The following is a 228,858-nucleotide window of genomic DNA, read 5'->3' as shown; positions in this document are numbered from 1 at the left end:
ACCCGTGCTCCTCGAACAGCGACGCCTCCCACAACGCCGACTCCACCAACGCCTCCGGAGTCGCCTTCCCGTACTTCTTCAGCAACCGCGCATCCAGCGAACCCGCGTTCACACCGATCCGGATCGGCGTCCCCGCATCACTCGCCGCCCGCGCGATCTCCTTCACCTTGTCGTCGAACTGCTTGATGTTCCCCGGATTCACCCGCACCGCCGCACAGCCCGCATCGATCGCCGCGAACACATACTTCGGCTGGAAATGAATATCCGCGATCACCGGAATCTGCGACTTCCGCGCAATCGTCGCCAACGCATCCGCATCATCCTGCGTCGGACACGCCACCCGCACGATCTGACAGCCCGACGCCGTCAGCTCCGCAATCTGCTGCAACGTCGCACCGATGTCCGACGTCCGCGTCGTGGTCATCGACTGCACCGACACCGGTGCATCCCCACCGACCGCCACCGACCCGACCTGGATCTTGCGGCTGACCCTCCGGTCGGCGAGCTTGGTCGGAACGGACGGCATTCCGAGAGAAATCGCAGTCATGCGCTGAGCATCCCCAAGGTGTGGATCAAGGTCCCGAGATCGGCGGGCTCCGGACTTCGAGGTTACGGCACCGGTGGGATCACCGAGCACACCGCATCCCGAAGTCCGGACAACCGTGGCCGGCCGGACACCGGGTGGGTGCCCGGCCGCCACTCGTGGTGCATGCGATGCGGTCGCCGGGCCGGTCAGGTGATCTTGACCGGGTTGACGATGTCGGCCACCAGGACCAGCAGTGTGAAGCAGATGAAGACACCGGCGACCACGTAGGCGACCGGCATCAGCTTGGCCACGTCGAAGGGGCCGGGGTCGGGGCGCTTGAAGACCCGCGCCACATTGCGGCGCAGGGACTCCCAGAGCGCTCCGGCGATGTGCCCGCCGTCGAGCGGCAGCAGGGGCAGCATGTTGAAGAGGAACAGCGAGAGGTTGAAGCCCGCGAGCAGGAACAGCATCATCGCGATCTGGTTCGTCGCCGGGACGTCCAAGGTCATCACCTCGCCGCCGATCCTGGCGGCTCCGACCACGCCGACCGGGGAGTCCGCAGCACGCTCCCCGTCACCGAACGCCGCGTTCCACAGGTCGGGGATCTTGGACGGGAGAGCGACGATCGAGTCGACACCGTTCTCGATCATGTCGCCCATGCGGACGACCGAGTCGCCGAAGGAGAGCGGGACGATGTCCGTCTGCGCGGCGAAGCCGAGGTATCCGGCCGGGACGAACTTGCCCGGGACCACCTCGCCGTTGGAGTCCTTCTTCGCCACCGAGTTCTTCTGCAGCACGGCGTGGAGGGTCATCTCCTGGCCGTCGCGCTGAACGGTGAGCGTGGCGGGGCCGATGGTCTCGCGGATCCGGTCGGACAGGGTGGCCCAGTCGTCCACCTTCCGGCCGTCGAAGGCGACGATCTTGTCGCCCTCTTTCAGTCCGGCGGCCTGCGCGGGCGAGACCGGGTCGCTCGTCCTGCAGGTGTCGCGCTTCTCGCTCTGTGCGATCACACACTTCTGGACGCCCGCGACCTCGGTGGTCTGCGTCTGGAAGCCGAAGGTCATCGCGACCCCGAGGAAGATCGCGACGGCCAGGACCAGGTTCATGAACGGTCCGGCGAACATCACGATCACGCGCTTCCACGGTTTGCGCGTGTAGAAGAGACGCTTCTCGTCGCCCGGTTCGATCTCCTCGAAGGCGGCCTCTCTGGCGTCCTCGATCATGCCGCGCCACGGTGAGGTGGAGCGCGCCTCCAGCCGCCCGTCCGCACCGGGCGGGAACATGCCGATCATGCGGATGTAGCCACCGGCGGGGATCGCCTTGATCCCGTACTCGGTGTCGCCCTTCTTCCGCGACCAGATGGTCGGGCCGAAGCCGACCATGTACTGCGGGACGCGGATGCCGAAGAGCTTCGCGGTCGACAGGTGGCCCAGCTCGTGCCAGGCGATCGAGAACAGCAGGCCGATGGCGAAGACGACGATGCCCAGAATCGTCAACAGGACCGTCGTAATACTCATGCGCGCGCCTCCGCTGTCGCTTTCGCCGAGAGTTCCCGGGCCCGGGCCCGCGCCCAGGTCTCCGCTTCCAGGACGTCTGCGACCGTGAGCGAAGTTCCCGTGGGCGGGGTGCCGTGTTCGGCCACCACCGCCGTGACCGTATCCATGATTCCGTTGAACGGCAGCCGTCCTGCCAGGAAAGCGTCCACGCACTCCTCGTTCGCGGCGTTGAACACCGCCGGGGCGGTGCCGCCGAGCGTGCCCACGTGCCTGGCCAGTCCCACGGACGGGAAGGCGTCATTGTCGAGGGGGAAGAACTCCCAGGTGGACGCCTTCGACCAGTCGAACGCGGGGGCCGCGTCCGGCACGCGCTCCGGCCAGCCGAGGCCGATGGCGATCGGTCCCCGCATGTCCGGCGGGGTGGCCTGGGCGAGGGTCGAGCCGTCGGTGAACTCCACCATGGAGTGAACGTAGGACTGGGGGTGGACGACGACCTCGATCCGGTCGAACGGGATGTCGTAGAGGAGATGCGCCTCGATGACCTCCAGTCCCTTGTTCACCAGGGTGGCGGAGTTGATCGTGATGACCGGGCCCATGGCCCAGGTGGGGTGCGCGAGGGCCTGGTCGCGCGTGACGTGCGCCAGCTCGCTCTTCGTCCGTCCCCGGAACGGGCCGCCGGAGGCGGTGACGACGAGCTTCCGGACGTCGGCCCGGGTACCGGCGGCGAGCGCCTGGAAGAGCGCGGCGTGCTCGGAGTCGACCGGGATGATCTGGCCGGGCTTGGCCAGCGCCTTCACCAGGGGGCCGCCGACGATCAGCGACTCCTTGTTGGCGAGGGCGAGCGTGCGGCCCGCCTCCAGCGCGGCGAGCGTGGGGGCGAGGCCGATCGAGCCGGTGATCCCGTTGAGCACGGTGTGGCAGTCGCTCCCGGCGAGCTGCGTGGCGGCGTCGGGCCCCGCCAGGATCTCGGGCAGCGGCTCCCCGGCCCCGTACTGCTCAAGCAGCGCCTCGCGCAGGGCCGGCACCGCGGCCGGTGCGGCGACGGCAACGGTGCGTACCCTCAGCTGCCGGGCCTGCTCGGCGAGGAGGGCAACCCGGCCGCCCGCGGCGGAGAGCGCGGTGACGCGGAAACGGTCGGGGTTGCGCAGCACCAGGTCGATGGCCTGGGTGCCGATGGACCCGGTGGAGCCGAGGATGACGAGATCCCGGCGGCCTTCCGCTGCGTCGAAGACGAGGTGCGGGTCGGCGAGGGGGGCAGGGCTGTCGCTCATGCCCCCCATTGTTGCGGCACCGGCCGGGCAGGTGGACAGCGCGTCCCCGGAGAAGCCCGGAAGAGCAGGTCCGGCAGCGTTCCTGTGAGTCCCGGCAGCCGCCGGACCACGGCCCACGACGGGGCCCGGCGGCGCAGTGCGGGGCCGGTCGCGCGGGGGGTGCCGGAGCCGCGCGGCGCGGGCGGTGATCACACCGCGCGGAACGTGGTCCACTGCGCGGTCATGATGTCCTGCGGGATGCCCCCGATGTCCTTGGTTCCGGTGAGCTCGCCGCGGAAGGCGAGCGTGGTGGAACCCGAGCGGACGACGGTGAGGTACTCGTACAGCTTCAGCTTCCCCTTCACGTCGAGGAGGGTGAAGCGGAAGGCCTTGGCCTCGTCGGCCTCGGCCGCGAAGCCGGGAGCCTCGGCGGGCTCGACCTTCAGATACTTCGCGCTCGCCAGTGCCCGGTCCTCGGTGAAGCCTCCGGCGCATTCCCTGCCCGCCGTGTCGAGCGCCTTCATGACGTCGGCCGCCTCGCCGTCCGCATACGACCGAAGGGTGACGTCGACGGTGATGCCGAGCATCTCGTCGGGAACGTCGACCCTGCGCTGGATCTGGGCGGCGGGGTCGTGGTCGCTGACGTCGCCGGCCAGGCTGACCAGCGGCTGGCAGACGGCCGGGTCCGCTGTGTAGGCGTCACCGAGAGGGCCGTCGAGGGTGTATTCGGACGCCGTGTACCTGCCGACGCTCTGCCCGTCGGTGAAGGCGGCCGCCTTGAGCTGTGCCTCGGTGAGTGCCTTGGGGGCAGAGGCTGCCGCCGACGGCTTGTCGTCCTTCCCCGGTCCGCTCGGACCGCTCTTGTCACCGCTGCACGCGGTTGCGCCCAGAGCCGTCGCGACCGCCATCGTCACGGCCGCAGCCCGGCGCCACTGCCCGCGCTGGATCCCCACCCCGAACATCTCTGCCCCATCTCGCTGTTGGTGTGCGTCGTTCCCGGTCGACGCCCGATTGTGCGGCATGCCCGCGGCCGACGCGTCTACTTGGACATGGGGTGGGCGCACAAGGCCTTCTCCTCGGCGCTGTATTCCAGGTGCAGCAGCCAGTCCATGCCCCAGCACCTGTCCCCTTCCGAGATCCAGAACTCGGCCTCGGGCGAGCTGCAGCCGACCTCTTCCAGATCCTGGTCGGGCCATGTGGCGTTGTTGCGGACGCAGTCTCCGGCGGTGAACGTGGGCTGCGTGTCGGGGATCAGCCTCGGCACGGTGACGGTGGCGAGCGCCAGGACCAGGACGGCCATGACGACCAGCGCGGGCGGGCGGGCCAGTACGCGGCGGCCGGGCGAGAGCGGGGGGCGCGGATGCCCCACCGGGTGGGGCAGCGCGCGAATGCGGGAGCGGGCACCGATGTTCATCAGCATCGTGACCGGAGTGGCGAACACGGACAGCAGGCCCCACCAGCCCCGCCACAGCGTGTCGGAGGTCAGCTTGCGGTAGACGGCGGTTCCGCAGGTCCGGCAGAAGGCGCCTTCCTCGGTCAGGAAGCGGAGCGTGATGACAAGACCCCGGTGTCCGCGCACCACGACGTGGGCTGCGGGTGTCGCACCGCAGATGCGGCAGTACACGGCGGATCCGAACGGAACCGGAGGGTGGTGGGGCGGTGTGGACATGAGAACTCCCGGGAACGGCGTGCGCCCCGGAACCCTAATGGGGGATCGCGGATTCCGTGGCCGAATCCCACGAGCCGGCCGACCGTCGGCCACCCACGCAGCTCCGCAGGTCAGCTGTCCTCTCATGGGAGCCGCCGGATCCTCCCTCGTTCTCGTTTGTGCCGGCGGATCTCCGTCGCGGTGCGATCCGGGCGGGGCCGTGTCACATTCCGGGGGGCCGTGTCGTCGTAAGGCTGAGACGAACACACCGCCCCGCGAGCAGGAACCCCGTGGACGTCCGGCGATCGCGCCTTGCCGCCACCCGGACCACGCTCGGCGGGACCGGCCGCGCCACCGGCGTGGAGGCCTCCGTCCCCTGGCGGCCCGGTGTCGTTCGTGCACCGAGTCAGGGCATGAGGAGGAACCCGATGAGCGACTTTCAGACGATCGCGGATCGCGTCGAGATCGAGGCGCTGCGCGGTGAGTTCACCGATGCGGTGATGATGCGTGACTACGACCGTGTCGCCTCGCTGTTCACCCCGGACGGCGCGTGGCGGATGCCCGGCATCCCTGTTGAGCTCGAAGGCCGGGAGGCGATCCGCGTCTGGGGCAGGCGGGTGCCGGATGTTGTGGACTTCCTCGTGCAGAACACGCACCCAGGCGTGATCCGGCTCGACGGCGCCTCCGCGTCCGGCCGTGCGTACATGTCGGAGATCGGGCGTGGACGCGACGGCCGCGGAGGGCTGAACTACGCCATCTACCACGACCGTTACCAGCGCACCGACGGGGGCTGGAAGTTCGCCGAGCGCGTCTACGAGATCCGATACGAAGACACCTCGCCGCCGGCCGGCTCGCCGCCCCGCCCGGCCGAGGATGCGTAGCCGGCCCACCGCGAAGGCCGCTCGCCCGGCGGCGGCCGCCCCGAGGGTTCGGACAGCCCTTAGCGGTTCGTGAGTTCCGCGAAGTCGGCGAACGCCTGGTGGAATTGGGGGAACGTCTTGCGTACGCAGCCGGGATCGTCGTAGGTGATGCCGGGAACGCGCAGGCCGGCGACGGCGAACGACATGACGATGCGGTGGTCGCCGTGGGTGGCGATCTCGGTGGGACGCGGTGTGCCGGGGTGGATCTCGATCCAGTCGGGGCCGGTCCGCACGGTGATGCCCATCCGCCGGAGGTTCTCCGCGCAGGCCTCCAGACGGTCGCACTCCTTCACCCGGGTGTTGCCGACGTCCTCGATGCGTACCGGGCCGGAGGCGAAGGGCGCGAGCGCGGCCAGGGTCGGCATGGTGTCCGAGATGTCGCGCATATTGACCGTGAGGCCGCTGAGCGTGCCGCCGGACCGGACCGTGGTGGCCTCCTGGGTGCTGCGCACCTCGGCGCCCATGCGGCGCAGCACGTCGACGAACCGGAGGTCTCCCTGGAGCGCGTCCTTCCCGAGGCCGGGGACGGTCACCTCGTGGCCGGTGAGCGCTGCCGCGGCGAAGAAATAACTGGCCGTGGAGGCGTCGGGTTCGACGGCGTACGACGTGGCCCGGTAGCCGCCGGGCGGCACGGTGAAGACATTGCCGTCGCGGGTCACCTCGACGCCAAAGCTGCGCATCATCGCAAGGGTGATCTCGATGTACGGGGCGGAGACCAGGTCGGTGACGGTGATCCGGAGCCCTTCCGCCGTCAGCGGCCCGAGCATCAGCAGCGCGGTCAGGTACTGGGAGGACTCCCCCGCGTCCAGGGTGAGTTCGCCGCCCTTGATCCCGGACGCGGCGATCCGCAGCGGGTGGTGTCCCTGCGCCGCCTCATGGTGCAGCTCCACGCCGAGCGTGCGCAGGGCCTCGGTGAGCGGGGCAAGAGGCCGGCGGCGCATCTGCGCGGAGGCGTCGAAGCGGTATGTGCCGGAGGCGGCCGCCGCAACGAGCGTCGGCAGGAAGCGTGCCGTGGTGGCACCGTCGCGGCAGTAGACGTCGGCCTCGGTGGCGGCCGGTCCGGCCGGGCGGCCCTCGATGTGCCAGCGGTCCGCCTCCTTCGCCACGTCGTAGCCGAGACGGCCGAGGCCCTCGGCGAAGCCCTCGGTGTCGTCCGAGGTCAGGGGGCGTACGAGGGTGCTGATGCCGTCCGCGGCGGCGGCCAGGAACAGGGCGCGTGCGGTGACGGACTTGGAACCGGGGACATGGATGACGGTCACGTGTCCCCATCCTGCCGTGCGGCGCGCGGCCGGGCGGGGTGCGTCCAGCGAGTGGACGCGCCCCGCCCGGCCGGTCCGGTGGTGCGACGGTCGGTGACCCGGTGGGTCACCGGTCAGCGGATGGTTCGGTGAACGTTCCCCCTGGCGGCCGGACCGGGGCTGGCGTCGGCGATCCAGGGGCCCTCGCCGCTCGGGTCGACGACACCCTCCTCGAGCCAGGTGTACGAACCGGCCAGGACGGCGTCGACCACACGGCGGTCGAGGTCGTCCGTGTTGGACCAGAGCCGGGTGAAGAGTTCTTCGGTCCGGACCCGGGACTGATGGCAGAAGGCGTCGGCGAGCTGGTAGGCCTCCCGGCCGTGCTCACCGGTACTGCGCAGATGTTCCGCCCGGACGCAGGCGGCGCTCATCGCGAAGAGTTCCGCTCCGATGTCGACGATCCTGCCGAGGAAACCCTGCTTGGTCTCCATGCGGCCCTGCCAGCGCGACATCGCGTAGAACGTGGAGCGGGCCAGTTTGCGCGAGGAGCGTTCGACGAACCGCAGGTGGGCGGAGAGATCCGGATGACCGGACTGATGGAACTCACTGTAGGTTCGCGGGAGTTGACCTGGTCCGGTGACCAGTTGGGGCAGCCAGCGGGCGTAGAAGCCGGCCGCGTTCGCTCCCGCCTTCGCTTTGGCGGAGAGCGGCTTCTCGGGGTCGATCAGGTCGCCCGCGACCTTCAGATGGGCGTCGACGGCCTCGCGGGCGATCAGCAGATGCATGATCTCCGTCGAGCCCTCGAAGATGCGGTTGATCCGCAGGTCACGGAGGAGTTGCTCGGCGGGGACGGCCCGCTCGCCCCGGGCGGCCAGGGAGGCCGCGGTCTCGAAGCCGCGGCCGCCGCGGATCTGGACCAGTTCGTCGGCCATCAGACAGCCCATCTCGGAGCCGTACAGCTTGGCCAGCGCTGCTTCGATCCGGATGTCGTTGCGATCCTCGTCCGCCATCTGGGAGGCGAGATCGACCACGGCTTCCAGCGCGAAGGTGGTTGCGGCGATGAAGGAGATCTTCGAGCCGACGGCTTCGTGCCGGGCGACCGGCCTGCCCCACTGCTCGCGGACGGACGACCATTCGCGGGCGATCTTCAGGCACCACTTCCCGGCGCCGACACACATGGCGGGCAGGGACAGCCGTCCGGTGTTGAGCGTCGTGAGGGCGATCTTGAGGCCGGCGCCCTCGGGGCCGATGCGGTTCGCGGCCGGCACCCGGACCCGGTGGAAGCGGGTCACGCCGTTCTCGATCCCGCGCAGCCCCATGAAGGCGTTGCGGTTCTCCACGGTGATGCCCGGGGCGTCCGCCTCGACGACGAACGCGGTGATGCCGCCCTTGTGGCCGTCCGACTTCGGGACCCGGGCCATCACGACCAGTAGGTCGGCGACGACGCCATTGGTCGTCCACAGCTTCACACCGTCGAGGATGTAGTCGGAACCGTCCGGGACGGCGGAGGTGGCGAGCCGGGCCGGGTCGGAGCCGACATCCGGTTCGGTGAGAAGGAAGGCCGAGATGTCGGTACGGGCGAGCCGGGGCAGGAACGTGTCCTTCTGCTCCTGGCTGCCGAACAGCTTCAGCGGCTGGGGAACGCCGATGGACTGGTGCGCCGAGAGCAGCGCCCCGATCGCCGGGTTGGCGGAACCGACCAGGGAGAGAGCCCTGTTGTAATAGACCTGGGTCAGCCCCAGGCCGCCGTACTTCGGGTCGATCTTCATCCCGAGGGCGCCGAGTTCCTTGAGGCCGTTGATGACCTCGTCGGGGATCTGCGCCTCACGTTCGATCAGGGCGCCGTCGATCTTGGTCTCGCAGAAGTCGCGCAGCCGGGCGAGAAACGCCTCGCCGCGCCGGACGTCGTCCACGGCGGGCATCGGGTGCGGATGGATCAGATCCAGCCGGAAGCGGCCAAGGAACAGTTCCTTGGCGAAGCTGGGCTTGCGCCAGTCCTGCTCACGTGCGGCTTCGGCCACTTGACGCGCTTCGCGCTCGGTGACTTTGGGCGTGTTCTTGGGAGCGGATGGTGCGGACATGAGGAGCTCACCTCGCCGCGTTGTCGGGTGGTCGGACACGGCCGGTTCGCGCGGAGCGCGCCGCATGCGCGCCTGCCGAGCCATACCAACCGGTGCTACTCGTCCGTATGTACCCGATTCCTGCCGCCCTCACCAGCCCTCGGACGCCGATCGGGTCGTGCGCCACTCCAGCGGCACGTTCAGCTGGCGCATCGCGGCCGGGCCGGTTCGAGGCGAAGCGGGAACAGCCGAAGCGCCTGCCTGCAGGGCACGTTGCCCTTCGACGGACGGCCCGGCGGACCCGGCTTCCCCCGGCGGGCGGTTCCACCGGCCGGGCACAGCGAGGCCTCTTCGATCTGCTGCGCCCGGGCGGCGGGAGCCGAAGGCCGGCGGCGGCTACGCGGCCGGCGCCTGCGAGATCCGCACCATGTTGCCGGACGGGTCGCGGAACGCGCAGTCGCGCGGACCCCAGGGCTGGTCGATGGGCTCCTGCAGCACCTCTGCGCCGGCCGCCCGCACCTTCTCGAAGGCCGTATCGAGATCGTCGGTGCGGAAGACGATGTTCGGCAGGACGCCCTTGGTGAGCAGTTCCTGCAGCGCGTCGCCGTCGGCCTTGGACCGGCCGGCGTGAGGTTCCGAGAGCACGATCTCGAGGTCCGGCTGGGTCGGGCTGCCGAGGGTGACCCAGCGGAATCCGCCGGAAGCGACGTCGTTGCGTACCTCGAGGCCGAGCGCGTCGCGGTAGAAGGCGAGCGACTCGTCCGGATCGTTGACGGTGATGTGGCAGTACTGGAGTGCGATGGTCATGCGGACCACGCTAGGCGGCGGCCTTGCGGTCCGCTTCTTCGATCCTGCTCGGCATGTGTCTGGTCGGCCGGGTGTGCATCTTCGCCACACACGCGGGCATCGCCGCGACTGCGGTGTGCTCCCGCAGGCGGTAGGCGCTCGGCGTCTCCCCCAGGAGCTCGGTGAATCGGGAGCTGAACGACCCGAGCGACGTACAGCCGACCGCCATGCACGCGTCGGTCACGCTCATACCCGCGCGCAGCAGAGCCATCGCCCGCTCGATCCGACGGGTCATGAGATAGCTGTACGGTGTCTCGCCATAGGCCGCCCGGAACTGCCGCGAGAAGTGCGCCGGCGACATGAGGGCGTGGCGGGCGATCGTCGGCACGTCGAGCGGACGCGCGTACTCCCGGTCGATCAAATCCCGCGCCCGGCGCAGGTGCCCGAGGTTGGCGAGGTCTTGCGGGGTCATGGGACGAGGCTACCAGCGTTCCGTTCGGAAGCTCCTGACCTGCGACGATGCGACATGGTACGGATCCCCCGGCCCGGCACGGCTGCGAGCACCCGGACGCCGTCATCGCCGAATCCGGCGGCTGCCCGCGCAGGGCGCTCGGCCGGGAAACCCCGGCCGAGCGCCCGTTCGAGCCACCGGCACCTGCCGCATGGTCAGCCGTGTGGGCACGACCCGTTGAGATCGGCGATGAGAAACCTCGTCCCACGGTGTCCGCGAGGACCTCGGTCAGGTGCCGACATATGTCGCGAGGTGTTCACCGGTCAGGGTGGAGCGGGCGGCGACGAGGTCGGCCGGTGTGCCCTCGAAGACGATCCGGCCTCCGTCGTGGCCGGCGCCGGGGCCGAGGTCGATGATCCAGTCGGCGTGCGCCATGACCGCCTGGTGGTGCTCGACGACGATGACCGACTTGCCGGAGTCGACGAGCCGGTCGAGCAGGCCGAGCAGGTGCTCGACGTCGGCGAGATGCAGGCCGGCGGTCGGCTCGTCGAGGACGTAGACGCCGCCCTTCTCGGCCATGTGCGTGGCCAGCTTGAGCCGTTGCCGCTCGCCGCCGGACAACGTGGTGAGCGGCTGCCCGAGGCTGAGGTAGCCGAGCCCGACATCGGCGAGCCGCTGCAGGATCCGGTGGGCCGCCGGCGTGCGCGCCTCGCCGGCGCCGAAGAACTCCTCGGCCTCGGCCACCGGCATCGCGAGCACCTCGCTGATGTCGCGGCCGCCGAAGTGGTACTCGAGCACCGATGCGTCGAACCGCTTCCCCTCGCAGTCCTCGCAGGTGGTGGCGACACCGGCCATCATCGCCAGGTCGGTGTAGATGACTCCGGCGCCGTTGCAGGTGGGGCAGGCGCCCTCGGAGTTGGCGCTGAACAGCGCCGGCTTCACACCGTTGGCCTTGGCGAACGCCTTGCGGATCGGGTCGAGCAGCCCGGTGTACGTCGCCGGGTTGCTCCGCCTGGAGCCGCGGATCGCGCCCTGGTCGACCGACACCACTCCCTCGCCCGCGGGGATCGACCCGTGCACGAGCGAGCTCTTGCCGGAGCCGGCGACACCGGTGACGACGGCGAGCACCCCGAGCGGGATGTCGACGTCGACGCCCTGCAGGTTGTGTGCCGTCGCGCCGCGGATCTCCAGCGTGCCGGTGGGCGTGCGCACCTTCTCCTTGACGGCGGCCCGGTCGTCGAAGTGGCGTCCGGTGAGGGTGCCGCCGGCCCGCAGCCCCTCGACCGTGCCCTCGAAGCAGACCGTGCCGCCCGCCGTCCCGGCGCCGGGGCCGAGATCGACGATGTGGTCGGCGATCGCGATGACCTCCGGCTTGTGCTCCACGACGAGCACCGTGTTGCCCTTGTCCCGCAGCCGCAGCAGCAGGCCGTTCATCCTCTGGATGTCATGCGGGTGCAGGCCCGTGGTGGGCTCGTCGAAGACATAGGTGACGTCGGTGAGCGAGGAGCCGAGGTGGCGGATCATCTTGACGCGCTGCGCCTCGCCGCCGGACAGCGTGCCCGACGGCCTCTCGAGCGAGAGGTAGCCGAGGCCGATCTCCGCGAACGAGTCGAGGGTGTGCTGCAGCTTCCCGAGCAGTGGCGCCACCGACGGTTCGTCGAGGCCGCGGACCCATGCGGCCAGGTCGCTGATCTGCATCGCGCACGCGTCGGCGATGCTGACTCCCTCGATCTTCGACGACCGGGCCGCCTCGCTGAGCCGGGTGCCGTCGCAGTCGGGGCAGGTGGTGAACACCACCGCCCGCTCCACGAAGGCGCGGACGTGCGGCTGCAGCGCGTCGATGTCCTTGGACAGCATCGACTTCTGCATCTTCGGGATCAGACCCTCGTACGTCAGGTTGATGCCCTCGACCTTGATCTTGGTCGGCTCCTTGTGGAGCAGGTCGTGCAGTTCCTTCTTGGTGTACTTACGGATCGGCTTGTCCGGGTCGAAGAAGCCGCAGCCGCTGAAGATGCGGCCGTACCAGCCGTCCATGCTGTAGCCGGGGATCGTGAGCGCACCCTCGTTGAGCGACTTGCTGTCGTCGTACAGCTGGGACAGGTCGATGTCCGAGACTGTGCCCCGGCCCTCGCAGCGCGGGCACATGCCGCCGGTGCGGCTGAAGCTCGCCTTCACCGCCTTCCTGGCACCGCGCTCGACGGTGATCGCACCGCTCGCCCGGACCGAGGCGACGTTGAAGGCGAACGCGCTGGGCGGGCCGACGTGCGGCTGCCCGAGCCGGCTGAAGAGGATGCGCAGCATCGCGTTGGCGTCGGTGGCGGTGCCGACCGTGGAGCGGGCGTCGCCGCCCATCCGCTGCTGGTCGACGGTGATCACGGTCGTCAGCCCGTCGAGGACGTCGACCTCGGGACGCGCCAGCGTGGGCATGAAGCCCTGCACGAAGGCGCTGTAGGTCTCGTTGATCAGCCGCTGCGACTCCGCGGCGATCGTGTTGAACACCAGCGAGCTCTTGCCCGAGCCGGAGATTCCGGTGAACACCGTCAGCCGGCGCTTCGGGATCTCGATGCTGACGTCCTTGAGGTTGTTCTCGCGCGCGCCGTGCACGCGGATCAGATCGTGGCTGTCGGCAGCGTGCAGCGCGGGCGACTGCGTGTCCGTCCTCTTGGCCATGTTCGTGTCTCCATCTGTTGCGCGGGGCCGCGTCTGCGCGGCCTCCGTCGGCACCGCCTGGCTCGATCCAATCAGGTTCGCGCGGTCGGTCCGGCCCCCTGCCGAGACGTCGGACCGATCAGCGGTCGTCGTGCATCAGTTCGTCACCCCGGGCGAGGAGTATCCGTCCTCGGGGAACCGGCTGTCGTCCGTCACCCACACCCGCGGACGCACCACCGCCACCGCCCGGCGGGCCGGCCCGGTAGCGACTGTGTCCGGGTCGAGGACGTCGTGCCCATGAAGATGCGGCACCGGTCACCGACAACGGCGGGTGCCGGGGGCATCCCCCTGCACCCGCCGCGGCGGTCCGGTCGGCGCCTCCGCGGGAACCCGCGGAGGCGCTCGCTCACATGCCGAGCCGGTAGGCCCGCTCCACGGTCTGCCGGACCGTGTTGCCCGCCTTGTCGGAGGCCGTGACCCGCAGGGTCACGTACGCGCCCTGCCGCTGGTCGCCCGGCCGCTCGATGGTGGCGGCGAACCTGTTGTGGCCACGGTCCTTGACACCGACCCGGCCCGTCCAGGTCCTGCCGTCGTCGAAGGACGCCTCGACCTTGAGCTCGACCCCGGTGGGGGCGGCGAGCCCGTCCTGGTTCCTGACGGTCAGGGCGAGGTCGTGCCGCTTCCCGCCGTCGACCGTGTTCCCCAGGTCGGCCGCGACCCCGTAGTCGACCTGGAGGAGCGGCAGCAGGGTCTCCTTCGCCGCGGTGTCGGAGCGGAAGGTCCAGGACGTGGAGGTCCTCGTACCGGTCTGCCAGAACTCGGTCCGGCGCTCGGTGGTCAGGTCCAGTCGGTAGTCGGCCGATCCGGCGGGGACGGGGAAGTCCCCCCAGGCGCCCGCGGCCTCGCGCACCTTCTTGCCGTCGCGGTAGAGGACGGCCGTCACGGCGTCACCCTGGGGGTAGGACGGATCGTCCATCGTCCCGGGCGCTCCGACCCTCCCGATGCCTCCGCCGTTGGAGGGGTCCTGCTTGCGGGCCCAGTGGCCGGCCGCGTCGGTGTACTCCGGGATCGCCACGCTGAACAGGTCACCGGAGCGGACGGCCGGACGGCTCCAGCCGCGCGGGATCGACGGCCGCGCCACGGCCTTGTACCACTCCTCCGAGGCCTTCTCACCGGTCCTGAAGGTGCGGGGGGTGTCCCGCAGACCCGACTGCAGCGCACCGCTGTAGAACAGGTCGGGGCCGGCCATGAAGTCGACGTAGTGCATGAACTGCGTGTCCCCGGAGGTGACGTACTCCGTGCGGGTCTTGCCCGTCGGCGCCCAGCGCGAGGTCTCCCAGGCGACCTGCGCGTAGGGACGCCAGCTGAACCGCTGCTCGCTCGTCCAGTGCAGTGTGCCGTTGTCCGCGTAGGAGGCCTTCACCTGCGCGGTGTTGCGGTCCGTGACGGTGTACGTCACGTTCTGCGGGATCTGCTGCTGCCAGTTCGCCGCGATGTCGTACAGGTACGGGCTCTCGACCGTCCCGGAGACGTCGACGACGGCCTTGTGCTCCTTCATGTACTGCAGCAGCTTGGCGCCGTCGTCCCCGGTCATCCGGATGACGGGCACGGCGGAGCGCGTGTCCATCGGCTTCCAGCTGGTGTAGGCGAGGAATCCCTGGGGCAGGACGATCACGACGCCCTTCGCGCCCGCCTTCGCGGCCGTCTCCGCCAGGTCGTATCCGTCCATCGCGTAGTCGTCGCGGATCACCGCGAGCTTGCCCCGTACGGTGGCGGGCCGCAGGTCCGGCTTGTCCCTCGTCCCGGCGTCCACCGCGACGATCCGCTCACCGTCGGGGTCGAACGGCGTGGACTGCTTGGCGTAGAACGACTCGAGGCCGAGGTCCGCGCCGCGGACCTCGGTGATGAGGTCGGGAGCCGTCATCTCCCAGCGGGAGTTGAACTCGAACTCGCCCTCGGTGACCTTGGACGTGGGGTTCACCCACAGGTCGACGTCCCCGCCGCCGTCCTCGTAGTAGATGCCCATGGTCTGCTCGACGCCGTCGATCTTCCGGTACATCTGGTATGTCAGGTTGTTGCGGCGCTCGGCGGGCTTGGGCGTGCGCAGCTGCACCGGCTTGGCCTTGCGCGCGTCCAGGGTGACGGTGGTGTCCTTGGTGACCTTCACCTCGGGATTGATGACCTGGATCACCCGGACGCCGTCGCCGCCGTCCTCCACCAGCGTGCCGCCGATCAGGTAGGTGCCCTCCTCGACCGCGGCGACCCCGGAGTCGGTGAACTGGACCTCCGTGTCCCCTCCGAAGACGTCCAGCAGGGCCCACGCCGCGGGCTCCCCGTCGGGTCCGTGGGACTCGACGGTGAGCTTGTGCATCGGAGCGCGCACCCACAGGCTGAGCGTGGTGTGCACCGAGACGCCGCCGGTGGACGTGGCGGTGACGTAGCCGTAGTAGGAGCCGCGGCCCGCCTTCGCCGGGTCGACGCCGACCGGCACCTCGACGGTCGCTCCGGGGGCGATGCGGACGGTGTCCGAACCCAGCGTCAGCGCCTGCGCGGGGAGTTCCTTGCCGCCCTTGGCCGTCAGCGTCGCACTCAGGCTCAGCGAGACCTCGTCGCCGGAGTTGTTGGTGTAGCGGACCACCCCTGCCCGCTGCACGGGCGATGCGTCCCGGTCGAACGGGCCCAGGATGATCGTGCCGGTGGCGGTGACGGGGGAGGTGAAAGCCGCCTTGACGTCGACGCGGCCGCCGCCCTGCTCGGTCGGCACCTGGCCGGACACCGTGTGCGACGTGCTGATCAGCGCGTCCTTGAGCTGCTCACCCGTCCAGTCGGGGTGCTGCCCGGCGATCAGGGCCACCGCACCGGCCACGTGGGGCGTGGCCATGGAGGTACCGCTTGCCGCGATGTACTGGTCGTCGACCGGGACGCCCATGGTCGTACCCGCGGCGCGGGCGGCGACGATCCCGACACCCGGAGCGGTGATGTCCGGCTTGGCCGCCTTGTCGCCGAAGCGCGGGCCACGGCTGGAGAAGGAGGCCAGCGAGTCGTCGCGGTCGACGGCGCCGACGGTGAGGGCGGCGTCGGCCGCGCCGGGCGAGCCGACCGTCATCTCACCGAGCTCGCCGGTGTTGCCGGCGGCGACGACGAAGAGCGCGCCGCTGCTGCGGGAGATCTCGTTCACCGCCTGGCTCATGGGGTCGGTGCCGTCGGTCTGCATGTCCGCGCCGAGGCTCATGTTGACGACCCTGGCGCCCTGCGCCGCGGCCCACTCCATGCCCGCGATGACCTGGGACTCGCTGCCAGAGCCGTTGTCCCCGAGCACCTTGCCGATCAGCAGGTCGGCGCTGGGCGCGACGCCCTTGCGCAGGCCCGCGGAGGCGGCGCCGCTACCGGCGGCGGTGGCGGCGACATGCGTACCGTGGCCGAAGTGGTCCTGGGTCGAGCCGCTGTCGCTGAAGTCCTTCGCCTCGCTGACGCGGCCCGCGAGGTCCGGGTGCGTCTGGTCGGCGCCGGTGTCGAGGACCGCGACCTTGACGCCCTCGCCGTGGAGGCCTGCCTCCCATGCGGCGGGCGCGTTGATCTGCGCGGTGCTGCGGTCCAGCGTGGGACGCACCTTGTGGTCCAGCCAGATCTTCGGGGTCGCCGCGGCCATGCCTGCGACGGACGCGCCCGTCGCAGGCGCGAGCTGCTTCCAGAAGGCGGCCAGATCCTGGTCGGCCACGCGCAGCGCCTGAGCGTCGATGCTCGGCAGTCGCCGCGGCTCGGCGGAGCCGTCGTGGAAGTCGGCGAGCGTGTCCGCCCGCTCGACCGCCGCACGCGCCGAGCCCTTGGGTGCGGACACGATCAGGGGCAGGGCGTCGGCGTGCGCCTCGTCGTACCCCTGGGCGATGAGGCCCGCGGCGTCGAAGAGGCCCGCGTCCAACCGCCCTGTGCGGACCAGCGCCGCCGCGTCGGAGGGCAGGACCGTCAGGGCACCGTCCTTTTCGGTGATCTGGAAGAAGACCTTCTCGCGACCCGGTGCGCGCTGCACCGAAGCCGTCTTCTTACCGTTCGGCGCGTCGCTGACCGTGACCCGGTCACCGGTGATCAACCGCACGGTTCTCGTCCGGTCGTGCGGTGCCGGCGTGCGTGCCTCGGCCCCCTGCTGGGGCTGGGCGGTGACGGGCGTGATCGCACCGGTCGCCATCATCGCCGACATCGATATCACCGCCCAGAGGCGGATCCGTCTCATGGGTGAATACAGCCTTTCTGTCATTTCCCGGCTTCTGTATCTTTTGTGAGTGAGCGTCAGTCCGTCACGGAGCCGCCGCGTCCCACCTGGAACATGTGGGACGCGGCGACCGAGGCAGAGGACAAGCCGGAGCAGAGGATCGCTGCCGCGCTCGGCCTCGGATGACGGTGCCGCGGGTTCGCACCGAGATCGATCGGCATGGCAGACCTGTACGACCGAGCTTCGCCGATGTCTCCGGATCTCCCGGACTACGCGGAACGCGTGCCGATGACAGCCGTCCCCACCACGACCGGAACCGTTTCGGAAACTGACATCGATTCAGTTGATATCGACGCCACCAGGTCGTTGGCCGTCATGAGCAGAAACCCTCCGTACACCCGTGATTCGCAGCCTGCACGCGATCATCCGCTGCGCAATCCGGCATGTCACCGCCTGCGGGGTGACGCAAACGGGCCATGTCCAAACTGCGACACGCGCCGTGGACCTGCTGGGACTTGGGCATGGTGACGACGCAGGAGCGGCCCAGCGATCGATACGGGAGCGCAGCTCGTCCGCCGCCGTCGGGTCGAGACAGCCCATGCCCTTCACTCGGCCATGGGGCCGGTGCTGCCGACCCGGGGACCTCTGCCGGGTGGGAGGTGCCGGGGGACGGGAGGACCTGCTCGGCCCAGATGGTCTTCCCTCGGGCGGTGCAGTGGGTGCCCCAGCGGACGTCGAGACGCTCACCCGTCGGCCAGGCGAGCTGGAGCAGCAGACCTTCGACCTCCGCAGGGTGCAGACCGAGCGGGATGAGGACCTCGCAGCGGCGCGGTCCTCCAACCGCACGCTGATGGCCCGGGTCAGCCGCCGACCGCGACGCCCGGACCTCACCGACGACGTCTCAGGCGTACGTCTCGGGCGTCTCGGGCGTCTCAGGCGTCTCAGGCGTCTCGGGCGTCTCGGGCGTCTCAGGCGTCTCAGGCGGCGAAGTCGTCGACCGCCTTGGCGACATCGTCCCCGGTCAGGGGTTGCTGCATGTCGCTGAGCAGTCGCGCCAAGGCGGGCAGGGCGCTCTCCTGATTGGCGAGGGCCACGCTCACGTAGTCCCGGTCCGGGATGAGGACCAAGGCCGCCCGGTAGCCGGGCAGCCGTCCGTTGAGATACATCTGGCCCGACGGCCCCAGGGCCCATCCGAGCCCGTACGCCATGGGGTCGCCGGACCGGGTGCGCGGACGGCGGATCTCGTCCAGGAGGGCGCGGTCGGCGAGCAGGCCCTCGCATGCGGTCAGGAGATCCGACACCGACGACCACAGGCCCCCGCTGGGCCGGCGGGTGCGTGGGTAGGTGAGCGGCGGGAGTTCGGTCGTGGCGTTCCATCCGGTGACGGACGCCGCCGGGGTCTCGAAACCCGTCCGTGCGAGGCCCCAGGGGGCGAGGAGGTTTCCCTTCAACGCGCTCTCGTACGTCGTGCCGCTCAGGGCTGCAAGAACCGAGCCGGCCAGGAAGTAGTTGCCGTTGTAATAGGACCACTGCCGGCCGGGGTCCCGCTCGTTGCCGGCGCGGACCACGAGCCGGGCGGCTTCCAGGAGCCCGTCGTCCCCGTCGCCCAGAGCCGTCACCGTCGCCGCATCCACCGATTCGCGCAGACCGGACACCTGCCCAAGAATCTGCTCGACGGTGAGGCTCTCGTCGGCCCGCCAGTCCGGCGCAAGGCCGGGGAGCAGGTCGACGACAGGTGTGCCCAACGGGACGCCGTTGTCCCGCAGCGTGCGGACCAACGCCGCGGAGGTGAAGACCTTCGTCAGCGACGCGACACGGAAACACGATTCCGCCGTCACCGCGACCGGACCGTGGGTGGCCGTCGTACGTACACCCGCGGCCGACGAACCTGCCGCAACAGCCGGGACATCGCGAAGACTCGCCTGGTCTTCCATCAGCTCCTGAAGATTCACAGTCCGCATGCTATTGACGGCGTTCCGGACGGTCGAACTCGGTGGCACAGGCCAGACCTCCAGAGCGTTGCGGTCGATGAGTGTCTGCTGCGCCTCGATCCGTGATGCCGGTCCGGTTCGGTACGCGATCTCCGCCGTTCTCGGCTGCAACGAACTGGACCCACGCATGTACCACCACGTCGGCGACGCGCTCGGCCTCGCTCCCGAGCAGTGACAGCTGCGGCACCTCGCCGCGTTGCCGGAAGCCCCGAATACGCCCAGTAGGAGGACGCCCCTCCGCCTTGCGATGCACCACGTCTGAGGCCGCGCGCTGATCCACCGGGGATGACGGGAGAGCCCTTAGCCTGAGCTGGCCAGGAGCCCAGTCAAGGTCGGGAGCAACACGTGGCAAGGCTGGGAGTATGGAAGTGGGTGGGAAACCGGAGCCGTCTGCTGCCCGCCGTCCTGCTTCTCTTCGCCGTGTCGATGGACCTCGCCACACCGCGCACCGTCAGCGCTGCGGCCCTCTACGCGGCTGCGATCCTGGCGGCCGCCGCCCTGCTGTCCCTGCGCGGCACCATCATCACCGGCGTGAGTGCGTTCCTCCTCGACTGGGCCATGTTCCGGCATTTCGGCTATCGCCGGAATCCGGTCGAGTTCAGCGAGCTGGCCATGGTTGCGACAGTGACCGCGATCGCGGCCTTCCTCAATCGCCTCCTGTACCACCGAAAAATGCAGCTGCAGTCCGTACGCGATATCGCCGCCGCTGCTCAGCGTGCCGTTCTGCCGGACCCGCCGGAGAGCATCGGCCCGCTGCGCTTCGCCGCACACTACGAGGCTGCTCAGACGGATGCGCAGATCGGCGGGGACCTCTACGCGGTGGTCGACACTCCATTCGGTGTGCGCTGCGTGATCGGCGATGTGCGTGGCAAGGGGATGGGAGCAGTCAGGGCGGTCGCGGTCTGCGTCGGAACCTTTCGAGAGGCGGCCCTGCAGGAGCCCAGCCTGACCGGCCTGGTGGAACGGCTGGAGCGGGCCGTCACCCTCGATGCTCGGCAGGCAGGGAGCCTGTTCGAGATCGAAGGGTTCATCACAGGTGTGTTCGTGGAATTCCCGCAGCGAGGAAACGAATTCCGGTTGGTCAACCGCGGGCACCCGGCGCCTCTGTTGTTCCTGGGAGACACAGTGCAGTACGTCGAGCCCGGTCGGCCGGGTTTGCCTCTGGGCCTGGCTGCGCTCGGTGCCGGCCCCGAGTGCGTCGACACGGTGGCGTTCCCCGAAGGGGCCAGTCTGCTGCTCTACACCGATGGACTCACCGAAGCGCGGGACGACACGGGCACCTTCTACGACCCCGTCGGCAGGTTCACGGGACATCGCTGTCCCGGCCCGGACGCCCTTGTTGACGCCCTGCTTGCCGACGTGCACATGCATACCGGTGGCCGGAGAACCGACGACATGGCGCTGCTGGCCGTCACCCGTACACCCGACAACGCACGGCCGACGAGCGCCCGCTAGCGATGTGGATCGAGCGCGGGCCCGACGAACGGGCACCGGATGCCTGCGTGGAACTCGTGCGGGACCGTTGACCTCGCGATGGGGCCGGATATGCAACAGCCGCCACGTGAAACACGAGTAGCCGCCGTTGCACCGTGGTTCGGTGCAACGGCGGCCGCGTCGGCAGGGCTGTTACTACAGCTCCCGCTCGATCTGGCTCTCGCTGATCTTGTCTTCGCGCATGGTCGCCTCGTTCTGGACGGCGTAGCGAGCCTGCGCCCCGCTGCCTTCGGCACTGCGGATCTCACCGCGCTGAATCTCGTCCTGCTGGTCGCGGTACTCCACGTGCTGTCCCTTGCGGTAGGGCATGGAAATCTCCAAGTCTCGTGTGGGTCGGTGGGGGGCTGGTCCCGCCCGATCGGCGGGGCCCCTCCTGGCGCCGGCGACGATCGCCCTGCGCAGTGACAGCCCACCTCCAACTGCCCGCACCGGCAACTGCTACGGGGCCGAATGGAGGACGTCTCGCCCGCCCGGCCGACACGCCTTGACATTGATCCACGCACGGGCTGTCCGCTGCCCCAGGAGAAGCGGCCGCCCGGCATCGGCGTGCTGTCCCTGTCGGCATCCAGGACCCCGCGGCCATGACGGCTCCCGCCAAAGTTGCTCTACCGCGCACCGGGTTGAGTGCAGCGCCGCGGGCGAGAGCGCGGTGTCACCTTGCACATGGGTACCTTGTGCGCCGAGTCCTTTGCGCTGATGGAACACGTGATGGGCGGGGCTCGGGACGGACGCTGAGGGCGTACATCCCCGGGTGGTACGACGACGCTGACCGCTGTCCCGCGCCGTGAGTTCCGAGCGGGACTCGACCACCAGCTCGGCGCCCACCGTGTGTCGTGACACCGCGGACACGTTGTCCGCGGTGTCACGACGCACGCTCGCCCCGGCGAGATCCGAAAGGACGCGGCCTCATTGCGGCGTTGCAGCGGGACAGGCCTTGGCGACCGGGGCCCCCGATGGTCGTGCCGTGGCGAGTGAAGAGTCTGGGCGAGGACGACATGGCTGCGCCGAGCGGCCCTCGCCATCCCGGCCGACCGGGTCGGCAACCGGATCAAGCGCGGCTCACACGGCGGACGGCCACCGACGTTCGACAGGACCGGGCCTACCGCGAGCGGCACGCGGTCGAGTGCGGGTCCACCGCCTCAAGCGGCATCGGGCCGTCACTACCGGGCGTGACGGACTCGCCGTCCGCCACGAAGCGACCGTGCTGGTCGCAGCCATCAACGAATGGCAGTGATCAGCGCGTTCACAACCGCCGCTACCCGTCGTCGCGGCACAGGCAGAAGGGGTGACCAGCTGGATCGAAAAGCACGCGAACGTTCTCCTGCGGTTGAACCGGCGCCAGCGACGCTCCCATGCCGACGGCCTCGGCAGCCGCCTCGTCCAGGTCACCCACCTGGAAGTCGAAGTGCATCATCGTGCGCTGCTCACCGTCGGCCGGCGGCCACGTGGGCGGCCGATACCCGACGGCCTGCTGAAAGACGATATAGACAGATCCCTGCGGCGGAGCGACGACGGCCGTCCCCGGCTCCTCGTGCACGAGGGACCAGCCCACCAGCTTCGCGTAGAAGCGGGCCAGGGCCCCCGGGTCCGGCGCCTCGATCGCGGTTCCCCACCACATGCCACTGGTTCTCGATCGCATGCTTGACCCTAACCGGGGCCGCCGGCGCTGTAGTTGTGCTGATCGCAATCGTCCGACGATGACCGCAATCAGCACTTTCACAACAGGCCCGAATTTCGGCGCGGCCGGGACCAGACAGCGACGACACCGTGGCTGTCCGGCGAGTATTCGCACCAACTGCACGCCGCTTGGGGGATGTTCTCGATCCGAGGCCGAGAGATCGGTGTCTCCGCGGTTGGTCAGCGGCACAATGAGCACGTGCGCGAGCAGGGTGGCGCTGTGGTCGTACGTTCAAGTGAGATGCGAGCCTGTGCACGCGTCGCACGGCTTTCCTTCCGATGACCCTGTCGGCGCATCAGGCGGGCTGTCCTGCTGCCCGATCCGGCGGATCGCCTGCAGCGGGTAGGGGGTTGCCCGGCTCTCCTGCCGGAATCGGTGATAGAAGTCCCCCCATCACTGCGGCCACCGGCGCGTGACGGGCAAGGAGTGCCGCGATCGCCGCGGGAATGTCCGCCGGGGGCGCCCCCTGGGCGCAGGTGCGCACAAACTCCTTGCGCTCCTCCGGTTCGTACCCGTACAGAGCGGCGGCCAGCCAGTTCACCAGATGCGTGACGGTGTAGCACCGGTCGTAGGTTCGGTGCTCGTCGAGGAAGTCGGCCTCTTCCTGCGCGAGATCGAAGCGGGAGGAGATCGCGAGGCCGTAGTCGGCGAAGAAGAGCCGCCCGCCGTCGGTCAGGATGTTCTCGAAGTGGGCGTCGAAGTGCAGCAGCCCACGGGCGTTCATGAACGAGATGCCGGCCTTCAGCTCGTTGTCCACCATGGCGCAGGCCCGCTCGGCCACCTCGTCACCGGCCCCGATCTGGACGCCCAACCAGTCGTGCAGGTTCTGCGGGATGTACTCCAGGAACAGCATGAGGCTCGCCGAGGACTGCTGGAGAGCATCGATCCGGCGACGCACTCCCGATGCGCCTCCCCAGTAGGCGACAGTTCGTTCCACATCGGCCAGTTCCTCGGGAGTGGCTGGTCGGGGCCTGATAGCACCCGCCAGTGGTACATCAGGGGGAAACCCTCGTAGTCTCCCGCGATCACCCAGTTCGTGGTCATGGCGTGCACGGCCAGCTCCCGCCAGGCTCCGAACCCCGGGCTGCCGATACTGCCGATACCGTACTGACAGAAGACCGGCAGTCCGAACAAGTTCGCCGTGGAGTGAATGTTCTCCGGCCGTCGCTCCAGATCGGTCAGACGTATCTGTTTGACGAAGACCGAGGTTCCGTCGACCTCCAGCAGTACCGACTTCCCGCCGATGCCGGACCCGATCGGTGTGGCGGCGTCCACGAGCTCGCGCAGTCTGCGATCACTGGACAGCGACAGCGATGTGGAAACGGCACCGTGGACGGCCAGACGAGCACCGCGGGACATGTCAGGGCTCTTCACCTATGCCTCCGGCCGGACACCCGCCTCTGGTGCAACCACCTCGACGAACACCCGGGCAGGAGTTGCGGCCACCCTCTCACGTCGAGGGCGGCGATCCGATCCTGGGCCCTCACGGCTGGTGCTGGCGCCCCAGTGACATCAATTCACAAAATGGCGGGAGCGTACGGGCGTTCCGCCCTGAGCCGATGCGCCGACGCGGTTCATGGGGTGCTGATGTGACACATCGCGACGAACTTGAAAGCCGATATGGCAGCGATGTCACTGTGGAACCTGCTCACCAGCACTGACACCAACCAGTGGTGCGGTTGGAAGCAGCCGGAGTGCGAGGTGTGCGCGGGTGCCCTGAACCATGCCGACCTCGACGCCCTCAAGCAGCGGGTCTTCGAGGCGCCGTGGCGTGAGCCAGATCTGGTGCAACTCCTGGTGATGGATCAGGAGGATGGGTTCTTCCGCACGTGGATGATTCGCGGCAATGAACTGCGGCAGTTCGCGCCGCTGAAGCCAAACGAAGAGGACGAGCGATTCTACCTGGACTGGTGAGCTGGCCCAGTGGCAACAAAGGCGCCGACTCGCCGGACGTTTAGCCTGAGTTGAGCTGTGGTCATCGAGCTTCGAGCAGTCCGGTTTGCCACGGCGTGGAGGCCAAAGCTGCGAACGTGGCGCCGGGTTTTGCTATGCCTTGAGGGATTCTTGTGGCGATCAAGGTACGGAGTTTCCCGACCGGTGCAGCCGCGTTGGATACGGTGCGATCCGCCCCAGGCGCCTGGGGCCGCGCACAGCCGTCGCTGTGGCGGATGGGCGCCGTGTCAGGGGCTCAATCGTCTTTGATCCGCACGTCACGCATATCGTGACGTGCGTCATGAATGGGGTGGGAATGTCCAGCCATCGGCTGTCCAAGAAGGGCCGTTACATTGCCTGGGTCACGGCCGGCGCTGCCGTGGTCGCCGGTACCGGGATCGCGGCGCAGACCTCGATGGCCGCCACGGCGTGGCCCGCGCAGAAGACGTACACCGGCCGGGCCTTCGACACCTGCGCCGCGCCCTCTCTGTCCGCGATGAGGGCCTGGCACGGCGGGCTCTACGGCGCCGCCGCCGTCTACGTCGGCGGCAAGAACCGCGGCTGCAGCCAGCCCAACCTCACCGCGTCCTGGGTGAAGTCGGTCAGCACGGTCGGCTGGAGGCTCATTCCGCTGTACGTCGGCGCCCAGCCGCCGTGCCAGACGAGTTCCAACCCCGAGAAGCTCACCGCCCCCACAGCCGCCTCGCTCGGGGCCAGCGACGGCGCGGACGCGGTGGCCAAGGCGTCGGCCCTGGGGATGAAGGCCGGCAGCCCGATCTACCTCGACATGGAGTCGTACAACAGCACGAACACGGCGTGCAACGATGCCGTACTGACGTACGTTCGCGCCTTCGACAAGGCCCTGCACGCCAAGACGTACCGCACCGGCTTCTACGGTTTCACCAGCTCCAGCGCCAAGGCCATCGCCACCGCGGCCAACAAGACAGACCTGCCGGGCAACCTCTGGTACGCCCTGTGGGACAAGACGAACACCACGACCACGGACTGGCCGTGGGGGTCCACGCAGTACACCAGCCACAGCCGCGCCCACCAGTACATGGTCAACAGCAAGGAGACGCGGAACGGTTACACGATCACCGTGGACCGCGATGCGTGGGACGCGCCCGTCGCCATCACAGGTTGAACCGGCGGCTGTCCGAGTACCTATTGTTCGAGTACCGACTGTCCGAGTGAAGGAGCGGAATATGAGGGTCCGGGACATGAGGGTCGAAGGCGTGCCCATGCTTGGGCCCTCCGCCGTTCGCGTGGGGCTGGCGGCGCTTCCCGTCGTCAGCCTGGGACTGTTGTGTCCCGTGCCCTCTCTTTCGTGATCGCTCTGCGGTGCGGGGCGCCCACGTCAGGGGCACCGCTTGTGGCCAGCCCAGATGCTGACCTGTCGCGGTGGGTATGGGATTTGAACCCACGGTGACTAGCGCCACGACGGCTTTTCCCAGCCACCCGTTTGAACTAGCCAAGACCTAACGATACTTGCAGGTCAGGGTGCAGATACGCGAGAACGGCCGGAGCCCCCGCACAGTGGGCTCCGGCCGTTCGGCTGCCGCCTGTTGTCGTGCTGTCCAGGCGGATTACAGGCGGCTGAGGCGGATCGGTTCGATTCCGCGCTACAGGGCGAGGCCGGTGAGGACCAGCACGCGCTCGTAGGTGTAGTCGTCCATCGCGTAACGGACGCCCTCGCGGCCGACGCCGGACTGCTTGACTCCGCCGTACGGCATCTGGTCCGCGCGGTACGAGGGGACGTCACCGATGATCACACCGCCGACCTCGAGAGCGCGGTGGGCACGGAAGGCGCTCTGCAGGTCGTGGGTGAACACGCCTGCCTGCAGGCCGTACTTGGACGCGTTGACGGAGGCGAAGGCCTCGGCCTCGCCGGACACCTTCTGGACGGTCAGCACCGGTCCGAAGACCTCCTCGGCGGCGAGGGTGACGCCGTCCGGGAGCTCCGTGAGCACGGTCGGCGCGTAGGTCGCACCGTCCCGCTTTCCGCCGGCGAGCAGCTGGGCGCCGGCCTGCACCGCCTCGTCGACCCAGGACTCGACGCGCTTGGCGGCGTCCTCGTTGACCAGCGGGCCGACGTCCGTGGCGTCGTCGGACGGGTCGCCGGTGACCTGGGCCTCGACGGCCGCGACGATCTTCGGGACGAGCCGGTCGTAGACCGAGGCGTCCGCGATGACGCGCTGCACCGAGATGCAGGACTGGCCGCCCTGGTAGTTGGAGAAGGTCGCGATGCGGGTCGCGGCCCAGTCCAGGTCCTCGTCGGACGCGTAGTCGCCGAGGACGACCGCCGCGGCGTTGCCGCCGAGCTCAAGGGTGCAGTGCTTGCGCGGTACCGACTCCATGATCGAGTAACCGACCGGGGCGGACCCGGTGAAGGAGATCACGGGCAGGCGCTCGTCCTGTACGAGGGCGGGCATGCGGTCGTTGGACACCGTGAGCACGGACCACGAACCGGCCGGGAGGTCCGTCTCGGCCAGCAGCTCACCGAGGATCAGCGACGAGATCGGGGTGGCCGGGGCGGGCTTCAGGATGATCGGGGCGCCGACGGCGATGGCCGGGGCCACCTTGTGGGCGCTCAGGTTCAGCGGGAAGTTGAAGGGCGCGATGCCGAGGACCGTGCCGCGCGGGAAGCGCCGGGTCAGCCCGAGACGGCCGGTGCCACCGGCGTCGGTGTCGAGCCGCTGGGCGTCGCCGCTGTTGAAGCGTCGGGCCTCCTCGGAGGCGAACCGGAACACGGAGACGGCGCGGCCGACCTCGCCGCGGGCCCACTTGATGGGCTTGCCGTTCTCGGCGGAGATCAGCTGGGCGATCTCCTCGGTGCGCTCCACCAGGCGCCGCACGACGTGGTCGAGGGCGGCGGCGCGGACGTGGGCGGGGGTCGCGGCGAACTCCTCGCGCACGGCGTGCGCGGCGGCGACGGCCTCTTCGATCTGCGCGTCGGTCGGCACGCTGACGGTACCGACGAGACGACCGTCCCAGGGGTTGGTGACGTCGAAGCTGGCCTCGCCGGTGGCCTGGCGGCCGGCGAGCCAGAAGGCGTGGGTGGAAGTCATGGAGGTTCCGGCCCTTCGGAGTCGTGGGGTGTCCTGCCCCCCACCGTAGGGCCGTGCGGCAGGCCTGGCGTTTGTCCGGCGTGGAGCGGACGAGGGCGGGCATGCGCCGGTTTGTCTGATGACGACGCGGCCTGCGGGAAGGCCCACGACCGTCCAGCGGCGAAACGATCCCCCGGGCGGTACGGGCCTCGGTTCACGGCGTCGGCGGGGAGCCGGTGACCTTCAGCGCCAGCCACAGCTCCATCCGCACGTCCGGGTCGTCCAGGGACCGGCCGAGGATCTCCTCCACCCGTCGCATCCGGTACCTCAGGGTGTGCCGGTGCACGCCCAGGTCGGCCGCGGCCGCGTCCCACTGGCCGTGGTGGCTGAGCCAGGCGCGGAGCGAGGCGACCAGGTCGCCCCGTCCCTTGGCGTCGTGTTCGCGCAGGGCCCGGAGCATGCCGTCGGCGAAGGCCCGGACCGCGTCGTCCGCGAGCAGGGGCAGGACCGAGCCGGCCGCCAGTTCTTCGTGCTCGACCATGGCCCTGCCTCTGCGGCGGGCGACCGAGAGCGCCTGTTCGGCCTGTTTGTACGCGGCGGAGACAGCGATCGGGCCCGCCGGTGCGGACAGACCCACCACCACGCCCGCGTCCTCCGGCGCCGCCTCGTCCGGGGTCCGTTCGTCCTGGGCCTCCGCGTAGGCCGCGCCGGCTGCGACTGCCTCGCCGCCGTCCTTGGCGAGGACGACGAGCCGTTCCCCTTCGGGCACCGACAGCAGCGCTTCGCCTGACCGGGCGGCGGCCGCCTCCATCGCCTCGCCGAGCAGTGTCCGGGTCGCCGGATCGGGCGACTCCGCGATCAGCAGCCGGAACGGGGCGTCGAGCAGCCCGCCGTAAAGGTCCCCGGCAACGGCCCGGGCGTGGTCCGGCTGGCCGGCCAGGAGCATCCGAAGGACCGCCGCGCCGAGGCGCTGCTCGGCGCCCTGGAGGGCGCGGGAGCGGGCGGTGGTGAGCGTCAGCAGGGCGACGGCCGAGTGCACCGCGTACCGCTCGGCGGTGCCGAGTGCGGCCCCGGTGCCCACGGCCAGGGCGCCCCGGGCCCGGCGGCCGGTGCCCAGGGTCTGCAGCTCGACCCGGTCCTCGGTGTCGCCGACGACGACGCTCGCCGGGGCGGGGCGTTCCCGCAGACGCTCGACATCCGGGGTGAGCCGGGCGGCTCTGCGGGCGGCCCAGCCGGGGGCTGCGGCCACCACGGCGCCGGAGGCGTCGTACAGCGCGGCCCAGCCGTCGACCTGGGCGGCGAGCCGGGAGAGGAGCTCGCCGGGACCGTCCCCGGCGAGCGCGGCCCTGGTGAGATCGCGCTGGGCCTCGAAGCCCGCGGTCACCGCCCGGTACTGGTCGGCGGCGATCTCCGAGGAGACGGCCTTGGCGATGGCGAGGAAGGCGGTGCGGCGCGGCACTTCGAGGAGCGGCAGCCCCGCCTCCTGTGCGGCGTCGATCAGCGGCTGCGGTACGTCGTCGTAGTTGACGCCCACGGCGAAGCCGAGCCCGACGACTCCGGCGTCCGCCAGCCGGCGCACGTACCGGCGCATCGCTTCGGGGTTCTCGGCGTCGAGGTTGCTGGCGGTGACAAGGAGGAGCTCTCCGCCCTCCATGTACGGAACGGGGTCGGCCAGCTCGCTGACATGCGCCCAGCGCACGGGCGCGTCGAGCCGGTCCGCCCCCGCACGCACCGTGAGTTTGAGCGCCGAGTGCTGGACGAGCGAGGCGAGAGTGGGGGGCATGGGACCGCGGGACCTTCGGAATCGATTTCGCCGTCCCGTATGAACGGCTCCTCACGATTCTGCCAGGGCGGCAGGGTCCACCGTAACCACTCTCCGTGACCCGGCGCCGTCCCGGCCCGGCGGATCCGCCGCAGCATCCGCTGCGACGGCCCCGGCCCCGGTTCAGCCGTTCAGGTTCACCAGCAGGGGCGGCGCATGGTCCCCGCGTACGGTCGTCAGGGACAGCACCGCGTGTCCGGCCGGGACGCGATGGGCCAGCTCGGAGGCCGACCAGCGTTCGCGCTCGACCTGGCGGACGGTCACCGCGTCCGTGGTCACGGCCTTGCCGGTGACCAGCTTGCGGAAGGCGTGAACGGCTCGGGTCATCGGCTGGTCGGCGAAGACGGTCCGCTGGGTGACATCCCGGGTCTCGACCCATTCCGTCCCCCATGCCTCGGCGAACCGCTTGCCGTCCCAGGTGGTGATCCCGGAGAAGGCCATCCGGCAGCCGACCGCGCCCAGCAGCGCCGTCTGCAGGTTCTCCGGGACGTCGTCGAGGGTGCGCAGCGTGAGCACGGCCCCCGCATGGGCGGAGCGCAGCCGCTGGACGCCGCGGACGGTGTCGGGGGTCAGTGTGCGGGTCGCGTCGTCGAGCACCAGGCAGGCGAAGAGGGAGCGGTCGGCCCGGGCGGCGGCGCTCGCGGTGAACTGGGCGAGGACGAGGCGGGCCAGCATCCGCGAGGCCTCGGCGTGGCCGCGTTCGGGCAGATCGATACGGACCCGGAGCGGGTGTTCCAGGGCCCGCAGGGAGAACGGGCGGGCCTTTCCGGTGGTGTCGAAGAAATCGGCGAACGCCGGCCGGTCGAGCAGCGCGACCCGGTCGGCGAGCGCGGGTCCCGGGTCTCCGGGCGCGCCGGACTGGCGGGCGCGGGCGTCGAGCTCGCGGTGCATGCCGTGCCCGCCCCCGCCCTCCGCGTCGAGAGCCTCGCGCAGGTCCGCCAGCGCACCCGGGACGCCGTCCAGCAGCTCCCGCAGCTCGGGGACGGAGGGGAAGCGGCCGTGCGCGGCGCGGTAGGGGCCGAGCAGCTGTGCGAGGGCGGTGGCAGCGCGCCTGCTGTCCACCTCGGGCAGATCACCGACCAGCCCTTCGGCCAGGACGGCCGCGGCCTCGTCGGGGTCGGTGGTGCCCCCGTACAGGTCGAGATCATGGACGGAGGCCGGGTCGCCGAGCTTGATCACGACGTCGAACCCCTGGTCGGCACCGAGCTGGGTTCCGGTGGCGCATACCGCGACGACTGCGGCCCGCCCGGCGAGCGCCTGGAGGGCGAGGGATTCGACGACGGGCCGGATCACTGCGCGGCTCTTGCCCGCCCCTGGCGGTCCGACGGCCAGCAGGGACGTGCCGAGCAGGCCGGGGTCGAGGGCGATGCCAGTGCCGCGGCGCGCATAGGGGTTGCGCTCGTTGTCGTCGACCGTGCCGAGTCTGACCTGGTCGACCAGCAGATCGTGGCGGCCGGCGCGGACCGGGAGATCGCGGGCGCCGGAGGGGTGCGTGCAGGCGGCGGCGCCGTTGCGGAGCACGGTGTCGATGAAGGCGGGCAGCCGGGTGCCGTCGGCCCGTACGGAGGTCCAGGCCCGTCGGATACGGGCGTAGTCGACGTCGTTCATCCGGCCCGACCGGCCTTCCTGGGCGAGCTTGGCGGCGGCCTGCTCCTGTCCGGCGGCGCGCAGTTCGGGCCATTCGGCCGGATCGTCCGCGCCGCCCTCCCCCGGGGCCTGTGTGTCGCGGCCGGCTGCGGGCACGGCACCACGGTCCGCGGGACCGCGCGCGCCTTCGGGGGTGGCGGCGTTCCGGCGGCGCAGCCGCGTCCATCGACCCAGCCTCGCGAACGGCCATACGATCACCAGGGTGATCAGGGCGTACAGCCCGTACGTGACCGCGGTGGTCAGGGTGCGGTCGGTGCCCATCCACGGACCGGCCACGAAGCTGAAGGTGAGCTCCATGCCCGGCACGGTCCCCGTCCACACGAGGATCCAGACCAGCAGTGCGCCGGCCGCCGCACCACCCGCACGGGCGAGGGGCCCCCGGCGGGCGACACCGCGTTCGAAGGCGGCGGGCCAGTTACCCAACCGGCCGAACCCGTAGACGAGGGCTCCGATGATCAGCAGACGGTAGATGTCGAGCGCGCGCACGGCGCCATGGGTCAACGGCTGGTCGCCGAACGGTCCCCACCATGCGTGGGGGGTGAACAGCTTCAGCGGGACGCGCCAGTACGGGATGTATCCGTTGCGCCAGAGCGACCAGACGAGGATGCAGGCCAGCAGCGAGATCACCGCTCCGCTCAGCAGTGCGCGGTCGGGCGTGCGCTCCTCGGCCTCGGCGGGCCGGGCGGTGTGCCCGGACCGCCAGACGCCCGGTTCCGCCAGGGGCCTGGGGATGCGCAGCCAGTCCCCGAGGGAGGGGCCCGGGGCCGGTGCGTGTCCCGGCATGGGCGGCAGCGCGGGCGGTGGCGGGCCGGCCGGGCGCGGCACCGGAGCACCGGAACGGGTGCCGCGCGGGTCGTACGTGCCCTCGGTGTCCATGTGCTGTCCCTCGTCCCCTGACCAGCGCCGACCACTGACTCCGGGCGCAGGCGCCCCGGCCCCCTCAATCTAGTGCCCCGTGGCACCCCGTCAGACGCGGTCGCACGGGATGTCCCGCCCCCGGTCGCTATGTCCGTGACGGACAACCGCGTCGGGCCACTTCTCCCGATCGGAACATGCCGGACCCCCCTGCTCGCACCTAGCCTGCAGACAGAGAAGCGTCCGAAACACCCCCAGGAGCCCCTCATGACCGCAATTCCGCAGGAGCGCCGCGTCGTCACTGCCATTCCCGGCCCGAAGTCGGTGGAGCTGCAGGCCCGCCGTCTCGCGTCGGTCGCCGCAGGTGTGGGCTCCACCCTGCCGGTGTTCACCGCCCGCGCCGGTGGCGGAATCATCGAGGACGTGGACGGCAACCGTCTGATCGACTTCGGTTCCGGTATCGCCGTGACGACGGTCGGCGCCTCCGCCGAGGCCGTCGTACGCCGCGCGTCCGCGCAGCTCGCCGACTTCACCCACACCTGCTTCATGGTCACGCCGTACGAGGGGTACGTCGAGGTCTGTGAGCAGCTCGCCGAGCTGACGCCGGGCGACCACGCCAAGAAGTCCGCGCTGTTCAACTCGGGCGCCGAGGCCGTCGAGAACGCCGTGAAGATCGCCCGCGCCTACACGAAGCGCACCGCGGTCGTCGTCTTCGACCACGGTTACCACGGCCGGACGAACCTGACGATGGCGCTGACCGCCAAGAACATGCCGTACAAGCAGGGCTTCGGTCCGTTCGCGCCCGAGGTCTACCGCGTCCCGGTGGCGTACGGCTACCGCTGGCCGACCGGTGCGGAGAACGCCGGTGCCGAGGCGTCCGCCCAGGCCATCGACCAGATCACGAAGCAGATCGGCGCCGACAACGTCGCCGCGATCATCATCGAGCCGGTGCTCGGCGAGGGTGGCTTCATCGAGCCGGCGAAGGGCTTCCTCCCGGCGATCGCGCAGTTCGCCAAGGACAACGGCATCGTCTTCGTCGCGGACGAGATCCAGTCCGGCTTCTGCCGTACCGGCCAGTGGTTCGCCTGTGAGGACGAGGGCATCGTCCCCGACCTGATCACGACCGCCAAGGGCATCGCGGGCGGCCTGCCGCTCTCCGCCGTGACGGGCCGCGCCGAGATCATGGACGCCGCGCACGCGGGCGGCCTCGGCGGTACGTACGGCGGGAACCCGGTGGCCTGCGCGGGTGCGCTCGGCGCCATCGAGACCATGCGCGAGCTGGACCTGAACGGCAAGGCGAAGCGCATCGAGGAGGTCATGAAGGGCCGCCTCGCCGAGATGCAGGCGAAGCTGCCGAACGGCGATGTCATCGGTGACATCCGCGGCCGTGGCGCGATGATCGCGATCGAGCTGGTGAAGTCCGGCACGAAGGACCCCAACCCGGAGGCGGCCGCGCAGCTCGCGAAGGCCTGCCACGCGGAGGGCGTGCTGGTCCTCACCTGTGGCACGTACGGCAATGTGCTGCGCTTCCTGCCGCCGCTGGTGATCGGCGAGGACCTGCTGAACGAGGGTCTCGACGTCATCGAGCAGGCCTTCGCCCAGATCTGATCCCCGCCGGAAGGATCCGCTCCGGCCGGGCCAGCGTGAGGGCCTGTGAAGAAGGTGTGGGGGGCCGATGGCGGGATTCGTTTCCGACTGTCGGTCCCCCGTCGGCTGACGTACGGTTCCTGCAGATGAGAGAAACACCCCGCTCGCAGGGGACTGCGAGCGATACCGGGTCGGAGCTTCGCCGGCACCGTCCCGGTCGTGCCACCGCGCACACCACTGGAGCCTCCGGCTCCGGAACTCCTCACCGATCGGATGGCCGCTCGCCCCAAACCCCCCGGGGCGCGCGGCACACCGATCCGGACGGCCGCCCCGGAACCACCCCCCCTGTTCCGGGGCGGCCGGCTCCTCTCCTTCTCCTGGCGCCGTCGCTTCTCGCGGTCTTCGCGCTCCTCACCTGGCAGGTCGCCGCGGACGGGCCGCTGCGCAGGCTGGACGAGCGGATCGGCCGGGCGGTCGTGGGGCACGGCCCCGTCCGTCTCACGGAATGTCTCGCCGATCTCGGCAATATGCAGGTCGCTCTCCCCGTCCTGGGCTGCGCCCTCGTCTACGCGCTGGTGCGCGGCGCGCGCCGCATCCCGCTCCTCGCGGTGCTCGCCATGGCGGCGGTGCCCGCGCTGATCGTCCCCCTCAAGGCGTGGATCGCCCGTCCGGGACCGCTGACCGAGGCGGCCGGCTACTACCCGTCGGGCCATGCGGCGACGGCCGCGGTGGCGTACGGAGCGGCGGCGCTGGTGACCGCCCCATATGCGCAGCGGTCGATGCGGTCATGGATGATGCCCGTCGCCGCTGTCCTGCTGACGGCGGCGACGGGCATCGGTCTGGTGCTGCGCGGTTATCACTGGCCGCTGGATGTGCTCGCCGGCTGGTGCCTGAGCGGGCTGTTGCTGGTGGCGCTCAGCTGGTCGAGCGGTCGGTCACGGCGGCGTCAGCCGCCGAAGTAGGCGTCGAAGTTCTTCGAGAACTCACCGTTGTTGAAGCGGTCCCAGTTGATCGACCACGTCATCAGCCCGCGCAGCCCGGACCAGGTCCCGTGCGTCGCGTATGTCCCGCAGTCGGTCTTCTTCGTCAGGCAGTTCAGCGTCTTGGTGACCTCGGTGGGTGAGGTGTAGCCGTTGCCCGCCTGGGTGGAGGCCGGCAGTCCGATGGAGACCTGGTCGGGGCGGAGTCCCGGGAAGACCTTGGTGGTCTCGCCGGCCACCGGGAAGCCGGTGAGCAGCATGTCGGTCATGGCGATGTGGAAGTCGGCGCCGCCCATCGAGTGGTACTGGTTGTCCAGACCCATGATGGAACCCGAGTTGTAGTCCTGGACGTGCAGCAGGGTGAGGTCGTCACGCAGGGCGTGGATGACCGGCAGGTAGGCGCCGGCGCGCGGGTCCTGGCCGCCCCACGGGCCCGAGCCGTAGTACTGGTAGCCGAGCTGCACGAAGAAGGTCTCGGGGGCCATGGTCAGGACGAACCTGTCGCCGTACTTGGCCTTGAGGGTCTTCACCGCGGAGATCAGGTTGACGATGACCGGGGTGGTCGGGTTGCGGAAGTCGGTGTCACCGGTGTTCAGCGAGAGCGAGTGACCCTCGAAATCGATGTCCAGACCGTCCAGGCCGTACTCATCGATGATCTTGCTGACGGAGGAGACGAAGGTGTCGCGGGCGGCGGTGGTGGCGAGCTGCACCTGGCCGTTCTGGCCGCCGATGGAGATCAGCACCTTCTTGCCCGCGGCCTGCTTGGCCTTGATGGCCGCCTTGAACTCGGCCGCGGACTCGACGTTCGGGCACTCGGTGACCGGGCAGAGCGAGAACCGGATGTCGCCCGAGGTGACGGAGGTCGGCTCGCCGAAGGCCAGATCGATGACGTCCCAGGAGTCGGGGACGTCCGCCATCCGCGTATAGCCGGAGCCGTTGGCGAAGCTGGAGTGCAGATAGCCGACGAGTGCATGGGCCGGGAGGGCGCCGCCTCCGTCTCCGCCGCCCGCCGCGGTGGTGGCGGTGACGGCACCGGACCTGGCGGACTCACCCGCGGAGTTGGTGGCGCTGACCTGGAAGCTGTACGAGGTCGAGGCGGCCAGGCCCGTCACGGTGGCGGAGGTTCCGGTGACGGAGAGGACCTTCGTACCGCCCTGGTAGACGTTGTAGCCGGTGGCCCCCGTGGAACCGGTCCAGGAGAGGGCGACGGAGGAGGACGTGGTCGTGCCGGTGCGCAGTCCGGCGGGGGTGGCCGGGAGCTGGACCGGGTCGCCCCCGGGGCCGATGAGGGTGAGGTCGTCGGCGTAGTAGGCGGGGGTCCCGTACCACCCGTGGGTGTAGATCTTCACCGAGGTCGTCGTGGCGCCGGTCGTGAAGGTGGTGGTGAGCTTCGTCCAGCCGGTCGCGGACGGCGTCCAGGTCGACACGTCGGTGGTGCCGGTCCCGGATGCGCCGAGGTAGACGTAGCTGCCCTGCACCCAGGCGCTCAGCGTGTATGTGGAGCTCGGCTTGACCGTCACGGCCTGGGAGCACTCGGCGTTGTCACTGCCGGCCGGAGTCGCCTTCAGCGCCGAAGTCCCGCCGTGGGCGGGGCTGCTGACGACGGCTCCGCTGCCGCCCGTACAGCTCCAGCCGTCCAGGCCGGCCTCGAAGCCGCCGTTGCGCGCCAGATCGGTGTCGGCCGCGACGGCGGCCGGCGCCGAGACGGCGAGCCCGGCGGCGACCAGGAGGGCCGCCGAGAAGGCGGCCAGAAGTCCGGACATTCGGGCGGGGGGTCCCGTGCGTTCCACAACGGCCTCCGTGCAGGGGGGAATTGAGTGGGGCGCGCCACAACATGGTCCAGACCAATCAGGTTGTCAAGACCTCTGACAGCACCGCACTCCCCCCTCGCACCCCCGGCCCGCTCTCAGGCCTCTGTGCCGCCCCCGCCCCGGCCCCTGTCGCCACCCCGGCCCCGCCGGACCGCTGCCGCCGCGGCCTCGTGCATCGCCAGTTCCAGCAGCGCCGCGTCGGTGAGCGTTCCCGAGCCGTCGGGCGGGATCAGCCAGCGCACCCCGCCGGCGGCCCGCCCCGGGTACGGCACGACGATCCAGGTCCCGAGCCCCACCCCCCGTACCCCCGTTCCGATCCAGCGGGCTGCGGTACCCGGCTGCACGAAGAAGCCCATGCGTGCCTCGCCGAAGTCGGAAAGAACCGGCCCGGGCCGGTCGATGAGACGGGTGAGCACATCGAGCGTCGGATAGCCGAGCTCCCCCGGAAGAATCAGTACGTCCCAGCGCCTGCCTGCGGGAAGGAGCGCAACCCCCTGGGGATTGCGCTCCCATTCCCACCGGCAGGCAGCCGGATCCGGTGCCACCGACGCGAGCCACTCGACTGCTGCGCGTACCCCCGTGCCCACCATGAGCGGCCTCCCTCTTCCGTGTGCGCCGACAGCGCGTCCACACGGCGAGAGAGGGTCCGGCCCGGACCATTACGCGAGTCGGGGCCATCAATAAAAAGTGATACGGGTCACATCGCGATCGGTGCCGTGTCCGGACCGGGATCAGCTGTCGAAGCCGAGCCCCAGCCGGTCCATCGTCCGCAGCCACAGATTGCGGTGCCCGCCATGGCTGTCCGCCCGGGCCAGGGACCTCTTCGTGATCTCGACCCCGGCCCAGGCGAACGGTTCCGGCGGGAACGGCATCGGCTTGGTACGCACCATTTCCAGAGCGGTCCGCTCGGTCCGTTCACCGGTGAGCAGATCGAGCATCACATCGGCGCCGAACCGGGTGGCTCCGACGCCGAGACCCGTGAAACCGGCGGCGTAGGCGACCCGTCCCCGGTGGGCCGTACCGAAGAAGGCGGAGAAGCGGGAGCAGGTGTCGATCGCGCCGCCCCAGGCGTGGCTGAAGCGCACCCCCGCCAGTTGCGGAAAGCAGTCGAAGAACTGGCCTGCGAGCTTGAGGAACGTCTCCGGCCGCTGGTCGAGATCGGCGTTCAGCCGGCCGCCGTACGGATAGATCGCGTCGTAGCCGCCCCACAGGATCCGGTTGTCCTCGGACAGCCGGAAGTAGTGGAACTGGTTGGCGCTGTCGCCCAGGCCCTGGCGGTTCTTCCAGCCGATGGAGGCGAGCTGGCCGGCGGTGAGCGGCTCGGTCATCAGCGCGTAGTCGTAGACCGGGACGGTGTACGGGCGCACTCGCCTGACCAGCGACGGGAAGATGTTCGTGCCGAGTGCGACCCGGCGGGCGAGGACCCTGCCGTACGGCGTGCGGACCACCATCCCGGTGGCGGTCCTGGCCAGTTCGAGGCCACGGGTGTGCTCGTACACCCGCACCCCCAGACCGAGGCAGGCCTGCTTGAGGCCCCAGGCCAGCTTGGCCGGGTGCACCATGGCGACTCCGCGCCGGTCCCAGAGTCCGCCGAGGAAGGTCGGTGAGTCGACTTCCGCGCGCAGTGCGTCCCGGTCGAGGAATTCCACTCCGGTGAAACCGAGTCTCTCGGCTTCCCGGTGCCGTTCCCGCAGCTCTTCCAGCTGATGCGGTTCGGTGGCGACATCGATTTCGCCGGTGCGCTCGAATGCGCAGTCGATGGAGTAGCGGGCGACGGCCTCCTCGATGGCGTCGAGGTTCCGTTCGCCCAGCTCCTCCAGCTTCGCGATCTCGTCCGGCCAGCGCTCCAGGCCGTTGGGGAGGCCATGGGTGAGGGAGGCGGCGCAGAATCCGCCGTTGCGGCCCGAGGCGGCCCAGCCCACCTCGTGCCCCTCGATGAGGACGACGTCCCGTTCCGGATCGCGTTCCTTGGCGATCAGCGCGGTCCACAGTCCGCTGTATCCGCCGCCGACGACGAGCAGATCGCAGTGCTCGTCGCCGGTGAGCGCGGGAAGCGCGTCGGGCCTGCCGGGGTCGTCCAGCCAGAACGGGACCGGTCGTGCTTCGGAGAGTGATTGTGCAGCAGTACGCATGGCAGCTGGGGCCATGGTTTCCAACTCCTTCAGGACTCTCAGGCTCGTGCGCTGTTTTTTCGCCGGTTCGTGAGCAGCTGGCCGGCGACGACCACCAGTACGGCGATGACGAACATCGCGGTGCCGATGACGTTGATCTGCACGGGTGTGCCTCGCTGCGCCGAACCCCAGACGAACATGGGGAAGGTCACGGTCGAGCCCGCGTTGAAATTGGTGATGATGAAATCGTCGAAGGAGAGCGCGAAGGCGAGCAGCGCTCCCGCGGCGATTCCGGGGGCGGCGATCGGCAGGGTCACCCGGAGGAAGGTCTGCACGGGTCCCGCGTACAGATCGCGGGCCGCCTCCTCCAGCCGCGGGTCCATCGACATCACGCGCGCCTTGACGGCCGTCACGACGAAGCTCAGGCAGAACATGATGTGGGCGATGAGGATCGTCCAGAAGCCCAGTTGCGCGCCCATGTTGAGGAAGAGCGTGAGCAGCGAGGCGGCCATGACGACCTCGGGCATCGCCATCGGCAGGAAGATCAGCGAGTTGATCGCGCCGCGCGCCCGGAAGCGGTAGCGGACGAGTGCGAAGGCGATCATCGTGCCGAGCGCGGTCGCACCGATCGTCGCCCAGGCGGCGATCTGGAGGGAGAGCGAGAGCGAGCCGCACATGTCGGCGACACCGCACGGGTCCGTCCAGGCGTCCACGGAGAAGCGCTGCCAGGCGTAGTTGAAGCGCCCGTTCGGCTTGTTGAAGGAGAACACCATCACGACGATGTTCGGAAGGATCATGTACGCGAGGGTCAGCAGACCCGCGATGACGATCAGATGGCGGCGGAGCCAGCGCAGTACGGGCATCAGACCAGGTCCTCCGTCCCGGAGCGGCGGATGTAGACGGTCACCATCAGCAGGACGACCGCCATGAGGATGAAGGAGAGCGCGGCCGCCATCGGGTAGTCGAGGACGCGCAGGAACTGGGTCTGGATGACGCTGCCGACCATCTTGGTGTCGGTGGAGCCCAGCAGTTCCGCGTTGACGTAGTCACCGCTGGCCGGGATGAAGGTCAGCAGTGTCCCGGAGACGACGCCCGGCATGGAGAGCGGGAACGTCACCTTGCGGAAGGTGGTGGCGGGGGTGGCGTACAGATCGCCCGCCGCCTCGTGCAGCCTGCCGTCGATCCGCTCCAGCGAGGTGTAGAGCGGCAGGATCATGAACGGCAGGAAGTTGTACGTCAGACCGCAGACCACCGCCATCGGTGTGGCCAGCACCCGGTTGTTCTCGGTCCAGCCGAGCCAGCTGGTGACGTCCAGGACGTGCAGGGTGTTCAGTACGTCGACGACCGCGCCGCCGTCCGCGAGGATCGTCTTCCAGGCGAGCGTACGGATCAGGAAGCTGGTGAAGAACGGCGCGATGACCAGCACCAGCACCACGTTGCGCCAGCGGCCCGCCTTGAACGCGATGAAATACGCCAGCGGGTAGCCGAGCAGCAGACACAGGATCGTCGCGGTGCCCGCGTACAGCAGGGACCGGATGAACTGCGGGTAGTACTCGGACAGCGCGTCCCAGTACGTCTGGAAGTGCCAGGTGACCTCGAACCCCTTCTCCAGGGATCCGGTCTGCACGGAGGTCGAGGCCTGGTAGACCATCGGCAGCGCGAAGAAGACGACCAGCCAGAGGATGCCGGGGAGCAGCAGCCAGTACGGGACGAGCCGTTTGCGGGTGGAGGCCTTGCGCACGGGGAGTTCGGCGGGGTCCCTGGGCGGCGCGGGCGGCGCTTCGGTGACGGTCACGTCGCGTCCTCCACCGTCTCGACACCGGCGTCGATGTCCTGGGCCGCGTCGAGGCCGAAGGTGTGCTCCGGGTTCCAGTGCAGAACGACCTCGGTGCCGCGGGTGAGTCCCGCGCGGTGCCCGACGTTCTGCTCGTACACCTGGAGTGCCTTGCCGGCCGGGCTCTCCACCACGTACTGCGTCGAGACGCCGATGAAGCTGGAGTCGACGATCCGGCCGGTCACCCGGTTGCGTCCGGCGGCTATGGCGTCCGCCTCGTCGACAGTCGCGAGGGATATCTTCTCCGGGCGGACGCCGACCAGCAGCTTGCCGCCACGGGCGGCGGGGGCCGAACACCGGGCGGCGGGCAGCCGCAGCGTGCTGCCGCCCGCGGCCACCAGGACGTCCGCGCCCGACTCGGTGATCTCGCCCTCGATGAGGTTGGAGGTGCCGAGGAAGTTGGCGACGAAGGTGGTCTTCGGGTTCTCGTACAGATCGGCGGGGGCGCCGAGCTGCTCGACACGGCCCGCGTTCATCACCGCGACGGTGTCGGCCATGGTCATGGCCTCCTCCTGGTCGTGGGTGACATGGATGAACGTGATGCCGACCTCGGTCTGGATGCGCTTGAGCTCCAGCTGCATCTGCCGGCGCAGCTTGAGGTCGAGGGCGCCGAGCGGCTCGTCGAGCAGGAGCACCTGGGGGTGGTTGATCAGCGCGCGGGCGACGGCGACGCGCTGCTGCTGGCCGCCGGAGAGCTGATGCGGCTTGCGCTTGGCGAAGTCGCCGAGCTGGACGAGCTCCAGCATGTCGTCGACTTGTTTCTTCACCGACTTGATGCCACGCCGGCGCAGACCGAAGGCGACGTTCTCGGTGATGTCGAGGTGCGGGAAGAGCGCGTAACTCTGGAAGACGGTGTTGACGGGCCGCTTGTACGGGGGCAGGCCGGTGATGTCCCGGCCGCCGAGCGAGACGGTGCCGGTGGTGGCCTCCTCCAGCCCCGCGATCATCCGCAGGGTGGTCGTCTTGCCGCAGCCGGACGCTCCGAGCAGGGCGAAGAAGGAGCCCTGGGGGACGGTCAGGTCGAGCGGCTGAACGGCGGCGAAGGAACCGTACGTCTTGCTGATCCCGGCGAGGCGGACGTCGCCGCCTTCTGTCTGCTGCTGTGTCATGGGTCGCAGTCCCAGTGGTGTCAGGGGAAGATCGGGCGGGGGAAAGGCACGGCGGTCAGGCGCCGATGAGCTTGGCGAACTTCTCCTCGTACGCCGTCTCTTCCTTGGCGCTCAGCGAGCGGAAGGCGTGCGATCGGGACGCCATCTCCTTGTCCGGGAGGATCAGTGTGTTGGAGGCCATCGCCTTGTCGATCCTGGCGAGTTCGTCGCGGACACCGTCGACCGGGCAGACATAGTTGATGTACGCGGCAAGCTGGGCGGCGACCGGCGGCTCGTAGTAGTAGTCGATGAGCTTCTCGGCGTTGGTCTTGTGCCGGGCGTGGGCGGGGACCAGCATGTTGTCGCTGGACGTGATGTATCCGGCGGCCGGGATCGCGAACTTGATGTCCGGGTTACCCGACTGCAGCTGGATGATGTCGCCGGCCCATGCGATGCAGGCGGCGAGGTCGCCCTTGTCGAGGTCCGCGGTGTAGTCGTTGCCGGTGAAGCGGCGGATCTGCTTCTTGTCGACGCCCTTCTGGATCCGGCCGATCGCGGCGTCGAAGTCCGCGTCCGTGAACGAGCCGGGGTCCTTGCCCATGTCGAGCAGGGTCATGCCGACGGAGTCGCGCATCTCGGAGAGGAACCCGACCCTGCCCTTGAGGGAGGGGTCGTCGAGCAGCTGTGTGATGGAGTCGACCTTGCGCCCGCCGGTCGCCTTGGAGTTGTAGGCGATGACGGTCGGAATGCCCGTCCAGGGGTACGAGTGGGCGCGGCCCGGGTCCCAGTCGGGGGTGCGGAACTGGGCCGAGAGGTTGGCGAAGGCGTGCGGCAGGTTCGTCGGGTCGAGCTTCTGCGCCCAGCCGAGCCGGATGATGCGCGCGGCCAGCCAGTCGGTGACGATGACGAGGTCCCGGCCGGTGTCCTGACCCGCGGCGAGCTGCGGCTTTATCTTGCCGAAGAATTCGACGTTGTCGTTGATGTCCTCGGTGTACTTGATCTTGATCCCGGTGCGTTGGGTGAACGCCTCCAGGGTGGGCCGGTGCTTCTCGTCCTCGCTCACGTCCATGTATTCGGTCCAGTTGGAGAAGTTGATCTGCTTCTCCTTGGCCGAGTGGTCGTCGGAGGCCGCCGCGGCGTCCCCTTCCCGCTTGGCCGGCGGGATGCCGCAGGCACTCAGCGTCCCCAGTCCGCCGAGGGCGAGCGCGCCCATGCCGGAGGCGCGGATGAGTGAACGCCGGGTGAGGGCGCCCCTGCCGCTGGTCAGACTGCGCCGCATCGCGGCCAGTTGGGCCGCGGAGAGGTGCTCGGGCTCGTACTGCTCCATGCGCGTTGCCCTTTCGGGTGGGTGGGGCCGTGATCGGCCGGGCTATCGGTCCCCGAAGATCGTGCGGTGCCAGTCCTTGCGGGCTACCGCGGTGTTGTCGTACATCACATGCTTGACCTGTGTGTACTCCTCGAAGGAGTACGCCGACATGTCCTTGCCGAAGCCGCTGGCCTTGTACCCGCCGTGCGGCATCTCGCTGATGATCGGAATGTGGTCGTTGACCCAGACACAGCCCGCCTTGATCTCACGGGTGACGCGTCCGGCGCGGTAGAGGTCGCGGGTCCAGGCGGAGGCCGCGAGTCCGTACGGGGTGTCGTTGGCGAGCGCGATGCCCTCGTCGTCGGTGTCGAAGGGCAGCACCACCAGGACCGGGCCGAAGATCTCCGACTGGACGATCTCGCTGTCCTGGGCGGCGCCCGCGATCAGCGTCGGGCGGTAGTAGGCGCCGTCCGCGAGGTCGCCGCCGGGGGCTTCGCCGCCGGTGACGACCGTGGCGTACGCACGGGCGCGCTCGACGAATCCGGCGACCCTGTCCCGCTGGGCGTGGCTGATCAGCGGGCCGAGGTCGGTCGACGGGTCGAAGGGGTCGCCGAGCCGGACGGTCTCCATCAGCTCGGCGACACCGCGGACGAAGGCGTCATGGAGCGGGCGCTGGACGTAGGCGCGGGTGGCGGCGGTGCAGTCCTGACCGGTGTTGATGAGCGCTCCGGCGACCGCGCCGTTGACGGCGGCTTCGAGGTCGGCGTCGTCGAAGACCAGGAAGGGGGCCTTGCCGCCGAGTTCGAGGTGGAGCCGCTTGACGGTGGCGGTGGCGATCTCGGCGACCCGCTTGCCGACGGCGGTGGAGCCGGTGAAGGAGGTCATCACGACGTCCGGGTGGCCGACGAGGTGCTCGCCGGCGTCCTTGCCCGCGCCGGTGACGATGTTGATCACGCCGTCCGGGATGCCGGCCGCGGTGGCGGCCTGCGCGAACATCAGCGAGGTCAGCGGGGTGACCTCGGCGGGCTTCAGCACGATCGTGTTGCCTGCCGCGATCGCCGGGAGGATCTTCCAGGCGGCCATCTGGAGCGGGTAGTTCCAGGGGGCGATGGAGCCGACGACGCCGATCGCCTCGCGGCGTACGTACGAGGTGTGGTCGCCGTCGTACTCACCGGCGGACCTGCCCTCCAGGTGGCGGGCGGCGCCCGCGAAGAAGGAGGTGTTGTCGACGGTGCCCGGCACGTCGAACTCGGTGGAGAGCTTGACCGGCTTGCCGCACTGGAGCGACTCGGCGTACGCGAAGTCGTCGGCCTGTTCGGCGAGGACAGCGGCGAAGCGGTGCATCGCCTCGGACCGCTCTGCCGGCGTGGCGCCCGACCAGCCGGGGAAGGCCGCGCGGGCAGCGGCGACGGCCGCGTCGACATCGGCGGCGCCCGCCAGTTCGTACGTGTAGACGGTTTCGCCCGTCGCCGGGTTCACGACCGCGTGACTGCGTCCCGATGTGCCGGACCGCAGTTCTCCGTCGATGTACTGGGCGCCGTCCGCGAAGCGGTCCTGCACCTGGAAACCGTTGCCCATGACGCTCTCCTCCGCCGCTGTCCCCGTCAGCCGGAGCGGCGTAGCTTCTGCACGAATTGAGTGCCGATCCTGACAGAGGAGGGCCATCCCAACAAGTGATTCCGTTGTTGCCTTTTGGTTACGCAACGGAATCTGTCGACCATGTGTCGCGTCGCCCCGGAAATCCCCGGACGGAGTGTCAGTGGCGGATGCCACACTCGCATGCCATGGAACACATGAACGATCTCGTGGCGCGGACCCGCCGCGGCGAGCGGGTGAAGTACCTGCGGTTCTGGGGACATCGCCCGCTCCCGGACGGGCGGATCGGCGCGAGCTGTCTCAGCCAGTGGTGGCCGTCGCCGTTCGCCGTCGACGGCGTGACCTACGCGTCGGCCGAGCACTGGATGATGGCCGGCAAGGCGCGGCTCTTCGGCGACGAGGAGGCGGAGCGCCGCGCCGTGTCCGCGAGCAGCCCCGCGGCGGCGAAGAAGGAGGGCCGGCTGGTCCGCGCCTTCGACGGCGCGGTGTGGGAGCGGGAGCGGTTCGCCCTGGTGGTGGCGGGCAACATCCACAAATTCGGCCAGAACGCCGGGCTGCGGGAGTTCCTGGTGAACACCGGGGACCGGGTGCTCGTCGAGGCCAGCCCCGTGGACCGGATCTGGGGCATCGGGCTGGCCGCGGACGATCCGCGGGCGGAGGACCCGGCGAGCTGGCGGGGGCTGAACCTCCTGGGGTTCGCGCTGATGGAGGCCCGCGAAGAGCTGCGCACCACAGGAAACGGCCTGCGGGGCGATGGGGTCTGACCCACCGCCCCGCAGACCGCGAACGTCCTGGCCGCTATCGGGCGGCGACCGGGACCAGGGATGTCATCGCGCGTCCTCGACGACCAGGGACGTCCCGTAGGTGTCGTCGTAGGAGGAGTCGTCATTGAACTCGTCCATGTGCGTGGCGAACAGCCAGATGAGTCCTCCGATGATGAGGACACCGATGGCTATGCCGATGGACCCCAGGATGACCCCGGACAGCGCCTGGCCGGCGTTGTCCGCCTCGCCACGTCCGACCCGCTTGCGGCCGATGATGCCGAAGATCAGCGCGAGCGCGCCCAGGATGAGACTGGGGATGCCGTACACGCAGAACAGGCAGACGGCCAGGATCCCCAGCACCATCGCCGCCGTGCCCATGCCGTTCGAGGGCGCTGCGCCCCATGCGGGCTGACCGCCGTAGCCGGGGTAGCCCGGGTAGCCGCCGTACGGTGCCGACGGTGCGGCCGGGTAACCGTACTGCCCCGCCGGCGGCGGGCCTGCCTGGCCCGGGCCGTTCGGGGCGATCGGCGGCGGGGGCACGTCCCCGGGGGCCTGGCCCTCTCCGGTGCCCGGTGCGCTGCCGAACCCGGGCGTGGGGCCCGCCGCGGCGGGCATCGAGGTGACCGTCTGCTGGTCGTGCACAGCAGGCGGGCGAGGGTCACCGGCCGGCTTCTCCAGCGGAACTCCGCTGTCCGGCGGAGCCCACGGGTCGCGCGGCTCAGCCCCGCCCCCTGGCTGCTCTGTGTTGTCTGACATGGTCCTCCCCCATCGTGGTCCCGTCATGCTACGGCCCGCTCCCGCAGCCTCGGGACCGGCCTACGATGATCCCCGTCCCGCACCCGGCCGCGTTGCGCCCGGGCCGCTCGAACCGCACGTCCCGGAGGATCCGATGACCGATCTGCACCCCTTCATCGCGGGGCTGCCCAAGGCCGAACTGCATGTCCACCATGTCGGATCCGCCTCGCCCCGCATCGTCGCCGAACTGGCCGCCCACCACCCGGACTCCAAGGTCCCCACCGACCCCGAGGCGCTGGCCGACTACTTCACCTTCACCGACTTCGCCCACTTCATCGACGTGTATCTCTCCGTCGTGGACCTGATCCGTACCCCGGAGGACGTCCGGCTGCTGACCTTCGAGGTCGCCCGTGACATGGCCCGCCAGAACATCCGGTACGCGGAGCTGACCGTCACCCCGTTCAGCTCGACCCGGCGCGGCATCCCGGAGCAGGGCTTCATGGAGGCCATAGAGGACGCCCGCAAGGCCGCCGAGGCCGAGCTCGGGGTCGTACTGCGCTGGACGTTCGACATCCCCGGTGAGGCCGGACTGGAAGCCGCGGAGGAGACCACCCGGCTCGCGGTCGGCCTGCGGCCCGAGGGACTCGTCGCGTTCGGGCTCGGCGGCCCGGAGATCGGCGTGCCCCGCCCGCAGTTCAAGCCCTACTTCGACCGGGCCATCGCCGAGGGACTGCACTCCGTCCCGCACGCCGGGGAGACGACGGGCCCGCAGACCATCTGGGACGCCCTGAACGACCTGCGCGCCGAACGCATCGGCCACGGCACCAGCGCCACCCGGGACCAGCGGCTCCTCGACCACCTCGCCGAGCACCGGATTCCGCTGGAGGTCTGCCCGACCTCGAACATCGCGACCCGCGCCGTGACCGACCTCGACCTCCACCCGGTCAAGGAGATGGTGGACGCCGGCGTGCTGGTCACCATCAACAGCGACGACCCGCCGATGTTCGGTACCGACCTCAACAACGAGTACGGGGTGGCGGCCCGTCTTCTCGGTCTGGACGAGCGCGGGCTCGCCGCGCTCGCGAAGAACTCGGTGGAGGCGTCGTACCTCGACCCGGCCGGCAAGCGGGCGCTGGCCACCGAGATCGACACGTACACGACGAACTGGCTGGAGCGCACCGGCCGGTGACGAGGGCGGTGACAATGGCCCCATGGCCACCTCTGTCACCGCCGTGGCTCACCGCGGCGATCCGTACCGTGTCCGCGAGAACACCCTTCCGTCGATCCGCTCCGCCGTCGAACGCGGGGCGGACGCGGTCGAGGTGGACGTCCGCGTCACCCGCGACGGAGTGCCGGTCCTGCTGCACGACGCCACTCTGGAGCGGTTGTGGGGCGACGACCGCAGGCTGGACCGGCTCACGCACCAGGAGCTCGTCGAAGCGACCGCGGGCGGTGTGCCCACCCTGCGCGATGCGCTGCTCATCGCCGGAACGCACCGCCTGATGGTCGATCTGCCCGGCTCCACGGACGATTCGGTACGCAGGACGGTCGGCGTGGTCCGCGAGTGCGGGGCCGGGGAGCGTACGTACTACTGCGCGGGTCCCGAGGCCATGCTGCGGGTGCGCGCCGCGGATCCGTCCGCCGAGATCGCCCTGACCTGGACGACGCTCGCCCCGCCCCGTGCCGGACTGCTGGACGCGGTGAAGCCGCGCTGGCTGAACTACCGGTTCGGTCTGGTGAGCCGGGAGCTGACGGACCGGGTCCACCGGGACGGGCTGCTGGTCTCCGCCTGGACGGCCGACACCAAGCACACCATGCGCCGGCTGATCGCGCAGGGCGTCGACTCGATCACCACCAACCGCGTCGACGCCCTGCGCGTCCTGCTCGCGGCTTCTCCCGCCCGCCGCACTCCCTGATCGATCCGTCGGGTCAGCCGGCCGCGGCCGGCACCGGCTCCGTCGCCGGACCGGGTGTCTGCGACAGGGTCTCCAGCCGCTTGATCATCCGGCGGAGGACGAGCAGCGGGATCACTCCGATGACACCGAACGACATGTCGATGACCGTCCACCAGAAGGGGATGTCCCGGATCGGTCCGCAGATCAGCGCGAGCGGGATGATGCCCGCGCAGGCGATCATGCCGAACTCGACGACCCAGATGTTGCGGACCGGGTCGCGGTACGGGCCGTAGAAGGCGACCGCGATGACGAGATGCGCGAAGGCCAGCCAGTCGGTGCCGTACAGCACGAAGGGGTACGACGCGTCGGCCTCGTCGAGACCGGTCCGGACCCGGGTGATCCACTCCGTCAGGGCCGGGAAGTGCTCGGGCACGGGCGAGGCCGAGGACGTCAGCAGGTCCTCGGCCCAGTGGAGTTCATGGACGAGCGGGAAGGCGGTCAGCCCGCTCAGCACCAGACAGACGACAAAGACGGCCACCCACACGCGTATGCGCCTCAACAGGGCTCTTCGCTCGCTCATGTCGGCAGCGTACGCCGGTGTTTACGCGCTCTTTACTCCGCCCCTCCACGTGCCTCAGAGGCCGACCACGGCGTTCCATTTCTTCGCGAACTCGGTGCGCTCCTCGGACGTGATGTCGCGGGCGATCGCCAGCCGCCGGCGCATCGCGTCGTCGGGGAAGATCAGCGGATCCTCGGCGAGGGCGGCGGTCTCCTCGTCCTTGGCGGACGCCAGCACCTCACGCGCGGCCGGGACGGGGCAGACGTAGTTGACCCAGGCAGCGAGCTCCGCGGCGACCTCGGGCTCGTAGTAGTGGTCGATCAGTTTCTCGGCATTGCGCTTGTGGCGGGCGAGGTTGGGGATCATGAGCGATTCCGCCCAGAGCTCGGCCCCCTCCTCGGGCACCACGAACTCGATCTCCGGGTTGTCCGCCTGGAGCTGGATGACATCGCCCGAGTAGGCCTGACAGGCGAGAACATCGCCGGTCGACAGGTCCTTGATGTAGTCGTTGCCGGTGAAGCGGCGGATGTGCTTCTTCCGCACCAGCTTCTCGACCTGGTCGCACGTCGTGTGGAAGTCGTCCCGCGTCCAGCGGGTGATGTCGACGCCGTTGCCCTGCATGAGCAGGGCGAAGGCCTCGTCGAGCCCGGACAGCAGAGTCACCTTCCCGCGCAGGTCGGCCGCCCAGAGATCGCTCGTGTGCTTAATCTCGCGGCCGAGCTTCCTGCGGTTGTACGCGATGCCGGTGATCCCGGACTGCCAGGGGACGCTGTGTGTCCGGCCCTCGTCGAAGGCGGGCGAACGCAGCTGCGGGTCCAGGTATTTGGCGACGTTGGGCTGCGCAGCCCGGTCCATCTCCTGCACCCAGCCCAGCCGCACGAACCGGGCGGCCATCCAGTCGCTGATGACGATCAGGTCCCGGCCGGTCTGCTGATGGTTCATCAGCGCCGGGCTGATCTTCCCGAAGAACTCGTCGTTGTCGTTGATCTCCTCGGTGTACGTGACGGAGATCCCGGTGCGTTCGGTGAACGCGTCGAGGGTGGGCCGCCGTGACTCGTCCTCGTCATCGGTGTCGATGTACAGCGGCCAGTTGGCGAAGTGCAGCGGGTGGTCGGTGGCGGAGAAGTCGCGTCCGGCGCGGTCACCGGGCTGCACGTACGCAGCGGGCACTCCGCAGCCGGCCAGCGCGGCACCGGCCGTACCGGCACCGAAGGCGCGCAGCAGGGACCGGCGGGACATGGGGTTCCTCGGGATCGCTCGCACCTGCGCAGGATGCCGGTCGGCGGGTGCGGCGGACAATGGACCACTCGTCCAGCGGCGCGCACCGCGCCCGCACACCCTGTCGATACCGCGTCAGAAGCGGGCTACGGCACGGAAACGGCCCCGGGCCGGAGCCCGGGGCCGTCACCACACGCACGTCGGATCAGTCGTCGAGCGACGTCATGACGTGCTTGATGCGCGTGTAGTCCTCGAAGCCGTACGCGGAGAGGTCCTTGCCGTAGCCGGACTTCTTGAATCCGCCGTGCGGCATCTCGGCGACGAGCGGGATGTGCGTGTTGATCCACACGCAGCCGAAGTCCAGGCTCTTGGACATCCGCATCGCGCGGGCGTGGTCCTTCGTCCACACCGAGGAGGCGAGGGCGAACTCGACACCGTTGGCGTACGCGACGGCCTGTGCCTCGTCCGTGAAGGACTGGACGGTGATGACCGGGCCGAAGACCTCGTTCTGGATGATCTCGTCATCCTGGCTCAGGCCGGAGACGACGGTCGGGGCGTAGAAGTAGCCCTTGTCGCCGACGCGGTGGCCGCCCGCCTCGACCTTGGCGTGGGCGGGGAGCCGCTCGATGAAGCCGCTGACCTGCTTCAGCTGGTTGGCGTTGTTGAGCGGGCCGTACAGCACGTCCTCGTCGTCCGGCAGGCCGGTCTTCGTGTCGGCGGCGGCCTTGGCGAGCGCGGTGACGAACTCGTCGTGGATCGACTCGTGGACGAGCACGCGGGTCGCGGCCGTGCAGTCCTGTCCGGCGTTGAAGAAGCCCGCGACGGAGATGCCCTCGACGGCCTTGGCGATGTCACTGTCCTCGAAGACGACGACCGGGGCCTTCCCGCCGAGCTCCAGGTGGACGCGCTTGACGTCCTTGGAGGCGGACTCGGCGACCTGCATGCCGGCGCGTACCGAACCGGTGATGGAGGCCATCGCCGGGGTCGGGTGCTCGACCATCGCACGGCCGGTCTCGCGGTCGCCGCAGATGACGTTGAAGACGCCCTTGGGGAGGATCTCGCCGATGATCTCGGCGATCAGCACGGTCGACGCCGGGGTGGTGTCGGAGGGCTTGATGACGACGGTGTTGCCCGCGGCGAGCGCCGGGGCGAACTTCCAGACCGCCATCATCATCGGGTAGTTCCACGGCGCGACCTGTGCACAGACACCGACCGGCTCGCGGCGGATGATGGAGGTCATCCCCTCCATGTACTCACCGGCGGAGCGGCCTTCGAGCATCCGGGCCGCACCCGCGAAGAAGCGGATCTGGTCCACCATCGGCGGGATCTCTTCGGTGCGGGTGAGCTCCAGCGGCTTACCGGTGTTCTCGGACTCCGCGGCGATCAGGTCCTCCGCACGCGCCTCGAACGCATCCGCGATCTTCAGCAGGGCCTTCTGGCGCTCGGCCGGCGTGATGTCGCGCCAGGCGGGGAAAGCGGCGGCAGCGGCGGCCATGGCGGCATCGACATCGGCCTGCCCGGAGAGCGGCGAGGTCGCGTAGACCTCTTCCGTCACCGGGTTGACCACGTCGATGGTCCGCCCGTCCGCGGCGTCCCGGAACTCTCCGTTGATGTAGTTGCGCAGACGGCGCACCTCGGTGGTCACAACCACCCCTCCTGTCGACACATCCAATGGGTGAGATGTCCAGCCTAGTCGCAGGGGTAACGCTTTCGACATACCCAACCGCCGCGAACTTCGGATTCAGTGATATCCAGTCCCGGAAACAACGAATTTCATTGATTCAGGGTTGCCAGACAGACGACTCCCGGTGCAGAGTGGCTCCGTGGCCAGTCGCAGCGCAGACTCCAGGACCGGGAACGGATCACCAGCGGTCGATGCCGTCTCCCTCGCAATCATCGAGCAGCTCCAGGAGGACGGGCGTCGTCCGTACGCCGCGATCGGCAAGGCCGTCGGCCTCTCCGAAGCGGCCGTACGGCAGCGCGTTCAGAAGCTGCTCGACCAGGGCGTGATGCAGATCGTCGCCGTCACCGACCCGCTCACCGTGGGGTTCCGGCGCCAGGCGATGGTCGGCATCAATGTCGAAGGCGATCTCGATCCCGTCGCGGAGGCGCTGTCGGCCATGGCCGAGTGCGAGTACGTGGTGATGACCGCGGGCTCCTTCGACCTGATGGTGGAGATCGTCTGCGAGGACGACGACCACCTGCTGGAAACGATCAACAAACGCATCCGGGCCATCCCCGGGGTGCGCTCCACCGAGAGCTTCGTCTACCTGAAGCTCAAGAAGCAGACCTATATGTGGGGAACCCGATAGCCGTGAGCAAGGACCTCAGCCGAACCGCGTACGACCACCTGTGGATGCACTTCACCCGCATGTCGGACTACGAGAACGCGCCCGTTCCCACCATCGTGCGTGGCGAGGGCACCTACATCTACGACGACCAGGGCAAGCGCTACCTCGACGGCCTGTCCGGGCTGTTCGTGGTCAACGCCGGTCACGGCCGTCACGAGCTCGCCGAAGCGGCCTACAAGCAGGGTCAGGAGCTGGGCTTCTTCCCGGTCTGGTCCTACGCCCACCCGAAGGCCGTCGAGCTCGCCGAGCGCCTCGCCGACTACGCGCCGGGCGACCTCAACAAGGTCTTCTTCACCACCGGTGGCGGCGAAGCCGTCGAAACCGCCTGGAAGCTCGCCAAGCAGTACTTCAAGCTCAAGGGCAAGCCGACCAAGTACAAGGTCATCTCCCGCGCGGTCGCCTACCACGGCACCCCGCAGGGCGCCCTGTCGATCACCGGCCTGCCGGCCCTGAAGGCCCCGTTCGAGCCGCTGGTCCCCGGCGCGCACAAGGTCCCGAACACCAACATCTACCGCGCCCCGATCCACGGCGACGACCCGGAGGCCTTCGGTCGCTGGGCCGCCGACCAGATCGAGCAGGAGATCCTCTTCGAGGGACCGGACACGGTCGCCGCGGTCTTCCTCGAGCCGGTGCAGAACGCCGGCGGCTGCTTCCCGCCGCCGCCCGGGTACTTCCAGCGCGTGCGCGAGATCTGCGACAAGTACGACGTGCTGCTCGTCTCCGACGAGGTCATCTGCGCCTTCGGCCGCCTCGGCACGATGTTCGCCTGCGACAAGTTCGGCTACGTGCCGGACATGATCACCTGCGCCAAGGGCATGACCTCGGGCTACTCCCCGATCGGCGCCTGCATCGTCTCGGACCGCATCGCCGCGCCGTTCTACGAGGGCGGCAACACCTTCCTGCACGGCTACACCTTCGGCGGCCACCCGGTCTCCGCCGCGGTCGGCCTCGCCAACCTCGACATCTTCGAGCGCGAGGGCCTCAACCAGCACGTCCTGGACAACGAGAACGCGTTCTTCAGCACGCTGCAGAAGCTGCACGACCTGCCGATCGTCGGCGACGTCCGCGGCAACGGCTTCTTCTACGGCATCGAGCTGGTGAAGGACAAGGCCACCAAGGAGACCTTCACCGACGAGGAGACCGAGCGCGTCCTGTACGGCTTCCTCTCCAAGGCGCTGTACGAGAACGGTCTGTACTGCCGGGCCGACGACCGCGGTGACCCGGTCGTCCAGCTCGCGCCGCCGCTGATCTCCGACCAGTCGACGTTCGACGAGATCGAGTCCATCCTGCGGTCCGTGCTGACGGAGGCCTGGACGAAGCTCTGATCCGACCGTGATCCGGCCTGTGGGCCGATCGGCCGATCGGCCAGGGACCAACTGACCGATTGACCACGGCCGGATCACCGCCCGGACTGCTTCCGGCAGTCATTTCATACGGTCCACGCGGCCCGGATGCGCCCATTCGAGTGGGATGGAGCGCACCCGGGCCGCGTGCTGCCGTCCCACCGTGGTTCACATCCTTACGGTGCCGAGTGACCGATCGGCCCCCTCTTCGTTCCCCCGTACAGGGGACGGGAATTCTGATCTGAACCGAGGTGTACGCCATGGTGGCTCCGCCGGACAACGATGTGATCTGGGCGCGTTCCCTGCACCACGCCCACAGCGGCTCGCCCGCGCTCGGCGGCATCTCCCTGGAGGTCCGCGACGGCGAGATCCTCGCGGTGACCGGACCGCGGGCCAGTGGCAAGACGACTCTTCTGCACTGCCTCTCCGGTCAACTGGTGCCCCAGCAGGGCGAGGTCTGGTTCAACAGTGTCCCGGTCCACACCATGGGTCCCCGGCTGCGCGAGCGGCTGCGCCGGGACCGGTTCGGCTGGATCGCGTCGGAGCCCCAGCTCGTACCCGAGCTGAACACCTGGGAGAACACGGCACTGCCGCTGCTGCTCCGCGGTACCCCCCACCGGGTCGCGAGGAAGGCCGCCATGGAGTGGCTGGAGCGGCTCGACATCGGCATGTGCGCCAAGAAGCGGCCGCACACCCTGCTCCAGGGGCAGCGCCAGCGGGTCGCCGTGGCCCGTGCGCTGGCCGGATCACCCGCGGTGATCTTCGCAGACGAGCCGACCGCGACACTGCACCGCACCGACCGCACCCATGTGCTGCGGACCCTGACGAGCGCGGCCCGCTCGCACGGCATCACGATCGTGCTCGCCACCCATGACGCGGAGGTCGCCTCGCTCGCCGACCGTGCGGTCTCGCTGCTGGACGGCCGCCGCGTCACCACCGTCGCCCTGCCCTCCGTGTCCGATACGGAAGGCCGCGCGGCGTGCTCGCTCTCCGTCTGACCCGCGGTACCCACCCGCTGGTCCTGATGCGGCGGCTGCTGGTCGCGGCCGCCTCCGCCGGGGTCGGCTTCCTTCTGCTGTGCACCCTGATGTACGCGTCGACGCATCCCGCGTACTCGACGACCGCGGTGCTGCGGCTGCTGTGGTGCTTCGTACCGCTGGCCGCCACCGTGCAGTTCGCGGTCGCGGTGGCCCGTACGGATCCCGCCACGCGCCCGCGCTCGGCGCTGGCCGCCGTCGGTCTCGGCCCGGTCCGGCTCAGCATGCTGGCCGCCCTCTCCACCGCCGTGTCCTGCACCCTCGGGTCGATGGTGGCGCTGCTCGTCTTCCTGCATCTGCGCGGCGACCTGACCGGGTTGCCGTTCGACGGTGCGGCGACCCACCTGGTCGGCACCGGAGCGCCGTTGCCGGTGGCCGCCGCGCTCGTCCTGCTGGCGCTGGTGCCGATCACCGCGGCGACGGCGTGCGCGGTGGCGTTCCTTGCGCAGTCGGCGCGTCGCACCAAGGTGGCCACGGGCGCCGGACGGGCCGCCGTCACGGGCGAAGCCGCCTTCGCGGGCGAAGCCGCCGTCACGGGCGGAGCCACCGCCGGGAGCGAGGCCGAGGACACGGCGGAGGCCGATGTCACCGACAACGCCGGCAACCCCGACGCCGGTGACTGCGTCGAACCGGCGATTCCCGCTCCCGCCGCGCCCCCGACGGGGCTCCCCTGGGGCGTCGCGCTGACCGCAGTGGGTCTCGCGGTCGAGGCGTACACGAGCCGCACCACCCCGGGCAATCCGTTCCCGCTGCCCGGCAGATTCGACTCCACCCCGGCCGCCGTGCTGGCCGGCTGGACGCTGACGGCGATCGGCCTGGCCATGGCCGGCCCCGGCCTGACCCATCTGTGCGGGCGGGCGCTGCAGGCGGTGCGCCCCGGAGTCGTACGCCTGCTGGCCGGCAGGATGCTGATGACGGAGGCCAGCAGGATCGGCCGTCCGCTCGGCGTGGTCTGCGCGGTGCTCTCCGCGGTGATCGCCGCCTACGCGCTGTACGGGACGGGACCGCGCCCCTTCGGCCCGCTCACCGCTCTGGGCGCGGTGCTGGTCCTGGGCTGTACGGCGGCCACGCTGCTGGCCTCGGCGCTGGAGGCGAAGCAGGCCCGGGCGCAGACGGCGCAGGCGCTGCGGCGGCTCGGCGCACCGGCCACGGCACTGCGTGCGGCAACGGCGCTGCGCGCGGTGGCGCTGCTGGTCCTCTTCGCCCCGCTGACCTGGCTGATCGCGGAGCTGGCCGCGCTTCCGCTGACCGGCTGAGGGCGCTGACCGGCCGGCCCGCACGGACTTCACCGTGCGGGCCGGCCGGTACGTAGCATGACGGGATGGACAACCCGGACGACAGCATTCCCGCACCCGGCATCGAGATCGAGTCGCTCGCCGAATTCGACGCCGCGGTCGCCTCCGGGCCGCTCACCGGACATCGTGTCCAGTCCGTCGACCTGACGGACCGCAGCGCCGCACTGCTGGCCGCCGACACGTCCGGCGCCGTCTTCCTCGGCTGCCGGTTGACGCCCGACGCGGTGGCGAAGGTGCGGGCCGAGGGGGCGTTCGTCTTCCCGCCCGTGCCGGGGCTGCCCTTCGACCCGTACCGCGGGCTGCTCTACTCCCCCGATGCGCTCTACGAGGGGCTCGCGGACGGGGGCTACGAGGCGACGCCCGACGCCCGCGCCTACCACTGGTTCCAGCGGACCCGGGCGAACGGCGACACCTTCGCCTCGATGCTGCGGGCGCTCCATGACGACGCGGTCTCCGACGCGCTGGACGAACTTCTCACCGGGGCCCGGGTGGTCGGGGTGATGGGCGGTCACACGACGGCCCGGGGCAACCCCGCGTACGCGGCCGCGGCCCGGCTGGGCAGAACGCTGACGCGTAGGGGACTGACGGTGGCAACCGGTGGTGGCCCCGGCGCGATGGAGGCGGCGAACCTCGGCGCGTACGCGGCTCCGCATCCCGACGCGATGCTGGACAAGGCCTGCGAACTCCTGGCGGCCGTACCGTCCTTCACCCCGTCGGTCACCGACTGGGCGCGCGCCGCCTTCGCCGTGCGGGAGCGGTGGCCGGACGGCGGCGGGTCGGTCTCGATCCCCACCTGGTTCTACGGTCATGAACCGCCGAACCCCTTCGCGGACCACATCGCCAAGTACTTCACCAACGCGCTCCGCGAGGACGGGCTGCTCGCCCGGTCCGGGGCGGGCGTGATCTTCCTGCCGGGCGCCGCCGGAACCGTCCAGGAGATCTTCGACAACGCGACGCCGAACTACTACGGCTCACGCGGCGCACCGACGCCGATGGTGCTGGTCGGCATCGCCCACTGGACGGACGAGCTGCCCGCCTGGCCGCTGCTCAGGGCGCTCGCCGAGGGCTGGCCGATGGATTCCCGGATCGCACTCGTCGACACGGTGGACGAAGCCCCCGAGGCACTCGCCCGGCTGTCCGCCCCGTAGGGACCGCTTCCGGATCACGCCGACGGCGTCAGACCGCCGCGAGCCGGTTCTCCAGCGCGTCGAAGAAGGCCTCCCAGCCGTCCTCCGCCGCCGCATACTGCTCGGCCGTGAGGTGGCCGCCGCGCTGCTGGAAGACCATCTCGGTGGCCTTGCGGCCGTGGTCGGCAAAGGTGACGGTGACGATCTCGCCCTCGATGTCGGCGGGCGCGCCGGCGTCCTTCAGCGTGAAGACCAGCCGTTCCGGCGCGACCACCTCGCGGTAGACCCCGTGGAACGGCATCTCGGTGCCCGGCACCACGATGACCAGGCTCCACTCACCGCCGGGCCGGACGTCCATCGCCAGCCGGTCGAGCGGTACCTCGGCGTCGCCGCCGTACCAGGCGGCGAAGTCCTCGGGGGTCGTCCAGGCCTCGAAGACGCGCGCCCGCGGGGCATCGAGGACGCGGGTGATGTCGATGCCCTCGCGTGCCGTTCCAGTCATGGTCGCTGTCCTTTGCGGAGTCGGTACGGATCTTCCGAATGAGATGTTCCCCAAAACAGACAAAACAGCTCACACCGGGACCGATACCGGTGGTCCGGACGCTCCGTGGCGTCGCCCGCGGCGCCGGGCGACCGCGCGTGATCAGCCGGCGGCGGGCAGGACCACCGTCTCCGACGCATCGAACGTCACGCCCACCGCCGCGCCCTGCTGAGGCGTGTCCCGCAGCGGGCACTCCGCCTCCAGGACCGGGCCCGCCGCGGGGTGCAGGGTCACGGCGACATGGCTGCCCCGGAAGGTGCGGGCACCGACCGTGCAGCGCAGGCCGTCCGCCGGGGCGCCGATCCGTACGCCCGCCGGACGCACCAGCAGAGCGCACGGGCCCTGCGGCGACCCGCCCGGCACCGGGACCCTGCCCCACGCCGTGGCCGCGGCAGCGCCCGTGACCGTCGCGTCCACCACGTTGTCGAAACCGAGGAACCGCGCGACGAACGCGGAGGCGGGGCGCTGCCAGACCTCCAGCGGGGTGCCCACCTGGGCGATGCGCCCGTCACGCATCACGACGACCCGGTCGGCGAGGGCGAACGCCTCGCCCTGGTCGTGGGTGACGGCGAGCACCGTCGTACCCAACCGGGCGAACAGCGTGCGCAGTTCGACCACCAGACGTTCGCGCAGACTGCGGTCGAGCTGGCCGAGCGGTTCGTCGAGCATCAGCAGCTTCGGCCGCGGGGCGAGCGCCCGCGCGAGGGCGACGCGCTGCTGCTCGCCGCCGGACAGCGCGGCGACCGCCCGCCGTTCGGCGCCCGGCAGGCCCACCAGGTCGAGGAGTTCGGCGACCCTGCCGTCCTGGTCGCCGCGGCGCACGCCGTGCATGCGCAGCCCGAAGGCGACGTTGGCGCCGACGTCCCGGTGCGGGAACAGCTGATGGTCCTGGAACATCAGCCCCAGGCCGCGCCGGTGCACGGGGACCCCGGACTGGTCGACGCCGTCGAGCAGCACCCGGCCGCCGTCCGGCGGGTGCAGCCCGGCGACCACCCGCAGCAGCGTCGACTTGCCGCTGCCGCTCGGCCCCAGCACACAGACGATCTCGTGGTCGGCCACCTGCAGATCCACCGCGTCGAGCGCCGCCCGCTCGCCGAAGAGGACCGTGGCGGCTTCAAGTGTCAGCATGTCCAGAACACCCCGGGCATCGTCAGAACTCCCCGGACCGGTCCGGGCGGATACGTTCGAGCAGCAGCAGCGACGCCGCGCAGACCAGCATCAGAATCGTGCTGAGGGCCATCGCCTGGCCGTAGTTGAGCTCCCCGGACCGCCCCAGCAGCCGGGCCACGGCGACCGGCAGCGTCGGGTTGTCGGGCCGTGCGATGAACACCGTCGCCCCGAACTCGCCGAGCGACACAGCGAACGCGAAGCCCGCGGCGACCAGCAGCGCCCGCCGCACCAACGGCAGATCGACCTCGCGCCAGGCCCGCAGGGGTGACGCCCCGAGCACCGCCGCCGCCTCGCGCAGCCGGCCGTCCACCGCCCGCAGCACCGGCAGCATCGTGCGTACGACGAACGGCACACCGACCAGCGCCTGGGCCAGCGGCACCAGGATCCACGAGGTCCGCAGATCCAGCGGCGGCCTGTCCAGCGTGATCAGGAAGCCGAAGCCGACGGTGACCGCGGACACCCCGAGCGGCAGCATCAGCAGCGCGTCGAAGCCCCGCACGAGCCGCCCGGCCCGCCTGGTCAGCGCCGCCGCCGCGAGCCCTCCCACGACCAGCGCGATCACGGTCGCGACCAGGGCGTACTGCAGCGAGTTCCCGATCGCTTCGAGCGGCGCCACCAGGAAGGTGCCGCCGCTCGCGTCCACGGACTGCAGGGCCTGGTAGTAGGCGAACCCGTGGCCGCCGGGTGCGTCCAGGGAACGCTCCACCAGCACACCGAGCGGCAGCAGGATCAGCACCAGCACGGTGAGCAGAACCCCGCCGAGCAGCGCCCACTGCCCGGCGCCGCGCGGCCTGCGGGCGGTCTGCGCGGGGTCGACCAGTCTCAGCGCCGTCTCCCTGCGCCGCACCGTCCATGCGTGTACGGCCAGGATCGCGCCGACCGCGGCGAACTGCACCAGCGTCAGCACGGCGGCCGTCGGGAGGTCGAGCAACTGGGCCGTCTGCCGGTAGATCTCCACCTCCAGCGTGGAGTACGCCGGACCGCCGAGGATCTGCACGACCCCGAAGGAGGTGAACGTGAAGAGGAAGACCATCAGCGCTGCGGCGGCCACGGCGGGCGCGAGGGCCGGCAGCGTCACCCGCCGCCACGCCGCGAACCGGCCGGCGCCCAGCACCCGCGCGGCCTCCTCCTGCCGTGGGTCGAGCTGCGACCACAACCCGCCGACGGTCCGTACGACCACCGCGTAGTTGAAGAAGACATGCGCGAGCAGAATCGCCCACACGGTGGTGTCGAGCCGTACGCCCGCGAGTTCGTCGAGGAAGCCGCCACGGCCCAGCAGTGCCAGGAACGCGGTACCCACGACGACGGTCGGCAGGACGAAGGGCACGGTGACGACCGCCCGCAGCAGCTGTTTGCCGGGGAAGTCGAAACGGGCGAACACATAGGCGCCGGGCAGCGCGATCAGCAGGGTCAGCGCGGTCGAGGCGAGCGCCTGCCAGCTGGTGAACCAGAGAACGTCGAGGATGTCCGGCCGGGTCAGCACCTGGCCGATCCGGCCGAACTGCCAGACACCGTCGTTCTTCAGCCCGCGGCCGACGATCGCGACGACGGGGTAGGCGAAGAACAGCGCGAAGAACGCGACGGGCACGGCCATCAGACCGAGCCGCACCGCGCTCCCACGCCGCGCCTCGGCGCGCGCGGCACCCGCGCCGCTCCGGGGACGCGCGCCCTTACCGCGCGCGCCCGGAGCGGGTACCGGCGCCGTCGCGGGCACCGGCGTCTTCGTTACTTCACTACGAGCGAGGACCACGACTGAACCCACTGCTCACGGTTCTTGGCGATGGTGTCGGGGGCCACGGTCGTCGGCGCGTCGACCGTCGCGCCGAACTTCGTGAAGACCTCCGGCAGCTTCGCGTCCTCGGTGACCGGGTTCACGAACATGTTGAGCGGCATGTCCTCCTGGAACTTCTTGCTGATCAGGAAGTCCAGCAGGGCCTTGCCGCCCGCCTCGTTCTTCGCGCCGTTCAGCAGCCCCGCGAACTCGATCTGCCGGAAGCAGGTCCCGGTCGCGACCGCGGTCGGAGCCTCGGACGGCTGCGGCTCCGCGTACAGGACCTCGGCCGGCGGGCTGGAGGCGTACGACACGACGAGCGGCCGGTCGGCCTTGGCCTTCCTGCCGCCCGCGGAACCGGAGAACTCCTCGTTGTACGCCTGCTCCCAGCCGTCGACGACCTTGACGCCGTTGTTCTTCAGCTTCTTCCAGTAGTCCTGGTAGCCGTTCTCGCCATAGGTGGCGACGGTGCCGAGGAGGAATCCGAGTCCGGGCGACGAGGTCGCGGCGTTCTCGGTGACGAGGAGGTTCTTGTACGCGGGCTTCGCCAGGTCGTCGAAGGACTGCGGCGGCGCAAGCTTCTTGTCGGCGAAGTACGCCTTGTCGTAGTTGATGCAGATGTCGCCGGTGTCGATCGGCGTCACCCGGTGCTTGGCGGCGTCCAGCTGGGTGCCGGCCGTGACCCGGTCACTGCCCTTCGCCTCGTACGGAGTGAACAGGCCGTTGTCGAGGGCGCGGGAGAGCAGCGTGTTGTCGACGCCGAAGAACACATCGCCGCGCGGGGAACCCTTGGTCAGGATCTCCTGGTTGAGGGCGGCTCCGGCGTCCCCGCTCTTGAGGACCTTGACGGTGTAGCCGGTCTCCTCGGTGAACGCCTTCAGTACGTCCTTGGAGGCGCTGAAGGAGTCATGGCTGACCAGGGTCACGGTCTTGGATCCGGAGCCCTTCGTACCGCCGGACCCGGAGGCCGAGCCGTCGGAACCGCCGCAGCCGGCGAGTGCGGTGACGCCGAGCGCGGCGGCGACAGCGGTCGCCGCGAGCTGCTTGGTCGTGGGCCTGGTGCGATTGGTGCTCATCGTGTATTCCTCCTGGGTTTGACCAGGAAGAGACGCGGCCCTGCCCGCCGGAAGGCGGGCAGGGCGCAACAGCATGAGTTGATGTCCGAACTTCCTACCCGGAATGACCCGGGCGAGGTTCAGAGGGTCTGCGGCCGGCCTGTCGGTGCCGCACTCTCAGCGCTGTGGCGCTCCCCTGTCGGAATATGAAATTGATATCGGCCCAGATTACACGGGCCGACCCGGCCTCAGCGCTCGGATGCCGCCAGCTGCCCGCAGGCCCCGTCGATCTCCTGGCCGCGGGTGTCCCGCACGGTCACGGGCACCCCGTGGGAGGCGATCGCCTCGACGAACGCCTTCTCGTCCTCGGGCCGCGAGGCGGTCCACTTCGAGCCGGGCGTCGGGTTCAGCGGGATCAGATTGACATGCACGCGCCTGTTCTTGAGGAGCCTGCCGAGCAGGTCACCCCGCCAGGCCTGGTCGTTGATGTCGCGGATCAGCGCGTACTCGATGGAGATCCGGCGGCCGGACTTCTCCGCGTACTCCCACGCCGCGTCCAGGACCTCGCGCACCTTCCAGCGTGTGTTCACCGGCACGAGCGTGTCGCGGAGCTCGTCGTCCGGCGCGTGCAGGGAGACCGCGAGACGGCACTTGAAGCCCTCGTCGGCGAAGCGCAGCATGGCCGGCACCAGGCCGACGGTGGAGACGGTGATCCCGCGCTGCGAGAGACCCAGGCCATCCGGCTCGGGGTCGGTCAGCCGACGGATCGCGCCGACCACCCGCTTGTAGTTGGCGAGGGGCTCGCCCATGCCCATGAAGACGATGTTGGAGAGCCGCGCGGGCCCGCCCGGCACCTCGCCGTCACGCAGCGCCCGCATGCCGTCCACGATCTGGTGGACGATCTCGGCGGTGGACAGATTGCGGTCCAGACCGGCCTGCCCCGTCGCGCAGAACGGACAGTTCATCCCGCATCCCGCCTGCGACGAGATGCACATGGTCACCCGCTCCGGGTAGCGCATGAGGACGGACTCGACCAGCGTCCCGTCATGCAGCTTCCACAGCGTCTTACGGGTGGTGTCGTCGTCGCAGCTGATGTGCCGGACCACGGACATCAGGTCGGGGAACATCGCCTCGGCGAGCTTGTCCCGCGACCCGGCCGGGATGTTGGTCCACTCGGCCGGGTCGTGCGCGTACCGCGCGAAGTAGTGCTGCGACAGCTGCTGTGCGCGGAACGGCTTCTCGCCGATCGCGGCGACGGCTTCCTTGCGCTCGGCGGGCGTGAGGTCGGCGAGGTGCCGCGGCGGCTTCTTGGCTCCGCGGGGCGCGACGAAAGTGAGTTCTCCGGGCTTAGGCATGGTTCGTCCAGTGTTACAGACACGCCAAGGTCGTAGAGACCTTTGCCGGCTCAGGACGGGTGAGGGGCGCATGGGCTCGGTTGTCGTTGGTTGTCATTAGTCGACGTCGGCGTACCTGTGACGGCCCACAGACGGCCCAGAGACGGCCCAGCGATCCCGAGGGACAGTGACTGATTGCACGACATGGAGCACGTACGCACGGCGTCCCCCCGAGACCTAGAATCGAATACGCGTCCGAAAACCTCTCTCGTCTGGATCGCCTGCGCATCGTGCGCGGGTGGCAGGCGTACCAGCTCGGCCGAACCGATCGGACCATCGCCGAGCTGGAAGAACGCGAGGCCGCAGCCGCCCGGGCAGCACGCACCCTGCCGCCACCGGCACCCGACTGGAAACTCTCCCTGCAGCGCGCGGGGGGCACGTCCCATGCCGACGCCGTCCACACGGGCGACTGCGGCATGGGCGGCAAGAGAACGAAACCGATGACCCGGGAGCAGGCCCTGCGTGCGCTCACGGAAGACGGCATCACGGCCTGCCCGTACTGCCGGCCGGACAGAGAGCTGGGAGTGCTGTGAAGAGACCGTCAGAACCTGAGGACATGAGCGAAGCACCCATTGTCATTCACCGCCCAGCCGGAACGGGTGGCCGTCGGGTGACGATCCGCGCCCAGGTCGCGGGCCTCGCCCGCAGCGACGACGACGTGATCGAGTTCCTGCGCCGCGCGGGCCTCCCCGACGCCGGGGACGTACTCGACGACCCACGATGGGTGCAATGGCAGGGCGGCCGCCCGCACGAGTACGGCGCATCCAAATAAGGCAGCGTTCCACTGTCCTTGCCGTGGCGCGGCCACGCACGCCGATGTCATCCGGCAGCCGGGTGTCAGGAAGTTCGGCCGGCTGCCTGTCGGCGCAGGTCACCGGGCAGCTCTGGAGTGCCGGATCAGGCAGGGCTTCCCGCGGCGTCCGTGCCGATGCGATCCGCCACCGCCTGTTGGAAATGGGCGCACTGGGAGAAGTCGTCGTGTTCGCAGCCGAGGGCGCACTCGATGACTGTGAGGGATGCCTGCGCGGCCGCGATGCGGCAGCGGAGCGCCTCGGCTTCCTCGCTCAGGATGTCCCTGCGCTTGGCGGGGTCCCCGGTGGCGACCAGGGAGCGGATGGTTTCGAGGGAGAGCCCTGCCTCCTTGGCGCGCAGGATCACGGCGACGCGTGTGAGGTCGGCGGCCCGGTAGTGGCGGCGGCCGGCTGCGTCGCGGGCGGGCGTGAGCAGTCCCATCGCCTCCCAGTGGCGCAGGACGTGCGTGGCCAGACCGAAGCGCTCGGCGAGAGCTCCGATGCTCATCGTCTGGCGCTCGCCGTCAGCCGGCGCCTTGTGCTTGCTTGACTTCATGCCGACATTAAGTCGGAGCCTGGCGCTCATGACCAACGAAACGACGCGTCAATTGACGGACGACCTCATCGCGCTGCTCGACACCGCCGACCGGCTGCCAGGAGCCGGCGAACTTCGGGCCCGGTCCCACGGCTTGCTCAGCGCCGGGCCCGGAATGGCGGCGGTGGACGTGGGCTGCGGCGCCGGACGGGCCGTGGCGGAGCTGGCCGAGCGGGGTGTAAAGGCCGTCGGCGTGGACCGGAGCGAGCAGGTGATCGCCGTCGCCCGCAGCCGGTGGCCCGAGGCGGACTTCCGGGTTGCGGGGGCATACGAGCTGCCGCTGGCGGACTGCGCGGTGGACGCCTACCGCGCCGACAAGCTGTTCCACGAACTGGCCGAGCCGGAGCGGGCGCTGGCGGAGGCCCGAAGGGTTCTCACGCCCGGAGGGCGGATCGCACTGATCGGCCAGGACTGGGACACCCTCGTCGTCGACTCCGACGAGCCGGCCCTCACCCGCACCCTCGTGCACGCCCGCGCCGACCTGACCGCAGGCCCGCGCGCCGCCCGCCGGTACCGCAACCTGCTCCTCGAGGCCGGCTTCGTCGACGTGACGGTCGAGGTGCACACCGGGGTGTTCACCGGAGCGGCGATGTTGCCCTTGCTCACCGGACTGGCAGAGGGAGCCCGCTCCACCGGCGCCATCACGCACGAGCAGACGGAGCGCTGGGTCGCAGATCAGCAGGCGCGGGCCGAGGCCGACCGGCTCTTCCTGGCGTTGCCGATGTTCCTGGCCGCGGCGACCACACCACGGTGAGACGACGGCTGTGCCGCCCAGGCGCGTGCCGCCGGCCGTACGGGGTCCTGGGACCGTTCGCGGCCGGCGGCACGTCGGTCAGCCGACGTTCAGGGTCAGGGCGGCGGTGTGGAGGCTGCCGCCGGTCTGGAACTGCAGGAACAGCCGCCAGTTGCCGGGCTTGGCCAGCATGGCCTGGAAGTCCAGGTCCGGCCCGCCGTCGGCCCCGGTGACCTTCGTTTCCGGGTGCAGGTGCGCGAACGCCTCGTCGCCCTCGTGGAAGGCGGTCAGGTGGGCGTAGGTGTCCAGGTAGGGCTGCAGGTCGGTGACCGGGGTGCCGTCCTTGCTGATGCTGACGGTCAGGGGGTGGGCCATGCCGGACATGGGCTGGCCCTTGACGTTGACGGTGTAGCCGTCGGTCTCGGTGGTGGCGGCGGCCGCGGGCAGCGGGGTGTCCTTGGCGGTGCCGGGGACGGTGACGGTGCGGCTGAGGACGAAGCCTGTGCCCTTGCCGCTGCCGGTCTCCGGGGTGAAGGAGGCGTACGCCCGCCAGGTCCCCGGCGTCAGGGCGGTCAGGTCGGCGGTCCAGGTGCCGTCGGCGGTCATGGTGGGGTGCACATGCTGGAAGCCGGTCAGGTCGGAGCGGATGGCGTAGAAGTGCATGCGCTTGGTCTGGTCGACGGCGAAGGAGGTGACCGGCTTGCCGTCCGGGCCGGTGATCCTGAACGTGTAGGCGGGGTCCTTGCCGGCCCGCAGCTCGGCGGCGGTGGAGGTCAGCGTGTAGCCGTCCTTGGTGTCGGTCAGGCCGTCGCCCATGCCGGCGTGGTCCATGCCAGGCATCGAGTGGTGGTCCGTGCCGGGCACGCTGCCAGTCGAGGAAGCGGTGGAGGGGTGGGTGCCGTGGTCCATGCCGGGCATGGAGGAGTCGCTGGAGCCGCAGGCGGCCAGGGCCGCCGCGAGGACGGCGGCGGTGCCGGCCGCGACGAGGGACCGGCGCAGGGCGGAAGGTGCGAAAGCGGACATGAGGCGGGGTTCTTTCCGTGCGGCGCACCACGACCGGTGGCGCGCGAAAGGTGACAGGTCGCGTCGACCCGGAGACCTCGGTGAAGGACCGGGGTTCGGGTCAGGGACCTGTCACGTCCGCGCAATGCACACGTTCAGCAGGAGTGGCCGCCCGCCCGGGGGGCCACGGCGCCCGGTCCGGCCCAGGGTCCACCCCGCGTGGAGCGACCCTGCCGCGAGGAGGGTGATGGCGATGGCCAGGACGAGGGCTCCCGCGGGCAGCGGGATCTGAACGCGCGGGGCGGTCGACACGCAGGAGGTGCCGTGGACCCCTGCTGCGGAGTCGGCCACGGCCGGCTCCTTGGGTGCGGCCGCCTCGAAGTGATGCACAACGGCGGTGTCGGCGGCCGCCGCGGCCGATCCGGAACCGGTGTGTGCGGCGTGCTCAGCAGATGGTGCAGCCGCTGCCGTCATGCCCTCGTGGCAGCCCCCGGCGGCTGAGGCCGGAGCGCCGTGCATCAGGAACAGTCCGAGCAGGGCCACGCAGACCGCGATGAGCCGGGCCGTGCCCGCTCTCCGGTGTCCGCTGCCCATGTGCCGGGCTCCTTTCCCGTCGACGTGACCTGCCCCGGGTACCAGACGATACCCGGGGCAGGTCACGAGCACCTGCGCCATGAAGGCTGGCCACCGCTCCGGGTCACCAACATTGAAGTATACCCCCATGGGGTATATGTTGAGGGGGTGGGAGACCGCAGAGGGCCTCGCATGAGACGCAATGGGGGATGAGGATCATGGACCACACCGGACACCACCACAGTGCCGCGCACGAGCACGCCGCCCACCACGGTGCGGACCACGCAGGTCATGGCGGACACGGCGGGGCGTCGTGGCCGATGGCGGCGAAGGCGACTCTGCACTGCCTGACCGGCTGCGCGATCGGCGAGATCCTCGGCATGGCGATCGGCACCGCCCTGGCGTGGGGCAACGCCCCCACCATGGTTCTCGCGATCACGCTGGCGTTCGTCTTCGGCTACTCGTTCACCCTGTTCGCGGTCCGCCGCGCCGGCCTGGACTTCAAGAGCGCGGTCAAGGTCGCGCTGGCCGCCGACACCCTCTCGATCGCCGTGATGGAGCTGGTCGACAACGGCATCATCGCCCTGGTCCCCGGCGCGATGGACGCCCACCTCGACGAGGGCCTGTTCTGGGGCGCTCTGCTCGGCGGCTTCGCGATCGCGTTCCTGGTCACCACCCCGGTCAACAAGTGGATGATCGGCCGCGGCAAGGGCCACGCCGTCGTCCACGCCTACCACTGACCGCGGGCATCCACGCGGGAAAGGGGCGCCCTCCGGGGCGCCCCTTCGCATGGTTGCCATCGCCGCCCGCCGGCCACACGCTGAAAGCGCGGGGGCCATCGTGCGCGACGTCGGTCAACATCTGCTTTGTAAGTTCGACCGCGCCGTCTGCTCACCTGGGTGCCGAACGCAGCACGGTGCAGTGCGTACCCCGGGCTCCGATCAAGGTCGCTCAGGTATGCCGACGTTGCCGTCAGAGACTGCCGTCATTCGACGGGTAGATGGCCCGCGTGACGTACAAACGGCAGGGCGCACACGCGCGCGGCAGGCGACATCGATTCGCTGAGGCCGGCGGATTTACAGCGGGCTCCGTGCACCTGCTGCGGCCTGCGAGACTCCTCGGTCCTGGTGCTGCGGGGGGACACCTGGGGGGAAAACGGCAGCCATTGCTCGCGCGGCGGCCTCTCTCGCTCGCCTGACCAGACATCTATCGCTCGCCCCGGGCCGGTATCCCACCGGTGCGCGGATCCGGTCGCTCGCCGGTAACTCAGCGTGGCTGCTCGGCCGGACCTCCACGATGGCGTCGGCGTCCTCCCAGTCGCCCTCCTCGTCGCGCCAGAGGTAGACCCGCACGTGTTTCGCCCGGTGCAGGCCGTGCATCTTCCACTCGGTCATCAGGTCGACCACGATGAGGGAGAGGGCGTACTGGGGGCCCTCGCTCGAATCGTCGGCGGTGATCGTGCCCCGCCACCGTTCCGGGTCGCTGCCGTAGGGGCGCCATCCCTCCGAGCCGTGCGGCTCGAACACCCGGTACACCCAGTCCGTCTCGATGCCCATAGCGCCGATCCTGTCACTGCACGGAGCACCATGCGCCGCATCGGATCCACCCCCGCCTACAACGACTGCCCCGACGTCTTTGAGCTGCTCGCTTCGCCGTTTCTCGCCCGTACTGGGTCGCCGACCAGCGGTGGCATCACCGGACGAAGTGTCGATGGGAGCGCCGGGACCGGCGCATACCGAACAGGACCAGGTCTGCCACGAAGACCACGATGCCGATGATCAGGAGGTAGAACAGCCCGTCCGCCACCGCGCCGATGATTCCCAGGACGATGGCCACGAGGATCAGGAACAGGAAAAGCGCCATGGCGAGCACATCCTCGAGCTTCTGCTGCGGGCAATGAGCCCCGCTGTGACCAGAGATTTGGTCAGGCTTCGGCGCTCTTGCGACGGAGGCTGGTCAGCGGCGTGCGAGGCGGCGCCCGCTCCCAGTACCGCGCTCGTAAGGCCTCTCGTAGTGTTTGAAGACTTCTTCTTCCCGCTCGACCGGCAGGACGTCATCCATGCCCATGGACGGCGCCTTCCTCACCAGCCCTCTCCCGTGCGCCACCTTCACGTACCCGGGGCCCAGCGTTGCCTCGTCGAGGGGCACGAAGACCAGTCGGTGCCGAGTCGGCAGTCCGGTACGGACGGTGGCCATGGTCGGCGCGTCGGTGGTGGTGTCCACGTAGACCGCTTCCAGGGCTCCGATCTTGCGTCCCTTGGGATCGATCACGTCCCGGTTGCGCCACTCGCGGATATCGGCTGAATGGATCATGCCTTGCTCCTTGCGGCCCGCGCCTCCCGCAGGCACTGCATCCGATCGGAGGGGTGGCTACGCGAGGTTTACCACGTCCTCATCGTACTCTGACCGCTGGTGCATGCTGTCGAAAACGCCAGGTCGCAGGCCGTCGCCTCCCCGCCAACCCACCACTCACCCAGCTCCCATCCCGGTGCCGGTCGATCCTCCGCGGAGGCATTGGCTTTGACCGTTACCGCGTTGCGCGGGCTTCCCTTCCTCCGCCTGGACTGCCGTCGGCCCGTGGACCGGACCGGCGTCGACGGATCGCCGTGCGGCTCCCGGGCTTCTGCACGTCATGGGGTGGAGGGCTCTGGAACGAGCGTGCGGGACAGCGGGCCGGCGGCGACTTGGTCCCGTCCGCCCTCGTGGGCGATCACGTAGCTGACTCACCACTGCAACGTGCCGACAGGCGTGTCGGCAACATTCGATAAGATGCCGACACGTGAGTCGTCAACTTTAGGTAAAGAGCTGACGTGCTCGGTCGTCATGCCCCCATCACCTTCATCGCTCGGAGAGTTCCGTGTTCCTCGCCCTACGCGATCTGCGCTTCGCCCGCGGTCGTTTCGCCCTGATGGGTGCGGTCGTCGCGCTCATCGCCGTGCTCGGCGTCCTGCTGTCCGGACTGGCCTCCGGTCTGGCGGATGCCGGCATATCCGGTCTGCGCGCGCTGCCCGTGACCCATATGGCCTTCGACGAGAAGGCGACCAGCGAGCAGTTCTCCCGCTCGACTGTGGAAGAGGAGGACTGGCAGGCGTGGTCCAAGGCCCCGGGCGTGGAGCGCGCGGAGCCGTTCGGGAACACCCTGGTCAACGCCCAGGTGACCCAGGGCGCCAAGAAGGGCGAGCAGGTAAACCTCGCCGTCTTCGGCATGGCACCGGACTCCGCTCTGACCCCGAAGCCCAGCGAGGGCGAGGGCCTCAAAGAGGGCGGCGCGGGCATCGTGATCACCCGGGAAATCGCTGATCTGGGCGTGCAGGTCGGCGACGTCCTGACCGCGGACCGGAGCGGGGTGCGGCTGAAGGTCGTGGGACTGGTCGACGAGACCGTCTCCTACGGCCACATCGGCGTCGTCTACGCAGACCTCGACACGTGGCGCCACCTGCACTACGGCCTGCCCGGCGACCTGCCCGAGGCCGCGAGCCGGCAGGCCACAGCCGTCGCCCTGACCCTGAAGCCGGGCGCCGACGTCGCCGCGGTGGAAAGGGCGACCGGGACCCTCGCCGAAACCAAGGAGGCCACGTTCGACGCGTCCCCCGGCTACGAGGCCGAGTCGAGCACCATGGCCCTGATCAAGGGATTCCTGTACGTCATCTCCGCCCTGGTCGTCGGCGCGTTCTTCACCGTCTGGACCGTCCAGCGCAAGCCCGAGATCGCCCTGATGAAGGCACTGGGCGCCCCCACCGGATACATCCTGCGCGACGCGCTCGCCCAGGTCGTCGCCGTGCTCGTCGGCGCCACGGCCCTCGGCACCGCCGTAGGCCTGGCCCTGGGCAGCGCGATGATCGGCAAGGCCCCCTTCTCCCTCTCCGCCCCGGCCATCGCCACCTCCTCCGGCCTCCTCATCGCCCTCGGAACCGTGGGCGCCGTCGTCGCCGTCCGCCGCATCACCGCCGTCGACCCCCTGACCGCTCTGGGAGCCACCCGATGACCACGACCTCCACCGACCACCAGGCCGCCGCGGACACCACGGGCCCTGGCGGACTGCGCCTGGACGACGTCACCCTCACCCTGGGGGACGGCGACGCCGCCGTCACTGCCCTCGACCACGTCAGCCTGAGCGTCGCCCCCGGCGAGTTCGTTGCCGTCGTCGGCCCCTCCGGATCCGGCAAGTCCAGCCTCCTCGCCGTCGCCGGCGGCCTCCAGCGCCCCACCTCCGGCAGCGTCCGGATCGCCGGCACCGAGCTGACCACCCTGCCGGACAAGCAGCGCACCGCCGCCCGGCGTCGCCACATCGGCTTCGTCTTCCAGCAGTCGAACCTGCTGGCCTCTCTCACGGTCCTGGAACAGCTCCTGCTGCCCCTGCACATCGGCGGCCGCCTCGACGCCGCAGCCCGCGCCCGGGCCGCCGAACTCATCGAGGTCGTCGGACTCACCCACCGCACCGCCTCCCGGCCCCACCAGCTCTCCGGAGGAGAACGCCAGCGCGCGGGCCTGGCCCGGGCCCTGATGACCTCCCCCGCCGTCCTGCTCGTGGACGAACCCACCTCCGCGCTGGACCGGGTCCGCTCCGCCGAGGCGGTACGGCTGATCGCCGAACAGACCCACGAGCGCGGGACGGCCACGGTCATGGTCACTCACGACACGGCGATAATGGACGCTGCCGACCGGGTGTACGAGATGGTCGACGGCCGCCTGTCCTGACCGGCGCCGCAACCCGAACCTCGCTCCCGGCCCCGTCCGCCACCCAGGAGTCCGCCCCGCATGCCGAAGATCAACGCCTCCACCGTCGCCGAGCACCGCGCCCAGCAACGCGAGGCGCTGATCGAGGCAGCGATCGACATCCTGGTCAACGAGGGCGCCACCGCCGTCACACCGGCGGCGGTCGGCGCCCGCGCCGGCCTGGCCCGCTCCAGCGTGTACCAGTACTTCGACTCTTCAGCCGCTCTCCTGTCCACCATCACGGAAGAAGCATTCCGGCGCTCCAACGAGGCACTCACCCGCGCCCTGGCCACCGCGAACGGCCCGCTGGAACGCGTCGAAGCCTTCTTCGCGGAGAGTCTCCGCCTCGGCGCCGGAGGCGCACACCGGCCCGCCGCCGCACTCATGAACGCCGGCCTTCCTCCGGCCTGCCAACAACGGCTGATGGAACTCCACCTGGAACAGGTCGAACCCTTCCGCGCCGCCGTCCGGGAGCTCGACACCCCCGAGCCTGCGCTCACGGCCGACCTGATCGCCGGAATGCTCCACACAGCCCTCGCCGCCGTCGAACACGGCACACCCCTCGACACGGTCACCGAACGCACTCTCGCACTCGTGCGCCGCTGCCTCACCCCGACCGGCAGCACGGTTCACAGAGCGAGGGAAGGGCACTGAAGCCCTCGTACCGCCGAAAGCACCTCGGCCGACCGCAGCCCGGCCGCCTGTGGCGGCCCGGCAGGCGCTGGATGAGGAGATCGAGAAGGTTCGCGCGGAGCGTGACGCGCAGGATGCCGAGCAGCGGGAGAAGCAGCAACGGCAGGAGCGGACACTGGCCACCGACGCGGTGAAAAGGCTCAGCCCGTACGCGCACCGGGAGACCGCGCAGTACCTCCATGACGTGCAGCCTTCCCCGGTGGGTACCGTGACCGGGCGGGGTGGCAGGAAGTACCGGCAGGTGGACGGTCAGTGGTGCTGGCTGATGCGCGACGTGAAGCACCGCACGGTCGACGGCATCGGCCCTGTGCGCATGGTGGTCCTGCTGCTGCAGGACGGGCGCTTCGCCCGGGTGCGCCTGGACTGAGGGCCGCAGGAACCGGGGGTGTTCGTCACCTCGGTGGACGCCCACGAGCCGGTCGCCGCCGACTTCGTGGCGGACAAGGGCGCCACCGTTCTGTTGGACGACGGGGTGGATCGTCGAGCTGGAGAAGGACGTGGCCCGGGTTTTCGTCGACTGCGAACGCAGCACGGCGCCGTCGTAGCCGATGACAGGCTGGGCCCCGGACGGTTCCGCTACCGGCCCCGCACCCGACGGCGACTACACCTGTTCCTGGTAGACCCTGATGTCTACGGGCCTGAGTCCTCGGACAACCGTCCAGGCCGCCCGGCTGACCATCTCCTCGGTCCACCGGCCGAGGTCGCCTCCGCCGTCGTGGAAGAACCACGACTCGAAGTGTCCAAGGACCTGCAGCTCGGCGGCATGGGCATACCGGAGTTCACAGTGCACCTGCACGTAATGGTCGTGATCGCCGTCGCTGTCGTTGACTTCGAACTGCCGGGTGAGGTCCAGCGTGAACGTCGCGGGCCCGCGTGGCGCGCGCGTCAGGCAGCTCGGGGCGGATGTGGGGGGTCTCAGGCGACGACGGAGACACAACTCCGACTGCACGCTTTCCCCTACCTCGGGTCGCGGCCGCTCGCTTCCTTCCGGCCGGGCCACATCCGTACATGGACGCGCCAGCTGGAAGACGCCGGATTGGCGTCGTCGTACCGGCGCAGCATCTTCGCAACAGTCTCGGCTGTGCTGACTGCGGCCGTGGACGACACCTTCATGCCCCGGAACCCGTGCCGGTCAAGCTCGGTAAGCGCGCCGAAACCGGGCGGGGGCGCGTCATCCCCTGAACAGTCGACGTCGGCGGCCCTTTTACGGTCCGCGGACGGCCCGGCCGCGCACAGGAACAGTGACCGATTCCACGACGGACCGGCGGTGCACCTCTCGGCACCTTCCGGTACGAGTGAGGGCCCGCCGCCCTGTGGGCAACGGACCCTCACTCGTAAGAACACAGGCCGGAACGGGTGGCGAACCGGCCGCTCAGCCCGATCCGACGAAAAGCACCAGCAGCAGCCACACCACCGGAGCGGTCGGCAGCAGCGAGTCCAGCCGGTCCATGATCCCGCCGTGGCCCGGCAGCAGCGTGCCCATGTCCTTGATCCCGAGATCCCGCTTGATCATGGACTCGCCCAGGTCACCGAGGGTGGCGCTGACGGCGACGGCGAGGCCGAGCAGCAGCCCCTGCCACCAGGTGCCGTCGTCGATCAGGAACTGCATGCAGAGTGCACCGGCGACCATCGCGAAGCTGACGGCCCCGACCAGGCCCTCGCGGGTCTTGCCGGGGCTGATCCGCGGCGCGAGCTTGTGCTTGCCGAAACGCCAGCCGACGGCGTACGCCCCCGTGTCGCTGACCACGGTCAGCAGCAGGAAGGTGAGGACCCGCTGCGGCCCGTCGTCCGCGCTCAGCAGCATCGACACGAAGGTGGCCAGGAAAGGTACGTAGAACACGGCGAAGACGCCGGCCGTGACGTCCTTGAGGTACCCCTCCGGCGGTTCGGCCATCCGCCAGACGAGCACGGCCAGGGCGGTCAGCGCGGTCGCGACCCACGCGCCCTCGGCGCCACGGACATAGCCGGCCACGACCATCGCAGCGCCACCGACCGCAAGCGGTACGAGCGGGGCCTTGATGCCCTTGCGCTCCTCGAGCCGGGAGGTGAGTTCCCAGAGGCCGACGACGACCGCGACGGCTATCACGCCGACGAACACGGCCTTGACGATGAACAGCGAGGCGACGATGACGGCGCCGAGCCCCACACCGACCCCTATGGCGGCTCGCAGATCACGGCCCGCACGTTTCTTCTGCGGGGGCGGCGGGGTGGACATGTGCTCCTGCGGCTTCTCGTCACGGAAAAGGGGGCGGCCGCCCAGGTGGGCGGCTCCCCCGTCCCGGTCGTCACGATCGTCAGCGTCTCTACCTGCGTCGGGAACGTCCGGCACGATGGGCATGGGCCGAGTCTGCTGGGCGTCATGCACATCGTATGCAGGACCCGCCGGAACGGCCTCCCGCTCGGGCGTGACCCAGTTGCGGGCTCCCTGCGGGGCGCCCCAGGAAGAGTCGTTCATCAGACTTCGAGCAGCTCGGCTTCCTTGTGCTTGAGCAGCTCGTCGACCTGCGCGACGTACTTCGCGGTGATGTCGTCGAGCTCCTTCTCGGCGCGACGCACCTCGTCCTCGCCGGACTCCTTGTCCTTGACCAGCTTGTCCAGGGTCTCCTTGGCCTTGCGGCGGACGGCCCGGATCGAGATCTTGGAGTCTTCGGCCTTCGTCTTCGCGACCTTGATGTAGTCGCGGCGACGCTCCTCGGTGAGGTCGGGGAAGTTCACCCGGATGATATTGCCGTCGTTGCTCGGGTTGACGCCGAGGTCGGAGTCGCGGATCGCCTGCTCGATGTTGCGCAGAGCGCTCTTGTCGAAGGGCGTCACCACGGCCATCCGCGGCTCGGGAACCGAGAACGAGGCCAGCTGGTTGATCGGGGTCAGCGCGCCGTAGTAGTCGGCGACGATCTTGTTGAACATCGCCGGGTGCGCACGGCCGGTGCGGATCGCGGCGAAGTCCTCTTTCGCGACCACGACGGCCTTCTCCATCTTCTCCTCGGCCTCGAGGAGGGTTTCTTCGATCACCACGTGCTCCTGCGTGTCTAGAGTGGGCCCGGCGTGCTCTGGCCCGGCGGGTCCTGCGTCGCGTCCTCACCTGCACGGTGTCCGACCGGCAGGCCGTTGTCCATCCTTCGGGGCCGCTCCCGGGGTGTTCCCCCGGTAAGCCCCAGGACCGCCCCGGGATCTCCCGGAACCGTCCTCCCGGTTCTCAGGCCCGGGTGCCCTGGTCGCTCACGAGCGTGCCGATCTTCTCACCCTTGACGGCGCGGGCGATATTGCCGGTCGCGGTGAGCTCGAAGACGAGGATCGGCAGCTGGTTGTCACGGCAGAGCGTGATGGCGGTGGCGTCGGCAACCTTGAGATCGCGGGCGAGCACCTCGCCGTACTCCAGCGCGTCGAACTTCACCGCGTCGGGGTTGGTCTTGGGGTCGGAGTCGTAGACCCCGTCCACACCGTTCTTGCCCATCAGCAGGCCCTCGGCGTCGATCTCCAGGGCGCGCTGGGCGGCAGTGGTGTCGGTGGAGAAGTACGGCATGCCCATACCGGCGCCGAAGATGACGACGCGGCCCTTCTCCAGGTGGCGCACGGCGCGCAGCGGGATGTACGGCTCCGCGACCTGGCCCATCGTGATGGCGGTCTGGACCCGGGAGTCGATGCCCTCCTTCTCCAGGAAGTCCTGGAGGGCGAGGCAGTTCATGACCGTGCCGAGCATGCCCATGTAGTCGGAGCGGGCCCGGTCCATGCCGCGCTGCTGGAGCTCGGCACCGCGGAAGAAGTTGCCGCCGCCGATGACGACGGCGATTTCCGCACCGCCGCGGACGACCGCCGCGATTTCCCGGGCGATGGCGTGCACGACGTCGGGGTCGACCCCGAGGCCGCCGCCGCCGGCGAACGCCTCACCGGACAGCTTCAGCATGAAGCGCCCGGCCACCTTTCCGTCGTCGCGCTTGTGGTCGGTTTTCGCGGCGTCCGCGCCCTTGTTCATGGAATTTCTCCTCGTACACATACGAAGAAGGCCATTGCCGGTGGGTCTGGTGTCCCTCAGCGGCAATGGCCTCCTCGTCAGTTCTGCGGTCGTACGGCGGGTGTGCGGCCGACGACTGCACTAGACCCTATCGGGGTCCACCGTTTTTCGCGGACGGACTCAGATGCCGACCTTGATGCGCGAGAAGCGCTGCAGGCTGACACCGGCCTCGTCCAGGACCTTCTGGACGGACTTCTTGTTGTCCTTGGCGAAGGCCTGCTCGAGGACGACGACGTCCTTGAAGAAGCCGTTGACGCGACCCTCGACGATCTTCGGAAGGGCGGCCTCGGGCTTGCCCTCCTCGCGGGAGGTGGCCTCGGCGACCCGACGCTCGTTCTCGACCGTCTCGGCCGGGACCTCGTCGCGGTTGAGGTACTTCGGGGCGAAGGCGGCGATGTGCTGCGCGACGTCCTTGGCGACCTCGGCGTTCTCCTTGTCCAGCTCGACGAGCACGCCGACCTGCGGCGGGAGGTCGGGCATGGTGCGGTGCATGTACGCAGCCACGTAACCGCCGGTGAACTGCGCGAAGCGGTCCAGGACGATCTTCTCGCCGAGGTTGGCGTTGGCCTCGTCGACGTACGCCTGGACGGTCTTGCCGGCCTCGATCTCGGAGGAGAGCAGCGCAGCCAGGTCGGCCGGCGAGGTCGCGGCCACGTGGGCGGCGAGCGCGTCGGCGACGGCGAGGAACTTCTCGCCCTTGGCGACGAAGTCGGTCTCGCACTTGAGCTCGAGCAGGACGCCGGAGGTCTTGTCCTCGGAGATGAGGGAGACGACGGCACCGTTCTCGGCAGAACGGCCCTCGCGCTTGGCGACGCCCTTCTGACCCTTGATACGGAGAGCCTCGACGGCCTTGTCGACGTTGCCGTCGGCCTCGTCGAGCGCCTTCTTGCAGTCCATCATGCCGGCGCCGGTGAGCTCACGGAGCTTCTTGACGTCCGCGGCGGTGTAGTTCGCCATGAGTCTGTGTTTCTCTCTCGAAGTCTGAAAGATCTACGGGTGAACGGCGGGGGCGGTGCTTGTGGCACCGGCCCCCGCCGTCAGTCAGCCGTGACGGAGTGGTCAGGCCTGCTCGGCGTCCGCGGCCGGAGCCTCGGCAGCAGCCTCGGCGGTAGCCTCGGCGTCCGCGACCTTCTCGGTCTCGGCGGAGGTCTGCACCTCGGCAGCACCCTCGGCGTCCGCCTTCTTGTCGCCCTCGAGCAGGTCGCGCTCCCACTCGGCGAGCGGCTCGCCGGCGGCCTTCTCGCCCGGCTTCGAGTCGCCGGTCGCGGCGCCGGAACGGGCGATGAGGCCCTCGGCGACGGCGTCGGCGATCACGCGGGTGAGCAGGGTGACGGAGCGGATCGCGTCGTCGTTGCCCGGGATCTTGTAGTCGACCTCGTCGGGGTCGCAGTTGGTGTCGAGGATCGCGACGACCGGGATGTGGAGCTTGCGCGCCTCACCGACGGCGATGTGCTCCTTCTTGGTGTCGACGATCCAGACGGCGCTGGGCACCTTCTGCATCTCGCGGATACCACCGAGGGTCTTCTCCAGCTTGGCCTTCTCGCGGGAGAGGACCAGGAGCTCCTTCTTGGTGAGGCCGGAGGCGGCCACGTCCTCGAAGTCGATCTGCTCCAGCTCCTTCAGACGCTGAAGGCGCTTGTAGACGGTGGAGAAGTTGGTGAGCATGCCACCGAGCCAACGCTGGTTGACGTACGGCATGCCGACGCGCGTCGCCTGCTCGGCGATGGCCTCCTGGGCCTGCTTCTTCGTACCCACGAACATGATGGAGCCGCCGTGCGCGACGGTCTCCTTGACGAACTCGTAGGCGCGGTCGATGTACGACAGCGACTGGAGCAGGTCGATGATGTAGATGCCGTTGCGCTCGGTGAAGATGAAGCGCTTCATCTTCGGGTTCCAGCGACGGGTCTGGTGACCGAAGTGGACGCCGCTTTCCAGCAGCTCCCGCATCGTGACGACGGCCATGGCCGTACTCCTTGAGGTACTCGGTTGTCGCGACCGCAGGATTGCTGTCGCGCCTGACGCCCCGACGCGCCGTGCCACAAGGGACCGAGGAGCGCGGCCACCGTCCGCAGAGAGGGAGGTGGCGGGGCGTGCGAAGTCGACCCGGTGACCCGGATCGCCACAAGAAGTGTACGGGACCCGTCGGGTGCCGGGTGACGGCGATGTCCACAACCGGCGAGTAGTCCACAGATCCGGTCCATGATCCCTGCGGATCCGGCGGGTGCGGGACGGTTCCGTCCATGCGATACACACCTGATCCGGCCGCTGTCCGGCGCCGTGCGCGGCCCCGTCGCCTCCGGGCGCCGGCCGTGCTCACGGCGATGCTCCTGGCCGCGCTCGGGGTGCTGTGCGGTGCGCGCGTCGCGGCCGCCGACTCCGTGCCGGACGGCGGGCGTGCGTGGCCTGTCGAGGGCCGCCCCGTGGTCGTGCGCGGGTGGGAGCCGCCGGCCAGTGCCTACGGGCGGGGGCACCGCGGCGTCGATCTCGCCGCCCGGCCCGGCGCCCGGGTGCGCGCCGCCGCCTCCGGGCGAGTCCTGTTCGCTGGGCGCGTCGCGGGACGCGGGGTGGTCACGGTCGACGTGGCGGGCACGGGTGATCCGCCGCTGCGCACCACCTACGAGCCGGTGCGCGCGCTGGTCGCGCAGGGCGACGAGGTGGTCGCGGGTCAGGTGGTCGCGGTTCTGGAGGCCGGGCCGTTCCACTGTGCGTCCGGGTGTCTGCACTGGGGACTGCGGCGCGCGGACGCCTATCTGGACCCGCTGTCCCTGCTGCCGCCGTCACTGCTCCGACGGGGTCCGTCCCGCCTGCTGCCGGTGTTCGGCGTACCGGAACCGCGGCCGGACGCACCCGGCGCCCTCGGGTACGCCGCCCCGGCCGTGCTGCTCGTCGCGGCGGGAGCCGGGTCCGGGCGTCAGCCCCGTACGCCCCGCAGGACCATGGCGACGGCGGTGTCCGCGATCACGCCCGGCTCCTCCGCCACGCCGAGTTCGATACGGCGCACCGCGGCATCCACCGAGCCCTGCAGCAGCATCGCCGCAAGCCTGGGCTGCTCGTGGCCGAGGTCGCCGAGCGCCTCGACGATCATGGCGATCAGCCCGCCGTGCGCGGCCCGGATCTTCTCGCGTGCGCCCGCGTCGAGCTCGCTGGCGGAGATGGCCACCACCGCCCGGTGCCGCCGGTCCCCGACCAGGTCCAGCTGGCGGCGCACGTACGCCTCGATCTTTCCCTCCGGGGTGCCGGCCCGCTCCATGGCGTGCTCGACCTCGGCGGCCCAGACGGGGAAGTCGACGGCGCACAGCTCCTCGACGACCGCCGCGCGGGAGCGGAAGTACTCGTAGACGGAGGACCTGGCGAGTCCGGTGCGCTCGGCGAGAGCGGGGAAGGTCAACGCCTCCGTACCGCCCTCGGACAACAGGGAGCGGGCGGCGTCCAGGAGGGCGCCGCGCTGCATCGTCCGGTGCTCGGCCACCGAGGCCGCTCGAATCCTGGGCACGCGTCCACTCTACGGCGGCGCGTGCCGGAGAGGAGGCGGGCGGCGCCGATCGTCCGGCCGGGCACCCGCTCAGCGTCCGGCATCGGCCAGTTTCGCGCGCAGCTGCAGCACCGATTTGGTGTGGATCTGGCTGACCCGGCTCTCGGTCACGCCGAGGACGTTGCCGATCTCGGCGAGGGTGAGGCCCTCGTAGTAGTAGAGGGTCACGACCGTCTTCTCGCGGTCCGGGAGGGTGTTGATCGCCCGGGCCAGCAGCCGTCTGAGCTCACGGTCCTCGGCGACCTCCACCGGATCGTCGGCGGCGGTGTCCTCGAGTGTGTCCATCAGGCTCAGCCGGTCGCCGCCCTCGCCGCCGACATGCAGCAGCTCCTCCAGGGCGACCACGTTCGCCAGCGACAACTGGCTGAAAACCGCGTGCAGTTCCTCCAGTGCAATGCCCATCTCGGCTGCCACCTCCGGCTCGGAGGGGGTGCGCCGCAGCTGCGCCTCCAATGTGGCGTAGGCGCGTTCCACGGCCCGTGCCTTCTGCCGCACGGAGCGCGGAATCCAGTCGAGCGCCCGGAGTTCGTCGATCATCGCGCCGCGGATGCGAGTGATCGCGTAGGTCTCGAACTTGATGGCCCGTTCGATGTCGAACTTCTCGATGGCGTCGATCAGCCCGAAGACTCCCGAGGAGACGAAGTCCGCCTGCTCGACGTTGGACGGCAGCCCCACGCTCACCCGGCCCGCGACGTACTTCACCAGCGGCGAGTAGTGCAGGATCAGCTGCTCCCGCAGCCGCCCGTCACCCGTGGACTTGTACGAACGCCACAACTCGTCGAGCGAAGAGGGGGCAGGAGGGCGCACAGTGCCACGCGCAGCCGGTGGTACTGCCGCGCGGTCAGACCCGGAGGTGTGCTGGGGCATGTGGTGCCTTGAGCCGTTCTGCTGTGGAGTGCTGGGGACTTGTGCCTGGGCCGGAATCCTTGCGAGCGTAGCGTGACTGAAGTGTTGCGGTGCGCGAAGGATAGAGGATCGACACCGGGCGCTTCCGGACGAATGGACATGTCCGCACGCCGGGACCTTCACCGCGCGCACAGGTCCCGGAGGCGTCACCGAAGGATCCGCCGAGGTCAACGGCATCACCTTTTCACCCGAATGCTCCAGGTCAACCACCGCCTCGCCGCGCATCACCATTGCGTGTCGGCCCCCCTGTCAACTGCCATCGGTCGCCCTCGCGTTCGACGAACCCCAATGAGTGCAGTTCGTACAACCTGGCGAGTGCTTCGTCGGCGCTGGTTCCCGCGGTGCGTGCGATGTCCCGCCCGTTGACGGAGCCGTGGAACGGCAGGGCGTCGAGGACCCGGGCCGAGCCGGCGCCGAGCAGATCCCTGGGGAGCACGGGACCGCGCCGGGCCGGGGCGAGGTCGCCGATGTCCCCCACCAGTTCGGCGACTTCCGCGGCGTCGGTGACCAGGACTCCTTCACCCCGCAGGAGCTCATGGACCCCTGCCGACAGGGCGCTGGTGGCGGGTCCCGGCACCCCCATGGTGAACCTGCCGAGCCGCTGCGCGCTGCGTGCGGTGACCAGCGAGCCGCTGCGGTATTCGGCCTCGACCACCACCGTCCCCCGGGTCAGCGCGGCAATCACCCGGTTCCGGAGGATGAATCTCCTGCGTGTCGGGTGATCGGAGGGCGGCAGTTCTCCGATGAGCAGGCCCTCTTCCGCCACGCGCCCGATCAGCTCGGCGTGTCCTCGGGGATAGACGACATCCACCCCGCAGGCCAGGACTGCCATCGTCGCCCCGCCTGCCGAGAGGGCACCGCGATGGGCCGCCCCGTCCACTCCGAACGCGGCGCCCGACACCACCACCCACCCCAGCTCCGCCAGCCCCGCCCCGAGGCTCGCCGCCATGTGCGCCCCGTACGGCGTGCAGGCCCGGGCACCGACCACGGCGACCGAGCGCAGCGCCCAGAGCCGCAGATCGGGCCGCCCGCGCACCCAGAGGCCGGTCGGCCGCGAGTCGCCCAGGTCGTCGAGCTGGCTGGGCCACTCCCGGTCACCGGGGCAGATGAAGCGGCCGCCCACCGCGGCGACCGCCGCCAGATCCCGCTCGGGGCCGGCCGTCTCGGCGCGGAGCCGGTAGCCGGCCAGCCGCCTCGCCGTCATACCACCCAGTGCTTCCGCGGTCCCGTCCCGGTCCGCGATCCTCCGCATCAGTTCGACGGCGCCGATCTCGCGCAGCCAGCGACCGCCGCGTTCATCACCCGGTTCGAGTACGCGGGTCAGGGCGGCCCGCGCCAGCCGCTCCTGGTCGCCCACCGGCCGTCGCTCCCGATCCCGTTCAGGGCTCTGCTCCCGGCCGCCCGGTGTCCTGGCACCCCGCCCCTCGTCAGGTCCGCCCGGCGCCATGCTGCCCGGTCCCTCCGCGAGGCCACCGGGCGTCCTGGTGCCCTGTTCCCCGCCGGAGTCCCTCGGCGGCGCGAGGCCCGTGTCCGCGTCCGCGGAACGCGGCGTCATGAGGCCCGCCCCGGCACTGCGGCACCGCGCGGAATTCCCGTCCGAAGCTCCAGGGCCACCGCCATGTCGGCCGCCTCCGGGCGGTCGGCGCCGCGGAGATCGGCGAGGGTCCAGGCCACCCGCAGGACCCGGTCGAGTCCCCGCGCGGTGAGCAGTCCCCGCTCCATGTCCCGTTCGGCCTCCATGAGCGCGCCCGGCGCCGCGAGCAGCCGGGTGCGCAGCTCATGGCCGGGCACTTCGCTGTTGGTGGTCCAGGGCGTGCCCGCAAGCCGGTCCGCGGCCCGCCTCCTGGCCTCCCGCACCCGGACGGCGACATCGTCGGTCGACTCGCCCCTGCCTCCCCGCCCCATCAGGTCCGCGCGCGTGACCGGAGCGACTCGCACACGCAGATCCACCCGGTCCAGCAGAGGCCCGGAGAGTCTCGCCTGGTAGCGGCGGACCGACGAGGGCGGGCACTCGCAGCCCGCGCCGGTGAGCGTGTGGCGGCCGCACGGGCACGGGTTGGCGGCCAGCACCATCAGGAACCGTGCGGGCAGCCGCACCACCCCGGCGCTGCGCGCCACCACCACGTGTCCCGACTCCAGCGGCTGGCGCAGCGCGTCCAGGGCCCGCACCGAGAACTCGGGGGCCTCGTCGAGGAAGAGCACGCCTCGATGGGCCAGCGAGACCGCACCGGGCCGCGGCATTCCGTTCCCCCCACCGATCAGCGATTGCATGGTCGCCGAGTGGTGCGGTGCGCAGTACGGCGCCCGCGAGACGAGCGGTTCGCCCGGCGGCAGGATGCCCGCCACCGAGTGCACCGCGGTCACTTCGAGGGATTCCTGTCTGGTCAGCGCGGGCAGGATCGCGGACAGCCGCTCGGCCAGCATGGTCTTGCCCGCGCCCGGCGGCCCGGAGAGCAGCAGATGGTGGGCTCCCGCCGCAGCCACCTCCAGGGCTTTGCGCGGCACCTCCTGGCCTGCCACGTCCGCCAGGTCCGGACGGTTCCCTTCCCCCTGCGCGGATCCCAGCGCCAGTCCCGTGCCGATGCCCGTGCCCGGCACCATCAGCCCGGCGAGCATGGTGTCGGGGCGCCCTTCCTCGTGACTCTGCGGCTCGTCCGGCACCGGCTCGTCGCCGAGCACGGCGATCAGCTGCCGAAGGCTCCGTACCCCCAGGACCGACACCCCGGGCACCAGCGCCGCCTCGCCCGCGGTCTGTTCGGGGACGACGACCTTGCGGTATCCCGCCTCCGCCGCGGCCAGTACGGCAGGCAGCACCCCGCGCACCGGCCGCACCCGGCCGTCGAGCCCCAGTTCCCCGATCATCACCACGTCGGCGATGGCCGCGGGGTCGATCCGCTCCGCCGCGCCCAGCACCGCGCAGGCGACGGCGAGATCGAAGCCCGACCCGCCCTTGGGCACGGAGGCAGGGGAGAGCCCGACCGTGAGTTTCTTCTGCGGCCACTCGGCGCCGGAGTTGACCACCGCGGCCCTGACCCGGTCCCGGCTCTCCACCAGGCTCTTGTCCGGCAGCCCGACCAGGGTGAACGCCGCCACCCCCGGCTCCAGATCCGCCTGGACCTCCACCACCACGCCTTCGACGCCGACCAGCGCCACCGAGCACGCCCGCGCGAACCCCATCAGGCCACCCCCCGCGCATGCTCGGCCAGCGGCGCCCCGCGCCTCGGCAGCACCACACCGACCAGGTCGATCCGCACCCCGCCCGGCGGCGCACCGCCGTTCCGGTCGAGCCAGATCTCGGCGAGCCGTCGCAGCCGGTCCGCCTTGGCCCGGGTGACGGCCGCCATCGGGTGTTCGAACATCCCGGCCCTGCGGGTCTTGACCTCGCAGACGACCAGCGCGTCACCGTCCATGGCGACGATGTCGATCTCACCGGCGCGACAACGCCAGTTCCGTTCCAGTACGACCATGCCGGCGTCGGTCAGCAGCCGCACCGCCAGATCCTCGCCGTACCGCCCGAGTGCCCCCCGTGCGTTCATATCGGCACCACCTCCGGCACCGACTCTGATACGTCCGGCCCCGGCTGGTGGATCTTGGTGGACAACTCGGCGGTTGTGGACAACTCCGCCACTCACAAGCGTGGCCGGCCCCGGACGACCGGAGGCAGGCCCCCCGGATCAGGACGGCCCGATGGGACGGCCGGCCGGCAGGGCCGACCGCCCCAGATGCCCCGGACCGGACTCCTCAGCCGCCCGGGAGCTCGAGATCCGTCTTGTTGAGCTCCTCGATGTTGACGTCCTTGAACGTCAGCACACGTACCTGCTTGACGAACCGGGCAGGCCGGTACATGTCCCAGACCCAGGCGTCCGCCATGGACACCTCGAAAAACACCTCGCCCTGGACCGAGTGCACCTGCATCTCGTAGTCGTTGGTGAGGTAGAAGCGCCGTTCGGTCTCGATCACATATTTGAACAGACCGACGACATCGCGGTACTCCCGGTAGAGCTTCAGCTCCATCTCGGTCTCGTACTTCTCGAGGTCCTCGGCGCTCATTGGCATGTTCCCCTTCAGCCGTGCGTCCACCTATTGTGCGCCAGGCACCGGCACCCCTGGACGCTTAGACGATTTCGGGGGCCAGAACCAGTGGCGTACGCGGCGGACCCTCTTCGAGCAGCGTGCGCAGCAGCTCGGCGAGTCTGGTCGGGTACACCGTCTCACGCGCCGCTGACAGTTCGGCGGAGGTCCACCACCTCAGACCCGCGACACTGCGCTGTTCCAGTCGGGTCAGCCCGCTCTGGTCCGTGGCCGTCTGCGTCGTACGTGCCAGGAAGTACCACTCGTCCTGGTCCCAGCGCCGCCCGTCGAACGGGAAGGAGCAGATCCGCTGCCACAGCACCGGCCCCAGCTCGACATCGGTGATCCCGGTCTCCTCGGCCAGCTCGCGCAGCGCCGCCTGCTCGCGGCTCTCGTCGCCCTCCAGGCCGCCGCCGGGGGTGAACCACCAGGTGCTCCCGGGGTCCTCCGGTTCGTATCCGTGGATCAGCAGAATGCGGTCGTCGGGGTCGAGAAGGACCACCCGGGCGACCTTCCGCTTCTCAGTGGGCACCGACAGGCGTCCTTCGCTCCTGCCCGCGCCTCCTGCGCGCGGACCGGGCGGCGATCGGGCCGTAGACGGAGCCGCCGAAGATCAGCACCACACCCGCCACCACGGCCACGAGCTGGAGCTTCAGCGGACCGGGAACCGACACTCCGCCGGGGAGCGCCGCGAACGCCTGCGGCCGCCCGATCATGCCGTTCATCGGCCAGGCGATGGCATCCACCCGGGCCTCCACGGCGCTGCGCGGCACCGAGCCCTGCCCCGGGTCGTCGAGATGGACCCGGGAGTCCAGCGAGTTGGTGCGCTCGTCCCCGAGGAGGAAGAGCTGCCCCTGGGGCACATCCGCCGTGAAGTTGTTCACCGAGGCGAGGCCCTTGGTCCGCAGATACGGTTCCTCGATGGGTTTGCCGTTGACGGTGAGCCGGCCGTTCTTCTCGCAGCAGGCGATCGTGTCGCCGCCGATTCCGACGACCCGCTTGACCATCGGCATGTCACCCCACGCCGGGTCCTTGAAGACCACCACGTCGCCTCGGCGCACCTCGCCGCCGTCCACCCGCTCCGCGAGCACCCGGTCCCCGGCGTGCACCGTCGGAGTCATCGACTCGGTCGGTACGGTGTACGGCCTGTACACCACCGCCGCCCAGGCGAACCCGGCAAGGAAGAGCACACAGCCGACGGCCACGGCCAGCCCCGACAGCTTGCTGCCGAGCCGGCCGTGGCCGTCTCCCGTACGTCCTGTTCCACTCATCCCAGCGTCCCCCATCGGAGATCGACAATCGCTGATCCGAGTCGGCACCCTACCCGGCGGTACGCCCGCCGGTCAGCCTCCTGCGTCGCCACATCACGAGCGGCAACGCCCCGGCTACACCGAGTGCCCCCGGGGCCATTCCCATCGCCGCATTGATCCCCGGCTGGTCGAACGTGGCCGGGACCGGCAGCGTCGCCCAGCGGTTGATCGGCCACGCCACGACGAAGGCCCGCCCGACGACCTCGTCCGTCGAGACCGTGCCCTGACCGGGCAGCTCCTGGTGGTACCGGGAGTCGAGGGAGTTCTGACGGTGGTCGCCCATCACCCAGATACGGCCCTCGGGCACCTTGATGGGGCCGAACGGCTGGTCGTTGCAGGGGGTGTTGCCCGGGTAGATGAACGACTGCTCCTGCAGTGCCTTGCCGTTGACCGTGACCGGTCCGTTCTCCCTGCACTCCACCGTGTCGCCGCCGATCGCGATGACCCGCTTGATCAGGTCCTTCTCCTCGGCGGACGGCATCAGTCCGATGAAGCTGAGGAACTTCTGCACCACGTTCGGTTCCGGCGTCTGGGCGTTCTCCAGCCAGCCGCCCGGGTCGTGGAAGACCACGACCTCGCCGCGCTGCGGCTCCGAGCCGAACCACGGGGTCAGCTTGTCGACCAGGACCCGGTCGCCCCGCTGGAGCGTGTCCTGCATCGAGTCCGAGGGGATCGAGAACGCCTGCACCAGAAACGTCTTGATCAGCAGCGCCAGGATCAGCGCGATGCCGATGAGCAGGGGCAGCTCCTTCCAGAAGGAACGTGGCGCCCTCGGAGTCGCGCTGCCGCCGTCCGGGGTGTCGCCGTCACCCTCCGTCCGGTCCGCCGCCTCGGGGGTCTCGCTGCTCCCCGGAATCTCAGGCCGGTCCTCGGGTTCGTCGTGTCCGGATCGTGCGCCGACCGCCAAATCCCCCACATCCACTCCTCACTCCGTGCCACCGCCTGCGCCCGATCCGGCGCAGGCCCACCACTCCCATAACGAGCGGGAGTTCCGCAGGGGTCGGGAGCCGGACCATTCCATTGAGATCCTGGGAGGACACACTATTCGACGGTTCGTACGCCACCGCCGTCCCGGCGCGCGCGTCCGGCACGGATGCGTACGTCTGCGGCTCCTCCAGTTTCCGCCAGTGGCCGAAGGGCCAGGCGATGACGACAGCCCGTCCGACGACCTCGTCCTCGGAAACCGTGCCCTGACCGGGGCCGTCCAGGTGGAAGCGCGAATCGGCAGAATTGGAGCGATGGTCGCCCATTACGAAGATCCGGCCGGCCGGAACCTTTACCTCGAATTTGAGTGTGGAGGGCGGATTGCCCGGATGCAGATACGGTTCATCGAGCGGAACCCCGTTGACCGTGACCTTGCCGTCCGTGCAGCACTTCACGGTGTCGCCGCCGACGGCGACCACCCGCTTGATCAGGTCCTGCTCGTCGTCGGACGGCAGCAGCCCGATGAAGGTCAGTCCTTCCTTCACCTGCTTGGCGACGACGGGCGGATCCTTCTTGTCGACGTTCTCCTGCCGCAGCCAGCCGCCGGGGTCCTTGAAGACGACGACATCGCCGCGCTGCGGCCTGGCGCCGAACCACGGCGTCAGCTTGTCGACGAGCACCCGGTCACCTATCCGGATCGTCTGCTCCATCGATCCGGACGGGATCACGAAGGCCTGCACCAGGAAGGTCTTCAGGACGAGCGCGATGAGCAGGGCCACGGTGATGAGGAGCGGTATCTCCTTGACGGCCGACCTGCGCCGCCGCCGTTTGACCTTACGGGCCAGCTTGCGCCGCTCCGCCCGGGTCGGCAGCGAGCGCGAGGCCGTCGGCCGGCTGCCCGTCGGCAGCGGAGTGCCGGGGTCCGAGGCGGCGCTTCCGCGCCCGCGGTTACCCATGGGTTCCGCCCGGCTCCCGTATGCCGTCGAAGGCAGGGGTCCGCGGGAGCGAGCCCAGCCTTCCCAGCGGCCAGCCGATCCAGTCCACCCGGCCGATCACCCGGTCGACCGGCACCATGCCACCGCCCGGCTCGCCCAGATGGTCGCGGGAGTCGCGGGAGTTGCTCCGGTGGTCGCCCATCATCCACAGCTTCCCGTCGGGGACGACGATGTCGAACGGCGCCGCGGACGGCTCGTCGCCCATGTGCAGGTACTCCTCGTCCACCGGCCGGCCGTTCACCTCGATCCTGCCCCGCTTGTCGCAGCAGACCACCCGGTCGCCCCCCACGCCCACCACCCGCTTCACGAAGTCGGTCCCGGCGGGCTCTGCCAGCCCCAGGGACGCCGCCACGCCGTGTACCAGGGCGACGACGGGGTTCTCCTCGGGCGTCTCCTGTACGAAGGATCCGGTGCCGTCGAAGACCACCACGTCGCCGCGGTGCGGTACGGAGCCGAAACGGTACGCCAATTTGTTCACGAGCACCCGGTCGCCGATGTGCAGCGTGGACTCCATCGAGCCGCTCGGAATCAGGAAGGGCTGCACCACGTAGTTGCTGAACAGCAGCAGGAAGACCGCGCAGACGCCGCCGAGCGCGGCTGCCCGCCGCCATGACATCGCAGCGAACCGGTCCGGGATACGCGAAGAGCGCGACCGCTCCTCCGACCCTGCTTCGGGTGCGGAGGAGCAGTCGCGCTCCGTGTGCTTTGCTTCCGTGTCCATCGGGGCCAGAGCCTATCCGGCCGTCCTGTGGACCTGGGAGCTAGCTCACCTGTCGCGCTTCTCCTTGATCTTCGCGGCCTTGCCGCGCAGCTCACGGAGGTAGTACAGCTTCGCGCGGCGGACGTCACCGCGGGTGACGAGCTCGATCTTCTCGAAGATCGGGCTGTGCACCGGGAAGGTGCGCTCGACGCCGACGCTGAAGGAGACCTTGCGGACCGTGAAGGTCTCGCTGACGCCAGAACCCTGGCGGCGGATGACTACGCCCTTGAACTGCTGGATACGGGAGCGGTTGCCCTCGATCACTCGCACGTGGACGTTGACGGTGTCACCGGCGCGGAACGCCGGGAGGTCCGTACGCAGGGAGGCGGCGTTGACGCCATCGAGCAGGGAAGCCATGTTGTCTGCTTTCTTCGTCGATGCCACAGGTCATCGGCGGAAGTTCGTGAGGAAAGGGGGTGCTGATCGCGTCGGGCGGGCGTCGTTCCCCCTGTGGCAGGGGCGCACGCCGGACGTACAGCAGCGGCTCATTCTTCCACGGCTTGGGGCCTGCGCCAAAATCGGCCGCCGGGCTCCGGCGACCAGCCGAGGATCGAGAGCATCTCACGGTCCTTCTTGTCGAAGGCGCTCGCCTCGCAGCGCTCGATGAGATCGGGCCGGTTGGCCGCGGTACGACGCAGCGCCTCGTCCCGCCGCCAGCGCGCGATCTTCCCGTGGTGACCGCTGAGCAGGACGTCCGGGATGCCCCTGCCGCGCCACTCGGGCGGCTTGGTGAAGACCGGGCCCTCCAGGAGGTTGGCCATGGCGCCGGGGGCGAAGGAGTCGTCGCGGTGCGATTCGGCGTTGCCGAGCACACCGGGCAGCAGCCGGGCCACCGCCTCCGTGATGACCAGCACGGCGGCTTCCCCGCCGGCCAGCACGTAGTCACCGATGGAGACCTCGACGACCGGCATGCGGGTGGCGTACTCGTCCATCACGCGGCGGTCGATGCCCTCGTAGCGGGCCGGGGTGAAGATCAGCCACGGCCGCTCGGAGAGCTCCACCGCGAGTTCCTGGGTGAAGGGACGGCCGCTGGGGGTGGGCACCACGAGCACCGGGGAGTGCGCCCCGGCCTCGTACCCCGCCGCGAGGGTCTCGTCCAGGGCGTCGCCCCACGGCCCGGTCTTCATGACCATGCCGGGACCGCCGCCGTACGGGGTGTCGTCGACCGTGTTGTGCCGGTCGTACGTCCAGTCCCGCAGGTCGTGCACCTGCACGTCGAGGCGGCCGCGGGCGCGGGCCTTGCCGACGAGCGAGACGTTCAGCGGTTCGAGGTACTCGGGGAAGATCGTTAGGACGTCGAGCCGCATCAGGCTTCGCCCCCGGGCTCGGACGCCTCTTCGTCCCGCGAGGAGACGATCACGGCCTGGCTGTCGTCGATCAGACCGGGCGGCGGGGTGATGACCGCACGCTGCTCCTCCAGATCGATCTCGGTGACGATCTCCTCGACGAACGGGATCATCACCTCGCTGCCGTCCGGGCGCTCCACGATGAAGAGATCCTGGGACGGCAGGTGCGAGATCTCCGTGATCCGGCCGATCTCGGTGCCGTCGGCGAGAACCACATCGAGGTCGATGAGCTGGTGGTCGTAGAACTCCTCGGGGTCCTCGGGGAGTTCCGCCGGATCGACGTCGGCGATCAGCAGGGTGTTCCGGAGGGCCTCGGCCGCCGTGCGGTCCCGTACGCCCTCGAAACGCAGCAGCAGTCTGCCGCTGTGCACCCGTCCGGTCTCGATCGTCAGCGGTCCGTTCGCTGCCGGGTCGGTGGTCAGTCGGGCCCCGGGGCCGAGCCTGAGCTCCGGCTCGTCCGTACGCACCTCGACGGTGACCTCACCCTTGATGCCGTGGGCGCGGCCGATCCGCGCAACTACCAGCTGCACCTTGTGTCTCTCCTGTCATACGGCGACGGGCCGGGGCGGGCGCATGGCCCTCCCCGGCCCGTGCCGGTGTTCAACTCTGTCAGCGAACCTGGTCCACATCGACGAGGTCGACGCGGATGCCACGGCCGCCGATGGCGCCCACGACGGTTCGCAGCGCGCGTGCGGTGCGGCCGTTGCGGCCGATCACCTTGCCGAGGTCATCGGGATGGACCCGGACCTCGAGCACACGACCACGGCGCAGGTTGCGCGAGGCGACCTGCACATCGTCGGGGTTGTCGACGATGCCCTTCACGAGGTGCTCGAGAGCCTCCTCGAGCATGCTCAGGCCTCGGTCGACTCGGCGGACGCGGCAGCGTCAGCAGCCTCGTCCGCCTTCTTGTCGGACTTCTTCGCCTTCGGCGTGATGGCCTCGCCCTTGGACTCCTCGCCGGCGTCCTTGGCCAGGGCCTCGAACAGGGCGCGCTTGTCAGCCTTGGGCTCCGGCTGCAGCAGCGGCGCGGGGGCCGGGAGACCCTTGTGGGCCTGCCAGTCACCGGTGAGCTTCAGGATCGCGAGAACCGGCTCGGTCGGCTGGGCGCCGACGGACAGCCAGTACTGCGCACGCTCCGAGTTGACCTCGATGCGCGACGGGTTCTGCACCGGGTGGTACAGGCCGATCTCCTCGATGGCCCGGCCGTCACGGCGGGTACGGGAGTCGGCGACGACGATGCGGTAGTGAGGCGAACGGATCTTGCCCAGACGCTTCAGCTTGATCTTGACTGCCACGGAAGTGGTGTCTCCTGGTCTATGACGTGGTTGGGCACAACGAAGATGCCACGTGGGGTTGCGGTACTCGGGTGCCCGATGGACGCGTCAGCCGGAGGCGAGAGGGTTCCTGTGCGGCTGTCGAGTACAGCTAGCCATTGTGCCACACCACATCGGGTCACCCCACCGCGACCGCCGCTTCCGGGATGCGGAACGGCTTTCCGCAGCCGCCGCAGACGATGGGCGCCTGGGCGAGGACCGACGGGACGACCCGGACGTTGCGCCCGCAGTCGCAGACGGCCTTCACCCGCACGCCGCCTCCGGAGGAGCCGTGCCGGGCGGCCGGCCCGCGGAAGGAACGCTTGGTGTCGGCGGCGGTGGCGACCGTGTGCGCCTTGAGGGCGCGCTGCAGCCGCTCCATCGTCGGTCGGTACCGGCGCTTGGCCTCGGGGTTGAGCGTGACCAGCGAGAAGCCACTGCTGGGATGCGGCTCCTCGGAATGGTCGAGGCCGAGCTCCTCGGCGATCGCGAGGAATCGTCTGTTGTGGTAGCGGCCGGCGCGGGAGGTGTCACGGACACCTCGTGCGGCGGCGATGCCATGGACTGCCTCATGGAGCAGTCGCTCGAAGGAGAGCTCGGCGCCACAGGCGGACGAGGACTCTCCGATCAGGGACTCGGGCGCGGCAAGATCGGGCAGCTCGGGGTGGTACCGCTGAATGTCGGCCCACGCCTGCGCCAGCTCTGCGGCAAGTACAGGTGGTGTCGTGCTCACGTCGTGACAACGAGCCTGAGTGCTCCGGTGTTCCGATTCCGGGCCATCCCAAATATTTTGCACGTACCAGTCAGTTGCCGTTCATCTGTCCTGACGAGGACAGGTGCGCTGATCTGCGGAGAAGTCACACAGCTCGCATGAAGCCGGTACGTAGCGACGCGTACGCCCCGGCGCGTAGACAACCCCCGCGCGCCGGACGGTTCCGGGGGCGCCGTCGGACGTCAGTAGGCGCGGGCCACGACGGCGACAGTACCCGGGGCGTCGTCGGACTGCGGCACCGACCCGTCCTCCGCGACCAGACACCGCACCGAGGCGCCCTGCTCCGCGAGCCGCGCCTCCCCCGCCGGGCCGAGAACGTCCCAGGGGATGCGGGCCCAGCCACCCGCGGCCGCCGCTTCCGCGGCCTCCTCGACGGTGGACACCTCGCTGGTGCGTGAGGTGCGGCGGGCCCGGGACTCGCGCAGCAGCGTGGTCTGGTCCTCCTCCAGGACCGCGGGCAGCAGGGTTGCCAGCGCCTCGATCGGGACCGGCTCCTTGCCGCCGGGGACGCGGCGGGCCAGCATCGCCGTGCCGTTCTCCAGATCGCGCGGGCCGATCTCGATCCGGACCGGTACGCCCTTCAGCTCCCAGTCGACCGCGCGCCGCCCGAACGGGGTGTCCGTGCGGTCGTCGACCTGGACCCTGATCCCGGCGGCGCGCAGCCGGTCGCCGAGGGAGCGGACCTCGGCAAGGACCGCGTCGTCCTCCTTGATCGCGAGGACGACCGCCTGTACGGGGGCCAGCCGCGGCGGGACGCGCAGCCCCCGGTCGTCGCCGTGCGACATGATCAGACCGCCGACCATCCGGGTCGAGGTGCCCCAGGAGGTCTGCCAGACCAGCTCCTGCCGGCCCTCCTGGGACAGGTACGTGGTGTGGAAGGCCTTGGCGAAGTTGGTGCCGAGCTCATGGCTCGTGCCCATCTGCAGGGCCTTGCCGTCGCCCATCATCGATTCGAGGGTGAGCGTGTTGACGGCGCCCGCGAACCGCTCGCTCGGGGTCTTGCGGCCGAGCACCACGTCGATGGCGAGGACGTCGGTCATGAAATCGGCGTAGACGTTCCGGTGGATGTGGGCGGCGTAGTCCCGGGCGTCCTCGTACGAGGCATGGGCGGTGTGGCCCTCCTGCCAGAGGAACTCCGTCGTCCGGAGGAAGACCCGCGGGCGCATCTCCCATCGCACGACGTTGGCCCACTGGTTGATGAGCAGGGGCAGATCCCGGTAGCTCTGGACCCATTTCGAGAAGTACTCGTTGATGATCGTTTCGGACGTCGGCCGCACCACCACGGGCTCTTCGAGGTCCTTCCCGCCCCCGTGGGTCACGACGGCGAGTTCGGGTGCGAAGCCCTCGACGTGCTCCGCCTCGCGTGTCAGGTAAGACTGGGGGATGAAGAGCGGGAAGTAGGCGTTCTGGGCGCCCGCTTGCTTGATGCGGGCATCCATCTCCTGCTGCATCCGCTCCCACAAGCCGTATCCGTACGGTCGGATGACCATGGTGCCGCGCACCGGACCGTTGTCCGCGAGCTCGGCCTTGTTGATCAGATCCTGGTACCAGCGGGGAAAGTCCTCGGCCTGGGGTGTGAGAACGGGTGCCTTAGCCATGGCGCGCATCGTACGGCGACATCTCGCCCCGCACGGGGTGACGGGACCGGCCCGGGCAGCATGTTCCGGTGGGCGCTCGGTGTGTGCCGGGGGGCGCACGACCGTGGCGCGCAACCATTGCCCTCCGACCCCTGGACGCGGCCGCGGATGCGGAGTTCTCTGACTTACGGAGGCAGTGCGGGCGCGCACGCATCCGGGGGGCCGTCCCACTCGGGGTACGACCGGCCTCTCGGAGGACACGACCGACCTCTCGGCGGATTGGGGCGCATTCCATGACACCAACGCTCGTCCGGCACTACAGGCAGGCGGATGCATCCGCCCCGGTGGAACCGGGAACCCGTGCCCGTGACTGGGCCGAGATCCAGGAACGCATGCTCGCGCCGCTGTACGAAGCGGTGTACGAGCGGCTGGAAATCGGAGCCGGTACGCGGATGCTCTCCCTCGGCTGCGGCTCCGGGCTCGCGCTGCTGATCGCGGCGGCCCGCGGGGCGCAGGTCACCGGCGTCGACACCGACCGTGAACGTCTTGCGCTGGCCCGTGAGCGGCTGCTGCCCGAGGCCGGCGCCGACCGGGACCGGGACGGTCTGCCGGTGCTCCTCGACGGTGATCCGTCCGTGGCCGTCCGGCCCGAGGATCCTCCGTACAGCCTGCTCACCGTGTTCACCCCGATCGGCTGTTCGGCGGGCGACTCCGAGGGGCTGAAACGGACACTGGAGTCCGGCGTGCCACTGGTCGGCCGGGGTGGCACGGTGGTGCTGACCGGATGGGGGCCGCCCGAGCGCTGTGCCACCTCGGCGGTGCTGCGGCTGGCGACCCGGCTCGCGGACGGGGCGAGTGCGCCCCGCGCGGGCGGCTGGCGCCCGGCGCGCCGGGACGATCTGGAGGAGGTCGCGTTCCGGAGCGGGCTGAATCCGAACGGTTCGGGGCGGGTGGCGTGCCCGTTCGGGTACGCGGACATGGACAGTGCGGTGCGCGGACTGCTGTCGACGCGGCTGTTCGACGCGGCGGTACGGGCCACGGACCGGGCCCAGGTCGAGAAGGAGCTGGCGGAGGCGCTGCATCCGCACCGGCGCCGGGACGGCACGGTCTGGATGCCGAATGTCTTCCGCTATCTCGTCTGCACCACTCCTTAGAAGGGGCCCCTCGTCGGCGGAGCACTCCCGCGCAGGGGTGCTCCCGGGAGCCGCCCGGCCGGGCGGCTCTCAATGTTTGGTCAGGCGCGCGACGCCCGCCGCCCGGTAGGCAGCCTCCTCGTCCAGTGTCTCGTTCTGCAGCAGCGCCGCTGCCAGGGCGTCGAGCTGGTCCCGGTGCTCGCTCAGCAGCTGCTGCGCCTCGATGTAGCACTCGTCGACGATGCGCCGCATCTCGTGGTCGACCGCGTCCAGCGTGGCGGGCGCCGCCGAGAGTCCGTATGCCTGCTGGGCGTCGCCCGGGATCGCCGTCAGCCTGCCGACCCTTTCGCTCATCCCCCAGCGCCCGACCATTCCGCGTGCCAGAGCGGTGACCTGTTCCAGGTCGCTCTCCGAACCCGTGGTGACCACGCCGTAGACCAGATGTTCCGCGGCCATGCCACCGAGGGCGCCGATGATGCGGCCGCGCAGATACTCCTCGGTGTACGCGTACTTGTCGGCTTCCGGCGTCGAGAGGGTGACGCCGAGGGCCCGGCCGCGCGGCACGATGGTGACCTTGCGGACCGGGTCGGCACCGGGCTGGAGCATGCCGAGGAGGGCGTGGCCGCTCTCGTGGTACGCCGTCCTGCGCCGTTCCTCCTCCGGCATGACCAGCGGTCGTTCGGCGCCGAGCTGGACCTTCTCCAGGGCGTCCGAGAGTTCGGCCTGGTCGACCTCGGACTTCTTGCGTTTGACGGCGAGCAGTGCGGCCTCGTTGGCGAGGTTGGCGAGGTCCGCACCGGTCATGCCGGGGGTCGTCCGGGCCACCTGGCCGAGGCTGACGTCCTCGGAGAGCGGGATCTGCCGGGTGTGGATCTTCAGGATCGCCTCCCGCCCGCCCCGGTCCGGCGGGCTGACCTGGACGATCCGGTCGAAGCGGCCGGGCCGGGTGAGCGCCGGGTCGAGGACGTCGGCCCGGTTGGTGGCGGCGAGGACGACGACGCCCTCCGAGCCGGAGAAGCCGTCCATCTCGGTGAGGATCTGATTCAGCGTCTGTTCGCGCTCGTCGTGGCCGCCCATCCCGGAGCCGCCGCCACGGGCCCGGCCGATGGTGTCGATCTCGTCGATGAAGACGATCGCGGGGGCGACCTTGCGGGCCTCGGCGAACAGCTCGCGCACCCGGCTCGCGCCGACGCCGACGATCATCTCGATGAACTCGGAGGCGGAGGCGGAGAAGAACGGCACCCCGGCCTCGCCCGCGACGGCCCGCGCGAGGAGCGTCTTGCCGGTGCCGGGCGGGCCGGCCAACAGCACTCCCCCGGGCATCCGGGCGCCCATCTTCCGGTACTCCTGCGGGTTCTTCAGGAAGTCGACGACATCGTTGAGTTCGCCCTCGACCTCGTCGATCCCGGCCACGTCCTCGAAGGTGGTGCGCTTGCCACCCTCCAGCTCGACCGGTTTGGGCGGGGCCTTGCGGCCCAGCGCACCGCCGCCGAGCCCCCCGGACATCCGGCGGGCGATGAAGACCCAGAGCAGGACGAGCAGCAGCATCGGAGCGAGGGAGATCAGCAGATTCGCCAGGAAGCTGCGCTGCTGCACGACCGGCTGCGCGGTGACGGTGACATCTTCCTTGACCAGCTCGGCCCAGAGGTTGTCGTCGGCGAAGGCGGGCCGCTGGGTGACGAACTTGGTGTACGTGTCGTCACCGCCGGGGATCTTCGCCTCCTTCTTCAGCTGCCCCTGGATGGCGTCGCCCTTGGAGTAGATCTTGGAGACATTGCCCGCCGTGACCTGCTTGCTGAACTCCGTGTACGCGATGGTCGGCTCGTCCCTGCCGTTGAAGAACGACAGCACCAGGTTGGTGATCAGATAGACGGCCAGCGCGGTCAGCAGCAGTCCGCCCCAACCGCCGGCCATCTTCCGGCGCGGCGGCGGGGGCGGCGGGGCACCTTCGGAGCGCCATGGCTGATCGGTCCGATCGCGTGGCGGTACGGGACTGGTCACGCGCGCTCCTCTGCCGACGACCTTGAGGCGACATTAAGCGAGAAAACACACCGGAGCTCTCCCAGAGCCTGTTCGGTGGGCCCATGGGGGGACAGCGGCGCGCGGACGCCTGAACTCTTGTCTGTACTTCCCGGCGACCGGGCACGCCTGCCCACCGGGACGTACGCCGCCGCGCCGGTCCACGCGGGCCGTCGGGCCCTCCGGGCAGATGCAGAGCGGCCGGCCCGCATGCGGAAGGGGCGCCCGCCGACAACGGCGGGCGCCCCTTCCGCATGCGGGCCGGGAACGTCAGCCCATGAACTTCTTGAATGCGTCCGGCAGCTCGAAGTTCTGGTCGTCCTGCTCGGCCGGGAGACCGAACGCGCCGCCCTGCGCCGCCGCCTGCTCGCGACGGGCCGCCGCGGCCTGCTCCTCGGCCTTGCGCTTCATCGGGTTACCGCTCTTGCGCTTGCCCTTGGCCTGCTTGACCTGCTTCTTCTGCCGGCCGGCGCCGCCACCCATGCCGGGCATCCCCGGCATGCCCGGCATGCCGCCGCCCTGCGCCATCTTCGACATCATCTTGCGCGCCTCGAAGAACCGCTCCACGAGGTTCTTCACAGCGGACACCTCGACACCGGAACCCTTGGCGATACGGGCCCGGCGCGAGCCGTTGATGATCGTCGGCTCCTGGCGCTCGTGCGGCGTCATGGACTTGATGATCGCGGCGGTACGGTCCACGTCCCGCTCGTCGATGCTGTTGATCTGGTCCTTGATCTGCCCCATGCCGGGCAGCATCCCGAGCAGCTTGGAGATGGAGCCCATCTTCCTGACCTGCTCCATCTGCGCCAGGAAGTCGTCGAGCGTGAAGTCCTTGCCCTTGCTGGACGCCAGCTTGGAGGCCATTTTGGCGGCCTCTTCCTGGCTGAAGGTCTTCTCCGCCTGCTCGATCAGGGTGAGCAGGTCACCCATGTCGAGGATGCGGGACGCCATGCGGTCGGGGTGGAAGGCGTCGAAGTCCTCGAGCTTCTCACCGTTCGACGCGAACATGACCTGCTTGCCCGTGACGTGGGCGATCGACAGGGCGGCACCACCGCGGGCGTCACCGTCGAGCTTGGAGAGCACCACGCCGTCGAAGCCGACGCCGTCGCGGAAGGCCTCCGCGGTGTTGACCGCGTCCTGGCCGATCATCGCGTCGACGACGAAGAGGATCTCGTCGGGGCTGACGGCGTCGCGGATGTCCGCGGCCTGCTGCATCAGATCCGCATCGATACCGAGGCGGCCCGCGGTGTCGACGATCACCACGTCGTACTGCTTGGAGCGGGCGTGCTCGATGGAGTCCTTGGCGACCTGGACCGGGTCGCCGACGCCGTTGCCCGGCTCCGGGGCGTACACCGCGACACCGGCGCGGTCGGCGACGACGCTCAGCTGGTTGACGGCGTTGGGGCGCTGGAGGTCACAGGCGACGAGCAGCGGGGAGTGGCCCTGGCCCTTGAGCCAGAGACCGAGCTTTCCGGCGAGGGTGGTCTTACCGGCACCCTGCAGACCCGCGAGCATGATCACGGTGGGCGGGTTCTTGGCGAACCGCAGCCGCCGGGTCTCGCCGCCGAGGATGCCGACGAGCTCCTCGTTGACGATCTTGACGACCTGCTGGGCGGGGTTCAGCGCCTGGGAGACCTCGACGCCGCGCGACCGCTCCTTGACGTTGGCGATGAAGGCGCGGACCACAGGGAGCGCGACATCGGCCTCGAGGAGGGCGATACGGATCTCGCGTGCCGTGGCGTCGATATCCGCCTCGGACAAGCGGCCCTTGCCCCTGAGGTTCTTGAAAGTCGCGCTAAGGCGGTCGGAGAGAGTATCGAACACGGCGCTCGTCGGTCCTCAGGGTCGGGGTCGTGGTGGGTCGCTCCCTAGAGTATCTGGCTCGCGCAAGCGACCTCCCGTGCCGGCCGGATTCGGTCGGCACGGGAAGGAACCCCCAGCGGCCGCGAGCACGTCCCGCCCACCGGTCCTCCGGCCCGCGCAGCACGGCGTGACGGCGTCACCGCAGCGCCTCCTCCAGTGCCTTCGCCACGGCCGCGGCGTCCGCGTCCGGCAGCACCGAGCCGTCCTCCCGTGTGACATAAACGGTGTCCACCGCGTTCGCCCCCAGAGTCGACACATGCGCACTGCGCACCCGTACCGCGCTCTGTTCCAGCGCCCGGCCGATGCGGTGCAGCAGCCCCGGGGCGTCCTGGGCCCGCACCTCGATGACCGTCGCCAGCCGTGAGCCGGCCGGTGCGACCGTCACCCGCGGTGGCGGGGCCTTCACCCCGCGGCGCCGCGGATAGGCGGCTTCGCGCTCGGCAAGGCGGGCCTGGATGTCGAGGGAACCGTCCAGGGCGCGTACGAGGTCGGCGCGGAGCCGGCCGGCCTGCGGCAGGGAACCGTATTCGGCCGCCACCCGCCAGCTGAGCAGCAGCACGTCGGCACACTCGCCGATCTCGGTGGGGAGCTCGACGGCCCGCAGGTCGGCGGCGCGGACGGTGAGGCGGTGCAGGGCCAGGACCCCGGCGGCGGCGGGCAGGACGCCGGGGCGGTCGGGCACGGCGATCTGAAGTTCGACGCCCACGGGTTCCGGCTCGCCGTCCTCGTCCGGTGCCTCGGTCTGGGCGTGCAGGGTGAGGACGGGTTCACCGGTGCGCAGGGCCTCGACGGCGAGGCGTTCCTGTTCGGCGCTGGGTGCGGCCGGTTCGGGTTCGTCCGGCGCCTGGCCGGCGAGCACGGCTGCGACGCGTGTGACGAGGTCGGTGACGAGGGAGGCGCGCCAGGTGGACCAGGCGGCGGGCCCGGTGGCCAGCGCGTCGGCCTCGGTGAGGGCGTGGAGCAGCTCCAGCGTGGACGCGGTCCCCACCGCGGTGGCGACGGACCGGACGGTCGCCGGGTCGTCGAGGTCGCGACGGGTGGCGGTCTCGATGAGCAGCAGATGGTGGCGTACCAGGGTGGCGATGACGCCCACGTCGTGCTGGTCGAAGCCGATCCGGGCGGCGACGTCGCGGGCGATGACCTCCCCGGCGACGGAGTGGTCGCCGGGCCAGCCCTTGCCGATGTCGTGCAGCAGGGCGGCGACGAGGAGGAGGTCGGGGCGGCCGACGCGGCGGGTGAGGGAGGAGGCCCGGACGGCCGCCTCCACGAGGTGGCGGTCGACGGTCCAGGTGTGGACGGGGTTGCGCTGGGGCCGGCAGTGGACACGTTCCCAGTCGGGCAGCAGCCGGGTGATCAGTCCTTCCGCCTCGAGGGCCTCCCAGACGGGGATCGTGGCCTCGCCCGCGCCGAGCAGGGTGACGAGTTCCTCACGGGCCTCGGCGGGCCAGGGCACCGGCAGCGGGCGCGCGGCGGTGGCGAGGTGGCGTACGACATGGCGGGAGATCGGCAGTTCGGACTGGGCGGCCGCGGCGGCGGCGCGCAGCACGAGCACCGGGTCGCGTTCGGGGCGGGCGGTGCGGGCGAGGACGACTTCGCCGTCGGCCTCGACGACACCGTCGGCGAGCGGGGTGCGGTCGGGGGCGGCGGCCTTGCCGCCGAGCATGGCGCGCAGCCGGGGCCGTGCCGAGCGCGCCCGCAGCACGCGGTTGACCTCGCGCCAGGTGACGTCGGTGGCGTACGAGACTGTGCGCGCGGCCTCGTACACCTGGCGCAGCAGCGCGTCGGCGTCGAGCAGGCCGAGGGCGGCGGAGACCTGGTCCTGCTCCTGGAGCGCGAGGCGGTCGGTGGCGCGGCCGGTGGTCAGGTGCAGCGCGTCGCGGGTGTCGAGGAGGGTGCGGCGGGCCTCGGCGAGGCCTTCGCGGGGCGCGTCGGCGATCCAGGAGGCGGCGACGGCGCGCAGGGCGGTGGCGTCGCGCAGCCCGCCGCGGGCCTCCTTCAGGTCGGGTTCGAGGAGGAACTGGAGCTCGCCCTGGCGTTCGGCCCGTTCGCGGCAGAGTTCGTCGAGGGCCGGGAGGCGTTTGGGGGCGAGGTTGCGCCAGTCGGCGAAGATCGTGGTGCGCATCGCGGCGACCAGTCCGCGGTCGCCGGCCACGGACCGGGCGTCGAGCAGTCCGAGCTGCACCTTGAGGTCCTCGCCCGCGGTCTTCCTGGCTTCGCCGGGTGTGCGCACGGAGTGGTCGAGGGCGAGGCCGAGGTCCCAGACGGGGTACCAGATGCGGTCGGCGAGGGAGGCGATGGCGCCGGCGTCGGCGCTGCCGTCGTGCAGGAGCAGCAGATCGAGATCGCTGCGCGGGGAGAGCTCACCACGGCCGTAGCCGCCGACGGCGACGAGGGCCGCGCCACGGACTCCGGTCGCCTCGGCCGCGGTGGTGAACAGGCCGGTCAGCCATGTGTCGGTGAGCGCTGCGAGGGCCGCACGGCGCGGCGGCCCGGACTGCGCCTTCTCCTGGAGGAGGCACAGCCGGGCCGCCGCGTAGCCGCTGGGTCCCGAGTCTTCGGATTCGGTGGTCACTTCGATGCTCGTCACCCAGCTGCCTTTCGGTTGACGGGACGTCCGGTCAGAGGGCGTCCGGGCCGCGTTCGCCGGTGCGGACCCGTACGGCCGTCTCGACGGGGACGCTCCAGACCTTGCCGTCTCCGATCTTGCCGGTTCGGGCGGCCTTCACCACCACATCGATGAGCTGTTCGGCGTCCTCGTCCTCGACGAGGACCTCGATACGGATCTTGGGGACCAGGTCGACGGTGTACTCCGCGCCCCGGTAGACCTCGGTGTGACCGCGCTGGCGCCCGTAGCCGCTGGCTTCCGTGACCGTGAGGCCCTGGATGCCGAAGGCCTGGAGGGCCTCCTTGATCTCGTCGAGCCGGTGCGGCTTCACGACTGCGGTGATGAGCTTCATGCGTCCACCTTCTTGGTCTGCGCTGCTGCCGTCGAGTCCGATACCGGAGTGGAGCCACTGGTGCGCGGGGCCGCACCGCCGCCGGCGCCGCTGAAGTCGTACGCGGTCTCGGCGTGCTCGACCTGGTCGATGCCGGAGATCTCGTCGTCCTCGTCGACCCGCATGCCGATCGTCCTGTCGAGGAGGAAGGCGAGGACCGCGGAGACGACCAGAGAGTAGGCGAGGACCGCGAAGACACCGACGGCCTGCTTGCCGAGCTGGTCGAGACCGCCGCCGTAGAAGAGGCCCTTGGCGTCGGACTGGACGCCGCCGGTGGCGAAGAGGCCGATGAGGAGCGAACCGGCGACACCGCCGACGAGGTGGACACCGACGACGTCGAGGGAGTCGTCGTAGCCGAACTTGTACTTGAGGCCGACCGCCATGGCGCAGAGCACACCGGCGATGGCACCGACGGCGATGGCACCGAGCGGGCTGACCGCGCCGCCGGACGGGGTGATGGCGACGAGGCCGGCGACCGCGCCGGAGGCGGCGCCGAGGGTGGTGAAGGAGCCGTGGCGGAGCTTCTCGTAACCCAGCCAGGCGAGCATCGCGGCGGCGGTGGCGACCTGCGTGTTGACGAACATGACCGCGCCGACGCCGTCGTCGTTGCCGAGCCACGATCCGGCGTTGAAGCCGAACCAGCCGAACCACAGGAGGCCGGCGCCGAGCATGACGAGCGGCAGGCTGTGCGGCCGCATCGGGTCCTTCTTGAACCCGACCCGCTTCCCGATGACGAGGATCACGCCGAGGGCTGCCGCACCGGCGTTGATGTGGACCGCCGTACCGCCGGCGAAGTCGATGACGCCGAGTTCGAAGAGCCAGCCGCCGGCGCCCCAGACCCAGTGCGCGACCGGGAAGTACACGACGGTCACCCACAGGGCGACGAACAGCGCCCAGGAGGTGAACTTGACGCGGTCGGCGAGGGCGCCGCTGATCAGGGCGGGTGTGATGATGGCGAACATCAGCTGGAAGACGGCGAAGACGTAGACCGGGATGGTGTAGCCGTCCCAGAGCTGGGTGATCCCGATCCCGCTCAGGCCGGCGAAGTCCGAGCTCCAGCCGATGAACGAGCCGATGTCGGTGCCGAAGGCGAGGCTGAATCCGTAGAGCACCCACAGGATCGTGACGATCCCGAGGCTGATGAAGCTCATCATCAGCATGTTGAGGGTGCTCTTGACGCGGACCATGCCTCCGTAGAAGAAGGCCAGACCCGGGGTCATGATCATCACCAGGGCCGAGCAGATGAGCATGAACCCGGTGTTGGCGGCAGACAGCGTCGGGGCGTCTGCGGCAAGCGTCGTGATGCCTGGGGGCATCGGCGTCTCCTCGTCGTCGGTGCGGCCGCGTGCGGGCTGAGAGTGCGGGACCACGTGCGGGACCACTGTGGAAAAGGTGCGGGCCGGTTATGCGCCATGAGGTTCGCCCAGCGCCGTTTCCGCCGATGCCGCACGATGTTTCGCCGCAGTGACGAAGAGGTGTGGCGTGTTACGTCCCCATGAATCCCGAGTGGCGTATCCGGGGCCGGGCCCACCCTGCGGCCGGGGCCGCATACGGTGCGGTTACGACTGTGGAGTACGGGAACGGGAACGCGAACCGGCCACGCCGGTCACCCGCTGACCTGGCAAGGGGGAGCCGAAGTCGGTCTGTGCGGGGTGGCCGGCGTGGCCGGAGTGTGCGGGTGCCCGGTCAGACCGCCTCGGCGGTCTCCGGCAGCTGCTCGGTGAGCAGATCGGTGAGACTGGCGACCTCGGGGATGTCGCCGAAGTCCCTGGCAGCGGTGTCGACGGTCTTGCGGAGCCGGGTGTTGACGCGCTCGGAGCGGACCTTCTTGGCGACCTTCAGCGCCCTTTCGGCCAGCCGCGTGGACTGCTCGGGTTCGCGCTGGAGGAGATGCACGGTGGCGAGGCCGATCAGGTTCAGTGCGTACGACCGCTGGTGCTCGTCGTCCTCGCCGAACAGTTCGACGGCCTTCTCCATGAGAGGCTCGGCGAGCGAGGCGTACGTGGGGCTGCGGCCGGCGACATAGGCGAGGTCGCGGTACGAGTGGGAGTTCTCGCCATTGAGCTCGGCCTCGGAGAAGAAGCGGATCCAGTCGGGCTCGGGCTCGCCGTCGATCCCGGCGTCGAGGAAGGTGTCCTCGGCCATCCGGACGGCTCGCTTGCACTTGCTGGGCTGGCCCATGTTGGCGTAGGCACGGGCCTCCATCGCATACAGCATCGCCTGGGTGCGCGGGGTGGCGCAGTCCCGGCTGCCGTACTGGGCGAGATGGATCAGTTCGAGGGCGTCGTCGGGCCGTCCGAGGTGGATCATCTGGCGACTCATGCTGGACAGGACATAGCTGCCGAGCGGTTTGTCGCCGGCCTCCTTGGCGGCGTGCAGCGCGAGGACGAAGTACTTCTGGGCGGTGGGCTGGAGGCCGACGTCGTAACTCATCCAGCCCGCCAGCTCGGCAAGTTCGGCCGCACACCGGAAGAGCCGGGTGGCAGTGGCGGCGGGCTGCGGTTCCTGCAGCAGGTCGGTGACCTCGTGGAGCTGACCCACGACGGCCTTGCGACGCAGGCCACCGCCGCACTGGGCGTCCCACTGGCGGAACATCACCGTGGTGGACTCCAGCAGGTCGAGCTCGGGGCCGGAGAGCCGGGACGGGCGGCGGTCCGTCATGGACGGCGCCGGATCGGCCGGTGCCGTGGCGGCGACCGGCACCAGCCAGCGCTGCATGGGCTCGATGAGGGCCGGGCCCGCGGCGAGGGCGAGTGAGGTGCCGAGGAAGCCGCGACGGGCGAGCATCAGGTCGCTGCGGGAGAATTCGCTGAGCAGCGCGACGGTCTGGGGGCCCGCCCAGGGCAGGTCGACGCCGGCCACCGACGGCGACTGATGGGCGGTGCGCAGCCCGAGGTCCTCGACGGCGACGACGGTGCCGAAGCGCTCGGAGAAGAGCTCGGAGAGGATGCGCGGAATCGGCTCGCGCGGCTGCTCGCCGTCGAGCCAGCGCCGGACCCGCGAGGTGTCCGTGCTGATGTGGTGGGCGCCCATCTGGCGTGCCCTGCGGTTCACCTGCCGTGCCAGCTCGCCCTTCGACCAGCCGCTGCGCACGAACCATGATCCCAATTGCCCGTTGGGGCGCTTGCCGGCATTCGTATCGCCTGCGCCGCTGCCACTCACTGGAACGCCCCCATCCCGCTGCATACGTGTCGCGCGAACCACTATCAGATTGCCGTGGGCCGAAGCCGTCCGTACGGCGGTTGCGCACCTTCGAACAGGAAATCGACTTGCCTCCGGCATACCCGCAGGCGCACATACTTCCATGGTTCGTGTACCGACGGTAATCCTACGATCACCCCCTCGGCGAGGGAGATTGCAGAAACGCCACCATTCGCCACCCCTTCGAATGAACCCGTCCGCCACGTAGCGCGATTCACTTGACAGACGGCGATCGGCAGCAGAATCAGTGATGCGCCCAGGGGCGCGCGGACCGTGCCGCACCACCTGGGGTTCACCCGTGCGCTGCCGGATCGGCGGGCGACGGAGTGTAACGACTGGGCTCCACGTCGTAACCATCGGCGAGCCGGACCCGTTGGAGGGGGCATGGGCTTCACGATCGGCGGCATCCGCGAGATGCGAACCGGCTCACGGCGACGGGGCCGTACGGCCGAGTGCACCGCGGTGGCCGAGTACACAGGACTGTGGGGCTGGGCCGTCGCACCGGGAGCGCGGGCCGCGGCCGGCAACTGCTCGTGCGGCGACACCGCGTGCGCCTCTCCCGGCGCCCATCCGCTGGACTTCGCCGACGAGGTGCCGGCGGGCGCCACGCTGGACGCCGCGGCGCGCGCCTGGGCCCGGGTGCCGGGCGCCTCGATGCTGCTGCCGGTGGGGCGCACGTTCGACGTTCTCGACGTCGCCGAACAGGCGGGACGCCGGGCGCTGGTGCGGCTGGAGCGGATGGGGCTGCCGCTGGGCCCGGTGGCCGTGACGCCGTCCGGGCGGGCGCAGTTCTTCGTCGCGCCGGGCGCCGCCGCCGGACTTCCGCAGCTGCTGTACCGGCTGGGCTGGGACGACGCGGGTCTGGATCTGCGGGCGATGGGTCCCGGCTGCCACATCACCGCACCCCCGTCCGACGAGGGCGGTCTCGGCCCGGTGCGCTGGCTGCGGCCGCCGGCGCTGGACACGGCGGCCGCGCCGCCGCAGGCGCGGCTGCTGCTGGGCACGCTGGCGTACATCTGCCACCGCTCGTAAGGGCGGGCGCCCAGGAACGGTGTCTCCAGAGGGTGTGAACGCGATCGCCGGGTGGGCTCGGAATCCGAGCCCACCCGGCGATCGCGTTCGAAACGGCTGTCGGCCCGAGCCGATGCGCGTCAGTCGCCGATCAGTGCGTCGACGAACGCCTCCGGCTCGAACGGAGCCAGATCGTCCGGCCCCTCGCCCAGACCCACCAGCTTCACCGGTACGCCCAGTTCGCGCTGGACCGCGATGACGATGCCGCCCTTGGCGGTGCCGTCCAGCTTGGTGAGAACGATGCCGGTGATGTCGACGACCTCGGCGAAGACCCGGGCCTGCACCAGACCGTTCTGCCCGGTCGTGGCATCGAGGACGAGCAGGATCTCGTCGAGCGGGCCGTGCTTCTCGACGACGCGCTTGACCTTGCCGAGCTCGTCCATGAGCCCGGTCTTGGTGTGCAGCCGGCCCGCGGTGTCGATCAGGACGACGTCGGCGCCCTCGGCGATGCCTTCCTTCACCGCGTCGAACGCGATCGAGGCCGGGTCGCCGCCCTCGGGCCCGCGGACGGTACGGGCGCCGACGCGCTCACCCCAGGTCTGGAGCTGGTCGGCGGCAGCGGCACGGAAGGTGTCGGCCGCGCCGAGCACGACGCTGCGGCCGTCGGCGACGAGGACCCGGGCCAGCTTGCCCGTGGTGGTGGTCTTGCCGGTGCCGTTCACGCCGACGACCATCACGACACCGGGGGTGTCGACACCGCTCTCCGTCTTGACCGCGCGGTCGAAGTCGGTGCCGAGCAGGGCGAGGAGCTCCTCGCGCAGCAGGCCGCGCAGCCCCTCGGGAGTGCGGGTGCCGAGGACGCGGACCCGCTCGCGCAGCCGCTCCACCAGCTCCTGGGTGGGCGCGACGCCGACATCGGCGGTCAGGAGGGTGTCCTCGATCTCCTCCCAGGTGTCCTCGTCGAGGTTGTCCCGGGACAGGAGCGTCAGGAGCCCCTTGCCGAGAGTGCTCTGCGAGCGGGCGAGCCGGGCCCGCAGCCGTACGAGACGGCCCGCGGTGGGCTCGGGGATCTCGAGCGCAGGGGCGGCGGGCGCCTCCGGCTCGGCGACTGCCGGGACTTCCGCGACGGGAGCCTCGGCCTCGGGGGGACCGGCCTCCTCGATGGTGCGGCGCGGTTCCTCGCGCGGTGTCTCGGCCTCCTCGCCGACATGGGGCTCGGCGGGAGGAGTGAGGGTCGGCGTGCTCGGCGGTGCCGGGGGCAGCTGCTTCTTCTTGCGGCCGCTGACCACGAGCCCGCTGACCAGACCGGCCACGACCAGGGCGGCGATGACTACAGCAAGGATGACGAATTCCATAACGCACCCAGTATCGGTCACGGCCGCGCCCGGGGAGCGGTGCCGGAGGAGCTGCCGGAGATCGAGTAGGGCGTAATGGCCCTTTTGGCGGTAATTGTGCGAAGTGAAGGTACGATCCCGCTCGTGGAGACCCGCGGCCTGGAACCCGTCCCCGACAGCGAGCGCACCGGCCGGGTCCGCACCCTCTTCCCCACCTGGGCCGCCGCCAACATGACGGTGCTGCTGCTCACCGTGGGCGCGGGGCTCGTCGTCCTCAGCCGGCTCAATTTCTGGCAGGTGCTGGCCGTGGCGGCCACGGCGCCCGTCGTCAGCTACGGACTGGTCGGCCTGATCTCGGTGGCGGGACAGCACGGCGGCGCGCCCGGCATGGCGCTCTCCCGGGCCGTCTTCGGGCAGCGCGGCAACCTGCTGCCCGGAGCGCTGATCTGGATCGCCCGCTGGGGCTGGGAGACGGTGAACGCGGTCACCGGCGCCTACGCCCTGCTGGCCGTGCTCCGTCTGCTGTTCTCCGTCCGGAGCACCACCACACTGATCATGGCGGTGCTGCTGGCCTTCGTGGCGGGCAGCTATCTGGTGTCCGGGCTCGGCATGGGCGCCCTGCGGACGTGCTGCACCTGGTCGGCGTACCTCTTCGGCGGCTTCAGCGTCCTCGTACTGATCCATCTGTGGGCGGGCACCGACTGGCGGGCCGTCCTCGACCGGCCGGCCGGGCCGACGGCGCTGATGGTCGCCGGCGCCGGCACGCTGGCCGCCGGTGGGATCAGCTGGGCGCCGTCCGGTCCGGACTTCACCCGCTATCTGCCGCGCACCGCCTCCGGCCGGGCGGTGGTCGGGGCGACCGTGGGCGGCGCGGTGCTCGTCTCGCTGCCGCTGGTCCTGATGGGCGCGGTGATGGCGGTCGCCACTCCGGACCTGGCCACCAGCAGCGATCCGGTCTCCTTCATCGGCACGCTGCTGCCGGACTGGATCTCGGTGCCGTATCTGCTGATCGCCGTGGTCGGAATGGTGCTGATCAATGCGATGTCGATGTATTCGGCCGGATTCACCGCGCAGACGCTGGGATTCACGATCCCGCGCGCCTGGGCGGTGGGGGTGAATGCCGCGATCAGCCTGTTGCTGGGCGGAATGCTGATGATGACGGCGAGCGGTTTCATCGATGCGTTCATCTCCTTTCTGACGCTGCTCGCGGTGACGTTCTCGGCATGGATCGGCGTCTTCGGCGCCGATCTGCTGCGGGGACGTACGTACGACGCCGCGGCGCTGCTGGACACCACCCCGACCGGTGCCTACTGGTACACCGGCGGCTACTCGGTGCCCGCCGTGGCCGCGTGGACCGCGGGGCTCACGGTGGGGCTGCTGCTGAGCGGCGTGGAATGGTTCACCGGGCCGCTCGCCACCACCTGGATCGGGCGCCACGGCCTGGGCTGGGCGGTCACCATCGCCGTCTCCGGGACGCTGTACGCCCTGCTGCCGCGCCCGGCGGTACGCACCGGCACACCTCTACACTTCTGACGCTACGTCAGTTACTGTCCGGCTCGCCCTGCCCGCCCGGCGAAGGGGACGCCCGTCATGGCCTTCACAGTGGTCCGGTTCAATCTCGTCGATCCCGATGCCACACCCGAGTCCCTCTCGGCCCGCTACCGCACGGCGCTGGAGATGGCCGCGTACGCCGACGCACACGGCGTCGACACCGTGCAGACCGAGGAGCACCACGGCGCCGCCAACTCCTGGCTGCCCTCTCCCTTCGTCTTCGCCGGATCGGTCTTCGGCGCCACGAGCCGGATCGCGGTCACGGTCTCGGCGATCATCGGCCCGCTGCACGACCCGCTGCGGCTCGCGGAGGACATCGCGGTCCTCGACCTGCTGAGCGGGGGGCGGCTGGTGACGGTCGCGGGCATCGGATACCGGCCCGAGGAATACGAACGGGCGGGCGTCGAGTGGGGCAGGCGCGGCCGGTTCCAGGACGAGCTGCTGGAGACCGTGCTGCAGGCGTGGACCGGCGAGCCTTTCCCGTACCGGGGCCGTACGGTCCGGGTCACTCCGCGCCCGTACACCCAGCCGCATCCACTGCTGCTGGTGGGCGGCAGCTCGCGGGCCGCGGCGCGGCGGGCGGCCCGGCTGGGACTGCCGTTCTTCCCGAGCGCGCATCTGCCCGAGCTGGAGGCGTACTACCACGAGCAGCGCGCGGTCCACGGCACGGAGGGGTTCTGCATGATGCCGGCGGCCGAGACGCCGCTGCTCCATGTGTCGGAGGATCCGGACCGGACGTGGGAACGGTACGGCGCGTATTTCCTTCACGAGGCGCGGACGTACTCCTCCTGGCAGTCGAAGGACATCCGGTCGGCCGTTCGCTCGGCGGCCACCACGGTGGCCGCGCTGCGGGACGAGGGGGTCTACCGGATCGTCACCCCGCAGCAGCTGGCCGCGCTGGACGCCGACAGTCTGGTGCTGCATCCGCTGTGCGGCGGGATGCCGGTCGAGGAGGGGTGGCGCAGCCTGCGGCTGTTCTGCGAAGCGCTCGCGAAGTGACGTGCCCTCACCGCAGCGGCATGACGCGTTCACGCCGCGGTGACGTACGGACATGCGCGCGTCCCCGGCTCGCGGGCGCGGGCCGGGGACGCGTGGTCGAGGAGCGGGGCAGCGGGGATCAGCCCATCTCCTCCAACGCCTTGCCCTTGGTCTCCTTCACGAACTTGAGCACGAAGGGGATCGAGAGCACGGCGAAGCATGTGTAGATGATGTAGGTGCCCGACAGGTTCCAGTCGGCCAGGCTCGGGAAGCTCGCGGTGATCGCCCAGTTGGCGATCCACTGCGCGGAGGCGGCGACGCCGAGTGCGGCGGCGCGGATCCTGTTCGGGAACATCTCGCCGAGGAAGACCCAGACCACGACACCCCAGGACAGCGCGAAGAAGAGCACGAAGACATGGGCCGCGACGAGGGCGACGACGCCCTGGGCGGTCGGGAGTTTGCCGTTGACCAGATCGGCGGAGAAGGCCCAGGCCTCGAAGGCCAGTGCGATCGCCATACCGGCGGAGCCGGCCAGCGCGAGCGGCTTGCGGCCGATCCGGTCGACCAGGACCATCGCGATCACCGTACCGATGATGTTGACGATCGACGTCGTGAACGACCAGAAGAACGAGTCGGTCGGGTCGACGCCGACGGACTGCCACAGCGTCGACGAGTAGTAGAACGCCACGTTGATGCCGACGAGCTGCTGGAAGACCGAGAGGCCGATACCGACCCAGACGATCGGCAGGAAGCCGAAGCGGCTGCCGAGCAGGTCCTTGAAGGTGGACTTGTGCTCGCGGTGCATGGCGGCCTCGATCTCCAGGACGCGGGCGTCGAGGTCGACGGCCCCTCCCTCGACCTCGCGGAGAATCTCCCGGGCCCGCTCCTTCTTGCCGACCGAGATCAGGAACCGCGGCGACTCGGGGATCGCGAACGACAGCAGCCCGTACAGGAGCGCGGGAACGACCATCACACCGAGCATCCACTGCCAGGCTTCCAGGCCGCCGATCGTGCCGCGCTGGTCGCCGTCGGCCATCTGCAGGATGCCGAAGTTCACCAGCTGCGAGATGGCGATACCGACGACGATCGCAGCCTGCTGGAACGAGCCGAGCCTGCCACGGTAGGCGGCCGGTGAGACCTCGGCGATGTAGGCCGGTCCGATCACCGAGGCCATGCCGATGGCGAAGCCGCCGATGATCCGCCAGAAGGCCAGGTCCCAGAGGGCGAACGGGAGCGCGGAGCCGATGGCGCTGAAGGTGAACAGCACCGAGGCGATCCGCATGCATGCGATGCGGCCGATCCGGTCGGCGATACGGCCCGCCGTGGCGGCGCCGATGGCGCAGCCGATCAGGGCGATGGCGATGACCTCGGCCAGCGTTGCAGAGCCGATGTCGTAACGGTGACGGATCGCCTCGACGGCTCCGTTGATCACGGCGCTGTCGTAGCCGAAGAGGAAGCCGCCCATCGCAGCGGCCGCCGTGATGAAGATGACATGGCCGAGGTGTTCCGGATGGGCCGCTCGGGCTCCGGATCCCGGTGTCTGCGATGTGCTGGTCACATGAACTCCTGGTGCCTGGCCGCGTCGTCAGGCGTGGGGCGAGTCGTCAGGCGTGGGGGGGCGAACTCCTCCAAGTGGCGCACAACTCTTCAGCCGCCACCACTTGAAGTTGAAAACGACGCTCCAGAGGGTATGCGTTCAAGTTCCGAAGTCGCGAATCGCGCTTTGGGCAGACTTCTGCGCAATACCGCCCAAAAGGTGTGTTGAAGACTTGAAGAACAAGTAAAGCTTCAGCGCAGCCGCTGGCTGATGACCTTGGAGACTCCGTCCCCCTGCATCGAGACGCCGTACAGCGCGTCGGCGACTTCCATCGTCCGCTTCTGATGCGTGATCACGATGAGCTGCGAGCTCTCCTGGAGCTCCTCCATGATCCGGATCAGCCGCTGCAGATTGGTGTCGTCGAGCGCGGCCTCGACCTCGTCCATCACATAGAACGGACTCGGCCGGGCCTTGAAGATCGAGACCAGCAACGCCACGGCCGTCAGCGACCGCTCGCCGCCCGAGAGCAGCGAGAGCCGCTTCACCTTCTTGCCCGGGGGGCGGGCCTCGACATCGACACCGGTCGCCAGCATGTTGTCCGGATCGGTCAGGACGAGCCGGCCCTCGCCACCGGGGAAGAGCCGCGAGAAGACGCCCTCGAACTCGCGGGCCGTGTCCCGGTACGCCTCCGTGAACACCTGCTCGACCCGCTCGTCGACCTCCTTGATCACCTGCAGCAGATCGGCCCGGGTCTTCTTCAGGTCCTCGAGCTGCTCGGCGAGGAACTTGTGCCGCTCCTCCAGAGCCGAGAACTCCTCCAGGGCGAGCGGATTCACCTTCCCGAGTTGCTGGTACGCCCGTTCGGCGGACTTCAGCCGCTTCTCCTGCTCGGCCCGGACGAACGGCTTCGGCTGGTTGCGCGGGTGCTCCGGGTCCTCCGGCAGTTCCTCGCCCTCCGCGGCCGGTGACGGCGGCACCAGCTGGTCGGGGCCGTACTCGGCGGCCAGTCCGGCCGGTTCCACGCCCAGTTCCTCGAGTGCCTTGGCCTCCAGCTGCTCTATCCGCAGCCGTTTCTCGGCGCCCAGCACCTCGCCACGGTGGACGGAGTCGGTCAGCTTGTCCAGTTCGCCCTTCAGCTCGCGGCCGTGGCCGCGCTCGGCGGTCAGCTCCCGCTCCCGCTCCGCCTTCGCCGCCTCGGCCGCGGCCCGCTCCTGCTCGGCGCGTACGACCGACACCTCGACGTGGGCGAGGAGCTGACGGGCGCCGGACGCCACGGCGGAGGCGACCGCGGCCTCGTGGCGCAGCCGGGCGCGGCGCTGCTCGGCTCGGGCACGGGCCTCGCGTTCGGCGCGGGCGCCTCGGTCGAGGGAGTCCGCGCGTCCGGCGAGTCCCTTCACGCGCTCCTCGTGGGTACGGACCTGGAGGCGGGCCTCCATCTCGGTCTGACGGGCGTTGGCGCCGTCGGCGGCGAGCCGGTCGCGCACGGAGGTGTCGGGCTCCTCCTCGACCGGCATCTCCTCGGCCACGAGCAGCCGCTCGGCCAGCTCCTCGGCCTCCTCGGTCGCCCGCTCCAGGGCTTCCTGGGCGCGGGCGGCGGAGGCGGCCGACCGCTCGGCCTCACCGGCCGCGCCGCGCGCCTGACCGGCGAGCCGCCCGAGCTGCTGGGCCACCCCGGACTTCTCCCGCTCGGCGGCCCTGCGCCGCTCCGCCAGTTCCTCGACAAGTGCGGCACAGGCGCTGCGCCGCTCCCCCGCGAGCCGCTGGGCCTCGGCCAATTCGGTGCACCGGACGGCCAGTTCCGCCAGCTCGGCAGCGGCCTCGTCGACGGAAGCCTGCACTTCGAGAAGGCTGGGCGCCCCGGCGGAGCCTCCGTGCGCGAAGTGGGTCCCGAGGACGTCTCCTTCGGCGGTCACGGCGGTCAGCCGGGGATGCGCGGCAACGAGATCTTCGGCGTCCTCCAGAGTGGGGACGACCACCATGTCCCGCACCAGCCGGCGCACCGCGCCCATCAGCTCGGCCGGCCCCTGGACGAGATCGGCGACAGCGGTCCGGGCGGTCCGGGCCACCGCACGGAGCAGCGGACCGGACACCTCCGGGTGCCCGGCGATCCGGTCTGCTGGGGTGTCCGCCACGGGGGCGTGACCGACGCCCTGCCCGGGCAGCCGGGCGGCGTCGGCCGGGACCGCTCCCTGCTCGCCGCCCGGCCCGGGTACGAACCCGGCATCCGTCTCCGTGTCCTGCCCGGCTCCGGGCCCGGCCGCCTGTCCGGGCAGGCGGTGTACACCCGCGTCCGCGTCCGTCGCCGCACCCGGCCCGGCCCCCTGCCCCGGAACGCCCCCCACGTCGACCGCACCCGCATGCCCCGCGCCCCCCAGCAGCAGCGCCGCCCGCCCGCCGTCCTGCTTGCGCAGCAGGCGGATCGCGTGTGCTGCCGTGGCCGGGTCCGTCACTGCCACCGCGTCCGCCGCCGCACCCAGCGCCGCTGCCACCGCCACCTCGTGGCCCGGGGCCACCGTCAGGAGTTCCGCAGCCGGTCCGAGCAGGCCCGCCAGGCTGTCCTGCTCGGCGAGCAGCATCCCTGTGCCGTCCTTGCGGCGCAGGCCCATCGCCAACGCGTCATGGCGGGCCGCGACGGCCGCCCGCTTGCGTTCCGCACCGGTGGCGGCCTCCCGGGCGGCCGACAGGGCGGCCTCCGCCTCCGCCAGCTCCCGCTTGGCCTCGTCGTGGCGCTCCCCGAGCTCCGCGTCGCCCGCGTCCAGGCCCTCCACCTCGGCCTTGAGCTGCTCGTACTCCTCCTGGGCGGCGATCGCCCGCTCCTGCGCCTCGTCGCGCGAGGCAGCGAGCCGGTCGATCTCCGCCTGCGCCGAACCGGCCCGGCTGCGGGCCGCGTTGACCTGCCCGGTCAGCCGTGCCAGCCCCTCGCGCCGGTCCGCGATGGCCCGGGCCGCATCCTTGAGCCGCCGCTCCTCCGCCGCCAGTTCCCTTTCCAGCTCGGTCCGGTGCGCGGCGGTGTCCTCCAGCGCGTGTTCCGCCGCCTCCAGCGCGGCCTCCAGCTCCGCCTCCTGCTCGCGGATGCGGGCCGCCTCGCGCTCCATGTCCTCCGGGTCGCGGCCGCGCCGCTCGTCATCGGGCGCGGCGGTGGCGCTCTTCACCCGGGCATCGGCGAGCGAGATCGTGCCGCGCACCCGTTCGGCCAGCTGCGACAGCTCGTACCAGGTCTGCTGGGCCCGCTGCAGCCGCGGCGCCAGCCGCCGTACCTCGTCCTCCAGATCCGCCTCGCGCGCCAGAGCGGCCTTCAGCTCGGCCTCCGCCGCTTCCCGGCGCTGCTTCAGCGCCGCTTCGTCGGCGATCTCGCTGCGCAGTGCGTCGTGCAACCGCACCAGGTCGTCGGCGAGCAGCCGCAGGCGGGCATCGCGCAGATCGGCCTGGATCACGGCGGCGCGCCGGGCGACCGCCGCCTGCCGGCCCAGCGGTTTCAGCTGCCGTCGCAGTTCGTCCGTCAGGTCCTGGACACGGGCCAGATTGGCTCCCATCGCGTCCAGCTTCCGGAGCGCCTTCTCCTTCCGCTTGCGGTGCTTGAGCACGCCTGCGGCTTCCTCGATGAAGGCACGGCGCCCCATCGGATCGGCATGGAGTACGGAGTCCAGCTGGCCCTGGCCGACGATGACGTGCATCTCCCGGCCGATACCGGAGTCCGAGAGCAGCTCCTGGATGTCGAGGAGCCGGCAGGTGTCGCCATTGATCTGGTACTCGCTTCCGCCGTTGCGGAACATGATGCGGGTGATCGTCACTTCGGCGTACTCGATGGGCAGCGCGCCATCCGCGTTGTCGATGGTCAGTGACACCTCGGCGCGTCCGAGCGGCGGCCGCCCGGTGGTGCCGGCGAAGATCACGTCTTCCATCTTGCCGCCCCGCAGGGATTTGGCTCCCTGCTCACCCATGACCCAGGAGAGCGCATCCACCACATTGGACTTGCCGGAACCGTTGGGACCGACGACGCAGGTGATCCCCGGTTCGAACCGCAGGGTCGTGGCGGAGGCGAACGATTTGAAACCACGCAGGGTCAGGGCCTTGAGATGCACGCCGCCGGACTCTACCTTTCGCTCTCGGTTTCGCTGATGAAGGTGCAGGGCACATCAGACGGTAAGGGAAGGGGTGTACGTCCGGGGGCGGGTCCGGCGCAGGTCCAGGAGAAAAAGAAAGAAGGGACGCCGAGGCGCCCCTTGCAAATCTTGCTGCGGTACTGCGTGCCGGATCAAGAACGCGGCGGATCAATAGCGCGACAGATCAGAGCGACGATCTTCAGTGATCCGGTGGCGATCCGGTGATGAACTCAGACGGCTGACGTGAGCAGCCCGACCGGCCCCTGTGGGCCATCGGTCAGGTCAGCGCCGGCTCCGCCTGGGGTACGTCGATGTCGATGCTGTCGAGCAGCGACTCTTGGTGCTGGGCGGCGGCGTTGAGCGCGTCGTTCTCGTCCTGAATCCGTACGAGCTCGGACTCAAGATCCTGGACGCGTTGCTGGAGCCGTCGCATCTCGGCGAGGAGTCGCGGGTCGGAACCGCCGACGTAACCGAGAAGCGCCTTTGCCATGATGGATGGTCCTCCACACTGAGTGACCGACCGATGCGGTGTGGGTCGTGAGGGAATCGCACCCGCGGTGCTCGGCAGCGCTCTGTCATCACTGCGGTTCTGCTGCCAACCAGCTCTGCCAAACAGCTAAGGTGCGCGGGGATTTCAGCGTCTCACCAAAAACTTTGACGGTCAACACGATCACACCCCGTACAGGCGGGCGTCCCGGGGGCGCGCGGCTTGACGATCATGCGGCGCGGCTCTTCTGCGGGGCCCTGAGGGGCGTGGAGATCATCCTTACTGCCGCAGCCTGGCACGCCGGCCGAATCTTGGCAACCATGCTGTTCTTCCGCAGGTCATTTCATGTGTACGCAGATGAGCGGCCCGCACTGTCACCCCACGACACCCCTCGAACACCGTCCGAACACGACCTCGAATTCGGCTCACATTCGGATCAGGATCAGCGGATCGCAAATCCCTCGTAACCACCGCGCGGGGTGTCCCAGATCTCAGTGACTCCGTCAACGCGCCCGGGTGTGTCGTCGGAGTGCAGCCACTCCAGCAGACGGTGGCAATTCTCACGTCGCCCTTCGGCGACCACCTGCACTCGGCCGTCGTCGAGATTGAGGGCGAATCCGGTGAGGCCACCGATCTCCAAAGCGTTTGCCCTGGTGAACCAGCGGAACCCTACTTGCTGTACTCGGCCGCGTACCCAAGCGGTGAGTCGCACATCTTCGTTCATGGCTGAACGCTAACCGGCCAATTGCTCATGGAGCACTTCACTCCCATAGGCCATGCCGTACAGTCCGGTCGCAATAGCTTCACCCGATCGGATGAGGCACCGCGACGCCGACACGACGTCCAGATAGCCAGAAGGGGCAGCAGATGGGCCGCCATCGACGTTCCGCCGCAGGTCCCGAAGCAGATCCGGCCACGGGCGGGCACAGGGCCGCGGGCCGGCGCCGCGGGGCACGCCGCAAGAAGCGGTCCGGCCTTCCCGTACGTACGGGGCTGATCGGCGCCTCCGCGGCACTGGCCGTCGGCGCCGTGGCCATGAGCTCCGGACTGCTGCCCGGCGGTGCCGGCTACCAGGTCGGCGGCGGTCCGACCGCCGACCGGGTCCGTGCCGACGGAGCACCGGACCTGCTGACACAGGGCGGTTCCACGGCCTCTCCGGCCGACCGCGGCATGTCGTCGGCCACGGCCACACGCGGTACGGGCCGCGCCCAGGCGTCCTCCTCGCCGAGCACCTCGGCCACGCCGTCCGCCTCCCCTTCGAAGAAGGCGGAGACCGCCGCGGAGAAGACGGAGCGGTCCGCCGCTCCCTCGGCGGCGGACAAGACCAGCGCCGCGCCGACGGCCTCTGCGTCGGTCAGCGCCCCGGCGGCACCGACGACGTCTGCTGCCGCTCCGACCCGCGCGGCCACCACTCCCACGGCCGCGGCCACCTCCGCCCAGGCGGCCGTGCTCGCCCTGGTCAACCAGGAGCGCGCGAAGGTCGGCTGCAGCCCGGTGACGGCCAGCGCCCCGCTCACCTCACTGGCCCAGAACTTCAGTGACGACATGGCGGCCCGCGGCTTCTTCGACCACACCGACCCGGACGGCCGGACCCCCTGGGACCGTGCCTCGAAGGCCGGTGTGCAGGGGCTCGGCGGCGAGAACATCGCCCGCGGCCAGGCCGACGCGCAGGCCGTGATGGACTCCTGGATGAACAGCGCGGGCCACCGCGCAAACATTCTCAACTGCGATTACAAGACGCTCGGTGTCGGTGTGCACTTCGGCTCCGGCGGCCCCTGGTGGACGCAGGACTTCGGCTTCTGAGATTTTCGCAGGTCGGCGACCTATCAGCTTTCTTGGGCCGTCTCGGGGCCGTTATCGGCAACCGAGGCGGCCCAAACTGTGTCTATGGCCGACCGCGTACGGGTCTCGCTCGACGGCATCGGGTCCCGAAGCAGCTCCCGCCCGAATCCGCTCCACCGACCTCGTGGTTTCAGCGCAGCCAGGTCACCGGTTCTGACGCTGCTTGGCGATCTGCCACCACGTTGCGAGTGCCACAACGACGATGAGACACAGCAGCCCGACAACCCAAGCTGATCCGCCGAAGTAGTAGAGGTGGAAACCTCTGCCGCGTCGCCGGAGGGCGAGATCGAGCATGCTGCCTATGTGAGTCATGAGCAGGGACTGTAATCCAAGGCGTAGTACACCGTGTGCCGGGCCCCGCCAGGCCGCCGCTGTTCCTTGTCAAGGATGACCGAGGTGCCTGACGGGAGAATGCGCAGGTCGGCGTCCTGCCAGGTCAGGCTGCATCCGCATGGGGATCTTCCCGACCGGTTCTCCACAGCCCTGCACCGGACATCGAGGCTTCTCCTCCGGGGAGCCGATCGCCATCAGGCACGTGGCCGGGTGAGTGCCTACGCCCGCACAGCGCACTCAGAAGGTGAGCGCTGTGTATGCGTAAGCTTGTTGTATGGACGAGATCACCCGGCGGGAGAGCGCCGAGAGCCTGCCCTTCGACGTGTTCTCCCGGCAGTGCCCCTCGCGCGGCACGCTGGAACATGTCACCGGACGCTGGGGCAGCCTGACGCTGACCGCGCTCCACGAGTCCGGCGCCCGCTTCAACGAACTGCGCCGCAGGGTCGACGGGGTGAGCGAGAAGATGCTCTCCCAGACGCTTCACGCGCTGGAGCGGGACGGCCTCGTCCACCGGGAGGCGCAGCCCACCAACCCGCCACGCGTCGACTATTCGTTGACCCCGCTGGGACACGAGGTCGCCGGCCGGCTGCTCGGGCTGATCCAGCTGGTCGAGGGCCGGATGCCCGAGGTGCTGGACGCCCGCAGCCGCTATGACGAGGCCCGCCCGGGGCAGGGCCTGCGGCCCTGAGGGCTGTCCCGTCATCCCTGGTGGATCAGCGCGCGGCGTCGGATGTGGTGTCGCAAGGCGGAGGAGGGTCCTCATACCGGTCGTATTCGGGCGTTCCGACAACGCAGCGAGGTACCACGGCTGTCGTCGTGCGCCCGCCAGGGATGACGGGACAGCCCTCAGCCCGTGACGCGCGGCGGCCGCTGGCAGCGGGGGCAGAAGTAACTGGAACGGTTCATCCACGGACGGCGGCGCATCGGCGTGCCGCAGCGGTGGCAGGGCTCGCCCTCGCGCCCGTAGGCGTGGAGCGACCGGTCGAAGTAGCCCGACTCCCCGTTGACATTGACGTAGAGGCTGTCGAAGCTGGTGCCGCCCTGGTCCAGCGCCGCGTTCATCACGTCCCGGACGTGTCCGAGCAGCTCGGCCGATTTGGGCCGGGTCAGCGTCGCGGTGGGCCGGTCGTAGTGCAGCTTCGTGCGCCAGAGTGCCTCGTCCGCGTAGATGTTGCCGACGCCGCTGATCAGCGACTGGTCGAGCAGGGCGCGCTTGACCGTCGTCCGGCGCAGGCGCAGCGCGGTGTGGAAGGCGGCATCGTCGAACGCCGGGTCCAGCGGGTCGCGGGCGATGTGCGCGATGGGGTCGGGCAGCCCGTCGGCGGTGTTCTCGTGGAGCGACAGCCCGCCGAAGGTCCGCTGGTCGACGAAGCGCAGCTCGGTGCCGAGCGTGTCGTCGAAACGGATCCGTATCCGCAGGTGCTTCTCGTCGGGGGCGTCCTGCGGCTGTACGAGCAGCTGGCCGCTCATGCCGAGGTGGCCGAGGAGCGAGGAGGACACCTCGTCCAGCGGCACCCAGAGGTACTTGCCGCGACGCATGGCCCTGCCGAGGCGGCTGCCGTTGAGCCGGGCCGCGAAGTCCGTGGAACCCGCGAGATGGCGGCGGACCGCGCGCGGATGCAGGACCTCGACGCCGGCGACCGTGCGGCCGGTGATCCAGCGGTCGAGACCGCGCCGTACGACTTCGACCTCGGGCAGCTCGGGCACGGTGCAGCTCCTTCAGATCCTTCGGAACAAGGGTACGTACCTGTCCTTGAAACCCGGACAGCCGGACGTCCGGACACGGCAGACCCCCCGGTGCGCAAGGGCACCGAGGGGTCGATGTGTCAGGCCGGAGCGACGTCGGTGGGCGACGAGTCGGCAGGGGTGTCGGCGGCCCCTCCTTCGGCGGCGGCCTTGGCCGCAGCCTCCCGTTCCTCCGCGGCGGCGCTGATCTCGCGCCAGGCGGACTCGGCCGCCTGCTGCTCCGCTTCCTTCTTGCTACGGCCGGTGCCGGTGCCGTACGAGACACCACCGACGCGAGCAGCAGCAGTAAAGGTCTTCTCGTGGTCCGGGCCGGTCTCCGTGACGAGGTACTCGGGGACTCCGAGGCTCTCGCTCGCGGTGAGCTCCTGGAGGCTGGTCTTCCAGTCCAGGCCGGCGCCGAGGTTGGAGGACCTGTCGATCAGCGGGTCGAAGAGCCGGTGGACCAGCTCCGAGGCCGCGCTGAGGCCCTGGTCGAGATAGACCGCGCCGATCACCGCTTCAAGGGTGTCGGCGAGGATGGACGCCTTGTCCCTGCCGCCCGTGCCCTCTTCACCCCGGCCGAGCCGGATGAAGGAGCCGAGTTCGAGGCCGCGGCCCACTTCCGCCAGTGCACGCGAGTTGACCACCGCGGCCCGCAACTTGGCCAGCTGGCCTTCGGGCAGGTCGGGGTGGGTGCGGTACAGCGTGTCCGTGACCACCAGGCCGAGCACCGAATCCCCGAGGAATTCGAGCCGCTCGTTGGTGGGCAGACCGCCGTTCTCGTATGCGTACGAACGGTGGGTCAGCGCACGCACCAGAAGGGCGGACTCGAGGTGATACCCGAGCCGCCCTTCCAGAAGCGTGTGGGACGAGGCTGTGTTGACGTTGTCTGCCTGCTTCTTGGCGTGGGACAACTCAGACATCGGGCCTCTCACCAGCCGCTCAGACCTCGAGGACCTGGCGCTTGTTGTACGTGCCGCAGCTCGGGCACGCGATGTGCTGCAGCTTCGGCTCCTGGCAACGCTCGCACGAAACCAGGGTGGGGACCGCAGCCTTCCACTGCGACCGGCGGTGGCGCGTGTTGCTGCGCGACATCTTCCGCTTCGGAACAGCCACGGCTACTTCTCCTGCTTCTCGTCGACGCCCGCTTCGGCGCCGCCCATGTTGTCCTTCTCGCCGTCCGAAACGGTCTCGGCGAGTCCTTGCAATGCCGCCCAACGAATGTCGACGGCATCGTGGTGGTGACCGGGATTCTCGTCCAGCCTGATTCCGCATTCGGAACACAGACCGGCGCAGGTCTCCCGGCACACCGGCTGCATCGGCAGTGCGAGCACCACCGCATCACGCAGCACTGGCTCGAGGTCGAACAGGCCGTCCTCGATGAAGAGCCTGTCCTCGTCGTCCTCGGCGTCGTCGGCCGGTTCCGCTTTGGCGCGGCCCCGGTCATCGGCGTCAGGGTACGAGAACATCTCCTGGAAATCCGCCGCAACCTCTTGGCGCAGCGGCTCCAGACACCTTACGCACTCCCCTTCGGCCGACGCACGGGCGGTGCCTGTGACAAGCACCCCTTCCATGACCGATTCGAGGCGGAGGTCCAGTTCCACGGGTGCGCCTTCCGGCACACCGATGACCCCGTCGATACCGAGGTCCTGGGGGGCGTCCACCGAGCGGGTCAGCCGCAGGAGGGCACCGGGACGCCGACCCAGCTCGTGCGTATCGAACACGAGAGGGTTTCGGTGGTCGAGGTGGCCGTTCAGGGCTTTTCCTGCTTTCGAAATCGTGTGCATGGCGCATCGCGCACCATGGGGAGGGGCCGACCGGTTCGGAGTCGAAGCGGGCAGCCTGGATCGCAGTCATACGCGCGACCGAAAAGCCAGGATACTGGACGCGTAGGCCTGCTCCCAATCGGGTCCGACTTCCGGCCCCGAATCGGCCGGAACCGACCGCAACCGGTCAGCGACCCTGCTCGTACCGGCGGAGCTGGTCGAGGTCGATCATGCTGGTGTCGAACAGGCTGGTCTCGTCGAGGTCGCTCTCGCCCTGCGGGTGGAGCCCCTGCTGCTGGTGCATCTGCTGCTCCGGGAGCGGCTGGTGCTGCCAGCCGTCGTACCCCTGCGCCTGCAGCTGCTGCACCTGGCCCTGGTCGTAGCCCTGCTGCTGATAGGCCGCGTAGGGGTCGGGCTGCTGCTGGTAGCCGTACATATCCTGCTGGGGCTGTTCCTGGTACGCGTACGTCTCTGCGTAGCTCGGCTGGGCCTGCGCCGGGAAGTGCGGCTGGACCGGCTGGGGCACCGGCTGCGGCTCGGGGGTGGCGAGCTCGGCGAGACCGGCCCAGTGGTCCTCGTCGCTGGTGTGGCCCTGGCTGCCCGCGGCGTCCTGGGCGGCCATGTGCGCGCCGAGCTCGTCGGTGGCGACCCGGCCGTGCAGCTTCTGCCGGCCGCGGCCGACCGCCTCCAGGGTTTTGGCCAGCACGGCCTCGAAGGCGCCGAGCTTGGTGTCGACGTACTCGTCCGCGCGGCGCTGCAGCGTGGCCGGATCGGTGCTGCGCTCGGGGGCCTCCGCGAAGTCCGGGTCCTCGTACCCCTGCTCGTCGAAGGCCTGGCCGCGGCCGAGGAGCTTCTCGCGGCCCCGGTCGACGGACCCGATGGTCTTGGTGAGGACGACCTCGAAGTTGGCGAGCTTGCTGTCGACGTACTCGTCGGCCTCGGCGCGGACCTCGTCGGCCTCCCGGCGCGCCTCGTCCAGGATGCGGTCGGCCTCGGACTGTGACTGCCGGGCGATCTCGGTGTCCGAGATCAGTGAGCCGCGCTGGGCGTGGGCGGTCTCGATGATCCGCTCGGCCTCCTGGCGGGCCTGCTCGACCAGCTGCTCCCGGCCGCCGAGGAGCTCCTGGGCGTGGGCGAGCGAACCGGGGAGGGCCTCACGCACCTCTTCGAGCATCGCGAGCAGCTCGGCGCGGTTGACCACGCACGACGCCGACATGGGCATGGAGCGGGCGTTCCCGACCACTTCGACGATCTCGTCGAGCTTCTTCTGCACGTCCACCGTGTGCTCGCCACTCTCTACTGCTGATTGGAGACGGACAGAACGACTGTACGGCCAGTCGGCGCCCGTCCGACACCTGGTGACGGGCAGTCAGTGGTTCACTGCTGGGCGAGCCGGTCCACGAGGGCCCGGTGGACCAGCGGCGGCAGCAGGTGGGAGACGTCGCCACCCCAGGTCGCGACCTCCTTGACCAGGGAGGACGACAGGAAGCTGTACGTGGGGTTGGTCGGCACGAAGAGCGTTTCGACGCCGGAGAGGCCGTTGTTCATCTGCGCCATCTGCAGCTCGTAGTCGAAGTCGCTGACGGCCCGCAGGCCCTTCACGATGGCCGGGATGTCGCGCTGCTTGCAGAAGTCGACGAGCAGGCCGTGGAAGGACTCGACCTGGACGTTGCCGAAGTCCGCGGTGACCTGGCGGATCAGCTCGATCCGCTCGTCGACCGTGAACAGGCCCTTCTTGGACTGATTGATCATCACCGCGACATGTACGACGTCGTACAGCTTCGAGGCGCGGCCAATGATGTCGAGGTGGCCATTGGTGATGGGGTCGAACGACCCCGGACAGACGGCGCGGCGCAACTTGAGTCCCTCGCTCTCCGGTGCGGTCATCGTGCGTCTTCGCACGTAGAGGCGGCGCGACCGTACCAAAGCGTTCCCTCGCCGTAGCGACGGGCCCGCAATGGCTCGAATCCCTTGGGCCAGTTGAATTCTCCGCCTCTGGTGCTCCGCTCCACGGTGACGAGGGCATCGTCCGTGAGCCAGCCCTGGGCGCGGAGTGTGAGCAGTATCTCGCCAAGATCGCCGTCGGTGACGACGTACGGCGGGTCCAGGAAGACCACGTCGTACGGGTCCGCGGGCGCCGGTCCTGTCACGATCTGTTCGGCTTTGCCGGTCCGGACTTCGGCGCCGGGAAGGCCGAGCGTGCGGACATTGTCACGGACCGTGCGGACGGCCCGGGCGTCCGCCTCGACGAGCAGGGCGTGGACGGCGCCGCGGGAGAGCGCTTCGAGGCCGACGGCGCCGGATCCCGCGTACAGATCCGCGATGCGGATGCCCTCCAGGGTGCCGAGCAGCGCCTCCCAGGTGGAGAAGAGGCCCTCGCGTGCGCGGTCGGAGGTGGGGCGGGTGCCGGTGCCGGGCGGGACGGCCAGGCGGCGTCCGCCGGCCGAGCCGGCGATCACGCGGGTCATGGGTGACTGGTCCTCGGGTCGGGGGTGGCCCGCCGGACGGGGCGGGCGCCGTGCGTCCCACGATATGGCGTCGGAGCCGTTCGGGCCCGGGGGCCCCGGCGGCCAGCGGGTCTCCCCCGTGCCCGGCGGCCGCCGTCTCCCGACCCGGCCGCCGTCGGAGCATGCCTCCCCTGTGCCCGGCGCATGTCGTCCCGGGCGCTCAGCCCTTGTCGAGGTACTCCTCGCGCTCCTTGTCGAGCAGGGCGTCCAGGGCGGTGCGCAGCTCCGGCAGGTGCGTCAGTTCCGGATCGGCGGTGACGACGGCGACGGCCTCCTCGCGGGCCGCGGCGATGACTTCCTCGTCGTCGATGACGGTGAGCACCCGAAGGGAGGAGCGGACACCGGACTGGGCCTGGCCGAGGACGTCGCCCTCGCGGCGTTGTTCCAGGTCGATCCGGGACAGTTCGAAGCCGTCGAGGGTGGCGGCGACGGCGGAGAGGCGGGCGCGGGCGGGGCTCGCCTCGTGCGCCTCGCTGACCAGCAGGCAGAGGCCTGCCGCGGAGCCACGGCCGACGCGGCCGCGCAACTGGTGCAGCTGGGAGACACCGAACCGGTCGGCGTCCATGATCACCATCGCGGTGGCGTTGGGGACGTTCACCCCGACCTCGATGACGGTCGTCGCGACGAGGACGTCGACCTGGCCCGCGGCGAAGCGGCGCATCACGTCGTCCTTGTCGTCGGGGTTCATCCTGCCGTGCAGCACGGCGATGCGCAGGCCGGCGAGGGGGCCCTTCGTGAGCTGATCGGCGATCTCCACAACCGCGAGCGGCGGACGCTTCTCGCCGTCCTCCTCGGCCGCCTTCTTCTTGTTCTTCTTCTCGGTCTCATCGTCGTCGTCACCGATCCGCGGACAGACGACGTACGCCTGATGCCCGCTCTCCACCTCCTCGCGGACCCGCTCCCAGGCCCGGGTCAGGAAGTGCGGCTTGTCCTTGGCGGGGACGACATGACTGGCGATCGGCGAGCGGCCGGCCGGCAGTTGGTCCAGGACGGACGTCTCCAGGTCGCCGAAGACGGTCATGGCGACCGTCCGGGGAATGGGCGTGGCGGTCATGACCAGCAGGTGCGGCGGCTGCTTGCCCTTGGAACGCAGGGCGTCACGCTGCTCCACGCCGAAGCGGTGCTGCTCGTCCACGACGACCAGCCCCAGGTCGTGGAACTGCACCTTGTCCTCGATCAGCGCATGCGTGCCGATCACGATCCCCGCCTCGCCGGTGACCAGGTCCAGCAGCGCCTGGCGGCGGGCCGCCGTCCCCATCGACCCGGTGAGCAGCACCACCTTCGTACCGAGGTCGGAACCGCCCAGCATCCCTCCCTCGGCCAGCTCGCCCATCATTTCCGTGATGGACCGGTGGTGCTGCTGGGCGAGCACCTCGGTGGGGGCGAGCATCGCGGCCTGTCCGCCCGCGTCGACGACGGCGAGCATGGCGCGCAGTGCGACCAGCGTCTTCCCGGACCCGACCTCGCCCTGCAGGAGCCGGTGCATCGGGTGCTCGGTCGCCAGGTCGTCGAAGATCTCCTTGGAGACCTTCTCCTGGCCCTCCGTGAGGGTGAACGGCAGCTTGGCGTCGAACGCGTCGAGCAGCCCTCCGTGGGCGGGGACCCGCGCCACCGCCGGGAGCTGGGTGTCCGCGAACCGGCGGCGGGCGAGCGCCACTTGGAGGACGAACGCCTCGTCCCACTTCAGCCGGTCCCTGGCGTCGGCGATGTCCGCCTTGGTCTGCGGGCGGTGGATCTTCAGGAGTGCCTCGGGCAGCGAGGTGAAACCGCGCCCCTCGCGCAGCGACGGCGGCAACGGGTCGACGGCGTCCCCGGCGCTGGGCAGCACCGTGTCGACGGCCTTGGCGATCCGCCAGGAGTCGAGCTGCTTGCAGGCCGGGTATATGGGCAGCAGCCGGCCGGCGAATGCGTCCACCGCCTCCGTGGCCTCGTCGGCGTCCGTGGCGTCGAGCAGCTGGTAGGTGGGGTGGGCGAGCTGCATCTTCCGGTTGAAGACGGAGACCTTGCCCGCGAACATCGCCCGGCGGCCGGGCAGCAGCTCCTTGTGCGGCTTGTGCACCCCGTGGCCGAAGAAGACCAGCTGGAGCCGGCCGCTGCCGTCGGTGAGGGTCACCTCCAGGCGCTTGCCCCTGCCGTTGTTGAACACCATGATCCGGGCGTCCGCGACCTGCGCCACGACCGTCACGTGCTCGTCCAGCGGGAGGTCGCCGAGCGCGGTGAGCTGGCCGCGCTCCTCGTACCGCCGCGGGTAGTGGTGCAGCAGATCACCGACCGTGTGCAGGTCGAGATGTTCGGCCATCACCTTCGCGGTGGCACCGCCGAGCAGCTTCCTGAGGGGTTCATCGAACGCAGACACGCGATCCATTGCACACCACACCACTGACAGAAGTCGCCCGCACCGCGGGAATCCCCTGGTCGGATACGTGTCCGCGCCCCTAGGATTCGGACCCCGCTCCTCGCTCGCGATCACCCTCCGCGGGATCGCCCGACCCGCGCCGTCGCCCGTCCCCCCACCGGCGCTGCGACGATGACATCTGAGACCTCAGCGAACTCCGCATCCCCCGATCCGTCCTCCGGATCCACCTCCGACCCGTCCCGTGAGGCCCCTTCCGGCCGGTCGCCGCACACCTTCCAGGTGGACCTGCGCGGACTGGTCGATCTCCTCTCCCATCACCTCTACTCCTCTCCCCGCGTCTACCTGCGCGAGCTGCTGCAGAACGCCGTGGACGCCCTCACGGCCCGCCGCGCCGAGCAGCCGGACGCGCCCGCGCTGGTACGGCTGTACGCCTCCGGGGGGCGGCTGCGGATCGAGGACAGCGGGATCGGTCTGACCGAGACCGACGTGCACAGCCTGCTCGCGACGATCGGCCGCAGCTCCAAGCGTGACGGTGTCCAGGGGCTGGCCTCGGCGCGTGCCGAGTTCCTCGGTCAGTTCGGCATCGGGCTGCTCGCCTGCTTCGTCGTCGCGGCCGAGATCCGGGTCGTCAGCCGGTCGGCCCGTACACCTGCCGCGCCTCCCGTCGAGTGGTGCGCCCGCGATGACGGCTCGTACACCGTCCGTACACTCCCGGACAGCGCGCGCCCCGAGCCCGGCACCACCGTGCACCTGGTCGCCCGTCCCGGCAGCGCGGACTGGCTCGCCGAGGAGCGGGTCCTCGCGCTCGCCCGCGACTTCGGCTCGCTGCTGCCGTACGACGTGCGGGTCGGCGAGGCCAAGGTCACCGCTCTGCCGGCGCCGTGGGACCGTCCGTACCCGAGCCCTGCGGGGCGGCGGGTGGCGCTGGCCCGCCACTGCCACGAACAGTTCGGCTTCTCGCCGCTCGACGCGATCGATCTGGATCTGCCGCTCGCGGGGATCCGCGGTGTCGCGTACGTCCTGCCGTCGGCCGTCAGCCCGGCGCAGCGTGCGGGCCACCGGGTGCATCTCAAGGGGATGCTGCTGACCGACCGTGCCGACGAACTGCTGCCCGACTGGGCGTTCTTCGTGCGGTGCGTCATCGACACGGACAGTCTGCGGCCCACCGCGTCACGGGAGGCGCTGTACGCGGACGAGACCCTCGCCGCCGTACGGGAGGCGCTCGGCGAGCGGATCAGGGACTGGCTGACGGGACTGGCCGCAGGCGATCCCGAGCGGCTGGCGGATTTCCTGTCCGTGCACCACCTGGGGGTGAAGTCCCTGGCCCGGCACGACAGCGCCATGCTGCGGACGATGCTGCCGTGGCTGCCGTTCGAGACGACGGACGGCCGGCTGTCCCTGGAGGAGTTCGCCCGTCGCCATCCCGTGGTGCACTTCACCCGGACCGTGGAGGAGTACCGGCAGGTCGCGCCGATCGCGTCCGCGCAGGGCATCGGAGTGGTCAACGGCGGCTACACGTACGACACCGAGCTGGTCGAACGGCTGCCGTCGGTCCGGCCGGGAACGGCGGTCGCGGAGCTGGACGCCGATACCGTCACCGCGCATCTGGACACGGTCGATCCGGCCCAGGAGCTGGCGCTCGGCACCTTCCTGGCCGCGGCCCGCGCCAGACTCGACCCGCTGGGCTGCGACGTGGCGCTGCGCGCCTTCCATCCGCTGACCGTGCCCGCGCTGCATCTCGACGACAGGTCGGCCCGCCACGAACAGGCCCGCGCCGACGCGCAGGAGCAGGCGGACGACCTGTGGGCGGGAATCCTCGGCTCGCTGCGCGGAAGTGCGCCGCGCGCCCGGCTCGTACTGAACCATCTCAATCCGCTGGTCCGCCGGATCGGTTCACTGGACACCCCGGAACTGGCGGCGACCGCCACGGAGGCGCTGTACGGGCAGGCACTGCTGATGGCGCAGCGGCCGTTGCGGCCGGCCGATTCGGCGCTGCTGAACCGGGCGTTCATCGGGCTGCTGGAGTGGGCCACGCACCCGGCCGCGCCCCCGGACCCCGCACAGCCGCAGAACTCCGCCCGTCCGCAGGAGGACGACCGATGAGCTCCGACATCTCGACGATCCGGCAGGCGCTGCGGGACAACTACCAGGAGCCGGAGGGCCCGGCCCGCAACGCCCGTGCGGAACGGCTGCTGTCCGAGGCCGAACGGACCGGGGACGTACCGCTCCTCGTCGAGGCGCTCACCAACCAGCTGCAGGCGTACAACTACAGCTCGGAGAAGGACAAGATGTTCGTCCCCTTCGCGCGCCTGCTGCGCATGTGGGACGAGCAGCCGGGGAGCTTCGACCGGGTCATGACCCACCATCTCTTCTGGATGTTCAAGTGGATGTCCAGTTCCATGATCGATCAGCCGCACATCCCGCTCGCGTCCATCGAGAAGTGGCAGGGCGAGATGGCGCACCGCTACCGGCTGGCCGGGCATTCCGAACGGGCCGTGCGCCAGGGCGAGCTGCAGATCGCCCGCCATATCGGCGATCTGGAGCGGGCCGAGCGGGCGTACGCCGCCTGGCAGGCGGCCGACCGGGACCGGATGGCCAACTGCCACGCCTGCGAACTGCACGGCCAGGGCGCCTGGCAGGTGCACCGGGGACTGGACGAGGAGGCGCTCGACACCTGGCGGCCGGTCCTCGACGGGGAGCACACCTGCGCCCATGAGCCGCATGCCGTGCTGGCGGCCTCGCTGCTCCCGCTGCTGCGCACCGGCCGGGCCGAGCAGGCGCGCGCCCACCATCTGCGCGGGTACCGGATGGTCCGCCCGATGGAGTCCATGCGGGATTCCGCCGCGCTGCACATCGAGTTCTGCGCGCTGACCGGCAATGAGGCGCGGGCCCTGGAGATCCTCGCCGAGCGGCCCGCCTACTTCACCGCCACCGGGAACCCCGACTCCCTGATGGACTACCTGGCCGTGACCGCCCTGCTGATGGACCGGCTGACCGTGCTGGGCCACGGGGACCAGCCGGTGCCGGGGCCCGCCGGTACCGACCGGACCGCGCGGGCGCTGGCCGGACACGCCCGCGAGGAGGCGCTCGCGCTCGCCGCCCGTTTCGACGAGCGCAACGGCACTACGCAGGTCAGCGGTCTGGTGCGGGAGCGTATGGACCAGCAGCCGCTGCTGGACCGGCTACCGCTCGGTGTACGGGCTGCGCGGCCGGCCGCGACGGTCACGGAGCCGGTCGCCGTCGTTTCGGGGCCCGCCGTGGACGCCCCGGCCGGCCTTCCCGGGCTGCTCGCCGAGGCCCGCCGTCTCTCCGACGCCCAGCACCCGGACGCGGGACCCGCCTGGCAGGCCGTCGCGCGTGCGGCCGACGGCGCGCAGGGGCTCTCCGACCACGACCGCGCCTGCATCGACGACCACCGTGCGATGGACGGCACGCTCCCGCCGACGGCGGCGCGCGAGCTGTTCCTGACCGCCGCGGAGCTGTACGGGGCGGCGGGCGATCCGGGCGAGGCCGTGGGCGCGGCCGCCCGGGCCGCGTACGCACACTCGATGGAGGCCGGGCACGCGGCCGGCGCCCTCACCGAGGTCGTGGACCTCGTGGACCGGGCCCTCGCCCTGCACGCGGAGGGCCGGGCCACCGCCCGCCAGGCCGGCGGTGTGCTGGTCTGCCGTGCCCGGATCCTCAATCAGCTGGTGCTCGCCGCGCCGGACGGGCCGTCGGCCGAGGCCGCCGTCGACGCGCTCGAAGAGGGGGTACGGGAGGTGCTCGCCTTCACCGAACCGCTGGGCGCGCAGGCCGGGATGGCCACCCGGACCGCGGAGGCGGTGGGTCTCCTCGGCGACATCGCGGCCTACCGGGGCGACGGCGTGGGGGCGGGCGAGCTGTACGCACGAGCAGCCGCCGGGACCCACGCCGCCGGACTGCCCTGGTACGCCGTCGCGTACGAGACCAAGGCCTCCCGGATCGCGGCCGGGCTCCACGACCACGCGACGGCCGAGCGCACCGCCCGCGCGGCTCTGGAGCACGGCGCGGCGTTCGTACCCGCGCCGGGCCGCGCGCGACTGCATCTGCAGCTCGCCGAAGTCCTCGGCGGCACCGGGGAGTTCGCCGAGGCCACCGAGCACGCGCTCGATGCCGCGCACTGGGCGGACGAGGCGGGCGAGAGCGGCGGCCTCGGGGCGTACGCCCGGCATCTGCTCGGCGGTTGGCTGCTCCAGCTAGGGCGGGCGGCGGAGGCGGCAGCCGTACTGGAGGCCGTGCTGCCCGACATCACGGCCGACGACCACGGCGACGGCATGGTCGTCCAGACGCTGTGGTGGCTCGGCGACGCGCTGACCGCGCTCGGCGAACCGCGGGAGGCGGCCGGTCACTGGCTGGGTGCGGCGGACATCGCCAAGTCCTGGCCCGAGCAGCGCGACCACGCGATGCTCGCCAACCTCGCCGGGCAGGCGCTGTACCGGGCCGAGCTCAACTCCCAGGCGGAGAAGGCCTATGCGAGGGCCGGAGAGCTGTGGCGGGAGCTGGGCGACGTCCATGCGCTGGTGCGGACGCTGCGGGTGCGGGCCTGGATCGCGGTCCGGGAGGGGCAGCCGGGACCGGCGGCGGCGCGGGCGTTCATGGCCGCGGCGGAGCGTGAGTGCGAGGCGGCGCTGGCGGCCGCGGAGCCGGAACAGGTGCCCGGGCTGCGGGCGGAGCTCGCGGACACCCACCGCCAGACCGGCGAACTGATCGCCGACGCGTGCGAGGGCGGGCCGGACGAGGACGACGACGGCCGTGCGCGTACGTACGAGGAGGCGCTCTCCCACGTCGGCCGGGCCGTCGCCGGCTTCGCCGAGGCCGGCCCGGACTTCCTCGGCCCGCGGACGGCGGCGGAACTGATGGCCGCCTGGCTGGAGGCGGACCTGGGCCGACGCGAGGAGGCACGGGCAAGGGCGCGGGGGGTGCTCGCGGCGTACGAGGGCGCCGACGAGGACGAGACGGCGCGGGCGCGGCGGGCGGAGGCGGAATCGGTACTCGGGTACATGGCCGAGGACCCTGGGGCGTAGGGATCGGGCCCGTCCGGCAGCCGTTCTCGTCTTCGGTCCCCCATGGCCCCGGGGCATGGGGGACCACCTTCGACCGGCTGGATGTCACCGCCCGTCCGGCGACCGGGGAGAACGCTTCACGGGCGGCGGCGCCCGTATCCGTCCTACTCCACCCCGATCAGCAGCGCCGCTCCCTGGCCGCCGCCCCGGTACACCACCGTGTCCACCGCGAGATAGCCCTCCCGCACATGCTCCTCCAGCGCGTCGGCCAGGGCGTCCGTCACGTCCTCGCCCAGTACCAGCGTGACGAGTTCGCCGCCCGCCGCCAGCATCCGGTCGATCACGGCCCGGGCCGTACGGGGCACGTCCTCCCCGATGACCGCCACATCGCCGTCGATCAGACCCAGGATGTCGCCGGCCTGGCAGATGCCCGCCATGGTCCAGGACTGCCGCTCGGCGACGGTCAGTTCGCCGTAGCGGGTGGCGCCGGCCGCGGCGGTCATCGCCACCACGTCCTCGTCGAAGCTGCGGTCGGGTTCGTGGACGGCGAGCGCGGCGATGCCCTGGACAGCGGCCCGGGTCGGGATGAGGGCGACCCGGATCCCTTCGGCGCGGGCCTGTTCGGCGGCTGCGGCCGCGGTGTGGCGCAAATCGGCGTCGTTGGGCAGGAGGACCACCTCGCGGGCGTGCGCACGGCGGATCGCGTCGACCAGTTCGCCGCTGGCGGGCGGCTCCCCGGGCCGGGCGAGCACCGTGGTCGCACCGGCCTCCGTGCACAGGCCGGAGAGCCCGTCGCCGGGAACCACCACGACGACACCGCGCTGCGCCGGCTCGCTGCGGTGCGGGTGGACCCGGTCGGCACCGAAGTGCGTGATGCGGATCCGGTACGGCCGGCCGGCCTCGACGCCGGCCTCCACGGCCGCGCCCGCGTCGTCGACGTGGACGTGGACGTTCCACAGCCCGTCGCCACCGACCACGACGAGCGAGTCGCCGAGCCCGTCCAGCCGGGTCCGCAACCGGTCGACCGCGTCGTCCGCGGCCTCCAGCAGATAGATCACCTCGAAGGCGGGGCCGTCGTGCTCGACGGCCACCGTGCAGTCGGCGCCGGCCACGGGGGCGATGCCCGAGATCACCCGGATCCCGCGCGCGGGCGCCTCTCCGCAGACCGCTTCGACGAGCGCGCCCAGGACGGTCACCAGGCCCCGCCCCCCGGCGTCGACGACGCCCGCCCGCCCGAGGACGGCAAGCTGCCCGGGGGTCGCGTCCAGCGCCGTGCACGCCCCTTCATACGCCGCCTTCGCCACCGCTTGCGGACGCGGGTCGCCCGCCGTGCGCCCGGCGGCCTCGGCGGCTGCGGTGGCCACGGTCAGCACGGTGCCCTCGACGGGGTGGGCGACGGCCTGCCGGGCCGCGGACGCCGCCCGGGTCAGCGCGAGCCGCAGATGGTCCGCGTCATGACCGTCGGCGAGCACCTCCGCCATGCCGCGCAGCAGCTGGGACAGGATCGTGCCGGAGTTCCCGCGGGCGCCGATCAGCGCTCCGTGCGCCATGGCCCGAACGGCATCGGCGAGGGCGGGCACGGACGCACCGGTCTCGTGCGCGGCGAAGACCGCCTCGACGGCCGCGGCCGCGGACTCCACCGTCAGATAGAGGTTGGTGCCGGTGTCCCCGTCGGCGACGGGGTACACATTGATGGCGTCGATCGCCGCGCGCTCCCGCCCCAGCGCATCCAGGGCGAGCGAGCACCAGGTACGCACCGCGCCGGCGTCCATGTCGTCGGCGGTCTGCGGCACGTGGTGTTCCTCCTGGAGAGCGACCGTGGGCGGCTGGCTGAACCGCAGAATAATCCTGCCCCGCAGGTCCGGCGGGGACAGGGGCGGGGGCGAGGGCGGCGAAACCCATGGTAGTTTCGTTCTACCGACGCGGCCGTTGTATGCTGCTTCGGTTGCCCGATGAGAGTCGGGCCATTCCTCCGGTACGCCACTTCAGTCAAATGATTCCGGCGCGCCGGAATTCACTGTAAGTGCATCTGAAGTCTTTGGAGTGACCCGTGGCTGCCAACTGCGACGTCTGCGGCAAGGGGCCGGGCTTCGGCAACAACATTTCGCACTCGCACCGCCGTACGTCCCGTCGCTGGAATCCCAACATCCAGCGCGTGCGTGCCGTGGTCGGTCGGACGCCGAAGCGGCTCAACGTCTGCACCTCGTGCATCAAGGCCGGCAAGGTCGCGCGCTGACGTCCCCGTCGTTGCGCAGCCTTCCGGTTGCCCAAAAAGCCGGTCCACCTCGGTGGACCGGCTTTTTGCTGTGCTCCCGCGGCTGCTGCGCGCCCGGCGGCCGGGCCGTCGGATCGGCCTGAATGTCCTCACCGCCGCCGGAACAGGTCCGACGGCGGTGAGGACACAGGCCAGGCCCCCGGGTCACCCGGTCACCGGCTCTCCTGGGCATCCTCGATCCCGCCGAAGTGGTCCCAGCCGCCCTTGCTCGTCCAGGGCGCACCGTCGACCGTCACCTGCGGCAGCGCCGACGGGTTGAGGACCTCGCCGATCACCTTCCAGCGGGCGGGCAGCTTCACGTCCTGCGGGAAGGTCGCCACGATCGCGTGGTCCTCTCCCCCGGTCAGCACCCACTGCAGCGGGTCGACGCCGACCGCCTGGCCGATGTCGGACATCTGCGAGGGGATGTCGATGAGGCCGGAGCGCAGATCGATCCGGACCTTGCTGGCCTCGGCGATGTGCCCGAGGTCGGCGACGAGTCCGTCGCTGACGTCGGTCATGGCGGTGGCGCCGAGCCCGGCGGCCGCGGGGCCCGCGTGGTACGGCGGTTCGGGACGCCGGTGGGCCTCGACGAAGGCGCGCGGCGAACGGAAGCCGCGGGAGAGCACGGCGTACCCGGCGGCGGACCAGCCGAGCCAGCCGGTCACGGCGACGACGTCGCCGGGGCGGGCGCCGGACCGGGTGACCGGTTCGTGGTTGCGCAGATCGCCGAGTGCGGTGATCGCGACGGTGATGGTGTCGCCGCGGACGACATCGCCGCCGACCACGGCCGCCCCCGCGACCTGGCACTCGTCACGGAGGCCGTCCATCAGCTCGCCGGCCCAGGTGACCGGCAGCTCGGCGGGGACGACCAGACCGAGCAGCAGCGCGGTGGGCACGGCGCCCATGGCGGCGATGTCGGCGAGATTCTGTGCGGCGGCCTTGCGGCCGACGTCGTACGCGGTCGACCAGTCGCGGCGGAAGTGCCGTCCCTCCAGCAGGACGTCCGTACTGGCCACGACCCTGCGGTCGGGAGCGGACACGACCGCGGCGTCGTCGCCGGGCCCCAGCCGTACCGCCGGAGTGGTGGTGAGCCGGGACGTGAGCTCCCTGATGAGCCCGAACTCCCCCAACTCACCCACGGTTCCCTTCACCGAGTCTCACCTCTCATCTATCGCGCCGGACAGAAGTCCGGCCTGGATCGGCGGCCGGAGGCCCGGACCGTGGCCCGGCCGCCGTCGGAAGCAGTCTGCACCCGTTGTCACTGGCATGCCTGTCCCCCGTCTGCACCGCTGGACTTGCGGTCGCGGGCCGTCACTGCTGTCGGTACTGTCAAGACAAATGTCAACTTCCGGGATCTGTACGCCACGCGGTGGACGTCACAGGGCCCGCAGGTCTCCCCGCGGCCCGCGGCAACGCGATACCGTGGCGTCTCTTTCCCCCACATGATCCTCGTGGCCGCCCTGGAGGTTCCGTGGTACAGGCGTACATCCTTATTCAGACCGAGGTGGGCAAGGCGTCGACCGTCGCCGAGACCATCACGAAAATCCCGGGAGTGATCCAGGCAGAGGACGTCACCGGCCCCTATGACGTGATCGTGCGCGCACAGGCCGACACAGTCGATGAACTCGGACGCATGGTCGTCGCCAAGGTCCAGCAGGTGGAAGGCATCACCAGAACCCTGACCTGCCCGGTCGTCCATCTGTAGCCCCCGTCTACGCTGGGCCGGTGACGTCCTTCCGCCGCCGGCTTCGCCGCCCCGTCTTCCTCGGTCCGTCCGCTGCCGTTCTGCTGCTGGCCGCGGCGGGCTGTTCCGCCACGGACAGTGCGTCGATCGTGGTTCCCACCCCGGCGCCGGAAGCCGCAGCCTACTGCCGTGCACTGCACAAAGAGCTGCCGAAGACCGTCGCCGGACAGGAGCGCAACGACCCCGGGCCGCAGTCGGAGCTGACCGCCGGTTGGGGGGACGGGGCGATCGTACTGCGCTGCGGTGTCGACCGACCGGCAAAGATGGACGATCCGATGGCGAAGGCGACCGACGCGAACGGCGTCAACTGGCTGCTGGAGCAGCCGGAGGACGCCGGTCCGCGCTTCACCACCACGTATCGCAAGGCGTACGTCGAGGTGTCGTTCTCGACGGCGTACGCCCATGACGCCAGCCCGCTCGCGGCGTTCGCCGCGGCCATCAGGAAGACGGTCCCCAGCAGCCTGTAGCGCGGCTCAGCGCAGACCGGTGGGGCGGCGCAACGCCGCCTGGATCAGCCGGTCCACCAGCTCCTGGTAGCTCACGCCGCTCTCCTGCCACATCCGCGGGTACATGGAGATCGGGGTGAAGCCCGGCAGCGTGTTGATCTCGTTGATCACGAAGCTGCCGTCCTCGGTGAGGAAGAAGTCGGCGCGCACCAGGCCCTCGCAGGACGCCGCCTCGAAGGCGTCGACGGCGAGCCGCTGGACCTCGGCCGTCTGCTCGTCGGTGAGCGGGGCGGGCACGATCCCGGATGCCGAGTCGATGTACTTGGCCTCGAAGTCGTAGAAGTCGTGCGCGGTGACCGGCGGGATCTCGGCGGGCACGCTGGCGCGCGGTCCGTCCTCGAACTCCAGCACCCCGCACTCGATCTCGCGGCCCCGCAGCAGCGACTCGACCAGGAACTTGGGGTCGTGGCGGCGGGCTTCCTCGATCGCCTCGTCGAGACCGGCGAGGTCGTCGACCTTGGTGATGCCGATGGACGATCCGGCCCGGGCGGGCTTGATGAAGAGCGGCCAGCCGTGTTCACCGGCGAAGTCCACGATGCGCTTGCGGGCGGCGGAGCGGTCGGTGTCCCACTCGCGGGGGCGGATGACGACGTACGGGCCGACGGGCAGCCCGAACGAGGTGAACACCCGCTTCATGTACTCCTTGTCCTGGCCGACGGCCGAGGCGAGCACGCCCGCGCCCACGTACGGCACTCCGGACAGCTCCAGGAGCCCCTGGAGGGTGCCGTCCTCGCCGTAGGGGCCGTGCAGCACGGGGAAGACGACGTCGACCTCACCCAGCGCCTTGGGGACCGAGCCGGGCTCGCTGTAGACCACCTCGCGGCTGCCGGGGTCGACGGAGAGCACCACGCCGCCCTCGGTGGACTCGGCCAGCTGTGCCACGTCCGGCATCTGCCGGTCGGTGATGGCCATGCGCCCGGGTTCGTCGGCGGTGAGCGCCCAGCGGCCGTCCGTCGTGATACCGATCGGCAGGACGTCGTACTTGGTCCGGTCGATGGCGTTCAGGACGGCACCCGCCGTGACGACCGAAATACCGTGTTCGGAGCTGCGGCCGCCGAACACGACGGCCACACGCGGCTTGCGGAGCTGCTGCTCCGGGCTCTGGGGGAGGTTCTCGCTGCTCATATCGCGATGAGCGTACCTGCTGGTACGGGTCTCGTCAGCGTCCCCGGGGGCGACCCGCGTGCCAGGCCGCCCGGTCAGTGCCGCTCGGCCTTCGCGCTGCGCGACATCAGCTCGCCCAGAGCGACCATCGGCGGCTTGCCCTCGTGGACGATGGAGACGACCGTCTCCGTGAGAGGCATGTCGACGCCGTGCCGGCGCGCCAGATCGAGCACCGATTCACAGGACTTGACACCCTCGGCGGTCTGCTTGGTGACGGCGATGGTCTCTTCCAGCGTCATGCCGCGGCCGAGGTTGGTGCCGAAGGTGTGGTTGCGCGACAGCGGCGAGGAGCAGGTCGCCACCAGGTCGCCGAGGCCCGCGAGTCCGGAGAACGTCAGCGGGTCCGCGCCCATGGCGAGGCCGAGCCGGGTGGTCTCGGCGAGACCGCGGGTGATGAGCGAGCCCTTGGCGTTGTCACCGAGGCCCATCCCGTCGGCGATGCCGACGGCGAGACCGATGACGTTCTTGACCGCGCCTCCGAGTTCGGAGCCGATCACGTCGGTGAGGGTGTACGGGCGGAAGTACGGGGTGTGGCAGGCGGCCTGGAGGCGGCGGGCCACCGACTCGTCCGCGCAGGCGACGACGGCCGCGGCGGGGCGGCGTTCGGCGATCTCCTTGGCCAGATTGGGGCCGGTGATCACGGCGATGCGGTTCGCGGGGACCTTGGTGACGTCCTCGATGACCTCGCTCATCCGCTTGGCGGTGCCGAGTTCGACGCCCTTCATCAGCGAGACGAGGACGGTGTCCGGGCCCAGGTGCGGGGCCCAGTCGGCGAGGTTGGCGCGCAGCGTCTGCGACGGCACGACGAGCATGGCGAAGTCGGCGCCGCGCAGCGCCTCGGCGGCGTCGGTGGTGGCCCTGACGGACTCGGGGAGTTCAATTCCCGGCAGGTAGTCGGGGTTGGTACGGGTCGTGTTGATCGCCTCGACGAGCTCGGCGCGACGGCCCCAGAGGGTGACCTCGCACCCTGCGTCGGCGAGGACCATGCCGAAGGCCGTACCCCATGAGCCGGTTCCGAAGACGGCTGCCTTTACGGGGTGCGTCACTTGGGAGCCTCTCCTTCGGCCTTGCGCCGCTGTTCGGCACGCGCCTTGCGGTGGTCGTAGAGCTCGGCGGGGGCCTTCTCACCGCGTACGGCTTCGAGCTGGGCGGTCACCGCGGCCATGATGACCTCGGTCGCCTCGCGCAGGACGTCGGGCGTCGGTTCCTTGTCGTAGAACCGGGAGAGGTCGACGGGCGGTCCGGCCTGCACCTGGAGCGTCTTGCGGGGGAAGAGCCGGAGCTTCTTCTCCTTGGCGTAGGGCGGCATCGCCAGGTTGGCGCCCCACTGGGCGACGGGGATGACCGGGGCCTTCGTCGTCAACGCGACGCGGGCGGCACCGGTCTTGCCGGCCATCGGCCACATGTCGGGGTCGCGGGTGAGGGTGCCCTCCGGGTAGAAGGCGACGCATTCACCGCGCTCGATGGCGTCGACGGCGGCCCGGAAGGCGTCCATGGCGTTGGTCGTCTCGCGGTACACGGGGATCTGTCCGGTGCCGCGCAGCATCATTCCGACGAAGGGCGTCTTGAAGAGGCCCGCCTTGGCGAGAAGCCGCGGCACCCGGCCGGTGTTGTACTGGAAGTGTCCGTAGGAAAGCGGATCCAGGTACGAGTTGTGATTGACCGCAGTGATGAATCCGCCGTCGGCCGGAATGTGTTCCATTCCCCGCCAGTCACGCTTGAACAGAACCACCAGTGGCGGTTTGGCGATGACCGCCGCCAGGCGGTACCAGAAGCCGATTCTGCGGCCGGACACTCGGACACCTTCCTCTACGGACCTGACGTGCTGCCTGGCCGTGGGCGGCCAATTGTGGCCCCAGGCCCTCGCTCTGTCGAGAACACCGTACGCCCCGCCGCCGGAGCCGACCCTCCGGGTTGTGGCACCGGCAGGCGAGAATGAACGGCGATGCGCACCGAGGGGGGAGATCGCCACGAACACCGACCCGACCGGCCTGTGGTCCCTGGTCGTCCCGTTGAAGCCGCTGGCACACGGCAAGAGCAGACTGCGGCGGGCCGCCGGGGACCTGCTGCGTCCCCGGCTCGCGCTGGCCTTCGCCCAGGACACCGTGGCCGCCGCGCTGTCCTGCGGGGGCGTGCGGGATGTGGTGGTCGTCACGGACGACCCGGTGGCCGCGGCCGCGCTCGCGGCGCTCGGGGCGCGCACCGTGCCCGACGAACCCGCCGCGGGGCTCAACGCCGCGCTGGCCCACGGCGAGCGGGCGGTACGCGGCCGGCGGCCCGCCGCGGCGGTCGCGGCACTCAACGCGGACCTGCCCGCACTGCGCCCCGAGGAATTGGCCCGGGTGCTCGAAAATGCCGCCGAATTCCCTCGTGCATTTGTTACGGATGCAGCGGGAATCGGCACGACATTTCTGTCGGCTTCACCGGGGGTGGAATTGCGTCCGGCTTTCGGTGGTCTGTCGAGAGCCCGGCATCTTTCCTCGGGCGCGGTGGAAATCACGTCGGCCGGTATCGAATCGGTCCGCCAGGACGTGGACACCGGCGACGATCTGCGGGCCGCCGTCCGCCTCGGCGTGGGCCCGCACACCGCGGGCCGCTGGGCCACGGGGGTGCCCGCGCGGGACCGATAGGCTGCCGTTCATGCAGGCGACCTCGTACACGTACGACCCAGAGACCCGCACCGGCAGCGTGCTGCTCGACGACGGCACCCCGGTGGACTTCGACGCCCCGGCGTTCGACGCGGGCGGCCTGCGGCTGCTGCGTCCCGGGCAGCGGGTGCGGATCGAGGTCACGGGCGAGGGCGCGGACCTGCGGATCACTCTGGTGACGCTGCAGACGTTCTGAAGGGCGCTCCGGGCCGCAGGGCGGACCCCGGACAGCCCGCGGGCCGGGCTCCCCCTGGGGAGCCCGGCCCGGCGCGTGTGAGCAGCCCTGCGCTGCCCGGTCTCACTTCTTCCGCGCGACGGCCTTCTTGGCCGTGGTCTTGCGCGCCGTGGTCTTCTTCGCGGGCGCCTTCTTCGCCGTGGCCTTCTTGGCCGGCGCGGTCTTCTTGGCGGTGGCCGTCTTCTTCGCCGCCGCCGCCGTGGTCTTCTTCGCGGCCGTCGTGGTCTTCTTGGCCGCCGCGGTGGTCTTCTTCGCCGTGGTCTTCTTCGCGGCCGTGGTCTTCGCCGCGGTCACGGTCTTCTTGGCGGCGGCCTTCTTCGCCGTGGCCTTCTTGGCGGTGGCCTTCTTGGCTGCGGCCTTGGTGGTCGCGCGCGTGGAAGCACCGCCCGAGAGGCTGCCCTTGGGCGCCTTCTTCACGGCCACTTCGCCGCCCTTGGGGAGCTTCTTCGAGCCGCTGACCAGGTCCTTGAAGCCCTGTCCCGCGCGGAAGCGGGGCACCGAGGTCTTCTTGACCCGCACGCGCTCACCCGTCTGCGGGTTGCGGGCGTAGCGGGCCGGGCGGTCGACCTTCTCGAACGAGCCGAAGCCGGTGACCGAGACACGGTCTCCCGCGACAACCGCACGGACGATCGCGTCGAGCACCACGTCGACGGCGTCTGCGGCCTGCTGGCGGCCGCCGACCTTGTCGGCAATCGCTTCTACGAGCTGCGCCTTGTTCACGTCTTCCCCTTCGGAGACATTGCCAGAACGAATGTGTTCAAGCCTTTTCGCACGTTAGGCAGATATATACCGCAAATCAAACACGAAACGGGCTAATCACCCTAGTGCCGCAACGAAGTCGACCGCTGCGCAGTTCGCGGAGTCAGTCACCTTCGGGGAATCGGCCCTCATCGAGGTCCTTCATCAAACGGTCCAGACGCCTTGCCGCACCCGGCAGATCGTGCTTCGCCGTGGCCGTGACGACCAGCAGCTTCCGGGACAGCGCCATCCGTACGCCCTCCGGGACTTGCAGTGCGCGCACTCGTGCGTGCGCTTCCTTCAATCGGTCGGCGACTTGGCCGTAAAGCTTGAGTTGGCTGTCGCGTTCCATGCACCGATTGTGCCATCTGGGGCGAGTTGTCGCCCGACGGGGTCTCAACAAGCGACTGCGCCCCCTACCAGAAGGCAGAGGGCGCAGTACTGGAAACGCGCTGCTCAGGCGTTAATTGTACGCGGCTTGAAGGTCGGCCTTGCCGCCTCATAAGTCGCGATGTCCGCTTCGTTCTGAAGGGTGAGGCTGATGTCGTCCAGCCCGTTCAGCAGTCGCCAGCGGGCGTTCTCGTCGAGCTCGAAGTCGGCCGTGACGCCCTCGGCCCGGACTTGGCGGGCCTCCAGGTCGACGGTGATCTCGACCGTGGGGTCGGCCTCGGTCAGCTCCCAGAGCGCGTCGACGACCTTCTGGTCGAGGACGACGGTCAGCAGGCCGTTCTTCAGCGAGTTGCCGCGGAAGATGTCGGCGAACCGGGAGGAGATGACGGCCTTGAAGCCGTAGTTCTGCAGGGCCCAGACGGCGTGTTCACGCGACGACCCGGTACCGAAGTCGGGACCGGCCACCAGAACCGTGGCGCCGTCCCGCTCGGGGCGGTTGAGGACGAAGTTCTCGTCCTTGCGCCAGGCCTCGAAGAGTCCGTCCTCGAAGCCGTCGCGGGTGACCTTCTTCAGCCAGTGGGCGGGGATGATCTGGTCGGTGTCGACGTTGCTGCGGCGCAGCGGGACGGCCCGGCCGGTGTGTGCGGTGAAAGCTTCCATGATTCTCAGACTCCGGCAGGCGTACGGGCGTCGGACAGGTCGGCCGGCGAGGCCAGGTGGCCCAGCACGGCGGTGGCGGCGGCAACCTGCGGGGAGACCAGGTGGGTACGGCCGCCCTTGCCCTGCCGGCCCTCGAAGTTACGGTTCGAGGTGGAGGCGGAACGCTCGCCGGGGGCCAGCTGGTCGGGGTTCATACCGAGGCACATCGAGCAACCCGCGTGCCGCCATTCGGCGCCGGCCGCGGTGAAGACCTTGTCCAGGCCCTCCTCGACGGCCTGCAGGGCGACCCGGACCGAGCCCGGGACGACCAGCATCCGTACGCCGTCGGCGACTTTGCGGCCCTCCAGGACCGAGGCGACGTTACGCAGGTCCTCGATGCGGCCGTTGGTGCAGGAGCCTACGAAGACGGTGTCGACACTGATCTCGCGCAGCGGCTGCCCCGCGGTCAACCCCATGTATTCCAGGGCCTTTTCGGCGGCGTTGCGCTCCGACGCGTCCTCGTACGAAGCCGGGTCGGGGACGTTCGCCGACAGGGGCGCGCCCTGGCCGGGGTTGGTCCCCCAGGTGACGAACGGGGCCAGTTCCGCGGCGTCGATGACGACCTCGGCGTCGAAGACCGCGTCGTCGTCCGTGCGCAGCGTCTTCCAGTACGCGACGGCGGCGTCCCACTCCTCGCCCTGCGGGGCGTGGTCGCGGCCCTTGAGGTACGCGAACGTGGTCTCGTCCGGGGCGATCATGCCGGCCCGGGCGCCCGCCTCGATCGACATGTTGCAGATGGTCATCCGCGCTTCCATCGAGAGCTTCTCGATGGCGGAGCCGCGGTATTCGAGGATGTAGCCCTGGCCGCCGCCGGTGCCGATCCGGGCGATGATCGCGAGGATCAGGTCCTTGGCCGTGACGCCGTCGGGCAGTTCGCCGTCGATGGTGATCGCCATGGTCCTCGGACGGGCCAGCGGCAGCGTCTGGGTGGCCAGCACGTGCTCGACCTGGCTGGTGCCGATGCCGAACGCCAGCGCGCCGAACGCGCCGTGCGTGGACGTGTGGGAGTCACCGCAGACGACCGTGGTGCCGGGCTGGGTGAGTCCCAGCTGCGGGCCGACCACGTGCACGACGCCCTGCTCGACATCGCCCAGCGGGTGCAGCCGTACGCCGAACTCCGCGCAGTTCTTGCGCAGCGTCTCCAACTGGGCGCGGGAGACCGGGTCGGCGATCGGCTTGTCGATGTCGAGGGTCGGGGTGTTGTGATCCTCGGTGGCGATGGTGAGGTCGAGGCGCCGCACCTTGCGTCCGGCCTGGCGGAGGCCGTCGAAGGCCTGGGGGCTGGTCACCTCGTGCAGCAGGTGCAGATCGATGAAGAGAAGATCGGGCTCGCCCTCGGCGCGCCGGACGACGTGGTCGTCCCAGACCTTCTCCGCGAGTGTCCTACCCATCGCTTTCCCTCCGGCCGGCGTCGTCGCCGGCCCAACTAGAGATTCCGTGGCCCCCGTCCTGACCCCCGTACGGGGCGGTGGCTGCCGGCCCTTGTACGGCCGCACCTACAGGTTCGCAACTTCCGGGGAAAATTGAACTTGCGTTTCACAGAGTGAGACGCGAGTATCGTCGTATGGACAACTCTAGCGGCGTCGGCGTTCTCGACAAGGCAGCTCTGGTATTGAGCGCCCTGGAGTCCGGTCCGGCCACCCTCGCCGGACTGGTCGCGGCGACAGGGCTCGCACGACCCACGGCCCATCGACTGGCCGTGGCACTGGAACACCACCGGATGGTGGCGAGGGATATGCAGGGCCGTTTCATCCTCGGCCCGCGGCTGTCGGAGCTCGCGGCCGCGGCCGGCGAGGACCGGCTGCTGGCGACGGCCGGCCCGGTGCTCACGCATCTGCGCGACATCACCGGCGAGAGCGCGCAGCTCTACCGCCGGCAGGGCGACATGCGGATCTGCGTGGCGGCGGCGGAGCGCCTGTCCGGACTGCGGGACACCGTGCCGGTCGGCTCCACGCTCACCATGAAGGCAGGCTCGTCGGCCCAGATCCTGATGGCCTGGGAGGAGCCGGAGCGCCTGCACCGCGGCCTCCAGGGGGCCCGCTTCACGGCGACGGCGCTCTCCGGCGTACGGCGGCGCGGCTGGGCCCAGTCGATCGGCGAGCGGGAGCCGGGCGTCGCCTCGGTCTCGGCGCCGGTGCGCGGGCCGTCGAACCGGGTGGTGGCCGCCGTCTCGGTCTCCGGACCGATCGAGCGGCTGACCCGTCACCCGGGCCGGATGCACGCCCAGGCGGTCATCGACTCGGCCGCGCGGCTGAGCGAGGCCCTGCGCCGCTCCGGCTGACCTTCCCGCCCCCTGATCCGTCCCTGACCCGAAGAGGCCGCCCCAGCGTCGTGGCGGCCCTGTTCAGCCCTCCCGCCCCGTGGACGAGCGGTGCGCGAGACGGTCCGCCGCCCTGCGGCCCCGCCCTTCGACGGGCAGCACCCCGGTCGCCGCAGCCAGTCCGTACGGCGGCATGTCGGCGTAGATCGATTCATACGATCCCTCGGGTGCGATGTACGTCTCGTGCCACAGCCCCACATGCTGCCGGGACTTCTTCTCCTTGCGGTTCATCATCGCCCAGGCCTTGCGGTGGAACATGTCGGGAGCGCTCGCGTACGCGTACAGCTTCTCCTTCGACTCCCAGTACTGGACGACGTAGTACGTCCGCGGCGACCCGGACAGCAGCGTGTAGCCGAGCAGTCCACGACTCCTGTCCCGGCTCAACTCCCGCAGCATGCGCGGCATCGCGGCCAGGACGGGCAGCCAGTGGTGCACGCCCCGGAAGTGGTTGATGCGCATCCCGATGAGCAGGACGACCACATCCCCCTCGGCGGCCGCGGTCGTCCGTCCCGGTATCGGCTTCGCGAACATGTCATGTCCCCCTGCCTCGTGGGCGATCATTGGAGAGCGTTACTATCCAATGATTGGATAGTGACACTGCCCAATGGGGTGCGCAAGGGAAGGCACGGAAGATGCGACTCTCGGAACTGAGCGAGCAGAGCGGCGTCACGACCGCGACGATCAAGTACTACCTGCGCGAGGGGCTGCTTCCGCCCGGTGAACGCATCAGCGCGACCCAGGCCGAATACGGCGAGAGCCATCTGCGCCGGCTGCGTCTCGTGCGGGCGCTGATCCAGGTCGGCCGCCTCCCGGTGGCGACGGCCCGCGAGGTCCTCTCCCATGTCGACGACGAGTCCCTCGGCCGCACGATCCGCCTCGGCGCGGCCCTGTGGGCGCTGCCGCACGGCCCCGAGCCGGACGAGGAGGCCCCTGAAACGGCCGTCGCGCGCCATGAGGCGGACCGGCTTCTCGACCGGCTCGGCTGGGCGTTCGTCCAGGACCTCGGCTCGCTGGACCCGGTGTACCGCGCGCTGGTCGCCTCGATGGCCACCCTCATCCGGCTCGGCTATCCCTGTGACATCGACTACTTGGCGGAGCAGGCCCGCCTCATGGAGCAAGTCGCGGCGCGGGACCTGGACATGATGGAGTCGTATCCGGCGGGCGCCGAGCAGGTGGAGATGGCGGTCACCTCGGTCGTGCTCCACGAACCGCTGCTGCTGGCGCTGCGCAGGCTGGCCCAGGAGGAGGAGTCGGCACGGCGGTACGGCCTCTGAGTGCGACGGGGCCCGCGCCAACGGGCCCCGGACCTACGGCAAAGGGTCCCTCACCGAAGTGAAGGACCCTTGCCTTACTGCTCTGTTGTACCCCCGACCGGATTCGAACCGGCGCTACTGCCGTGAGAGGGCAGCGTGCTAGGCCGCTACACAACGGGGGCGTATTTTACTGCATCTTGCGCTGGGCTACCAGGACTCGAACCTAGAATGACGGTACCAGAAACCGTAGTGTTGCCAATTACACCATAGCCCATGGTGTTACAAGTACCCCCGACCGGATTCGAACCGGCGCTACTGCCGTGAGAGGGCAGCGTGCTAGGCCGCTACACAACGGGGGCCCTAGCGATCCTGCATCGAGATCATGGGTGCGACCCTGATGATCTCGCGGGAAGGATCTGTACCCCCGACCGGATTCGAACCGGCGCTACTGCCGTGAGAGGGCAGCGTGCTAGGCCGCTACACAACGGGGGCGTGTTGTTACAGATGAAGCTCTGCGCTGGGCTACCAGGACTCGAACCTAGAATGACGGTACCAGAAACCGTAGTGTTGCCAATTACACCATAGCCCACCAAAACTCAACCCCCAGGGGGGTTTTGTTCGGCTTGCGCTTCCCGGCCGGATCTTTCGGCCCGCTCGGGCGGCGCAGGAAGAACATTACCCGAAGGTGTCCGACGCTCCAAAACGGGTATTGCCTGCCAGCAGCCCGGGCAGCTGATCGAGACCGGTGATGCGCACCAGATCGGGCCGTCCGCCGCGCCCGCCCCGGTCCAGCCAGACCCCGTTCAGCCCGGCCGCCACGGCCCCGCCCGCGTCGACGTCCGGATCGTCCCCCACGTACACGACGTCCTTCGGCGCCAGGCCGAGCGCCTCGCAGGCGGCGTGGAACGCCCCGGCCTCGGGCTTGGAGACGCCGAGCTCCACCGCGCACACGACGGCCTCGAAGCGGCCGCGCACGCCGAGGACGCGCAGCTTGCGGTCCTGGTTGACGATGCTGGAGTTCGACAGGACGGCCTGCCGGTAGCGGCCGGCCAGCACCTCCAGAACCGGCGCGGCGTCCGGGAAGAGCGCCCAGGCGGCCTCGTAATGGGCGAGATGCCCCGCGAACCAGTCGTCGGCCTCGGCGTCCGTGAGCGGCCGTCCGAGGAACGCACGGACCCTGTCCCGGCGCTGCCCCTGGAAGTCGGTCTCCCCCGCGGCGAAACGGGCCCAGTGCACGTCCGTGAGGGCTCGCCATCCGTCGAGGGCCTGCTCGACGGATGCGTACCCGCCGGGCAGGCCCTCGCTCGCCAGATGTCTGTGCATACCGATGCGGTCGGCGCCGGTGTAATCGAAAATCGTGTCGTCGATGTCCCAGATCACGGCTCTGATCGGCATGAGGCCACGCTACCGCTCGCCGGCCGAGGAGGCCGGGGAGTGCCCTGATCGCCGGGCGCACCGCCGCGGCGTCGGCGCACCGGCGTCTTCCCGCCGTGGCCCCGTTCCCCGGCTGGCCGCGTCGCGGGGCCCTGCCGGACCCGCTGGGACTCCTCGCCACGACCGGCCAGGACAGCGGTGCCGGCGGCCCGTCGAGCCCCGCGCGCAGGACATCGACGCGACCGTCCGCGGCATACGGAAGGGGGCGGCCACCGGGACGATCCGGTGGCCGCCCCCTCCGGGCGTGCAGGAGACGCTTACGCGGCCAGCTTCGCCAGCGCCGCGTCGATGCGGGCGATCGTCTTCTCGCGGCCCAGGATCTCCAGGGACTCGAAGAGCGGCAGGCCGATCGTGCGGCCGGTGACGGCGACGCGGACCGGGGCCTGGGCCTTGCCGAGCTTCAGGCCGTGCTCCTCGCCCGCGGCGAGAACCGCGTTCTTGAGGGCCTCGGCGTTCCACTCAGCGGCGATCAGCTTGGCGCGGGCGGTGACGAGCAGGGCGTCGGAGCCCTCCTTCATCGCCTTGGCCCAGGACGCCTCGTCCTCGGCCGGCTCGTCGAGGAAGAGGAAGTCGACGTTGGCCGTGATGTCGGAGAGGACGGTCACGCGGGTCTGGGCGTGCGGGGCGATCGCCGCGAACTGCTCCGCGTCGAAGGACTCCGGGGCCCACGGGGCGAACGGGGCCTTCAGCCAGGGGCCGCACGCCTCGGTGAAGGTCTTCACGTCGAGCATGCGGATGTGCTCGGCGTTGATGTGCTCGCACTTCTTCAGGTCGAAGCGTGCCGGGTTGGCGTTGACGTCCTTGATGTCGAACGCGGCCACCATCTCGTCGACGGAGAAGATGTCGCGGTCCTCGGCGATCGACCAGCCGAGCAGCGAGAGGTAGTTGAGCAGCCCCTCCGGGAGGAAGCCGCGCTCGCGGTACAGGTTGAGCGAGGCCTGCGGGTCGCGCTTGGAGAGCTTCTTGTTGCCCTCGCCCATGACGTACGGGAGGTGCCCGAAGACGGGGGTGTCCTTGGCGATGCCGAGCTCGATCAGCGCCTTGTAGAGGGCGATCTGACGCGGGGTGGAGGAGAGCAGGTCCTCGCCGCGCAGGACGTGGGTGATCTCCATCAGCGCGTCGTCGACCGGGTTGACCAGCGTGTAGAGCGGGGCGCCGTTGGCCCGGACGATGCCGTAGTCGGGCACGTTCTCCGGCTGGAAGGTCAGCTCGCCGCGGACCAGGTCGGTGAAGGTGAGCGCCTCGTCGGGCATCCGGAAGCGGACGATGGACGTCCGGCCCTCGGCCTCGTACCCGGCGGTCTGCTCGGCGGTCAGGTCACGGCAGTGGCCGTCGTAGCCGGACGGCCTGCCGGCGGCACGGGCGGCGTCGCGGCGGGTGTCGAGCTCCTCGGTGGTGCAGTAGCAGTGGTACGCGTACCCGCCGGCCAGGAGCTTCTCGGCGACGTCCTTGTAGATGTCCATGCGCTGCGACTGCCGGTACGGCGCGTGCGGGCCGCCGACCTCCGGGCCCTCGTCCCAGTCGAAGCCGAGCCAGCGCATCGAGTCGAGCAGCTGCTCGTACGACTCCTCGGAGTCGCGGGCCGCGTCGGTGTCCTCGATCCGGAAGACCAGGGTGCCGCCGTGGTGCCGGGCGAAGGCCCAGTTGAAGAGGGCGGTGCGGACCAGGCCCACGTGGGGGTTGCCGGTCGGGGAGGGACAGAAACGTACGCGGGGGGAGTTCGTGTTAGCCACGCTTGATCACCTTGTTGGTGAGAGTGCCGATGCCTTCGATGGTGACGGCGACCTCGTCGCCGACCTGCAGGGGACCGACCCCTGCCGGGGTGCCCGTGAGGATCACATCGCCCGGAAGCAGCGTCATGGCCTCCGTGATGTGGACGACCAGATCCTCGATGGAGCGGATCATTTCGCTCGTACGGCCCAGTTGGCGCTGCTCGCCGTTGACCGTGGTCTGGACACCGAGATCGCTGGGGTCGAGGTCGGTCTCCACCCAGGGGCCGAGCGGGCAGGACGTGTCGAAGCCCTTGGCCCGGGCCCACTGCTTCTCACGCTTCTGGGCATCGCGGGCGGTGACGTCGTTGGCGCAGGTGTAGCCGAAGATGACGTCCTTGACGCGCTCACGCGGCACTTCGCGGCACATCCGGCCGATGACCACGGCCAGTTCACCCTCGTAATGCACGTCGTCGGAGAAGGAGGGGTACTCGATGGCGTCCCCGGAGCCGATCACCGACGTGGTGGGCTTGAAGAAGGCGACCGGTACCTCCGGGACCTCGTTGCCGAGTTCGGCGGCGTGCTCCGCGTAGTTGCGGCCGATGGCCACGACCTTGTTGGGGAGCACGGGCGGCAGCAGCCGGACCTTGCTCAGCGGGACCTTGGTACCGGAGAGCTCGAAGTCGACGTACGGGATGCCCTTGATGATGTCGAGGACGAGGTCGCCGGAGTCGACGGTGCCGTCGCCCTCGACCGCGCCGAACGCGACATTGCCGTCGATGGAGAACCTGGCGATGCGCACGGGATGCTGTCGCCCCTCACTTGCTGGCTGGCTGAAGACTGACGCCCCAGGCTAACGCGGGTGAAGGGGACAACTGCGCGTATTACTCGGTGGCGGCGGCCGGGGCTGTCATCAGGATGGTGCGCCGTGGGTTGGCCGTCTGCGTCGGCAGGTCGATGGCGTGCTCCGGCTGCTCCGGCGTCTGCAGCGCTTCGGCGTCCTCGAGGTGCGCCAGCGTGGTGCGCCGGGGGTTGGCAATGTTGCGGAACATCATCGTCGTCTTCATCTGCCGTTCGGACCCTGTCGCTACGGGCGCCACCCGGAGGGGCGCCGGTTGTCGGATTTGCCATCCCTGTAAAGCGCCAGGCTAAACATCCAATTCCCGCCCGATCCCCGGATGAGACGGCGATCATCATGTGAGTTTGCTCACGAAGTCGTCGACAATTGCCCCATTCCGGACGCTCGATCGTGATCGAGAAAACGGACATTGCGCCACTGAATCAGCCATTCCGCTCCTGATCATGTCGACTGGGACACCTCTCGGGCGCATCTGATTAACCGGTAATGATCCGCTTTGCCCGTGAACACTCTCCACGCCTGGTTACCAAGCCGTCACACCGTGTCACTCCGGTCACAGCGTGGCGCCTGGGCCTTGTTGGAGATCCGGCACTGTGCTGGAATTCCACGCACCGCCGCGGGTTTCAGGCCGGCGCGCAGGGGCGCAACGCAGCGCCGAGTGGCGGCGGGAAGGGGAAGAGCGCCGGTCACTCACGACCACCATGGGGCGGGAAACAACGCCCCACGACGCCGACACCGTCCTGCCCGTCTACGCGGGGGGACGCCTGGTCCAGAGGTTGCGACGCTAGTGCAGGGACGTTTCAAGAGGGATGGCAGCGCTGCGGCGGAACAGGAGCCGCGCGGCGGGACCGACCGCGGTTCCTCGCCCCAGCACGCCCAGAACCCCGGACCGGCCGCGGCCGGCGACAGCAGCGACCGTGCCCCGCGCTCGGCTGCCGCGGCGAGCAGCGGCGCCGATCAGGTGGCCGCGCTCAAGGCCCGCGGTCCGATCAATACGGGCTCGCGGATAGCTCTTCGCAACTGGCGCATCAGTACGCGCCTGGTCTCGCTGCTCGCCCTTCCGGTAGTCGCCGCGACCACCCTGGGTGGTCTGCGCATCAACGACTCCATGAACGACATTCAGCAGCTGGACCACATGCAGCTGCTGACCCAGATGACCAAGCAGGCGACCTCGCTCGCCCAGGCGCTCCAGGAGGAGCGCGACCGGTCGGCCGGTCCGCTGTCCAACGGGGTCAAGGCCACCGACTTCAAGGTGACCGAGCCGCGCAAGAAGACCGACCGGGCGAAGGCCGCGTTCTTCGACGCGACGAGCGCGATCGGCAACACCGACGGCGACGAGGCCCTCGAGGGCATCCACGCGAGCGTCGCGCAGATCTCCAGCCAGCTGGGCCAGATCCGCGACATCCGCAAGAGCGCGTACGAGGCGGACACCCCGAGCCTCCAGACCGTCGACGCGTACAGCCAGCTGATCACCCTGCTGCTGAGCCTCTCGCAGGACATGGCGCAGGCGACCAGCAACCCCGAGATGATCAAGCGCACCCGCGCCCTGGCGGCGTTCTCCTCCGCCAAGGAGTACGCGTCGGTGCAGCGGGCGATCATCGCTGCCGCACTGCCCAGCGGCAACGACAAGGCACCGCACTTCGACCAGAACGACCAGCAGTTCGGCCGCGCCGCCCTCAAGAAGGAAACGCTGGCGCTGAAGTCGTTCAACGCGACGTACACGGCCACGGGCCAGAACGCCGAGGAACTGACGGCCACGCTGGAGAACGGCAACCCGGAGATCAAGGCGGCCGACACCTACGCGCAGAAGGTGCTCGACAGCCCCACGGGCATGAAGGGCACGTCGCGCCGCTCGTACCTGGACTGGTACGACCAGAGCTCCACCAAGATCCAGGCGATGAAGACCATCGAGGAGACCCTCCTCGGCGACATGGAGGGCAAGGCCCGCGAGCTTCGCGACCAGTCGGAGCGCGAGGCCATCATCAGCGGTGCGCTCATCCTGCTGGTGCTCGGTGTCTCGCTGGTCGGCGCCTTCGTCGTCGCCCGGTCCATGATCCGCTCGCTGCGGCGACTGCAGGACACGGCGACCCGGGTCGCCCAGGACCGTCTGCCCGAGCTCGTCAAGCAGCTCTCCGAGGCGGACCCGCAGGACGTCGACACCTCGGTCGAGTCGGTCGGTGTGCACTCCCGGGACGAGATCGGCAAGGTGGCCGCGGCCTTCGACGACGTGCACCGTGAGGCAGTCCGCCTCGCCGCCGAGCAGGCCCTGCTGCGGGGCAACGTCAACGCGATGTTCACCAACCTCTCGCGGCGTTCGCAGGGTCTCATCCAGCGTCAGCTCTCGCTCATCTCCGAGCTGGAGTCGCGCGAGGCCGACCCGGACCAGCTGTCCTCACTCTTCAAGCTCGACCACCTCGCGACCCGTATGCGCCGTAACGGCGAAAACCTCCTCGTCCTCGCGGGCGAGGAGCCGGGCCGCCGGTGGACCCGCCCCGTCCCGCTGGTCGACGTGCTCCGTGCCGCCGCCTCCGAGGTGGAGCAGTACGAGCGCATCGAACTGGCCGCGGTGCCCGCCACCGAGGTCGCCGGCCGCGTGGTCAACGACCTCGTGCACCTGCTCGCCGAGCTGCTGGAGAACGCCACATCGTTCTCCTCGCCGCAGACGAAGGTCCGGGTCACCGGTCACGCGCTGCCCGACGGCCGGGTGCTCGTGGAGATCCACGACACCGGTATCGGTCTCTCCCCCGAGGACCTCGCGGCCATCAACGAGCGGCTCGCGTCGCCGCCCACCGTGGACGTCTCGGTCTCCCGTCGCATGGGTCTGTTCGTGGTCGGCCGGCTGTCCCTGCGTCACGGCATCCGGATCCAGCTGCGGCCCTCCGACTCCGGTGGTACGACCGCGCTGGTCATGCTCCCCGTCGATGTCGCGCACGGCGGCAAGCAGCCGCCGTCGAAGCAGGCCGCGGGCCAGCAGTCGGGCGACCGGGGCGGCAACCGTCCCGGGCTCGGCGGTACTCCGGGGGCTCCGGCCGCACGGGGTCTCGGCGCGACGGCCGGTGCGCCGCGCGGGCAGGTCGGTACGGGTTCCGGTCCGCGGGCCGCACTGCCGGCGCGCGACGGCGGCCCCCGCCAGCAGCAGGGCCAGCCGAACCAGCAGCCTCAGCAGGGCCAGCAGAACGCCGGCTTCCAGAACGCCGGGATGTCCGGCAACGGCCCGCAGGACTTCTCGCGTCAGGAGCCGCCGCGTCAGGGCGGCGGAGCCGCCGGTGCCTTCGGCGGCGGTGCCCGGCTCGGCGCCCGGGGCGGCCAGAGCGACCCCGGCCGTACGGAGCCCGGTCAGACCAACCTGTTCGGCCAGAGCCGGCCGGGGCAGTACGAGCAGCCCGGCCAGCAGAACGGTCCGGCCGGACGGCAGGCGCCGCAGCCGCAGCAGGCCCGGCACAACGCCCCCGACAACCAGGGCGGCTTCCAGCAGTCCGGCGGCCCCGGCCGTCAGCTGCCGCCCGTCGGCGGTCCCCGTGCCGAGCTGCCCGGTGGCAATCCGCAGCCGCAGCGTCCGCAGGCCGCCAGCTGGGGCACCGAGGACCCGTCGGCGGGGCGGCGTGCTCCGCTCGACGCCCCGCGCGGTCACGAGGAGCCCGAGTCCAGCGGCCAGTTCCAGCGGCCGATGAACCCCTCGATGGGCCAGCGCCCGCCGCTCGACGACCGGCAGGGCCCCGGCTCCACCGCCGAGTTCGCCCGCCCCGACTTCTCGGCACCGGCGCCGCACAACCAGGTCCCGCAGTACCAGGACCCGGCGGGCACCGCTCAGTTCGCCCGCCCGGACTTCGGCCGCCCGCAGCCCTCGCAGGACCAGGGGCTGCCGGCACCGCGTCAGCGCGGCCGGGACAACGAGGACTTCCGTCCCCCGCGTCCCGCCCCCGCTCCGGCGAACGAGGCGCAGTACCGTCCGGTGCTGCCGCCGCAGCCGCAGCCCGAGGCGCTGCCTCCGGCGGCCGGCCCCGGGGACGGTCGTACACCGCTGTACGACACCCTGGAGACGAACTGGTTCCACGGCCCGCAGCAGGGCGGTCAGCAGCAGCCGCAGGCACCGGCCGCCGCCCCACAGCGGCCCGCCGCACAGAGCCGTCCCACTCCCCCGATGCCGCGTCGCGGTGCGGGTGACACGGGCGCCGGCACCACGTCCTGGCGTGCCTCGCCGAACGACGAACTCGTACGGCAGGCGGAGCGGGCCAAGAAGCCCGCAGCAGGCGGAATCACCACTTCCGGTCTGCCTCGCCGGGTACCGCGTGCCAATCTGGTGCCGGGCACCGCCCAGCAGCAGAGCCATCAGTCAGGTCCCCAGGTCTCGCGTGCGCCCGATGACGTGCGCGGGCGTCTGACCAATCTCCGCCGGGGTATCCAGCAGGGGCGGCAGGCCAACAACAACGGCCCGTCGACCGGCAGTTTCCCACTCGGCCCCACTCACCAGCAGGAGCGTTAGTTGAGCCCGATGAGTCAGGCCGCACAGAATCTGAACTGGCTGATCACCAACTTCGTGGACAACACCCCCGGGGTGTCGCACACGGTGGTGGTCTCCGCAGACGGACTCCTGCTGGCCATGTCCGAAGGATTTCCGCGTGACCGCGCCGACCAGCTGGCGGCCGTCGCCTCCGGGCTCACCTCGCTGACCGCGGGCGCCTCCCGGATCTTCGAGGGCGGCGCCGTCAGCCAGACCGTCGTGGAGATGGAGCGCGGGTTCCTCTTCCTGATGTCCGTCTCGGACGGCTCGTCGCTGGCCGTGCTCGCCCACCCGGACGCCGACATCGGTCTGGTCGGGTACGAGATGGCCCTTCTGGTCGACCGCGCGGGAACCGTCCTGACCCCCGACCTGCGCGCCGAGCTCCAGGGCAGCCTGCTCCACTAGGCGGCCATGAATTGGTGAACGACGCGATCCCCCCAGGTCCCGCACTTCCACCCTCGACCGTCCGGCCGCTTCAGCCCCCCACCGGCCCCTTAAGACGGCAAGCCGACGCTCAGCTGTCACGCCCGGAGGATTCATGACCCCGCCACCCGCCTCACCCGATCCGTACGGCGCGCTGCACAACGCGTCGTACGAAGGTGAAGGCGACCAGCCGCTGGTCCGTCCGTATGCCATGACCGGCGGCCGGACCCGGCCGCGCTACCAGCTCGCCATAGAGGCGCTGGTCTCGACCACGGCCGACCCGGCGCACCTGGGGACCCTGCTCCCGGAGCACCAGCGGATCTGCCACCTGTGCCGTGAGGTCAAGTCGGTCGCCGAGGTCTCGGCGCTGCTGTCGATGCCGCTCGGTGTGGCCCGGATCCTTGTTGCGGACCTGGCGGAAGCCGGCATGGTGGCCATCCACCAGCCGGGCAACGGAGAGGCCGGCGGCGCGCCGGATGTGACACTGCTCGAAAGGGTGCTCAGTGGACTTCGCAAGCTCTAGCGGCGGTGCGGCCCGGGCCACCACCTCCGCGAAGATCGTGGTGGCGGGCGGTTTCGGCGTGGGTAAGACCACGTTCGTCGGTGCCGTTTCGGAGATCAACCCGCTGCGTACGGAAGCCGTGATGACGTCCGCGTCCGCGGGCATCGACGACCTGACGCACACCGGCGGCAAGACCACCACGACGGTGGCCATGGACTTCGGCCGTATCACCCTGGACCAGGACCTGATCCTGTACCTCTTCGGTACACCGGGCCAGGACCGGTTCTGGTTCATGTGGGACGACCTGGTCCGCGGTGCCATCGGCGCCGTCGTCCTGGTGGACACCCGCCGTCTCGCCGACTGCTTCCCCGCCGTCGACTACTTCGAGAACAGCGGACTGCCCTTCGTCATCGCCCTCAACGGCTTCGACGGACACCAGCCCTACACCCCCGACGAGGTGCGCGAGGCCCTGCAGATCGGCCCCGACACCCCGATCATCACGACGGACGCACGCCACCGCGGCGATGCGAAGAGCGGCCTGATCACGCTCGTGGAGCATGCGCTGATGGCCCGCCTGAAGTAGCCGGAGGCTCACCGCAAGTCGGTAGGGCCGTACGGAAGTTGCTGTAGGCGCTCGGGGGTGGACTGTGTCGTTTGACACGATCCACCCCCGTGTTCATAACGTTTCGAATGAGAATTGCTCCGGCATCAATACCCGTTGCATTCAATTGGTGTCGCTGTGCTCACGTGAGCCCCGCCTTTTGGCGGGGCTCGCTCTTTATGCCCGTTTTATCTAGGGCCTGGACCACTCGGAATGGCTGATTCCGACTGTTTGGAACGCGGCCGGTCCCCGTGCTGCAATTCGACGAAACTCCCGAGTAGTACGGCCCTGAACGAAAAACGGCACAGCGTAGGTGCCGACGCCGAGAGGTTGTTGGTCGAGTGAGGCGTAGCAACGAGGGCTCCGCGGCGCAGCAGGAGCGGGGTAACTTCACCCCGCCGCCGCGCACCGCGGCGGCGCCCGCCGAAGTGTCCGAAGAGGCACCGGCCGGTGGCAGCACAAGTCGGCTGTCCCCGCGCAACTGGCGGGTACCCACCCGGCTGAACGCAATCCTTCTGATTCCCGTACTGGTCGGCCTGGTCATGGGCGGCTTCCAGGTGAAGGGGTCGGTCGACACCTGGAGAGAGGCCCAGGACGCCGAGAAGACCGCGCTGATCGTGCGCGCGGCCTCGGAGTACGGCCAGGCACTGCTCAACGAGCGTGACCTGTCCGCCCAGTCCCTGCTGTCGAACAAGCGGGACGCAGCCGTCGTCTCGCAGGTCCGAGCCACCACGGACGCAGCCAAGACCAAGTTCGACCAGTCGCTGGAGGGCAGGCCGAAGAAGGAAGGCCTGGAGCGCCGCATCCAGCTCTTCCGGCTCGAGGAGCCCAAGCTCTCCGACCTGCGCAAGGCCGCCTACGCCGAGGCCATGGACCCGGTGAAGACGGAAGAGGGCTACGTCAAGGTCCAGCACTCCCTGATGGAGTTCTGCAACGAGCTGGGCCTCGGCACCGGAAACATCACGAGCTACGGCCGTACGGTCTACGCGATCGAGCTGGCCAAGGCCGCAGAATCGCTTCAGCGCTCCATCGGTATGCACCTGCTGGTGCGCCCGAGCCAGCAGAACGCCAAGTTCAACGCCCAGGTCAAGGCCTTCGGCTCGTACAACTACCTGGAGCAGATCGCCCTCGGCGAGTACGTCTCCGGCGGTACGCAGGCGGACGCGACCCGCCTCAAGGAGGTCATGGTCGGCAAGGCCACCGAGGGCGCCGCGAAGCTGAAGGCCGCCAAGGCGCAGGCCGACGCGGCAGGTGTGCCCTTCGTCGCACCCCCCAGCATCGACGGTTCGGTCTTCGACGGGATGGCCCAGCAGATCGGCCAGGGGCAGTCGCCCGACGACCTGAAGGCCAAGGGGATCACCCCCGAGACCTGGATGGCCGCCTCCACCGCCAAGTTCGACGGCTACACCACGGTCGAGGAGGAGCTCGTCGACAAGGCGGTGACCGAGGCCGCGAACATCTCGTCCGACGCCAAGACCGCCGCCATCGTCAACGCCGCCATCGTGCTGGTCGCGCTGCTGGTCGCCTTCCTCCTGGCCGGCCTCGTGGCCCGGCAGATGAGCCGCTCGATGCGCCAGCTGCGTACCGCCGCCTTCTCGATCGCCGAGCAGCGGCTGCCGATGCTCGTCGACCAGCTGTCGCGGACCGAGCCGGGCCGGGTCGACACCCGGGTCCAGCCGATCCCGATCACCACCCAGGACGAGATCGGCGAGGTCGCCCGCGCGTTCGACCAGGTGCACCGCGAGGCGGTGCGGCTGGCGGCCGAGCAGGCCATGCTGCGGGGCAACGTCAACGCGATCTTCACCAACCTGTCGCGCCGCAACCAGTCGCTGATCGAGGGCCAGCTGACCCTCATCACCGACCTGGAGAACAACGAGGCCGACCCGGACCAGCTGGAGAGCCTCTTCCGGCTGGACCACCTGGCCACCCGTATGCGCCGCAACGGCGAGAACCTCCTCGTTCTCGCCGGTGAGGAGCCGGGCCGCCGCTGGAACCAGCCGGTTCCGCTGGTGGACGTCCTGCGGGCCGCCTCCTCCGAGGTGGAGTCGTACGAGCGCATCGAGCTCTCCGGCGTCCCGGAGACCGAGATCCACGGTCAGGCCGTCACCGACCTCGTGCACCTGCTGGCCGAGCTGCTGGAGAACGCCACCACGTTCTCCTCGCCGCAGACCAAGGTCCGCGTCACCGCGACCCGGCTGCCGGACAGCCGCGTGATGATCGAGATCCACGACAAGGGCATCGGCCTCACCGCCGAGGACTTCGCGGACATCAACCACAAGCTGGCCAACCCGCCGACGGTGGACGCCGCGGTGTCCCAGCGGATGGGTCTCTTCGTGGTCGGCCGGCTCGCCGACCGGCACGGCATCCGGGTCCAGCTGCGCCCCTCGGGCGAGCAGGCCGGAACCACCTCGCTGGTCATGCTGCCGGACGCGATCACCCACGGTGGCGGTGGCGAGCTCGAACCGGCCCCCGCCCAGGACGACTTCACGGTCTCCTCGATCATTCCGCGGCAGCAGGCCTTCGAGCCGCACCTGCCCCAGATGCGCACGGCGGCCGAGCTCGGCTTCGACGACTCGCGCTACGAGGAGCAGGTCGATCCCTCACAGCTGGACCCGGTGGGCCGCTCGCTGATGCGTGAGGAGCGCCGGGCCGCGCTGGAGGCCCAGACAGGGGGCGAGCGCCCGCAGTTCCAGGACGAGGCGTTCCAGGACGCCTCGCACCAGGACAGCGCCTTCCAGGACGCCTCTTACCAGGACGGCTCCTACGCGGACGACGCGTACGCACAGGACCCGCAGCAGGATCCGAACGGTCAGCAGCAGGGGCAGTACGCGCAGGGCGCCTACGACGGCGGCTACGACCCGTACAGCGGCGGCAACGGCTACGCGGAGCCCGCCGACTACCCCGCGCAGGGCGGTTATCCGGAGGCGGCATATGCCACCGCGGACAACGCCCAGCAGGGTTACGAGGACCCGTTCGCCGCCCAGCCCCACCAGGAAGAGTGGGCAGATCAGGGCGCGTACCAGGGTGCCTACGAGCCCATGTCCCAGGCCGAACCGGAATCTGTCGCGAGCGCCCCCGCGGAGCCGCAGGAGCGCGTAGGCTTCGAACGTCCGGGTCACACCCCGAACGCCGGCCGTGAGATGACCGATGCCGGTCTGCCGCGCCGGGGCGGTCAGCAGCACTGGCAGCCCACCGGCCGCGGAAACGATCAGTCCGTCGCAGCAGAGCAGCAGTCGCAGCGGCCGTCGCCCGCGCTGCAGGACGGGAACGGCTCCGACGACTGGCGCTCGACGAACGACGAGCGCTGGGAGCGGGCCGAGAAGCTCAAGGAGCCGAAGGCGGGCGGGGTCACTCCGTCCGGGCTTCCCCGGCGAGTGCCCAAGGCCAATCTGGTCGAGGGCACGGCGGAGCAGACCCAGCAGGGCGGCCCTCAGGTCTCCCGCGCCCCTGAGGACGTCCGGGGCAGGTTGAGCAACCTGCGTCGGGGCATTCAGCGGGGTCGTGACGCTGGTTCGGACACAAGTAATACCTACAACCAGGAGCGTTAGTGTGAGCCCGATGAGCCAGGCGGCGCAGAATCTCAACTGGTTGATCACCAACTTCGTGGACAACACCCCCGGGGTGTCGCACACGGTGGTGGTCTCCGCCGACGGACTCCTGCTGGCCATGTCCGAAGGATTCCCGCGCGACCGTGCCGATCAGCTGGCGGCCGTCGCCTCCGGTCTGACCTCGCTGACCGCGGGCGCCTCCCGGATCTTCGAGGGCGGCGCGGTGAACCAGACAGTTGTGGAGATGGAGCGGGGATTCCTCTTCATCATGTCCATCTCCGACGGATCTTCGCTGGCTGTTCTTGCCCACCCGGACGCCGATATCGGTCTGGTTGGATACGAAATGGCCCTTCTGGTCGACCGCGCGGGAACCGTCCTGACCCCGGACCTCCGCGCCGAACTTCAGGGAAGTCTTCTTAACTAGTAGACACACAGTGCGTTTCGCGCCACCGCACCATAAGGTGCGGTGGCGCGGCCCCACTGGGATCGGGACCGGCAGTCGGAGGAGGAATCGTGGCAACACCCCCAGGCGGACACCAATACGACGGTGGTCAGCAAACACCGGGTGAGCACGGGGACAATCGCTTCAACTTCCCCTCCACACCCAGCAGACAGGGCTCTCAGCAGCCTTACGAGCCCCAGCAGCCGTACCCGCACCGGCAGGCGCAGGACGGCGGGTGGCAGCAGGCACAGGACGGCGGGTGGCATCAGCCGCAGGACGGCGGCTGGCAGCAGCCGCAGCGTCCTCAGCGTCCGCACCGGATCGACTCGCCCCAGCAGCCCCGCATTCAGCCGGTGCAGCCTCGGCGGGCCCCCGAGCCTGCCGCTCCCGCGGCGCACAACCCGCTGGTCCGTCCGTACGCCATGACCGGCGGCCGGACCCGACCGCGCTACCAGCTCGCCATTGAGGCGTTGGTCAGTACCACGGCCGATCCGTCCCGGCTGCAAGGGCAGTTGCCCGAGCACCAGCGGATCTGCCGGCTGTGCTTCGAGATCAAGTCGGTCGCCGAGATCTCGGCGCTTCTCTCGATCCCCCTCGGCGTTGCCCGGATCCTCGTTGCCGACCTGGCCGAGGCCGGACTCGTCGCTATCCATCAGCCCGGCGGCGACGAGTCCGCCGGCGGCCAGCCAGATGTGACACTGCTCGAAAGGGTGCTCAGTGGACTTCGCAAGCTCTAGCGGCGGAGCAGCCCGCTCCACTACCTCCGCGAAGATCGTGGTGGCAGGGGGCTTCGGCGTGGGTAAGACCACGTTCGTCGGTGCCGTTTCGGAGATCAACCCGCTGCGCACCGAAGCCGTGATGACGTCCGCGTCCGCGGGCATCGACGACCTGACGCACACCGGGGACAAGACCACCACGACGGTGGCCATGGACTTCGGCCGTATCACCCTGGACCAGGACCTGATCCTGTACCTCTTCGGTACACCGGGCCAGGACCGGTTCTGGTTCATGTGGGACGACCTGGTCCGCGGCGCCATCGGCGCCGTCGTCCTGGTGGACACCCGCCGTCTCGCCGACTGCTTCCCCGCCGTCGACTACTTCGAGAACAGCGGACTGCCCTTCGTCATCGCCCTCAACGGCTTCGACGGACACCAGCCCTACACCCCCGACGAGGTGCGCGAGGCCCTGCAGATCGGCCCCGACACCCCGATCCTGACCACGGACGCACGCCACCGCGCGGACGCCAAGAGCGCGCTCATCACGCTCGTGGAGCACGCGCTGATGGCCCGCCTGCGGTAGGGCCCGCCCCGCCGGACATGCGAATGGCCCCGCACCCCTTCGGGAGTGCGGGGCCATTCGGTTGTGCGGGCGCCTGTGGCCGTGTGCTGTCCTCGGCCGCCGGACGGGGCCGGGAGACCGGCTCCGGGCCCGTCCGGCGGCCGAGGACGAGCGTGGTCAGCCCTGCCAGGAGTGCGGGGCGCGGAAGCCCGGGGTGCGCTCCAGGCGGCGCCAGCCGGCGTGGGTGCGGCTGCGGTGGGCCGGGGCGGCGGCAGCGGGCGCTGCGGCTGCGCGGGCGAGCAGGACTGCGGTTATCGCGGCCAGCTCCTCGGGGTCGGCAAGACCCTTCTCGACGCGCAGCACGGAATCGGCAGGAGTAGTGCTCATGTAGGGGTTCTCCGTCTTCTGGGCAGTGTGCAGGGCGGGCTGTGCCCGGGGTGCGCGGTGGTGCGGCCGCCTCGGCTACTGCGGGGGGTTGCCGTGCTTGCGCGACGGCAGGTCGGCGTGCTTGGACCGGAGCATCGCGAGCGAGGCGATCAGCACCTCGCGCGTCTCGGCGGGGTCGATGACGTCGTCGACCAGGCCGCGCTCCGCGGCGTAGTACGGATGCATCAGTTCGGCCTTGTACTCCTTGACCATGCGGATCCGCATGGCCTCCGGGTCCTCGGCGTCGGCGATCTGCCGACGGAAGATGACGTTGGCGGCACCTTCGGCGCCCATGACGGCGATCTCGTTGGTGGGCCAGGCGTAGGTGAGATCCGCACCGATGGACTGGCTGTCCATCACGATGTACGCACCGCCGTACGCCTTGCGCAGGATCAGCGAGATCCTCGGCACCGTGGCGTTGCAGTACGCGTAGAGCAGCTTCGCCCCGTGCCGGATGATTCCACCGTGCTCCTGATCGACGCCGGGCAGGAAGCCGGGTACGTCCAAAAGAGTGATGATAGGAATGTTGAATGCATCACACATCTGGACGAAACGGGCCGCCTTCTCCGACGCCTCGATGTCCAGCACGCCCGCCAGCGACTGCGGCTGGTTGGCGACGATGCCGACGACCTGGCCGTCGAGCCGGGCCAGGGCGCAGATGATGTTGCGGGCCCAGCGCTCGTGGACCTCCAGGTAGTCGCCGTCGTCGACGAGCTCCTCGATGACCTTGTGCATGTCGTACGGGCGGTTGCCGTCGGCGGGCACCAGGTCGAGCAGGACGTCTCCGCGCCGGTCGGCCGGGTCGTCGCTCGCCACGGTGGGCGGGTTCTCCCGGTTGTTCGACGGGAGCATCCCGATCAGGTAGCGGACCTCGGCGATGCAGGTCTCCTCGTCGTCGTACGCGAAGTGCGCGACGCCCGAGGTCTCGGCGTGCACATCGGCGCCGCCGAGGCCGTTCTGCGTGATCTCCTCACCGGTGACCGCCTTCACGACGTCCGGTCCGGTGATGAACATCTGGGAGGTCTCGCGGACCATGAACACGAAGTCGGTGAGGGCGGGACTGTAGGCCGCGCCGCCCGCACACGGGCCGAGCATCACGCTGATCTGCGGGATGACACCGGAGGCGCGGGTGTTGCGCTGGAAGATGCCGCCGTACCCGGCGAGCGCGCTGACGCCCTCCTGGATTCGGGCACCGGCGCCGTCGTTCAGCGAGACCAGCGGAGCACCCGCCGAGATCGCCATGTCCATGATCTTGTGGATCTTCGTGGCGTGGGCCTCACCCAGCGCGCCGCCGAAGATCCGGAAGTCGTGCGCGTAGACGAAGACCGTGCGGCCGTCGACCGTTCCCCAACCGGTGATGACACCGTCGGTGTAGGGCTTCTTCTCCTCCAGGCCGAACCCGGTCGCCCGGTGCCGGCGCAGCTGCTCGACCTCCTTGAACGAATCCGGGTCCAGGAGCAGCTCGATGCGCTCACGGGCCGTCAGCTTGCCCTTGGCGTGCTGCGCCTCGGTCGCCCGGTCACTCGGTCCGCGCCGCGCCTGCTCACGCAGTGCCAGCAGTTCGGCCACCCGGCCACGGGTGTCACTCGGCTCGCCCGGGATTTCGTCCACAACGGTCATGTATCGACCCTACGAAGCCGACCAAGAAAATCCTGCCGTCGACTCTGTACAGTCTCCCGCCCCGTTTCCTGGTGGAGCCGGACAGAACCCGTGCGCCATGCAGGCGACCCACCAGCGTCCAACCGCTCCTGATTGTGAAAGCTCGACAAAGACTCACTGTGGCGCACTCCACACGGCGGCCGGTGCCCGCACGGCCGTCGGCGGGCGCGGCGTGCACAGGAGGCATGCTACCGAGAGGGGGCGGGCCCACGACCGGCCCCGCCCCCTCAACCGCTCACGGATCGACGTCGGCTCGATCAGCCGCCGCAGTGGAACCGCGCGTTCCCCCAGTCCGCGTGGTCATTGCCGTTGCCGTCGCCGCCGTCCGCGACGAGCAGCTCGACGTATTTCGCACCGGTGACGTCCGCCGTGAGCGACCAGGCGGTGTCGGCCGCCTTCAGCACGGGTGACTTCACCTTCTCCGTACCGTCGGCGGTGACGCGGAACTGCACGCTGCCCGCGGTCTTCTGTACATCGTCCACACCCACCTCGGCGGTGAACGAGGTGCACCTGCCTCCGAGGTAGTAGCGGATCCTCGCCGGGGCGTGGCTGCCCAGGCCCTTGGCGTAGACGGTGGAGCCGATCGTCAGCGCGGTCCCGTCACCGGCGCCGGTCTCACCGTTGGAGAGGTCGCGCTCGACCGGTCCCCAGCCGTTCTCGGCCGCCGTCCAGTCGAGGTCGCTGGCCCAGCTGTCCGTGGTGGGCGGCGGCGGCAGGGTCCGTACGGACGTCTGCGCGCCGAGGGTCCGCTGCGACCCGCCGGCCGTGTACGTCGCCTCGGCGCCCAGGCTGTACGTCCGGTACTCGGCGTCCACCGGCGGGGTGACCTGCCAGCTGCCGGTGACCTCGGCGCCCGCCGCCACGGAGTCGAAGGTGACGGCGCCCACCGGCTCCGCCTTCCAGCCGTCAGGGACGGTGAGGCCGACCGACACGTCGGTGGCGGCCGTCGCCTCGTAGTTGGTGAAGCTCGCCTCGACGACGTTGGCCGTGCCCGGCTCCAGGGTCTCGGCGGCCGGGTCGACGCTGAGCGTGCCGCAGGCGGCCTGCTCACCGGCGGGGGCCGGACCGAGGTCGGTCACGGTGAACCCGTCGAGCACGAAGTCGGCACCGTCGGGCGCGTCGTCGCGCTTGCGCAGCCCGGTCCAGGTGTCACCGCAGCCCGCCGTGACGGTCTCGGTGAAGTGGCCGGTGGTGCGCTGCCGGCCGATCGCCGTGGCCCGGGTCTCGACCGCGTCGGGGTCACCGGCGGCCGTGATCCGGTCGTAGCCGTCGACCCATTCGTAGGCACCGGCGTGGCTGGACTGGTAGTCGTACTCCACCGTGTAGCGGTGGCCGTCGGCCATCGGCACCGTCCAGGGGGCGGTCCGGTAGACGAGCCCGCTGTTCTCCTCGTGGGCCTTGAGGGACTCCTTGCCACCGATCACGTCGTCGACAAGCTTCCCGTTCCAGCCGGCCTGGGTGTACGGGGCGTGCAGCTGGGAGATGACCGTACGGGGGTCGGTGGAGCCGCCCGCGTCGCCCTTGAGGAACGGGCCCCAGCCCTGGTCGACGTCCTCGAAGTCCTCGTACACGACCGTGTTCTTCTTGGTCGCCGGGGCGTTGGCGACGATCCGCACGTCATCGGCGCGCACCGTCGCGGTGCTGCCGCCGGCCGCTTCGATGCGGAACGTGGTCCGGCCGTCGGCGGGGGCGGTGAAGTTCACCTTGGCGCGCTGGAAGTACGTGCCGTGCCAGTCCGATGCGGCGACGTTGTCCTTGGCCGTGGAGCGGTCCACGGCCACGGACCTGCCGCCGATCGAGAGCGTCGTGTGCCGGGTCCCACCGGGCTGGACCTCGATCAGCGCGGAGGCGGTGTAGCGCGCGCCGGGCCTGAGACCGGTGATGCGCTGCGCGACGGCGGCCGTGCCCTCGCCGGAGAGCTTCGCGCTGTTGCGGCCCTGGCCGTCGGTGTCACGCGCGACGGTGCCGGTCTTCGACCAGGCGTCGAGCCCGTCGTCGTTGAAGCCGGGGTCGCCGACCGGGGTGCCCTCGCCCCACTTCGGGTCGGCGGCGGCGGGTGCGTGGTCCGGGTAGAGGACGTACGGCTGACCGGCGGTGGCCGTCAGCGTGATCCTCCCGTCGACGGGTTCGACCGTGCCGGCCTTGGCCCTGCCGTTGTCGGTGAGCCGGTAGACGGTGTACCTGCCCGTGGACGGGACCGCCCAGCTGCTCGTGCCTCCGGACTTGCTGTAGTGGTAGAGCTTCTTTCCGCCGTCCCACGGCAGCAGGTAGTCGGTGCCGCTGAGCACCTTGCGGCCGTGGTCGTAGAAGGTCCGCCTGCCGTCCTCGACCGTGCCCCGGACACCGCCGGTGAAGGTGATGTCGTTGCCCTCCCAGCGGGTGATCTTCTGCTGCTGGAGGTACTTGGCCGGCAGGTCGCGCTGCCAGACGTTGTCGTAGAAGGCGTTCCAGTCGGTCTCGCCGGTCCAGCCCTCGAACTCGTCGATGGCGGTCTGACCGAGGACCGGGTCGTTGTTCCAGACGTCCTTCTCGCTGTTGCGGATGAACCGGATGATCTGCGAGTTGAGGCCCTTGTTGGTGGCCCCGCCGTAGTCGAGGTCGTTGGCCCAGTGCGACCAGAGCGAGCCGCGCTCGAACTTGTCGGCCCACTCAGTGGCGACGTTCCAGCCCTGCTTCTGCACGGACTGCAGGGTCTTGTCGGCGATCCAGCCGTGCGTGTAGTAGACGTCGATGTAGAGCAGGCTGAGGTTGGGGTCGGTCTCGTTGCGCAGCTGCTGGAAGCGCTTGGCCAGGTCGCCGCTGTTGATGTCGCGGCGCTGGTCGATGTAGTAGCTCTGGCCGAGCCAGTTCCAGCCGGGCTTCGTCCTGTCGACGAGCTGCTCGTCGAAGGCGTCGGCCTCCGGGTACGCCTCGGTGGCGTTGACGTGGACGCCGAAGGTGGCGCCCCACTTCTTGCCGTCCCTGAGGAGCTCGTTGAGGTCCTTCAGCCCGCCCGCACGCTCGTTGTAGTTGCCGCCGTAGTCGGGGTGGGCGGAGTCATGGCCCTCGGCGGCGTAGCCCTTGAGCAGCGCCAGCTGGCCGAGGCCGTCGGTGGCCAGCGAGATCCGCTTGACGTCGTCGAGGGTGCGCAGGAAGGGGTGGGTGGCCTGGCTGGCGAAGTTGAACGGGATGTGGGTGATCACCCGGTCCGCGGTGTCGTCGCTGCCGGGCGCGGTGACGCCGATGGTACGGAACGCGACGGCGCCGTCCTGCCAGTCGACGGTCTGGTCACCGTTGGCGTCGGGGGTGACGACGACCTTGGCCCAGGGCAGGTTCGCGCCGCTCTCCGGCTTCGGAGCGCCGTCGCCGCGGTAGGTCCACTGCCCGGACCAGACACCGACCCTGACGCTTCCGTCGTCGGCCTTGCGGGCCTGGTGCCAGAACCGGGCGTCGTCGCCACCGGTGGCACCGGAGGGCTTGTCGTACGAGGAGTTGGACTCGACGGCCGCGGCGAGCGTGCCGGTGTTGACGATGGCGTACGAGGCGCCGACCGGCGCCTTGTCGGCGACGGTGTCCGTGGTGACCTTGGCGAAGACGTCGGCGGTCTTCGTCGAGTCCGGGTCCAAGCGGGTGAACGCGGTGGCGGCGCCGGTGTCCGTCGAGCCGACGGACACCAGGTCGTGGCCGGGGATGTCGATGGTGCCGACCCGGAAGGCCTCGGTGTCGCGGACGGCCGTCACCTTGAAGGTGGTGGCACGTCCCGAGACCGAGAACGAGGCGTCGATCTCGACGCCGGGCAGGTCGGGGAAGGTGAGCGTGTACCGCGCGGTCGAGGCGGTGACCCGGGGGGCGCCCTTCAACTGCACCACATGTGCTGCGCCGTTGAGGGTGACCGCGGTGACCGGCTGCGTACTGCCGAACAGCCGGCTGCCGCTGGCCCGGTCGGTGTACGACAGGACGCGCGGGAAGTCGTCGGCAACGGCGACCGAGAGCTGCGCGGATCCGATGACGGCGGCGTCCGCGGGGACGGCTGCGCCGACTGCGGCGGGTGAGGGGGCGGCGGCTGCGGCGGGGAGCGCGGTCCCCACGAGCGCCAGGACGGCGGCTGAGGCGGCGGCGACAGCGCCCGCCGAAGTGAATCTTCGCGACATGTGCCCTGAGTAGTCCCCGTGTCGGGACACCGTCAACGAGGTACGGCTCCGAGGGGCGCGCCAGTCCAACAACCGCGCTACGTAAGTCCAAGTGGGCCGCCGCCCGGCCGATCCCCCTCACGCGTCTCGGCCCCGGCCCCTCCGGGCAGGCGGGGCCGTCACTCCGCCGCGCACGGACGCCGCAGGTCCACGCAGACGACCGGGAGATCGGCGCACCCCCGGAAGCATCACAACGCGACGGGCGCGGCGTTCAGGTCCTGACGGATACGGCACGGGCATTTCAAGGTGTCACCCGGCAACTACCGCATCCATGCGTCGAGTTACGAAGGATCCGACTTTCTGAGAGCGCTCTCAGTCACAAGTCTTGACGCCAACCACGGGTGTCACGAGAGTGGTGCACACCGCGGACGCCCCCTTGTCCCATCCCCCCGCACGATCGTTCCCGTCCGCGGCCCCCACACCTCAGGAGTCCCTCGTGATCTCGCGCAGACTGTTCCTGACGGGCGTCGCCGCCACGGCGGCCGCGCTCACCTACCCCACCTGGGGAAGCGCCCTCAGCCCGCACGCCTCGGCGGCGGCCGCCACCTGCGAACTGGCCCTGGAGAACCGTTCGTTGCCCGGCACGGTGTACGCCTACGTCACCGGCCACGAGCAGGGCACCGACCGCTGGATGCTGCTGCGGGCGGACGGCAGCGTCTACCGCCCCGACTCCCCCGCCGCACCGCAGACCCCGCTGCCGGTCGACTGCGCCATCCCGCTGAAGTCCGCCGGCGCCGGACCCGTCGTCCTGACGCTGCCTCAGATGTACGGCGCCCGCGTCTACTTCGTACGCGACAGCAAGCTCGACTTCTTCCTGAACCCGGGCCCGGCACTGGTCGAGCCGGCGTTCTCGACGTCAGCCGACCCGAACTACGGGCGGACCTGGTCGTTCTGCGAGTTCACCTTCAACCCGCAGCAGTTGTACGCGAACATCAGCTACGTCGACCTGGTCACCGCGCTGCCGATCGGCCTGACACTGGAGGGCGACACGACACACACGGTCGCGCCCCTGCCCGGCGGCGCCGTGCAGCGCATCGCCGACGGGCTGACCGCACAGGCGGCGGCGGACGGACAGCCGTGGGACAAGCTGGTGATCCGCGGCGGGGACGGCAGCGTGCTGCGGGTGATCTCGCCGCAGAACCTGATGGCGCCGTACTTCGACCGCCCGGACCAGATGCCGCTCCGGGACGTGTTCACCGCACAGATAGACCAGGTCTGGGAGAAGTACCGGAACACGGACCTGCGGATCGATCTCCAGGGCGGGCGCGGCATCCGGACCGGCCGGGTCAGCGGCGACATCCTGACCTTCGACGGCGGCCACACCTTCACCAAGCCGGTGTCGAAGGACATCTTCACCTGCAACCACGGGCCGTTCACCAACAACCCGGGCGACTCCGACGACAAGAAGGCCCTGCTGGCACGGCTGGCGGCGGGCTTCAACCGGTCCCTCATGCTCACCCACCCCGACCAGCCGAACGGCACATCGGTGGCGGACTACTACCAGGGCGCGGTCACGAACCACTGGTCGCGCGTGGTGCACGCGAACACCCCGATCGGGTACGCGTTCCCGTACGACGACGTGCGCCCCGACGGCCGGCCGGACGTCTCCGGGGCGGCGAACGACGGCAACCCGCGGCGGTTCACGGTGAGCGTGGGCTCCTGAGCCACGGCGGATGATCCGCGAGGTGCCCCCGCCCGGACTCCGCCGGGCAGGGGCACCCCTGTCAGCGGGGTCGTCAGCAGCCGCCGCAGTTGTAGTAGAGGACGTCCCAGTGGTTGCCCTCGTCCGCGTAGATGTTCCCGGAGCCGGACTTGTACTGGGGTGCGCCGTCACCGCGGAGTCCTATGTAGCTGAAGGCGCTGTGGATGTAGTTGGTGAGACAGGTGGACTTGCTGTAGTCGAGCTTGTAGCCGTTCCAGTGGGAGTACGTACCGCTGGCGTGCCCGGTCTCGGTGCCGCCGGTGATGTTGAGCGCGCAGCCGGTGGCGCTCTTCAGGGTCTGGGCGCCCTGGGCGGTGGGGAGGTTGAGCTGGTCGAAGGACGTGCAGGTGGCGACGTTCCGGTTCGAGCAGCCGCCGGACGACGACCAGGTGATGCCGGACGAGCTGAACCTGGACGTCGCCTGCGCGTGCGTGAGCTTGGTGACGGCGTGCGCCTGGGTGGCGCCGGCACCGAAGGCGCCGACGCCGGGGACGAACAGCGCACCGAGGACGAGGGCGAGGGCGGTCAGGACGGGGCGCAGTGTCATTCGGGACACCATGGGGGACTCCTCCTGCTCATGACAACAAGGGCAGGGAGATAGTGCCCGAGTTCTACGCGCGTCCGCCAGAGGGCATCGCGCACCGGCGCGGCGGGCGCCACGACCCGCCGGACGGACCACGAAAAAGATCTGCGCGAGATGTTGAACTTTGAACAAGATGGGGCTACGGTGAATGTCGTTGAAGGTTGAACAACACCTTCGACCCCGCTCGATCACGTCCCCCGAGGAGGAGCCATGGCTCTGTTCAACCGCAAGTCCGCCGACGCAACCGCCACCACCGCCACCACCACGGTGGACCCCGCCCTCGCTGCCCTGACCGGCGAGTACACGATCGACCCGTCGCACAGCAGCATCGGCTTCACCGTGCGTCACGCCATGGTCACCAACGTCCGCGGCTCCTTCGGCGCACACGAGGGCACCCTGAACCTGGACGGCTCGAACCCCAAGAACTCGACCGCCTCCATCGACGTCACGATCGAGAGCATCGACACCGGTATCGCCGACCGCGACAACCACCTGCGCAGCGCCGATTTCTTCGACACCGAGAAGTTCCCGAAGATGACGTTCCGCTCCACCCATGCCGAGCAGCTCGGCGGCGACACGTACCGCGTCACCGGCGACCTGACCATCAAGGACGTGACGCGTCCGCTCGCCATCGACCTGGAGTTCAACGGCACCGCCACCGACCCCTACGGCAACGAGCGCATCGGCTTCGAGGGCAGCGCGAACATCCTCCGCTCCGACTGGGGCCTGACCTGGAACGCGGCGCTGGAGACCGGCGGCGTGATGGTCAGCGACAAGGTCAAGCTGAACTTCGACATCTCCGCGATCAAGTCCGCCGCCCCGCAGGCCTGACCCACGGAAAATCCCGGCCCGAGCGCGCCCGTCTTCCACTCCCCCACCGGGGAGGAAGGCGGGCGCTCGGCGTTGGCGGCTCGCCACGGCCGTCCCTGCTGCACCTCGTTCCGCGCATCGACGGTGATGACGACACGTTCGGCATGCAGCTCAGCCTCCCCGCACGCCACGGCCTCGCTGCACGGGCACGCCCCCGCCCGGCCCCCGCGGCCCTCGCCGGTTGCCCGGCCCGCGGAGCCGGCCCCTCATCCGGTGAACCACGCGCGGCTCCCCCGGTCCAGTGCGCCGACCCGGCCGTCGACCTCCGCCACGAACGCGCTGTCCTCGGCAAGGTCCGGCGCGCCGAGCGTACGGAGCAGTTCGCGGATCGCGCCGTCCTGAGGTGACTGCCACGCCCGACGCAACCGGTCCGCCGCCGGGTCGTCGAGCTGCCCGTCGCGGGTGTGCCGGGCCCACGTAGCGAGAGCCGTGGTGAGCACCGGGGTCTGCAGACCGGCGGACCTCAGATCCCGCAGCGCTGCCAGCCAGCGCTCCGGGATCTTGAGCGAGCTGTCCGTCGCGATCTGGGCCAGCCGGTGGTCCATGGCGTGGTTGGCGAAGCGGCTCAGCAGACTGTCGACGTATGCGGGGATGTCGAGGTCGCTTGCGGAGGCCAGACTCTGCGCCACCTCTGCCGCGTAGGCGCGCACGGCCGGCTCGCCCCAGGGGGTGTCCATCGCGTCGGCCACGGTGCGGCACCCCGCGGCCAGGCCCAGACAGGCGAGGAGCGAATGCGATCCGTTGAGCAGCCGGAGCTTCATCATCTGGTACGGGGCGACATCGGCGACCAGCTGGGCACCGGCGCTCTCCCACCGGGGCCGGTCTGCGGCGAAGGAGTCCTGCAGCACCCACTGGGTGAACGGCTCGGCCACCACGGCACCCTCGTCGCGCAGGCCGAGGGCCGCTGCGGCGGTCCGCCGGTCGGCCTCGCCGGTCGCGGGCACGATCCGGTCGACGACGGTCGACGGGAAGCCGACGGAGGAGTCGATCCACTCCAGGAGGCGATCGCGGTCGTGCCACGGGGCCGCCGCGACGAACTCCTGAACCAGTCGACGCACGACCGAGCCGTTGTCCGCCATGTTGTCGCAGGGCGCGACCGAGAGGGGGGCGCCGGTGTGCCGACGCGCACGCAGACCGGCGGCCAGCTGCCCGATCACGGTCACCGGGGCCGGTGCCCCTGCCAGGTCGCTGCGTACACCCGGGTCGTCCCATGCCAGGCCGCCGCTCACAGGGTCACGCCGGTAGCCCTTCTCGGTCACCGTGGTGGTGATCACGGTGACATCCGGCGAGGCGATCAGCCCGGTGAGTCGCTCCGCATCGGCGGCATGGAGCACCTCGGTCACCGAGCCGACCACGCGGGTCCGCGGGCCGGCGGGTTCGCGCAGTGTCAGTGAGTAGAGCCCGTCCTGCGGCCGCAGCGTGTCCACCACACTGCGGCTGCGCTGCGAGATCCCGGCAATGCCCCAGCCGCCGCCGTGCTGGGCCTCGGCGGTCTCGGTGAGGGCGGCCTGGTGGGCCCGGTGGAAGGCGCCGATGCCAAGGTGGACGATCCGCGGGCGCAGGGCGGCCGGGTCGATCTGTGGACGGCACTCGGGCGGGAGAGTGCCGAGTGCGGCACGGGAGAGTCGTGCGGGCGTGCTCACCAGTCATGCACCGACCCGTCGGCCCGACGGGCCACCGGCAGGTACTTGGGGTCGTACGGAAAGCGTGCAGCTGCCTCCTCGTCCAACTCGACGCCCAATCCCGGGGCTGACGAAGGGTGGAGGGCGCCTGCGCGGAGCTCGTACGAGGTGTGGAAGACCTCATGTGTCAGCGGGGAGTGCTCCATGTACTCCTGGACGCCGAAGTTCGGCACGGTCACATCGAGATGGACGGCCGCGGAGAGGCTCACCGGCGAGAGGTCCGTGGCGCCGTGCGAACCGGTGCGCACCTGGTACAGCTCGGCCAGGTTGAAGATGCGGCGCAGATGGGTGATGCCTCCGGCGTGCACCACCGAGGCGCGGATGTAGTCGATCAGGCGCTCGGTGATGAGCTGCTGACAGTCCCAGATGGAGTTGAAGACCTCGCCGACCGCGATCGGCGTGGTGGTGGCGCGGCGGATCTGCCGGAAGGACTCCTGCAGTTCGGCGGGGGTCGGGTCCTCCATCCAGAAAAGACGCACGTCCTCCAGACTGCGGCCGAGCCGGCCCGCCTCGGTGGGCGTCAGCCGGTGGTGCACGTCGTGCAGCAGATGGAAATCGAAGCCGAACTTCTCGCGCACCGCGGCGAGACAGCCCGGCGCGAAGTCGAGGTAGGCCTCGGTCGACCACACCTGCTCCTCGGGCAGTGAGGCGGCCGCGGGTTCGTAGATCGCACCGTGTCGCACGCCGTAGCTCCCGGGCGAGCCCGGAACGGCGGCCTGAGCCCGGATGGCCCGGTAGCCGAGGTCGCGGAAGCGGGCGACGTCGTCGAGCAGTTCGGCGACGCTGCCCCCGCTCGCGTGGCCGTAGACCATGGCTCCCTCACGCGCCCGGCCGCCGAGCAGGTCGTACACCGGCATGCCGGCGACCTTGCCCTTGATGTCCCACAGGGCGATGTCCACGGCGGCGATCGCGGTCATGGTCACCGGGCCGCGGCGCCAGTAGGCGCCCTTGTAGAGGTACTGCCACATGTCCTCGATGCGGGCCGGGTCGCGGCCGATCAGCAGCGGGACGAGGTGGTCCTGCAGATACGAGGCGACGGCGAGTTCGCGGCCGTTGAGGGTGGCGTCGCCGAGGCCGGTCACCCCGTCCGAGGTGGTGATCTTCAAGGTGACGAAGTTACGGCCCGGCGAGGTGACGATGACCTTCGCTTCGGTGATGGTGGGCATGGCTGCTCCTGTTGTGGCGCGCTCGCCGCCGGCTCCGGAGGAGCCGGCGGCGCAGATCTGGTCGGGTGGTCAGTCGCGCGCGGCGCCGACGGTCTCGCGTTCGCTCGGTGATGAGGCGTCGGCGCCGTCCTGCGGCCAGTGCGCGTACTCCTGGCCGCCTCGACGGCCGGGTGCGGTCTCCGGCATGAAGCACAGCGCCACGATGCTCATCGTGATGAGGGCGGCTACGTAGACCGCGACCCAGGTGTACGAACCGTCACCGGCCAGCAGCAGCGCGGCGGCGACCACGGTGAAGGGTCCGCTGGCCAGCATCGAGCCGAACTGCCAGACGATCGAGACGCCGCTGTAGCGGGCCGCGGCGGGGAACAACTCGGGGAAGTACGACGCCTGAGGGGCGTAGGTGCCCGCGTGTCCGAGAGCCAGGCCGGCGATCAGCAGTGCCACGATCACGGCCATGTTGCCGGTCTGGACCGCCTTGAAGGCGGGGACGACCAGCACCAGGTTCAGCACGGCCGCGACCAGGTAGACCGGGCGCCTGCCCACTCGGTCGGTGAGCCGGCCCAGCAGCGGGATCGCGATGAGCTCGGCGCCCACGGCGATCAGGACCGAGTTGAGCACGATCGAGGAGTCGATCCCTTGATCCTTGGCGTACGCGACGAGGAAGACTGTGTAGAAGGGGAACACCACGGCTTCGACGAACTTGGTGAACAGGCCGCCGACCACTTCGCGGCGGTGCTCCCGCATCAGCAGTTTGAGCGGGGCCGTCTGGGCCTGATGCGTCTGCCGCGCAGCCTCGAAGGTCTTGGACTCGTGCACCCTGAGCCGGATGACCAGGCCGATGATGACGACAACGGCGCTGAGCAGGAAGGGGATCCGCCAGCCCCACGACAGGAAGGCCGCTTCGGACATGTGCGTGGTGAGCAGGGCGAACAGCGCCGTCGGGATGAGGTACGCGCCGGGCGAGCCGAGCTGGACGAAGCTGGCGTAGAAGCCTCGTTGGGCCGGCGGGGCGGCTTCCGCGGTGAGCAGGACGGCGCCCCCCTGTTCACCCCCGACGCCGAAGCCCTGGATCAGGCGTACCAGCACCAGAACCACCGCTGCCCAGATGCCGATCTGGTCGTACGTCGGCAGCAGACCGACGGCGAACGTGCCCAGGCCGGTCAGGATCAGGGTGAAGACCAGGGCCTTCTTGCGCCCGATCCGGTCGCCTATGTGCCCCCACACCAGGCCGCCCAGCGGGCGGGCGAAGAACCCGACGGCGTACGTGGAAAAGGCGGCGAGCGTGCCGACCGCCGGATCGACCTCCGGGAAGAAGACCTTGTTGAACGCCAGCGCGGAAGCCGTGCCGTAGATGAAGAAGTCGTAGTACTCGGCAACGGTGCCGACGACGGAGGCTCCGACGGTTCGCCGGAGCTCTTTCGGGGGTGTCGCTACCGTTGGCGTGGAACGGCCGCTCATGGGCTGCCTCCTTGCAGGGCCTCAGAGTGAGCTTCAACCGGAGCTGAATTGTCGGCTACCATACAAGTACGTCAGTCGAGGGTGTCAAGAGAAGGAGGGGCCCGATGGCCACCACCGAGGGACTCCACGCCGCGCGGGCCCGCGGTCGCAACACCAGGCAACTGGTGCACGAACTGCTGCGCTCGCGGATCATCAGCCTCGATCTGGCACCCGGCGCCGCTCTGTCGGAGAACGACCTCGCAGCAGAACTGGGCGTCAGCCGGACCCCGGTGCGGGAGAGCCTGATCCTGCTCGGCGAGGAAGGACTCGTCGACGTCTATCCGCAGATGGGTACCTTCGTCTCCCGTATCCGTGAGCGCGACATCGCCTCCGCTCAGTTCATCCGTGAGGCGCTGGAGTGCGCGTCGCTGGGCAACGCCGTGGACAAGGTGACGGAGCACGACGTGTCGGAGCTGAGGGCACTGCTGGCTGCACAGAACGACGCCGAACAGCGGGACGACGCAGCGGACTTCTTCCGGCTGGACGAGGAGTTCCACGCCCGGCTGATGGCCGTCGGCGGACACGCGGAGGCCTGGCCGGTGGTGAGTCAGGCCAAGGCCCAGCTCGACCGGGCACGGCGCCTGTCGCTGCCGCTCACCCAGCAACTGTCCCTGCTGATAAGCCAGCACACCGCAGTGGTGGATCTTCTCGAGCAGCGCGATCGGGACGGGGCGGATGACGCGCTGCGCACCCATCTGCGCCTCGTCTTCACGGATGTGGAGACGATCCGGGCCCGGCATCCGGAGCTCTTCAGCGACCAGCAGGCCGCCACCCGGCCGCGCCGCGAGGCCCGTCGACGGCCAGAAGCGCCCGCATCCACCTGATCCGCTCCCGGCGCTCCGCCTTGGCCCTGTGCTTCGCCGCGTGAGCTGCGACGCTTCCCGCGACCGACCCCGAACCGAGCGCGCATGCCCTCCCCTCCCCCGCCGGGGAGGGGAGGGCTCGGCGTTTCGTCCCTCGGCGGCGGGACGGCGGGTTCGCGTGGGACAGCGGTGGGGTCTGCGGCGTGACCGAGCCATCCCCCTCTGCGCGCAACCCGGACGTCGCAGCACGCCGTCACCGTCGCCCACGCAGAGATCGTGCGTCCGGCGTTCGAGAGCCACCTGCTGGGGGGCGCGACGCTGGGCGCCTTCCCAGGTCCACCCGGCCGCGGCAGCCCTCTTTGCAGATCAGGCAGATCACGGCAAGCACCCCACCGAGGCGTCGGACAGCAGATGCGCGCCGGGAACCGCGAACGGGGGACACGACGGGCTGACGGCTTCCGAACAGCCGGGACGTCGGCCTCGCACCTTCGCGAGCAGGCTCGGCTGATGGGTGATCACATATGCACTCGGCGCTGCTCGTTATGGGCCCGCAGGGCGATCGCGGGCATCTGACGACCCCGGTGCGCCCTGCGATCCGGCCATCGAGAGGTGCCGGCCGGCATACCAACGGCTGTGGGGCAGGGGTGCATTGGATGCCCGTCGCCTCCTGTTCCATGAACGTTCAATCAGCCGCCCCCGCCTGCGTCGTGTGCCGTCCCTAAGGTCCCTGAAGGTTTCGAAAGAAGGGGCTCATGGACACACGTTTCGCGATCCGGGCTCGCGGCATCACCAAATGTTTCGGCGACGTCGTCGCAATCGACGGCATCGATCTGGACCTGGCACAGGGGCAGATCCACGGATTGGTCGGACCGAACGGCGCCGGCAAGACGACCTTGCTCGGCCTCCTCCTGGGCCTCGCCGTCGCCGACCGCGGTCGCCTCGAGATCCTGGGCAGGCCCGTCGGGCGCTCGCTCGCCGCTCCCGACGGCGTGGCCGGCTTCGTGGACGGGCCCGGTCTCTACCCCTCGCTCACCGCCAGGCAGAACCTCGCCGCGCTGGCCGCTCTTCGCGGCCGCGAGGCGCGGGCAGCGGGGATCGACGACGTGCTCGACCAGGTCGGGCTCACCGATGTCGCCGACGACCGGGCCCGCGGCTTCTCCCTCGGCATGCGTCAGCGGCTCGGGCTCGCCGCCGCCCTGCTCACCAGGCCCCGGCTGCTCGTGCTCGACGAACCTTCCAACGGTCTCGACCCGGCCGGTAAAAAGCACGTCCACGGTGTCCTCACCCGGCTCGCGGCGGACGGAACCGGCGTCGTGCTCTCGAGCCATCGCATGGACGACCTCGAGGCCCTGTGTTCCGAGGTCACCATCCTCGCCACCGGACGGATCGTCTTCTCCGGTCCGCTGAGCAAGCTGGCCGCCGAGAACAGTGAACTCGACTACCGGCTGCTCACCTCCGACCCGCAGGCGGCCCGCGCGCTGGCTGCCGACACGGCCGGGATCGGCGTCGTCGACGACGCCGGGGCATGGCACGGCGCCGAGGTGCTCGTCGTGCGTGCGCTGGTGCCCGCCCTCGACGAACTGGTGGTGCGGCTCGTGCAGGGGGGTATCGCGGTGCGCGAGCTCGCCCCCGTGGTGTCGCCGCTCGAAGCCGCGTTCCTCTCCCTCACCGAGCAGCAGGAGGCCGTCCGATGACGGCGACCCTCACCCACGACAACGTTGCCAGGGTCCACCCCGTCTCGGTGACGCGCGGTTACCGCTTCGAACTGCTCAAACTGGTCTCGCAGTGGCGTGTCCGACTGCTGGTCATCGCCTGCTGGATCGCACCGGCGCTCTTCGTCGCCGCGGTGAGCCAGCAGAGCACACTCCCCTCCGACACCCTCTTCGGTCGCTGGATGCACGCCACGGGGTGGGCCGGCTCGCTGGTGGTGCTCGGCTTCGCGGGCACCTGGGCGCTCCCGCTGCTGACCTCGCTCGTCGCCGGCGACGTGTTCGCCTCCGAGGACCGGCTCGGCACCTGGCGCCACCTGCTGGTGGCGGTCCGGTCGCCTCGGCGGATCTTCGTGGCGAAGGCACTGGCCAGCCTCACCGTCATCCTGCTGCTCGTGGCGGGGATGGCGTGTTCCAGCGCGGTCGGCGGGGTCATGGCGGTCGGCAACCAGCCACTGGTCGGACTCGACGGCCACTTGCTGACGCCTTCGCAGACCGCCGGTGCGGTCCTCCTCGCCTGGGTGTGCGCGCTCGCCCCCACGGTGGCCCTCGCCGCGATCGGACTGCTCGGGTCGGTGGCGCTGGGGCGGTCCCCGATGGGGCTGCTGCTGCCCGCGCTCGTCGCGCTCGTGATGCAGCTCGCCCAGATGCTGCCGCTGCCCGTGGCCGTGCGCCTTGCCCTGCCCGGCTACGCCTTCATCGCCTGGAACGGTCTGTTCACCAGCCCGGCACAGGTCGGCCCGCTCCTGATCGGCATCGCGGTGAGCCTGGTGTGGGCCGTGATCGCGACGGCGCTGGCCTACCTCCTTTTCCTACGGCGCGACTTCACCAATCCGACCTACGACGGCACCGGGCGCCGAGCGATCACCACCGGACTCCTGCCGCTGGTCGGACTGGGCGCCCTCACGGTCGCGGTCGTCGCCGTGGCGACGCCGTCCATGGGTTCCGGAATAGAGCAGGGCAAGGTCCAGCGGTCGGTCGCCACGGCATTCGCCCACCTCTACCGCATCCAGACCAAGCAGCTCAACCGCCCCGATGTCACCGAGGCGCAGCTGCGGGTCACGGCGGCGTGCAACAAGGGCGCCGGCCAGGTCGCCGCCCGTGGGCCGGGCAACGACTGGCGATGCGTCGTCACCTGGCATCTCCCCGGCGTCGAGGCCGCAGGAACGGCCATCTACCAGCTCGACGCCACCTCAGACGGGCGGTTCGTGGCCGATGGCGACGGACCGAAGGAAGTGAACGGCTACTTCCTGGTGCGGACCCCGACCGGGGACGCACCGAACCCACTCTGGCAGTTCGACGGCAACGTCGAACTGCTCGCCACCACTTCGAAGGGATGACCCCATGCAGGTAACACGCCGCCGCAGGCGTGTCGAGACGGAGCATTTCGTCCTTCTCGGTAGAACCATAGGCCGCCGGACCACGCTGGTAACGGCATGCGTCAGCGCTGTCGCCCTGGCCGTCACCGGCACCGCCTTCGCCCAGACACACCAGTTCGGCACCGAGCAGGTCGGCCAGATCACCGATCAGGGCCAGGTCATCTCCAGCGACCAGTACATCGCCCCGTACGGTGACCGCCTCGTCATCAACAACGGCAAGATCATGTCGTCCTCGGTCAGCCCGGACGGCACCCACCTCGCGGCCTCGGTCACCGACGGTGGGGCGGCGCTGTCCATCGTGGACCTGAAGAGCTGGAAGGTGCAGCAGCTCGTCAGCAACGCCGCGTCGTCGACGCCGCGCATCAGCAGCAACAGCGTGGGCCAGGAAGGCCCCACGTACTCGCCCGACGGTTCCCAGCTGTGGCTGGGCCAGACCGACGGCTACACCAGGTTCACCGTGAACGCGGACGGCAGCGTCGCCAACCCGACGTCCGTCAGCATCCCGGCGGACGGGCCCAAGCACGCGCTGGTCGGCGAGGCGGTGTTCTCGGCCGACGGTTCCACCGTGTACTCCGCGGTCAACGGCCAGAACCGGGTGGTCGCCATCGACGCGGCGACCGGGGCCATCCAGCAGAGCTGGTCCGTGGGCAACGCCCCGCGTGACATGACCGTGGTCGGCTCCAAGCTGTACGTCAGCAACGAGGGCGGGCGTCCGGCGAAGGCCGGCGACACCACGATCAACTCCTACAACACCCAGGTGCCGGCCGACCCGAAGACCGGTGCCACCACCACCGGCACGGTCAGCGTCGTCGACCTGGCGAACCCGGCCGCCGCCGTCTCGAGCATCAACGTCGGCCTGCACCCGACGGCCCTGTACGCCAAGAACGGGGCGCTGTTCGTCACCAACACCGCCACCAACGAGGTGTCGGTCATCGACACCCGCCGCGACAAGGTCGTGCAGACCATCGCCACCCAGCCGTGGCCGGAAGCGTCCGTGGGCTACGAGCCCGACGCGGTGACGCTCACCGACGACGGCCACCTGCTGGTGACGCTCGGCCGCGCCAACGCGGTCGCCGTCTACCGGTACACGACCCCGCAGGAGCCGGTCAGTTACGTCGGTCTGATCCCGACGGACTACTTCCCCGCGGAGATCGCCACCGTCGGCAACAAGGTGGTCGTCTCCAACACCCGTGGTATCGACGCCCGCCGCCCCACCAACAGCGCCGGACACGCCACCCACGACACGACGTCGAGCCTGCAGCAGTTCACGCTGCCGAACGACCGCGCCATCAAGTCGGAGACCGCCAAGGTCTTCAAGCAGAACGGCTGGACCGGCGGCGCGGTCTCGCTGGCCAAGGGGAAGGGCAAGGCGAAGCCGGTGCCGGTCCCGGCACGGCTCGGCGACCCCTCGACGATCAAGCACGTCTTCCTGATCGTCAAGGAGAACCGGACCTACGACCAGGTCTTCGGTGACATCGCGCAGGGCAACGGAGACCCGTCGCTGGCGCAGTTCGGTGAGAACGTGACGCCGAACCAGCACGCTCTCGCCCAGCAGTTCGGGCTGTACGACAACACGTACGACATCGGCACGAACTCTGCCGAGGGACACAACTGGCTGATGCAGGCCGACAATCCGGAGTACACCGAGTCTTCGGCCGGTGAGTACCTGCGCAGCTACGACACCGAGGACGACGCTCTCGGCCACCAGCGGACCGGCTTCATCTGGACCGGTGCGCAGGCGGCGGGGAAGTCCGTGCGGGACTTCGGCGAGTTCCAGCAGTTCCTGGCCAAGCCGTCGGGCTCGAGCTGGCAGAACCTTTACTGCGACACCAAGAACATGCAGGCGACGGGGCAGGACACCGCCTACCGTCTGGACTCGTCCTCGCCGATCCCGTCGCTCAACGACGTGTCGGTGCACGGCTTCCCGAAGTTCGACACCAGCGTCCCGGACATCTACCGGGCCGAGATCTGGAAGCGTGACTTCGAGAAGAACGGGCCGGCGAACCTGAACATGTTCTGGCTCTCCAGCGACCACACCGGCGGTCCGGCGAACGCGACCGCTCAGGTCGCGGACAACGACCTCGCGGTCGGCAAGATGGTCGACACGATCTCGCACAGCCCGTACTGGAAGGACTCGGCGATCTTCGTCGTCGAGGACGACTCCCAGGCCGGCCTCGACCACGTCGACGGCCACCGTGCCCCGATCCAGATCATCAGCCCCTGGGCCCAGCACGGCACCGTCGACAGCCACTACTACTCGCAGATCACGATGATCCGGACCATCGAGCAGATCCTCGGGATCCACCCGATGAACCAGAAGGACAGTGCGGCGACCCCGATGCGTGGGGCGTTCACCAAGAAGGCCGACTTCAGGCCGTTCAAGGCGCTGCCCAACCGGACCTCGCTGACCGCGGGTCTGGCGACTCCGCCTGCCTGCGGCCTGGACACCCCGGCGCCCGAGGACCCCAGTGCGGCGCCCGTGCCGTCGGCGAAGGTGCCGGCGGCCAAGCAGGCGGTCGCGGCGAAGTGGGACACCTGGAAGTCGCACCAGCGGCTGACCGGCCCCAACGCCGTGCCCGACTTCGCGAACCCCGCGCAGATGAACCACCTCACGTGGTACCAGACGCACGAGTGGACGAAGCCGTACCCCGGCGAGGACAAGGTCTTCGCGCCGGAGGACGTGCCGGGCGCCTACATCCCGTCGCCGGAATCCGACGGCTGACAAGAGCCTGATCGCGTCACGGGGCCCCCGGCCGGCGTCACCGCCGGCCGGGGGCCCCTCTTCTGTCCGCCCCTCCCCCCGTTACCTTTTTCGTGGCTCCGCAATGGGGCCTCCGGCCTTCGGGTCCGGCATGACTTCCCCCCCTTGTTGTTGATGATCCGGGGGGTGGTGTCACCGGGCCCGGAGGCATCGACGGACCGCTGATGAGGGGCTTGAGCACCGGCTTCACCCAGGCCGGAAGAGCTCTCCGTAACGTGGATGTGGCAGCTCGGTGCCGAGGCAAGGCCGGACGAAAGCGTGATGGAGGGGCCTGCACGTGATCGACACCAGCACCATCGACGTCTTCCTCGGCCTGGACGTCGGCAAGGGCGAACACCACGCCACCGCCGTCACCCCGACCGGGAAGAAAGCCTTCGACAAACGGCTGCCCAACACCGAGCCGAAACTCCGCGAGCTGTTCGCGAAGCTGCAGGCCAAGCACGGAACGGTGCTGGTCGTGGTCGATCAGCCGGCCTCGATCGGCGCCCTGCCACTGGCCGTTGCGAGGGACATGGGCTGCCCGGTCGCCTATCTTCCGGGCCTGACGATGCGGCGGATCGCCGACCTCTACCCGGGCGAGGCCAAGACGGACGCGAGGGACGCGTTCATCATCGCGGACGCGTCCCGGGCGATGCCTCACACGCTGCGGGCCATCAACGGCGAGGACGAGACGATCGCCGAGCTGGAGATGATCGTCGGGTTCGACGACGACCTGGCCGGCGAAGCGACCCGGGTCGCGAACCGGCTCCACGGCCTGCTGACCCAGATCCATCCGTCGCTGGAGCGGGTGCTGGGGCCGCGGTTGCAGCACCCGGCCGTCCTCACGCTGCTGGAACGGTTCGGGTCACCAGCTCAGATTCTCAAGGCGGGACGGCGACGTCTGGTCACCCTGTTGCGGCCGAAGGCCCCGAGGATGGCCGAGCGGCTGGTCGAGGACATCTTTGCCGCACTGGACGAGCAGACCGTCGTCGTTCCGGGCACCGAGGCGGCTGCGCTGATCGTTCCGAGCCTCGCTGGGTCTTTGGCCGCCGTCCTTGACCAGCGGAAACTGCTGGCCGGGCGGATCGATGAACTCTTGGAGGCCCACCCTCTTTCGAAGGTCCTGACGTCCATGCCGGGAGTTGGAGTCAGGACCGGAGCCCGCATCCTGATCGAGGTCGGCGACGGCAGGACCTTCCCGACCGCCGGCCACCTCGCCGCCTACGCGGGACTCGCCCCCGCGACCCGGAGCTCGGGGTCCTCGATCCGCGGCGAACAGCCCTCCCGCAGGGGAAACAAGCAGCTCAAACGGGCCTTCTTCCTCTCCGCGTTCGCTTCCCTGGCCGACCCGGCCTCCCGGGCCTACTACGACAAGAAGATCGCTCAAGGGAAGCACCACACCCAGGCACTGCTCTGCCTCGCCAGACGACGAGCCGACGTCCTCTTCGCCATGCTCCGAGACGGAACCTTCTACGAATCCCGGCCAGCCACAGCTGCCTGACCCTCACCAGCGTCGCCGCACACAGGGCAGTCCCATTCGTCGAGCGAGTCGATCACGACAGGGTGATTACAAAAGACGCACGGCCGCATACCCTCACCGACCTGCTCTTCCACACACGCTTCATCGCTCATGACAGGCAGAGTGCCACCCGACCACCTTGACCAAAGACATAGGGGCACCCCCCTCCCCCGCCGGGTGGACGGCGGGGCTCGGCGTGCCGTTCCTCGGCGGTGGGACAGCGGGTTCGCGCGGGGCAGCAGTAGGGTCTGCCGCGTGACCGAGCCGTCCCATCTGCGCGCAACCCGGACGTCGTACGACACCGTCGCCGTCGACTACGCAGAGATCGTGCGTCCCGCGTTCGAGAGCGACCTGCTGGGGCGCGCGATGCTGGGCGCCTTCGCCGAATTCGTACAGTCCGCCGGTGGCGGCCCGGTCGCCGATGTGGGATGCGGACCCGGCCATGTGACGGCGCACCTTCGCTCCCTCGGGCTGACCGCCTTCGGTGTCGACCTGTCGCCGGGGATGATCGAGGTGGCCCGGCGGGACCACCCGGGCCTGCGGTTCGACATCGGGACGATGACCGCCCTGGAGCCGGCGGACGGCGAACTCGGCGGCGTCGTCGCCTGGTACTCCATCATCCACACGCCACCGGACGTGCTGCCCGCGGTGTTCGCCGAGTTCCACCGGGTGCTGGCCCCCGGAGGCCATCTCCTGCTCGGCTTCCACGCAGGGGACGAACGACGGCGCAAGGATTCCGGATACGGCGGCCACGAAATGTCTCTCGACGTTTATCTGCTGCCGCCCGACCGTATCGCCGACTTGGCGACCCGTGCCGGGCTGGTGGTGCATGCCCGGATGATCCGTCAATCGGAGAACACGCGAGTTCCGCAGGCCTGCCTTTTGGTGCGCAAGCCGGTGAATTCGTAGCGGTCGAAGGCCGGCGTGCTGCCGATTTCGAGGTGGCATGGATGCGCGTCATTCCGGCATGCAGGGCGCGATGTGTCCGATCATCGGAATTCGTTCGCGGCCCGAGCGATTTCCTGGTTCGCGACGTCACGGGAATGCACAGCATTGCCCCCGGAAAACCGCTGGGGACCGGTCGGGGCCACCGTCCGTTCGGCGTGTGGACCGCCCCGGCCCTTCGCGGTCCACACGCCTGAGATGCCCCCGCAACAACCACCTGACGGGCAGACAGCTGAGCGGCAGACGCCTTGCGTCGTATCGCCCCAATTTTCCCGACGACCGAAAGTTTCGCTCCACTGATCGACCGAGTCGGTTCGTACACGACTCCTTGACACCCCGTAACCGGCCCGCCTACCGTCACCGCCACAGCGTGCATGGATCATTTTGACGGAGGGGACAGAGTCCATGGCTCGAAAGTTTTCGATCGCCGGCCTGGCCGTGACGGTGGCGCTCGCCGCCACCGTGGCCACGGCCTCAGCTGTGGGAGCCGTGGACTCGGAGGGCGCCCGCAGTGCATCCGGGCTCGTCGTGGACGCAAAAGCTCAGCAGGCGAAAAAGCACTGGGTCAATACTTGGACCTCGATGCCGCAGTTGACAGAGCCCAGCAATATGCCGCCCGCGCCGTTCACACAGGACAATCGCGTTCTCGCCGACAGTACGCTGCGGCAGACCGTCCATATGTCGGTCGGCGGCGAACAGATGCGACTGCGCTTCTCCAATGCTTTCGGCGGTGCGGCACTGCCCATTACTGCGGTTTCGGTCGCACTTCCCGTCGACGGGCGGGCCGGCGCAAGTGCCATCCAGCCGAAAACCTCCCGGAAGGTGACTTTCCACGGCCGGTCGTCCGCGGTCATTCCGGTGGGCTCACAAATCGTCTCCGATCCGCTGGACTTCGGCCTGAAGCCCGGGTCCAACCTTTCCGTGACGATCTACCTGGCAGACGGCCAGGCATCCAACAGCATCACCTCGCACCCCGGTTCCCGGACGACGTCCTATATGCAGACCGGTAACCACGTCGAGGATGCGGACCTGACCGGTGCGGCATCGGCCGCCCACTGGTACTTCCTGAGCGGCGTCGAGGTGTGGTCCCCCGCCTCCACCTCGGCAGCCGTCATGCTCGGCGACTCCCTGACCGACGGCCGGGGCTCCACCACCGACACCAACAACCGCTGGCCGGACCAGCTGCTCGCCAGGCTGCAGTCGCGCCCGGACACGGCCGGGACCGCGATCCTCAACCAGGCGGCCGGCGGCAATCGCGTACTGAACGACGGCCTCGGCCCCAACGCCCTGTCCCGGGTGGACCGCGACGTGCTGGCGCAGAGCGGCGTCGACTGGCTGCTCGTCTTCGAAGGCGTCAATGACATCGGCACGGCCGAGGCCTCGGAAGCCGCCCAGAAGCAGACCGCGGACGATCTGATCGCGGCCTACGACCAGATCATCGTCCGCGCGCACACCCAGGGCATCCGGGTGTACGGGGCAACGCTGACGCCCTTCGGCGGCAACACCGGTTACGACGATCCGGACGGTTACCGCGAGAAGGCCCGGCAGACGGTCAACGAGTGGATTCGCACCAGCGGCCGGTTCGATGCCGTGGTCGACTTCGACCGCGCGGCGCGTGATCCGCAGAAGCCGGGGCAGATCCTGCCCGCGTTCGACGACGGCGACCACCTGCACCTGAACCCGGCCGGCTACAAGGCCCTGGCCGACGCCGTCCCCGCGCACCTGTTCCGGCAGGAGCCGCTGCCCAGGAACTTCGGCTTCAACTAGTGCCGCGTCAGCCAAGGTTTGCCCGCCAAGGAGCGGCGTCCGGTGCGTGCTGTCGGCGTGACGGCCGGAAGTCCTCGTACTGGACGTACTCGGGCTTTCGGCCGGTGCGGCGACAGTGCGTGCCGGGCGTCGCGACGGGGCGAACCTTGGCTGACACGGCACTAGGCACAGGCCCCACGGCGAACGCGCACCACGTCGGCTTGCCGGGGTACCGCTCCCCCACACCCCATGTGTCGGCGAGCTCCGCCACCAGCAGCAGCCCCCACCCGCCCTCCGCATCCGGTTCCGTCCCGGGTGCGGAGGGCCGGGCTTTTCCGCCCCCGCCGCCGTGCACCTCGGCGCGGAGCAGGTCCTCTGCCCGCTCCGGCGAAGTTCCCTACGAGCGGCACGGATCTGCGTGCGCGACGATCGAACGTCGCTCCAGAGCAGGGCAGTTGATGTGGCTCGTCCATGCGGACGAGATCACTTCCGCGGATCGGCGCCTCGAGTCGCACCACGCGTCTGAACGCCTCCTGGCCATGCTGCCTGGGCGCAACCATTGGGCCTATATGGAAGGGCAGTTGACCGACTTCCTGCACGAAGATCCAGCTGATGTCGGCGTGCTCCGGCAGAAGTACGGGGCGCTCCGTTCGCAGGCGCTCTCCGTCGAGAAGAACGTGCGCCTACCGGACGGCCTCTTGGGAGAAACATGACCCGCGCAGCACACCCGGACCCCCGCTTCGCCACCCTCGGCTGGTTCAGTTCAAGTCCAGCTACAGCACGGCCGGGGCGGCGCTGGGGGAGAAGTCGCCGCCCACCCCACCGCCGTGTACATCCGCGACACCAAGATCGCCGACTGCCCCGTCCTCGCCGCCGCCCCCTCCTCCTGGACATCCCTTCTCCGCACCGCGTTCTGATCGCAAGCCGACGGCGGCATCACGCCCCCGTGACGCGGTCTTTGACTCCAATGGGCTCCCTGGAGTCGCTGGTCGTGCCGACTCGGTGTGATCTGACATGGCGCACCGCGATCAGAAGCGGGCGCCGCACGGGGCAGCCCCCGCCGAACAGGCGGAGCGCCCCTGCCGGATTGCATCGAGAAGGAGAACCAACCAATGCCGCACCTCGAAGGCCAGCGCGTGGAGTACCGCGACGACCAGAACAAGAAGTGTCAGGGCGAGATCAAGCAGGTCAGTGGTAACGGACCTGCCGCCACCTACGTCATCAAGAACGAGCAGACGCAGCGTGACGACAGGGTCCGCGAGATGCAGATCGAGCAGGACCTGTAACAGCAGCTTCCCTCACTGATGCGCCGCCCGGGCCCGGGCGGCCCGCTCAGTCCGGGAGAACCGAGGGCGTCCGCCACCGCGGCGAAGCGGCTGCGCGGGCGCCCTCCGGTCGGTCGGTGCGCGACGCCGGCCCTCAGAGGCCGTCGGCGCTCAGAAGCCGCCGCCACCGAAGTCGCCGCCCCCGCCGAAATCGCCGCCTCCGCCGAAGCCACCGCCGTCTCCCCCGCCCCCGAAGTCGGACGCGTCGAAGTCGGAGCCGGAGTAATCGCCGCCCGAGTAGTCCCCACCGTCGAATTCGCCGCCGCCGTACTCCGCCGCGTAGGCCGGGGACGCCAGCGTCGAGCCGAGCAGGGTGCCGATCAGCAGGCCGGGGAGGATCCCGCCGCCGAAGTAGCCGCCCGCCCAGGGGCCGTATGCCGGACCTGCCTCCCAGTACGGGCGGCGGCGGCCGTCGCCGGTGTCGACCGTGCGGCTCAGCGGGTCCTCGCCGTCGCGGAGCCGGATCTCGTCCGCGCCGCAGACCGGAACCTCACGGGGCGCGCCGCCGGACGGGGTCCACATCGCATCGGCCACCGAAGGGCCGTGGCGCGGGTCGAAGAAGCACGGGGGACGGCGGTCCGGGAGCGGGCTGCCGGTGCGGCGGGCCTCCAGCACGGCCAGGGAGAAGCGGCCGTTCTCCAGAGCCTGGGTGACCCCGCGCACGTCGGACGGGTGCTGGGCCTTGTCCATGCGGGACTTCGCGTCCTCGTACGAGTCGAGTGCCCGCTCGTAGTCCGCGCGCATCGCGTCGTCGGCGCCCGCTTCCGCCGGGTGGAAGTCGAGGCGGTCGAGGGTCTCGCCGTATGCGGTGATGTCCTCGTCCACGACGACCCGCAGCTTGTCGAGCGCCGCCCGTTCCTCTTCCGCCTTGCGGCGTCGGTTGCGGCGGACGATCGTGTACGCGGCCCCGCCGCCGATCACGGCGATCGCGCCCACCGCGATGAGTGCGGTCACGCCGGAGCCCGTACCGGTCGAACCGCCGCTCCAGGAGGCGGGGGCATGGCCGCGCGCCTGGGCGACGGCCTGGTCGACGAAGGCGGTGAGCTGGGTCGGGGCGTCGGCATTCGTGCCGGGGGCCTGCAGCGCCGCGGAGAGGTTCTGGCGGGCCGCGGCGGGCATGACCGACCGGTCGGCGCCCAGTTTGAAGGTGTCGCCGAGCCGGATCCCGTACACGCCGGTGATCCCGGTGTCGTTGCGCAGCGTGCGCAGCACCGTGGATTCGGGGAACGCGGAACTCTGGGGCAGGACGGCCACGAAGACGGGCTTGTCCGCGTCCTTGATCTTCTTGGTCAGGGCGTCGGCCTGACGCGCGGACAGCTGGTCCGCCGCTGCCGGATCGACGTACACCGGGCCCTGGCGCAGTGCCCGGGCCACGTCGCTGATCGTGGTGGCGCTCGGCGCAGCGGGCGCCATGGCCAGCACGGCTGCCGACAGAATCAGCAGCAGGCCGGCCAGCAGGGCGGCGAACAGCCTGTTCCGCATATATCGACGCTAACCCAGATGGGCGACTATTGCTCCGCCCGTCCGCGTCGATTCGGCGTCCGCTGCACGCCCAGGACCGTTCAGCGGGGGAACAGGGTGCGCACCTCGGTCTCGAAGAGCAACTCGGGGTCCAGGTCCATTCCGGCGAAGTGGCCCGCCAGCTCCAGGGAGAGCAGGCCGTGGAGGCGGCTCCAGAAGGCCAGGGCGCGGCGCAGGGTGGCGGGTCGAGCGGCCGGGTGGCCGGCGGCCCAGCCTCGGTGGCCCGCCAGATACGCGTCGAGACCGGCGTCCTCACCTGTCGGGGCTTCCTCCGGTCCGGCAGCGATGCAGGCGTCGAGCAGCGTCGACATGATCTCCGACGCGATCGCGGTGACGTCCTGCGGCGCCCGGTATCCGGGAACCGGGGTGCCGTAGACGAGAAGGTAGCGCTGCGGGTCCTCCAGGGCCCAGCGGCGCAGCGCCTGTGCCAGGCCGGCGAGGCCGAGGTCGGCGGCGCCCCGGAATGTGTCTGCGAGGCTGCGGTACGCGTCCTTGATGAGTTCGGTGATGAGCTCGTCCCGGCTGGCGAAGTACCGGTACAGAGCCGGTCCGCTCATGCCCATCTGCTTGGCGATCGCGTTCAGGGAGAGCGCCGACGCGCCCACCCCGGCGATCTGCTCCCAGGCCCGCTCCTTGACCTCCGCGCGCACCTGCTGCCGATACCGCTCACGGGGGGTCGCCGTACTCCCGGTCATGGGCGCCACCTCTCACTTCCTGCTCGTCACCGCGCCACGCGGTTGGTTAGAAGGTATCACTTGCGGCACACCCCATCACGGACGAACGAGCCACACGCTTGACACGACCCAAAGAAGGGTTCACTCTAGTTACACCTTCTAACGGCAGCGAGAAGCTAAAACACATTGGAGATCGTGATGAACACCGTCGAGCGCATCGAGGTCGTCCTGCCGGGCACGGTCGAGCCGGAGGGGCTGGAGATCCGCCACGGGCAGCCGGTGCCCGCCCCGGCCGCGGGTCAGGTCCTGATCGGCATGGAGGCGACCGGAGTGTCATTCGCCGAGCAGCAGATGCGCCGCGGCCGGTACTACGACCAGCCGCCGTTCCCTTTCGTCCCCGGATACGACCTGGTCGGCAGCGTGCTCGCCGTCGGTGAAGGCGTCGGCCGTGATCTGCTCGGCAAGAGGGTGGCCGCCCTGACCAAGACCGGCGGCTGGGCCAGCCACGTGGTGCTCGACGCCGCCGACCTGGTCGAGGTACCTGCCGGTGTGGGCGCTGCGGAGGCCGAGACCGCGGTCGTCAACGGCATCACCGCCTGGCAGATGCTGCACCGCAAGGCGCGCGTACGCGCCGGCCAGACCGTTCTCGTCCACGGGGCCAACGGCGGAGTCGGATCGATACTCGTCCAGTTGGCGCTCGGCGCCGGCGTCCGGGTCATCGGCACCGCTTCCGCCCGTCACCACGCCGCGCTGCGCGCTCTCGGCGTGTCCCCTGTCGACTACCGGGGCGGTGACATCCCCGCTCGCGTCCGGGAACTCGCCCCCGACGGGGTGGACGCCGTCTTCGACCACGTCGGGGGCCGCAGCGTCATCGACTCCTGGCAGTTGCTCGCCCCGGGCGGCACCCTCGTCTCCTACGGCAGCGCCGCCACCCGCGACGACGAGGGATCGGGGCAGTGGCCCGTACTCAAGCTCCTGGGCCGGGTGTGGCTGTGGAACCGGCTGCCCAACGGCCGCCGCGCATACTTCTTCAACGTCTGGGCAGGCCGCGCCTTCTCCAAGAACCGCTTCCGGTCCCGGCTGCGGACCGACCTCACCCAGGTGTTCACGGCTCTGCAGCGCGGTGAGATCACCGCCCGGATCGCCGCCGAAATTCCCCTGGCCCGCGCCGGCGAAGCCCTGCGCCTGGCCGAGTCGGGCACGGTCGCCGGGAAGGTCGTCCTCGTCCCGTAACGCCTGTCCGCCACCACCCGGCCACCCCCTCACCGCACACAAGGAGTACCACCATGACCATCTCCCTGCTCGCCAAGGCCGTTGTCCTGCCCGTCGCATGCGCGATCGGCATGTCGGGCGGCTCCCACCGCCCCGTGGAGATCGACCGACGGGCCCCGGTCATCACGCGTGACGACATCGTCATCCACGCGCCGCTGGACAGGATCTGGAAGATCCAGACCGACGTCGAGGCCTGGCCGGCCTGGCAGCCCGATGTCACCGAGGCGGTCAAGCAGACCCCCGGCCCGCTGCGGGCCGGCTCCGTCTTCCGCTGGTCGGTGTACGGCCTGAGCGACATCAACTCCACCGTCCAGCAGGTCTCGCCGCAACGCCGTATCGCGTGGGGCGGGCCGGCACAGGGCATCACAGCGGTCCACGTGTGGACGTTCACCCCGCGCCGGGACGGTGTGCACGTCCACACCGAGGAGTCCTGGGCCGGAGCGCCCGTCGAGGCCGATGTCCCAGCACTCCAGGCGGCATTGGACGCCTCGCTGGACGCCTGGCTCCACAACCTGAAGACAGAGGCCGAGAACTGACGTGCCGGGCGGAGTCCTGACCGCCCGGGCGTGAGTCCACAGACATGGGCGGGTCCTTCAGGGTCGTCGACGACCCTGAAGGACCCGCCCGATTCCTGTGCGCCTCAGGCGGCCCGGTACGCCGCCTTCAGCTTGGCCAGCGCACCGGTCAGATCACCGGTGACCAGCAGGTGATCCGCGTCGGCGAACGGCTTGGACACCGCCGCGGTCGGCGTCCCGCCGGCCTTCTGCTGCACCAGCAGCCTGGCCTGGTCGACGATCGCCTTGCCCGCCGCGGTCCTGCCCAGTCCGGCCTTCTCCGCGATCTGCGCGGCGACCGAGAGCGCGGTGAGCGTCAGCTCGCCACCGGTCGGGGCCTTCTTCAGCGTGGTCAGTCCCCAGCCGTACGGGAACTGCGGGTCGTACGCCGCGTCGCCGACGTTGATCGGCAGCTGCGATTCGGACTTCGGCCAGGTGACCGGCAGTTGTCCGGTGAAGGCGCGCTTCCCGTACAGCACGTCCGCCACCCCGTCGCCCTCGGTTCCGGGCAGCCACGACGCGACGAGTGCGTCGATGTCGCCGAGCCGGTCGCCGATGAGCTGCGGGCGGCCGGAGACGACCAGGACCGCGCACTTCATCGCGGCGCAGACCTTGTCGATCGCGGCCTTGTCGGCGGCGGTGAGCTCCAGGTCGTTGCCGTTGCCGACGTCGCCGATGCCTTCGGCGTACGGGGTCTCGCCGACCACGACCACACCCACGTCGTAGCCGTCCGTGGATGCCGAAGCATCCTTGGAGTAGGTGACCGAGGCCGCGTCCGTGGCGTCCTTCTTCATGGCCTCCAGGATCGTCGTACCCGTGGTGTTCCTGCCCGACGCGCCCTGCCAGCTGACGGTCCAGCCGCCGGCCTGGTTGCCGATGTCATCGGCGTTGGATCCGGCGACGTACACCTTCTGGGATGCCTTGAGCGGCAGCACCGCACCGTCGTTCTTCAGCAGCACCTGGGACTCGGCCGCCGCCTCCCGGGCCACCGCGCGGTGGGCGGCCGAGCCGACCTGACCGATGTTCGCGGTGTCCGCGTACGGCTCCTCGAACAGACCGAGCTGGAACTTCTGGGTCAGGATGCGGGTGACCGCGTCGTCGATCCGGGCCTGGCTGATCCGGCCCGCGGTCACTTCGTCCTGCAGCGTCCTCGTGAAGTCCTGGTACGCCGTCGGGACCATGATCATGTCGAGTCCGGCATTGATGGACGTACGGACGTCGCTCGCGTAGTCGCCGGGGATCTGGTCGATGGCCTGCCAGTCGCTGATGACGAAGCCCTTGAAGCCCATCCGGTCCTTGAGCACGCCGTTGATCATCTCGGCGTTGGCGTGCATCTTCACCGGGCCCTCGTCGTCGCCGAGGATGTCCAGCGAGGAGTACGAGGGCATGACCGTGCCCACACCGCGCTTGACCGCCTCGTCGAACGGAGCGAGGTGGACCGCTTCGAGCTCCTGCCTGGTGACCTTCGTGACGCCCTGGTCGATGGTGTACGAACCGGTGGTGGACGAGCCGAATTCCGTGCCGCCGTCGCCGACGTAGTGCTTGGCGGTGGCCAGGACCTTGTCGTTGCGGTGCAGGTCCTTGCCGGACGCGCTGCCCTGCATGCCCTGGATGACGGTCTCCATGGACTCGACGAGCGCCGGGTCCTCACCGTACGACTCGTAGGAACGTCCCCAGCGCTCGTCGCGGGTCACGCAGAGGCAGGGCGCGAAGTCCCACGGAATGCCGGTGGCGCGGACCTCGCTCGCGGTGACCGCGCCGGTCTTCTCGGCGAGCTTCGGGTCGCGGCCGGCACCGATGCCGATGTTGTGCGGCATGATCGTCGAGCCGATGACGTTGTTGTGCCCGTGCACCGCGTCCACGCCGTAGATCAGCGGGATCTGGAAACGGGTCGCCTGCGCCCGGAGTTGGTAGGAGTCGACCATCTTCGCCCACGCCTCGGGCGTGTTCGGCGTCGGGACGGAGCCGCCGCCGGAGAGCAGCGAGCCGAGGTCGTACGTGGCGATGTCCCCCTGCGACTTGAGCGCGTTGCGCTCGGCCTGGGTCATCTGGCCGGCCTTCTCGGCGGGCGACATCCGGGACAGGAGGTCGGCGACGCGCTTCTTCACCGGGAGCTTCGGGTCGAGGTACGGGAGGCCGTGGGCGTCGATGACGACCTGCGGGTTCTCCTTCGGCGGCTTGGCGCCGGTCACGGTGAGTTCGAGCGGGATCGTCTCCGCGGACTCGGCGGCGCCGTCCTTCTTCGTCGCGACCGAGATCCGGTGGGTGGTGCCGGAGGCGGTGCCCGCCGGGAAGGTGTACGTGCCGCTGACCGGGGTGTAGTCCGTGCCGGCCCCGGCGCTGCCGCCCTTGGTCTCGTACGCGACGGTGACGGGTTCCTCGATCGGTACGGAGCCGGTGGTGGCGACGGAGACATCGATGTCAGCCGTGCCGCCCTCCTTCACCGTGTGGACCGCCGCGTCCGTGACGACGCTCGCCTTCAGGGCGGCGTCGGCCTTCCCGTACAGCTCCACGCCGTCCATGGCGAACGAGCCGGGGGCGCCGGTCGGCAGCGTGACGGCGTAGCCCCACATCTGGTCCAGGCCGAGTACCTGGTCGATGCCGCCGACGGGCTGGTAGTCGGTGCGGTACACGAAGTCGGTGAACGGGATCTCGACCTGGTGCCAGCCCTGCCAGTCGTCGGTGAACGACGTGGTCCACAGCTCGGACGCCTCGCCGTTGGCGCCGCCGTCCTTGATCTCGAAGTTGATCCTCTTGCCCGATCCGGGCGGCAGCGGCGCGGTGTTCTGCCCGTACCACCAGAAGCGGATGCCCTTGTGGGCCGACCAGTCGTGGGCGGGCTGGTCGGCGGCGAAGTCGTGGCTGAGGCCGCCGTAGCCGCTGATGTCGTACGTGCCTTCGAGGACCTTGGCACCCTCGGGGGCGTCTGCGCGGTCCTTGAAGGCCAGGGTGGGCGGGTCGTCGGAATCGCCGCCCCAGGTGAAGATGCCGTCGGCGGGCTGGCCGGCGAACGGGACCTCGCCCTCGAAGCGGTCGACGAGGACGGGGGCCGGGTCGTCCGCGGTCGCCGCGGTGGCGCTCGGGACGGCTCCGGCGAGCAGGCCGGCCAGGACGGTGACGGCGGCGAGCGCAGCAGTCGTCGGTCTGGCACGGTACCGGCTGTGCCGGCGTGTGCGTGGTGGCATTGCGGCTCCTTCGGACACGGAATCTTCTGTCGAGAGGTGCGGGGGGGGCTTATGCGTCCCGGGTGAGGCGGATGGTCTCGCGGTACCACTTGGCGCTGTCCTTGAGCGTCCGCTCCTGTGTGCCGTAGTCGACACGGACGATGCCGAACCGCTTGTCGTAGCCGTAGGACCACTCGAAGTTGTCCATCAGCGACCAGGCGAAGTAGCCCCGGACATCCGCCCCTTGGGCGCGGGCCGCGGCCACGGCGGCGATGTGGTCGGCGAGGTACGTGGTGCGGTCGGCGTCGTGGATCTCGCCGTCCTCGGAGACGGTGTCGTCGAACGCGGCGCCGTTCTCGGTGATGACGGTCGGGATGCCGTAGTCCTTCTCCAGCCCCACCAGCAGGTCGGTGAGGGCGGTGGGGGTGATCTCCCAGTCCATGGCGGTACGCGGCAGGTCGCGCTCGATGCCCCGGGTGACCGGCAGCCCGTCGGCGTCCACCGGGGAGCCCTCCTCGGTGACGCCGGAGAAGAGCGTGCCGCGGTAGAAGTTGACGCCGAGGACGTCGAGCGGGGTGGAGATGATCTCCAGGTCGCCGTCCTGGACCGGGATTTCGACGTTCCGCAGCGCGAGGTCGGCGACGACGTCCTCGGGGTAGGCGCCCTTGACCAGCGGGTCCAGGTAGAGGCGGCGGCCGAGGCCGTCGGCGCGGCGGCAGGCCTCGGCGTCCTCGTGGCTGTCGGTCTCGGGGGTGGCGGTGCCGAGGTTGAGCGTGATGCCCAGTTCGAGGTCGTTGCCACGGGCGGCGGCGGTCTCGCGGATGTACTGGGAGGCGAGCCCGTGGCCGAGGAGCAGGTGGTGGACGGCGTGGATCGCCTCGCCGAAGTTCGTCCGGCCGGGCGCCTGGGTGCCGTATGCGTAACCGAGCATGGCCGAGCACCAGGGCTCGTTGAGCGTGGTCCAGTGCTTGACCCGGTCGCCGAGCGCGTCGTAGGCGAGGGCGGCGTACTCCGCGAAACGGTGGGCGGTGTCGCGGGCCGGCCAGCCGCCCGCGTCCTCCAGCTCCTGCGGCAGGTCCCAGTGGTAGAGGGTGATCCAGGGGGTGACGCCCTTGGACTCCAGCTCGTCGACCAGCCGCTTGTAGAAGTCGAGGCCCTTGGCGTTGGCCGGGCCGCGGCCGCCCGGCTGGATGCGCGGCCAGGCGAGCGAGAAGCGGTACGTGTCGACGCCCAGGTCCGCGATCAGCTGCACGTCCTGGGGCATCCGGTGGTAGTGGTCGCAGGCCACGTCGCCGTTCTCGCCGCGCACGACCATGCCCGGCACCCGGCAGTACGTGTCCCAGATCGACGGGGTTCTGCCGTCCTCGGTGGCCGCGCCCTCGATCTGGTAGGCGGCGGTGGCGACGCCCCAGCGGAAGTCGGCGGGCAGACCGGGGACGGCCTGCGCGGCAATCTCGCGGGCGTAGGCCTGGGGGGTGACGAGGTTCATGGTTCTCCTGTGGTGTGCGTGAGGTCGCTACGGGCGGCTGGTGGCGGCGGCCTGGGCCGGGGCCTCCTGATGGAGCCAGCAGGCCACCGTGCGGGAGTCGCCCCCGTCCGGCCGGCTGAGCACCGGGACCTGTGTGGCGCACGGGTCGAGCGCCTTGCCGCAGCGGGGGTGGAAGGCGCAGCCGGCCGGCATCGCGGACAGATGCGGAGGCGAGCCGGGGATGCCGGTGAGTTCGCGGCGGGGGCCGTGCAGCGCGGGGAAGGAGTGCAGCAGGCCGTCGCTGTAGGGGTGGCGGGGGTCTCGGTAGATGTCGGAGGCTCCGGCCTCTTCGACGATCCGGCCGCCGTACATGATCGCGATCCGGTCCGAGAACTCGATCAGCAGCGAGATGTCGTGCGTGATGAAGACGACGGAGAAGTCCAGCTGCTCGCGGAGCTTGACCAGCTGGCGCAGGATCTGGCGTTGCATGACGACGTCCAGAGCCGTCGTGGGTTCGTCCATGATGACGATCTCGGGTTCCAGCGCGAGCGCCATCGCGATCATCACGCGCTGGCGCATGCCGCCGGAGAGCTGGTGCGGGTAGGCGGAGAGCCGGTCCGTGGAGATGCCGACCAGGGAGAGCAACTCCTCGGCCCGCGCGGTACGTTCGGGCCGCCTCATCTCCGGGCGGTGCGCCTTGAGCACATCGGTGAGCTGGCTGTGGACGGTGTGCACCGGGTTGAGCGAGTTCATCGCCCCCTGGAAGACGATCGACAGCTCCTGCCAGCGGAAGGCGCGCAGCTCGGCAGGGGACAGCGTCAGCAGGTCGAGCGCCTCGCCGTCGCGCCGGTGGTAGCGGACGTCGCCGCCGGTGATCACACCGGGCGGGGAGAGCAGCCGGGTCACGGCGTACGCCAGCGTGGACTTGCCGGACCCCGACTCGCCCGCCAGACCGAGGACTTCACCCCGGTGCAGGGTGAGATCGATGTCGCGCAGCGCGTGCACGGCGGCGTCCCCGGTCCCGTAGTCCACGTTCAGGCCGCTGATGGTGAGGACGGGCTCGCTCATGAGCGGGTCTCCTTCTCCGGGGTGCCGGAACGTGTCACGGGGGTGAAGCCGACCCGCATCCGGACCTTGCGGGACCCGCCGGTCTCCGTGCGCAGCCGGGGGTTGACGAACTCGTCGATGCCGAAGTTGATCAGGGCGAGCGACATGCCGAGCAGGGCGATGCAGAGCCCGGCCGGGACGAACCACCACCACGCGCCCTGCGCCAGCGCCTGGTTGGACTGCGCCCAGAACAGGACGGTCCCCCAGTTCCAGTTGGAGATGTCCGCGACGCCGATGAAGGCGAGGGTGATCTCGGAGAGGATCGCGAAGATGACCGTGCCGACGAAGCCGGAGGCGATGACGGCCGTCAGGTTCGGCAGAACCTCGAAGAGGATGATCCGCCAGGTGGACTCACCGGTGGCCCGGGCCGCCTCGACGTAGTCCCTGCGGCGCAGCGACAGCGTCTGGGCGCGCAGGACGCGCGCGCCCCAGGCCCACGAGGTGAGGGCGATGACGGTGGCGATCAGGAGGTCGCCCGTGTCGGAGACGAGACTGGCGATGATGATGATCAGCGGCAGCCCCGGGATGACCAGGAAGACGTTGGACAGCACCGAGAGCAGCTCGTCGGCGGTGCCGCCGAGGAAGCCGGCACTGACGCCGATCAGGACGGACAGGATCGTCGCGAAGATGCCGGCGACGAAACCGACGACCAGGACGCCGCGGGTGCCGACGAGGATCTGCGAGAGCACGTCCTGTCCGGTCTGCGTGGTGCCGAACCAGTGGGCACCGGAAGGCGGTTGGAGCAGTGCGTTGCTCATGGTGTCCGGGTCGTACGGGGCGATCCACGGCCCGATGACGGCGATCACGACGAAGAAGAGCAGGATCCCGAGGCCGACGACGGTCTTGCGGCCGCGCAGGAAGCGGAGCCTGCGCTTGCTGGGCGCCGGGGTCTCGGTCGCATCGAGTACGGCGACCTCGACGGCGGTGACGGCCATGTCCTAGGCCTCCCTTCGGGTACGGGGGTCGAGGACCATGTAGATCACGTCGGCGAGGAGGTTCGCCGCGAGGACGGAAAGCGTGATGATCAGGAAGACGCCCTGCATCAGGGGGTAGTCCTTGGCAGCCACCCCCTGGAAGAGCTGGTAGCCGATGCCCGGGTAGGAGAAGACCATCTCCACCAGCAGCGTGCCGCCGACGATGAAGCCCAGGGAGAGCGCGAAGCCGGAGATGTTGGGCAGGACGGCGTTGCGCGCGGCGTATCCGAACATCACCCGGCGCTCGGACAGCCCCTTGGCCTGGGCGACCATGACGTAGTCCTCGCTGGACACCGTCACCATCATGTTCCGCATACCCAGGATCCAGCCGGCCACGGCGCTGAGCACGATCGTCAGGCCCGGCAGCGCGGCGTGGTAGAGCGCGCTGGAGATGAACGGCCAGTCGAAGGCGGGCACGAGCGAGTTGTCGTAACCGCCCGCAGCCGGGAAGAGCGGCCACTTCACGGCGAACAGCGCGATGGCGATGAGTCCCAGCCAGAAGTACGGGATGGCGGAGATGAAGGTGGTGACGGGCAGCAGGCTGTCCATCCAGGACCCGCGCCGCCAGCCGGTGAAGACCCCGATCCCGGTGCCGAGCGCGAAGCTGATCAGCGTGGTGACGCCGACGAGCGCCAGCGTCCACGGCAGCGACTGACCGATCACCTCGCTGACCGGCGTCGGGAAGAAGGTGAAGGAGAGCCCCAGGTCGCCGTCGAGCAGATGCGACCAGTAGTCGGTGTACTGGTCCCAGAGCGACATGTGCTTGTCGAGGCCGAAGAGCGCCGTGAGCGAGTCGATGGCGCTGGTGTCGAGCTGGCCCTGGAAGCGGGAGAGGAGGGCCTGGACCGGGTCGCCCGGCATCAGGCGCGGGATCAGGAAGTTGATGGTGATCGCGGCCCACGCGGTGACCAGGTAGAAGGCGAGCCGTTGCAGCAGGTACTTCACTTCGCAGCCTCCTTCTCGTGGTCGTCGGTGGCGGTGGCGTCGTCCGCGTACAGCCAGCAGGCAGCCCACTGGCCGTCCGCCAGGTCGAAGCGCGGCGGCAGTTCGGTGCGGCAGCGCTCCATCGCCTTGGGGCAGCGCGGGTGGAAGCGGCAGCCGGCCGGCGGTGCGATGAGCGACGGGGGTTCGCCGCTTCCGGTCTCCTCCTGCTCCTCCTCGGCGACCACCCGGTCCGGGTCGGGCGCCGAGGCGATGAGCAGCTGGGTGTAGGGGTGTGCGGGGCGCTGGGTGACGGTCTCGCTGTCCCCGCCCTCGACGATCCGGCCCGCGTACATCACGAGCGTGGTGTCCGCGAAGTAGCGGGCGGAGGCGATGTCGTGGGTGATGTACAGGATCGCCAGACGGAAGCGTTCCTTGAGGTCCCGCAGCAGGTTGAGGACGCCGAGCCGGATGGAGACGTCGAGCATCGACACGGGCTCGTCGGCCAGCAGGACCTTCGGGTCGGCGCCGAGCGCACGGGCGATGGCGACGCGCTGGCGCTGGCCGCCGGAGAGCTCGTGCGGGAACTTGTCGAGGTACTGGGCGGCAGGGGTGAGCTGCACCCGTTCCAGCAGTGCGGCGAGTTCGGTCCCGGTCGCCTCCCGGCCGTGGATCTTCAGCGACCGGGTGAGGTGGTAGCGCACGGTGTGCACCGGGTTGAGCGATGCGAACGGGTCCTGGAAGATCAGCTGGACCTGTCGTACGTACGAGCGGAAGGACCGGCCACGGCCTGCCTTCACCGCCTTCCCGTCCAGCCGGATCTCGCCCTCGGTGAGCGGATACAGCTGGGAGAGCAGCCGGGCGACGGTGGATTTCCCGGAGCCCGACTCCCCCACCAGGGCCGTGACGGTGCCGCGCCGCAGTTGCAGCGAGACGTCGTCGACGGCGTGAACGGTGCGGCGATGGCGTGCGACGAGATCGCGGCCGGTGCGGCGGACGGGGAAGTGCTTGGTGACTCCGCGTGCTTCGAGCACGATGTCGTCGGTCTGATCGGTGGTGGTGGTCATGGCCGGTCCGTTTCCCCGTACTACTTGGAGGGCTTGAGCTTCAGCACGATCTGCAGCACAGAGGGCTGGGTGTGCTGCGGCGGGGCGTACGGGTCGGCCTCGGTGGGCCAGCCCACCCAGTTCTTCGTGGAGTACTCGGCTCCGATGGGGGCGGCGGACGTCGGGATCATCGGCGCCTGCTCGACCATGATCTTCTGGAGCTTGTTCATGGCCGCGGTACGGGTGGCCTCATCGGTGGCGTTGGCGAAGTCCTTGAGCGCCTGGGTCGCCTCCGGGCTCTTGAAGCGCCCGAAGTTGCCCGTCTGGGAGGCCTTGCCGATGGGCTGGAGGATCGCGCCGTCCATGATGTTCTGGTACATGTCGTACGGAGTCGCACCGCTGTTGGTCCAGTGCAGGGTGGCGTCGAAGTTGCCGTTGGCGACGTCCGCGCCCCAGGCCTCGGCGGTCTGCGTCTTGACCTTCGCCTCGATGCCGAGCTGCTTGATGTTGTCCTTGATGATGGAGAGCCCGGTGATGTAGTCGTTCCAGCCGGCCGGGTCGGTGAGCGTGAGTTTCACCGGCTTGCCGCTGGGGTCCTTCAGCACTCCGCCCGAGAGCTTGAACCCGGCGTCGTCGAGGATCTTCTTGGCACCGGCCACATCGGGTGCGGTCGTGGCGCTCTTGTACTCGGGCGCCAGGAACGAGTCACCGGCGGGCAGCGGGATGCCGGTCGGGTTGGTGATCTCCGGGTAGAGCGTCGCCTCGGCCTGGGTGTAGATCGCCTTGCGGTCGACGACCATCGCCATGGCCTTGCGCAGTGCCGGGTTGTCGAACGGCTTGCGGGCGGTGTTGAACCACAGTCCGTGGATGCCGAGGCCCGACGGGAACCACAGCTTGTGGTTCTTGGCGTCCTTGGCGATGTACAGCTGCTTGTAGTTCGGCATGAAGACGAACGACCACTCGAGCTTGCCGCTCGCCAGCGCCGTGGTCGCCGCGCTGTTGTCGTTGTACGCGCTGTACCGCAGCTCCTTGACCTTCGTCGCGCCCTTCCAGTACGTGGGCGTGGCGGTCAGCGTGGTGGTCTGCGGGGTGAACGTCTTGAGCTTGTACGGGCCGGAGCCGACCGGGTTCCGGTTGGGCCAGGTCTCCGGGTCCTTGACGCCTTCCCAGATGTGCTTGGGCACGATGAAGGTCTGGATGATCTTGTTCTGGTTGACGTACTGGGAGTCCTTGAAGGTCAGGACGACCTTCTTGCCCTCGATGGCGACGCCGTCGAACGGGATGCCGTTCCAGTTGAGCGCCGCGTGCGTCTTCAGCAGGTTGAACGTGTACGCCACGTCGTCGGCGGTCAGCGGCTTGCCGTCGGCCCACTTCGCCTTGGGGTCGAGGCTGAAGGTGACCTTGGTGAAGTTCTCCTCCCACTTCCAGTCGGTCGCCAGCCACGGCTCCGCCTTGTCCGCGGGCTTGATCTGGTTCGTCATCGCCAGCGGCTCGTAGATCATGTAGCGGTAGCCGAGAGTGGCGCCCGCCGAGGTGTTCAGGAACGGGTTGCTGTTGTTCGTCTGCGGCCCGTCCGGCTTGCCCAGGGTCAGCACGCCCGTGGCGGCGCCACCCCCTTTGTTGGCACCCGAGTTGGCGGAGGAACAACCGGCGGCGAGCGCGACCACGGCGGTGGCGACAGAGAGCGCTCTCAGCGTGTGGCGACGGCGTACGGACATGGCGACTCCAGGAGGGACTGCGGGTCCGGAGGATCCGGGACGGAGGGTGGGAACGGGCGGCGGGCAGCGCTCGGCGCGCCTGGTACGGGCGGTGCGGGGGTGGTGCCGATGCGCGGGAAGGCGCGGGGTGGTGCGGGGGTGCGGGCGGCCGGAAGCAGTACCCGGCCGGACCGCTAGGGCGCCGAGTGGCGCACGACCAGTTCGGTGGGCAGCACGACCGGTGCGTCCGGAGTGGCCGTGCCGCCGAGATGGGAGAGCAGCAGCCGCGCAGCCGTCTCACCCATCTGCCGGGTGGGCTGGCGCACGGTGGTCAGCGGCGGTTCGGTGTGCTCGGCCATCGGGATGTCGTCGAAGCCGACCACCGCGATGTCGTCGGGCACCGACCGGCCCGCCGCACGCAACGCCCGCAGCACGCCCGCCGCGCTGATGTCGTTGTGTGCGAAGACCGAGTCGAACCGCACGCCCTCGGAGAGCAGCCGTTCCACGGCCTGCCGGCCGCAGAGTTCGGTGAAGTCCCCGTGGACGACGAGGTCGGTGGGCAGAACCGAACGGAATCCGTCCAGCCGGTCGCGCACGCAGCCGAAGGTCTGGGGGCCGGTGAGGACCAGGGGCCTGGTACGTCCGGCGGCCAGCAGGTGACGGGCGGCGGACGCGCCTCCTTCGTGGTTGGTGGTCACGACGGAGGGGAATTCGGGGTGGTGGCCGCGATCGTCGATGAGCACGATCGGCAGGCCGCCGCGGTGCAGTGCGGTGAGGTGGTCGAGGGTGTTCTCGGGTTCGACCACCAGGAGTCCGTCGAAGGCACGCGCCGACACCTGGCTGGTGAAGCGCTCCACCGACTCGGCACCCCGGTTGCAGGTGAAGAGCAGCAGCCCGTAGTCGGCGGCCTCGACGGTGTCGACGACGCCCTGGAGCACCTCGCCCATCCACGGCCAGGTGAGCGACGGCACCAGCATGCCGACCGTACGGCTGCTGCCGCGGGCCAGTCCGACGGCGCCCGAGCTGGGCACGTATCCAAGCTGTGTAATCACTTCACGAACACGGGCCGCTGTCGAACCGTCCACCTCGCCCTTGGTGTTGATGACCCGGGACACGGTCGTCTTGCTGACGCCGGCCTCGCGGGCGACATCGGCGATGGTGACGCGCATCGGGGCCTCCAGGACAAGGCAGGACAGGGAGTCGAAACCGGTTCCGCAACCGGTTCCGGAACCGGTACCGGCGTTGCGGCGTGAGTTAACCCCGCCGGAACACCGCCGTCAATACTTCACGTCGACATTGGTCCGTACCCATCTCCCCAGCAGACAGGACGTGTTGTGCGTTCAAGTCATGAACGCACGCCCCCTTGACGTACGCCGGCAACGGCAGTTCACTCACGCCTCGATCGACGGCAACTCCCCCACAGTCCCTGCCGAGAAAGGCAGCAGCCATGATCAGATCAAGCAGAGCGGCTCGCGCACTGGTCGCAGGAGTGCTCGCGACCGCGGGCCTCACCGGGCTCTCGTCGGGTACGGCGCAGGCCGCCGGCGAGACCGTGAACATCGCTCTGACCACCACGGACGACGCCGGCGGGCGGCATGTCACCCGCGGTCTCCAGGCTCAGACGCCGATCGCCTTCGGCTCCGGGAACGGCGGCAGCGGCACGAACATCACGGTCGACGAAGGCACCCGCTACCAGACGTTCACGGGTGGCGGCGCGTCGTTCACCGACACGGCCGCGTATCTGATGAAGAGCAGCGGGGCGCTCAGCCAGGCGACCCGCGACGCGACGATGAAGAAGCTGTTCTCGCCGACCGAGGGCATCGGGCTCTCGTTCGTACGCAATCCGATGGGGGCTTCGGACCTGGCCCGGACCGGCTACACGTACGACGATCTGCCGTCCGGCCAGACCGACCCGTCGCTCGCACAATTCTCGATCGCACATGATCTGCAGGACGTGCTCCCGCTGACCAAGCAGGCCAAGCAGCTCAACCCGGCACTGACGACGGTCGCTTCGCCGTGGACCGCGCCGGCCTGGATGAAGGACAGCGGCCAGCTCAACGGAGGCTGGCTGAAGGCGGAGAACTACGGTACGTACGCCGGCTACTTCGTGAAGTACCTCCAGGCCTACCGCGACCAGGGCGTCCCGGTCGACTACGTCACCGCGCAGAACGAGCCGACCTGTTGTTCCGGCTATCCGTCGATGAGCTGGAACGGCTCGGGGCTCGCCTACTTCACCAAGAACGAGCTGCTGCCGAAGCTCCAGTCCGCCGGGCTCGCCACCAAGGTCCTCGCGCACGACTGGAACTGGGACACCTACGACGCGTACGCGGCTGCGACGGTGGACGACCCGGCGGTGCGCAACCACCCGAACTTCGGCGGGGTCGCCTGGCACGGCTACGGCGGTGACGTCACCAAGCAGACCACCGTGCACAACCAGTACCCGACGACGGACGCCTTCCAGACCGAGCACTCCGGCGGCACCTGGATCGCCGACCAGCAGCGCGAGGACATGCTCAACATCGTCGACTACACCCGCAACTGGGCGAAGTCGGTCACCAAGTGGTCCCTGGCCGTGGACCAGAACCGCGGCCCGCACAACGGCGGCTGCGGCACCTGCGACGGATTGATCACCGTGCACAACGGCGACAGCAGGAGCGGCCAGGTCGACTACAACATCGAGTACTACACGATGGGTCATCTGACGAAGTTCGTCCGGCCCGGCGCCCAGCGGATCGCCTCGACGGCCGGCTCCACCGTGCCCAACGTGGCCTGGCGCAACCCGGACGGCTCGAAGGCGCTGATCGCGTACAACGGCGGTACGTCGGCGCAGCAGATCACCGTCAACTGGGGCGGCCAGAAGTTCACTTACTCGCTTCCGGGCCGCACCTCGGCGACCTTCACCTGGTCCGGCAACCCGTCCGGCTCCACCGGCACCTCAGGGGTCTTCTCGGGCCCTGCGGGCAAGTGCCTGGACGTCGCGGGCGGCAGCAGCGCCGACGGGACGGCCGTCCAGCTCTATGACTGCAACGGCTCCGCGGCCCAGCGCTGGACGGTCGCAGCGGACGGTTCCGTCCAGGCGCTCGGTTCGTGCCTGGACGTGACGGCCGCATCGACGGCCAACGGAGCAAAGGTCCAGCTGTACACCTGCAACGGAACGTCGGCGCAGCGCTGGACGTACAACGCATCGACGGGTGACGTCGTCAACACGGCGGCGGGCAAGTGCCTGGACATCACCGACCAGTCGACGGCGAACGGGGCCCGGGCCCAGATCTGGACCTGCACCGGCGCCGCCAACCAGAAGTGGCACCTTCAGTAACGGGGCCGGTCCGTCCGGTCCGGGGCGGGCCCGCGGAGACTGCTCCGCGGGCCCGCCCCGGACCGCTCGCCTACTCCATCGGCTCGACCCCGGCCCGCAGCAGGCCGTAGGTGTACGCGTCCTCCAGCGCCTGCCAGGACGCGGCGATGACGTTCTCGGCGACCCCGACGGTCGCCCAGTCGCCGGTGCCGTCGCCCGTGGTGATGAGCACCCGGGTGGTGGACTCGGTACCGGTGCGGCCCTCCAGGATGCGGACCTTGTAGTCGACCAGCTCCAGCTTGGCGAGCTGCGGGTAGATCCGCTCCAGCGCGACGCGCAGCGCCCGGTCGAGTGCGTTGACCGGGCCGTTGCCCTCGGCCGTGGCGACGAGACGCTCGCCCTTGGCCCAGACCTTCACGGTCGCCTCGTTGGCGTGGGTGCCGTCGGGGCGGTCCTCGACGATCGCGCGCCAGGACTCCGTACGGAAGTAGCGGCGCGCCCGGCCCTCGGCCTCGGCGCGCAGCAGCAGTTCGAAGGAGGCGTCGGCCGCTTCGTACGTGTAGCCGTTGAGCTCACGCTCCTTGACCCGCTCGACGACGCGCCCGACGAGCTCGCGGTCGCCCTTGAGGTCGATGCCGAGCTCCTTGCCCTTGAGCTCGATGGACGCGCGGCCCGCCATGTCGGAGACGAGCATCCGCATGGTGTTGCCGACCAGCGCCGGGTCGATGTGCTGGTAGAGGTCGGGGTCGACCTTGATGGCGGAGGCGTGCAGACCGGCCTTGTGGGCGAAGGCGGAGACACCCACATAGGGCTGGTGCGTGGAGGGCGTGAGGTTGACGACCTCGGCGATGGCGTGCGAGATGCGGGTCATGTCCGCAAGTGCGCCCTCGGGAAGGACGGATTTGCCGTACTTCAGTTCCAGGGCGGCGACGACGGGAAAGAGGTTGGCGTTGCCCACCCGCTCGCCGTAGCCGTTGGCAGTGCACTGGACGTGGGTGGCACCCGCGTCGACGGCGGCCAGGGTGTTCGCGACCGCACAGCCGGTGTCGTCCTGGGCGTGGATGCCGAGCCGGGCCCCGGTGTCCGCGAGGACGGTGGAGACGACGGCCTGGACCTGGGCGGGGAGCATCCCGCCGTTGGTGTCGCAGAGGATGACGACATCGGCGCCGGCCTCGGAGGCGGCGCGGACGACGTCCTTGGCGTACTCCGGGTTGGCGCGGTAGCCGTCGAAGAAGTGCTCGCAGTCGACGAAGACCCGGCGGCCCTGCTCGCGCAGGTAGGAGACGGTGTCGCGGACCATCTCGAGGTTCTCGTCGAGCGTGGTGCGCAGGGCGAGCTCCACATGCCGGTCGTGCGACTTGGCGACCAGCGTGATCACCGGGGCGCCCGACGCCAGCAACGCCTTGACCTGCGGGTCCTCGGACGCCTTGGCGCCCGCCCGGCGGGTCGCGCCGAAGGCGACCAGTTCGGCGTTCTTGAAGTCGATCTCCTGCTGGGCGCGGGCGAAGAACTCCGTGTCGCGGGGGTTGGCTCCGGGCCAGCCGCCCTCGATGAAGCCCACGCCGAAGTCGTCCAGGTGCCGGGCAATGGTCAGCTTGTCCGCGACCGTCAGGTTGATGCCTTCACGCTGTGCACCGTCGCGCAGTGTGGTGTCGAAGACATGGAAGCTGTCGTCGGTGGCCTTGGCCTTGGCCTGGGTGGTCATGCTGATCTGACTCCTGTCGGATGAGTGGATCCGGACGATCGGGCTCCACTTGCCCCCATCATCCCGCGCGCGCATCGCCCCGGCCGAGGTGAGGGCCGGAAAACGAAAAAACCCCTCGCGGGTGCGAGAGGTCTGCGCGCGGGTCTGGGGCACGATGGCCGCTCCGCACGTGGTGGTACGGGACGGTCACTGCGGACCGGCGCGCCTGCTGCCAATAATCATGACGAACAAGGACACGGAGGCAGTCTCGCACAGCACCGCCTCCGTGCCGCCGTCCGTCTCAGGATGCGGGCGTCACGCTCGTCGCGTGGGACGACCGCGACTGCGGCCGCCCGCCCTTCCCCTCGGCCGTTCCGACCCGGTCCAGATCGATGTCCCGGGTCTCGCGCATCGTCAGATAGACGACAAGGGAGACCGCGGCGCAGCCTGCCACGTACCAGTAGAAGCCCGACTCGATGCCCGCGTCCTTGAACCAGAGCGCCACGTATTCGGCCGTGCCGCCGAAGAGGGCGTTGGCCAGGGCGTACGGGAGGGCGACACCGAGGGCGCGGATGCCGGTCGGGAAGAGCTCGGCCTTCACACAGGCGTTGATCGAGGTGTAGCCCGTGACGACGACCAGGGCCAGCAGTGCCAGCCCGAACGCGGGCCAGAACGTCCCGGCGTGCTTGAGCATCGTCATGATCGGCACGGTCAGGAAGGTCGAGCCGACGGCGAAGGTGATCAGCAGCGGACGGCGGCCGATCCGGTCGGACAGCATGCCCGCCAGCGGCTGGAGGCACATGAAGACGAACAGGGCGCAGAAGCTGACGAGCGAGGCGGTGGACTTCTCCATGCCTGCGCTCTTGGAGAGGAACTTGGTGAGGTACGTCGTGTACGTGTAGTACGCGACGGTCCCGCCCATGGTCAGCGCCATCACCAGGAGTGCCTCGCGCCTGTGCTTCCACAGCGCCTTCAGCGTGCCGCGGTCCTCCTGGACGGCGGCGCCGGACTCGGCGTACACCTCGGTCTCCAGCATGGAGCGGCGCAGGTAGAACACGACGGCCGCGCCGAGGGCGCCGACGACGAACGGGAGGCGCCAGCCCCAGCTGTGCAGCGCCGCGTCGGACATGGTGCGCTGCAGAACGATCTGCAGGCCGAGGCCGACGAGCTGACCGGCGGTCATGGACACGTACTGGAAGCTGGAGGCGAAGCCGCGCCGGTGGGGTGCGGACGCCTCGGTGAGGTACGTGGCGCTGGCGGCGTACTCGCCGCCGACCGAGAGGCCCTGGAGCAACCGGGCCACCATCAGGACGGCGACGCCCCCGTATCCCGCCACGGCGTAGGTCGGCGCGACGGCGATGAGGATCGCGGAGGCCGACATGAGGGTGACGGTGAGGGTCAGCGCGGCCTTGCGTCCCCTGCGGTCACCGATCCGCCCGAGCAGCCAGCCGCCGACCGGCCGCATGAAGAAGCCGACGGCGAAGATGCCCATCGTGTTCATGAGATTGGCGGTCTCGTTGCCTTCGGGGAAGAACGAGTCCGCGAAGTAGACCGCGAAGGTCGCGTACACGAACCAGTCGAACCACTCGACCATGTTGCCGGCGGAGCCGACCCAGATTTTCTTCCACTGCTCTCGTCCCATGGTCCGTCACGGTGCCGGAACGACCGGGAACGCAACAAGGGTGCATGGGGCAACGATCATGCGTACTTACGTGCGTTGCGTTCACGGACGGGGGAACGCGGCGAGCGACTCGTCCAGGAACTCCCTTACGTGGGCGAGGATCCCGCCCCGTTCGGCGCCCGGCAGGCCGATCGCGACATGGATGCTGAACCCGTCGAGCAGGGCGCGCAGCCGCGTCGCGTACCGCTCGGCGTCGACATCGCGGAACTCCCCGCGCGAGCTCCCCTCCGCCAGCAGCGCCACCAGGTCCCGGTGCCAGGCCCGCTCGATCGCGGCCTGCCGGGCGCGTGCGTCGGCGTCGGCGTTCTGCGAGCGGTTCCAGACCTCCAGCCAGAGCGTCCAGTGCGGGTCGCGGTGGCCGTCGGGGATGTACAGATCGACGTACGCGTCGAGCCGCTCGCGGACCGGGGCGGGCCGGGCCAGCAGCTCCCGCCGCTGGGCACCGAGCCGGCCCTCGCTCCACTCCAGGGCCTGCAGCAGCAATTCGTCCTTGGTCCGGAAGTAGTAGAGGAGATGCCCGCTGCTCATGGAGACCTCACGGCCGAGACCGGCCATGGTCAGCCCTTCGAGACCGCGCTCGGCAATGGTGGCCATGGCGGCGGCCAGCACCTCCTCGCGGGGCGGGGCGGTGTTGCGGCGGCGCGGGGCGGGTGTGGGCATGGGGATCGGTCAGACCTTCGGCTGCTGCTGTGTGATGCAGTGGATGCCTCCACCACCGGCAAAGATCGTACGGGCGTCGACCAGGGTCACGGTCCGTTCCGGGAAGAGACGGCGGAAGATCCCGGCGGCGAGCTCGTCGCGCGGGTCGTCGAAGGCGCAGAGGACGACGCCGTCGTTGCAGAGGTAGTGGTTGATGTACGAGTAGTCGACCCACTCCCCGTCCTCGCGCACCACCGTCGGCGCCGGGACCTCCACGACCTCCAGGGCGCGGCCCCGGGCGTCGGTCGCCCCGCGCAGGAGGCGGACCGTCTCGCGGGTGATCTCGTGGTCGGGGTGGGCCGGGTCCGGCTGGACGTGGGCGACGACGGTGCCGGGGCGGGCGAAGGCGGCCACGATGTCGACATGGCCCAGGGTGCCGTACGTGCCGTAGTCACCGGCCAGTCCGCGAGGCAGCCAGATGGCCTTCCGTGTGCCGAGGCGGGCGTGGATCTCGGCCTCGACCTCGGCGCGGGTCCACTCGGGGTTGCGCTCCTTGCCGAGCTGGACGGTCTCGGTGAGCAGGACGGTGCCTTCGCCGTCGACGTGGATCGCGCCACCCTCGTTGACGAGCGGGGAACCGTGCACGGGGACGGCGGCGAGCTCCGCGACCGAACGGGCGATGTGCGCGTCGTGTTCCCAACGGGCCCAGCCCTGCGCGCCCCAGCCGTTGAACGTCCAGTCGACTGCGGCCAGTTGCCGCCCGTCGGTGACGAAGGTGGGGCCGATGTCGCGCATCCAGGCGTCGTCGAGCGGGCGGACGGCGAGCTCGATGTCCGGGCCGAGCAGTGCGCGGGCGCTCTCCTCCTGGCCCGGTCCGACGACCATCGTGACGGGTTCGAAGCGGCGGACGGTGCGGGCGACGGCGGCCCAGGCGCGGCGGGCCCCGTCGAGTTCGGCACCGGTGGCGAAGGTGGGGTTGGGGCCCGGCCAGGCCATCCAGGTGCGCTCGTGCGGGGCCCACTCGGGCGGCATGCGGAAGGTCACGGCGGGGTCCTTACAGGAAGTAGAGGCGGTTGAGGGAGACGGAGTCGGCGGGTCCGGAGCGGACCGGGGCCCCGTCCAGGGTGACCAGACCGTTGCGTGCGTCCACGGCGACGTGTCCCGTACGGGAGTTGCGGACCAGGTCGGCGGGACCGATGCCGCGTGTGCCGCGGACCCCGACCCGGCGCCGGCGGGTCGGCATCAGGTCCGCCTCGAGCTGCGTGGCGGCCTGCGACACGAACGCGACCGAGAGGTCGGCGGCGGTCGCTCCGTACGCACCGAACTGCGGCCCGAGGACGAGGGGTTCGCAGGTGTCGGTGGCGGCGTTGGGATCGCCGGTGACTCCGTACGCAGGGAAGCCGGACTTCAGCACGAGCTGTGGCTTCGCCCCGAAGAACTCGGGCCGCCACAGCACGATGTCGGCGAGCTTCCCGCTCTCGATGGAACCGACCTCGTGGGAAAGCCCGTGGGCGATGGCGGGGTTGATGGTCAGCTTGGCGATGTAGCGCAGGACGCGCCCGTTGTCGTCGGCCGGTCCGTCGCCCTCCATCGGGCCGAGTTCGGCCTTCATCTTCGCGGCCATCGCGAACGTGCGGCGTACCGTCTCGCCGGCCCGGCCCATGCCCTGCGCGTCGGACGAGGTGATGCCGATGGCACCGAGGTCGTGCAGGACGTCCTCGGCGCCCATCGTCCCGGCACGGATCCGGTCGCGGGCCATCGCGGCGTCGCCCGGCAGATCCGTCTTGAGGTCGTGGACGGAGACGATCATCCCGTAGTGCTCGGCGACCGCGTCCCGGCCGAACGGCAGCGTCGGATTGGTGGACGAACCGATGACGTTCGGGACACCCGCCATCTTCAGGACGTTCGGTACGTGCCCGCCGCCGCAGCCCTCGATGTGGAAGGCGTGGATCGTGCGGCCTTCGAGGACGCGCAGGGTGTCCTCGACCGACAGGCACTCGTTCAGCCCGTCGCTGTGCAGGGCGACCTGCACGTCGTGTTCCTCGGCGACCCGCAGCGCGGTGTCCAGGGCGCGGGTGTGGGCACCCATGTCCTCGTGGACCTTGAACCCACAGGCCCCGCCCTCGGCAAGGGCCTCGACGAGCGGCGCCTCGTGGGAGGACGAACCGCGGCCCAGGAAGCCGATGTTGACCGGCCAGGCGTCGAACGCGTTGAAGGCGTGGCGCAGCGCCCACGGCGAGTTGACGCCGACGCCCCAGACCGGGCCGAACTCCTGGCCGATGATCGTGGTGACCCCGGAGGCCAGCGAGGCCTCCATGATGCGCGGCGACAGCAGATGGACATGGGTGTCGACGGCGCCCGCGGTGGCGATGAGCCCCTCGCCGGAGACGATGGTCGTCCCGGTGCCCACGACGACGTCCACACCGTCGAGGGTGTCCGGATTGCCGGCCCGCCCGATCGACGCGATACGGCCTTCCCGGATTCCGATCGACACCTTGCGGATGCCCTGCACGGCGTCGATGACCAGCACGTTGCTGATGACGACGTCGCAGGTCCCGCGGACCGCGGCGGCCTTGAGGTGCAGCCCGTCGCGGGCGGTCTTGCCGAACCCGGCGAGGAACTCCTCGCCGTGCTGCTGCGAGTCGGCCTCGACGCGGACGGTCAGCCCGGAGTCACCGAGCCTGACCCGGTCCCCGGCGCGCGGGCCGTGCACGGAGGCGTACTCGTACGGATCGATGCTCATCGCTGACCGGCTCCCAGATATCCACAGGCTGCGGCGCGGCGAAGGGCCTCTTCCCTCGCGCCGGGTGCGTCGAGCGGGCCGTCGACGAGACCGGCGAAGCCGATGGCCACCCGGTCGCCGCCGATCGGCACGAGGCCGACGGCGACGCTCTCGCCGGGCCCGAAGCGGACGGACGACCCGGCGGGGACACAGAGCCGCATCCCGTACGCGGCGCCCCGGTCGAAGTCGAGCCGCGGGTTGGCCTCGAAGAAGTGGAAGTGCGACGTGACGCTGACGGGGACGGTCGCGGTGTTCCGGACGTCCAGCCGCACCGCGGGCTCCGGCTCGGGCGTGGCGGGGCCGGGGACGACGGCTCCGGGGGCCTCGTCGCCGAGCCCCGCGCCGCCGATCGGGCGGGACACCACGGCGAGCCGGGAACCGTCGTCGAAGACGGCTTCCACATGGACCTCGGTGACGATGTCGGCGACCCCGGGCAGTACATCGTCCGGACCCAGCACGGACCGGGCGGCCTCGATGGCCTCGGCGAGCCGGCGCCCGTCACGGGCCGCCTCGCAGACGGTGTCCGCGATGAGGGCCGTCGCCTCGGGGACATTGAGCCTCAGCCCCCGGGCACGGCGGGCCCGGGCCAGTTCGGCTGCGCCGAAGAGCAGCAGCCGGTCGCGTTCCGTCGGGGTCAGTCGCACGTCTCCACACCTTTCGGTTAGAGCGTCACTCTAACCATGGGGCAGCGAGTAATGGAAGAATTGCTTCGCCCTTTTAGAGCAGCACTCCAACCTGGGGGCCGTCGGCTGTCCGGTGAAACGTTGCCGGCGCGGGGAACGGGGACACACGAAGGCCGCGCCCGGCAGGTGCCGGGCGCGGCCTTCGTGTGTGCGGAACGGGGCGGACTAGCCGAGCGGGTGCATCCAGCCGTGCGTGTCCTGCGCGACGCCGCGCTGGACGTCCAGCAGCCGCTCGCGCAGCTTCATCGTGACCTCGCCGGGTGCGCCGCCGCTCTGGGTCCACTCGCCGCCCTCGGACTTGACGACGCCGACGGGGGTGATGACGGCGGCGGTACCGCAGGCGAAGACCTCGGTGAGGGTGCCGTTCTCGGTGTCGTTGCGCCACTGGTCGATGGAGACGCGACCCTCCTCGGACTCGTAGCCGAGGTCACGGGCGACCTGGAGCAGCGAGTCGCGGGTGACACCGGCGAGCAGCGAGCCGGTCAGGGCCGGGGTGACGATCTTGTCCCCGTACACGAAGTACAGGTTCATGCCGCCGAGCTCCTCGACCCACTTGTGCTCCACGGCGTCGAGGTAGGCGACCTGGTCGCAGCCCTTCTCGGCGGCCTCGGCCTGGGCCAGGAGGGACGCGGCGTAGTTGCCGCCGGTCTTGGCGTCGCCCATGCCGCCGGGGACGGCGCGGACGCGGTTCTCGGAGAGCCAGATGGAGACCGGCTTCACCCCGCCGGGGAAGTACGCACCGGCGGGCGAGGCGATGACGATGAAGAGGTACTCGTTGGCGGGCTTCACCCCGAGGCCGACCTCGGACGCGATCATGAACGGGCGCAGGTAGAGCGACTCCTCGCCGCCGTGCGCCGGAACCCACGCCTTGTCCTGCTGGACCAGCACGTCGCACGCCTCGATGAACGTCTCCACCGGAAGCTCGGGCATGGCGAGCCGGTGCGCGGAGCGCTGAAAGCGCTTGGCGTTGGCCTCGGGACGGAAGCTGGCCACCGATCCGTCGGGCTGGCGGTAGGCCTTGAGGCCCTCGAAGATCTCCTGCGCGTAGTGCAGGACGTTCGTGGCGGGGTCGATCGACAGCGGGCCGTAGGGCACGAGCTGCCCGTCGTGCCAGCCGCGGCCTTCGGTCCACTTGATGATCACCATGTGATCGGTGAAGTAGCGGCCGAATCCGGGATTGGCCAGGATCGCCTCGCGCTCCGCGTCGGACAGCGGGGTGGAAGAAGGCTTGAGCTCGATCGTGGGCGTCGTCATGAGTGCGTGTCCTTCACCGGTTGTGTGTGTAGGACCGCGCTCACGCCAGCCCCTGTCGGACAGGTGCTAGGACGTCCGAGCTTCATCCCAAGTCACGGCCCCGTTCGATTATCGCTCGGGTGGGGCCGTGCACGAAATGACGTGATTGCGGTCCAGGGATCGATGGTGACACCCGGGACCACACAGAAGAAGCCGCCGGGCGGTTACGACCCGGCGGCTTCGAGAGGGAGTCGTCGGGTCAGCTCGCTACGCGTACCGCGAGCGCGTCGCCGATCTCGTCGGTGGTACGCGTGGGAATTCCGTCGCGCTCCGCGAGGTCGGCGGAGACGGCGTCCTCGATGCGCGCGGCCTGGGCCTCGTAGCCGAGGTGGCGCAGCAGGAGGGCGACGGAGAGGATCGTGGCCGTGGGGTCGGCCTTGCCCTGGCCCGCGATGTCGGGCGCGGAGCCGTGGACCGGCTCGAACATCGACGGGAACTCGCCGCTCGGGTTGATGTTGCCCGAGGCCGCGACGCCGATGCCGCCGGAGACGGCCGCGGCGAGGTCGGTGATGATGTCGCCGAAGAGGTTGTCGGTGACGATCACGTCGAACCGCTCGGGCTGCGTGACGAGGAAGATCGTCGCCGCGTCCACGTGCAGGTAGTCCGTGGTGACGTCCGGGAAGTCCGCCGCGACCTTGTTGAAGATGTTGGTCCACAGGTGCCCGGCGTAGGCCAGCACGTTGTTCTTGTGAACCAGCGTCAGCTTCTTGCGCGGGCGGGCCTGGGCGCGGGCGAAGGCATCACGGACCACACGCTCGACGCCGAAGGCCGTGTTGACCGAGACCTCGGTGGCGACCTCGTGCGGGGTGCCCGTGCGGATCGAGCCGCCGTTGCCGGTGTACGGACCCTCGGTGCCCTCGCGGACCACGATGAAGTCGATCTCCGGCTGGCCCTTGAGCGGGGTCGCGACACCCGGGAGGAGCTTCGACGGCCGCAGGTTCACATGGTGGTCGAAGAGGAAGCGGAGCTTCAGCAGGAAGCCGCGCTCCAGAACACCGGACGGGACCGAGGGGTCACCGATCGCGCCGAGCAGAATCGCATCGTGCTGCTTGAGCGCCTGCACGTCCGCGTCGGCGAGGGTCTCACCGGTCGCGTGGTACCGCTTGGCGCCGAAGTCGAACTCCTTCGTCTCCAGCTTCACATCCTGCGGGAGAACAGCGTTGAGGACCTTGAGGCCCTGAGCCACGACCTCCCGGCCGATACCGTCACCGGGGATCACTGCGAGATTGATGCTGCGAGACATGTCGGCACCCTACTGCTCGTCCCACCCCATGACATTTTGCGTCCACCATACGGACACATGGGGAGCTATACGTGTACCGTTCACCCATTCGACGGGAAGCCGTCAGCCGACAGGTGGATGTTCTGGCCATGGACATCCCTCGCTTCGGAATTCCCGAGAAGCTCGCCGACCGCATGAGCATGGCCGAGCAGCACGACTACCTGCGCACCCGGCTCACCCGGCGCGGCGCGCTGCGCACCGGTGTCGCGACTGCCGCCGTCGTCGGCACCGGCCTCTCCACCGGACTCGCCGCCTCGCCCGCGTACGCCGCGCCCACCGTGCTCACCTCACGCAACTCCTCCACCCAGGTGGACGGTTCGCTGGTCGCCCCGTTCGGCCGGCATCTCGCGTACGGCGCCGACCCCAGGGCGCAGATGCGGGTCTCCTGGCAGGTCCCGTTCGCGGTCGGGCGCCCGTACATCCGGATCGGGCTCAAGCCGTGGGCGCTGAGCCGCAAGATCGACGCCGAGGTGCGGCACTTGACCACCCCGCTCCTCAACGGCGGCAAGATCGCGGCCGCCGAGCAGTTCTACGTGCACGCGGGGCTGGACCGGCTGCAGCCCGGCACGACGTACTACTACGGCGTCGGCCACGACGGTTTCGACCCGGCCGACACCCGCAACCTCGGCACGCTCGGCACCTTCACCACCGCGCCGTCGCGCGCCGAGACCTTCACCTTCACGGCCTTCGGCGACCAGGGTGTCAGCTACCACGCCCTCGGCAACGACCAGCTGATCCTCGGCCAGAACCCGGCCTTCCACCTGCACGCGGGCGACATCTGCTACGCGGACCCGTCCGGCTCCGGCCAGACGAGCGACACGTACGACGCCCGCACCTGGGACCAGTTCCTGGCGCAGACGGAGACCGTCTCGAAGACCGTGCCGTGGATGGTGACCACTGGCAACCACGACATGGAGGCCTGGTACTCGCCGGACGGCTACGGCGGCCAGAACGCCCGCTGGTCCCTGCCGGACAACGGCCCGGATCCGGTGGGCCAGCCCGGTGCCTACTCGTTCGTGCACGGCAACGTCGGCGTGGTCGCGCTCGACGCCAACGACGTTTCGTACGAGATCCCCGCCAACTTCGGGATCAGCGACGGCAAGCAGACCCGCTGGCTCGACCGGCGCCTCGGTGAGCTGCGGGCCCGTCACGACATCGACTTCATCGTCGTGTTCTTCCACCACTGCGCCTTCTCGACGACCAACGCGCACGCCTCGGACGGCGGGGTGCGGGACGCCTGGGTGCCGCTCTTCGAAAAGCACCAGGTGGACCTGGTCATCAACGGCCACAACCACGTCTACGAGCGCACCGACGCGATCCTGAAGAACGCGGTCGCGCGGAAGGTGCCGATCGGCGAGCGCACCGACCCGACGCGGGACGGCATCGTGTACGTCACGGCGGGCGGCGCCGGCAGGGCGCTGTACGACTTCCCGGCGCCGGACACGTACGAGGGGCACGTCGAGGACCAGGAGAGCGTGAACACGTACCACGTGGTCAAGGGCGGCGGCAGGGCCACCGAGACCGTGGAGTGGTCGCGGGTGCGCTACACCGGCTTCTCGTTCCTCGCGGTGGAGGTCGAGCCCGGGCGGCACGCCCGGATGAAGGTCACTGCGCTCGCCGAGTCGGGCGAGCGCATCGACCACTTCGAGATCAGCCGCGGCTGATCCGAACCGGACCGGTCTGCGTGACCGGCCGGTCTCAGTGACCGGTCGGTCTCAGTGACCGGTGGAGCCGCCGTTGTCCCTGCGGTCGAGGGCTCGCTGCAGGGCGGCGGCGGCGTTCTGGCGCTCCGACTCGGTCGGGCGGTGGGTGTGACGGACGCGGCGGACAGTCGTCTCTGCCATGGTGGATCGACTCCTTGAGATCGCGAGGATTTCGAGATCGAAAAAACGTGAGGGTGATTTCGAGATCGGGATTTCGAGGCGCCGGAAGGGGCGGTGGCGGATGCCGCAGGGGTTGCCTGCATCGGGCACGCGCTCACGACCGCCAGTCGCTGGATCTAGCGAGACGTTCGGCTCCTACAAAGCTAGGGCAGCTCGGCCGGTCTGTCTCCACAATTACTCGGACTTCCTACTATCTGAGACGGGGGTTTGGGGCCGCCCGCCCGCAGATCCCGGGTCAGGACCCGCCCGGCCGGCGATCGTGCCTGCTCAGGGGTGGTGACACGGCCAAGGAACGGGTCGGCCGCTCCGGTCCGGGAGCGGTGATCCCGACGGCGCCGGATGCTCCTTCCAGGGGTACGGGTCACCCGCGGGGCGTCGGCCATTCCTGGGTGGCCGCCCACGCGCCGTACGAGGTCCAGGGCACGCCCGGGAACTGTGCCCGCAGCGCCGCCAGGTCCACCTGGTAGCCGGTGTCCGCCAGGTAGCTGAACATGGCGAACATGTCGGGGCTGGTGGCGCGCAGGTCCTCCAGCGGTGTCTGCCGGAACTCGACCGTGCCGCCGGCGGCCCGTCCGATCTCCGCGGCCATCCGGACCGGTGTGGGATCGTCGCCCGCCACCTCGATCCGCTGCCCCGTCCAGCGGTCCGGATCGGCCACGATCTCGGCCACGACGCGGCCCAGATCCTGCCGCGCCACCTGCTGGAGGGGAGTGTCACCGGGGAGCGCCATGGTGAGGAGCCCGGCCGCGACCTCGTCCGGCACGCCCAGTGCGTTGTCGTAGAAGTAGGTGGGTGCCACCACCGTCGCCGGAAGCCCGGAGTCGGCGAGCAGCTCCTCGGTCCTGGCCTTCGTCTCGAAGTGCGGAATGCCGGTGCCGCGGTCCGCGCTGGCGACGGACGCCAGCACCAGATGGGGCAGCGCGGCGTCCGCCGCCGCCCGTACGATCGCCGCGCCCTGGGCCACCTCCGCGTCCAGACCGTCCTGGAACGGTGTGGTGACGGCGAACGCGGCCGTCGCGCCCCGGAACGCCTCGGCGAGCGAGGCCGCGTAGAACAGATCCCCCGGAACCACCTCTGCTCCGGCCGCCGCCAGGGCCCTGGCCCGTCCGCTGCCGGGATCACGCACCACGGCGCGTACGGCGCGCCCCGCCTCCAGGAGCGCGGTGACCACCGCGCCGCCCTGGCCGCCGGTCGCACCGAGCACCGCGATGGTCATGGGGTCTCCCTGGTCGACGGACATGCGTCCATGCTCACCAGAAGCGGCGGGACCTGCCACCGGGAGGCCCCGGGCGCACACGGAGTCCTCGCCCGCCCACGACCGGCGGGCGGCGGGCGCGGCCGCCCGGGGCGTCAGAGCACGTCGCCGTCGCGCCAGTCGAAGATCAGCTCCTGGGACGCGGAGGGCAGCGGGCGCCCTGCCGCGGCACGGACGTACGTACTGCCCTCCTCGTCCGGCAGCGGCTCCACTCCGGCCGGCCCCTGCACGGCGATCCGCCCCCGCCACGGCTGCCAGCCGCGCGCCGCGTACAGACCGGCCCCGGTGTCGGAGGCGGACAGCGCCCCGAAGGCGTACGCCCCGTCGACGACCCGCTCCAGCGCCGCCATCACCCGGCCGCCGAGCCCCTCCCGCCGCCGGCCGGCACGGACGGCCACGCCTTCCACGTATCCGATGCGGTACGAGCGGTGGGCGTGGATCACCCGGCGCTGAACGACACTGCCGTGCGCGAGAACGCCACTGCCGTCCCGCGCGCAGACGTGGATGCCGCCCAGGGTGTGGTCCCAGTCGTCGTCGCTGAAGCCGCCCTCGAAGGCGGTGCCGAGGAAGGCGCGGATCCCGTCGCGGTCGGTCGGCGTCAGCTCGTAGGTGTGCACGGTGTGCCACGACGGCTCAGTCATGTCCCCCAGCCTCTCAGCCACCCGCGCAACGAGGTACTCAGTGCGCAAATGAGTAGCTGTCACGTGTCGAAGAGCCGTCCACCGAAGGAGAGTTGGACCCATGAACGGCCTCTACGCTCTCAAGCCCTGGTACGCGGACCGGCTCTCCGGTGCCCGCGCCGCGCTCGTCCGCCACGAGGTGTCGCCCGACACCCTCACCGCGGCCGGCGTGGTCTCGGCGGCGGGTGCCGCCGCCGCACTGGCCTGGCTGCCCACCGGCCTCGCCGCTCTGCCGGTCGCCGTGCTGCTGGCGGCCCGGCTCGCCTTCGCCAACCTCGACGGGGCGCTGGCCCGCGACACCGGCCGGACCACCCGGCGCGGTGCGGTGCTCAACGAACTCGGCGACCGGGCAGCCGATCTGCTGGTCCTGGCCGGTTTCCTGACGCTCGCCCCGCTGTGGCTGGTGGCGGCCGCCGGACTCGCGGCGACGCTGCCGTCCTGGGTGTCGCTGGCGGGCGCGGCGGCGGGCGCGCCCCGGCGCAACGGTGGTCCGGTCGGCAAGACCGAACGCTGCCTGCTGGTCGTCGTCGCGGCGGCGAGCGGCTGGGCGGTGCCTGTCCTGGCCGTGATCGCCGCCGGTTCGCTGCTGACCGCGGCGGCCCGGCTGGCCTGGCTGTGGCGGGAGCCGGCATGAGCGTCGCACTGATCGCAGAGGAGGCGGCGGCGCGGGCCGTGCCACTGGTCGCCGGTGTGCTGGGGGCGGGCGGGGTCGCGGTCGCCGTACTGCCGTCGAAGGTCCGGATGCGGGCCGAGCTGCGCCGGCGGTGGCGGACCTGGGCACTGGTCGCACCCGTCTTCCTGGGGGCGTACTTCCTGGGCGGCGGCGGGACGTTCGCGCTGGCCGCGGGTCTCGGGGTGGTCGCGGTGAGCGAGTTCGTACGGATGGCGGGGCTGAGCCGGGCGGACCATGCGGTGCTCGTCACGGCCGCGGTCACGCTCCCGGCCCTCGCGTGGCTGGCGCCCGGGGCCCTGGGCGTACGGGCTGCCGCGCTGCTGCTGATCGCCGCCGCGCTTCCGTCGCTGCTGGGCGGGGACGACAGGTCCGGCTTCACCCGCGCCGCTCGTTCCGTGTTCGGACTGCTGTGGATCCCGGTCGCGCTGACCGGTCTGGTGACGCTCGGCGACACGGGCGTCGCGGTGGGCCTCGCGGTGGCGCTCGGCGATGTCGGCGCCTGGTGCGGCGGCACGGCGCTGGGCCGCCGCGGACCACTGTCCGGGCCGCTGTCGCCGCTCTCCCCCAACAAGACATGGGCGGGTGTGCTGGGCGCGGCGGTCGCAACGGCGTTGCTCCTGCTGGTACTCGGCGCGTTCTCGCTGCCGCTGTGGGGTGCGGTGCTCGGCGGCTGTGTCCTCGGTGACCTGCTCGAATCGATGGTCAAGCGGGAGTCCGGGGTCAAGGACGCGGGGAGCTGGCTGCCCGGCTTCGGCGGTCTGCTCGACCGGATCGACTCCCTGCTGGTGGCCCTTCTCCTGGCGATGGTGGCGGTGTGACGACGATGACGCCTCCCGCGCGCACGACCGACCACGGCGTACGGTCCGTGCTCCCCGTACGCTCCCGCTTCGGCGCCGCGCTCCGCCGCGGCCTGTGGTGGAGCGTCCTCAGCGTCACCGGCGGGGTGGAACGGCGGGGCCGACTGCCCCGCGGCGGCTGCGTGGTGGTCGCCAACCACTCCTCGCACGCCGACACGGCCGCGCTGCTCGCCGCGCTCGACGCCCGGCACTCCCCCGCGATCGGGGCGGCCGCCGACTACTGGTTCGACTCGCCCTGGCGGCGCCGGATCTGCCGCAGGCTCGCCGCGGGTTTCCCGGTGCGGCGCAGCGGCGGGGGCATGGACGACCTGCTGACCATGGCGGACGAGCTGCGGGCCGGCCGTGCGGTCGTGCTCTTCCCTGAGGGCACCCGGGGCAAGGACGGCAAGCTCGGTTCCTTCCACCGGGGCGCGCTGGTCCTGGCGGAACGGGCCGGGGTTCCGGTCGTGCCGGTCGGGATCGGCGGTACGGACCGGCTGCTGCCGAAGCACGGGCGGCTGCGTTCGGCGCTGGTGCGGGTGGCGGTCGGCGACCCGTTGCCGCCCGTCGTCACCGCGGAACAGGCCCGTGACGCGGTCGTGGCACTGCACACGCGTACGACGTCGGAGCCGCTGCGGGACTCGCCGGCGCGGCGACGCGTCGCGGCGGTCGTCACCTCGCGATGGGGCCTGCCGCTGGCCTTCTGCTGGGCGTTCGCCGAGGCGCTGAGCTGGCCGTTGATGCCGGAACTGCTGCTTGCGGCGGCGCCGCGTGCGGCACCGAAGATGTCGCTGGGGGCGCTCGCGGGCAGCGTGGCGGGCGGCCTGCTCGCCCTTCAGCTGGCCGCCTCGGGCGTGCAGGTGCCCGCGCCGTTGACCACGGACCGGATGCGGGCCGAGGTCCGGCACGAGCTGGCGCTCGAGGGGGCTTCGGCAGTGCGCCACCAGCCGTGGAACGGCATCCCGTTCAAGGTGTACGGCGCGGAGGCGGGCAGGGCCGGGACCGGGCCGGCGCAGTGGTTCGCCGCGTCGGCGACGGCGCGCGGTGCACGAACGCTGACGGTGGGACTGGGCTTCGCCGGGTTCGGGCTGCTGATGCGGCGTCACCGGCGGCAGTACGGGCGGTATCTGGTGCTGCTCGGCGGCGGGTTCGCGGCGGGGCTGGCGCTCATCGTGCACGGCTGGGCCTGAACGGCGCGAGTGATCCGGGCACCGGCCGGAAATGGAATCCGCCCCCGTCCGGCTGGGGGGAGCCGGACGGGGGCGGGACTTGTGGCGGGGTGCGCGCGTGGCGCGCCCCGAGGGGGTCAGCCCTGGTGGGGGTAGGTGTACTCGGTCGGCGGGACCAGCGTCTCCTTGATGGCGCGGGTCAGCGTCCAGCGCTGCAGGTTCTGCGGGGCGCCCGCCTTGTCGTTCGTACCCGAGGCGCGGCCACCGCCGAAGGGCTGCTGGCCGACGACGGCGCCGGTCGACTTGTCGTTGATGTAGAAGTTGCCCGCGGCGTAGCGGAGCTTCTCCATCGTGTACGCGGCCGCGGCACGGTCACCCGAGATGACCGAGCCGGTCAGCGCGTAGTCGGAGACCGACTCCATCTGCTCCAGCATCTCGTCGTACTTGTCGTCCTCGTACACGTGGACCGCGAGGATCGGGCCGAAGTACTCGGTCGTGAAGACCTCGTTGGCCGGGTCGGCGCACTCGATGACCGTCGGGCGTACGAAGTAGCCGACCGAGTCGTCGTACGTGCCGCCCGCGACGACGGTGCAGGACGCGTCGGCCTCGGCCCGGTCGATCGCTGCCTTGTTCTTGGCGAACGCGCGCTCGTCGATGACGGCGCCGATGAAGTTCGACAGATCGGTGACGTCACCCATGGTGATGGAGTCGACCTCGGCCGCGAACTCCTCCTTGAAACCGGAGTTCCAGATGGAGGCCGGGACGTACGCCCGGGAGGACGCCGAGCACTTCTGGCCCTGGAACTCGAAGGAGCCACGGGTCAGCGCGGTCTTCAGGACGGCGCGGTCGGCGCTGGGGTGCGCGACGACGAAGTCCTTGCCGCCGGTCTCGCCGACCAGACGCGGGTACGTGCGGTAGTTGGCGATGTTGTTGCCGACCGTCTTCCACAGGTGCTGGAAGGTCGGGGTCGAGCCGGTGAAGTGGATACCGGCCAGGTCACGGTGGTTCAGGGCGACCTCGGAGACGGCGATGCCGTCGCCGGTCACCAGGTTGATGACGCCCTTGGGCAGACCGGCCTCCTCCAGGAGCTGCATCAGCAGCACGGCGGAGTGGGTCTGCGTCGGGGACGGCTTCCACACGACGACGTTGCCCATGAGGGCGGGGGCGGTGGGAAGGTTGCCCGCGATGGCCGTGAAGTTGAACGGCGTGATCGCGTAGACGAAGCCCTCCAGCGGGCGGTGGTCCATGCGGTTCCACACGCCCGGGGAGTTGGCCGGGGGCTGCTCGGCCAGGATCTGGCGCGCGTAGTGCACGTTGAAGCGCCAGAAGTCGACGAGCTCGCAGGGGGTGTCGATCTCGGCCTGCTGGGCGGTCTTCGACTGGCCGAGCATGGTGGACGCGGCCAGCGTCTCGCGCCAGGGGCCGGACAGCAGCTCGGCGGCGCGCAGGATGATCGCGGCGCGGTCGTCGAAGGACATCGCACGCCACGCCGGAGCGGCGGCGAGGGCGGCGTCGATCGCGTCCTGCGCGTCCCGCTCGGTGGCACCGGCGAACGTACCGATGACGGCCTTGTGGTTGTGCGGCTGCACGACGTCGAACCGCTCGCCGCCGCCCATCCTCTTCTCGCCGCCGATGGTCATCGGCAGGTCGATCGGGTTCTCGGCGAGCTCCTTGAGCTTCGCCTCCAGACGGGCGCGCTCCGGGGAACCCGGGGCGTAGGAGTGGACCGGCTCGTTGACCGGCGCGGGGACCTGGGTCACAGCGTCCATGAGTTCCGTTGCTCCTTAGCTAGAGAGAGGAGGGGGCTCAGCCCTTGGTGAGGATGGAGCGGGCGAAGAAGAGCAGGTTGGCCGGCTTCTCCGCGAGACGGCGCATGAAGTACCCGTACCAGTCGGTCCCGTACGCGGTGTAGACACGCATCCGGTGCCCCTCGGCCGCGAGCCGGACGTGCTCGTCGCTGCGGATCCCGTACAGCATCTGGAACTCGTACTCGTCCAGTTTGCGTCCGGCCTTGCGGGCGAGCTCCTGCCCGATGGCGATGAGCCGCGGGTCGTGGGATCCGATCATCGGGTACCCGTCGCCCTCCATGAGGGTCTTCAGGATCCGGACGTACGCCTTGTCGATCTCGGCCTTGTCCTGGTACGCGACGGAGGCGGGCTCCTTGTAGGCGCCCTTCACGATGCGGACGCGGCTGCCGGCGGCGGCGAGGCGGCGGGCGTCCTCCTCGGTGCGGAACAGGTAGGCCTGGATGACACAGCCGGTCTGCGGGAAGTCCTTCCGCAGCTCCTCGTGGATGGCGAACATCGAGTCGAGGGTGGTGTGGTCCTCGGCGTCCAGGGTGACCGTGGTGCCGATCGCGGCGGCGGCCTCGACGACCGGGCGGACGTTGGCGAGCGCCATCTCGTGGCCGCCCTCCAGTGCCTGGCCGAACATCGACAGCTTGACGGACATCTCGGCCCTGGTGCCGAGGCCGAGGTCCTTCAGGCGGTCGATGAGCTCCAGGTACGCGTCGCGCGCGGCGGTGGCCTGCTCGGGCGTCGTGATGTCCTCGCCGACGACGTCGAGGGTGACCTCGAGGCCCTTCCCGGCGGCGTCCTTGATGATCGGGACGACCTGCTCGACCGTCTCGCCGGCGATGAACCGGTCGACGACCTGCTTGGTCCCCGGGGCGGCCGAGATGAAACGGCGCATCTTGTCACTGCGTGACGCAGCGAGGATCACGGGAGCCAGCACGGGGCACCTCCAACGGAAAAGTATGAACGAGGGCCGGACCGGCAGAAAATGACTCAGACCGGTACGGCACGGAGAACCACCGTGAAATCTAAGGATCCCTCCGATCCTGGACCATCGACAGCTGTCACGCATCCATGCCCTGGATCTCAGACATATGTCTGAAGTGGTGCGAGAATGGCCGCGTGAAGGGCGATTATCAGGAGCTGGTCGACGAGATCTCCGCGCTGCTCGGCGTCCCCGCGACACTGGAGAACCGGGATTTCGGCCTGGTCGCCTTCGGGGCGCACGACAGCGACGACGACACGGCCATGGACCCGGTCCGCACCCGGTCGATCCTGACCCGGCGCTCCACCCCGGCCGTCCGTGCCTGGTTCGAGGGCTTCGGCATCGCCCGGGCCACCGGTCCGGTCCGTATCCCGGCAGCCCCGGAGGCCGGAGTGTTCCGCGGCAGGATCTGTCTGCCGGTACGCCATCGGGGCGTCGTGCTCGGTTACGTATGGCTGCTCGACGCGGACCCCGGCCCGACCGACGAACAGCTGACCGCCGCCATGGACGTGGCGGCCCGGATCGGGGCGCTGCTCTCCGACGAGGCACGGGCGGGCGCGGATCTGTCCCGGGAGTTCGGTGCGGTGCTCACGGCGGGGCGGGGCTGGCAGCGCGACATGGCGGTCGCCGCGCTGCGCGAGGCCCTGGGCCCGGATGCGGACGGGCTGCACACGGTGGTCTGCGTCACGCCGTGGCCGGACGAGACCCCGTCCGTGCGTACGGTGCCGTCCGCGGCGGCGCTGTCCACGGTTCCGTCGCCGGCGGGGGCGGGCACCCTGTCGCTGGCCGCCCTGGTCCGGCTGCGCTCGCCCGAGGTACTCGACCCGGCGACGACCGCGGCCGACCGGCTGCGCACCACCGCCGGCCCAACGGCGACCGCCGGGGTCTCGGTACCGCGCCGGGGCCTGCCGGAGCTGGCCGCGGCGTGGCACGAGGCGTCGGCGGCGGCCCGCGCGGCGGCGGCGGAGATCCGCTTCGGCCCGGTCGCCGACTGGACGGACATCGGCCCGTACCGCCTGCTGACCGCCCTCCCGTCGACCACGGACACCGCCCCGGACCCCGTGGTGCGCCCCCTGCTCACCCCGTCGCACGCGGATCTGGCCCGCACCGCCGAGGTGTTCCTCGACTGTGCGGGCCAGGCGAGCCGCACGGCGGGCGAACTCGGCATCCACCGCCAGACGCTGTACTACCGGCTGTCCCGGGTCGAGCAGCTCACCGGTCTGGATCTGAACGACGGCGAGGACCGGCTGCTGCTGCACATGGCGCTGAAGGGGGCGCGGCTCTAGGCGATGACGGTGGGGCGGCGTCGCGGAGCGCCGCCGTTCCCCTCAGTGGGCCACCCGCTCGTCCGTGCCCGGCACCTTCGCGGTGCTCAGCGCGATGCGGTTCCAGGTGTTGATCGTGAAGATCAGGGCCAGCAGCCCGGCCAGCTCGGGCTCGTCGAAGTGGGCCGCCGCGCGGGCGTAGACGTCGTCCGGGACGCCGCCACTGGAGACCAGGGTGACGGCCTCGGTGAGCGCGAGCGCCGCCCGCTCCTTCTCCGTGAAGAAGGGGGCGGCCTCCCGCCAGACGGCGACCATGTGCAGCCGCTCCTCGCTCTCGCCCGCCTTGCGGGCGTCCGTGGTGTGCATGTGCAGGCAGTACGCGCACCCGTTGAGCTGGGAGGACCGGATCTGGACCAGTTCGACGAGGGCGGGGTCCAGGCCCTGGCGGGCGGCTGCGTCGAAGCCGATGAGGGCCTTGAACGCCTTCGGGGCCGCCTTGGCGAAGTCGATGCGGGGGATTCGGGTGACTGTTTCGTCGTTCGTCATGATCACTACGGTACGGAGCCGACCGACCTCGCGTAGGGTGCATTTCCGTGTCGGAATCATGGGTCAATTCGGCGGAACGGATCGGCAGTGACCTGCTGCTGGAGCTGACCGGCCCCGGCAGTCGCCGAGCCGTTCTCATCCGCGCGCTGCGCGACGCCGTCCGGGCGGGCAGGCTGCCTCCGGGCACCCGGCTGCCGCCCTACCGCTCGCTCGCGGCCGACCTCGGTCTGGCCCGCAACACCGTCGCCGACGCCTACGCCGAACTGGTCGCCGAGGGCTGGCTGACCGCCCGTCAGGGTTCCGGCACCCGGGTCGCGCACCGCGCCGCCCCCGCCGCCCCGGCCCGTGTCCCGACGAGGACCCCGGCCCGTCCGGACCCGCCCGTGCACAACCTGCGCCAGGGCCGGCCGGACGCCGCGTCCTTCCCCCGTACCGCATGGCTCGCATCCGCACGCCGTGCGGTGAACGCCGCACCGAACGACGCCTTCGGCCCCGGCGATCCACAGGGCCGCATCGAGCTGCGCCGCGCGCTCGCCGGCTATCTGGGGCGCGTGCGCGGGGTGCGCTGCACCCCCGAACGGATCGTGATCTGCTCGGGTTTCGCCCATGCGCTGCGGCTTCTTTTCGGTGCAGGGGTGGTGCGCGGCCCGCTGGCCGTGGAGTCGTACGGGCTCGGCTTCCACCGCCAGATCCTGGCCGCGGCCGGAGTCCGCACGGTTCCGCTGACGCTCGACGAACACGGGGCCCTCACCGGGGAGTTGTCGGAGCTGCCGGGCGTAAGGAGCGTGCTGCTCACCCCGGCCCATCAGTTCCCGACGGGCGGTCCGCTGCACCCGCGGCGGCGAACGGCCGTGGTCGACTGGGCCCGCACCAGCGGCGGGCTGGTGCTGGAGGACGACTACGACGGTGAGTTCCGCTACGACCGGGAGCCGGTGGGCGCCGTCCAGGGACTCGGCCCCGACCGGGTCGTCCATCTCGGCTCCGTCAGCAAGAGCCTCTCCCCCGCCATCCGTCTGGGCTGGATGGTGCTGCCCGAGCACCTCGTCGACGCCGCGCTGGCCACCAAGGGGGAACGCGAGGGCCGGGCGAGCGTCCTGGACCAGCTCGCGCTCGCCGACTTCATCGAGTCCGGCCACTACGACCGGCACATCCGCCGGATGCGGCAGCGCTACCGGCGCCGGCGCGACCAACTGGTCGCCGCCCTGGCCGCGCACGCCCCGCACATCGCGCCCACCGGCATCGCCGCCGGCCTGCACGCCGTCCTGCGGCTGCCGCCCGGCACCGAACGTTCCACCGTCAAGGCCGCCGCCTGGCAGGGCCTCGGCCTGGACCCACTGGCCGACTTCCGCCATCCGGCGGCCACGATGCCCGCCGAGGACGGTCTGGTCGTGGGCTACGCGACGCCGCCGGACCATGCGTACGGTGCGGCACTGGAGGCACTGTGCCGGGCGCTGCCGCCGCCCGGCACCTGACCGGATGCCGCGCCGGATGACCGCTCCTCCTCAGGACCGGCGGCCTTCGAGGATCGCTCGCAGGCCGTCCGTCAGATCCTGCGCCGAGGGTGCGCTCTCCTCGTCGACCATCCACTGCACCATCACACCCACGAGCAGGGCCTGGCAGAACAGTCCGACGACGCGCGCCGTCTCGGGATCGGCTTCCGGATCGATGCCCAGCATGTTCTCGGCGAGGCCCGCGCGGCCCTCCTGCTGCGGCCCGGCCAGGGCCTTCTGGAGCTCGGGGTCGGTGTCGAGCCGGGACACGACCTCCGTCTGGAGCTTCCAGATCGCCCGGCTCTCCGGGTAGCTGTTGATGACCTTGTCCCACGCTGCGCGGAACTGGTCGAGCGGTGCGGCGGGCGCATCGCCGTCCCCGAGTTCGTCGGCCGGCACGGTGATCCGGTCGCCCCACTCCTCGGTCAGCCGCAGGAAGGCCAGATTGAGCAGGGCCTCCTTGGAGCCGTAGTGGTAGCCGATGGAGGCGAGGTTGGTACCGGAGGCCGCCACGATGTCGCGTGCCGTCGTCCGGGCGTACCCCTTGTCCAGCAGGCAGCGCTTGGCGCCTTCGAGCAGATCTTCACGGTGTCCCATGACAGCAGCGTACCCGGCATGTAGACGTTCGTGTAAGACGTGCGTCTACATGCCGGGTACGGCCTGACCAAGGGCTGCGATCAGTCGTTCAGGTTCACCGAGCGGGCCGAGGTCGCGCCGATCTCCTCGGCGATCTCGGCCAGGACCGAGGCCGGAACGCTGTCGTCGACGGTCAGGACGACCAGCGCCTCGCCCCCCGCGACCGCACGCGAGACCTGCATGCCCGCGATGTTGAGACCGGCCTCGCCGAGAATCTTGCCGACCGTGCCGACGACGCCGGGACGGTCCTCGTACCGCAGGACGACCATGTGGTCGGCGAGCGCCAGGTCCACATCGTGCTCGCCGATCGCGACGATCTTCTGGAGGTGCTTGGGGCCGGCCAGCGTGCCGGAGACCGCGACCTCCTCGCCGTTGGCCAGCGTGCCGCGGACGGTCACCATATTGCGGTGGTCCGGCGACTCGGAGCTGGTGGTGAGGCGGACCTCGACACCGCGCTCCTGAGCGAAGAGCGGGGCGTTGACATACGACACCGTCTCGTCGACGACGTCCTCGAAGACACCCTTGAGCGCGGAGAGTTCCAGCACCTTGACGTCGTGCTGGGTGATCTCGCCGTACACCTCGACATCGAGGCGGGCCGCGACCTCGCCCGCGAGCGCGGTGAAGATCCGGCCGAGCTTCTCGGCGAGCGGCAGGCCGGGACGTACGTCCTCGGCGATGACGCCGCCCTGGACGTTGACCGCGTCCGGCACGAGCTCACCGGCGAGCGCGAGGCGCACGGACTTGGCGACCGCGATGCCGGCCTTCTCCTGGGCCTCGTCGGTGGAGGCGCCGAGGTGCGGGGTGCAGACGACCTGGTCGAACTGGAAGAGCGGGGAGTCCGTGCAGGGCTCCTTCGTGTACACGTCGAGACCGGCGCCGGCGACGCGGCCCTCCTTGAGGGCGGAGGCGAGCGCCTCCTCGTCGACGATGCCGCCGCGCGCGGCGTTGACGATCCGCACGGTGGGCTTCACCTTGTGCAGCGCCTCGTCGCCGATCAGGCCGAGCGTCTCGGGGGTCTTCGGCAGGTGCACGGTGATGAAGTCGGAGACCTCCAGCAGCTCGTCCAGCGCGAGGAGCTTGACACCCATCTGCGCGGCGCGGGCCGGCTGCACATAGGGGTCGTACGCGACGATCTTCATGCCGAAGGCCGACATGCGCTGCGCGACCAGGACACCGATGCGGCCGAGGCCGACGACACCGAGGGTCTTCTCGCTCAGCTCGACGCCGGTGTACTTGGAGCGCTTCCACTCGCCGTTCTTCAGGGCGGTGTTGGCCTGCGGGATGTTGCGCGCGGTGGCGACGAGCAGGCCGCAGGCGAGCTCGGCGGCGGTGACGATGTTGGAGGTCGGGGCGTTGACGACCATCACGCCGGCCTTCGTGGCCGCGGACACGTCGACGTTGTCCAGACCGACGCCCGCGCGGGCGACGACCTTCAGCTTCGTCGCGGCGGCGATGGCCTCGGCGTCGACCTTGGTGGCGGAGCGCACCAGGATGGCGTCGACATCGGCGATCGCGGGAAGGAGCTCGGCGCGGTCCGCGCCGTTGCAGTGCCGGATGTCGAAATCCGGACCCAGGGCGTCAACCGTGGCGGGCGACAGCTCTTCAGCGATGAGTACGACAGGTTTCGAGCTCACGTGAGTCCTCACAAGTCCAGTGCGGACGGCCGTCCCGACGGCCGCAGGCGGTGGAGGGGCTTGCCGCGTGGAAGACGCACGACACTGTGGGCCTGACGCGTGTATGTGTGGAGCAGTGTAGTCATGCGCGACGGCGCATTCTGCACCCCGATGGAAGGATCACCCACACGGGGCTGGACGACTTGTACACACGTACGGCGCCGCCTCTTCCAGCGGTGATGTGGGAAAAGCGCGGCGGGGCGGGTCAGCAGACCCGCCCCGCCGCGAAGGACCTACGCGTCCTCGTCGTTGACCCAGCTCATGAGCTTCCGCAGCTCACGGCCGGTGGTCTCCAGCAGGTGGTCGCTGTCGGCCTTCTTGTACTCGTTGTACTTGGGCAGACCGTTGTGGTACTCGGCCATCCAGTTCTTGGCGAAGGTGCCGTCCTGGATCTCCGCGAGGACCTTCTTCATC

General features: G+C 70.2%; 199 protein-coding genes, 5 tRNA genes, 3 pseudogenes and 1 riboswitch (2 of these 208 only partly in view). Of the genes and pseudogenes, 69 read left to right on the top strand and 138 right to left on the bottom strand.

Features of this window, described 5'->3' with window-relative positions; all coding sequences use genetic code 11:
- The 5 genes from ispG to LRD69_RS24370 form a co-directional block, all read right to left on the bottom strand.
- Positions 1-547, bottom strand: the beginning of a protein-coding gene (gene ispG / locus LRD69_RS24390; RefSeq protein ID WP_277329862.1) for a flavodoxin-dependent (E)-4-hydroxy-3-methylbut-2-enyl-diphosphate synthase. 608 nt of this gene lie to the left of the window's left edge; 547 of the gene's 1,155 nt are visible here — the first part of the coding sequence; its start codon is at positions 545-547; the stop codon falls past the left edge of the window.
- Positions 548-732: 185 nt separating this feature from the next.
- Positions 733-2,043 (bottom strand): site-2 protease family protein, encoded by a 1,311-nt coding sequence (locus tag LRD69_RS24385; RefSeq protein WP_277328673.1) that lies wholly within the window; start codon positions 2,041-2,043, stop codon positions 733-735.
- On the bottom strand, positions 2,040-3,293 hold the full coding sequence (gene dxr, locus LRD69_RS24380) for a 1-deoxy-D-xylulose-5-phosphate reductoisomerase (protein ID WP_277328672.1): 1,254 nt from the start codon (positions 3,291-3,293) through the stop codon (positions 2,040-2,042). Before dxr ends, LRD69_RS24385 begins: the two co-directional genes overlap by 4 nt.
- 188 nt (positions 3,294-3,481) lie before the next feature.
- A complete protein-coding gene (locus tag LRD69_RS24375) occupies positions 3,482-4,225 on the bottom strand; it encodes a hypothetical protein (protein ID WP_277328671.1) in 744 nt (247 codons plus the stop codon).
- Positions 4,226-4,311: 86 nt separating this feature from the next.
- The gene (locus LRD69_RS24370) at positions 4,312-4,941 is read right to left on the bottom strand and encodes a hypothetical protein (RefSeq protein WP_277328670.1); all 630 of its coding nucleotides are present in this window, start codon (positions 4,939-4,941) and stop codon (positions 4,312-4,314) included.
- Between the two features lie 407 nt (positions 4,942-5,348).
- Here LRD69_RS24370 and LRD69_RS24365 point away from each other — a divergent pair, with 407 nt between their 5' ends.
- Positions 5,349-5,801 carry a nuclear transport factor 2 family protein gene (locus LRD69_RS24365; RefSeq protein ID WP_277328669.1) on the top strand — a complete coding sequence of 151 codons (453 nt, stop codon included), beginning with the start codon at positions 5,349-5,351 and terminating at the stop codon, positions 5,799-5,801.
- 59 nt (positions 5,802-5,860) lie between these two features.
- Here LRD69_RS24365 and aroA read toward each other — a convergent pair whose 3' ends face one another.
- From aroA to LRD69_RS24330, 7 genes are all read right to left on the bottom strand, one after another.
- Positions 5,861-7,099, bottom strand: coding sequence for a 3-phosphoshikimate 1-carboxyvinyltransferase (gene aroA / locus LRD69_RS24360; protein ID WP_277328668.1), 1,239 nt, complete (start codon positions 7,097-7,099; stop codon positions 5,861-5,863).
- 113 nt (positions 7,100-7,212) lie between these two features.
- Positions 7,213-9,159 (bottom strand): acyl-CoA dehydrogenase family protein, encoded by a 1,947-nt coding sequence (locus LRD69_RS24355; protein WP_277328667.1) that lies wholly within the window; start codon positions 9,157-9,159, stop codon positions 7,213-7,215.
- A 375-nt stretch (positions 9,160-9,534) separates the two neighbouring features.
- Positions 9,535-9,945: a VOC family protein gene (locus LRD69_RS24350; protein WP_277328666.1), complete on the bottom strand. Its 411-nt coding sequence runs from the start codon at positions 9,943-9,945 to the stop codon at positions 9,535-9,537.
- A gap of 10 nt (positions 9,946-9,955) precedes the next feature.
- On the bottom strand, positions 9,956-10,396 hold the full coding sequence (locus tag LRD69_RS24345; RefSeq protein WP_277328665.1) for a helix-turn-helix transcriptional regulator: 441 nt from the start codon (positions 10,394-10,396) through the stop codon (positions 9,956-9,958).
- A gap of 267 nt (positions 10,397-10,663) precedes the next feature.
- Positions 10,664-13,045 (bottom strand): excinuclease ABC subunit UvrA, encoded by a 2,382-nt coding sequence (locus LRD69_RS24340; RefSeq protein ID WP_277328664.1) that lies wholly within the window; start codon positions 13,043-13,045, stop codon positions 10,664-10,666.
- A 385-nt stretch (positions 13,046-13,430) separates the two neighbouring features.
- Positions 13,431-17,252, bottom strand: a complete 3,822-nt coding sequence (locus LRD69_RS24335) for a S8 family serine peptidase (protein WP_277328663.1) — start codon at positions 17,250-17,252, stop codon at positions 13,431-13,433.
- Positions 17,253-18,208: 956 nt separating this feature from the next.
- Positions 18,209-19,183 carry a serine hydrolase domain-containing protein gene (locus LRD69_RS24330; RefSeq protein ID WP_277328662.1) on the bottom strand — a complete coding sequence of 325 codons (975 nt, stop codon included), beginning with the start codon at positions 19,181-19,183 and terminating at the stop codon, positions 18,209-18,211.
- A gap of 76 nt (positions 19,184-19,259) precedes the next feature.
- On the opposite strand from LRD69_RS24330, the gene LRD69_RS24325 reads away from it, so the two are divergent.
- Positions 19,260-19,397: a hypothetical protein gene (locus LRD69_RS24325; RefSeq protein WP_277328661.1), complete on the top strand. Its 138-nt coding sequence runs from the start codon at positions 19,260-19,262 to the stop codon at positions 19,395-19,397.
- Between the two features lie 251 nt (positions 19,398-19,648).
- A complete protein-coding gene (locus LRD69_RS24320) occupies positions 19,649-20,677 on the top strand; it encodes a PP2C family protein-serine/threonine phosphatase (RefSeq protein ID WP_277328660.1) in 1,029 nt (342 codons plus the stop codon).
- A gap of 174 nt (positions 20,678-20,851) precedes the next feature.
- Here the strand turns inward: LRD69_RS24320 and LRD69_RS24315 are convergent, their stop codons facing one another.
- The 3 genes and pseudogenes from LRD69_RS24315 to LRD69_RS24305 all read right to left on the bottom strand — a co-directional run bounded on the left by LRD69_RS24315 (position 20,852) and on the right by LRD69_RS24305 (position 23,753).
- Entirely contained in the window at positions 20,852-21,025 is a 174-nt protein-coding gene (locus LRD69_RS24315) for a hypothetical protein (protein ID WP_277328659.1), read from the bottom strand.
- Positions 21,026-21,971: 946 nt separating this feature from the next.
- Positions 21,972-22,355, bottom strand: a complete 384-nt coding sequence (locus LRD69_RS24310) for a VOC family protein (protein WP_277328658.1) — start codon at positions 22,353-22,355, stop codon at positions 21,972-21,974.
- A 270-nt stretch (positions 22,356-22,625) separates the two neighbouring features.
- Positions 22,626-23,753 (bottom strand): annotated as a pseudogene (locus LRD69_RS24305) (protein kinase family protein).
- A gap of 261 nt (positions 23,754-24,014) precedes the next feature.
- Here LRD69_RS24305 and LRD69_RS24300 point away from each other — a divergent pair.
- Positions 24,015-24,308, top strand: a complete 294-nt coding sequence (locus LRD69_RS24300; protein WP_277328657.1) for a hypothetical protein — start codon at positions 24,015-24,017, stop codon at positions 24,306-24,308.
- Positions 24,309-24,642: 334 nt separating this feature from the next.
- The gene (locus LRD69_RS24295; protein WP_277328656.1) at positions 24,643-25,470 is read left to right on the top strand and encodes a glycoside hydrolase domain-containing protein; all 828 of its coding nucleotides are present in this window, start codon (positions 24,643-24,645) and stop codon (positions 25,468-25,470) included.
- A 478-nt stretch (positions 25,471-25,948) separates the two neighbouring features.
- Here the strand turns inward: LRD69_RS24295 and LRD69_RS24290 are convergent, their stop codons facing one another.
- The 3 genes from LRD69_RS24290 to LRD69_RS24280 form a co-directional block, all read right to left on the bottom strand.
- Positions 25,949-27,394, bottom strand: coding sequence for an aldehyde dehydrogenase family protein (locus LRD69_RS24290; RefSeq protein ID WP_277328655.1), 1,446 nt, complete (start codon positions 27,392-27,394; stop codon positions 25,949-25,951).
- Between the two features lie 193 nt (positions 27,395-27,587).
- On the bottom strand, positions 27,588-29,156 hold the full coding sequence (locus tag LRD69_RS24285) for a PucR family transcriptional regulator (RefSeq protein ID WP_277328654.1): 1,569 nt from the start codon (positions 29,154-29,156) through the stop codon (positions 27,588-27,590).
- 162 nt (positions 29,157-29,318) lie between these two features.
- Positions 29,319-31,718 carry an ATP/GTP-binding protein gene (locus LRD69_RS24280; RefSeq protein WP_277328653.1) on the bottom strand — a complete coding sequence of 800 codons (2,400 nt, stop codon included), beginning with the start codon at positions 31,716-31,718 and terminating at the stop codon, positions 29,319-29,321.
- Positions 31,719-31,964: 246 nt separating this feature from the next.
- Here LRD69_RS24280 and gabT point away from each other — a divergent pair, with 246 nt between their 5' ends.
- On the top strand, positions 31,965-33,305 hold the full coding sequence (gene gabT, locus LRD69_RS24275) for a 4-aminobutyrate--2-oxoglutarate transaminase (RefSeq protein WP_277328652.1): 1,341 nt from the start codon (positions 31,965-31,967) through the stop codon (positions 33,303-33,305).
- A 506-nt stretch (positions 33,306-33,811) separates the two neighbouring features.
- Positions 33,812-34,246 carry a phosphatase PAP2 family protein gene (locus tag LRD69_RS31070; RefSeq protein ID WP_346771921.1) on the top strand — a complete coding sequence of 145 codons (435 nt, stop codon included), beginning with the start codon at positions 33,812-33,814 and terminating at the stop codon, positions 34,244-34,246.
- Here the strand turns inward: LRD69_RS31070 and LRD69_RS24265 are convergent.
- From LRD69_RS24265 to LRD69_RS24230, 8 genes are all read right to left on the bottom strand, one after another.
- Positions 34,231-36,054 (bottom strand): glycoside hydrolase family 18 protein, encoded by a 1,824-nt coding sequence (locus LRD69_RS24265; RefSeq protein WP_277328650.1) that lies wholly within the window; start codon positions 36,052-36,054, stop codon positions 34,231-34,233. The genes LRD69_RS31070 and LRD69_RS24265 overlap by 16 nt on opposite strands.
- 116 nt (positions 36,055-36,170) lie before the next feature.
- The gene (locus LRD69_RS24260; protein WP_277328649.1) at positions 36,171-36,665 is read right to left on the bottom strand and encodes a hypothetical protein; all 495 of its coding nucleotides are present in this window, start codon (positions 36,663-36,665) and stop codon (positions 36,171-36,173) included.
- Between the two features lie 141 nt (positions 36,666-36,806).
- Positions 36,807-38,222 (bottom strand): FAD-binding oxidoreductase, encoded by a 1,416-nt coding sequence (locus LRD69_RS24255; protein ID WP_277328648.1) that lies wholly within the window; start codon positions 38,220-38,222, stop codon positions 36,807-36,809.
- 23 nt (positions 38,223-38,245) lie between these two features.
- On the bottom strand, positions 38,246-39,049 hold the full coding sequence (locus tag LRD69_RS24250) for an ABC transporter permease (protein ID WP_277328647.1): 804 nt from the start codon (positions 39,047-39,049) through the stop codon (positions 38,246-38,248).
- On the bottom strand, positions 39,049-39,981 hold the full coding sequence (locus tag LRD69_RS24245; RefSeq protein WP_277328646.1) for an ABC transporter permease: 933 nt from the start codon (positions 39,979-39,981) through the stop codon (positions 39,049-39,051). Before LRD69_RS24245 ends, LRD69_RS24250 begins: the two co-directional genes overlap by 1 nt.
- A complete protein-coding gene (locus LRD69_RS24240) occupies positions 39,978-41,129 on the bottom strand; it encodes an ABC transporter ATP-binding protein (RefSeq protein ID WP_277328645.1) in 1,152 nt (383 codons plus the stop codon). Before LRD69_RS24240 ends, LRD69_RS24245 begins: the two co-directional genes overlap by 4 nt.
- A gap of 55 nt (positions 41,130-41,184) precedes the next feature.
- Positions 41,185-42,435 (bottom strand): spermidine/putrescine ABC transporter substrate-binding protein, encoded by a 1,251-nt coding sequence (locus LRD69_RS24235; RefSeq protein ID WP_277328644.1) that lies wholly within the window; start codon positions 42,433-42,435, stop codon positions 41,185-41,187.
- 42 nt (positions 42,436-42,477) lie between these two features.
- Positions 42,478-43,992 (bottom strand): gamma-aminobutyraldehyde dehydrogenase, encoded by a 1,515-nt coding sequence (locus LRD69_RS24230; RefSeq protein WP_277328643.1) that lies wholly within the window; start codon positions 43,990-43,992, stop codon positions 42,478-42,480.
- 206 nt (positions 43,993-44,198) lie between these two features.
- Between LRD69_RS24230 and LRD69_RS24225 the strand changes: the two genes are divergently transcribed.
- On the top strand, positions 44,199-44,774 hold the full coding sequence (locus tag LRD69_RS24225; RefSeq protein WP_277328642.1) for an NADAR family protein: 576 nt from the start codon (positions 44,199-44,201) through the stop codon (positions 44,772-44,774).
- 63 nt (positions 44,775-44,837) lie between these two features.
- On the opposite strand, the gene LRD69_RS24220 is transcribed toward LRD69_RS24225, so the two are convergent.
- On the bottom strand, positions 44,838-45,530 hold the full coding sequence (locus LRD69_RS24220; protein ID WP_277328641.1) for a DUF4190 domain-containing protein: 693 nt from the start codon (positions 45,528-45,530) through the stop codon (positions 44,838-44,840).
- Between the two features lie 133 nt (positions 45,531-45,663).
- Here LRD69_RS24220 and LRD69_RS24215 point away from each other — a divergent pair, with 133 nt between their 5' ends.
- Both LRD69_RS24215 and LRD69_RS24210 read left to right on the top strand, forming a co-directional pair.
- Complete coding sequence (locus tag LRD69_RS24215; protein ID WP_277328640.1) at positions 45,664-46,698, top strand: adenosine deaminase; 1,035 nt, start codon at positions 45,664-45,666, stop codon at positions 46,696-46,698.
- 22 nt (positions 46,699-46,720) lie between these two features.
- A complete protein-coding gene (locus LRD69_RS24210; protein ID WP_277328639.1) occupies positions 46,721-47,425 on the top strand; it encodes a glycerophosphodiester phosphodiesterase in 705 nt (234 codons plus the stop codon).
- A gap of 13 nt (positions 47,426-47,438) precedes the next feature.
- On the opposite strand, the gene LRD69_RS24205 is transcribed toward LRD69_RS24210, so the two are convergent.
- From LRD69_RS24205 to LRD69_RS24195, 3 genes are all read right to left on the bottom strand, one after another.
- Complete coding sequence (locus tag LRD69_RS24205; RefSeq protein WP_277328638.1) at positions 47,439-47,984, bottom strand: hypothetical protein; 546 nt, start codon at positions 47,982-47,984, stop codon at positions 47,439-47,441.
- A gap of 54 nt (positions 47,985-48,038) precedes the next feature.
- Positions 48,039-49,202, bottom strand: coding sequence for a spermidine/putrescine ABC transporter substrate-binding protein (locus LRD69_RS24200; protein ID WP_277328637.1), 1,164 nt, complete (start codon positions 49,200-49,202; stop codon positions 48,039-48,041).
- A 184-nt stretch (positions 49,203-49,386) separates the two neighbouring features.
- Positions 49,387-50,826, bottom strand: coding sequence for a gamma-aminobutyraldehyde dehydrogenase (locus LRD69_RS24195; RefSeq protein ID WP_277328636.1), 1,440 nt, complete (start codon positions 50,824-50,826; stop codon positions 49,387-49,389).
- Between the two features lie 163 nt (positions 50,827-50,989).
- Between LRD69_RS24195 and LRD69_RS24190 the strand changes: the two genes are divergently transcribed.
- The 5 genes from LRD69_RS24190 to LRD69_RS24170 all read left to right on the top strand — a co-directional run bounded on the left by LRD69_RS24190 (position 50,990) and on the right by LRD69_RS24170 (position 56,355).
- A complete protein-coding gene (locus tag LRD69_RS24190; protein WP_277328635.1) occupies positions 50,990-51,493 on the top strand; it encodes an Lrp/AsnC family transcriptional regulator in 504 nt (167 codons plus the stop codon).
- Positions 51,478-52,857, top strand: a complete 1,380-nt coding sequence (locus LRD69_RS24185; protein WP_277328634.1) for an aspartate aminotransferase family protein — start codon at positions 51,478-51,480, stop codon at positions 52,855-52,857. Before LRD69_RS24190 ends, LRD69_RS24185 begins: the two co-directional genes overlap by 16 nt.
- A 278-nt stretch (positions 52,858-53,135) precedes the next feature.
- Complete coding sequence (locus LRD69_RS24180; protein WP_277328633.1) at positions 53,136-53,873, top strand: ATP-binding cassette domain-containing protein; 738 nt, start codon at positions 53,136-53,138, stop codon at positions 53,871-53,873.
- Between the two features lie 26 nt (positions 53,874-53,899).
- The gene (locus LRD69_RS24175; protein ID WP_277329861.1) at positions 53,900-55,168 is read left to right on the top strand and encodes a hypothetical protein; all 1,269 of its coding nucleotides are present in this window, start codon (positions 53,900-53,902) and stop codon (positions 55,166-55,168) included.
- 65 nt (positions 55,169-55,233) lie between these two features.
- Positions 55,234-56,355, top strand: a complete 1,122-nt coding sequence (locus LRD69_RS24170) for an LOG family protein (RefSeq protein WP_277328632.1) — start codon at positions 55,234-55,236, stop codon at positions 56,353-56,355.
- Between the two features lie 28 nt (positions 56,356-56,383).
- Here the strand turns inward: LRD69_RS24170 and LRD69_RS24165 are convergent, their stop codons facing one another.
- The 5 genes from LRD69_RS24165 to rlmN all read right to left on the bottom strand — a co-directional run bounded on the left by LRD69_RS24165 (position 56,384) and on the right by rlmN (position 62,226).
- Positions 56,384-56,836 (bottom strand): SRPBCC domain-containing protein, encoded by a 453-nt coding sequence (locus LRD69_RS24165; protein ID WP_277328631.1) that lies wholly within the window; start codon positions 56,834-56,836, stop codon positions 56,384-56,386.
- Between the two features lie 141 nt (positions 56,837-56,977).
- A complete protein-coding gene (locus LRD69_RS24160; protein ID WP_277328630.1) occupies positions 56,978-58,003 on the bottom strand; it encodes an ABC transporter ATP-binding protein in 1,026 nt (341 codons plus the stop codon).
- 22 nt (positions 58,004-58,025) lie between these two features.
- A complete protein-coding gene (locus tag LRD69_RS24155; protein ID WP_277328629.1) occupies positions 58,026-59,639 on the bottom strand; it encodes an iron ABC transporter permease in 1,614 nt (537 codons plus the stop codon).
- Between the two features lie 131 nt (positions 59,640-59,770).
- Positions 59,771-60,892 carry a thiamine ABC transporter substrate-binding protein gene (locus LRD69_RS24150; protein WP_277328628.1) on the bottom strand — a complete coding sequence of 374 codons (1,122 nt, stop codon included), beginning with the start codon at positions 60,890-60,892 and terminating at the stop codon, positions 59,771-59,773.
- Between the two features lie 73 nt (positions 60,893-60,965).
- Positions 60,966-61,079: riboswitch (TPP riboswitch) on the bottom strand.
- A gap of 40 nt (positions 61,080-61,119) precedes the next feature.
- A complete protein-coding gene (gene rlmN / locus LRD69_RS24145; protein ID WP_277328627.1) occupies positions 61,120-62,226 on the bottom strand; it encodes a 23S rRNA (adenine(2503)-C(2))-methyltransferase RlmN in 1,107 nt (368 codons plus the stop codon).
- Positions 62,227-62,495: 269 nt separating this feature from the next.
- Between rlmN and LRD69_RS24140 the strand changes: the two genes are divergently transcribed.
- Together LRD69_RS24140 and LRD69_RS24135 are read left to right on the top strand one after the other, a co-directional pair.
- Positions 62,496-62,798 carry a DUF6233 domain-containing protein gene (locus tag LRD69_RS24140; protein ID WP_277328626.1) on the top strand — a complete coding sequence of 101 codons (303 nt, stop codon included), beginning with the start codon at positions 62,496-62,498 and terminating at the stop codon, positions 62,796-62,798.
- Positions 62,799-62,821: 23 nt separating this feature from the next.
- Positions 62,822-63,037 carry a hypothetical protein gene (locus tag LRD69_RS24135; protein ID WP_277328625.1) on the top strand — a complete coding sequence of 72 codons (216 nt, stop codon included), beginning with the start codon at positions 62,822-62,824 and terminating at the stop codon, positions 63,035-63,037.
- Positions 63,038-63,162: 125 nt separating this feature from the next.
- Here the strand turns inward: LRD69_RS24135 and LRD69_RS24130 are convergent, their stop codons facing one another.
- Positions 63,163-63,612, bottom strand: coding sequence for a MerR family transcriptional regulator (locus LRD69_RS24130; protein ID WP_277328624.1), 450 nt, complete (start codon positions 63,610-63,612; stop codon positions 63,163-63,165).
- A 28-nt stretch (positions 63,613-63,640) separates the two neighbouring features.
- Here LRD69_RS24130 and LRD69_RS24125 point away from each other — a divergent pair, with 28 nt between their 5' ends.
- Positions 63,641-64,405 carry a methyltransferase domain-containing protein gene (locus LRD69_RS24125; RefSeq protein WP_277328623.1) on the top strand — a complete coding sequence of 255 codons (765 nt, stop codon included), beginning with the start codon at positions 63,641-63,643 and terminating at the stop codon, positions 64,403-64,405.
- Between the two features lie 78 nt (positions 64,406-64,483).
- Here LRD69_RS24125 and LRD69_RS24120 read toward each other — a convergent pair whose 3' ends face one another.
- Both LRD69_RS24120 and LRD69_RS24115 read right to left on the bottom strand, forming a co-directional pair.
- Positions 64,484-65,407, bottom strand: a complete 924-nt coding sequence (locus tag LRD69_RS24120) for a hypothetical protein (RefSeq protein ID WP_277328622.1) — start codon at positions 65,405-65,407, stop codon at positions 64,484-64,486.
- Positions 65,408-65,518: 111 nt separating this feature from the next.
- On the bottom strand, positions 65,519-65,980 hold the full coding sequence (locus LRD69_RS24115) for a hypothetical protein (RefSeq protein WP_277328621.1): 462 nt from the start codon (positions 65,978-65,980) through the stop codon (positions 65,519-65,521).
- 197 nt (positions 65,981-66,177) lie between these two features.
- Here LRD69_RS24115 and LRD69_RS24110 point away from each other — a divergent pair, with 197 nt between their 5' ends.
- On the top strand, positions 66,178-66,699 hold the full coding sequence (locus LRD69_RS24110) for a DUF4396 domain-containing protein (protein WP_277328620.1): 522 nt from the start codon (positions 66,178-66,180) through the stop codon (positions 66,697-66,699).
- Between the two features lie 336 nt (positions 66,700-67,035).
- Here the strand turns inward: LRD69_RS24110 and LRD69_RS24105 are convergent, their stop codons facing one another.
- The 3 genes from LRD69_RS24105 to LRD69_RS24095 all read right to left on the bottom strand — a co-directional run bounded on the left by LRD69_RS24105 (position 67,036) and on the right by LRD69_RS24095 (position 68,272).
- Positions 67,036-67,515, bottom strand: a complete 480-nt coding sequence (locus tag LRD69_RS24105; protein ID WP_277328619.1) for a hypothetical protein — start codon at positions 67,513-67,515, stop codon at positions 67,036-67,038.
- A gap of 136 nt (positions 67,516-67,651) precedes the next feature.
- Positions 67,652-67,822: a hypothetical protein gene (locus tag LRD69_RS24100; protein WP_277328618.1), complete on the bottom strand. Its 171-nt coding sequence runs from the start codon at positions 67,820-67,822 to the stop codon at positions 67,652-67,654.
- A gap of 93 nt (positions 67,823-67,915) precedes the next feature.
- Entirely contained in the window at positions 67,916-68,272 is a 357-nt protein-coding gene (locus LRD69_RS24095; protein ID WP_277328617.1) for a PRC-barrel domain-containing protein, read from the bottom strand.
- 544 nt (positions 68,273-68,816) lie between these two features.
- On the opposite strand from LRD69_RS24095, the gene LRD69_RS24090 reads away from it, so the two are divergent.
- From LRD69_RS24090 to LRD69_RS24075, 4 genes are read left to right on the top strand one after another with little or no spacing between them, the layout of a single operon-like run.
- The gene (locus LRD69_RS24090; RefSeq protein ID WP_277328616.1) at positions 68,817-69,944 is read left to right on the top strand and encodes an FtsX-like permease family protein; all 1,128 of its coding nucleotides are present in this window, start codon (positions 68,817-68,819) and stop codon (positions 69,942-69,944) included.
- Positions 69,941-70,657 carry an ABC transporter ATP-binding protein gene (locus LRD69_RS24085; protein ID WP_277328615.1) on the top strand — a complete coding sequence of 239 codons (717 nt, stop codon included), beginning with the start codon at positions 69,941-69,943 and terminating at the stop codon, positions 70,655-70,657. The genes LRD69_RS24090 and LRD69_RS24085 overlap by 4 nt, the downstream gene beginning before the upstream one ends.
- 60 nt (positions 70,658-70,717) lie before the next feature.
- Entirely contained in the window at positions 70,718-71,329 is a 612-nt protein-coding gene (locus tag LRD69_RS24080) for a TetR/AcrR family transcriptional regulator (RefSeq protein WP_277328614.1), read from the top strand.
- Positions 71,330-71,378: 49 nt separating this feature from the next.
- Positions 71,379-71,735 (top strand): hypothetical protein, encoded by a 357-nt coding sequence (locus LRD69_RS24075; protein WP_277328613.1) that lies wholly within the window; start codon positions 71,379-71,381, stop codon positions 71,733-71,735.
- Between the two features lie 234 nt (positions 71,736-71,969).
- On the opposite strand, the gene LRD69_RS24070 is transcribed toward LRD69_RS24075, so the two are convergent.
- Positions 71,970-72,164 carry a hypothetical protein gene (locus LRD69_RS24070; RefSeq protein ID WP_277328612.1) on the bottom strand — a complete coding sequence of 65 codons (195 nt, stop codon included), beginning with the start codon at positions 72,162-72,164 and terminating at the stop codon, positions 71,970-71,972.
- Between the two features lie 129 nt (positions 72,165-72,293).
- On the opposite strand from LRD69_RS24070, the pseudogene LRD69_RS24065 reads away from it, so the two are divergent.
- Positions 72,294-72,524 (top strand): annotated as a pseudogene (locus LRD69_RS24065) (site-specific integrase); the annotation flags it as partial.
- Positions 72,525-72,740: 216 nt separating this feature from the next.
- Here the strand turns inward: LRD69_RS24065 and LRD69_RS24060 are convergent.
- The 5 genes from LRD69_RS24060 to rpsB all read right to left on the bottom strand — a co-directional run bounded on the left by LRD69_RS24060 (position 72,741) and on the right by rpsB (position 77,342).
- The gene (locus LRD69_RS24060) at positions 72,741-73,823 is read right to left on the bottom strand and encodes a phosphatidate cytidylyltransferase (protein WP_277328611.1); all 1,083 of its coding nucleotides are present in this window, start codon (positions 73,821-73,823) and stop codon (positions 72,741-72,743) included.
- On the bottom strand, positions 73,823-74,380 hold the full coding sequence (frr, locus tag LRD69_RS24055) for a ribosome recycling factor (protein ID WP_277328610.1): 558 nt from the start codon (positions 74,378-74,380) through the stop codon (positions 73,823-73,825). Before frr ends, LRD69_RS24060 begins: the two co-directional genes overlap by 1 nt.
- Before the next feature lie 184 nt (positions 74,381-74,564).
- A complete protein-coding gene (pyrH, locus tag LRD69_RS24050; RefSeq protein WP_277328609.1) occupies positions 74,565-75,341 on the bottom strand; it encodes a UMP kinase in 777 nt (258 codons plus the stop codon).
- Positions 75,342-75,500: 159 nt separating this feature from the next.
- Positions 75,501-76,337, bottom strand: coding sequence for a translation elongation factor Ts (gene tsf, locus LRD69_RS24045; protein ID WP_277328608.1), 837 nt, complete (start codon positions 76,335-76,337; stop codon positions 75,501-75,503).
- 102 nt (positions 76,338-76,439) lie between these two features.
- Positions 76,440-77,342 (bottom strand): 30S ribosomal protein S2, encoded by a 903-nt coding sequence (gene rpsB / locus LRD69_RS24040; RefSeq protein ID WP_277328607.1) that lies wholly within the window; start codon positions 77,340-77,342, stop codon positions 76,440-76,442.
- Between the two features lie 278 nt (positions 77,343-77,620).
- Between rpsB and LRD69_RS24035 the strand changes: the two are divergent.
- Positions 77,621-78,214 (top strand): annotated as a pseudogene (locus LRD69_RS24035) (M23 family metallopeptidase); the annotation flags it as partial.
- A gap of 77 nt (positions 78,215-78,291) precedes the next feature.
- On the opposite strand, the gene LRD69_RS24030 reads toward LRD69_RS24035, so the two are convergent.
- The 18 genes from LRD69_RS24030 to proS form a co-directional block, all read right to left on the bottom strand.
- Positions 78,292-78,849 carry a TetR/AcrR family transcriptional regulator gene (locus tag LRD69_RS24030; protein WP_277329860.1) on the bottom strand — a complete coding sequence of 186 codons (558 nt, stop codon included), beginning with the start codon at positions 78,847-78,849 and terminating at the stop codon, positions 78,292-78,294.
- A gap of 93 nt (positions 78,850-78,942) precedes the next feature.
- On the bottom strand, positions 78,943-79,779 hold the full coding sequence (gene whiG / locus LRD69_RS24025; protein ID WP_277328606.1) for an RNA polymerase sigma factor WhiG: 837 nt from the start codon (positions 79,777-79,779) through the stop codon (positions 78,943-78,945).
- A 241-nt stretch (positions 79,780-80,020) separates the two neighbouring features.
- Positions 80,021-81,175, bottom strand: a complete 1,155-nt coding sequence (gene dprA, locus LRD69_RS24020; RefSeq protein WP_277329859.1) for a DNA-processing protein DprA — start codon at positions 81,173-81,175, stop codon at positions 80,021-80,023.
- A 194-nt stretch (positions 81,176-81,369) separates the two neighbouring features.
- Positions 81,370-82,995 (bottom strand): YifB family Mg chelatase-like AAA ATPase, encoded by a 1,626-nt coding sequence (locus tag LRD69_RS24015; protein WP_277328605.1) that lies wholly within the window; start codon positions 82,993-82,995, stop codon positions 81,370-81,372.
- Positions 82,995-83,354: a YraN family protein gene (locus tag LRD69_RS24010; RefSeq protein WP_277328604.1), complete on the bottom strand. Its 360-nt coding sequence runs from the start codon at positions 83,352-83,354 to the stop codon at positions 82,995-82,997. Before LRD69_RS24010 ends, LRD69_RS24015 begins: the two co-directional genes overlap by 1 nt.
- 205 nt (positions 83,355-83,559) lie before the next feature.
- Complete coding sequence (locus LRD69_RS24005) at positions 83,560-83,868, bottom strand: DUF2469 domain-containing protein (RefSeq protein WP_008745401.1); 309 nt, start codon at positions 83,866-83,868, stop codon at positions 83,560-83,562.
- Between the two features lie 64 nt (positions 83,869-83,932).
- Positions 83,933-84,421: an NUDIX hydrolase gene (locus tag LRD69_RS24000; protein WP_277328603.1), complete on the bottom strand. Its 489-nt coding sequence runs from the start codon at positions 84,419-84,421 to the stop codon at positions 83,933-83,935.
- Positions 84,411-85,160 carry a signal peptidase I gene (gene lepB, locus LRD69_RS23995; RefSeq protein WP_277328602.1) on the bottom strand — a complete coding sequence of 250 codons (750 nt, stop codon included), beginning with the start codon at positions 85,158-85,160 and terminating at the stop codon, positions 84,411-84,413. Before lepB (LRD69_RS23995) ends, LRD69_RS24000 begins: the two co-directional genes overlap by 11 nt.
- Positions 85,161-85,209: 49 nt before the next feature.
- A complete protein-coding gene (lepB, locus tag LRD69_RS23990) occupies positions 85,210-86,106 on the bottom strand; it encodes a signal peptidase I (RefSeq protein WP_277329858.1) in 897 nt (298 codons plus the stop codon).
- The gene (gene lepB, locus LRD69_RS23985) at positions 86,057-87,079 is read right to left on the bottom strand and encodes a signal peptidase I (RefSeq protein ID WP_277328601.1); all 1,023 of its coding nucleotides are present in this window, start codon (positions 87,077-87,079) and stop codon (positions 86,057-86,059) included. Before lepB (LRD69_RS23985) ends, lepB (LRD69_RS23990) begins: the two co-directional genes overlap by 50 nt.
- The gene (gene lepB, locus LRD69_RS23980; protein WP_277328600.1) at positions 87,072-87,839 is read right to left on the bottom strand and encodes a signal peptidase I; all 768 of its coding nucleotides are present in this window, start codon (positions 87,837-87,839) and stop codon (positions 87,072-87,074) included. Before lepB (LRD69_RS23980) ends, lepB (LRD69_RS23985) begins: the two co-directional genes overlap by 8 nt.
- 45 nt (positions 87,840-87,884) lie before the next feature.
- A complete protein-coding gene (gene rplS / locus LRD69_RS23975; protein WP_277328599.1) occupies positions 87,885-88,235 on the bottom strand; it encodes a 50S ribosomal protein L19 in 351 nt (116 codons plus the stop codon).
- 128 nt (positions 88,236-88,363) lie between these two features.
- Positions 88,364-89,185 (bottom strand): tRNA (guanosine(37)-N1)-methyltransferase TrmD, encoded by an 822-nt coding sequence (gene trmD, locus LRD69_RS23970; protein WP_277328598.1) that lies wholly within the window; start codon positions 89,183-89,185, stop codon positions 88,364-88,366.
- On the bottom strand, positions 89,185-89,754 hold the full coding sequence (rimM, locus tag LRD69_RS23965) for a ribosome maturation factor RimM (RefSeq protein ID WP_277328597.1): 570 nt from the start codon (positions 89,752-89,754) through the stop codon (positions 89,185-89,187). The genes trmD and rimM overlap by 1 nt, the downstream gene beginning before the upstream one ends.
- A 79-nt stretch (positions 89,755-89,833) precedes the next feature.
- Positions 89,834-90,073 (bottom strand): RNA-binding protein, encoded by a 240-nt coding sequence (locus LRD69_RS23960; RefSeq protein WP_005311361.1) that lies wholly within the window; start codon positions 90,071-90,073, stop codon positions 89,834-89,836.
- A 2-nt stretch (positions 90,074-90,075) separates the two neighbouring features.
- On the bottom strand, positions 90,076-90,519 hold the full coding sequence (rpsP, locus tag LRD69_RS23955; RefSeq protein ID WP_277328596.1) for a 30S ribosomal protein S16: 444 nt from the start codon (positions 90,517-90,519) through the stop codon (positions 90,076-90,078).
- A gap of 157 nt (positions 90,520-90,676) precedes the next feature.
- Entirely contained in the window at positions 90,677-91,270 is a 594-nt protein-coding gene (locus LRD69_RS23950; protein ID WP_277328595.1) for a hypothetical protein, read from the bottom strand.
- 221 nt (positions 91,271-91,491) lie between these two features.
- Positions 91,492-92,907 carry a proline--tRNA ligase gene (gene proS / locus LRD69_RS23945; protein WP_277328594.1) on the bottom strand — a complete coding sequence of 472 codons (1,416 nt, stop codon included), beginning with the start codon at positions 92,905-92,907 and terminating at the stop codon, positions 91,492-91,494.
- Positions 92,908-93,179: 272 nt separating this feature from the next.
- Here proS and LRD69_RS23940 point away from each other — a divergent pair, with 272 nt between their 5' ends.
- Positions 93,180-94,040 (top strand): methyltransferase domain-containing protein, encoded by an 861-nt coding sequence (locus LRD69_RS23940; protein WP_277328593.1) that lies wholly within the window; start codon positions 93,180-93,182, stop codon positions 94,038-94,040.
- A gap of 69 nt (positions 94,041-94,109) precedes the next feature.
- On the opposite strand, the gene ftsH is transcribed toward LRD69_RS23940, so the two are convergent.
- The 6 genes from ftsH to LRD69_RS23910 all read right to left on the bottom strand — a co-directional run bounded on the left by ftsH (position 94,110) and on the right by LRD69_RS23910 (position 104,059).
- Entirely contained in the window at positions 94,110-96,020 is a 1,911-nt protein-coding gene (gene ftsH, locus LRD69_RS23935) for an ATP-dependent zinc metalloprotease FtsH (protein ID WP_277328592.1), read from the bottom strand.
- A 288-nt stretch (positions 96,021-96,308) separates the two neighbouring features.
- Positions 96,309-97,862 (bottom strand): signal recognition particle protein, encoded by a 1,554-nt coding sequence (gene ffh / locus LRD69_RS23930; RefSeq protein ID WP_277328591.1) that lies wholly within the window; start codon positions 97,860-97,862, stop codon positions 96,309-96,311.
- Positions 97,863-98,037: 175 nt separating this feature from the next.
- Positions 98,038-100,488 (bottom strand): [protein-PII] uridylyltransferase, encoded by a 2,451-nt coding sequence (locus tag LRD69_RS23925; protein WP_277328590.1) that lies wholly within the window; start codon positions 100,486-100,488, stop codon positions 98,038-98,040.
- Positions 100,489-100,519: 31 nt separating this feature from the next.
- The gene (locus LRD69_RS23920) at positions 100,520-100,858 is read right to left on the bottom strand and encodes a P-II family nitrogen regulator (protein WP_037689863.1); all 339 of its coding nucleotides are present in this window, start codon (positions 100,856-100,858) and stop codon (positions 100,520-100,522) included.
- Positions 100,855-102,213 carry an ammonium transporter gene (locus LRD69_RS23915; RefSeq protein ID WP_277328589.1) on the bottom strand — a complete coding sequence of 453 codons (1,359 nt, stop codon included), beginning with the start codon at positions 102,211-102,213 and terminating at the stop codon, positions 100,855-100,857. The genes LRD69_RS23920 and LRD69_RS23915 overlap by 4 nt, the downstream gene beginning before the upstream one ends.
- Before the next feature lie 370 nt (positions 102,214-102,583).
- Positions 102,584-104,059: a hypothetical protein gene (locus tag LRD69_RS23910; protein ID WP_277328588.1), complete on the bottom strand. Its 1,476-nt coding sequence runs from the start codon at positions 104,057-104,059 to the stop codon at positions 102,584-102,586.
- 423 nt (positions 104,060-104,482) lie between these two features.
- Here LRD69_RS23910 and LRD69_RS23905 point away from each other — a divergent pair, with 423 nt between their 5' ends.
- Positions 104,483-105,130 carry a bifunctional DNA primase/polymerase gene (locus LRD69_RS23905; RefSeq protein WP_277328587.1) on the top strand — a complete coding sequence of 216 codons (648 nt, stop codon included), beginning with the start codon at positions 104,483-104,485 and terminating at the stop codon, positions 105,128-105,130.
- A 119-nt stretch (positions 105,131-105,249) separates the two neighbouring features.
- Here LRD69_RS23905 and ftsY read toward each other — a convergent pair whose 3' ends face one another.
- Complete coding sequence (gene ftsY, locus LRD69_RS23900; protein ID WP_277328586.1) at positions 105,250-106,464, bottom strand: signal recognition particle-docking protein FtsY; 1,215 nt, start codon at positions 106,462-106,464, stop codon at positions 105,250-105,252.
- 123 nt (positions 106,465-106,587) lie between these two features.
- Between ftsY and LRD69_RS23895 the strand changes: the two genes are divergently transcribed.
- Both LRD69_RS23895 and LRD69_RS23890 read left to right on the top strand, forming a co-directional pair.
- Positions 106,588-107,976, top strand: a complete 1,389-nt coding sequence (locus tag LRD69_RS23895; RefSeq protein WP_277328585.1) for a cytosine permease — start codon at positions 106,588-106,590, stop codon at positions 107,974-107,976.
- 57 nt (positions 107,977-108,033) lie between these two features.
- The gene (locus LRD69_RS23890) at positions 108,034-108,993 is read left to right on the top strand and encodes an LLM class flavin-dependent oxidoreductase (RefSeq protein ID WP_277328584.1); all 960 of its coding nucleotides are present in this window, start codon (positions 108,034-108,036) and stop codon (positions 108,991-108,993) included.
- 118 nt (positions 108,994-109,111) lie between these two features.
- Here the strand turns inward: LRD69_RS23890 and LRD69_RS23885 are convergent, their stop codons facing one another.
- The 4 genes from LRD69_RS23885 to LRD69_RS23870 form a co-directional block, all read right to left on the bottom strand.
- Entirely contained in the window at positions 109,112-110,530 is a 1,419-nt protein-coding gene (locus tag LRD69_RS23885; protein WP_277328583.1) for a sugar porter family MFS transporter, read from the bottom strand.
- A 230-nt stretch (positions 110,531-110,760) separates the two neighbouring features.
- Positions 110,761-114,591, bottom strand: coding sequence for an AAA family ATPase (locus LRD69_RS23880; protein ID WP_277328582.1), 3,831 nt, complete (start codon positions 114,589-114,591; stop codon positions 110,761-110,763).
- Between the two features lie 298 nt (positions 114,592-114,889).
- Positions 114,890-115,102 carry a hypothetical protein gene (locus tag LRD69_RS23875; RefSeq protein WP_018551753.1) on the bottom strand — a complete coding sequence of 71 codons (213 nt, stop codon included), beginning with the start codon at positions 115,100-115,102 and terminating at the stop codon, positions 114,890-114,892.
- A gap of 439 nt (positions 115,103-115,541) precedes the next feature.
- Positions 115,542-115,823, bottom strand: a complete 282-nt coding sequence (locus LRD69_RS23870) for an acylphosphatase (RefSeq protein ID WP_277328581.1) — start codon at positions 115,821-115,823, stop codon at positions 115,542-115,544.
- Positions 115,824-115,966: 143 nt separating this feature from the next.
- Between LRD69_RS23870 and LRD69_RS23865 the strand changes: the two genes are divergently transcribed.
- On the top strand, positions 115,967-116,902 hold the full coding sequence (locus LRD69_RS23865) for a CAP domain-containing protein (protein ID WP_277328580.1): 936 nt from the start codon (positions 115,967-115,969) through the stop codon (positions 116,900-116,902).
- 183 nt (positions 116,903-117,085) lie between these two features.
- Here the strand turns inward: LRD69_RS23865 and LRD69_RS23860 are convergent, their stop codons facing one another.
- The gene (locus LRD69_RS23860; RefSeq protein ID WP_277328579.1) at positions 117,086-117,253 is read right to left on the bottom strand and encodes a hypothetical protein; all 168 of its coding nucleotides are present in this window, start codon (positions 117,251-117,253) and stop codon (positions 117,086-117,088) included.
- A gap of 295 nt (positions 117,254-117,548) precedes the next feature.
- Between LRD69_RS23860 and LRD69_RS23855 the strand changes: the two genes are divergently transcribed.
- Positions 117,549-117,962, top strand: coding sequence for a helix-turn-helix domain-containing protein (locus tag LRD69_RS23855; RefSeq protein ID WP_277328578.1), 414 nt, complete (start codon positions 117,549-117,551; stop codon positions 117,960-117,962).
- A gap of 158 nt (positions 117,963-118,120) precedes the next feature.
- Here the strand turns inward: LRD69_RS23855 and mutM are convergent, their stop codons facing one another.
- The 8 genes from mutM to recG form a co-directional block, all read right to left on the bottom strand.
- The gene (gene mutM, locus LRD69_RS23850) at positions 118,121-118,981 is read right to left on the bottom strand and encodes a bifunctional DNA-formamidopyrimidine glycosylase/DNA-(apurinic or apyrimidinic site) lyase (RefSeq protein ID WP_277328577.1); all 861 of its coding nucleotides are present in this window, start codon (positions 118,979-118,981) and stop codon (positions 118,121-118,123) included.
- 119 nt (positions 118,982-119,100) lie between these two features.
- On the bottom strand, positions 119,101-119,922 hold the full coding sequence (gene rnc / locus LRD69_RS23845; RefSeq protein ID WP_277328576.1) for a ribonuclease III: 822 nt from the start codon (positions 119,920-119,922) through the stop codon (positions 119,101-119,103).
- A gap of 19 nt (positions 119,923-119,941) precedes the next feature.
- Positions 119,942-120,115, bottom strand: a complete 174-nt coding sequence (gene rpmF / locus LRD69_RS23840) for a 50S ribosomal protein L32 (RefSeq protein WP_003965982.1) — start codon at positions 120,113-120,115, stop codon at positions 119,942-119,944.
- A gap of 2 nt (positions 120,116-120,117) precedes the next feature.
- Complete coding sequence (locus LRD69_RS23835) at positions 120,118-120,786, bottom strand: DUF177 domain-containing protein (RefSeq protein ID WP_277328575.1); 669 nt, start codon at positions 120,784-120,786, stop codon at positions 120,118-120,120.
- Between the two features lie 166 nt (positions 120,787-120,952).
- Positions 120,953-122,044, bottom strand: coding sequence for an ATP synthase F0 subunit B (locus LRD69_RS23830; protein ID WP_277328574.1), 1,092 nt, complete (start codon positions 122,042-122,044; stop codon positions 120,953-120,955).
- A 98-nt stretch (positions 122,045-122,142) separates the two neighbouring features.
- Positions 122,143-122,622: a pantetheine-phosphate adenylyltransferase gene (coaD, locus tag LRD69_RS23825; RefSeq protein WP_277329857.1), complete on the bottom strand. Its 480-nt coding sequence runs from the start codon at positions 122,620-122,622 to the stop codon at positions 122,143-122,145.
- A gap of 26 nt (positions 122,623-122,648) precedes the next feature.
- Positions 122,649-123,233 (bottom strand): 16S rRNA (guanine(966)-N(2))-methyltransferase RsmD, encoded by a 585-nt coding sequence (gene rsmD / locus LRD69_RS23820; RefSeq protein WP_277328573.1) that lies wholly within the window; start codon positions 123,231-123,233, stop codon positions 122,649-122,651.
- A 199-nt stretch (positions 123,234-123,432) separates the two neighbouring features.
- Entirely contained in the window at positions 123,433-125,637 is a 2,205-nt protein-coding gene (recG, locus tag LRD69_RS23815) for an ATP-dependent DNA helicase RecG (protein WP_277328572.1), read from the bottom strand.
- 270 nt (positions 125,638-125,907) lie between these two features.
- Here recG and LRD69_RS23810 point away from each other — a divergent pair, with 270 nt between their 5' ends.
- Positions 125,908-127,731, top strand: coding sequence for an HSP90 family protein (locus tag LRD69_RS23810; RefSeq protein ID WP_277329856.1), 1,824 nt, complete (start codon positions 125,908-125,910; stop codon positions 127,729-127,731).
- Positions 127,728-130,673: a tetratricopeptide repeat protein gene (locus tag LRD69_RS23805; protein ID WP_277328571.1), complete on the top strand. Its 2,946-nt coding sequence runs from the start codon at positions 127,728-127,730 to the stop codon at positions 130,671-130,673. The genes LRD69_RS23810 and LRD69_RS23805 overlap by 4 nt, the downstream gene beginning before the upstream one ends.
- Before the next feature lie 143 nt (positions 130,674-130,816).
- On the opposite strand, the gene LRD69_RS23800 is transcribed toward LRD69_RS23805, so the two are convergent.
- On the bottom strand, positions 130,817-132,445 hold the full coding sequence (locus tag LRD69_RS23800) for a DAK2 domain-containing protein (RefSeq protein ID WP_277328570.1): 1,629 nt from the start codon (positions 132,443-132,445) through the stop codon (positions 130,817-130,819).
- 257 nt (positions 132,446-132,702) lie between these two features.
- Between LRD69_RS23800 and rpmB the strand changes: the two genes are divergently transcribed.
- A complete protein-coding gene (gene rpmB, locus LRD69_RS23795) occupies positions 132,703-132,888 on the top strand; it encodes a 50S ribosomal protein L28 (RefSeq protein ID WP_030928661.1) in 186 nt (61 codons plus the stop codon).
- Between the two features lie 191 nt (positions 132,889-133,079).
- On the opposite strand, the gene LRD69_RS23790 is transcribed toward rpmB, so the two are convergent.
- Positions 133,080-134,060 carry a thiamine-phosphate kinase gene (locus LRD69_RS23790; RefSeq protein WP_277328569.1) on the bottom strand — a complete coding sequence of 327 codons (981 nt, stop codon included), beginning with the start codon at positions 134,058-134,060 and terminating at the stop codon, positions 133,080-133,082.
- Positions 134,061-134,380: 320 nt separating this feature from the next.
- Between LRD69_RS23790 and LRD69_RS23785 the strand changes: the two genes are divergently transcribed.
- Entirely contained in the window at positions 134,381-134,614 is a 234-nt protein-coding gene (locus LRD69_RS23785) for an Lrp/AsnC ligand binding domain-containing protein (protein WP_030928667.1), read from the top strand.
- Between the two features lie 20 nt (positions 134,615-134,634).
- A complete protein-coding gene (locus LRD69_RS23780; RefSeq protein WP_277328568.1) occupies positions 134,635-135,120 on the top strand; it encodes a DUF3515 domain-containing protein in 486 nt (161 codons plus the stop codon).
- A 6-nt stretch (positions 135,121-135,126) separates the two neighbouring features.
- On the opposite strand, the gene LRD69_RS23775 is transcribed toward LRD69_RS23780, so the two are convergent.
- From LRD69_RS23775 to LRD69_RS23765, 3 genes are all read right to left on the bottom strand, one after another.
- Positions 135,127-136,284, bottom strand: coding sequence for a D-alanine--D-alanine ligase family protein (locus tag LRD69_RS23775; protein ID WP_277328567.1), 1,158 nt, complete (start codon positions 136,282-136,284; stop codon positions 135,127-135,129).
- 74 nt (positions 136,285-136,358) lie between these two features.
- The gene (locus tag LRD69_RS23770; RefSeq protein WP_277328566.1) at positions 136,359-137,369 is read right to left on the bottom strand and encodes an NAD(P)H-dependent glycerol-3-phosphate dehydrogenase; all 1,011 of its coding nucleotides are present in this window, start codon (positions 137,367-137,369) and stop codon (positions 136,359-136,361) included.
- Entirely contained in the window at positions 137,366-138,118 is a 753-nt protein-coding gene (locus tag LRD69_RS23765) for a lysophospholipid acyltransferase family protein (RefSeq protein WP_277328564.1), read from the bottom strand. Before LRD69_RS23765 ends, LRD69_RS23770 begins: the two co-directional genes overlap by 4 nt.
- A gap of 121 nt (positions 138,119-138,239) precedes the next feature.
- Between LRD69_RS23765 and cofC the strand changes: the two genes are divergently transcribed.
- Together cofC and LRD69_RS23755 are read left to right on the top strand one after the other, a co-directional pair.
- Positions 138,240-138,953: a 2-phospho-L-lactate guanylyltransferase gene (gene cofC / locus LRD69_RS23760; RefSeq protein ID WP_277328563.1), complete on the top strand. Its 714-nt coding sequence runs from the start codon at positions 138,240-138,242 to the stop codon at positions 138,951-138,953.
- A gap of 10 nt (positions 138,954-138,963) precedes the next feature.
- Positions 138,964-139,167 carry a hypothetical protein gene (locus LRD69_RS23755; RefSeq protein WP_277328562.1) on the top strand — a complete coding sequence of 68 codons (204 nt, stop codon included), beginning with the start codon at positions 138,964-138,966 and terminating at the stop codon, positions 139,165-139,167.
- Positions 139,168-139,269: 102 nt separating this feature from the next.
- Here LRD69_RS23755 and LRD69_RS23750 read toward each other — a convergent pair whose 3' ends face one another.
- From LRD69_RS23750 to leuC, 4 genes are all read right to left on the bottom strand, one after another.
- A complete protein-coding gene (locus LRD69_RS23750) occupies positions 139,270-139,926 on the bottom strand; it encodes an HU family DNA-binding protein (protein ID WP_277328561.1) in 657 nt (218 codons plus the stop codon).
- Between the two features lie 142 nt (positions 139,927-140,068).
- Complete coding sequence (locus LRD69_RS23745; RefSeq protein WP_277328560.1) at positions 140,069-140,296, bottom strand: hypothetical protein; 228 nt, start codon at positions 140,294-140,296, stop codon at positions 140,069-140,071.
- A gap of 104 nt (positions 140,297-140,400) precedes the next feature.
- Entirely contained in the window at positions 140,401-140,994 is a 594-nt protein-coding gene (gene leuD / locus LRD69_RS23740; protein ID WP_277328559.1) for a 3-isopropylmalate dehydratase small subunit, read from the bottom strand.
- A 5-nt stretch (positions 140,995-140,999) separates the two neighbouring features.
- Positions 141,000-142,424, bottom strand: coding sequence for a 3-isopropylmalate dehydratase large subunit (leuC, locus tag LRD69_RS23735; RefSeq protein ID WP_277328558.1), 1,425 nt, complete (start codon positions 142,422-142,424; stop codon positions 141,000-141,002).
- A gap of 173 nt (positions 142,425-142,597) precedes the next feature.
- On the opposite strand from leuC, the gene ndgR reads away from it, so the two are divergent.
- Positions 142,598-143,314, top strand: a complete 717-nt coding sequence (ndgR, locus tag LRD69_RS23730) for an IclR family transcriptional regulator NdgR (protein WP_026237628.1) — start codon at positions 142,598-142,600, stop codon at positions 143,312-143,314.
- A 63-nt stretch (positions 143,315-143,377) separates the two neighbouring features.
- Here ndgR and LRD69_RS23725 read toward each other — a convergent pair whose 3' ends face one another.
- Positions 143,378-143,884, bottom strand: coding sequence for a DUF4188 domain-containing protein (locus LRD69_RS23725; RefSeq protein WP_277328557.1), 507 nt, complete (start codon positions 143,882-143,884; stop codon positions 143,378-143,380).
- 101 nt (positions 143,885-143,985) lie between these two features.
- Here LRD69_RS23725 and LRD69_RS23720 point away from each other — a divergent pair, with 101 nt between their 5' ends.
- On the top strand, positions 143,986-144,627 hold the full coding sequence (locus LRD69_RS23720) for a MerR family transcriptional regulator (protein WP_277328556.1): 642 nt from the start codon (positions 143,986-143,988) through the stop codon (positions 144,625-144,627).
- 88 nt (positions 144,628-144,715) lie between these two features.
- On the opposite strand, the gene LRD69_RS23715 is transcribed toward LRD69_RS23720, so the two are convergent.
- From LRD69_RS23715 to LRD69_RS23675, 9 genes are all read right to left on the bottom strand, one after another.
- Positions 144,716-144,788: transfer RNA gene (locus LRD69_RS23715), tRNA-Glu, on the bottom strand.
- Positions 144,789-144,808: 20 nt separating this feature from the next.
- Positions 144,809-144,880, bottom strand: a tRNA-Gln gene (locus tag LRD69_RS23710).
- A gap of 12 nt (positions 144,881-144,892) precedes the next feature.
- Positions 144,893-144,965, bottom strand: a tRNA-Glu gene (locus tag LRD69_RS23705).
- Between the two features lie 60 nt (positions 144,966-145,025).
- A tRNA-Glu gene (locus LRD69_RS23700) sits at positions 145,026-145,098 on the bottom strand.
- A gap of 25 nt (positions 145,099-145,123) precedes the next feature.
- Positions 145,124-145,195: transfer RNA gene (locus LRD69_RS23695), tRNA-Gln, on the bottom strand.
- An 86-nt stretch (positions 145,196-145,281) separates the two neighbouring features.
- On the bottom strand, positions 145,282-146,001 hold the full coding sequence (locus tag LRD69_RS23690) for an HAD family hydrolase (RefSeq protein WP_277328555.1): 720 nt from the start codon (positions 145,999-146,001) through the stop codon (positions 145,282-145,284).
- A 296-nt stretch (positions 146,002-146,297) separates the two neighbouring features.
- The gene (gltX, locus tag LRD69_RS23685) at positions 146,298-147,773 is read right to left on the bottom strand and encodes a glutamate--tRNA ligase (protein WP_277328554.1); all 1,476 of its coding nucleotides are present in this window, start codon (positions 147,771-147,773) and stop codon (positions 146,298-146,300) included.
- A complete protein-coding gene (locus LRD69_RS23680) occupies positions 147,766-148,551 on the bottom strand; it encodes a fumarylacetoacetate hydrolase family protein (RefSeq protein WP_277328553.1) in 786 nt (261 codons plus the stop codon). Before LRD69_RS23680 ends, gltX begins: the two co-directional genes overlap by 8 nt.
- Before the next feature lie 82 nt (positions 148,552-148,633).
- Positions 148,634-148,816, bottom strand: a complete 183-nt coding sequence (locus LRD69_RS23675) for a hypothetical protein (RefSeq protein WP_277328552.1) — start codon at positions 148,814-148,816, stop codon at positions 148,634-148,636.
- A gap of 579 nt (positions 148,817-149,395) precedes the next feature.
- On the opposite strand from LRD69_RS23675, the gene LRD69_RS23670 reads away from it, so the two are divergent.
- The 8 genes from LRD69_RS23670 to LRD69_RS23635 all read left to right on the top strand — a co-directional run bounded on the left by LRD69_RS23670 (position 149,396) and on the right by LRD69_RS23635 (position 159,924).
- On the top strand, positions 149,396-153,091 hold the full coding sequence (locus LRD69_RS23670) for a nitrate- and nitrite sensing domain-containing protein (protein ID WP_277328551.1): 3,696 nt from the start codon (positions 149,396-149,398) through the stop codon (positions 153,089-153,091).
- A 9-nt stretch (positions 153,092-153,100) separates the two neighbouring features.
- Entirely contained in the window at positions 153,101-153,514 is a 414-nt protein-coding gene (locus LRD69_RS23665; RefSeq protein WP_024495006.1) for a roadblock/LC7 domain-containing protein, read from the top strand.
- Between the two features lie 133 nt (positions 153,515-153,647).
- Positions 153,648-154,055 (top strand): DUF742 domain-containing protein, encoded by a 408-nt coding sequence (locus tag LRD69_RS23660; protein ID WP_277328550.1) that lies wholly within the window; start codon positions 153,648-153,650, stop codon positions 154,053-154,055.
- Positions 154,036-154,617 carry an ATP/GTP-binding protein gene (locus LRD69_RS23655; protein WP_073738725.1) on the top strand — a complete coding sequence of 194 codons (582 nt, stop codon included), beginning with the start codon at positions 154,036-154,038 and terminating at the stop codon, positions 154,615-154,617. Before LRD69_RS23660 ends, LRD69_RS23655 begins: the two co-directional genes overlap by 20 nt.
- Before the next feature lie 359 nt (positions 154,618-154,976).
- Positions 154,977-158,183, top strand: a complete 3,207-nt coding sequence (locus LRD69_RS23650; RefSeq protein WP_277328549.1) for a nitrate- and nitrite sensing domain-containing protein — start codon at positions 154,977-154,979, stop codon at positions 158,181-158,183.
- 10 nt (positions 158,184-158,193) lie between these two features.
- Positions 158,194-158,607, top strand: coding sequence for a roadblock/LC7 domain-containing protein (locus LRD69_RS23645; protein ID WP_030980891.1), 414 nt, complete (start codon positions 158,194-158,196; stop codon positions 158,605-158,607).
- An 89-nt stretch (positions 158,608-158,696) separates the two neighbouring features.
- Positions 158,697-159,362, top strand: a complete 666-nt coding sequence (locus tag LRD69_RS23640) for a DUF742 domain-containing protein (protein ID WP_277328548.1) — start codon at positions 158,697-158,699, stop codon at positions 159,360-159,362.
- A complete protein-coding gene (locus LRD69_RS23635; RefSeq protein ID WP_014048542.1) occupies positions 159,343-159,924 on the top strand; it encodes an ATP/GTP-binding protein in 582 nt (193 codons plus the stop codon). Before LRD69_RS23640 ends, LRD69_RS23635 begins: the two co-directional genes overlap by 20 nt.
- Positions 159,925-160,080: 156 nt before the next feature.
- On the opposite strand, the gene LRD69_RS23630 is transcribed toward LRD69_RS23635, so the two are convergent.
- From LRD69_RS23630 to LRD69_RS23620, 3 genes are all read right to left on the bottom strand, one after another.
- Complete coding sequence (locus LRD69_RS23630) at positions 160,081-160,290, bottom strand: acyl-CoA carboxylase subunit epsilon (RefSeq protein ID WP_277328547.1); 210 nt, start codon at positions 160,288-160,290, stop codon at positions 160,081-160,083.
- 75 nt (positions 160,291-160,365) lie between these two features.
- Positions 160,366-161,949, bottom strand: coding sequence for an acyl-CoA carboxylase subunit beta (locus tag LRD69_RS23625; RefSeq protein WP_277328546.1), 1,584 nt, complete (start codon positions 161,947-161,949; stop codon positions 160,366-160,368).
- 296 nt (positions 161,950-162,245) lie between these two features.
- Entirely contained in the window at positions 162,246-166,118 is a 3,873-nt protein-coding gene (locus tag LRD69_RS23620; protein WP_277328545.1) for an endo-alpha-N-acetylgalactosaminidase family protein, read from the bottom strand.
- Positions 166,119-166,593: 475 nt separating this feature from the next.
- Between LRD69_RS23620 and LRD69_RS23615 the strand changes: the two genes are divergently transcribed.
- A complete protein-coding gene (locus LRD69_RS23615) occupies positions 166,594-167,820 on the top strand; it encodes a glycoside hydrolase family 64 protein (RefSeq protein ID WP_277328544.1) in 1,227 nt (408 codons plus the stop codon).
- Positions 167,821-167,893: 73 nt separating this feature from the next.
- Here the strand turns inward: LRD69_RS23615 and LRD69_RS23610 are convergent, their stop codons facing one another.
- Positions 167,894-168,418 carry a hypothetical protein gene (locus LRD69_RS23610; protein WP_277328543.1) on the bottom strand — a complete coding sequence of 175 codons (525 nt, stop codon included), beginning with the start codon at positions 168,416-168,418 and terminating at the stop codon, positions 167,894-167,896.
- A 234-nt stretch (positions 168,419-168,652) separates the two neighbouring features.
- Between LRD69_RS23610 and LRD69_RS23605 the strand changes: the two genes are divergently transcribed.
- Positions 168,653-169,273 (top strand): YceI family protein, encoded by a 621-nt coding sequence (locus LRD69_RS23605; protein ID WP_277328542.1) that lies wholly within the window; start codon positions 168,653-168,655, stop codon positions 169,271-169,273.
- Between the two features lie 245 nt (positions 169,274-169,518).
- Here the strand turns inward: LRD69_RS23605 and LRD69_RS23600 are convergent, their stop codons facing one another.
- From LRD69_RS23600 to LRD69_RS23590, 3 genes are all read right to left on the bottom strand, one after another.
- Complete coding sequence (locus LRD69_RS23600; RefSeq protein ID WP_277328541.1) at positions 169,519-170,955, bottom strand: mannitol dehydrogenase family protein; 1,437 nt, start codon at positions 170,953-170,955, stop codon at positions 169,519-169,521.
- On the bottom strand, positions 170,952-172,160 hold the full coding sequence (gene manD, locus LRD69_RS23595) for a D-mannonate dehydratase ManD (RefSeq protein WP_277328540.1): 1,209 nt from the start codon (positions 172,158-172,160) through the stop codon (positions 170,952-170,954). Before manD ends, LRD69_RS23600 begins: the two co-directional genes overlap by 4 nt.
- A gap of 69 nt (positions 172,161-172,229) precedes the next feature.
- Complete coding sequence (locus LRD69_RS23590) at positions 172,230-173,618, bottom strand: MFS transporter (protein WP_277328539.1); 1,389 nt, start codon at positions 173,616-173,618, stop codon at positions 172,230-172,232.
- A 104-nt stretch (positions 173,619-173,722) separates the two neighbouring features.
- Here LRD69_RS23590 and LRD69_RS23585 point away from each other — a divergent pair, with 104 nt between their 5' ends.
- The 10 genes from LRD69_RS23585 (at position 173,723) to LRD69_RS23535 (ending at position 185,784) form a co-directional block, all read left to right on the top strand.
- Positions 173,723-174,481 carry a GntR family transcriptional regulator gene (locus LRD69_RS23585; RefSeq protein ID WP_277328538.1) on the top strand — a complete coding sequence of 253 codons (759 nt, stop codon included), beginning with the start codon at positions 173,723-173,725 and terminating at the stop codon, positions 174,479-174,481.
- A gap of 731 nt (positions 174,482-175,212) precedes the next feature.
- Positions 175,213-176,154 (top strand): ABC transporter ATP-binding protein, encoded by a 942-nt coding sequence (locus LRD69_RS23580; RefSeq protein ID WP_277328537.1) that lies wholly within the window; start codon positions 175,213-175,215, stop codon positions 176,152-176,154.
- A complete protein-coding gene (locus LRD69_RS23575) occupies positions 176,151-177,509 on the top strand; it encodes an ABC transporter permease (protein ID WP_277328536.1) in 1,359 nt (452 codons plus the stop codon). Before LRD69_RS23580 ends, LRD69_RS23575 begins: the two co-directional genes overlap by 4 nt.
- A 4-nt stretch (positions 177,510-177,513) precedes the next feature.
- A complete protein-coding gene (locus tag LRD69_RS23570; protein ID WP_277328535.1) occupies positions 177,514-180,270 on the top strand; it encodes a bifunctional YncE family protein/alkaline phosphatase family protein in 2,757 nt (918 codons plus the stop codon).
- 316 nt (positions 180,271-180,586) lie between these two features.
- Complete coding sequence (locus LRD69_RS23565; protein WP_277326312.1) at positions 180,587-181,789, top strand: IS110 family transposase; 1,203 nt, start codon at positions 180,587-180,589, stop codon at positions 181,787-181,789.
- Between the two features lie 273 nt (positions 181,790-182,062).
- Positions 182,063-182,716, top strand: coding sequence for a class I SAM-dependent methyltransferase (locus LRD69_RS23560; RefSeq protein ID WP_277328534.1), 654 nt, complete (start codon positions 182,063-182,065; stop codon positions 182,714-182,716).
- A 441-nt stretch (positions 182,717-183,157) separates the two neighbouring features.
- Positions 183,158-184,519, top strand: a complete 1,362-nt coding sequence (locus LRD69_RS23555; RefSeq protein WP_277328533.1) for an SGNH/GDSL hydrolase family protein — start codon at positions 183,158-183,160, stop codon at positions 184,517-184,519.
- 437 nt (positions 184,520-184,956) lie between these two features.
- Positions 184,957-185,211: a hypothetical protein gene (locus LRD69_RS23545; protein ID WP_277328532.1), complete on the top strand. Its 255-nt coding sequence runs from the start codon at positions 184,957-184,959 to the stop codon at positions 185,209-185,211.
- Between the two features lie 114 nt (positions 185,212-185,325).
- A complete protein-coding gene (locus LRD69_RS23540) occupies positions 185,326-185,415 on the top strand; it encodes a DUF397 domain-containing protein (RefSeq protein WP_277328531.1) in 90 nt (29 codons plus the stop codon).
- A gap of 195 nt (positions 185,416-185,610) precedes the next feature.
- The gene (locus LRD69_RS23535; RefSeq protein ID WP_277328530.1) at positions 185,611-185,784 is read left to right on the top strand and encodes a hypothetical protein; all 174 of its coding nucleotides are present in this window, start codon (positions 185,611-185,613) and stop codon (positions 185,782-185,784) included.
- A gap of 150 nt (positions 185,785-185,934) precedes the next feature.
- Here the strand turns inward: LRD69_RS23535 and LRD69_RS23530 are convergent, their stop codons facing one another.
- Positions 185,935-187,305, bottom strand: coding sequence for a hypothetical protein (locus LRD69_RS23530; protein ID WP_277328529.1), 1,371 nt, complete (start codon positions 187,303-187,305; stop codon positions 185,935-185,937).
- Positions 187,306-187,385: 80 nt separating this feature from the next.
- Entirely contained in the window at positions 187,386-188,039 is a 654-nt protein-coding gene (locus LRD69_RS23525) for a TetR/AcrR family transcriptional regulator (RefSeq protein ID WP_277328528.1), read from the bottom strand.
- A gap of 177 nt (positions 188,040-188,216) precedes the next feature.
- On the opposite strand from LRD69_RS23525, the gene LRD69_RS23520 reads away from it, so the two are divergent.
- Both LRD69_RS23520 and LRD69_RS23515 read left to right on the top strand, forming a co-directional pair.
- Positions 188,217-189,251, top strand: coding sequence for a medium chain dehydrogenase/reductase family protein (locus LRD69_RS23520; protein WP_277329855.1), 1,035 nt, complete (start codon positions 188,217-188,219; stop codon positions 189,249-189,251).
- A 53-nt stretch (positions 189,252-189,304) separates the two neighbouring features.
- Positions 189,305-189,826, top strand: coding sequence for an SRPBCC family protein (locus tag LRD69_RS23515; protein ID WP_277328527.1), 522 nt, complete (start codon positions 189,305-189,307; stop codon positions 189,824-189,826).
- 104 nt (positions 189,827-189,930) lie between these two features.
- Here the strand turns inward: LRD69_RS23515 and LRD69_RS23510 are convergent, their stop codons facing one another.
- From LRD69_RS23510 to LRD69_RS23475, 8 genes are all read right to left on the bottom strand, one after another.
- Positions 189,931-193,029, bottom strand: coding sequence for a glycoside hydrolase family 3 N-terminal domain-containing protein (locus LRD69_RS23510; protein WP_277328526.1), 3,099 nt, complete (start codon positions 193,027-193,029; stop codon positions 189,931-189,933).
- 49 nt (positions 193,030-193,078) lie between these two features.
- Entirely contained in the window at positions 193,079-194,497 is a 1,419-nt protein-coding gene (locus tag LRD69_RS23505; protein ID WP_277328525.1) for a GH1 family beta-glucosidase, read from the bottom strand.
- A gap of 27 nt (positions 194,498-194,524) precedes the next feature.
- Positions 194,525-195,544 carry an ABC transporter ATP-binding protein gene (locus LRD69_RS23500; RefSeq protein ID WP_277328524.1) on the bottom strand — a complete coding sequence of 340 codons (1,020 nt, stop codon included), beginning with the start codon at positions 195,542-195,544 and terminating at the stop codon, positions 194,525-194,527.
- Positions 195,541-196,518, bottom strand: a complete 978-nt coding sequence (locus LRD69_RS23495; protein ID WP_277328523.1) for an ABC transporter permease — start codon at positions 196,516-196,518, stop codon at positions 195,541-195,543. The genes LRD69_RS23500 and LRD69_RS23495 overlap by 4 nt, the downstream gene beginning before the upstream one ends.
- A gap of 3 nt (positions 196,519-196,521) precedes the next feature.
- Positions 196,522-197,502: an ABC transporter permease gene (locus LRD69_RS23490; RefSeq protein WP_277328522.1), complete on the bottom strand. Its 981-nt coding sequence runs from the start codon at positions 197,500-197,502 to the stop codon at positions 196,522-196,524.
- A complete protein-coding gene (locus LRD69_RS23485) occupies positions 197,499-198,545 on the bottom strand; it encodes an ABC transporter ATP-binding protein (protein WP_277328521.1) in 1,047 nt (348 codons plus the stop codon). Before LRD69_RS23485 ends, LRD69_RS23490 begins: the two co-directional genes overlap by 4 nt.
- A 20-nt stretch (positions 198,546-198,565) precedes the next feature.
- Positions 198,566-200,242: an ABC transporter substrate-binding protein gene (locus LRD69_RS23480; protein ID WP_277328520.1), complete on the bottom strand. Its 1,677-nt coding sequence runs from the start codon at positions 200,240-200,242 to the stop codon at positions 198,566-198,568.
- Between the two features lie 173 nt (positions 200,243-200,415).
- Entirely contained in the window at positions 200,416-201,390 is a 975-nt protein-coding gene (locus tag LRD69_RS23475) for a LacI family DNA-binding transcriptional regulator (protein ID WP_277328519.1), read from the bottom strand.
- Between the two features lie 278 nt (positions 201,391-201,668).
- On the opposite strand from LRD69_RS23475, the gene LRD69_RS23470 reads away from it, so the two are divergent.
- Entirely contained in the window at positions 201,669-203,537 is a 1,869-nt protein-coding gene (locus LRD69_RS23470) for a lectin (protein ID WP_277328518.1), read from the top strand.
- A 70-nt stretch (positions 203,538-203,607) separates the two neighbouring features.
- On the opposite strand, the gene cimA is transcribed toward LRD69_RS23470, so the two are convergent.
- The 8 genes from cimA to LRD69_RS23430 form a co-directional block, all read right to left on the bottom strand.
- Positions 203,608-205,221 (bottom strand): citramalate synthase, encoded by a 1,614-nt coding sequence (gene cimA, locus LRD69_RS23465; RefSeq protein WP_277328517.1) that lies wholly within the window; start codon positions 205,219-205,221, stop codon positions 203,608-203,610.
- A gap of 280 nt (positions 205,222-205,501) precedes the next feature.
- Positions 205,502-206,842 carry an MFS transporter gene (locus LRD69_RS23460; protein ID WP_277328516.1) on the bottom strand — a complete coding sequence of 447 codons (1,341 nt, stop codon included), beginning with the start codon at positions 206,840-206,842 and terminating at the stop codon, positions 205,502-205,504.
- Between the two features lie 81 nt (positions 206,843-206,923).
- The gene (locus LRD69_RS23455) at positions 206,924-207,541 is read right to left on the bottom strand and encodes a TetR/AcrR family transcriptional regulator (RefSeq protein WP_277328515.1); all 618 of its coding nucleotides are present in this window, start codon (positions 207,539-207,541) and stop codon (positions 206,924-206,926) included.
- 9 nt (positions 207,542-207,550) lie between these two features.
- Positions 207,551-208,552: an agmatine deiminase family protein gene (locus LRD69_RS23450; protein WP_277329854.1), complete on the bottom strand. Its 1,002-nt coding sequence runs from the start codon at positions 208,550-208,552 to the stop codon at positions 207,551-207,553.
- 22 nt (positions 208,553-208,574) lie between these two features.
- Positions 208,575-210,263: an urease subunit alpha gene (locus tag LRD69_RS23445; protein ID WP_277328514.1), complete on the bottom strand. Its 1,689-nt coding sequence runs from the start codon at positions 210,261-210,263 to the stop codon at positions 208,575-208,577.
- Positions 210,260-210,946, bottom strand: coding sequence for an urease subunit gamma (ureA, locus tag LRD69_RS23440; protein ID WP_277328513.1), 687 nt, complete (start codon positions 210,944-210,946; stop codon positions 210,260-210,262). The genes LRD69_RS23445 and ureA overlap by 4 nt, the downstream gene beginning before the upstream one ends.
- Before the next feature lie 204 nt (positions 210,947-211,150).
- Positions 211,151-212,239 (bottom strand): branched-chain amino acid aminotransferase, encoded by a 1,089-nt coding sequence (locus LRD69_RS23435; protein ID WP_277328512.1) that lies wholly within the window; start codon positions 212,237-212,239, stop codon positions 211,151-211,153.
- A 238-nt stretch (positions 212,240-212,477) separates the two neighbouring features.
- On the bottom strand, positions 212,478-213,521 hold the full coding sequence (locus LRD69_RS23430; RefSeq protein WP_277328511.1) for a 3-isopropylmalate dehydrogenase: 1,044 nt from the start codon (positions 213,519-213,521) through the stop codon (positions 212,478-212,480).
- A 128-nt stretch (positions 213,522-213,649) separates the two neighbouring features.
- On the opposite strand from LRD69_RS23430, the gene LRD69_RS23425 reads away from it, so the two are divergent.
- Positions 213,650-215,224 carry a metallophosphoesterase family protein gene (locus LRD69_RS23425; protein ID WP_277328510.1) on the top strand — a complete coding sequence of 525 codons (1,575 nt, stop codon included), beginning with the start codon at positions 213,650-213,652 and terminating at the stop codon, positions 215,222-215,224.
- Positions 215,225-215,275: 51 nt separating this feature from the next.
- On the opposite strand, the gene LRD69_RS23420 is transcribed toward LRD69_RS23425, so the two are convergent.
- The 3 genes from LRD69_RS23420 to LRD69_RS23410 form a co-directional block, all read right to left on the bottom strand.
- The gene (locus LRD69_RS23420; protein ID WP_093772350.1) at positions 215,276-215,404 is read right to left on the bottom strand and encodes a hypothetical protein; all 129 of its coding nucleotides are present in this window, start codon (positions 215,402-215,404) and stop codon (positions 215,276-215,278) included.
- A gap of 400 nt (positions 215,405-215,804) precedes the next feature.
- On the bottom strand, positions 215,805-216,659 hold the full coding sequence (locus LRD69_RS23415) for an NmrA family NAD(P)-binding protein (RefSeq protein ID WP_277329853.1): 855 nt from the start codon (positions 216,657-216,659) through the stop codon (positions 215,805-215,807).
- A 134-nt stretch (positions 216,660-216,793) separates the two neighbouring features.
- A complete protein-coding gene (locus tag LRD69_RS23410; protein WP_277328509.1) occupies positions 216,794-217,339 on the bottom strand; it encodes a GNAT family N-acetyltransferase in 546 nt (181 codons plus the stop codon).
- 100 nt (positions 217,340-217,439) lie between these two features.
- Between LRD69_RS23410 and LRD69_RS23405 the strand changes: the two genes are divergently transcribed.
- From LRD69_RS23405 to LRD69_RS23395, 3 genes are read left to right on the top strand one after another with little or no spacing between them, the layout of a single operon-like run.
- A complete protein-coding gene (locus LRD69_RS23405) occupies positions 217,440-218,012 on the top strand; it encodes a CDP-alcohol phosphatidyltransferase family protein (protein ID WP_277328508.1) in 573 nt (190 codons plus the stop codon).
- Entirely contained in the window at positions 218,009-218,869 is an 861-nt protein-coding gene (locus LRD69_RS23400) for a phosphatidate cytidylyltransferase (RefSeq protein ID WP_277328507.1), read from the top strand. Before LRD69_RS23405 ends, LRD69_RS23400 begins: the two co-directional genes overlap by 4 nt.
- A gap of 5 nt (positions 218,870-218,874) precedes the next feature.
- Positions 218,875-220,077, top strand: a complete 1,203-nt coding sequence (locus LRD69_RS23395; protein WP_277329852.1) for a lysophospholipid acyltransferase family protein — start codon at positions 218,875-218,877, stop codon at positions 220,075-220,077.
- 116 nt (positions 220,078-220,193) lie between these two features.
- Here the strand turns inward: LRD69_RS23395 and pruA are convergent, their stop codons facing one another.
- Together pruA and LRD69_RS23385 are read right to left on the bottom strand one after the other, a co-directional pair.
- Positions 220,194-221,825: an L-glutamate gamma-semialdehyde dehydrogenase gene (gene pruA, locus LRD69_RS23390; protein ID WP_277328506.1), complete on the bottom strand. Its 1,632-nt coding sequence runs from the start codon at positions 221,823-221,825 to the stop codon at positions 220,194-220,196.
- Between the two features lie 37 nt (positions 221,826-221,862).
- On the bottom strand, positions 221,863-222,789 hold the full coding sequence (locus tag LRD69_RS23385; protein ID WP_277328505.1) for a proline dehydrogenase family protein: 927 nt from the start codon (positions 222,787-222,789) through the stop codon (positions 221,863-221,865).
- Between the two features lie 182 nt (positions 222,790-222,971).
- On the opposite strand from LRD69_RS23385, the gene LRD69_RS23380 reads away from it, so the two are divergent.
- The gene (locus tag LRD69_RS23380; RefSeq protein ID WP_277328504.1) at positions 222,972-224,120 is read left to right on the top strand and encodes a helix-turn-helix domain-containing protein; all 1,149 of its coding nucleotides are present in this window, start codon (positions 222,972-222,974) and stop codon (positions 224,118-224,120) included.
- 42 nt (positions 224,121-224,162) lie between these two features.
- Here LRD69_RS23380 and LRD69_RS23375 read toward each other — a convergent pair whose 3' ends face one another.
- Entirely contained in the window at positions 224,163-224,645 is a 483-nt protein-coding gene (locus tag LRD69_RS23375) for a carboxymuconolactone decarboxylase family protein (RefSeq protein WP_277328503.1), read from the bottom strand.
- Between the two features lie 47 nt (positions 224,646-224,692).
- Here LRD69_RS23375 and LRD69_RS23370 point away from each other — a divergent pair, with 47 nt between their 5' ends.
- Complete coding sequence (locus tag LRD69_RS23370; RefSeq protein WP_277328502.1) at positions 224,693-226,117, top strand: PLP-dependent aminotransferase family protein; 1,425 nt, start codon at positions 224,693-224,695, stop codon at positions 226,115-226,117.
- Positions 226,118-226,147: 30 nt separating this feature from the next.
- Here the strand turns inward: LRD69_RS23370 and LRD69_RS23365 are convergent, their stop codons facing one another.
- From LRD69_RS23365 to ilvC, 3 genes are all read right to left on the bottom strand, one after another.
- Positions 226,148-226,732, bottom strand: coding sequence for a TetR/AcrR family transcriptional regulator (locus tag LRD69_RS23365; protein ID WP_277328501.1), 585 nt, complete (start codon positions 226,730-226,732; stop codon positions 226,148-226,150).
- A gap of 80 nt (positions 226,733-226,812) precedes the next feature.
- The gene (serA, locus tag LRD69_RS23360) at positions 226,813-228,405 is read right to left on the bottom strand and encodes a phosphoglycerate dehydrogenase (protein WP_277328500.1); all 1,593 of its coding nucleotides are present in this window, start codon (positions 228,403-228,405) and stop codon (positions 226,813-226,815) included.
- 272 nt (positions 228,406-228,677) lie between these two features.
- A protein-coding gene (ilvC, locus tag LRD69_RS23355; protein ID WP_277328499.1) for a ketol-acid reductoisomerase crosses the window boundary here: on the bottom strand, positions 228,678-228,858 show its end. 821 nt of this gene lie beyond the right edge of the window; only the last 181 of its 1,002 coding nucleotides appear in the window; its start codon lies off the right edge, out of view; its stop codon occupies positions 228,678-228,680.

The sequence above is a fragment of the Streptomyces sp. JH14 genome, from assembly GCF_029428675.1.
Classification (GTDB): Bacteria; Actinomycetota; Actinomycetes; order Streptomycetales; family Streptomycetaceae; genus Streptomyces.
Note: the sequence above shows the minus strand (reverse complement) of the source record. Positions and strands in the feature narration are given on the sequence as shown.

Bases quoted from the DNA above. Each gene is read 5' to 3' on its own strand.
- LRD69_RS24385 (WP_277328673.1), bottom strand. From the start codon at position 2,043: ATGAGTATTACGACGGTCCTGTTGACGATTCTGGGCATCGTCGTCTTC.
- dxr (WP_277328672.1), bottom strand. From the start codon at position 3,293: ATGAGCGACAGCCCTGCCCCCCTCGCCGACCCGCACCTCGTCTTCGAC.
- LRD69_RS24370 (WP_277328670.1), bottom strand. From the start codon at position 4,941: ATGTCCACACCGCCCCACCACCCTCCGGTTCCGTTCGGATCCGCCGTG.
- LRD69_RS24365 (WP_277328669.1), top strand. From the start codon at position 5,349: ATGAGCGACTTTCAGACGATCGCGGATCGCGTCGAGATCGAGGCGCTG.
- LRD69_RS24355 (WP_277328667.1), bottom strand. From the start codon at position 9,159: ATGTCCGCACCATCCGCTCCCAAGAACACGCCCAAAGTCACCGAGCGC.
- LRD69_RS24350 (WP_277328666.1), bottom strand. From the start codon at position 9,945: ATGACCATCGCACTCCAGTACTGCCACATCACCGTCAACGATCCGGAC.
- LRD69_RS24345 (WP_277328665.1), bottom strand. From the start codon at position 10,396: ATGACCCCGCAAGACCTCGCCAACCTCGGGCACCTGCGCCGGGCGCGG.
- LRD69_RS24340 (WP_277328664.1), bottom strand. From the start codon at position 13,045: ATGGCCAAGAGGACGGACACGCAGTCGCCCGCGCTGCACGCTGCCGAC.
- LRD69_RS24335 (WP_277328663.1), bottom strand. From the start codon at position 17,252: ATGAGACGGATCCGCCTCTGGGCGGTGATATCGATGTCGGCGATGATG.
- LRD69_RS24325 (WP_277328661.1), top strand. From the start codon at position 19,260: ATGAGTGTCTGCTGCGCCTCGATCCGTGATGCCGGTCCGGTTCGGTAC.
- LRD69_RS24320 (WP_277328660.1), top strand. From the start codon at position 19,649: ATGGACCTCGCCACACCGCGCACCGTCAGCGCTGCGGCCCTCTACGCG.
- LRD69_RS24315 (WP_277328659.1), bottom strand. From the start codon at position 21,025: ATGCCCTACCGCAAGGGACAGCACGTGGAGTACCGCGACCAGCAGGAC.
- LRD69_RS24310 (WP_277328658.1), bottom strand. From the start codon at position 22,355: ATGCGATCGAGAACCAGTGGCATGTGGTGGGGAACCGCGATCGAGGCG.
- LRD69_RS24300 (WP_277328657.1), top strand. From the start codon at position 24,015: ATGGCAGCGATGTCACTGTGGAACCTGCTCACCAGCACTGACACCAAC.
- LRD69_RS24295 (WP_277328656.1), top strand. From the start codon at position 24,643: ATGTCCAGCCATCGGCTGTCCAAGAAGGGCCGTTACATTGCCTGGGTC.
- LRD69_RS24290 (WP_277328655.1), bottom strand. From the start codon at position 27,394: ATGACTTCCACCCACGCCTTCTGGCTCGCCGGCCGCCAGGCCACCGGC.
- LRD69_RS24285 (WP_277328654.1), bottom strand. From the start codon at position 29,156: ATGCCCCCCACTCTCGCCTCGCTCGTCCAGCACTCGGCGCTCAAACTC.
- LRD69_RS24280 (WP_277328653.1), bottom strand. From the start codon at position 31,718: ATGGACACCGAGGGCACGTACGACCCGCGCGGCACCCGTTCCGGTGCT.
- gabT (WP_277328652.1), top strand. From the start codon at position 31,965: ATGACCGCAATTCCGCAGGAGCGCCGCGTCGTCACTGCCATTCCCGGC.
- LRD69_RS31070 (WP_346771921.1), top strand. From the start codon at position 33,812: ATGCAGGTCGCTCTCCCCGTCCTGGGCTGCGCCCTCGTCTACGCGCTG.
- LRD69_RS24260 (WP_277328649.1), bottom strand. From the start codon at position 36,665: ATGGTGGGCACGGGGGTACGCGCAGCAGTCGAGTGGCTCGCGTCGGTG.
- LRD69_RS24255 (WP_277328648.1), bottom strand. From the start codon at position 38,222: ATGGCCCCAGCTGCCATGCGTACTGCTGCACAATCACTCTCCGAAGCA.
- LRD69_RS24250 (WP_277328647.1), bottom strand. From the start codon at position 39,049: ATGCCCGTACTGCGCTGGCTCCGCCGCCATCTGATCGTCATCGCGGGT.
- LRD69_RS24240 (WP_277328645.1), bottom strand. From the start codon at position 41,129: ATGACACAGCAGCAGACAGAAGGCGGCGACGTCCGCCTCGCCGGGATC.
- LRD69_RS24235 (WP_277328644.1), bottom strand. From the start codon at position 42,435: ATGGAGCAGTACGAGCCCGAGCACCTCTCCGCGGCCCAACTGGCCGCG.
- LRD69_RS24230 (WP_277328643.1), bottom strand. From the start codon at position 43,992: ATGGGCAACGGTTTCCAGGTGCAGGACCGCTTCGCGGACGGCGCCCAG.
- LRD69_RS24225 (WP_277328642.1), top strand. From the start codon at position 44,199: ATGGAACACATGAACGATCTCGTGGCGCGGACCCGCCGCGGCGAGCGG.
- LRD69_RS24220 (WP_277328641.1), bottom strand. From the start codon at position 45,530: ATGTCAGACAACACAGAGCAGCCAGGGGGCGGGGCTGAGCCGCGCGAC.
- LRD69_RS24215 (WP_277328640.1), top strand. From the start codon at position 45,664: ATGACCGATCTGCACCCCTTCATCGCGGGGCTGCCCAAGGCCGAACTG.
- LRD69_RS24210 (WP_277328639.1), top strand. From the start codon at position 46,721: ATGGCCACCTCTGTCACCGCCGTGGCTCACCGCGGCGATCCGTACCGT.
- LRD69_RS24205 (WP_277328638.1), bottom strand. From the start codon at position 47,984: ATGAGCGAGCGAAGAGCCCTGTTGAGGCGCATACGCGTGTGGGTGGCC.
- LRD69_RS24200 (WP_277328637.1), bottom strand. From the start codon at position 49,202: ATGTCCCGCCGGTCCCTGCTGCGCGCCTTCGGTGCCGGTACGGCCGGT.
- LRD69_RS24180 (WP_277328633.1), top strand. From the start codon at position 53,136: ATGGTGGCTCCGCCGGACAACGATGTGATCTGGGCGCGTTCCCTGCAC.
- LRD69_RS24175 (WP_277329861.1), top strand. From the start codon at position 53,900: ATGCGGCGGCTGCTGGTCGCGGCCGCCTCCGCCGGGGTCGGCTTCCTT.
- LRD69_RS24170 (WP_277328632.1), top strand. From the start codon at position 55,234: ATGGACAACCCGGACGACAGCATTCCCGCACCCGGCATCGAGATCGAG.
- LRD69_RS24165 (WP_277328631.1), bottom strand. From the start codon at position 56,836: ATGACTGGAACGGCACGCGAGGGCATCGACATCACCCGCGTCCTCGAT.
- LRD69_RS24160 (WP_277328630.1), bottom strand. From the start codon at position 58,003: ATGCTGACACTTGAAGCCGCCACGGTCCTCTTCGGCGAGCGGGCGGCG.
- LRD69_RS24155 (WP_277328629.1), bottom strand. From the start codon at position 59,639: ATGGCCGTGCCCGTCGCGTTCTTCGCGCTGTTCTTCGCCTACCCCGTC.
- LRD69_RS24150 (WP_277328628.1), bottom strand. From the start codon at position 60,892: ATGAGCACCAATCGCACCAGGCCCACGACCAAGCAGCTCGCGGCGACC.
- rlmN (WP_277328627.1), bottom strand. From the start codon at position 62,226: ATGCCTAAGCCCGGAGAACTCACTTTCGTCGCGCCCCGCGGAGCCAAG.
- LRD69_RS24135 (WP_277328625.1), top strand. From the start codon at position 62,822: ATGAGCGAAGCACCCATTGTCATTCACCGCCCAGCCGGAACGGGTGGC.
- LRD69_RS24130 (WP_277328624.1), bottom strand. From the start codon at position 63,612: ATGAAGTCAAGCAAGCACAAGGCGCCGGCTGACGGCGAGCGCCAGACG.
- LRD69_RS24125 (WP_277328623.1), top strand. From the start codon at position 63,641: ATGACCAACGAAACGACGCGTCAATTGACGGACGACCTCATCGCGCTG.
- LRD69_RS24120 (WP_277328622.1), bottom strand. From the start codon at position 65,407: ATGTCCGCTTTCGCACCTTCCGCCCTGCGCCGGTCCCTCGTCGCGGCC.
- LRD69_RS24115 (WP_277328621.1), bottom strand. From the start codon at position 65,980: ATGGGCAGCGGACACCGGAGAGCGGGCACGGCCCGGCTCATCGCGGTC.
- LRD69_RS24110 (WP_277328620.1), top strand. From the start codon at position 66,178: ATGGACCACACCGGACACCACCACAGTGCCGCGCACGAGCACGCCGCC.
- LRD69_RS24105 (WP_277328619.1), bottom strand. From the start codon at position 67,515: ATGGGCATCGAGACGGACTGGGTGTACCGGGTGTTCGAGCCGCACGGC.
- LRD69_RS24100 (WP_277328618.1), bottom strand. From the start codon at position 67,822: ATGGCGCTTTTCCTGTTCCTGATCCTCGTGGCCATCGTCCTGGGAATC.
- LRD69_RS24095 (WP_277328617.1), bottom strand. From the start codon at position 68,272: ATGATCCATTCAGCCGATATCCGCGAGTGGCGCAACCGGGACGTGATC.
- LRD69_RS24085 (WP_277328615.1), top strand. From the start codon at position 69,941: ATGACCACGACCTCCACCGACCACCAGGCCGCCGCGGACACCACGGGC.
- LRD69_RS24080 (WP_277328614.1), top strand. From the start codon at position 70,718: ATGCCGAAGATCAACGCCTCCACCGTCGCCGAGCACCGCGCCCAGCAA.
- LRD69_RS24060 (WP_277328611.1), bottom strand. From the start codon at position 73,823: ATGAACGACTCTTCCTGGGGCGCCCCGCAGGGAGCCCGCAACTGGGTC.
- pyrH (WP_277328609.1), bottom strand. From the start codon at position 75,341: ATGAACAAGGGCGCGGACGCCGCGAAAACCGACCACAAGCGCGACGAC.
- tsf (WP_277328608.1), bottom strand. From the start codon at position 76,337: ATGGCGAACTACACCGCCGCGGACGTCAAGAAGCTCCGTGAGCTCACC.
- rpsB (WP_277328607.1), bottom strand. From the start codon at position 77,342: ATGGCCGTCGTCACGATGCGGGAGCTGCTGGAAAGCGGCGTCCACTTC.
- whiG (WP_277328606.1), bottom strand. From the start codon at position 79,779: ATGCCCCAGCACACCTCCGGGTCTGACCGCGCGGCAGTACCACCGGCT.
- LRD69_RS24015 (WP_277328605.1), bottom strand. From the start codon at position 82,995: ATGGGGTTCGCGCGGGCGTGCTCGGTGGCGCTGGTCGGCGTCGAAGGC.
- LRD69_RS24010 (WP_277328604.1), bottom strand. From the start codon at position 83,354: ATGAACGCACGGGGGGCACTCGGGCGGTACGGCGAGGATCTGGCGGTG.
- LRD69_RS24005 (WP_008745401.1), bottom strand. From the start codon at position 83,868: ATGAGCGCCGAGGACCTCGAGAAGTACGAGACCGAGATGGAGCTGAAG.
- lepB (WP_277328602.1), bottom strand. From the start codon at position 85,160: ATGAGTGGAACAGGACGTACGGGAGACGGCCACGGCCGGCTCGGCAGC.
- lepB (WP_277328601.1), bottom strand. From the start codon at position 87,079: ATGGGTAACCGCGGGCGCGGAAGCGCCGCCTCGGACCCCGGCACTCCG.
- lepB (WP_277328600.1), bottom strand. From the start codon at position 87,839: ATGGACACGGAAGCAAAGCACACGGAGCGCGACTGCTCCTCCGCACCC.
- rplS (WP_277328599.1), bottom strand. From the start codon at position 88,235: ATGGCTTCCCTGCTCGATGGCGTCAACGCCGCCTCCCTGCGTACGGAC.
- trmD (WP_277328598.1), bottom strand. From the start codon at position 89,185: ATGCGGCTCGACGTCCTAACGATCTTCCCCGAGTACCTCGAACCGCTG.
- LRD69_RS23960 (WP_005311361.1), bottom strand. From the start codon at position 90,073: ATGCTCGAGGAGGCTCTCGAGCACCTCGTGAAGGGCATCGTCGACAAC.
- proS (WP_277328594.1), bottom strand. From the start codon at position 92,907: ATGGCTAAGGCACCCGTTCTCACACCCCAGGCCGAGGACTTTCCCCGC.
- LRD69_RS23940 (WP_277328593.1), top strand. From the start codon at position 93,180: ATGACACCAACGCTCGTCCGGCACTACAGGCAGGCGGATGCATCCGCC.
- LRD69_RS23920 (WP_037689863.1), bottom strand. From the start codon at position 100,858: ATGAAGCTCATCACCGCAGTCGTGAAGCCGCACCGGCTCGACGAGATC.
- LRD69_RS23915 (WP_277328589.1), bottom strand. From the start codon at position 102,213: ATGCCCCCAGGCATCACGACGCTTGCCGCAGACGCCCCGACGCTGTCT.
- LRD69_RS23905 (WP_277328587.1), top strand. From the start codon at position 104,483: ATGGGCTTCACGATCGGCGGCATCCGCGAGATGCGAACCGGCTCACGG.
- ftsY (WP_277328586.1), bottom strand. From the start codon at position 106,464: ATGGAATTCGTCATCCTTGCTGTAGTCATCGCCGCCCTGGTCGTGGCC.
- LRD69_RS23890 (WP_277328584.1), top strand. From the start codon at position 108,034: ATGGCCTTCACAGTGGTCCGGTTCAATCTCGTCGATCCCGATGCCACA.
- LRD69_RS23875 (WP_018551753.1), bottom strand. From the start codon at position 115,102: ATGGCAAAGGCGCTTCTCGGTTACGTCGGCGGTTCCGACCCGCGACTC.
- LRD69_RS23870 (WP_277328581.1), bottom strand. From the start codon at position 115,823: ATGAACGAAGATGTGCGACTCACCGCTTGGGTACGCGGCCGAGTACAG.
- LRD69_RS23865 (WP_277328580.1), top strand. From the start codon at position 115,967: ATGGGCCGCCATCGACGTTCCGCCGCAGGTCCCGAAGCAGATCCGGCC.
- LRD69_RS23860 (WP_277328579.1), bottom strand. From the start codon at position 117,253: ATGACTCACATAGGCAGCATGCTCGATCTCGCCCTCCGGCGACGCGGC.
- LRD69_RS23855 (WP_277328578.1), top strand. From the start codon at position 117,549: ATGGACGAGATCACCCGGCGGGAGAGCGCCGAGAGCCTGCCCTTCGAC.
- rnc (WP_277328576.1), bottom strand. From the start codon at position 119,922: ATGTCTGAGTTGTCCCACGCCAAGAAGCAGGCAGACAACGTCAACACA.
- LRD69_RS23835 (WP_277328575.1), bottom strand. From the start codon at position 120,786: ATGCACACGATTTCGAAAGCAGGAAAAGCCCTGAACGGCCACCTCGAC.
- rsmD (WP_277328573.1), bottom strand. From the start codon at position 123,233: ATGACCCGCGTGATCGCCGGCTCGGCCGGCGGACGCCGCCTGGCCGTC.
- recG (WP_277328572.1), bottom strand. From the start codon at position 125,637: ATGGATCGCGTGTCTGCGTTCGATGAACCCCTCAGGAAGCTGCTCGGC.
- LRD69_RS23805 (WP_277328571.1), top strand. From the start codon at position 127,728: ATGAGCTCCGACATCTCGACGATCCGGCAGGCGCTGCGGGACAACTAC.
- LRD69_RS23775 (WP_277328567.1), bottom strand. From the start codon at position 136,284: ATGAGCAGCGAGAACCTCCCCCAGAGCCCGGAGCAGCAGCTCCGCAAG.
- LRD69_RS23755 (WP_277328562.1), top strand. From the start codon at position 138,964: ATGCAGGCGACCTCGTACACGTACGACCCAGAGACCCGCACCGGCAGC.
- LRD69_RS23745 (WP_277328560.1), bottom strand. From the start codon at position 140,296: ATGGAACGCGACAGCCAACTCAAGCTTTACGGCCAAGTCGCCGACCGA.
- leuD (WP_277328559.1), bottom strand. From the start codon at position 140,994: ATGGAAGCTTTCACCGCACACACCGGCCGGGCCGTCCCGCTGCGCCGC.
- leuC (WP_277328558.1), bottom strand. From the start codon at position 142,424: ATGGGTAGGACACTCGCGGAGAAGGTCTGGGACGACCACGTCGTCCGG.
- ndgR (WP_026237628.1), top strand. From the start codon at position 142,598: ATGGACAACTCTAGCGGCGTCGGCGTTCTCGACAAGGCAGCTCTGGTA.
- LRD69_RS23725 (WP_277328557.1), bottom strand. From the start codon at position 143,884: ATGTTCGCGAAGCCGATACCGGGACGGACGACCGCGGCCGCCGAGGGG.
- LRD69_RS23720 (WP_277328556.1), top strand. From the start codon at position 143,986: ATGCGACTCTCGGAACTGAGCGAGCAGAGCGGCGTCACGACCGCGACG.
- LRD69_RS23690 (WP_277328555.1), bottom strand. From the start codon at position 146,001: ATGCCGATCAGAGCCGTGATCTGGGACATCGACGACACGATTTTCGAT.
- LRD69_RS23675 (WP_277328552.1), bottom strand. From the start codon at position 148,816: ATGAAGACGACGATGATGTTCCGCAACATTGCCAACCCCCGGCGCACC.
- LRD69_RS23665 (WP_024495006.1), top strand. From the start codon at position 153,101: ATGAGTCAGGCCGCACAGAATCTGAACTGGCTGATCACCAACTTCGTG.
- LRD69_RS23660 (WP_277328550.1), top strand. From the start codon at position 153,648: ATGACCCCGCCACCCGCCTCACCCGATCCGTACGGCGCGCTGCACAAC.
- LRD69_RS23645 (WP_030980891.1), top strand. From the start codon at position 158,194: ATGAGCCAGGCGGCGCAGAATCTCAACTGGTTGATCACCAACTTCGTG.
- LRD69_RS23630 (WP_277328547.1), bottom strand. From the start codon at position 160,290: ATGAGCACTACTCCTGCCGATTCCGTGCTGCGCGTCGAGAAGGGTCTT.
- LRD69_RS23625 (WP_277328546.1), bottom strand. From the start codon at position 161,949: ATGACCGTTGTGGACGAAATCCCGGGCGAGCCGAGTGACACCCGTGGC.
- LRD69_RS23620 (WP_277328545.1), bottom strand. From the start codon at position 166,118: ATGTCGCGAAGATTCACTTCGGCGGGCGCTGTCGCCGCCGCCTCAGCC.
- LRD69_RS23610 (WP_277328543.1), bottom strand. From the start codon at position 168,418: ATGGTGTCCCGAATGACACTGCGCCCCGTCCTGACCGCCCTCGCCCTC.
- LRD69_RS23605 (WP_277328542.1), top strand. From the start codon at position 168,653: ATGGCTCTGTTCAACCGCAAGTCCGCCGACGCAACCGCCACCACCGCC.
- manD (WP_277328540.1), bottom strand. From the start codon at position 172,160: ATGCCCACCATCACCGAAGCGAAGGTCATCGTCACCTCGCCGGGCCGT.
- LRD69_RS23590 (WP_277328539.1), bottom strand. From the start codon at position 173,618: ATGAGCGGCCGTTCCACGCCAACGGTAGCGACACCCCCGAAAGAGCTC.
- LRD69_RS23585 (WP_277328538.1), top strand. From the start codon at position 173,723: ATGGCCACCACCGAGGGACTCCACGCCGCGCGGGCCCGCGGTCGCAAC.
- LRD69_RS23580 (WP_277328537.1), top strand. From the start codon at position 175,213: ATGGACACACGTTTCGCGATCCGGGCTCGCGGCATCACCAAATGTTTC.
- LRD69_RS23575 (WP_277328536.1), top strand. From the start codon at position 176,151: ATGACGGCGACCCTCACCCACGACAACGTTGCCAGGGTCCACCCCGTC.
- LRD69_RS23570 (WP_277328535.1), top strand. From the start codon at position 177,514: ATGCAGGTAACACGCCGCCGCAGGCGTGTCGAGACGGAGCATTTCGTC.
- LRD69_RS23555 (WP_277328533.1), top strand. From the start codon at position 183,158: ATGGCTCGAAAGTTTTCGATCGCCGGCCTGGCCGTGACGGTGGCGCTC.
- LRD69_RS23545 (WP_277328532.1), top strand. From the start codon at position 184,957: ATGTGGCTCGTCCATGCGGACGAGATCACTTCCGCGGATCGGCGCCTC.
- LRD69_RS23535 (WP_277328530.1), top strand. From the start codon at position 185,611: ATGCCGCACCTCGAAGGCCAGCGCGTGGAGTACCGCGACGACCAGAAC.
- LRD69_RS23530 (WP_277328529.1), bottom strand. From the start codon at position 187,305: ATGCGGAACAGGCTGTTCGCCGCCCTGCTGGCCGGCCTGCTGCTGATT.
- LRD69_RS23525 (WP_277328528.1), bottom strand. From the start codon at position 188,039: ATGACCGGGAGTACGGCGACCCCCCGTGAGCGGTATCGGCAGCAGGTG.
- LRD69_RS23520 (WP_277329855.1), top strand. From the start codon at position 188,217: ATGAACACCGTCGAGCGCATCGAGGTCGTCCTGCCGGGCACGGTCGAG.
- LRD69_RS23515 (WP_277328527.1), top strand. From the start codon at position 189,305: ATGACCATCTCCCTGCTCGCCAAGGCCGTTGTCCTGCCCGTCGCATGC.
- LRD69_RS23510 (WP_277328526.1), bottom strand. From the start codon at position 193,029: ATGCCACCACGCACACGCCGGCACAGCCGGTACCGTGCCAGACCGACG.
- LRD69_RS23505 (WP_277328525.1), bottom strand. From the start codon at position 194,497: ATGAACCTCGTCACCCCCCAGGCCTACGCCCGCGAGATTGCCGCGCAG.
- LRD69_RS23500 (WP_277328524.1), bottom strand. From the start codon at position 195,544: ATGAGCGAGCCCGTCCTCACCATCAGCGGCCTGAACGTGGACTACGGG.
- LRD69_RS23495 (WP_277328523.1), bottom strand. From the start codon at position 196,518: ATGGCCGTCACCGCCGTCGAGGTCGCCGTACTCGATGCGACCGAGACC.
- LRD69_RS23485 (WP_277328521.1), bottom strand. From the start codon at position 198,545: ATGACCACCACCACCGATCAGACCGACGACATCGTGCTCGAAGCACGC.
- LRD69_RS23480 (WP_277328520.1), bottom strand. From the start codon at position 200,242: ATGTCCGTACGCCGTCGCCACACGCTGAGAGCGCTCTCTGTCGCCACC.
- LRD69_RS23475 (WP_277328519.1), bottom strand. From the start codon at position 201,390: ATGCGCGTCACCATCGCCGATGTCGCCCGCGAGGCCGGCGTCAGCAAG.
- LRD69_RS23470 (WP_277328518.1), top strand. From the start codon at position 201,669: ATGATCAGATCAAGCAGAGCGGCTCGCGCACTGGTCGCAGGAGTGCTC.
- cimA (WP_277328517.1), bottom strand. From the start codon at position 205,221: ATGACCACCCAGGCCAAGGCCAAGGCCACCGACGACAGCTTCCATGTC.
- LRD69_RS23460 (WP_277328516.1), bottom strand. From the start codon at position 206,842: ATGGGACGAGAGCAGTGGAAGAAAATCTGGGTCGGCTCCGCCGGCAAC.
- LRD69_RS23455 (WP_277328515.1), bottom strand. From the start codon at position 207,541: ATGCCCACACCCGCCCCGCGCCGCCGCAACACCGCCCCGCCCCGCGAG.
- LRD69_RS23450 (WP_277329854.1), bottom strand. From the start codon at position 208,552: ATGCCGCCCGAGTGGGCCCCGCACGAGCGCACCTGGATGGCCTGGCCG.
- LRD69_RS23445 (WP_277328514.1), bottom strand. From the start codon at position 210,263: ATGAGCATCGATCCGTACGAGTACGCCTCCGTGCACGGCCCGCGCGCC.
- LRD69_RS23435 (WP_277328512.1), bottom strand. From the start codon at position 212,239: ATGACGACGCCCACGATCGAGCTCAAGCCTTCTTCCACCCCGCTGTCC.
- LRD69_RS23430 (WP_277328511.1), bottom strand. From the start codon at position 213,521: ATGTCTCGCAGCATCAATCTCGCAGTGATCCCCGGTGACGGTATCGGC.
- LRD69_RS23425 (WP_277328510.1), top strand. From the start codon at position 213,650: ATGGACATCCCTCGCTTCGGAATTCCCGAGAAGCTCGCCGACCGCATG.
- LRD69_RS23420 (WP_093772350.1), bottom strand. From the start codon at position 215,404: ATGGCAGAGACGACTGTCCGCCGCGTCCGTCACACCCACCGCCCGACC.
- LRD69_RS23415 (WP_277329853.1), bottom strand. From the start codon at position 216,659: ATGACCATCGCGGTGCTCGGTGCGACCGGCGGCCAGGGCGGCGCGGTG.
- LRD69_RS23410 (WP_277328509.1), bottom strand. From the start codon at position 217,339: ATGACTGAGCCGTCGTGGCACACCGTGCACACCTACGAGCTGACGCCG.
- LRD69_RS23405 (WP_277328508.1), top strand. From the start codon at position 217,440: ATGAACGGCCTCTACGCTCTCAAGCCCTGGTACGCGGACCGGCTCTCC.
- LRD69_RS23400 (WP_277328507.1), top strand. From the start codon at position 218,009: ATGAGCGTCGCACTGATCGCAGAGGAGGCGGCGGCGCGGGCCGTGCCA.
- LRD69_RS23395 (WP_277329852.1), top strand. From the start codon at position 218,875: ATGACGCCTCCCGCGCGCACGACCGACCACGGCGTACGGTCCGTGCTC.
- pruA (WP_277328506.1), bottom strand. From the start codon at position 221,825: ATGGACGCTGTGACCCAGGTCCCCGCGCCGGTCAACGAGCCGGTCCAC.
- LRD69_RS23375 (WP_277328503.1), bottom strand. From the start codon at position 224,645: ATGACGAACGACGAAACAGTCACCCGAATCCCCCGCATCGACTTCGCC.
- LRD69_RS23365 (WP_277328501.1), bottom strand. From the start codon at position 226,732: ATGGGACACCGTGAAGATCTGCTCGAAGGCGCCAAGCGCTGCCTGCTG.